At 51.3% G+C, this 230,686-nt stretch carries 184 protein-coding genes, 2 tRNA genes, 3 pseudogenes, 1 riboswitch and 1 other annotated feature (2 of these 191 running past the window's edge); of the genes and pseudogenes, 95 read left to right on the top strand and 94 right to left on the bottom strand.

Annotation, left to right across the window (positions count from 1 at the left end):
* The 7 genes and pseudogenes from dnaK to EL645_RS07770 all read left to right on the top strand — a co-directional run.
* On the top strand, positions 1-233 hold the 3' portion of the coding sequence (gene dnaK / locus EL645_RS07800) for a molecular chaperone DnaK (RefSeq protein ID WP_126549497.1). Its footprint begins 1,678 nt before the window's first position; only the last 233 of its 1,911 coding nucleotides appear in the window; its start codon lies beyond the left edge, outside the window; its stop codon occupies positions 231-233.
* Between the two features lie 394 nt (positions 234-627).
* Positions 628-1,769: pseudogene (gene dnaJ, locus EL645_RS07795) on the top strand (molecular chaperone DnaJ).
* A gap of 525 nt (positions 1,770-2,294) precedes the next feature.
* A complete protein-coding gene (locus EL645_RS07790) occupies positions 2,295-2,816 on the top strand; it encodes a serine/threonine protein kinase (protein ID WP_126549496.1) in 522 nt (173 codons plus the stop codon).
* Entirely contained in the window at positions 2,816-4,153 is a 1,338-nt protein-coding gene (locus EL645_RS44035) for a serine/threonine protein kinase (RefSeq protein WP_126549495.1), read from the top strand. Before EL645_RS07790 ends, EL645_RS44035 begins: the two co-directional genes overlap by 1 nt.
* Complete coding sequence (locus EL645_RS07780) at positions 4,099-4,779, top strand: hypothetical protein (RefSeq protein ID WP_126549494.1); 681 nt, start codon at positions 4,099-4,101, stop codon at positions 4,777-4,779. The genes EL645_RS44035 and EL645_RS07780 overlap by 55 nt, the downstream gene beginning before the upstream one ends.
* A gap of 29 nt (positions 4,780-4,808) precedes the next feature.
* Complete coding sequence (locus EL645_RS07775) at positions 4,809-7,226, top strand: protein kinase domain-containing protein (protein ID WP_126549493.1); 2,418 nt, start codon at positions 4,809-4,811, stop codon at positions 7,224-7,226.
* A 19-nt stretch (positions 7,227-7,245) separates the two neighbouring features.
* Positions 7,246-8,940: a serine/threonine protein kinase gene (locus EL645_RS07770; protein ID WP_126549492.1), complete on the top strand. Its 1,695-nt coding sequence runs from the start codon at positions 7,246-7,248 to the stop codon at positions 8,938-8,940.
* A gap of 13 nt (positions 8,941-8,953) precedes the next feature.
* Here the strand turns inward: EL645_RS07770 and EL645_RS07765 are convergent, their stop codons facing one another.
* Positions 8,954-10,366 carry a DEAD/DEAH box helicase gene (locus tag EL645_RS07765; protein ID WP_246035312.1) on the bottom strand — a complete coding sequence of 471 codons (1,413 nt, stop codon included), beginning with the start codon at positions 10,364-10,366 and terminating at the stop codon, positions 8,954-8,956.
* 225 nt (positions 10,367-10,591) lie between these two features.
* A complete protein-coding gene (locus EL645_RS40805; protein WP_218031778.1) occupies positions 10,592-11,818 on the bottom strand; it encodes a transposase in 1,227 nt (408 codons plus the stop codon).
* Between the two features lie 614 nt (positions 11,819-12,432).
* Here EL645_RS40805 and EL645_RS07755 point away from each other — a divergent pair.
* Positions 12,433-13,191, top strand: coding sequence for a hypothetical protein (locus tag EL645_RS07755; protein WP_126549491.1), 759 nt, complete (start codon positions 12,433-12,435; stop codon positions 13,189-13,191).
* Between the two features lie 19 nt (positions 13,192-13,210).
* On the opposite strand, the gene meaB is transcribed toward EL645_RS07755, so the two are convergent.
* The 4 genes from meaB to rnc are packed head-to-tail and all read right to left on the bottom strand — an operon-like array spanning position 13,211 to position 17,021.
* A complete protein-coding gene (gene meaB / locus EL645_RS07750) occupies positions 13,211-14,170 on the bottom strand; it encodes a methylmalonyl Co-A mutase-associated GTPase MeaB (protein ID WP_126549490.1) in 960 nt (319 codons plus the stop codon).
* 8 nt (positions 14,171-14,178) lie between these two features.
* Positions 14,179-14,610 carry a cobalamin B12-binding domain-containing protein gene (locus tag EL645_RS07745; protein WP_126549489.1) on the bottom strand — a complete coding sequence of 144 codons (432 nt, stop codon included), beginning with the start codon at positions 14,608-14,610 and terminating at the stop codon, positions 14,179-14,181.
* A complete protein-coding gene (locus EL645_RS07740) occupies positions 14,603-16,297 on the bottom strand; it encodes an N-6 DNA methylase family protein (RefSeq protein ID WP_126549488.1) in 1,695 nt (564 codons plus the stop codon). Before EL645_RS07740 ends, EL645_RS07745 begins: the two co-directional genes overlap by 8 nt.
* Positions 16,281-17,021, bottom strand: a complete 741-nt coding sequence (gene rnc, locus EL645_RS07735) for a ribonuclease III (RefSeq protein ID WP_126549487.1) — start codon at positions 17,019-17,021, stop codon at positions 16,281-16,283. The genes EL645_RS07740 and rnc overlap by 17 nt, the downstream gene beginning before the upstream one ends.
* A gap of 339 nt (positions 17,022-17,360) precedes the next feature.
* Here rnc and EL645_RS07730 point away from each other — a divergent pair, with 339 nt between their 5' ends.
* The 5 genes from EL645_RS07730 (at position 17,361) to EL645_RS07710 (ending at position 23,935) form a co-directional block, all read left to right on the top strand.
* Positions 17,361-19,301, top strand: coding sequence for a copper resistance protein CopC (locus EL645_RS07730; protein ID WP_126549486.1), 1,941 nt, complete (start codon positions 17,361-17,363; stop codon positions 19,299-19,301).
* Positions 19,302-19,338: 37 nt separating this feature from the next.
* The gene (locus tag EL645_RS07725; protein WP_126549485.1) at positions 19,339-20,466 is read left to right on the top strand and encodes a WD40/YVTN/BNR-like repeat-containing protein; all 1,128 of its coding nucleotides are present in this window, start codon (positions 19,339-19,341) and stop codon (positions 20,464-20,466) included.
* 215 nt (positions 20,467-20,681) lie between these two features.
* Positions 20,682-21,905 carry a YncE family protein gene (locus EL645_RS07720; protein WP_126549484.1) on the top strand — a complete coding sequence of 408 codons (1,224 nt, stop codon included), beginning with the start codon at positions 20,682-20,684 and terminating at the stop codon, positions 21,903-21,905.
* 324 nt (positions 21,906-22,229) lie between these two features.
* Positions 22,230-22,979, top strand: coding sequence for a phytanoyl-CoA dioxygenase family protein (locus EL645_RS07715; RefSeq protein ID WP_126549483.1), 750 nt, complete (start codon positions 22,230-22,232; stop codon positions 22,977-22,979).
* Between the two features lie 29 nt (positions 22,980-23,008).
* Positions 23,009-23,935, top strand: coding sequence for an AraC family transcriptional regulator (locus EL645_RS07710; protein WP_126549482.1), 927 nt, complete (start codon positions 23,009-23,011; stop codon positions 23,933-23,935).
* A gap of 304 nt (positions 23,936-24,239) precedes the next feature.
* On the opposite strand, the gene EL645_RS07705 is transcribed toward EL645_RS07710, so the two are convergent.
* From EL645_RS07705 to EL645_RS07665, 9 genes are all read right to left on the bottom strand, one after another.
* Positions 24,240-25,931: an ABC transporter permease gene (locus EL645_RS07705; protein WP_126549481.1), complete on the bottom strand. Its 1,692-nt coding sequence runs from the start codon at positions 25,929-25,931 to the stop codon at positions 24,240-24,242.
* 10 nt (positions 25,932-25,941) lie between these two features.
* Complete coding sequence (locus EL645_RS07700) at positions 25,942-26,802, bottom strand: ABC transporter ATP-binding protein (protein WP_246035311.1); 861 nt, start codon at positions 26,800-26,802, stop codon at positions 25,942-25,944.
* Between the two features lie 492 nt (positions 26,803-27,294).
* Positions 27,295-27,759 carry a hypothetical protein gene (locus tag EL645_RS07695; RefSeq protein ID WP_136625183.1) on the bottom strand — a complete coding sequence of 155 codons (465 nt, stop codon included), beginning with the start codon at positions 27,757-27,759 and terminating at the stop codon, positions 27,295-27,297.
* Between the two features lie 54 nt (positions 27,760-27,813).
* Positions 27,814-29,403: a hypothetical protein gene (locus EL645_RS07690; protein ID WP_126549478.1), complete on the bottom strand. Its 1,590-nt coding sequence runs from the start codon at positions 29,401-29,403 to the stop codon at positions 27,814-27,816.
* Positions 29,404-29,793: 390 nt separating this feature from the next.
* Positions 29,794-31,812, bottom strand: a complete 2,019-nt coding sequence (locus EL645_RS07685) for a serine/threonine-protein kinase (RefSeq protein ID WP_126549477.1) — start codon at positions 31,810-31,812, stop codon at positions 29,794-29,796.
* A gap of 111 nt (positions 31,813-31,923) precedes the next feature.
* Positions 31,924-33,204 carry a 3-keto-alpha-glucoside-1,2-lyase-like domain-containing protein gene (locus EL645_RS07680; RefSeq protein ID WP_126549476.1) on the bottom strand — a complete coding sequence of 427 codons (1,281 nt, stop codon included), beginning with the start codon at positions 33,202-33,204 and terminating at the stop codon, positions 31,924-31,926.
* An 11-nt stretch (positions 33,205-33,215) separates the two neighbouring features.
* A complete protein-coding gene (locus EL645_RS07675) occupies positions 33,216-34,316 on the bottom strand; it encodes a serine/threonine-protein kinase (RefSeq protein ID WP_126549475.1) in 1,101 nt (366 codons plus the stop codon).
* 390 nt (positions 34,317-34,706) lie between these two features.
* On the bottom strand, positions 34,707-37,397 hold the full coding sequence (locus tag EL645_RS07670; protein ID WP_126549474.1) for a DEAD/DEAH box helicase: 2,691 nt from the start codon (positions 37,395-37,397) through the stop codon (positions 34,707-34,709).
* Between the two features lie 415 nt (positions 37,398-37,812).
* Positions 37,813-39,027: an ISAs1 family transposase gene (locus tag EL645_RS07665; protein WP_246035309.1), complete on the bottom strand. Its 1,215-nt coding sequence runs from the start codon at positions 39,025-39,027 to the stop codon at positions 37,813-37,815.
* Positions 39,028-39,453: 426 nt separating this feature from the next.
* Between EL645_RS07665 and EL645_RS07660 the strand changes: the two genes are divergently transcribed.
* The 3 genes from EL645_RS07660 (at position 39,454) to EL645_RS07650 (ending at position 42,640) form a co-directional block, all read left to right on the top strand.
* Positions 39,454-40,824 (top strand): glycine--tRNA ligase, encoded by a 1,371-nt coding sequence (locus EL645_RS07660; protein WP_126549473.1) that lies wholly within the window; start codon positions 39,454-39,456, stop codon positions 40,822-40,824.
* A gap of 788 nt (positions 40,825-41,612) precedes the next feature.
* Positions 41,613-41,930: an endonuclease/exonuclease/phosphatase family protein gene (locus EL645_RS07655; protein WP_126549472.1), complete on the top strand. Its 318-nt coding sequence runs from the start codon at positions 41,613-41,615 to the stop codon at positions 41,928-41,930.
* A 32-nt stretch (positions 41,931-41,962) separates the two neighbouring features.
* A complete protein-coding gene (locus EL645_RS07650) occupies positions 41,963-42,640 on the top strand; it encodes an endonuclease/exonuclease/phosphatase family protein (RefSeq protein WP_161977726.1) in 678 nt (225 codons plus the stop codon).
* Positions 42,641-42,720: 80 nt separating this feature from the next.
* On the opposite strand, the gene EL645_RS07645 is transcribed toward EL645_RS07650, so the two are convergent.
* Together EL645_RS07645 and EL645_RS07640 are read right to left on the bottom strand one after the other, a co-directional pair.
* On the bottom strand, positions 42,721-43,611 hold the full coding sequence (locus EL645_RS07645; RefSeq protein ID WP_126549470.1) for a hypothetical protein: 891 nt from the start codon (positions 43,609-43,611) through the stop codon (positions 42,721-42,723).
* Entirely contained in the window at positions 43,530-45,284 is a 1,755-nt protein-coding gene (locus tag EL645_RS07640) for a serine/threonine protein kinase (RefSeq protein ID WP_281276384.1), read from the bottom strand. The genes EL645_RS07645 and EL645_RS07640 overlap by 82 nt, the downstream gene beginning before the upstream one ends.
* A gap of 361 nt (positions 45,285-45,645) precedes the next feature.
* Between EL645_RS07640 and EL645_RS07635 the strand changes: the two genes are divergently transcribed.
* The 4 genes from EL645_RS07635 to EL645_RS39170 all read left to right on the top strand — a co-directional run bounded on the left by EL645_RS07635 (position 45,646) and on the right by EL645_RS39170 (position 48,577).
* Entirely contained in the window at positions 45,646-46,545 is a 900-nt protein-coding gene (locus EL645_RS07635; RefSeq protein WP_161977209.1) for a DUF790 family protein, read from the top strand.
* Complete coding sequence (locus tag EL645_RS07630; protein ID WP_161977208.1) at positions 46,473-47,636, top strand: DUF790 family protein; 1,164 nt, start codon at positions 46,473-46,475, stop codon at positions 47,634-47,636. The genes EL645_RS07635 and EL645_RS07630 overlap by 73 nt, the downstream gene beginning before the upstream one ends.
* A 138-nt stretch (positions 47,637-47,774) precedes the next feature.
* Positions 47,775-48,413 (top strand): hypothetical protein, encoded by a 639-nt coding sequence (locus EL645_RS07625; RefSeq protein WP_126549466.1) that lies wholly within the window; start codon positions 47,775-47,777, stop codon positions 48,411-48,413.
* A gap of 26 nt (positions 48,414-48,439) precedes the next feature.
* Positions 48,440-48,577: a hypothetical protein gene (locus EL645_RS39170; RefSeq protein WP_161977207.1), complete on the top strand. Its 138-nt coding sequence runs from the start codon at positions 48,440-48,442 to the stop codon at positions 48,575-48,577.
* A 145-nt stretch (positions 48,578-48,722) separates the two neighbouring features.
* Here the strand turns inward: EL645_RS39170 and EL645_RS07615 are convergent, their stop codons facing one another.
* Positions 48,723-49,004: a hypothetical protein gene (locus EL645_RS07615; RefSeq protein ID WP_126549464.1), complete on the bottom strand. Its 282-nt coding sequence runs from the start codon at positions 49,002-49,004 to the stop codon at positions 48,723-48,725.
* 510 nt (positions 49,005-49,514) lie between these two features.
* Here EL645_RS07615 and EL645_RS07610 point away from each other — a divergent pair.
* Entirely contained in the window at positions 49,515-50,783 is a 1,269-nt protein-coding gene (locus EL645_RS07610) for an AI-2E family transporter (protein ID WP_126549463.1), read from the top strand.
* Positions 50,784-51,053: 270 nt separating this feature from the next.
* Here the strand turns inward: EL645_RS07610 and EL645_RS07605 are convergent, their stop codons facing one another.
* Together EL645_RS07605 and EL645_RS07600 are read right to left on the bottom strand one after the other, a co-directional pair.
* Complete coding sequence (locus EL645_RS07605) at positions 51,054-51,713, bottom strand: potassium channel family protein (RefSeq protein ID WP_126549462.1); 660 nt, start codon at positions 51,711-51,713, stop codon at positions 51,054-51,056.
* Positions 51,714-51,826: 113 nt separating this feature from the next.
* A complete protein-coding gene (locus EL645_RS07600) occupies positions 51,827-52,255 on the bottom strand; it encodes a potassium channel family protein (RefSeq protein WP_126549461.1) in 429 nt (142 codons plus the stop codon).
* A gap of 162 nt (positions 52,256-52,417) precedes the next feature.
* Between EL645_RS07600 and EL645_RS07595 the strand changes: the two genes are divergently transcribed.
* The 9 genes from EL645_RS07595 to EL645_RS07555 all read left to right on the top strand — a co-directional run bounded on the left by EL645_RS07595 (position 52,418) and on the right by EL645_RS07555 (position 62,748).
* On the top strand, positions 52,418-53,482 hold the full coding sequence (locus tag EL645_RS07595; RefSeq protein ID WP_126549460.1) for a lipid II:glycine glycyltransferase FemX: 1,065 nt from the start codon (positions 52,418-52,420) through the stop codon (positions 53,480-53,482).
* Positions 53,483-53,759: 277 nt separating this feature from the next.
* Positions 53,760-54,662, top strand: coding sequence for a TolB family protein (locus EL645_RS07590; RefSeq protein ID WP_161977206.1), 903 nt, complete (start codon positions 53,760-53,762; stop codon positions 54,660-54,662).
* Positions 54,608-54,982 carry a TolB-like translocation protein gene (locus tag EL645_RS07585; RefSeq protein ID WP_161977205.1) on the top strand — a complete coding sequence of 125 codons (375 nt, stop codon included), beginning with the start codon at positions 54,608-54,610 and terminating at the stop codon, positions 54,980-54,982. The genes EL645_RS07590 and EL645_RS07585 overlap by 55 nt, the downstream gene beginning before the upstream one ends.
* Positions 54,983-55,046: 64 nt before the next feature.
* On the top strand, positions 55,047-56,327 hold the full coding sequence (locus EL645_RS07580; RefSeq protein WP_126549457.1) for a peptidoglycan DD-metalloendopeptidase family protein: 1,281 nt from the start codon (positions 55,047-55,049) through the stop codon (positions 56,325-56,327).
* A 231-nt stretch (positions 56,328-56,558) separates the two neighbouring features.
* Positions 56,559-57,974, top strand: a complete 1,416-nt coding sequence (locus tag EL645_RS07575) for a sensor histidine kinase (protein WP_126549456.1) — start codon at positions 56,559-56,561, stop codon at positions 57,972-57,974.
* Between the two features lie 203 nt (positions 57,975-58,177).
* On the top strand, positions 58,178-58,447 hold the full coding sequence (locus EL645_RS07570) for a PLD nuclease N-terminal domain-containing protein (protein ID WP_126549455.1): 270 nt from the start codon (positions 58,178-58,180) through the stop codon (positions 58,445-58,447).
* A gap of 423 nt (positions 58,448-58,870) precedes the next feature.
* Positions 58,871-60,214: an acyltransferase family protein gene (locus EL645_RS07565; RefSeq protein ID WP_161977204.1), complete on the top strand. Its 1,344-nt coding sequence runs from the start codon at positions 58,871-58,873 to the stop codon at positions 60,212-60,214.
* Between the two features lie 171 nt (positions 60,215-60,385).
* Positions 60,386-61,555, top strand: coding sequence for a thiolase family protein (locus EL645_RS07560; protein WP_126549453.1), 1,170 nt, complete (start codon positions 60,386-60,388; stop codon positions 61,553-61,555).
* A gap of 233 nt (positions 61,556-61,788) precedes the next feature.
* Entirely contained in the window at positions 61,789-62,748 is a 960-nt protein-coding gene (locus EL645_RS07555; RefSeq protein WP_126549452.1) for an aldo/keto reductase, read from the top strand.
* Positions 62,749-63,271: 523 nt separating this feature from the next.
* Here EL645_RS07555 and EL645_RS07550 read toward each other — a convergent pair.
* Positions 63,272-63,766 (bottom strand): hypothetical protein, encoded by a 495-nt coding sequence (locus tag EL645_RS07550; protein WP_126549451.1) that lies wholly within the window; start codon positions 63,764-63,766, stop codon positions 63,272-63,274.
* Positions 63,767-64,336: 570 nt separating this feature from the next.
* Positions 64,337-64,638: a binding site (T-box leader), on the top strand.
* A gap of 44 nt (positions 64,639-64,682) precedes the next feature.
* On the opposite strand from EL645_RS07550, the gene metX reads away from it, so the two are divergent.
* The 4 genes from metX to asd all read left to right on the top strand — a co-directional run bounded on the left by metX (position 64,683) and on the right by asd (position 69,933).
* Positions 64,683-65,822, top strand: a complete 1,140-nt coding sequence (metX, locus tag EL645_RS07545; RefSeq protein WP_126549450.1) for a homoserine O-acetyltransferase MetX — start codon at positions 64,683-64,685, stop codon at positions 65,820-65,822.
* A gap of 23 nt (positions 65,823-65,845) precedes the next feature.
* On the top strand, positions 65,846-67,174 hold the full coding sequence (locus EL645_RS07540) for a homocysteine synthase (RefSeq protein ID WP_126549449.1): 1,329 nt from the start codon (positions 65,846-65,848) through the stop codon (positions 67,172-67,174).
* 91 nt (positions 67,175-67,265) lie between these two features.
* The gene (locus EL645_RS07535; protein ID WP_126549448.1) at positions 67,266-68,747 is read left to right on the top strand and encodes an aspartate kinase; all 1,482 of its coding nucleotides are present in this window, start codon (positions 67,266-67,268) and stop codon (positions 68,745-68,747) included.
* 115 nt (positions 68,748-68,862) lie between these two features.
* Entirely contained in the window at positions 68,863-69,933 is a 1,071-nt protein-coding gene (gene asd, locus EL645_RS07530) for an aspartate-semialdehyde dehydrogenase (protein WP_126549447.1), read from the top strand.
* Positions 69,934-70,008: 75 nt separating this feature from the next.
* On the opposite strand, the gene EL645_RS07525 is transcribed toward asd, so the two are convergent.
* Together EL645_RS07525 and EL645_RS07520 are read right to left on the bottom strand one after the other, a co-directional pair.
* Positions 70,009-71,835 (bottom strand): DUF2207 domain-containing protein, encoded by a 1,827-nt coding sequence (locus EL645_RS07525; RefSeq protein WP_126549446.1) that lies wholly within the window; start codon positions 71,833-71,835, stop codon positions 70,009-70,011.
* 301 nt (positions 71,836-72,136) lie between these two features.
* Complete coding sequence (locus EL645_RS07520; protein ID WP_161977203.1) at positions 72,137-73,435, bottom strand: S53 family peptidase; 1,299 nt, start codon at positions 73,433-73,435, stop codon at positions 72,137-72,139.
* A 455-nt stretch (positions 73,436-73,890) separates the two neighbouring features.
* Here EL645_RS07520 and EL645_RS07515 point away from each other — a divergent pair, with 455 nt between their 5' ends.
* From EL645_RS07515 to EL645_RS07505, 3 genes are all read left to right on the top strand, one after another.
* Positions 73,891-74,970, top strand: a complete 1,080-nt coding sequence (locus EL645_RS07515) for a CHAP domain-containing protein (protein WP_126549444.1) — start codon at positions 73,891-73,893, stop codon at positions 74,968-74,970.
* Between the two features lie 686 nt (positions 74,971-75,656).
* A complete protein-coding gene (locus tag EL645_RS07510; protein WP_126549443.1) occupies positions 75,657-76,517 on the top strand; it encodes a CHAP domain-containing protein in 861 nt (286 codons plus the stop codon).
* A 225-nt stretch (positions 76,518-76,742) separates the two neighbouring features.
* Positions 76,743-77,738, top strand: a complete 996-nt coding sequence (locus tag EL645_RS07505) for a CHAP domain-containing protein (RefSeq protein ID WP_126549442.1) — start codon at positions 76,743-76,745, stop codon at positions 77,736-77,738.
* 63 nt (positions 77,739-77,801) lie between these two features.
* On the opposite strand, the gene EL645_RS07500 is transcribed toward EL645_RS07505, so the two are convergent.
* Together EL645_RS07500 and EL645_RS07495 are read right to left on the bottom strand one after the other, a co-directional pair.
* On the bottom strand, positions 77,802-78,134 hold the full coding sequence (locus tag EL645_RS07500; RefSeq protein ID WP_126549441.1) for a DUF5522 domain-containing protein: 333 nt from the start codon (positions 78,132-78,134) through the stop codon (positions 77,802-77,804).
* Between the two features lie 219 nt (positions 78,135-78,353).
* Positions 78,354-79,169: an eIF2B alpha/beta/delta subunit family protein gene (locus tag EL645_RS07495; protein ID WP_126549440.1), complete on the bottom strand. Its 816-nt coding sequence runs from the start codon at positions 79,167-79,169 to the stop codon at positions 78,354-78,356.
* Positions 79,170-79,566: 397 nt separating this feature from the next.
* On the opposite strand from EL645_RS07495, the gene EL645_RS07490 reads away from it, so the two are divergent.
* The 6 genes from EL645_RS07490 to EL645_RS07465 all read left to right on the top strand — a co-directional run bounded on the left by EL645_RS07490 (position 79,567) and on the right by EL645_RS07465 (position 84,681).
* Positions 79,567-80,400, top strand: a complete 834-nt coding sequence (locus EL645_RS07490) for an aminotransferase-like domain-containing protein (RefSeq protein ID WP_161977202.1) — start codon at positions 79,567-79,569, stop codon at positions 80,398-80,400.
* A gap of 40 nt (positions 80,401-80,440) precedes the next feature.
* On the top strand, positions 80,441-81,655 hold the full coding sequence (locus EL645_RS07485; protein WP_246035309.1) for an ISAs1 family transposase: 1,215 nt from the start codon (positions 80,441-80,443) through the stop codon (positions 81,653-81,655).
* 42 nt (positions 81,656-81,697) lie between these two features.
* A complete protein-coding gene (locus EL645_RS07480) occupies positions 81,698-82,483 on the top strand; it encodes an aminotransferase-like domain-containing protein (RefSeq protein WP_161977201.1) in 786 nt (261 codons plus the stop codon).
* 182 nt (positions 82,484-82,665) lie between these two features.
* Complete coding sequence (locus tag EL645_RS07475) at positions 82,666-82,959, top strand: hypothetical protein (protein ID WP_126549437.1); 294 nt, start codon at positions 82,666-82,668, stop codon at positions 82,957-82,959.
* Complete coding sequence (locus EL645_RS07470; RefSeq protein WP_126549436.1) at positions 82,956-84,263, top strand: gamma-glutamylcyclotransferase family protein; 1,308 nt, start codon at positions 82,956-82,958, stop codon at positions 84,261-84,263. Before EL645_RS07475 ends, EL645_RS07470 begins: the two co-directional genes overlap by 4 nt.
* Before the next feature lie 121 nt (positions 84,264-84,384).
* Positions 84,385-84,681 carry a GYD domain-containing protein gene (locus EL645_RS07465; protein WP_126549435.1) on the top strand — a complete coding sequence of 99 codons (297 nt, stop codon included), beginning with the start codon at positions 84,385-84,387 and terminating at the stop codon, positions 84,679-84,681.
* A 109-nt stretch (positions 84,682-84,790) separates the two neighbouring features.
* On the opposite strand, the gene EL645_RS07460 is transcribed toward EL645_RS07465, so the two are convergent.
* Entirely contained in the window at positions 84,791-85,822 is a 1,032-nt protein-coding gene (locus EL645_RS07460; protein ID WP_246035308.1) for a gluconeogenesis factor YvcK family protein, read from the bottom strand.
* Between the two features lie 862 nt (positions 85,823-86,684).
* On the opposite strand from EL645_RS07460, the gene EL645_RS07455 reads away from it, so the two are divergent.
* Positions 86,685-87,821 carry a tetratricopeptide repeat protein gene (locus EL645_RS07455; RefSeq protein WP_126549434.1) on the top strand — a complete coding sequence of 379 codons (1,137 nt, stop codon included), beginning with the start codon at positions 86,685-86,687 and terminating at the stop codon, positions 87,819-87,821.
* Positions 87,822-87,916: 95 nt separating this feature from the next.
* On the opposite strand, the gene EL645_RS07450 is transcribed toward EL645_RS07455, so the two are convergent.
* Together EL645_RS07450 and EL645_RS07445 are read right to left on the bottom strand one after the other, a co-directional pair.
* Positions 87,917-88,882 (bottom strand): aromatic ring-hydroxylating dioxygenase subunit alpha, encoded by a 966-nt coding sequence (locus tag EL645_RS07450; protein ID WP_126549433.1) that lies wholly within the window; start codon positions 88,880-88,882, stop codon positions 87,917-87,919.
* A gap of 182 nt (positions 88,883-89,064) precedes the next feature.
* Positions 89,065-89,916 (bottom strand): hypothetical protein, encoded by an 852-nt coding sequence (locus EL645_RS07445; protein WP_126549432.1) that lies wholly within the window; start codon positions 89,914-89,916, stop codon positions 89,065-89,067.
* Between the two features lie 441 nt (positions 89,917-90,357).
* Between EL645_RS07445 and EL645_RS07440 the strand changes: the two genes are divergently transcribed.
* Entirely contained in the window at positions 90,358-91,728 is a 1,371-nt protein-coding gene (locus EL645_RS07440) for a calcium:cation antiporter (protein WP_126549431.1), read from the top strand.
* A 258-nt stretch (positions 91,729-91,986) separates the two neighbouring features.
* On the opposite strand, the gene EL645_RS07435 is transcribed toward EL645_RS07440, so the two are convergent.
* Entirely contained in the window at positions 91,987-92,730 is a 744-nt protein-coding gene (locus tag EL645_RS07435; protein WP_126549430.1) for a hypothetical protein, read from the bottom strand.
* Entirely contained in the window at positions 92,715-94,265 is a 1,551-nt protein-coding gene (locus tag EL645_RS07430) for a protein kinase family protein (protein WP_126554075.1), read from the bottom strand. Before EL645_RS07430 ends, EL645_RS07435 begins: the two co-directional genes overlap by 16 nt.
* Before the next feature lie 454 nt (positions 94,266-94,719).
* Between EL645_RS07430 and EL645_RS07425 the strand changes: the two genes are divergently transcribed.
* The 9 genes from EL645_RS07425 (at position 94,720) to EL645_RS07390 (ending at position 103,984) form a co-directional block, all read left to right on the top strand.
* Positions 94,720-95,244 carry an NADH-quinone oxidoreductase subunit J family protein gene (locus tag EL645_RS07425; protein ID WP_126549429.1) on the top strand — a complete coding sequence of 175 codons (525 nt, stop codon included), beginning with the start codon at positions 94,720-94,722 and terminating at the stop codon, positions 95,242-95,244.
* A 5-nt stretch (positions 95,245-95,249) separates the two neighbouring features.
* Positions 95,250-95,573: an NADH-quinone oxidoreductase subunit NuoK gene (gene nuoK, locus EL645_RS07420; protein ID WP_126549428.1), complete on the top strand. Its 324-nt coding sequence runs from the start codon at positions 95,250-95,252 to the stop codon at positions 95,571-95,573.
* 7 nt (positions 95,574-95,580) lie between these two features.
* On the top strand, positions 95,581-97,731 hold the full coding sequence (gene nuoL, locus EL645_RS07415; protein WP_126549427.1) for an NADH-quinone oxidoreductase subunit L: 2,151 nt from the start codon (positions 95,581-95,583) through the stop codon (positions 97,729-97,731).
* Between the two features lie 13 nt (positions 97,732-97,744).
* Complete coding sequence (locus tag EL645_RS07410) at positions 97,745-99,352, top strand: complex I subunit 4 family protein (protein WP_126549426.1); 1,608 nt, start codon at positions 97,745-97,747, stop codon at positions 99,350-99,352.
* 72 nt (positions 99,353-99,424) lie between these two features.
* Positions 99,425-100,921: an NADH-quinone oxidoreductase subunit N gene (locus tag EL645_RS07405; RefSeq protein WP_126549425.1), complete on the top strand. Its 1,497-nt coding sequence runs from the start codon at positions 99,425-99,427 to the stop codon at positions 100,919-100,921.
* Between the two features lie 264 nt (positions 100,922-101,185).
* A complete protein-coding gene (locus EL645_RS39165; protein WP_161977200.1) occupies positions 101,186-101,347 on the top strand; it encodes a hypothetical protein in 162 nt (53 codons plus the stop codon).
* A gap of 40 nt (positions 101,348-101,387) precedes the next feature.
* Positions 101,388-101,633: a hypothetical protein gene (locus tag EL645_RS07400; protein ID WP_126549424.1), complete on the top strand. Its 246-nt coding sequence runs from the start codon at positions 101,388-101,390 to the stop codon at positions 101,631-101,633.
* 243 nt (positions 101,634-101,876) lie between these two features.
* A complete protein-coding gene (locus EL645_RS07395; RefSeq protein WP_126549423.1) occupies positions 101,877-103,232 on the top strand; it encodes an FAD-binding oxidoreductase in 1,356 nt (451 codons plus the stop codon).
* A 17-nt stretch (positions 103,233-103,249) separates the two neighbouring features.
* The gene (locus EL645_RS07390) at positions 103,250-103,984 is read left to right on the top strand and encodes an SDR family oxidoreductase (protein WP_126549422.1); all 735 of its coding nucleotides are present in this window, start codon (positions 103,250-103,252) and stop codon (positions 103,982-103,984) included.
* 130 nt (positions 103,985-104,114) lie between these two features.
* Here the strand turns inward: EL645_RS07390 and EL645_RS39160 are convergent, their stop codons facing one another.
* From EL645_RS39160 to EL645_RS07350, 6 genes are all read right to left on the bottom strand, one after another.
* Positions 104,115-105,086, bottom strand: coding sequence for a hypothetical protein (locus EL645_RS39160; RefSeq protein ID WP_161977199.1), 972 nt, complete (start codon positions 105,084-105,086; stop codon positions 104,115-104,117).
* 129 nt (positions 105,087-105,215) lie between these two features.
* Positions 105,216-105,968, bottom strand: coding sequence for a 23S rRNA (guanosine(2251)-2'-O)-methyltransferase RlmB (gene rlmB / locus EL645_RS07370; protein WP_126549419.1), 753 nt, complete (start codon positions 105,966-105,968; stop codon positions 105,216-105,218).
* Between the two features lie 53 nt (positions 105,969-106,021).
* Positions 106,022-107,278: an RNA-guided endonuclease IscB gene (gene iscB, locus EL645_RS07365; protein ID WP_161977198.1), complete on the bottom strand. Its 1,257-nt coding sequence runs from the start codon at positions 107,276-107,278 to the stop codon at positions 106,022-106,024.
* Positions 107,279-107,655: 377 nt separating this feature from the next.
* Positions 107,656-108,303 (bottom strand): hypothetical protein, encoded by a 648-nt coding sequence (locus EL645_RS07360; RefSeq protein ID WP_126549417.1) that lies wholly within the window; start codon positions 108,301-108,303, stop codon positions 107,656-107,658.
* A 432-nt stretch (positions 108,304-108,735) separates the two neighbouring features.
* Positions 108,736-110,496 (bottom strand): ATP-binding cassette domain-containing protein, encoded by a 1,761-nt coding sequence (locus EL645_RS07355; protein WP_126549416.1) that lies wholly within the window; start codon positions 110,494-110,496, stop codon positions 108,736-108,738.
* Positions 110,493-112,247, bottom strand: coding sequence for an ABC transporter ATP-binding protein (locus EL645_RS07350; RefSeq protein ID WP_246035307.1), 1,755 nt, complete (start codon positions 112,245-112,247; stop codon positions 110,493-110,495). The genes EL645_RS07355 and EL645_RS07350 overlap by 4 nt, the downstream gene beginning before the upstream one ends.
* Before the next feature lie 844 nt (positions 112,248-113,091).
* On the opposite strand from EL645_RS07350, the gene mscL reads away from it, so the two are divergent.
* Both mscL and EL645_RS07340 read left to right on the top strand, forming a co-directional pair.
* The gene (gene mscL / locus EL645_RS07345) at positions 113,092-113,613 is read left to right on the top strand and encodes a large conductance mechanosensitive channel protein MscL (RefSeq protein WP_126549415.1); all 522 of its coding nucleotides are present in this window, start codon (positions 113,092-113,094) and stop codon (positions 113,611-113,613) included.
* Positions 113,614-113,964: 351 nt separating this feature from the next.
* The gene (locus EL645_RS07340) at positions 113,965-114,498 is read left to right on the top strand and encodes an adenine phosphoribosyltransferase (RefSeq protein WP_126549414.1); all 534 of its coding nucleotides are present in this window, start codon (positions 113,965-113,967) and stop codon (positions 114,496-114,498) included.
* Between the two features lie 98 nt (positions 114,499-114,596).
* Here EL645_RS07340 and EL645_RS07335 read toward each other — a convergent pair whose 3' ends face one another.
* Positions 114,597-115,169, bottom strand: a complete 573-nt coding sequence (locus EL645_RS07335; RefSeq protein WP_126549413.1) for a nitroreductase family protein — start codon at positions 115,167-115,169, stop codon at positions 114,597-114,599.
* A 673-nt stretch (positions 115,170-115,842) separates the two neighbouring features.
* On the opposite strand from EL645_RS07335, the gene EL645_RS07330 reads away from it, so the two are divergent.
* Positions 115,843-116,964: a lipid II:glycine glycyltransferase FemX gene (locus tag EL645_RS07330; RefSeq protein WP_126549412.1), complete on the top strand. Its 1,122-nt coding sequence runs from the start codon at positions 115,843-115,845 to the stop codon at positions 116,962-116,964.
* 73 nt (positions 116,965-117,037) lie between these two features.
* Here EL645_RS07330 and EL645_RS07325 read toward each other — a convergent pair whose 3' ends face one another.
* From EL645_RS07325 to EL645_RS39155, 3 genes are read right to left on the bottom strand one after another with little or no spacing between them, the layout of a single operon-like run.
* Entirely contained in the window at positions 117,038-118,309 is a 1,272-nt protein-coding gene (locus EL645_RS07325; protein WP_126549411.1) for an argininosuccinate synthase, read from the bottom strand.
* A gap of 2 nt (positions 118,310-118,311) precedes the next feature.
* Positions 118,312-119,721, bottom strand: coding sequence for an argininosuccinate lyase (gene argH / locus EL645_RS07320; RefSeq protein ID WP_126549410.1), 1,410 nt, complete (start codon positions 119,719-119,721; stop codon positions 118,312-118,314).
* Positions 119,718-119,855 (bottom strand): hypothetical protein, encoded by a 138-nt coding sequence (locus tag EL645_RS39155; protein ID WP_161977197.1) that lies wholly within the window; start codon positions 119,853-119,855, stop codon positions 119,718-119,720. Before EL645_RS39155 ends, argH begins: the two co-directional genes overlap by 4 nt.
* Before the next feature lie 657 nt (positions 119,856-120,512).
* Here EL645_RS39155 and EL645_RS07315 point away from each other — a divergent pair.
* The 6 genes from EL645_RS07315 to hisG all read left to right on the top strand — a co-directional run bounded on the left by EL645_RS07315 (position 120,513) and on the right by hisG (position 124,275).
* Positions 120,513-121,271: a mechanosensitive ion channel family protein gene (locus tag EL645_RS07315; protein ID WP_161977196.1), complete on the top strand. Its 759-nt coding sequence runs from the start codon at positions 120,513-120,515 to the stop codon at positions 121,269-121,271.
* A complete protein-coding gene (locus EL645_RS44030) occupies positions 121,268-121,396 on the top strand; it encodes a hypothetical protein (protein WP_281276276.1) in 129 nt (42 codons plus the stop codon). The genes EL645_RS07315 and EL645_RS44030 overlap by 4 nt, the downstream gene beginning before the upstream one ends.
* 163 nt (positions 121,397-121,559) lie before the next feature.
* The gene (locus tag EL645_RS07310) at positions 121,560-122,213 is read left to right on the top strand and encodes a nitroreductase family protein (protein WP_126549408.1); all 654 of its coding nucleotides are present in this window, start codon (positions 121,560-121,562) and stop codon (positions 122,211-122,213) included.
* Positions 122,214-122,311: 98 nt separating this feature from the next.
* Positions 122,312-122,812 carry a GtrA family protein gene (locus tag EL645_RS07305; protein WP_126549407.1) on the top strand — a complete coding sequence of 167 codons (501 nt, stop codon included), beginning with the start codon at positions 122,312-122,314 and terminating at the stop codon, positions 122,810-122,812.
* 582 nt (positions 122,813-123,394) lie between these two features.
* Entirely contained in the window at positions 123,395-123,634 is a 240-nt protein-coding gene (locus EL645_RS07300; protein WP_126549406.1) for a type 2 periplasmic-binding domain-containing protein, read from the top strand.
* 29 nt (positions 123,635-123,663) lie between these two features.
* Positions 123,664-124,275: an ATP phosphoribosyltransferase gene (gene hisG / locus EL645_RS07295; protein WP_246035305.1), complete on the top strand. Its 612-nt coding sequence runs from the start codon at positions 123,664-123,666 to the stop codon at positions 124,273-124,275.
* Positions 124,276-124,375: 100 nt separating this feature from the next.
* On the opposite strand, the gene EL645_RS46220 is transcribed toward hisG, so the two are convergent.
* The 5 genes from EL645_RS46220 to EL645_RS07275 form a co-directional block, all read right to left on the bottom strand.
* Positions 124,376-124,864 carry a hypothetical protein gene (locus tag EL645_RS46220; RefSeq protein WP_218031777.1) on the bottom strand — a complete coding sequence of 163 codons (489 nt, stop codon included), beginning with the start codon at positions 124,862-124,864 and terminating at the stop codon, positions 124,376-124,378.
* Between the two features lie 83 nt (positions 124,865-124,947).
* Positions 124,948-127,611 (bottom strand): carbamoyl-phosphate synthase (glutamine-hydrolyzing) large subunit, encoded by a 2,664-nt coding sequence (gene carB / locus EL645_RS07290; protein ID WP_443090034.1) that lies wholly within the window; start codon positions 127,609-127,611, stop codon positions 124,948-124,950.
* Positions 127,608-128,693 (bottom strand): glutamine-hydrolyzing carbamoyl-phosphate synthase small subunit, encoded by a 1,086-nt coding sequence (carA, locus tag EL645_RS07285; protein ID WP_126549404.1) that lies wholly within the window; start codon positions 128,691-128,693, stop codon positions 127,608-127,610. The genes carB and carA overlap by 4 nt, the downstream gene beginning before the upstream one ends.
* Before the next feature lie 110 nt (positions 128,694-128,803).
* Positions 128,804-129,856, bottom strand: coding sequence for an N-acetylornithine carbamoyltransferase (locus EL645_RS07280; RefSeq protein ID WP_126549403.1), 1,053 nt, complete (start codon positions 129,854-129,856; stop codon positions 128,804-128,806).
* 92 nt (positions 129,857-129,948) lie between these two features.
* Positions 129,949-130,947 carry a P-loop NTPase family protein gene (locus EL645_RS07275; protein ID WP_126549402.1) on the bottom strand — a complete coding sequence of 333 codons (999 nt, stop codon included), beginning with the start codon at positions 130,945-130,947 and terminating at the stop codon, positions 129,949-129,951.
* A 790-nt stretch (positions 130,948-131,737) separates the two neighbouring features.
* Between EL645_RS07275 and EL645_RS07270 the strand changes: the two genes are divergently transcribed.
* Positions 131,738-133,618 carry an MARVEL domain-containing protein gene (locus EL645_RS07270; protein WP_126549401.1) on the top strand — a complete coding sequence of 627 codons (1,881 nt, stop codon included), beginning with the start codon at positions 131,738-131,740 and terminating at the stop codon, positions 133,616-133,618.
* 388 nt (positions 133,619-134,006) lie between these two features.
* On the opposite strand, the gene EL645_RS44025 is transcribed toward EL645_RS07270, so the two are convergent.
* Positions 134,007-135,692 (bottom strand): phosphoenolpyruvate carboxylase, encoded by a 1,686-nt coding sequence (locus EL645_RS44025; RefSeq protein WP_281276382.1) that lies wholly within the window; start codon positions 135,690-135,692, stop codon positions 134,007-134,009.
* The gene (locus EL645_RS44020; protein ID WP_126549399.1) at positions 135,629-136,921 is read right to left on the bottom strand and encodes a phosphoenolpyruvate carboxylase; all 1,293 of its coding nucleotides are present in this window, start codon (positions 136,919-136,921) and stop codon (positions 135,629-135,631) included. The genes EL645_RS44025 and EL645_RS44020 overlap by 64 nt, the downstream gene beginning before the upstream one ends.
* Before the next feature lie 629 nt (positions 136,922-137,550).
* Here EL645_RS44020 and EL645_RS07255 point away from each other — a divergent pair.
* Positions 137,551-139,098: an APC family permease gene (locus EL645_RS07255; RefSeq protein WP_126549398.1), complete on the top strand. Its 1,548-nt coding sequence runs from the start codon at positions 137,551-137,553 to the stop codon at positions 139,096-139,098.
* 330 nt (positions 139,099-139,428) lie between these two features.
* Positions 139,429-140,343 carry a serine/threonine protein kinase gene (locus tag EL645_RS07250; protein ID WP_126549397.1) on the top strand — a complete coding sequence of 305 codons (915 nt, stop codon included), beginning with the start codon at positions 139,429-139,431 and terminating at the stop codon, positions 140,341-140,343.
* A 369-nt stretch (positions 140,344-140,712) separates the two neighbouring features.
* On the opposite strand, the gene EL645_RS39150 is transcribed toward EL645_RS07250, so the two are convergent.
* Complete coding sequence (locus EL645_RS39150; protein ID WP_161977195.1) at positions 140,713-140,880, bottom strand: hypothetical protein; 168 nt, start codon at positions 140,878-140,880, stop codon at positions 140,713-140,715.
* A 34-nt stretch (positions 140,881-140,914) separates the two neighbouring features.
* Here EL645_RS39150 and gltB point away from each other — a divergent pair, with 34 nt between their 5' ends.
* Positions 140,915-145,459, top strand: coding sequence for a glutamate synthase large subunit (gltB, locus tag EL645_RS07245; RefSeq protein WP_126549396.1), 4,545 nt, complete (start codon positions 140,915-140,917; stop codon positions 145,457-145,459).
* 199 nt (positions 145,460-145,658) lie between these two features.
* Here gltB and EL645_RS45310 read toward each other — a convergent pair whose 3' ends face one another.
* Positions 145,659-146,087 carry a DUF6062 family protein gene (locus EL645_RS45310; RefSeq protein ID WP_371865726.1) on the bottom strand — a complete coding sequence of 143 codons (429 nt, stop codon included), beginning with the start codon at positions 146,085-146,087 and terminating at the stop codon, positions 145,659-145,661.
* Positions 146,088-146,152: 65 nt separating this feature from the next.
* A pseudogene (locus tag EL645_RS45305) lies at positions 146,153-146,347 on the bottom strand (DUF6062 family protein); the annotation flags it as partial.
* A gap of 97 nt (positions 146,348-146,444) precedes the next feature.
* Between EL645_RS45305 and EL645_RS07235 the strand changes: the two are divergent.
* Both EL645_RS07235 and EL645_RS07230 read left to right on the top strand, forming a co-directional pair.
* Positions 146,445-147,347: a DnaJ domain-containing protein gene (locus EL645_RS07235; protein WP_126549394.1), complete on the top strand. Its 903-nt coding sequence runs from the start codon at positions 146,445-146,447 to the stop codon at positions 147,345-147,347.
* 88 nt (positions 147,348-147,435) lie between these two features.
* Entirely contained in the window at positions 147,436-148,374 is a 939-nt protein-coding gene (locus tag EL645_RS07230) for a dihydrodipicolinate synthase family protein (RefSeq protein WP_161977194.1), read from the top strand.
* A gap of 23 nt (positions 148,375-148,397) precedes the next feature.
* On the opposite strand, the gene EL645_RS07225 is transcribed toward EL645_RS07230, so the two are convergent.
* Both EL645_RS07225 and EL645_RS07220 read right to left on the bottom strand, forming a co-directional pair.
* Entirely contained in the window at positions 148,398-149,450 is a 1,053-nt protein-coding gene (locus EL645_RS07225; RefSeq protein ID WP_126549392.1) for a hypothetical protein, read from the bottom strand.
* Between the two features lie 346 nt (positions 149,451-149,796).
* Positions 149,797-150,885 (bottom strand): zinc ribbon domain-containing protein, encoded by a 1,089-nt coding sequence (locus tag EL645_RS07220; protein ID WP_126549391.1) that lies wholly within the window; start codon positions 150,883-150,885, stop codon positions 149,797-149,799.
* 272 nt (positions 150,886-151,157) lie between these two features.
* On the opposite strand from EL645_RS07220, the gene EL645_RS07215 reads away from it, so the two are divergent.
* Positions 151,158-153,308 (top strand): GAF domain-containing protein, encoded by a 2,151-nt coding sequence (locus EL645_RS07215; RefSeq protein WP_126549390.1) that lies wholly within the window; start codon positions 151,158-151,160, stop codon positions 153,306-153,308.
* A 141-nt stretch (positions 153,309-153,449) separates the two neighbouring features.
* A complete protein-coding gene (locus tag EL645_RS07210) occupies positions 153,450-153,932 on the top strand; it encodes a response regulator transcription factor (protein WP_126549389.1) in 483 nt (160 codons plus the stop codon).
* 17 nt (positions 153,933-153,949) lie between these two features.
* Here the strand turns inward: EL645_RS07210 and EL645_RS07205 are convergent, their stop codons facing one another.
* The 14 genes from EL645_RS07205 to EL645_RS07135 all read right to left on the bottom strand — a co-directional run bounded on the left by EL645_RS07205 (position 153,950) and on the right by EL645_RS07135 (position 171,378).
* On the bottom strand, positions 153,950-155,176 hold the full coding sequence (locus EL645_RS07205; RefSeq protein WP_126549388.1) for a serine/threonine-protein kinase: 1,227 nt from the start codon (positions 155,174-155,176) through the stop codon (positions 153,950-153,952).
* 83 nt (positions 155,177-155,259) lie between these two features.
* On the bottom strand, positions 155,260-155,487 hold the full coding sequence (locus tag EL645_RS07200; RefSeq protein ID WP_246035304.1) for an FHA domain-containing protein: 228 nt from the start codon (positions 155,485-155,487) through the stop codon (positions 155,260-155,262).
* A gap of 2 nt (positions 155,488-155,489) precedes the next feature.
* On the bottom strand, positions 155,490-156,509 hold the full coding sequence (locus EL645_RS39145; RefSeq protein WP_161977192.1) for a hypothetical protein: 1,020 nt from the start codon (positions 156,507-156,509) through the stop codon (positions 155,490-155,492).
* 221 nt (positions 156,510-156,730) lie between these two features.
* Positions 156,731-157,939: a protein kinase domain-containing protein gene (locus EL645_RS07185; RefSeq protein ID WP_126549384.1), complete on the bottom strand. Its 1,209-nt coding sequence runs from the start codon at positions 157,937-157,939 to the stop codon at positions 156,731-156,733.
* Positions 157,940-158,286: 347 nt separating this feature from the next.
* Positions 158,287-159,237 (bottom strand): ribose-phosphate diphosphokinase, encoded by a 951-nt coding sequence (locus tag EL645_RS07180; protein WP_126549383.1) that lies wholly within the window; start codon positions 159,235-159,237, stop codon positions 158,287-158,289.
* Positions 159,238-159,361: 124 nt separating this feature from the next.
* The gene (locus tag EL645_RS07175; RefSeq protein ID WP_126549382.1) at positions 159,362-161,209 is read right to left on the bottom strand and encodes a S9 family peptidase; all 1,848 of its coding nucleotides are present in this window, start codon (positions 161,207-161,209) and stop codon (positions 159,362-159,364) included.
* Between the two features lie 579 nt (positions 161,210-161,788).
* Positions 161,789-162,634, bottom strand: coding sequence for a DUF4352 domain-containing protein (locus tag EL645_RS07170; RefSeq protein ID WP_126549381.1), 846 nt, complete (start codon positions 162,632-162,634; stop codon positions 161,789-161,791).
* A 309-nt stretch (positions 162,635-162,943) separates the two neighbouring features.
* On the bottom strand, positions 162,944-164,065 hold the full coding sequence (locus EL645_RS07165; protein ID WP_126549380.1) for a glycosyltransferase family 4 protein: 1,122 nt from the start codon (positions 164,063-164,065) through the stop codon (positions 162,944-162,946).
* A 12-nt stretch (positions 164,066-164,077) separates the two neighbouring features.
* The gene (locus tag EL645_RS07160) at positions 164,078-164,647 is read right to left on the bottom strand and encodes a glycosyltransferase family 4 protein (protein WP_161977191.1); all 570 of its coding nucleotides are present in this window, start codon (positions 164,645-164,647) and stop codon (positions 164,078-164,080) included.
* Positions 164,640-165,233 (bottom strand): glycosyltransferase, encoded by a 594-nt coding sequence (locus EL645_RS07155; protein WP_126549378.1) that lies wholly within the window; start codon positions 165,231-165,233, stop codon positions 164,640-164,642. Before EL645_RS07155 ends, EL645_RS07160 begins: the two co-directional genes overlap by 8 nt.
* Positions 165,230-166,396: a glycosyltransferase family 4 protein gene (locus EL645_RS07150; protein ID WP_126549377.1), complete on the bottom strand. Its 1,167-nt coding sequence runs from the start codon at positions 166,394-166,396 to the stop codon at positions 165,230-165,232. Before EL645_RS07150 ends, EL645_RS07155 begins: the two co-directional genes overlap by 4 nt.
* A gap of 31 nt (positions 166,397-166,427) precedes the next feature.
* Positions 166,428-166,769 carry a histidine triad nucleotide-binding protein gene (locus EL645_RS07145; protein WP_126549376.1) on the bottom strand — a complete coding sequence of 114 codons (342 nt, stop codon included), beginning with the start codon at positions 166,767-166,769 and terminating at the stop codon, positions 166,428-166,430.
* Positions 166,770-166,865: 96 nt separating this feature from the next.
* On the bottom strand, positions 166,866-168,062 hold the full coding sequence (locus EL645_RS07140) for a hypothetical protein (protein WP_136625180.1): 1,197 nt from the start codon (positions 168,060-168,062) through the stop codon (positions 166,866-166,868).
* Positions 168,063-168,225: 163 nt separating this feature from the next.
* A complete protein-coding gene (locus EL645_RS07135) occupies positions 168,226-171,378 on the bottom strand; it encodes a helicase C-terminal domain-containing protein (RefSeq protein ID WP_161977190.1) in 3,153 nt (1,050 codons plus the stop codon).
* Between the two features lie 536 nt (positions 171,379-171,914).
* On the opposite strand from EL645_RS07135, the gene EL645_RS07130 reads away from it, so the two are divergent.
* Together EL645_RS07130 and EL645_RS07125 are read left to right on the top strand one after the other, a co-directional pair.
* Complete coding sequence (locus EL645_RS07130) at positions 171,915-172,730, top strand: NUDIX hydrolase (protein ID WP_218031775.1); 816 nt, start codon at positions 171,915-171,917, stop codon at positions 172,728-172,730.
* A gap of 33 nt (positions 172,731-172,763) precedes the next feature.
* Entirely contained in the window at positions 172,764-173,498 is a 735-nt protein-coding gene (locus EL645_RS07125; RefSeq protein WP_126549373.1) for a cysteine hydrolase family protein, read from the top strand.
* A gap of 73 nt (positions 173,499-173,571) precedes the next feature.
* Here EL645_RS07125 and EL645_RS39140 read toward each other — a convergent pair whose 3' ends face one another.
* Genes EL645_RS39140 through EL645_RS07115 form a run of 3 tightly spaced genes read right to left on the bottom strand, consistent with a single transcriptional unit; the run spans position 173,572 to position 174,915 of the window.
* Positions 173,572-173,742: a hypothetical protein gene (locus EL645_RS39140; RefSeq protein ID WP_161977189.1), complete on the bottom strand. Its 171-nt coding sequence runs from the start codon at positions 173,740-173,742 to the stop codon at positions 173,572-173,574.
* Positions 173,739-174,170, bottom strand: a complete 432-nt coding sequence (locus tag EL645_RS07120; RefSeq protein WP_126549372.1) for a hypothetical protein — start codon at positions 174,168-174,170, stop codon at positions 173,739-173,741. Before EL645_RS07120 ends, EL645_RS39140 begins: the two co-directional genes overlap by 4 nt.
* The gene (locus EL645_RS07115) at positions 174,157-174,915 is read right to left on the bottom strand and encodes an HAD family hydrolase (RefSeq protein WP_126549371.1); all 759 of its coding nucleotides are present in this window, start codon (positions 174,913-174,915) and stop codon (positions 174,157-174,159) included. The genes EL645_RS07120 and EL645_RS07115 overlap by 14 nt, the downstream gene beginning before the upstream one ends.
* Before the next feature lie 1,017 nt (positions 174,916-175,932).
* Between EL645_RS07115 and EL645_RS07110 the strand changes: the two genes are divergently transcribed.
* From EL645_RS07110 to EL645_RS07100, 3 genes are read left to right on the top strand one after another with little or no spacing between them, the layout of a single operon-like run.
* Positions 175,933-177,069 carry an ABC transporter substrate-binding protein gene (locus EL645_RS07110; RefSeq protein WP_218031774.1) on the top strand — a complete coding sequence of 379 codons (1,137 nt, stop codon included), beginning with the start codon at positions 175,933-175,935 and terminating at the stop codon, positions 177,067-177,069.
* Between the two features lie 23 nt (positions 177,070-177,092).
* On the top strand, positions 177,093-178,028 hold the full coding sequence (locus EL645_RS07105; RefSeq protein WP_126549370.1) for a carbohydrate ABC transporter permease: 936 nt from the start codon (positions 177,093-177,095) through the stop codon (positions 178,026-178,028).
* Positions 178,029-178,076: 48 nt separating this feature from the next.
* Complete coding sequence (locus EL645_RS07100; RefSeq protein WP_126549369.1) at positions 178,077-178,973, top strand: carbohydrate ABC transporter permease; 897 nt, start codon at positions 178,077-178,079, stop codon at positions 178,971-178,973.
* Between the two features lie 191 nt (positions 178,974-179,164).
* On the opposite strand, the gene prfA is transcribed toward EL645_RS07100, so the two are convergent.
* On the bottom strand, positions 179,165-180,244 hold the full coding sequence (gene prfA, locus EL645_RS07095) for a peptide chain release factor 1 (protein ID WP_126554069.1): 1,080 nt from the start codon (positions 180,242-180,244) through the stop codon (positions 179,165-179,167).
* A gap of 745 nt (positions 180,245-180,989) precedes the next feature.
* On the opposite strand from prfA, the gene EL645_RS42470 reads away from it, so the two are divergent.
* The 9 genes from EL645_RS42470 (at position 180,990) to EL645_RS07065 (ending at position 191,950) form a co-directional block, all read left to right on the top strand.
* On the top strand, positions 180,990-181,505 hold the full coding sequence (locus EL645_RS42470; protein WP_246035303.1) for a hypothetical protein: 516 nt from the start codon (positions 180,990-180,992) through the stop codon (positions 181,503-181,505).
* The gene (locus tag EL645_RS42465) at positions 181,439-182,488 is read left to right on the top strand and encodes an AAA family ATPase (RefSeq protein ID WP_281276273.1); all 1,050 of its coding nucleotides are present in this window, start codon (positions 181,439-181,441) and stop codon (positions 182,486-182,488) included. Before EL645_RS42470 ends, EL645_RS42465 begins: the two co-directional genes overlap by 67 nt.
* Before the next feature lie 23 nt (positions 182,489-182,511).
* Positions 182,512-183,237 (top strand): AAA family ATPase, encoded by a 726-nt coding sequence (locus EL645_RS44015; protein ID WP_281276272.1) that lies wholly within the window; start codon positions 182,512-182,514, stop codon positions 183,235-183,237.
* A gap of 944 nt (positions 183,238-184,181) precedes the next feature.
* Positions 184,182-185,639, top strand: a complete 1,458-nt coding sequence (locus tag EL645_RS07085; RefSeq protein WP_161977188.1) for a sensor histidine kinase — start codon at positions 184,182-184,184, stop codon at positions 185,637-185,639.
* Positions 185,640-185,660: 21 nt separating this feature from the next.
* The gene (locus EL645_RS07080) at positions 185,661-186,644 is read left to right on the top strand and encodes an MBL fold metallo-hydrolase (RefSeq protein WP_126549367.1); all 984 of its coding nucleotides are present in this window, start codon (positions 185,661-185,663) and stop codon (positions 186,642-186,644) included.
* A gap of 184 nt (positions 186,645-186,828) precedes the next feature.
* On the top strand, positions 186,829-187,980 hold the full coding sequence (locus EL645_RS07075; protein ID WP_126549366.1) for a sensor histidine kinase: 1,152 nt from the start codon (positions 186,829-186,831) through the stop codon (positions 187,978-187,980).
* Between the two features lie 308 nt (positions 187,981-188,288).
* Positions 188,289-189,362, top strand: a complete 1,074-nt coding sequence (locus tag EL645_RS07070) for an SGNH/GDSL hydrolase family protein (protein WP_126549365.1) — start codon at positions 188,289-188,291, stop codon at positions 189,360-189,362.
* A gap of 132 nt (positions 189,363-189,494) precedes the next feature.
* On the top strand, positions 189,495-190,115 hold the full coding sequence (locus EL645_RS42455; RefSeq protein WP_246035302.1) for a hypothetical protein: 621 nt from the start codon (positions 189,495-189,497) through the stop codon (positions 190,113-190,115).
* Complete coding sequence (locus tag EL645_RS07065; RefSeq protein ID WP_246035301.1) at positions 190,049-191,950, top strand: DNA polymerase domain-containing protein; 1,902 nt, start codon at positions 190,049-190,051, stop codon at positions 191,948-191,950. The genes EL645_RS42455 and EL645_RS07065 overlap by 67 nt, the downstream gene beginning before the upstream one ends.
* A gap of 120 nt (positions 191,951-192,070) precedes the next feature.
* Here EL645_RS07065 and EL645_RS44010 read toward each other — a convergent pair whose 3' ends face one another.
* Entirely contained in the window at positions 192,071-192,445 is a 375-nt protein-coding gene (locus EL645_RS44010; RefSeq protein ID WP_161977187.1) for a PfkB family carbohydrate kinase, read from the bottom strand.
* Positions 192,439-192,999 (bottom strand): PfkB family carbohydrate kinase, encoded by a 561-nt coding sequence (locus EL645_RS44005; protein WP_161977186.1) that lies wholly within the window; start codon positions 192,997-192,999, stop codon positions 192,439-192,441. Before EL645_RS44005 ends, EL645_RS44010 begins: the two co-directional genes overlap by 7 nt.
* 463 nt (positions 193,000-193,462) lie before the next feature.
* Here EL645_RS44005 and EL645_RS07050 point away from each other — a divergent pair, with 463 nt between their 5' ends.
* Entirely contained in the window at positions 193,463-195,568 is a 2,106-nt protein-coding gene (locus tag EL645_RS07050; RefSeq protein WP_126549362.1) for an ADP-ribosylglycohydrolase family protein, read from the top strand.
* A gap of 347 nt (positions 195,569-195,915) precedes the next feature.
* On the opposite strand, the gene EL645_RS07045 is transcribed toward EL645_RS07050, so the two are convergent.
* Genes EL645_RS07045 through EL645_RS07035 form a run of 3 tightly spaced genes read right to left on the bottom strand, consistent with a single transcriptional unit; the run spans position 195,916 to position 197,745 of the window.
* Complete coding sequence (locus tag EL645_RS07045; protein ID WP_126549361.1) at positions 195,916-196,452, bottom strand: hypothetical protein; 537 nt, start codon at positions 196,450-196,452, stop codon at positions 195,916-195,918.
* Positions 196,430-196,750, bottom strand: a complete 321-nt coding sequence (locus EL645_RS07040; RefSeq protein WP_126549360.1) for a hypothetical protein — start codon at positions 196,748-196,750, stop codon at positions 196,430-196,432. The genes EL645_RS07045 and EL645_RS07040 overlap by 23 nt, the downstream gene beginning before the upstream one ends.
* Positions 196,751-196,758: 8 nt before the next feature.
* Positions 196,759-197,745, bottom strand: coding sequence for a hypothetical protein (locus tag EL645_RS07035; protein ID WP_126549359.1), 987 nt, complete (start codon positions 197,743-197,745; stop codon positions 196,759-196,761).
* Positions 197,746-197,827: 82 nt separating this feature from the next.
* Between EL645_RS07035 and EL645_RS07030 the strand changes: the two genes are divergently transcribed.
* Both EL645_RS07030 and EL645_RS07025 read left to right on the top strand, forming a co-directional pair.
* Complete coding sequence (locus tag EL645_RS07030) at positions 197,828-199,414, top strand: helix-turn-helix domain-containing protein (protein WP_126549358.1); 1,587 nt, start codon at positions 197,828-197,830, stop codon at positions 199,412-199,414.
* Complete coding sequence (locus EL645_RS07025) at positions 199,408-200,490, top strand: tetratricopeptide repeat protein (RefSeq protein WP_126549357.1); 1,083 nt, start codon at positions 199,408-199,410, stop codon at positions 200,488-200,490. Before EL645_RS07030 ends, EL645_RS07025 begins: the two co-directional genes overlap by 7 nt.
* Positions 200,491-200,545: 55 nt before the next feature.
* Here the strand turns inward: EL645_RS07025 and EL645_RS07020 are convergent, their stop codons facing one another.
* Both EL645_RS07020 and EL645_RS07015 read right to left on the bottom strand, forming a co-directional pair.
* Entirely contained in the window at positions 200,546-200,728 is a 183-nt protein-coding gene (locus tag EL645_RS07020; RefSeq protein ID WP_126549356.1) for a hypothetical protein, read from the bottom strand.
* Positions 200,729-200,854: 126 nt separating this feature from the next.
* Positions 200,855-201,040, bottom strand: a complete 186-nt coding sequence (locus EL645_RS07015) for a hypothetical protein (protein WP_126549355.1) — start codon at positions 201,038-201,040, stop codon at positions 200,855-200,857.
* Positions 201,041-201,625: 585 nt separating this feature from the next.
* Here EL645_RS07015 and EL645_RS07010 point away from each other — a divergent pair.
* The 3 genes from EL645_RS07010 to EL645_RS07000 all read left to right on the top strand — a co-directional run bounded on the left by EL645_RS07010 (position 201,626) and on the right by EL645_RS07000 (position 204,611).
* Positions 201,626-202,432: an alpha/beta hydrolase gene (locus EL645_RS07010; protein WP_126549354.1), complete on the top strand. Its 807-nt coding sequence runs from the start codon at positions 201,626-201,628 to the stop codon at positions 202,430-202,432.
* Positions 202,433-203,044: 612 nt separating this feature from the next.
* On the top strand, positions 203,045-203,884 hold the full coding sequence (locus EL645_RS07005) for a DUF4397 domain-containing protein (RefSeq protein ID WP_126549353.1): 840 nt from the start codon (positions 203,045-203,047) through the stop codon (positions 203,882-203,884).
* Between the two features lie 91 nt (positions 203,885-203,975).
* Complete coding sequence (locus tag EL645_RS07000; protein WP_126549352.1) at positions 203,976-204,611, top strand: class F sortase; 636 nt, start codon at positions 203,976-203,978, stop codon at positions 204,609-204,611.
* A gap of 92 nt (positions 204,612-204,703) precedes the next feature.
* Here EL645_RS07000 and EL645_RS06995 read toward each other — a convergent pair.
* From EL645_RS06995 to menC, 6 genes and pseudogenes are all read right to left on the bottom strand, one after another.
* Positions 204,704-204,778: transfer RNA gene (locus tag EL645_RS06995), tRNA-Trp, on the bottom strand.
* An 8-nt stretch (positions 204,779-204,786) separates the two neighbouring features.
* Positions 204,787-204,873, bottom strand: a tRNA-Ser gene (locus tag EL645_RS06990).
* A 201-nt stretch (positions 204,874-205,074) separates the two neighbouring features.
* Positions 205,075-206,327, bottom strand: a pseudogene (locus tag EL645_RS06985) (ABC transporter substrate-binding protein).
* 125 nt (positions 206,328-206,452) lie between these two features.
* Entirely contained in the window at positions 206,453-207,340 is an 888-nt protein-coding gene (locus EL645_RS06975; RefSeq protein WP_246035300.1) for a carbohydrate ABC transporter permease, read from the bottom strand.
* Between the two features lie 570 nt (positions 207,341-207,910).
* Complete coding sequence (locus tag EL645_RS06970; protein ID WP_126549348.1) at positions 207,911-209,434, bottom strand: o-succinylbenzoate--CoA ligase; 1,524 nt, start codon at positions 209,432-209,434, stop codon at positions 207,911-207,913.
* Between the two features lie 128 nt (positions 209,435-209,562).
* A complete protein-coding gene (menC, locus tag EL645_RS06965; protein WP_126549347.1) occupies positions 209,563-210,768 on the bottom strand; it encodes an o-succinylbenzoate synthase in 1,206 nt (401 codons plus the stop codon).
* 504 nt (positions 210,769-211,272) lie between these two features.
* On the opposite strand from menC, the gene EL645_RS39135 reads away from it, so the two are divergent.
* Positions 211,273-211,437 carry a hypothetical protein gene (locus EL645_RS39135; RefSeq protein WP_161977184.1) on the top strand — a complete coding sequence of 55 codons (165 nt, stop codon included), beginning with the start codon at positions 211,273-211,275 and terminating at the stop codon, positions 211,435-211,437.
* 59 nt (positions 211,438-211,496) lie between these two features.
* Here the strand turns inward: EL645_RS39135 and menB are convergent, their stop codons facing one another.
* The 7 genes from menB to EL645_RS06930 form a co-directional block, all read right to left on the bottom strand.
* Positions 211,497-212,315, bottom strand: a complete 819-nt coding sequence (gene menB / locus EL645_RS06960; RefSeq protein WP_126549346.1) for a 1,4-dihydroxy-2-naphthoyl-CoA synthase — start codon at positions 212,313-212,315, stop codon at positions 211,497-211,499.
* Positions 212,316-212,450: 135 nt separating this feature from the next.
* The gene (gene menH, locus EL645_RS06955) at positions 212,451-213,326 is read right to left on the bottom strand and encodes a 2-succinyl-6-hydroxy-2,4-cyclohexadiene-1-carboxylate synthase (protein WP_218031773.1); all 876 of its coding nucleotides are present in this window, start codon (positions 213,324-213,326) and stop codon (positions 212,451-212,453) included.
* Between the two features lie 7 nt (positions 213,327-213,333).
* Positions 213,334-215,160, bottom strand: coding sequence for a 2-succinyl-5-enolpyruvyl-6-hydroxy-3-cyclohexene-1-carboxylic-acid synthase (menD, locus tag EL645_RS06950; protein ID WP_126549345.1), 1,827 nt, complete (start codon positions 215,158-215,160; stop codon positions 213,334-213,336).
* 8 nt (positions 215,161-215,168) lie between these two features.
* Complete coding sequence (locus EL645_RS06945) at positions 215,169-216,656, bottom strand: isochorismate synthase (protein ID WP_126549344.1); 1,488 nt, start codon at positions 216,654-216,656, stop codon at positions 215,169-215,171.
* 1,168 nt (positions 216,657-217,824) lie between these two features.
* The gene (locus EL645_RS06940) at positions 217,825-218,880 is read right to left on the bottom strand and encodes a DUF1648 domain-containing protein (RefSeq protein WP_126549343.1); all 1,056 of its coding nucleotides are present in this window, start codon (positions 218,878-218,880) and stop codon (positions 217,825-217,827) included.
* Positions 218,881-218,932: 52 nt separating this feature from the next.
* Entirely contained in the window at positions 218,933-219,337 is a 405-nt protein-coding gene (locus EL645_RS06935) for a GntR family transcriptional regulator (RefSeq protein ID WP_126549342.1), read from the bottom strand.
* Positions 219,338-219,788: 451 nt separating this feature from the next.
* Positions 219,789-223,133, bottom strand: coding sequence for a glucodextranase DOMON-like domain-containing protein (locus tag EL645_RS06930; RefSeq protein ID WP_246035299.1), 3,345 nt, complete (start codon positions 223,131-223,133; stop codon positions 219,789-219,791).
* Positions 223,134-223,588: 455 nt separating this feature from the next.
* Positions 223,589-223,704, top strand: a riboswitch (TPP riboswitch).
* 247 nt (positions 223,705-223,951) lie between these two features.
* Here EL645_RS06930 and EL645_RS06925 point away from each other — a divergent pair.
* Genes EL645_RS06925 through thiS form a run of 3 tightly spaced genes read left to right on the top strand, consistent with a single transcriptional unit; the run spans position 223,952 to position 225,623 of the window.
* Positions 223,952-224,731, top strand: a complete 780-nt coding sequence (locus EL645_RS06925; RefSeq protein ID WP_126549341.1) for a thiazole synthase — start codon at positions 223,952-223,954, stop codon at positions 224,729-224,731.
* 4 nt (positions 224,732-224,735) lie between these two features.
* A complete protein-coding gene (thiE, locus tag EL645_RS06920) occupies positions 224,736-225,368 on the top strand; it encodes a thiamine phosphate synthase (RefSeq protein ID WP_126549340.1) in 633 nt (210 codons plus the stop codon).
* A 24-nt stretch (positions 225,369-225,392) separates the two neighbouring features.
* Positions 225,393-225,623 carry a sulfur carrier protein ThiS gene (gene thiS, locus EL645_RS06915; RefSeq protein ID WP_126549339.1) on the top strand — a complete coding sequence of 77 codons (231 nt, stop codon included), beginning with the start codon at positions 225,393-225,395 and terminating at the stop codon, positions 225,621-225,623.
* 71 nt (positions 225,624-225,694) lie between these two features.
* Here thiS and EL645_RS06910 read toward each other — a convergent pair whose 3' ends face one another.
* The 4 genes from EL645_RS06910 to EL645_RS06895 form a co-directional block, all read right to left on the bottom strand.
* Positions 225,695-226,309 carry a hypothetical protein gene (locus tag EL645_RS06910; RefSeq protein ID WP_126549338.1) on the bottom strand — a complete coding sequence of 205 codons (615 nt, stop codon included), beginning with the start codon at positions 226,307-226,309 and terminating at the stop codon, positions 225,695-225,697.
* Between the two features lie 609 nt (positions 226,310-226,918).
* Positions 226,919-228,274 (bottom strand): ArnT family glycosyltransferase, encoded by a 1,356-nt coding sequence (locus tag EL645_RS06905; RefSeq protein ID WP_126549337.1) that lies wholly within the window; start codon positions 228,272-228,274, stop codon positions 226,919-226,921.
* A complete protein-coding gene (locus tag EL645_RS06900; protein ID WP_126549336.1) occupies positions 228,190-228,492 on the bottom strand; it encodes a hypothetical protein in 303 nt (100 codons plus the stop codon). The genes EL645_RS06905 and EL645_RS06900 overlap by 85 nt, the downstream gene beginning before the upstream one ends.
* A gap of 42 nt (positions 228,493-228,534) precedes the next feature.
* Positions 228,535-230,686: the 3' portion of a glycosyltransferase gene (locus EL645_RS06895; protein ID WP_126549335.1), read on the bottom strand. 1,991 nt of this gene lie beyond the right edge of the window; 2,152 of the gene's 4,143 nt are visible here — the last part of the coding sequence; the start codon falls outside the window, past its right edge — the gene reads right to left on this strand; the stop codon is at positions 228,535-228,537.

Here is a 230,686-nt window from a genome sequence, read left to right as displayed (position 1 = left end):
TCGAAGGCAAAATTGCCGACGTGCGCACCGCCCTGTCGACCGACGATGTCGAGCGCATCAAAGCTTCCCGCGAGGCTCTGGAGCAGGCCTTCTTCAAAATCAGCCAGTCAATGTATGGCCAGGGTCAGCCTGGTGGCGCCGGTGCTGAATATGCCGATGCCCAGCCAGGAGCCGATCAGGACCAGCCGCGCCCTAACGATGACACCATCGAAGGCGAATACAAAGAAATGTAGTTGACTGAAGGAGGAGATTGTTGTCTGGGGAACTTCTGATTAATTACTCAATAGCATCTCCTCTATATGAGAGGGTAACAGCTCAGTTACCCTCTCATATCCCTGTTTTGGCGCAGGGACGTGACACTGATATATCTTGATATAGTCTGAGTACTAAGAGGGTTCTTCCATTGCTTACTACTTGGGCTATGCTTATTGCTTATCTTTCGTGTCATGATGTATTCTTAAACAATGCCAGAATGTGTGCAAAGGCAATGCAAAAAGCGCTTCGCATGCCGGGTGCAATGCACCCAATAACTTATCAATAAAGTCTAATTTTATACAGTAGAAACGTGTTTTCATCCAGTAGCGCGGATACGTTCGCGCCCTGTTTCTAAGGGTAAAGGACCAGCAGATGGCCGCAAACAAAAGAGATTATTATGAGGTGCTGGGGGTATCGCGCAGCGCAACTGACGACGAGATCAAAAAGGCGTTTCGCCGTCTTGCCAAGCAGTATCACCCTGATGCAAATAAAGAGCAGGGAGCGGAAGCCCGCTTTATCGAGATCAATGAGGCCTATGAGGTTTTAAGTGACCAGCAGAAGCGTACCGCTTATGATCGTTATGGGCATGCTGGCGTTGGTAGTGGCGCTGGCGGCGCTGCGGGCTTCGATAACTTTGGTGGTTTTAGCAATCTCAATGATATCTTTGAAACATTCTTTTCGGGTTCCACGGGTGGGCAGCGACGTTCTGGTCCGCAGCGTGGGGCAGATTTACGCTATGAATTGACCATTTCTTTTGAAGAAGCTGTTTTTGGATGTCAAAAAGAGATTGAGCTGCCGCGCTGGGAAACCTGTTCGACCTGCCGTGGTAATGGTGCCCAACCTGGTACCTCGACACAACGTTGTCCAGCCTGTCAGGGATCTGGTGAGATTCGCCGGGTACAGCAGTCGATCTTTGGGCAGTTTGTGAATGTGACAATGTGTGAGCGTTGTCGTGGTGAGGGTCGCATTATTACAACCCCTTGTGAGAAGTGCCGTGGCCAGGGCCGGGTGCGCAATAATCGCCGGGTGGTGGTCAATATTCCCGCCGGTGTAGATGATGGTATCAATGTGCGCGTTACCGGTGAGGGTGAAGTGAGCGCTCGGGCGGTACACCCGGTAACCTGTATGTCGTGTTAACCGTCAAGTCGCATGAGTTCTTCAAACGCCAGGGTAACGACATCATTTATGAGTTGCCGATCAGCTTTACACAGGCAGCCCTGGGTGATGAAGTAGAAGTGCCGACGGTTGATGGCAAATCTACTATGCTGAAGATTCCGGCCGGCACACAGAGCAATCGCTCATTCCGCCTCAAAGGCATGGGCGTACCAGTCGTACATAGCAGCGCTCGTGGCGATCAGCATGTTATTGTGAAGGTTGTTACTCCGACCAACCTGACAGCAGAACAGCGTCACTTGCTTGAAGAGTTCGCTCGTATCGAAAACGAGCAAAATGAGCAGAACGGTAAAAATATCTTCCGTGATCTTTTTGAGAAAACGAAGGACGTTTTTCAATAAAATTGAAGTCACAGGAATTCTCCTGTCCAATTTTTCAAGAGCCGGGTCGTCAATATAAGTGATATGGCGACTCGGCTCTTTTCTTTTTTCTCTTACCTTGATATTTTTGGTTGCTTGCCACTGGAAACTTTAGCAAGCTAGCTGTATATTGGATAATATAGATGCAGAATATGGGAGAGGAAAACATGAACTGTGAAATGGTTCATTGACATAGCGCACCATGTGTTAAATAATTACTACTGATTTGACTGTGATCTGGCGTGGCACTTGTAATGTGGTTGGGAATAGTAGGGTACATCTATCCTGCTGCAAAGTCATAGCATGCTTTTGAAAAGCAATCGTAAACGCCGCTTGGACGCGGCTAGCTCCGCTGCCGCTGGCTCAGCCATTTAACTTGATCAGTGGCGAGTAAACGGGGGCGCCTGCCAGGCAGCTGCGCTCATACGGTTGAGCGGCATGCTTTTAATTGTGCATTCGAGGCATCGCCTTGAGATAGCGACTTTTTAGCACTGAGTGGGGGGCGTCATGAGTATGAGCCAACGCTATCTGGGTCCTTATGAGCTGCGGCAAAGGTTAAGCAGCACGCATCAGTATGAATCATGGAAGGCCTGGGATCGGCAACAACAACGCGAGGTAGAGATTACCATCCTGCATTTGCAAGAGGTCAATGCAAGCGGGTTCATGTCACGTTTTTTCTACGAAACCAAGAATCTGACCATCCTTAATCATCCCAGTATTGCGAAGATTTATGAAGTGCAAGTTTTTCCCTCGACCGATTTAGCCGAGCAGACGGATGGCTTTGGCGCAGGTAATGCCTGCATCGTCCGCGAATATATCGATGGAATGTCATTGGCCGACTATATTGATGCTACTTCGCGAGGAGGTGACTTCCCTGCCCTGGCCGATATTTACCATATTCTGGCACCCATCTGTTCTGCTCTGGACTACGCCCATCAGCATGGCATTATTCATAGTCGTTTGAAGCCTACACATATCTTGTTTACGCGGCCCGAGGGCAAGATGCAACTCAGGGAGAGACAAAATTAGTGGGCTTTGGCATGCACAATCTGCAACTGCCGCTCACTCTTTCGCTAGAGGATGCGGGCTATGTTTCGCCTGAAGTTGCGCAGGGGCAAACGGTTAACACCCGTAGCGATATCTATTCGCTTGGCGTGATGCTCTATGAGCTTTGCACCGGAACGTTGCCTTTTCAGGGTGATACTACCTCTGATATGTTATTGCAACATATCCACGCGGCACCAATGTCACCGGCCTTGATAAATCCTCATATCGTGCCTGGCATGACGGCGATCATTCTGCGTTGCCTGGCCAAAGATCCTTCAGCTCGTTTTCCTAATGGTGCCGCCCTGACGGCTGCTCTTGCAAAGGTCATGAGCGCTCCAGGTATGACGCGGATGGGACAATCAGGCGCGGGTGTCAGCGGCAATCGTTTAACGCCCTGGTTTTCATCTGCTCAGCTAATAAACGATAACACCTACTTGAGTCCACAACGCGCTCAAGGATTGCCTGAGGAGACCATTTCTGGGAAAAATCCAGTTGGGAATGTGTCTGGTAGCTATCAGGCGACCAATGTTCCCACCTCTTTATCTTCCGCGCCTACCTCTTCCGCGCGCGCCTTGACCCCTGATGGTGTCCATACGCCTTCGCAGCCAGATATGACGGCCCATTCACAGCAGCCTGATTTGCTTTCTTCAATGGAGACACAGCGACTTCAGCATTCTCCGCTGCCGGTTACGCCGACACGCGATTCATTGCCCGTTGGAGCGGCACCTCCACCCAGGCGTAATAGATTGTTTAGGACGCGGCGTGCCAGGACATTGACAATTGTGGGTTCGGTCTTGCTATGCCTGCTGGTGATTGCAGCCGGTTTAACCGCCTTCTTTACTACCCAGCACAATAATAGCATTGCTGCCCCCTCGCTTTCAGGACATGCCTTCTTTGTGAGCAGCGGTTTGCTAGATCCCAATAATCCAAAGGGGATTGTTGATGGCTTGCAGATAGATTTAACGAATATACCGCCCCCGCAACCAGGTAAAGGCTATTATGCCTGGTTGTTGGGCGATACCGATTCTAACCCTGCCTCGCCTCCCATTGCCATGGGGACGCTCTCAGTGCTCAATGGGCATGCTTCCAAGGCATATAACAGCGATCAGAACGATAATCTCTTGTCTCACTACAGTCGCTTTCTGGTGACTGAAGAGGATGCGACTGCACCACCTTCTAATCCTTCACTGGACCCTGCGACCTGGCGTTATGGGCCGCCTTTTCACAGGTGCCCAATCCGGGGGATAAGCAGAATCATTATAGTTTGCTTGACCATTTGCGACACTTGCTGGCCCAGGACCCTAAACTGGCGAAGGTAGGACTTACAGGAGGCCTGGATATCTGGCTTTTCCGTAATAGCCTGAAAATATTGGAATGGGCTGGTAGTGCTCGTGATTCCTACAATAGCGGAAATACGGGGCTGATACAGCGTCAGGCGGTTCGCATACTGGATTACCTGGACGGAACCCAGTATGTACAGACCGAGAACATCCCATCTGATATCCAGCCTATCCTGGTTGATCCCAAGATTGCCCGTGTGGCCTTGTTGGAGGTGAGTCAGAGTGAGGAGCCGCCCGGTTACTTAAAACATATTGGTAACCATTTGCGGGAAATCATTAGCTCTCCAAATGTGAATGATTCACAAAAAAAATTGGCTAATGAGATTAATCTTGCTATCAACAACGTCCAGAGCTGGTATCTGGGTGTTCACGACGATGCAGCGCAACTTATTCATATGTCTCCCCAGCAGTTGCATCAGCCAGGAACTATGATGACGCTTAATCATATGTTTAAGCTGGCCAATAACGCTTTTGTCGGTGAGACTGATCCCGCCACCAACCAGGTGAAAGAAGGGGTCTCACAGATCCATTATGAGGCTCAGCGCCTGGCGACCTTTGATATTATGGCATGTAGCAACAATGAAACTAGTCGGCCCTGCGTTTAGTTACAGTACAGAGAGATGAGGGTGTATTCATGAATGGTGCTCTACCTCAGCGTCTGGATAAATACGAGCTTATTGAGCGTCTGGGCCATGGCGGTGTGGCAGAGGTCTGGAAGGCGTTAGATACTCAGTTGCAGCGTTATGTAGCAATTAAAATGCTGCATCCAAACTTACGTGACGATCCGCATTTTGTCGCCCGTTTTCAGCGTGAGGCGCAGCTTATTGCCGCACTTCATCATCCTAATATCGTGCAAATTCACGATTTTCAGATCTACCAGCCTCCCGAAGCTAGCGGCACGGCCTATTTCCCCCTGGCATACATGGTGATGGATTATGTCGAGGGGCAGACGCTGGCTGAGTATATCTACGCAACTTCCAGTGTAGGGAAGGTTCCTCCCCCGACCAGAATCGTGAATCTTTTTACCTCGATTAGCCTGGCTATAGATTATGCTCATAGCAAAGGGATGATTCACCGCGATATTAAGCCGGCTAATATTTTGTTGGATAAACGCAACACGGCCCGTAATCCTATGGGGGAGCCAATTCTGACAGATTTTGGGGTGGCTAAACTGCTTAGTTCCCTGACCAATACCCAGAGTGGCGTACAATTAGGCACCCCACTCTATATATCACCCGAGCAGGCCAAAGGGCAGCTCGGTACTGCGCGTAGCGACCTTTACTCTCTGGGCATTATTCTGTATGAGATAGTTACGGGTGTATTGCCGTTTCGTGGTGACACGCCGATGGAAGTGATCATGCAGCATGTCCATGCCACTCCTATCTCACCCACTTTGATCAATCCCAATATTCCGCCGGCGTTGGTACAGGTAATCAAGCGCAGCATTGCTAAGAATCCAGATGAGCGCTATGCCAGCGCCTCAGCAATGACGGCAGCGATCGCGCAGGCCCTTGATGTTCCGGTACCTGAAATCCTGGGAGAGCCGACACGCCTGGAAGTGCTGGAACATACGAAAATTGCCTCCTCACCCTCTGGGGCTATGAACTATGCTAAATTGGCCGCTGGTGCTGGTGAACCACCTACCGCTTCGGTTGCAGATGAATTACAAAAAACTCCTCAAAGAACTCCCAATGCGGCTCCGCTGAGTTCACCTTCTGTATCCTTACCGACCAATACACTCAAAGGTTCTACGCCTGCTGCGAGTGTAATGACCCCTGATGCTTTGCCACTTCATCATAGTCCGCCCCCCTCGGCCCGGCGGCGCGTGCCCACCAGGTATATCATCGGGGCCATTGCGTTGATTGTGCTGTTGATTGCCGGTGGCCTGGCGGCCTTCTTTGTCTTGCCATCATATACTGCCCTTTCCGCCCAGCCAGATGGGCATGCCTTTTATGTCAGTAGCGGTATGGTATCTCTGGATAGTGCCCAGGGGATCGCTGATCAGGTACAAATCGATCTGCAGAATGTAGCCTCTCTACAGCCGGGTAAGAGCTATCACGCCTGGCTGCTGGGTGATATAAATCCTTTACGGCGCGATGATTTAACCGGACCCTTGCCGATCAAACCCCCATTGTTATTGACTAAAAGCTTGCCAGTGCAGAATGGGCGCATCCATTACTTCTATCCAGGCGATGCCCACCATGATAATCTCTTATCAGCTACCAGCCGTTTGTTAATTACCGAGGAAGATGCCAATAGCGCCAATGCCGCTCCGTCGAATGACCGCTCCACCTGGCGCTACTATGCCGCCTTGCCCCAGCAGCCTATCGCGCAGGACGCGGCAGCCTTTAGTGCGTTGATCCACATCAGGCACCTCTTTTATAACGAGGTGGATATCAGCATACTTGGTTTGCCGGGAGGACTGGATACCTGGCTCTTCAAAAATACCGAAAAACTGCTGGAATGGTCGGTGAGTGCGCGCGATAACTGGCATGGGGCGCAAACCGATGATGCTGAGATTGCGTTGATGCGTAACCAGTTTATCAGCCAGCTAGATTACCTGGATGGCTTGAAAAATGTGCATGTCGATATGCCAGCGAATACGCCGGTGCGAGCTGACCCGTTAGGGGCTACGGTTGGACTGCTGACCGTTGATCCAGCCCATCAAGGGGGCGATTATAGTAAGATCAATCCATTGGGTTATACCGATCATACCCAGTTCCATGTGGCCCAGGTTGCTAAAGCCAGCGATATCACCCCTGAGACGCGGCAGCGAGCCGCCCACATTGTTGAGGCGTTGCAGAATGTCAATTCCTGGCTCAGTTCGGTACGGCAGGATGCGGTCAAACTTTTTAATAGCACCCCTGACCAATTAAGGCAGGAGGCAGCTGGTCACATGCTGGATGATATGGTGACGCTGACTACTTATGCCTACATTGGTAAGTTAGACCCGGTAACCAATCAGATCCATCCAGGGGTGACGCAAGCTCATTACGATATTCAACAGTTGGCGACCTTTACCATCACTAAAAATCTACCGGCGCACCTGTGAGTTATGTGGAGTTGTATGTATGGGAGTAGAACCACGTTATCTTGGACATTATAAGATGCTCGAGTGTATCGCACATGGTGGGATGGGTGAGGTATGGAAGGCTGTCGATACACACTTGCAACGCATGGTGGCGATTAAATTATTGCTGTCCAACTGGCGTAGTTCAGCCGGCTTTGTGGCACGTTTCCAGAGCGAGGCTCAGTTGATTGCGTCTCTCCGCCATCCGAATATTATTAATATTCACAATTTTTACATTGAAGAGCGCCCTGGCGAGCCTCCTCTACTCTATATGGTCATGGACTACGTTGAGGGCCAGACGATGGCGCGCTATCTGGCCGAGACCTCCAGGCTCGGCCTCTTTCCCCCTGCCGAGGACATTATCTATCTGTTCTCGGCGGTTGCCCTGGCGCTTGATTATGCCCATCGTCGTGGTATGATTCATCGTGATATCAAACCGGCTAATATTTTGTTGGACCAGCGAGATACCACACATAGAGCTATGGGGGTGCCAATTATTACCGATTTTGGTATTGCTCGCCGCCAGGGTGTCTCTGGAGGTACGATCATTGGCACTATTGTTGGGACGCCGCTCTATGTGGCACCTGAGCAGGCTCTGGGCATGTATGAAGAGAAGCGTAGCGACCTGTATTCACTGGGCATAATCTTATACGAGACTCTGACGGGTATTCCGCCTTTTAGAGGGGAGGGGATGATGAATGTGATTATGCAGCACATCAATCATGCCCCTACGCCGCCGGAGCTATTAAATCCTGATGTCAGCCCCGAGGTTTCAGCGGTGATCTTGAAGAGTATCTCCAAGAAGCCGGAGGACCGTTTTTCGAGCGCCTCTGAAATGGTGATGGCGCTGGCCGAAGCCTTTAATGTTCCCGTTCCCGAAACGCTGCTTCAAAGCCTGCGCAGTACGCCATCATTGTCTGCCTTGTCTCTCTCTTATATCCCCCTGATCTCATCCGACCAGCCGGCCCCTGAGGTGAGCAATACCGAACACTTATCTTCAGCCCCGACAGTCTTACCTACGGAAGTGTCAGGGCCAGGGATAAGATCGATGGTGGAGACTGATGCATCAAGCCGCTTGATTGATCTGGCGGCGGCCACTTCGAGGCAATCGGCTGCGGCGACACCAGGTCCTACCCTGATTCCTGCGCAGGAATCAGGACCTTTGCCTCCCTCACGCCAACCTCGTATTCGCCTTAAACGGCCACTATGGATGTTTTTGAGCGGCCTTGCTGTGGTGGTGGTTATGCTGGGGATCGTAGCGCGGTTCTTGTTCTTCACGCCGCCGAGCAATCCAACTGTGCCTCAAGGCACCGTCCAATTTACCCGTTCAGCGACTTCTAAACAGTATAATCAGTTGCAGGTAAATATGAAGAATGTGCCTGATCCACCAGCGGGAAAAGCCTATTATGCCTGGATTGATGCGCCTGCCAATGAAAGTCATATACCACACTGGAGGCTCCAGGCGCAGCAGAAACAGATTCATAGCAGCATCCTATCTGATAACCAGGTCGCTAATTTGTTGACTCCGGATACACTCTTTCTCATTACCCTGGAGGATGCTTCGAACCCACACCTCCTGGTACCGGCTATTGATCCTCGTCTACGCCTCTATTATGCGGAGGTCGCGCCGCCAGGAGGTACCAGTTATAACATTAAAGTGTGTCCATCAAATATTAATGCCTCGCCCTGTGTCTGAACGGTTGTGCCTGTTAGCGGCGCCGTTTGGCAATCTGCTCTTCTGTGGTGCCTGTCGTTATCAACTCATAGAGTAGAGCCTGGCCAGCTTTAGGGCGTAGGATGCGACCCAGGCGTTGGATATACTCGCGTTTGGTGCTGTTGCCGCTAACAATAATGGCTACCCGGCAATCGGGAACATCCACTCCCTCGTTTAAAACGCGGCCGGTGGCCAACTTGGTGTAGGTGCCGCTGCGGAAATGTTCCAGGATCAAGCGCCGCTCCTCGGTCGGAGTTTTATAGGTAATGCTGGGGATACAGAAGCGCCGACTGATCTCATCGACCACATAATTATATTCTGAAAAGAGAATAACTTGATCAGCGCTATGTTCTTGTAGTAAGCGCTCAATCTCTGTGTACTTGGCTGGAGCATTCATGGCGATATTGCGTGCTTCCCGCCAGGCCAGCATAGCTGCGCGAGCCTCGGGATCGCGGGCACTCATATAGATAATTTTTTGCTGGAAATCTTCTGGATTGCGGATCACGATGCGGCGCCGCTGCAGAAACGAGCGATAGATGCGCCGTTGTTCGGTATAGCGTTCTTGATCCTTATCCCCCAGCGCGATATCAATGGCTTTCTCTTGATATTGTGCCAGGAAACGGCCCTCGGTTAATTCCGCAGGCGAACGACGATAGACCTCAGGACCAATCAACTCCTCTAACTCAATATGGGCCATATCGCTGCGTTCTGGCGTGGCGCTGAGTCCCATGCGTAGTGGTGTAAAAGCACTTTCAGCGATCAAGCGATAGGTTGGAGCTGGTAGATGATGGCACTCGTCAAAGATCAGCAGGCCAAATTGGCGCAGCTCACGCGGATACAGGGCGGCCGAATCGTAGGTGATGATCGTGATCGGCTTTAACTCCTTTTCGCCACCGCCAAAGACCCCAATCTCTTCAGCTGACAAAGATAGCGCCGCCGCCAGTGCCACCCGCCACTGTTGGAGCAGATCGATCGTTGGAACCACGGCCAGAGTCCACACGCTCGTAGCATGGATAGCCATCGCGGCCGTAAAGGTCTTGCCTGCCCCGGTTGGTAGTACCACTACCCCACGACTATATTCGGCCAGCCATTTGTCCAGCGCCTCTTGTTGATAGGGACGTGCCTGCATTGCCAGTTTTGTCTGGAATGGCAGGGCTGGTCGCTCATCAAAGGCCACCCGAAATGGCACCTTTTGTTGTTGCAACGCCAGTTTAATATCCTGAAAGTGCATCGGCAGAGTACGTAAAAAGTGCCCCCGTTTATCCAACTCCATCCCCTGCGTAATCTCAAGGGACAAATGCGCTCCAAACAGAGCCGTAATTAACTCCTGCCGTCCCGCCGCCGCCAGATCTGCCGGTGGTATTATCGCCAGATCGCGGCCACGCTGATCAATAATCGTCTGTGTCAAACATCTCTCCTACCAACAATGATAATGTGTCCCTGCCTGTACATAGATAGTACACGCCCTCGTCAATGTCCCCGATACCTCTTTTCTACCTATTCTATTTACTTCCCCCCCATCTGGCAATGCCCCGTAGCCCCGCCATGGCTTTTTACTTTTCCTCTTTGGCGCCTGCGGCGCCGGGTTGAGAGTGTGGGTGGTGGGCGGCCGCAGCTCTTAGGTGTAGGTTTTTCAACAGGAGTTGAAAAAGCCCTCTGCGAGCGGCAAGTCAGGCCCCTGAGGCCAGGGCTCAGCGGGCAAGAAGAAGCGTAACGGTTCCTGTAAGCGCCAAATGATACGCGCTGCCAAGCGACACCCCCGATTGAAGCAACTCAACTTGCGCCTTTGATGCTGCTTTCGGTCGGGCTTGGCCGTGCGCCGAGCAATATGCGTGGGAGGCAGGCGTTCCAGGCAAGGCGCCTGCTCCTGCACCTCACGCTGGGCTCCCATCCCTACGGTGAGCAGAGTCGCTACCGCCATGGCCAACCAGAGCCGTTCCACCCGTGAAGGGATCTCACACCGACAGCGTTGCCAGTTCCACCCCCCTCGTTTCCCATCTTTGAACCCACATTCGATCCAAGGGCGCAGCCCGTACCAGCAGGCTTGGGCCTCTTCGACGGGCAGATCCGTCACCACGAACCAGGGCTCCTCATAGCCTTCATCCCAGCGCGCCAGCAAGCGACAGCGCAGCCGAGCATGCCGATCCGAAAAGCACATCACGTCCCCACTCCATTGGGTTCCCGCGCTGGGAACGAGCGTTTTGATCTCTCGGAAGTCCCCCACCCGATGACTGCTGGCTGGACGGGCCTTGCTGCCGCTGCGAATACGCAAAAAGGGATGCCACCCACACGCCACGATTTTTTGATACAGCCAGCGAGCGTAGAGCCCTCGATCTGCCATCACCAGGACTTCCCATTGCGCAGGAACGGACCCGCGCAAGCTCTCCAGTAGGTGCAGCCAGTGCGATTTGTGTTCTCCTTTCACTCCAGCTGGCACGATGTGCCAGGCGACCGGGATGGCACAACTACGCAGCACCACGGAGATGGAAAGGATCACGAAACGGTCACTCACGTTGGTAGCGTCGACAACGAGCACCAGACGGTGGCTGCTGGGATCCCAGCAGGATAGGATCCAGGTCAAGAGGGGCGCGAAGCAGGCCGAAACGTCCACCTGCTGCCGATGAGAACCCCGTTTGGCACCCGCTTCATTGCGCCATTCCCGCAGGCGTTGAAAGACGGTTGGTTGCGTTTGCCCCAACACTTCTGCCAGGCTGTCGGACACCTGGGTCAAGCCGCAGGTTCCTGCTATGACAATCCCCAGGCTGTAGCAGGCCAGCACCTTGGCTTGGGGCCAACTCAGATGAGGAAAGCGTCTTGCTACTTCTTTGATCCAATGCCATACTGTTTCTGGATACGACATGGTTTTCTCCCTTTCGATCGCCTTTGTTTTTGACGGTGGTCTTATCGTAACAGAAAACCGTGTCCTTTTTCTTGTTCCCTTTCAAAAAACCTACACCTAAGAGGCGGCCGCAGCCGCCCACCACCCACACTCCACCCCTGAAAGAATGTCCATTATCTCGCTTGCTCGTGATCTCTCTGCGATCTCGGGACGAACATGAAAAAGCCCTGGCTCCCAGCTATAAGCGGGAGGTGCAGGAGGGCGGCGAGCCCTTCTGCCGGGGAGCGGTGTCCCCGCCTACCCCTTTTATCCCCCTCGCACAGCAGGCGGAGTGAAGCGGGAGGTGCAGGAGGGCGGCGAGCCCTTCTGCCGGGGAGGGGGGTGTCCCCGCCCACTCTTTTCATCCCCCTCGCGCCGCCGCAGGCGGCAAATAAAAGCACAAAAGGTCCTATATAGATAGAATCTATTGAATTAAACAGCATAATATAGTATTATCTGGTAAGAGAATATATCTTTATGCTTTTGTGGTAAGAAACGTGGCGGAGGTCGTTTTATATGCAAACTCTAAGCAAATTTCTATCCTATAAGATCAAAACCATTGCCATCGTCGATAGCACATCTTCTGGCCCGAGGTAATGTTACCCTATTGGGACGCAGAGATTGCCGGCTTCTCTACCATTCATGTACCCCAGGAATTACATACCATTCCTGAAATTGTCGACTTCATTCAGGAGTATGCGCAGGCAGCTATCTGCTCGCACCGCCTGGGTTCCTACAATGAGTCCCTCTTTTATGGGGCTGAACTGGCGGCCGCCCTCTATGATGCTGGCATTCCTACGTTGCTGGTAACTCAATATTTAGAAATTGATCAGCATTCATCCATCCGTCGCTGGCGTGATAAATTGCCGGTTGTCCTACGCTTACGCGAATTCGATTTCTCGACTCTGGGGCATTATCTGGACTTATGTGTCAGTGAGCTACAGGGCCATATACCCGAGTCGCGCATCCCTTACCGCGTAATGGTCGGGGTGGAGCATATAGAAGGCATGGCCGGCGATCAGTATGTAGATGTATCGCTTGACTACTGGGATCGCTATCAGCGTATTCGGATGCCTCTTGAAGTTTTTCCACCTGAATTACGAGATAAAATTGAGCCGGGGAGCTGGTTGTTTGCCATGGTAAATATTGAGGCCGAATTCGCCCATGAACTCTATTTCCGTGACTTCACTCTCGCGCCCGAGCCGCAATTTGATGAGAGTCTGACCTATTGTGTGAATGTACTGGACGATATCAATGAGAGTGAACATCCTTTTTTATGGTTTGAGAAGCAGCAGGTCTATGAGCACCAGTTGGAGGTAGAAGTGTTTGGTGCTAGTAAAGATATCTATAACTAGCACCAATCTGATCAGGTCTCTATGGTATAGGATGTTGGAGGCCGATACGCTCTTGCAGGTTTGTTGCTACACTATAGGGGTCGCGCTCACGCCTGGTGACATCCTCGACCAGCGCATTCCATTCCTCTGTTCCAACCGTAGCCTGTAGAGTTTTGGCCACGGCCTGCAAGATCAGAGTCTGGATCTCGCTCTGGATCTGGCGTTGGGCCCTCTGTGCCAGCATACCACTCTCTTTGAGATAGGACTGGTGTTTCTGGAGAGCGTCGATCAGTTCGGGAATCCCTTGTTCTTTAAGGGACGAAGTCTTGATCACGGGAATGCGCCAGGCGGATTGGCGGCGATTGGGGTCCAGGCTCAAGAGCATCGTAAGCTCGGCCGCGGTCTGGTCAGCGCCCGGCTTGTCGGCTTTGCTGACCACAAATATATCGGCGATCTCAAGAATACCGGCCTTAATGGCCTGGATGTCATCGCCCATACCTGGCGCCATTGTCACCAGGACCGTCTGGGCGGTACGCATGATCTCAACTTCAGCCTGGCCGGTGCCGACCGTCTCAATAATGATGGGGTCATAGCCAGCGGCATCCATAGCCCGTACTACGTCGCGGGTCGCGGTCGAGAGTCCACCTAAGTGTCCACGGCTCGCCATGCTACGAATAAAGACATTTGGATCGCCAGCCAGTTCCATCATGCGGATGCGATCACCCAGGATTGCTCCACCGCTAAATGGGCTACTGGGATCAACCGCGATGACGCCAACTTTGCGATCCTGGCGGCGCAGCTCACGGACCATGCGTGTAACTAACGTGCTTTTGCCCGCTCCGGGCGAGCCGGTGACACCAACGATATGGGCCTTCCCACTGTGCTGATGAAGTTCGGCCAGATAGGCATGGGCCTGGGGTAGCTCGTTCTCAATCAATGTGACCATGCGTGCCAGAGCCCGGCGATCTCCCTGGAGTAGGCGTTCAACAATGTTTTTCACGCCCACTCCTATACTTCGGTCGTCAGGCGTTCGGTCTGGACGTTATCTCGTACAAAAGCGATGATCTCTTCTGTCGAGGTCCCGGGTCCAAAACAGCCTTTGATGCCCATATTTTTGATTGTCGGAATATCTTCATCGGGCAGAATGCCACCTGCCGCGATCAGTACATCGTCAACTTCATTCTGCTTGAGCAGCTCAATGATCCTGGGAAAAAGGGCCATATGAGCACCAGAGAGAATACTTAACAGGATCGCATCCACATCCTCCTGGATGGCAGCTTCCACGATCATCTCTGGTGTCTGGCGGATGCCAGTATAAATAACTTCCATGCCAGCATCGCGCAGGGCCCGTGCGATAATCTTAGCTCCTCGATCGTGTCCATCAAGTCCTGGTTTGGCCACCAGAACACGGATTGGGCGATTGGCCTGATTCTCAACCATACAAACTGACTCCTTCGTCAACAACGTCACGAGGCGGCTCTGTCACACGCCTCTGCTGGAGAGCTGCTTGGTAGAGCGCGCAAATCGCTCGCTCCTGTTCTTCATACAGCTCATAGCTCTGTGCTTTCAATTCTACAACGGAGGATGATTTGCTGCAAGCATGCATCAGTAGTTTAGCCCTGTCGATAATTTGCACTTTTTCAGGATAAGCTACATTGATGGGTATGGGTAATTGTGCCAGCACATATTGTTCAATCTGCGGTTGGACCCATTTGTAGGCGGTGTGCAGCGTATAGAGGTAGTCTTGCAAGATGCGCGAGTTGAGAAGTGCCAGGAAGAAATAAAGCTCGTCTTCAGAATTAGTGGCTGCCTGTTCTTCCTCTCCACTGGCTATACAGACATTCAGTTGCAGAATATACAGCGTTTGTAGTACGACGTGTCCCTGTACATCCAGGGTCGCCTGCAAGCGACCGGCACTTTTAACCAGCAAAATTTTGGGGGCCAGATAGCGATCTACTGGCTTCACAATCTGTTCGCGGGCGATCCAGCAGCTGGCTATGGGTATCTCATACGGTCGAATGTCTATCCCTCCACGCAGGACAGGATACCATCTGAGTTCATCTGTCATGGGTGGGGTAGCTTTAAGCAGGGGACTATCTTTGCCCAGTTCCTCTCCACGCCTGATCAGCATACATTCACCCAGGCAAGCAAGGGTACGTGGAACGTGGGCAGCAACCTGTGTATGTAATTGACGTTGTAGTCGCTCAATGATTGTATCTTTTATCGTGCTGAGCAGATAGCGTAGCTCGGCTCCTGGTTGCTGGCTCAATAGGGCCTGCGAGACGGTGTTGCTCAGTGGTAATTGCAGGCTAACCTCTGCCACTTCTAGCTCTGGTATCCGGTCGATCCAGCGTTTGCGCTGCCAGTTGATCTGATGGTGGGAGGGCGGGGGCGTCTTCTGCGCTACAATTACCACCGCCCCAACATAGGCGGCAAACACATCGGCCAGGTGCCAGATATGGGAGATTGTCGTTTCTGCCAGGAGACGTTGTCGCTCCAGGGTTGCATTGGTGCGGGCCAGCACCGGATCTGGCAAGACCAGCCCGATCCAGCCGCCCGGGCGTACAACCTGTAAGGCCAGATTGAGAAAGAGGAGATAGCTATCGACCTGACCGCGTTGATGAGTTGAGCGGTAACCACTTAAATCATTGTTTTTGGCCGCCAGGTAAGGCGGATTGGCAAGGAAGAGATCAATGTGCTTGCTCTGTTCCCAGGGAAAAGCCAGTCCATCGGCTTGATGAACATGCAACTGGTGTAACGCATGACTACCAGGATGATGGAGATCAAAGGTAGAGCGTAGCTGGAGTTCAGCTAGCGTACAGGCAATCGGATCGGGATCAAATCCCCAGATGTTGTCTCGGGTATAGCGGGCGAGGTTACGCACAGATAGCCCACTCCGTTTCCCATAACTGAGTAAACGGTGGGCGGCGCCAGCCAGAAAATTACCACTTCCGCAGGCAGGATCTAGCACACGAATGCCTGAAAGATCTTTATCAGGCGTATAGCCACATGCATCTAGAATCTGCTCAACGAGTAGGGGCGGAGTCGAAAAGTGCCCACGCAACTTGCGTTCTCGTTGGGGCAGGCTGGCTTCATACCAATGTAGAAGATCATGCTGTTGTGTCATTGGCGGACGAGTGTTTATCTTTCTTTTGCAGCAATTGCAGTGCTTCACGCGCGGCTAAACGTCCGGCTTCTTTGATACTGGATGCCTTGCCTGTTCCTAGCAGTTGTTCTTGCTCAAACACCCCAACCAGAAATGCGCGGTCATTATGGCGGCCACTCTGTTCAAGAACCCGGTAGCGAGGTAGATTGCCCGTGCGCTGCAGAATTACTTTTTGTAGGCGTCCTTTGGGATTAGTATCAATGGCATGGTTGCTCACTAACTCTATCATGGGGAAGATAGTGCGGGTGACAAAGTCACGTGCGTGCTCCGTGCCTTGATCGATATGAATGGCTCCCACAATTGCCTCCAGTACATCGGCACAGAGGGAATCGCGGGAACGCTCATTGAATGTGCGTAGATTAGCGATATCGACGCAGATAAACGGGAAGAGTCCCAGTTGTTGACCGACTCGTGCCAGTACCCGGCGACTTACCACTTCTGATTTTACCGCTGTCATCTCACCTTCGGAGGCATCGGGGTGGGTGCGATAAATATACTCAACCACATGGGCGCTGATGATGGCATCTCCTAGAAATTCCAGCGTATCATATGAATCGTGCACAGCCGTATCCGGACAACACGAATGGTGTGTAATTGCCCGGCGTAAGAGGGTACGATCATGAAATGTGACCTGGAGTAAAGATTCCAGTGCGGTAAGATTGTCTACGATTTCTGCGTCGTTCATAATTCTTATTATATCTCAGTTATGGGAAGAGCGTCGAGTCTGATCTTTTCTGTTTTATACTCAGGTTCGCATTATAAGAGAGTGAACCTCGAATGGGTGAGCTTTCTCCTGTCGATTACGCTATAATAAGGAAAGAATGTGCAGCGTTAAAAATCGTTGCGATGAAATGACATCTTCCTGTAATTGTTACTATGTACGCTATTCTTTGTTCCTGCATATACTTAAAGCAGGGGAAAATTAAGCATACAGTTTATTCTGAGGGGTATATTCCCAGCGACATTTGTAGGCAATAGACAGGATTTCTAGAGCTTATCACCCTTATACTATAAAGGTTTTTCTATGTTGTACTTGCGCCGTTACTATAATGCGGGACGCATGCTAGGGCTGGCTTTCCCCCTTGCTATGCTCCTTTTATTCTTCTCCGCTTTGCCGGCTGAAGCCCATGCTATTTTGTTGAGATCCGACCCCGGCAAAGATGCGGTCCTCTCGACGCCACCTTCACAGGTTAGTATGTGGTTTAGTGAAGATCTCAATCCATCTTTTAGCACTGCAGAAGTAGTCAATGCCTCCAATACACAGGTAGATGCCAAAGATTCCCATGTGGCTGCGAATGATCCTCGTGAGATGATTGTTTCGCTGCCCAACAATCTGCCTGCTGGTGTGTATGTAGTGGTCTGGCGCACTCAGTCGGCTGATGATGGGCATGTACTGAGGGGATCTTTGCGTTTTAGTGTGGCCCAGGCTGATGGGACGGTGCCTCAGGTAACCGGGAAGGTCGCGCCTGGAACGGGTATCCTGGGTGGCAATTCAGCTTCAGATGCTTCCAGTGGACAGTTGGATGGCTCGTCTTTCTTTAGCTTTTTGATGGTTACTCTGGTAGATCTGGGTGTGGTGTTCTGGGTCGGCGCTCAACTCTGGCATTCCTTTGTCTTGCAACTCCATGATAGCGAGGCTGTTGAACAACAGGATGCTGATCAACGGGCGGTAGCGCGCTTTGAGCGTTACTTTGCCCTACCCATTCTGCTCTTACTGTTGCTCGCTAACTTTGGTGTGCTGATAGGACAAGGGCTGGCCCTCTCGAGTGGAGACTGGGGACAGGCATTAGCGCCAGCGACATTTCAGGGTCTATTATTCCATAGTCGCTTTGGTTCCTTCTGGATTTTGCGCCTGGGTGTAATTGTGATCGCCCTGGTTCTGGCGGCCTTTGCCAGTGTGGTGCGTGAGCGTCCACGAGCCATGGATAGCATTTTGTCCTGGCTAAATCTAATCTTGAGCCTGGCTTTGCTGACGGCGGTTACCCTTTCGGGGCATGCGGCCGCCGTAAGCGGGGATCTGCAGACGTTCGCCATTGTGGGAGATTGGTTGCATCTGTTGGCTGCCTCTCTGTGGGTTGGAGGCATGCTCTATCTCTCATTAATCTATCTGCCTGTGATTCGACATAGCGCGTTGCCTGAACGAACGCGTATTTTGCTATCGACGCTGGCACACTTCTCGCCGCTTGCTCTGGCTGGTGTGGTGATTATGGCTGTCAGTGGTCCATTTAATGCTGTCGTGCATATGGACTCGTTTTCCCAGTTGATTACCACTGCCTATGGACGCGCGTTGTCGGTCAAAGTCTTACTGGTAGTAGCTCTGCTGGTCACCAGCGCGATCCATGTGCTGCTCTATCGCCCCCGTTTGAAAAAGGCCTCAACCCAATATGATAGCGCATTGTCTCAGAATGAAGCGGGCACTGCAGATGAAGAGAAGCAAGTGCTGGCTGTGGCTCCAGAGGCCAAGCAGCTGGAACAGAGTGTTGGGCAACAGACGCGGCGCCTCACCACTGTTCTGCACTGGGAACCTTTGCTCGGCGTCGCCGTACTGGTGTGTACAGGACTGATGAATGTCTTCGCGGGTAGCTTGTTGCCAGCTGCAGCCAGTCAAACGCCAACGCAGCAGACGGCCACGGTAAAGCCATATCATGGCACCTTTCCTACCAAAGATCATCAGTATACTATCAACCTGACTGTTTCGCCCAATCGCTTTGGAACCAATGTCTTTACGGTCAGTGTCCTGGATAGTAAGGGAAAGCCCGATACGAATATCGGTGTCTCTGTGTATACCCAGATGCTGGATATGGATATGGGAACCGATGCCGTCAATTTACAGCCCGATGGCAAAGGGCATTTTAGTGCTCAGGGTGACTTAAATATGGGGGGCCATTGGCAGCTGCGTGTTGAGATACGTACGCCTGAGGCTACCTTACATAGTGGAACTGTTGATATCACTACTCCATTTTAAAATGGAGTAGTGATAAGTTAATATTGAGGATGTAGGGATGAGCATAAAGAATTTTTCGAGGCCAGCGCAGGATGGGGCTGGCTTGCAGGGAGATTACGCGTCTGCTGCAGCCAGGCGTTTATTATATTTTCCTGTCCAGGTGGTATGTGTACTGGCATTGTTAGTGTTAAGTGCATGCTCAGGTTTAGGTAATAGTGCCCAACAAACCGCAACCCCGGCGGCCCAGAAGGTCAACGTATTTGGTACGGCTGCCAACCATGCGCATGCTATGCTAGCCTTGCCCAATAATATATTGCTGGTCGCGACACATTATGGGCTCTATCGTTCTACCGATGCGGGCAAGAGTTGGTCAGGCCCCAATCAAGGCCTCAGTGATATGATGACCTCCTCTCTTACCAGCAGTCCACTTGATCATCAGCGTGTCTATTTGTTGGCGGAGCACTCTCTTAGCAGCCAGACAGGCGCTATTGGTCTCTATACCAGTTCTGATGGCGGCACTAGCTGGCAACTGGCTTCTAAAGCGGATGATACGGGAAAAATGTATACCATCGTAGCAGGTAACCGTTCTGCTGATGAGGTCTATGCCTATGTGCCCACCAAGGGCGCCAATGGCTTTGTGGTGAGCCAGGATGGCGGTAAGCACTTTACTTCTCCTGGAGCCCTCCCCTTTGGCCGCATTTTAGGTATTCTGCCTCTGCCCAAACAGCCCGGACAACTGCTGGTTTATAGCAACGATGGCGCGGCGCGTAGTAGCGATGGAGGAGCCCATTGGACGACGATCAAGGGCTTCGATTCCGCCGTTTATAATATGACCACGAGTGGGCCTCAGGACCCGATTTATGCTTCGGGTGATCAGGGTATCCTGGTTTCCAAGGATGACGGCAAGAGCTTCTCCCTGGTTTATGCGGATGCGCGCTATAGTGCCCTGACAGCCACACCTGGACAGCCTGATATGGTCTATGGGAAGACTGGACGCATGATTTATAAGAGTACGGATGGTGGGCATACATGGAAGTCTTTGCCGCAGCTCAAAGGCAATCTGGAAAATCTCGTGCCTGATCCACAACTCTCGTCACGCCTCTTTTTATCGCTGTCTTATCCATGTGCAGTATACCAGTTTGACCAGCAGAATGCTGCATGGACTTCATTGACCCCTAATGCATAGGATTGCGGACGCTGGCGCGCCAGGCATTTTTTATTCAGGTATTGCAGTAAGATAGTGTTTGATTCGCATGCGTTTTCGCACCATCGGTGCTCAAATGATTTTTATGGTGAGCTGCAGCAAGTGTGCTCCGCGCGTTTGCTGCAAATCACCATAAAATCAGCTCGGGCGCGGTAGCGCACGTACGCTTAGAAAAGGGATAGAGGCCGGGTAAGTACATGTATAAATATACACATCATCTTCTTATAGTTTTTGCGCTGCTGGCACTTGGCAGTATGATCTTCATGGTGCCAGCGGCCCATGCTGATGGCGGGGCTCCCAATTTAGCCTATGTCGCTGGCGCCAGTGGTGGTGTTGGGGTTGTTGATGTCCAGCAGCAAAAGGTCACCAGTACGATCAAGGTAGCGGGAGATCCCCATATGGTGGCTTTGAGCCAGGATGGGCGTTTCCTTTATGTGACGCAACCCCAGCTCAATCAGGTATCGATTATCGCTGCGAAGACCGGCGACACGGTCTGCTCTGCTAAGGTGCCTGGCGCACCCACGCTCTTAATCTTTGATCCTAACGTCCAATCATTGTACGTGGGCGGCTCTCAGAGCTCAACCGTTACTGTCATAGATGCCACGAAATGTACTATTAAGCGGCGTATCGAAACTGCTGGAACTGTCTATGGTCTGGCTTATGCGGCAGTTGGATCAGCCGTATCGGGGAAGAGTGGGGAGCAGTTGTGGGTCTCGAATGAAAAGGCTCTCTCTGTATATGATGATGTCAGCGGCCAATCGTTGGCTACTGTCGCGCTACCCCAGGGGCCGCGCTATCTTTCAATCCCTCCTGGCACCACGGTCTATGCAACCACCAATGAAAACTCGGTGCTGGCCATTGATATCAGCACCCATAAGATTTCTCCATTGATTAAGGGTGGCACCTATGGGCCGATGGACTTTGATGAGACTACCGGTGAAGTCTATGTGCCGGATAGCACTAACAATCAGTTGGTCGTGTTGAATCCTGCCAATGCTGGTTTCGTGATCCCTAAAGAGCCCAACCATGTCTTGAAATTAGATGTGGCCCCGCGTTCGGTCGCGATTACCAATGATGGACAACTCGGTTTTGCTGCTTTGAGCAATGGTAAGGTGGCTATGTATGATATCCCGGGCCGACAACTGGCAGCCACTATTTCAACTGGTGGAATGCCACAATTTATTATTACTGGCCTCTATCCACCGACCTTTGGCACTACGCCTGCTCAGGCGAGCCTGGTTGATAAATTTGGAAATATCCTTGGCTATGTCATTGTCATCGTGCTTTTGATTGTCCCCTTTATCCTGTTCCGCCGCTACGCAAAGGTGCGTAACGCTGTCCACGCTAACCAGCAGGCAGAAGGACAATCCGAACAGAGCCACGAAGATAGCCCTCTTGTGCCACCATCTGATGAGCGATGACCCTGCAGGACACCTTGTTTTATGCACATGCTCACCTTATTGCGACCCTGCTATAAGGTGAGCCTGTCTGTTTTACAAACAAGTCTGTCTCTCTGCTTTATTCACAAGCATGCTTCTTCTGTTTAGAATACTGGTATGCCATTCAATCGTATGAGCGCAGCTGCCTGACAGGCGAACCCGTTTCCTTGCAACTGATCACTGCGAGGGGCTGAGCCAGTGGCAGCGGAGCTAGCCGCGTCCAAGCGGCGTTTACGATTGCTTTTCAATAGCATGGAGTTTTGCATTTGATCATAAAATACAAGTAATCGGACAGGGAGGACTGATATGCTTACTGCGGAACAGCTCGCATTTTATCATGAGAATGGCTATATCCTCGTCAAAGGGGTATTAACGAAGGAAGAAGCTCAAACCTATCGACAAGAGTGCCACAACCTGGTTGAGCGTCTGACACGCGATCAGGACATTGATGCCACCTGGGGAAGTGCACGAGCCAACGCAACTGTAGCGACCAGGATCTTACATTGCCATGATGTACAATTTCAATCCGCCGCTTTTAGTCGTTTACTGGTAGATGAGCGCGTCACCGGTATCGCAGCTGATATTATTGGCAGCCCGAATGTTCAGTTGCATCATAACAAGATGTTTGTTAAGCCACCAGAGAAAGGCTCACCTTTCCCAATGCACCAGGACTATCCTTTTTTTCCACACAAAAACCATAGCATGATTGCCGCTATTCTCCATTTTGATAATGCTCCATTGGAAAAGGGCTGTGTTCGTGTGGTGCCTGGATCGCATAAACTGGGTCCAGTGCCGCATCAAGAAGAAGGTAGCTGGCATCTGCCACTTGAGCAATACCCATTGGAATCCGCGCAGCCATGTCCCGCTGAGGCTGGTGATGTATTGTTCTTTAGCTATCTGACCATTCACGGTTCGGGAGTAAATGTCAGTGATGAGGCGCGTACCACGCTGCTCATTCAAATGCGTGACCCACAGGATCCGCCCACCGTTGATACCCATAAATCCCGTGGACAGGGTATGATATTGCGCGGGATTGATCCTTTAGAGCCTCGCTAGTGCGTAGTAAAGGTTGTTCTTTGGTTGAGATGTCGACTCTGGTACCACGTCAGCGCTTTATGGAACTGAATAACCTGGCCTTATCTTTACATCTGGGTAGCTTTGATAGCGAGATGTTGGGTTGGGGATTTTTTGAGCCGCGCTATTGGCGTAACTATCTTCATACCCATTCATGTTTTGAGATCTGCTACGCCTTTCAAGGTGAAGGACAGTTTCAAGCGGGGAATACAATATACACCGTTCGCAGTGATGATGTATTTATCGCGCGTCCGGGCGTGAGCCACGAGATCATCTCATCTGAAGAGCAACCTTTGGGTATCTACTTCTGGACGTATACCCTCACTCCTGGCTCACAGGAGCCGGCTCAGCTTGATAAGCCTGAGCACAACCGGGGATTGGATAGCCTGCTCATGGCCTTCAAAAATTCAACCTGTGTAGTGAGCAACCGTACAGCCGCGATGTTGCCTACCCTTGAGCTCTTAACTGAAGAAATCGCACAACGTCATCCAGGCTATTCTCATATTATTGAGGGCCTGGTCGCCAAACTTTTAGTTGATACTGCCAGAGCTACTGTAGATGAAGCGACCCTGGCCCTGGCTGAAAGGCCGCTGTCACGGCAACCAGATCAGGCAGTAGCCCAGATGATCGAGCGCTATCTACGCGATAACTATTGGCGCCCCATCTCTATACGTGATCTCGCGGCCCAGGTTCATCTCAGTGAACGCCACACCAGTCGCCTCTTCCAAAAAGTCATGGGTGAAACTATCATGTCATACCTGACCACATTACGCCTGGATATCGCCGCCCAACTGCTGCTCGACCAGCAAATCCCCATCAAAGAAGTTGCCCTGACCGTTGGCTATCCCGACGTACGCTACTTCATCACCCTCTTCCATCAAAAAAAAGGCCTGACCCCAGCCATCTTCCGCCAGCGTGGCGGCACAACTTTCCTCTAGCTCCCAATCGTTAAGATGCAAAAATTGCGCATGCGCGCCCGCACCTTATTAATATCATGCTGCAAAAATTGCGCCCGACGCCATTTGCTCAGCACATAAGATGAATTCTCGAGCGCCTTTGGGTTTGAGGCGCAACTTCAGATGTGAAGATCGCGTCAACCATGAGGATCAGGCACATCTTTAATATTAATGCAGTAAAAAGTGCGCAAACGCACTTTTTACTGCATTAATATTAAAGCTCGGGCGCGTCAGCGCACGTACTCAACAGAGCGTCAATGTCGAGAAACATCTCGACATTGACCACCTACTCTTTGGTTATAATACCGGCAATTTCGGGAGCCTGCCGGAGAATGCGTGGAGCAACCATATTGGTGACGATGACATAGAAGATTGCCCCATAGAGTATCGAGGCAGGCAGGCTCACAATCCAGATCCACTCAGCATGGAAGAAGACCGGCAACGCTACCGCTGCCGCTACAGGGATCAACAACGCCATCATAATCAAGGAGGCCACCATTGACATCAAGGCACGTAGACAGCCACCTTCCGCACTCATATTCGAAGCGGTCTGGAAACCGCGCCGGGCCTGGCGCATCTTTTGCGGCAAGTAGACGCTGGTAAAATTACCAATGCCCAGGATGATGCCGAGCCCTGCCAATCCGATTACCAGTGCCGGCCCCACATAGATCCAGGCTCTGGTAACCACCGCCGCAATCACGATCAGCAAGCTAATCTCGACCAGCCCCACCAGAAAGACCGCGATATTTTTGCCCCACAGGATATATCTTGGATCGATAGGGAACAGGAAGAGGGTCGTGATGCCCTGTCGTTCAAAGCCCAGTGAGTTATATGCCAGCGCATAGAGCGTGAACAGGATAAACAGCGGCACTATCAGCACTGTCCATGGTCCGATGGCAGAGAAGACGCGAGCCCCACTTGCCCCACTGTTATTGAAGATGGTGAAGCTAAAGTACAGGATCAAAAACATCAGCGAGACCATCGATTGTAGAAAGATGGCTTTGATCTGAGGATCGCGCCAGAAGTATTTCAGGTCCTTCTCAATCATGGCTTTGACTGGTATCGGAAGACGGCGTGCAATCGCGTTGCCGGAGGTTGCCCCACTGGCTGCGGTAGCAGTGTTCTGGCGGCGTACGGACCTGGCGCTTCCCGCGCTCTCAGCCGCGGTCAGGCCGCGCTCCACAATCATCTGCCAGAAGAAGAGGAATAAAAGACTGATGGCCGCGAGTGCCACGAGCCAGACAACGCTCATCAACCAGTTACCAGCTGCCGCTTGCTGAATCGAGCGAGCTGCCATACCTGGCGGCAACCACTGCAGATATGGCGAGATGTGTGCCTGCAATAGCGTGTTGTAAAAGCCCTTATTGATAAAGCCACGAATCGCAAACTGGCATAGATAGCCACTGGATGAGAGCAAGACCACCAGGATCACGCTGAGGTCGCGGAAACGGCGGCTCTGTAGTACCTTTTGCAATAGGGCCAGCACCAGCTGGCTGGCGGCTACCAGCTGGACGTAGAATACCAGCATACATAATAAGGCCATCAGGGCCAGCGGAATCGAGATCGCCCAGCCGGCCACGACCGCGGCCAGCGCGAGCACCAGGCCCACAGTAGGGATGTCCAGCAGGGTTGAGAAGACCAGGCTCAGCATCAACTCTCCCCTGCTCAGTGGGAAGAGGGCCAGCTTGGAGATGTCGAGCCCCTCATTGGTTGAAAATTCGAGCAGCGGCAAGACCAGCCAGAGCACAAAGATGCCTGTTAAGACCATGAAGAGTACTTCGGCATTGGCGGGCTCGGGTAGAAAACGATAGGCAGCAAAAGTAAGGCCAGCAATCGTCACGCCAGCTCCCAGCACAAACAGTCCAAGAAAGATGGTGCCAATAATGCGTGCCACGCGATTACCACGTGTAAAGCCGCGCGCGAACATCTTCCAGCGCAGCCAGAATAACCATCGAATTTTATCGCCATGGATAAGCATGCTTATACTCCTAATCCAGCCAGCTTAGATTGTGGTTTTCATTGCGTACACCGATGACGTTGAGGAAGATATCTTCCAGGGTGGCATCTTTATCTGCGCCATTGCCACTGGCACGCTCGCGCAGTTCTTGTAATGAACCCTCGGCGACTAATACACCCTGGTTAATGATTCCTACCCGTGTACATAGGCGTTCGACCACTTCCATAATGTGTGATGAGAAGAAGATGGTAGTGCCACGGCGCGTCAGGTCGTGGAGGATATCGCGGATGACGCGCGAACTGACGGGATCGATGCCCTCAAAGGGCTCGTCCAGGAAGAGTACCTGTGGACGATGGATGATGGCTGCTGCCAGGGCGGCCTTCTTACGCATACCTACTGAATAGTCAACAATCAATTTGTCGGCATCGTTGACCAGGTCCAGTACCTGCAAAAGTTCTTCGGTGCGTTTGTGAATATCGGCCTCAGCCACTCCATACATATGGCCTGAGAAGGTAATAAATTCTCGACCCGAGAGGCGCTCGTAGAGATTCAAGTATTCGGGTAGCACACCCATCAATGCGCGTGCCTGCAAAGGATTCTGCCAGACATCAACGCCGCCGACCCAGACGTTGCCAGAACTGGGTCGCAGTAAGCCCACCATCATTTTGATGGTTGTTGATTTGCCCGCGCCATTAGGTCCTAAAAAGCCAAAAAACTCTCCCGGACGTACCGCAAGATTGAGATTATTGACCGCTAATTTCTGGTCAAACTGGCGTACAAGGTTGCGCGTGACCACAGCATATGAAGTATTTGATTGTGTTGGGACTGGACCATTATACTGTACAGCCGGCGACCAATCTGTGGATGAGTTCGGTTCAGGAGATGTCATCATATTCATTATCCTTTTTTATTGTTATTAATGGATAACTCTGGCGAATTCTTATTTGCTGCATGCGCAGCCCACTTTTCTATGTCCTTGCGCTAATAACTGACCGCTATGTTTTTTATAGCAATGCGCTATTTCCTCCAGACATACTTATACTGACGTAGTATGTCTGCCAAAATCAAATATATATGCCTCTGTGCTGCTTTTTGGTACTTCCTTGATATCTGCCCCGAAGAAATATAGCATCCTGGCTATTGGCGCACAAAAGAGCAGGCTTACCTCTACTAAAACGAATGGATGGACTTGTGCTGGCCTAAAATATTTATCTGGTCTATAAGCGACCATAAGATGCTTTTCCAGCAGATATGTAGTAGAGTCAATCCTACCTATTGATTATACTATATTGTTGTAGAAATAGTTTTACTGCAGGCAAAGCAGTGTTTTTGGCACAAAAAGAAGGACTGGTCAAAACCAGCCCCTCTAATGCATTATGCTTGCTTAGTTCATCCATTCGCCAGGAATGCTGCGGTCACGCACTCGTACATTGGCCTGATTGTTCTTCATGTTCTTGCCATCTTCTGTGATGCGCTTGGGCAACTCAGAGATGTTGATGCGATGCCAGTAGGCTGCCGGGAAGAGACCCAGCCCGATGGCCAGGGCAATACCAATTTCACCCTGGTTGATAGGTAAGCCCGCAGGGAGGCGGAAGAACGATTGTGAGATGACATGTAGCAGCACCAGCAGGGCAGCTACAAACAGGACCAGCTCGAATGCGAAGGCCGCATAATACGAGACCACTTCTGCCCGCTTATTGCGCCGGTAGAAGATGGCCAGGGCCACATTGAGCACACAGAGAAAGCCAGTCACCCACAATACGACGGGGATCGCCGCCGTTGATTTGAAACTCAGTCCGGTTGACTGTGCTGCCATGACTGAGATGAGCGCGCTATTGAATACTATCAACGAGTACCTCCACCCATGTTACTATGATTGGAATAGATAAGATCAATAAAAACTTTAAATCTTGGTCAACAAGAGATTGGTAAATGCTACTTCTGAGCCACCATCTAACCCATTGACTCCCAGGCCGATTGACCCGGGACCAAAGGCGTTATTCTGGGCTGTGCCCATCTGCTTTCCATTCACTGAGAATGTGAAATGAGATCCATCCACATGTACCTTCAGATTATTTTTGCCTTTTGTGCCATGAAACTCTTTGCCCGCTGAAGCTTTCCAGATCGGATCAGACCATTGCCCCGTCGCTTTTCTACCGTCGAGGAGACAGAATTCATACCTTACACCATCCTTATTGTTAACAATGCGGAAGGCATATAGTAATGCTTTGCCATTAATTTCGTGGTAACTAAAGACCAATCCGAAGAAGTTAAAATCAGTGTTATTATCGGCGCCTTTGACTTGCTGCATATCCACGCTATAGGTATATTTTGCCGGTGGTATTTCACTGATCAGAACGGAAGAAGCAAAATATGTGTTATCCCCAACTTTAGTAGAGCTGATATGATAGGCGTTATTTTTAAATTGGCGATCCATACCTAGCTTTAATTGATCAGGCCTTCTTAGCAACCAGTTATAGCTGTTCGAACTGAGTGGATCACTGATGAGCACTGAGTCATTAAAGGTAGCGGTGGCCTGCACATTTGCGGTGGCGGTGGCATTTAAATTGGCCTGTACTTGTGCGTGTTTGTTATTGCCTGTATTGGTTTGACTGGCCGTAGTGCCGCCTGAGCGGGTGAGCAGGTAGATGCCAGAGCTAAAGAGGACGAGCACAATTAAGGCTGCCAGCACCACAAGTTTACTGTTTTTCTTGATTTTATCCTGGAAAGAAAGATTTTGTGGTGGTGTGGGTGGCGGCAGTGCGCCAGTATTGCCCTGGCCCTGGGCTAAGACAGGCAGAATACCTGTTTTGTATTCTCCTGGTTTGCCCGCGACCGGGATACGTACGACTTTGACGGCCTGGTTCAGTTTAAGCATACCAGTATCGCCGCTATATTCGCCCGCTGGATGCATCAGCGCTCCAGTATTGCCTAATGCGCCGGTTGGGCTGGGTAGCATGCCGGTATTGCCCAGGTTTCTGGTGGCGTTGGGATGTATGCCGCTGCTGCCGAGTGCACCGGTGGGATTATTAAACATGCTGCTGTTGCCTGCATTACCGGCCGGGCTGGGATATATACCGCTGTTGCCCAGGTTCCTGGTGGCATTAGGATGCATGCCACTGGGCGAACCATTGACGGGTGCGTTTGGCCCTGTCTGGATGTCGTAGTTTTGTGTCCCTGCATTACCCAACTGCTGGGAATTCTTCTTAGGGAACATCGGGTTATTGAACATCGAAGCGCCTGGGCCCAACTGGCCAGTAGGTGTGCGCCGTGTTGACTGTGTCGCAGGATTAGCTGGCTGTTGAACCGGTGATGATTGGAACCCTTGTGTGGCTGCCTCATTCCATGGCTGCTGGGCAGACTGAAATGCCTGCGTCGCCAACTCATTCCAGGAAGGTGGATTTGGCTGTGGTGGTACCCCGGCCCCTGCATTGCCCGGGATTGTTGCGACGGCTGTGGTGGCAGGAAAGATTGCGGCCCGGTCGATGCCCATGGCTGTTGAGCCGGAGCAAAGGATTGCGGCCCATTATTTCCTGCGTTTTCCTCAGGTCGTGGCGTATTTGAAGGTCCCATTTGCTGCTGGGGCACACCACGCAGATTCGTCTTGTGTCCCAGACGGGCAGCCGTCTTTGAATTTTCTGTCTCTCGTTCTCCCGCCTTTGGAAAGAACGGCGAATTAAAAGGTCCTTGTTGATTATTCATAATCTCTCACCGGTAGTAATGGCATATGCGTAACAGTAAATAAAGAATGTTGCCTTTACATCAACCACTTAATGGGTGGTGATTGGGACATTGTTTATGGTTGTCCTGTCTGGTTCATCCATTCACCTGGCATATCGTTTCACCTTAATATTTCTAGTGCCTGCGCTCAGACAAAATAATTTTACTGGTTGGCCGGTAGCAGATTAGTAAATGCTACCCCCGCTGCTTCAACGCTCGCAACCTGCTGACTCTCGCCGTTGGGCAATGCGCTATATGCTATCACAGCTGTAGATTTCGGACTATGCCGGGTTTTGACTATCGCGGTGGTTGAGAAGCGTACACTGTTTGGTGTTCCATAACTGCCTGTTGCAGGTGTGCTAGGAACTACGCGGATCAGGTTGTAAATAATTGAGCAAAGCACTATCAAAATGACGATAATGACCAGTGCCGCCGTCTTCTTATATGTTTTAATCAGTTCCAACAACGAAAACGGTTGAGCGAGCGCTGGTAATTCGCCAGTAGATTTTTGTTTGGTTGCCGCTGGTGAACTGGATCTGAGCAAGCTAGCCTCACCCATTTCCTTGTCTATTGCTTGTGCCAGCGTTTCAGTTGTTGTCGTACCTGTCTGCATGCCCGTCACTGGATTGATTTGCCGTGTGATGGGCCCCAGATTTTTGCTGACCGTCTCGCTCTGTTTCTGTGTATGGAGTGGCCGCCCCGACAATAGATGTCTTGGCATAGTTGGTGCCGTATCTGAAATCTCTCCAGTTGCAGAGCTCCCTTTGTGCAAACCACGCAGATTAGTCTTATGTCCCAGTCGTAGACGGGGTGGCATGAACATCTTTTTGTTACCGGCCTCGGCATCTGGTACTGCAACTTTATCCAACTGAAGTGGTTCCGCGACTGGTGGCAATGGTGTCTGCTGGTTCGCGGGCTGTGGCACTGCCTGCCTGACTCCCTCTCCAATTGTCGGAGGCAATGGAGTTAGACCAATGGTGGACAGGCTACTATTGGGTGTTTCTGGCACCCCTCCAGTTTTGAGATGTGAGCTATGGCCAGGCAATGCCGAGGGTTGAGCACTGGATGGTTTCATTGCTGCAATATTAGCCTCGGTAAGGATGCCCGAAAATGATGGCAGGGTCATACTGGTCTGAGCCACAATATCATTGCGGGCGGCTAGCACCTGAGCTGCCCTGGCTGCGGTTTCACGCGCCACTGCTTGTGGGGCGGCCTCTGGCTGCTCCTGATTATGAGCGGATGCAGGCATTGGACTTTGCCAGACTGGATCAAAGAGTCCACGGCGGCGATTGCCCGCGTCAGCTGAACCATCAACCTGCACACCAGCAGCTTCCAGGGCCAGCCTGAAGGCGCTGGCAAGATCACGGGCCCGGAGATAGCGATCTGTGGGGCGTTTAGCCAGGGAGCGCAAAATAACCTGTTCGGCGGCAGGAGGCAAATCTGGGCGATATGTCCTGGGCAGGGGTGGTGGCGTATGTAAATGCTGTAGCGCCACCTTCATTGGCGTCTCTCCTTGAAAGGGAGGGGTACCTGCGACCATATGATACAGTAATACACCCAGCGAATAGATGTCCGCGCGCGCATCCACCTTGCCGCCAACAACCTGTTCCGGGGCCATATAGTCTGGCGTCCCCATTGGCATGCCTACTTCGGAGAGCGGATTCTGATTTTTCTGCCCATCTGTAATGATTTTGACCAGGCCGAAATCGGTAAGTAGGAGACGTTTTTCTGGGGTCATCAGTATATTGGCTGGTTTAATATCGCGATGCACAACTTTGCGCTCATGGGCAAAATCGAGGGCCGCCGCCATCTGTTCCAGGTAGCTCACCACACGTGTCAGCGGCAATTTACCTTCTGTGTCCAGTTCATCGCGTAAAGTGCCACCGCTAACATAAGGCATGACGAGATACGCCAACCCATCTAATTCTCCATATTCGTGGACCGGCGTAATATTCGGATGTTCCAGCGAAGCGGCCGCGTCGGTTTCGCGCCGAAAGCGCTCCAGGAAAGCTTTATGTTGCTGCGGTTGGAAAGTCGTAATGGGTAGAAGAACTTTGACCGCAACCTGACGGCGCGGACGAGACTGCTGAGCCAGATAAACTGCACCCATACCACCCCGTCCAATCACCTTTTGTAGCGTACAGGTGCCGAGCACCTTGCCACATAACTCTTCTGCGTTCATGAAACTTTACCCCTTTGCCGACAAATGCTGGCTATTTGGTATGAAATCAAACCATCGTCCCAGATGTCGTCCCCCTTTTGTGGTCATAAAGACAGTTGTAACAGATGGTGTTTAATTACGTGTAAGCAAGAGATTTTTAAAGGCCACTTCAGTGCCATCTTTATTAACGATCATCCCCACAGTCCCGGCCTGATAGGTCCCATCCTGGAAGACTTTTGCTAATTTTTTGCCATTAACGGTCACGGTAAATTTATTGCCGTCCATTGCAATGCTGATGGTATTGGCCTGCTTGCCCTGGTGGAATTCATTTCCAGTTGGTAAGGTACCGTTTTTTACTTGCGTCCAGGGATTTGGCTGGCTATCATCATAGCGCCAGAACTGGTATTCCTTCCCTTTTACATTTACCACTTCAAAGCTATAAAAGGTTGTATTGATCTTACCGTTCTTCTGTTGCCGGTTGAAGCGCATAATCATACCAAAGGTATTGTTTGGATCATTATCATCGCCTTTGATTTCCTGCATGGTTAAGCTATACGTTAGCGGACCAGTGAAGGATTTGCCGGGCAAGATTACCCCACTGCCTGTAGTCCCCTGGGCTGCAACATGATATGCGCCATTTTTAAAGGCATACAGGTTGGTGGGTGTGGTGCGCCAGCCATTGATATTTTTGTCCAGTGCATCGGAGACCAGTATATTGGCGCTGGCTGTGGCCGTGGCCTGGAGAGCCGGATTATTGGCTGCCGCATTGCCTGCTGCGGTTGTCGTTGACTGCTGGCTCTGCTGTTTATTCAGATTCTGAGAGATCCATTGTGTTCCCAGTAGCGCCAGAATTACAACGACAATAGCCACTGCAATACTATTTCTCATCCATGGCTTCAGACCCTTTTTAGCAACCGGTGGCACGCCTGCATCATCTGACTGCCTTTCAAAGGGCAGGATGCCAGTGATATAGCGACCGGGTTGACCGGCGACCGGGACCTTAACAACTTTAACCGGGTCATTTAGCTTGAGTGTGCCGGTAGAGCTGCTTTGCTCTGGTGAGGTCAGCGCACCTGTTGGTGTTTTAGGAAAGGCCACATTCTGAGATAAGTTGTTAGGTGTCTGTGGTGGCTCTTTACTCCAGGCTGGATGTAGCCCGCTGCCAGGTGCGGCGGCCTGATTTTTGTTGACCACAGGCATGATACCTGTTCCGACCAGTGGGAATTGTCCTGTTTTTGAGAGTAGACCACTGCTACCGTTTTTTGGCAGCGGGCTCGGGGCTGCTGTCCCGGGCATCATCCCTGAACCGGTCAATGGAAAATTGCCAGTCTTTGAGAGTAGTCCACCGGTGGGTTGGTTTGTATTGGCCGCGCCGGCAGGCGTAGTTGTATTCATCTTTACCGAAGACATCATCCCCGTTCGGCTCAGGAGTCCACTGCTCTGCCGGGAATAGTATTTTCTGCGACTGGCTGATTTGGTGCCGGGTTGATCCCAGTGCGATTGAGTAAGTTGCCAGTTGGATTCCTTTGTACATCCGCTTTTGTCACTTTAGGCATCGAAGCCGTCTGGCGCATCGGATCAAATTGCCCTTTAGGGATCGCCATACGAGAAGCGGTAGAGCCACTTAACAATCCTGCCCAGGTCTGCTCTGGATCGAGCTGGAAGCCTGCGTTGAGCACTGCTGAACGAAATGCTCTGGCCATATCCTGGGCGCGCATATAGCGATCACCGGGGCGCTTAGCCATGGCGCGGAGCACTACCTGTTCGGCTGCGATCGGAAGATCTGGTCGTAACATTTGTGGTGATGGTGGAGGTATTTGCAAATGTTGGGCGGCGATCTGCATCGGCGTCTCACCCTGGAATGGGGTTGTTCCAGTTAGCATCTGGAAGAGAATAACCCCCAGGGAATAGAGATCTGCGCGCGTATCTACCTCTTCACCAATGACCTGCTCCGGGGCCATATAATCTGGCGTGCCAACGGGTGCTCCCGCGCCGGTCAAACGTACCTGGGGAGTCTGCCCCTCGGCAATAATTTTAACCAGGCCAAAATCGGAGAGCAAGAGACGCCCTTCATTGGTAACCATGATGTTGGCAGGTTTAATATCGCGGTGAATTACCCCATGTTCGTGAGCAAAATCGAGGGCGGCCGCAAGTTGTTCTAAATAATTTACAGCGTGCTGAAGAGATAAAGGTCCTTCGCGCTCCAATTCATCGCGCAGAGTACCTCCAGATACATAGGGCATCACAAGATACGCGAGACCATCTTGTTCTCCGTATTCGTGCACGGGCATAATATTTGGGTGTTCCAGGGAAGCCGCGGCATCGGTCTCGCGCCGAAAGCGCTCCAGGAATGCGGCCAGCTGGTTGGCATTCAATTGTGTTATCGGTAGAAGCACTTTTACCGCAACCTGACGCCGGGGACGGGACTGTTGGGCGAGAAACACGGCTCCCATGCCCCCCTGCCCCACCAGTTTCTGGAGCGTGCATGTGCCCAATGCCCTTCCAATCAATGCTTCTGCGTTCATCAAAACTCTACCCCTCTATTACAACTGGCGCTCACTTTGCCTGCCAGTACTAAGCGTATTCTCTTCACCCCGTCTTCCCGACATACTTGTACCTTTGTACATATTAGTCAACTTCCATGCGTCTGACAATAAAATGGCAGGGCAAGCATGACCAAAGTAATGTTTATTACTGCGTCAATTTGTGCTTTCGTGCTACTTATTAGTATTGGATTAAACGCAGAATTGTTGGTTTAGCTGGGGATGTATGACCTGTATATTGTTTCAGTGGATTTCAATCCGTTGCAGAATTTGCGAGAAGTCGGGTGCCGAGTGCCTGAGTGAGTATGTAATCTATCCCTTCATTCTTCATAACAACAATGAAGGGATAGGCTTGAATTTCAAGGGCAACAATTAGATATCGCCGACAAATGTTTCTGTGTCCGAGAGCCCCTGGGGATCCCGATCCTCTTCGGCATCCAACGGGACCTCCTCCGTACCAATCTGTGTTGCCATAGAGGGGACGGTCCGGCTTTGGGCGATAATGCCGTGGAGCAGTGACGCGGAGGCCTGGGCCAGCATAGGGCGCAGACGTTCAAGATGTTCGCGCTGCCGCTGGAGCTGCTCATTGCGTTTCTTCTCGTAATCAGGTGTATTGCGTGTGCCATAAATGCCTTCGACCATGACTGGCGAGATTTGTTCCCAGATGTCGCGGCTGTCCAATACCTGTCCCACGGCCGACTGCAATTGCTGAATAAGATCGATTGTCTGGTTGAGTAACATCATAATATCACCCTCGGCCAGCTCAATACGCCTCATCAAGCCACTGAGCGTTGTTTTGCGGGCCCAGGCGAGGGCCAGGCCATGAAATTCAGGGATCACCCCTGGTGTAAAGCTAACCCCGGCGCGCTCCTCAACTCCCCGGACGTGCTGGATGATATGCCAGAGCTCACGGCGAATCTGGGCCAGGCGATTATGCATGACGTCGCGATTATTCAGGCGTCGATCATTATCATAAGTGAACCAGCTACACACTTCCGCCAGCTCTGCGGGAGAAAGTTCATCCAGGTAACCATTGGTTATCAGCTCGACCAGGATGATGCCGGCAGGATGGAAAATGTTACGTAGCAGCCGACCTTTCAGGGTTAGCTGCTCGTCCTGGCCAATGTGGCCCATCGCTCGGAGCGCGAAGATGGTCCCATCCAGTTCGGCGGCTCCGGCGCGACTGAGTGGAAAGGCACCAATTTTCTCGCGTCGTTTCTCCAGTGCGCGCTCTGCTTCTACTGAAGCGGCTCCCTTTTTCTTTTTGCCTGACTTGCTGGCTTTCTGATAACGTTTCTCCAGGCGCTGCAGCTCATTAATTTCCCACAGCAGATAGCGCTGGAACTCGCGCAGGCTAGAAGCGCAAATGCGGCGCAGGTGCTGTAGATCGTTGGGCCGCCAGAGATTAAGTACCGAATTGTAGCGGATCACAAAAGAACTGGTCACAGGCAATAGGTCGCCGGTAATCTTCTGGAATGATGGCTCGAAAGGTTCCCAGGGTGAATAAGGGATAATTGCTGCGCCGCGTACATCCATACCACGGCGACCGGCGCGCCCCGTCAACTGGCGATACTCATTAGGGGTGAGCAGGCGCATCTCCTGACCATCAAATTTGCTCAGGCTACCCACAATGACTGAGCGCGCAGGCATATTGATGCCCAGGGCCAGCGTATCGGTGGCAAAGACAGCCCGCAGGTGTCCCCGGTAAAACAGCGTCTCCACCAGCACTTTGAGTCCTGGCAACAGGCCCGCATGGTGAAAGGCTAAACCACGGGGTAGTAGATTCAGCAAAGAGTGAACCTGCTGTAGATTACGATCCTCTTTGGGGAGGTGCTCCAGCCAGATGCCGACCTCTTCGCGGATCAGCGCTTCCTCTTCAGGTGTGGTAAAGCTATGCATAGCTGAGCTCATTGCAGCTTCTTCAACGACACGTCGGCCTGGTAGGAAGTAGAGGCAAGGCAGCATATCTGCATCCCTCAGGACTGTGAGAATCTCTCCCGGCTCGGGAGCTTTACGTTGTTGAAGCCGGCGCCCCTTTGGCTTTTCCTGGTGGGCGACATCCCCATTTGACTGGGCTTCGCTGCTGGTGCTGGCTTGCGGCTTGCTCTCTTCGGCTTGCTCAGTTGATGCTGTGGCTGTATCTTTGACCGCCGTCCGTGGCCGTGAGCGCAACCGTTCACGTTCTTTGCGCGAGATACGATGGTCCTGGGGGCGCATGGCACGATTGCGGCGACGACGCTCTTCCCATACATCGTCCTCTAAATCGCCATCCTCATTATCCTCGTCATCCTCAAAGGTGAAGACCCGATTACGGCCCAGCATTTGAGCCAGTTTGGCCTCGCCACCAACGCGAGGAAACTGTTCGATACGGTTGCCATCGGCATCCTGTACCAGGTGCAATTTGCCGTCCAGGAAATAGTAGTGTTCCAGTGGCACGGCGCGTTGTTCGTGGGTAACCAGTGAGATAGGACGATGGACACGACTAATCCAGCTGGCCAGATCTTCTGCATTGCTGACAGTGGCTGAGAGGCCAACCAGTTGGACATGGGGGGGCGAACAGATGATAGCCTCTTCCCAGACCGGGCCACGCCCGACATCACTTAGATAATGGAGCTCGTCGAAAACGACGTAACCTACATCTGTCAGGGTTGAAGGGCCACTGTTATAGCCATATTCCCCCCCTTCTTCGAGGAGCATATTGCGGTAAACCTCGGTTGTCATAATGACTATCGAGGCGCGACTACGCTCCACAATATCTCCGGTCACCAGGCCAACCGCGTCCGCACCATACAATTCACGCAGATCGCGATATTTCTGATTGGAAAGGGCCTTTAAAGGGGTAGTATAAATGACGCGCTGCTTTTTTTGTTGTGCACGCCAGATGGCGTACTCTGCTACAAGGGTTTTACCTGTACCAGTGGGTGCCGCAACGAGCACGGATTGTCCGTGCGCGAGTTGGTCAATCGCTTCCAATTGAAACGAGTCAATTGGAAATGTATAACGCGCGGCAAAGGCCTCTATATCGGCCTGAGGGTCGTGCTCGGTCACCACGTATTCTTCCATCTCTTCTTCAATTCATTGCCGATTATTATTCGCACTATTGTAACACCTCTCAGTGGTCTTCACAAGATAGCGGATGTCCATACATGTTAATCGATCTATGCTGGCACGCCTTGCTTCTTATACAACATAGTAGAAGAGCATCGACGATAACAGAGGCATAATGTATCTCTGCATCTATTGATAGTCACCATATACTAGCAATAGTATAGCTCAAAAAGTGTATTGCCGGGGTGACCCTATCTTTTGTCAGGGCTTTTTCATGTTCCTCTTTGGCGCCTGGGGCGCCGGGTGTGGTGGGTGGCCGTGGCCGCCCACCACACACTCCACACCTGAAAGAAGGTCCATCGTATCACTTGCTCGTGATCTCTGGACGAACAGTAAAAAGTCTTGGCCGTTTGGCAGGGCTTCGCAAAAGTCAGAGTAACCAAGCAAGGGCCTCCTCTGGGTGAGATGCAAATCGCCGGATTTGACGAGCCACATTGGAAACCTGATGCATATCCATCAAGGAGAGCACGAGCGAGTTGAGTACGGCAAGCATTTGAGCGACAGGAGGAACGCGAACGCCACATCGGTCTTCTCCCAACGTCACATCACGGCGCCCATGGAGACGATTTTCCACCGCCCAGTGGTCGCGGATGAGGCGGAAAAGCCGCTGGATCGAACACTGTTCTCGGCTCAAGGTCGTCAATCCGTACACGACCTCTACGCTCCTTTTCTCTGCCGTCTTGCGTTCCCGTTGTAATCGAAAGACCTGCCCAACTTCTCCCCATTCTCGATCCAGAAACTCGTTGAGGTCCGGTGAGGTGAGCAGGTGGCGCCGCTCCAGTCGGCCATGACCTTTTTCGACCTGTTCATAGGAGTGCCAGGTGCTTCGATCAGCGTGTGGATCTTCGAAAAAGAGTTCCAGATCCTCTCGAGTCACGGGCGTATTGTCTTTGATGATCAGAATCACCTCTCCTCCTGCCCGTTTTACCATGCGTCCAAACGCATGATAACTTTGAGCAGCATCGACGGTGAAAATGCGCCCTTTGCAGAGCACTTCGGTCAACAGCGGCTTGAGGGCACTGACTTCATTCTGCTTGTCGGCAATTGGACACTGATGCAAGACAATTCCTGTTTGCACTTCATACACATGCAACACATGCCTCTGCGGCTTTTCTCCTCCATAGCTCTGCTGACCGGTTCCCCGCAACACTTTGCCATCAATGGCCACATGAACAGCGCGCTGCTCTGCCAGCATCGCGAGACGACTGGGTTCGTCACCACATCGGCTTTCTGCCTCCTGCCGTAGCAACCAATCTCGAAATCGTTCATTGATCTGCTGGCTCTCCAACCGAGCGAGCGCATATTTGTACGTATTGGCACACGGCATACGCTTCCACTTCACGTTCAACTGCTCGCGCAGCCTCTCTCCTTGGTCTCGCGCCCAATCGCTGGCTCCCAACAGGCTTTTCATCCCAGCCAGTTTGGCCAGGATCAGCACGATGAGCACGTCCGCTAACGCATATTGCTTCCCTCGGGCTGCCCGCTGATCAGGGATCTGCGCACAGATGTCGTACAACGAACGCAGATGCGATGGGCTTACTTCTTGAATGGTCTTGCTTTCCGTTTTCAGTGTGCTATATTCCATGCAGAGTCTTTCCTCGAATGACCTTGATTTTTTTTTCATTCTACTGGATTGACTCTTCTTTTTCACCTCCCCCGGACTTTTGCGAAGCCCTGGGCCGTTTGGCAGTACCACTTGCAACTTCCAGGGTTCTTCGCTATACTACCCTTAATAAACAATACGATATCGATGCCTTCCAACGATGAGGAAGAGGAGTAATCTGTTCTAGATAGCAGCGAGCCGGCGATTGGTGTGAGGTCGGCAATCTCAGACAGGTGAAGGGCGCTTCTGAGCTGGATACATTGAGAATGAGTGGCTTCACTGTTTTGGTGAAGAAGCAGGGTGGGACCGCGCATGTCGCTGTAAAACGTAGTAGCCCCAGGCCTACGTTAGCGCATTCGTCCCTGGGCTATAGACGCCTGGGGCATTTTTTTGCGGAGGAAACCACTCATGACACAAGTTGAAAATCAGCAACCGGAGGTAAAAGATACTCCTCTGGTCCCCATTGAAAAAGTTGTCTCCCTATCCAAGCGCCGTGGCTTCGTCTATCCTAACTCAGAGATTTATGGTGGCGTGGCCGGTATCTATGATTTTGGTCCCCTTGGCGTCGAGTTGCGCAACAATATTAAGCGCTACTGGTGGTGGTCCATGGTACAGAATCACGATAATGTGGTAGGTATTGAGGGTGCTACCATTACTCATCCTCGCGTCTGGGAAGCCAGCGGTCACGTTGAGAACTTTGTTGATCGCCTGGTCGACTGTAAGAAATGTAAGCGTCGTTTCCGCACTGACCATCTGGAGCCAGAGAACCTGGAGCAGCATAAATGTCCTGTCTGCGGTGGTGAGTTGACCTCAGAGCCTCGCGTCTTTAACCTGCTGATGGAGACCTACCTGGGTGTGGTTGAAGGCGATCGTATGAAGACCTACCTGCGTGGTGAGGCCTGCCAGAACATTTATCTGGACTATGATAATGTGGTGAAGTCATCACGTGTCCAGGTGCCATTTGGTATCTGCCAGATTGGTAAGGCTTATCGTAACGAGGTCACTCCTGGTAACTTCTTGTTCCGCCAGCGTGAATTCGAGCAGTGGGACCTCCAGTTCTTTGTACACCCCAGTGAGATGGATAAGTGGTATGAATACTGGAAGAATTTCCGCTTTGAGTGGTACAAGGGCATTGTGAACCACAAGGATCGCCTGCGCTTCCGTGAGCATGGTAGCGATGAGCTGGCCCACTATGCCAAAAAAGCCTTTGATGTGGAATATCAGACCGTGCTTGGTTGGCAGGAATGGGAAGGGGTACACTGGCGTCAAGATTGGGATCTCTCGCGCCACTCTGAGTATAGCGGTCAGGATCTGCGCTATACCGATCCTCTGACCAAAGAGCGCTATACACCCTGGATCGTCGAGACCTCGGGTGGTGTTGACCGCACCTTCTTGAATCTGTTGCTGGATGCCTACGAGGAAGAGCCTGATCCCAATGGTAAAGAGCCTCGTACCGTGCTGCATCTGCATCCATGGCTGGCTCCTGTTAAAGTTGCTGTGCTACCCTTGCAGAAGAACAAAGAAGAGCTGGTTTCTACCGCTCAGTCTATTCACCAGAACCTGCGCCGCTATATGGTGTCACAATATGATGATGTGGCTAATATCGGTCGCCGTTATCGCCGTCAGGACGAGATTGGTACACCTTTCTGTGTTACGGTTGACTTCCAGACCCTGGATGATCAGACGGTTACTGTGCGTGAGCGTGACGGCATGACCCAGATTCGCCTGCCCATCAGTGAGCTAACCATGTATCTCCTGGAACGCGTAACCTGGAAGTAGCTGCTCATACGACTGTTTCTAAATAGCATAGGCTACTACAAGGCCTGATGGAAATGTTTATTATACTTATAGAGCATCTCCATCGGGCCTTCCCCTTTTTATTGCTTCCCATCCCTTTCATCCTCGCTACTGTTTAAGAATGTGCCTTACTCCCATCATTATGGGAAGCGTGCCTTCTTTGTGCGGACGTACGCTGACGCGCCCGAGGTGTTTTTATAGTCTGGGTGTAGAAAATGCACTATGTGCATTTTCTACACCCAGACTATAAAAACATGTTGAGCACCACAGGTGTGAAAGCATATAGACAGAGCGTGCGAAGGACATGGGAGTAAGACACATATAAGAATTTGTCTGATCCTTATGATCGCTGTGTGCTTCACGTCTGAGTTTGTGTCCCAAAGGCGCTCAAGAATTCATTTTATGTGGTGCAAAAAGGGCGCTCGGCGCCCTTTTTGCACCACATAAAAAAATGGGCGGGCGCGCCTGCGCCCGCCCGCAAGGAAAAGAGGCGCTTCCTGGAGCAATGAGGATAAAACACACTATAAGTTAGTACTTCTGGAAAAGAAATACCTTCATCTTTCCTGATTTTTTTGTATCTCTGCTATAGTGAATCTGAGATATCTGAAAAAAATGGACCAGAAAATAGCTGTGACAATGGTTTTGTTTGTTCGATGTTGTATGCTGATCAGTATGAGAAATTACGACTACTATTCATTGAAATAGGCAGAGCTTGCTTCCGCGGATGTTATTGCTGAAGCTGGCTATTTTCAATAAAAGGATCGAAATCCATGACGCGCATCGTTTCTTATAATATTCTTGCCGGGGGCTATAGTTTACGGGAAAATGGAGCCAAAAGAACCGAGCAGTTGCTGAAGATTATCCGTGCAGGCCGACCGGATATAGTGGGATTGCCAGAGGCGATTAATCCGCATAAGTTTGCAGGCCCGACGGTGGTTGAAGAGATGGCCGAGGCATTGGGGATGCAGCTTATCAAAGGTGGCGAGACAGGCAGTAGCAGGGATTATCAAACGGCTTTAATGACGAGTTTGCCGGTTATCTCTGTGAAAAATCATGCCCGTCCCGGTGTGCTGGCGCGCCCTTATTAGAGGTATGCGTTGAGGAGAGCACGGGTCAGCAACTGACTGTTTTTGTCATTCATCTCTCGGCGGCCTTTAATCGGGGTTGGGCTGGCAACCATATCCGCATACGCGAAGTACGCGAGATTTTAAATATCCTGGCTCCTTTTCGGGCCGAAGGTAAACCACACATACTAATGGGTGATTTTAATTCGCTGTCTCCCAAAGATGCTTTTACGGCCAGTGCCTTGCTCAAATATGTCATGCGCCTGGATACGCGGCGTAAAAATTTGACCCTCAATGATGGCCATCCACATTTAAATTCTGTCGTGCCTCCTAAACTGCGCTTCCTCAATCCAGTCCTGCGTACGGTCGCGCGTAGCGAGCTGTTGTGTAATCTGTTTGACCTGGCAGCTTATTTTTATGCCCCCCGTGGCTGTATTCGGTTGCTATCAGAGTATTATACAGATTGCTTCCGCCACTTACATCCGCACGAACAGGGATTTACCTGTCCCGCGGCAGCACCCGCGGGCCGAATCGACTATATCTTTGCTGATCCAACCCTGGTGGAGCGCCTGGAGATGTGTCATGTGCTGGTTACAGGTGAGGACGATTTCCTGGGTGAGCATGCCAGTGATCACCTGGCTGTCACCGCAGAGTTTGGGCTGGGTGTGGTGCCAGAAGTACCAGCTACCCCGACAGATAATGCTATCTCAGATAGTGCTGTCTCACGTCCATAAGTGTATTGCAAGTCAAGAGGGGCAGCGATCACCAGCGGTCGCTGCCCCTCTTGACTTTTTGTGCTCGGCCCTGAGGGCTATTACTTCACTGCCTGTAGATCTAACGCGGCCATATATTGAACCTCAACATAGGTCTGAAGGGCTCCAGCTGAACCAGGCGTTGGCTTGGGAGCTGTGTCCGGTGGTATCGTACGCCCTGTGTAGGCATAGGCTGCCAACTGTTTTAACTGCAGTGCCGCGCTGAGATTATTATTACTTGCCAGATTGTTGGTTTTTAAAAGCTGCACATCATTTTGACGCATTTGTTGCAACCAGCCACGCAGATCTTGCAGGCCGTTTTTGGCATTCTGGATGCGTTGCAGCAGGTTGGCATTATTGCCCGCAGCCGTCTTCAGATTATCCAGATGTTTATCCAGAATATCCAGATAACCTTGTTGATTGGGTGATGAAAGCAGGCCGATCGGCGAATTGAGTTGTGGGGGTAGTGCGGCGGGCAGATCTCCACTTTCACGGGCATACTGAGTACCATCAATTATCTCTATGAGACGAGTGCTTTGCCGTCTGGCCAGATTATAATCCTTGGTTTGCTGAATAGAATCAACTACACTGGTCGCTTTATCGTTCATGGATTTGATCGCGTCAAACATATTGACGACAACTGACGACTTCTGTGGCAGATCGGGTGTAGCATAAAGAATATTCTTGATCTCGGCCAGCGTTGTCACAGCAAAATTAGCCTGATAAGCAATGTTATTGCTCGGAGCCTTTGGGGTTGAGCCAGCCGTTTCAAGCGTGATCTGAATGCCCTGCGTATAAGCGATCAGGTTAGAATGGTTGTTATCTCCCGGATAGGTGAAATCTATGTTCTTATTATGGATTGGTAGCTCACCTAACGGAATGAAGGCCTGCTTATCGGTTTGCAACCAGGCATAATAGCTTTTACCTTGTGCGGGATTAGCAATATTTTGCATCGTAATGCGCAATTGATCATTATGCCCCAGGGCATCATCCTGAAAAATATCGTGCCAGGACCCTGGCTGACTACAGGAGGCAGGGGTGGCTGAGTGGTCCTGCTTACGGCTGGTTGCCCGGCATTACTATGGTTGATAAGGGTAGTAATACCGATAGTTGCAACGATAATTGCAATCAGTAACACCAGCGCGATGGCTGCATATTTATTTTTATATATTGGCGTTGTTGGCCGGAAAGTCAATGGCTGCGCGCTCGTATTGAGTTGCTGAACTGCTGGCTGTGGTTGCTGAGGTGTTTGCATCTCAGGCATGGGTGATTGCTGGTATGGTCTGGTAGGCTCGGGCGAGGGCTGTGATGGATTGAATCTTGGCGCAGATGGAGTTGACGGCAGTGGCGCGAAACCTGCTCCGGCATTACTCCCCTCCATGGATGGCGTATTGGGTGCTGCCTGTCGGTTTAAAAATTGTTTATTACCTGGATTGGACAATGGACCTGATAAGGCAGATGGCCTGGGAGGTGGAAGAGGCGGAAGAATTTCCATTTCCTTTGGCTCGCCAGGGACAAGATGGGTTGGAGAAACAGCGGGCCTCGACGCAGAGATGGGTCCTGTATTCTTACTGATTGAAACCGAGGATAGCGGTCCTGAGTTTGGGAAAACTGCAGAGGCCGAGACATTAGGGTTAGCATTGAGCGAGACCGGTTGGGTTGGGCCAGGCACAGCTTGCTGACGTGTAGAGAGATCCGGCAATGGGCGCATGAATATCGGCGACTCAGGGGTCAGGGGTTGTGATACGCCCAGAATTGATTGGGAATTGTTGGTAGCCGGGTTGTTTGTTTGTTGTGTTTGCATTCTGCGCGTGGCTATCTGCTTGACCTGCGGATGGGTCGGTTGTACAGCGCAGGCCTCGGCAATTGCATATGCCAGCAGCGTTGCCTCTGGAAAACGCGTAGCGGGATCTTTAGCCAGGGCACGCAGTATTACCTGGGCCAGAGCCTGAGGGATATTCGCATTGAGCAAGGTAGGGGGAGCTGGCAACGTATTGATGTGTTGTGAGATAACCGCGTATGTGTTATCACCCCTGAAGGGGACTGTCCCTGTACACAGCTCATACAAAATAACACCCAGAGTATAAATATCGCTGGCTTTATTGGCCGGTTTACTCTGGGCCTGTTCGGGTGACAAATAGTGGGGGGCACTAAGATAACTATCGTTGCCAGCGATCTGGGTGAGTCCAACATCTGTGAGCATTGGCTCACCGGCTGCAAAATTGGCTCGCTGCTGCTTATGCAGCAAGATATTGCTGGGCTTAATATTGCCATGGGTAATACCCTGCTGGTGGATATAATCAACGGCCGTCCCCAGACAAGAAAAAAGATAGACTATGTCTGCGGTCGAAGGGAAGATGCCCCGCTGCGACGTCGCTTTGATATAATCCCTGAGTGTATATCCTTCAATGTAGTCCATCACAATGAAGGTGGTTGTTTCGCGTGCCTCACCTGTACGTGAAACGGCAGTATCATAAACACTGACCAGATTCTCATGGCGCAAAGTCGTCAGGACTTTGCCACCATTGGTTAACCGATTTAAAAAATTTGGATCGGCTTGTAAATCGTTGTGCAATAATTTGATGGCGATATCGCGACGTTGGGCAAAATCATGGGCCTTCCAGATCTCCCTAAATGGCCATTCCCAATTTGTTGCAATAACTCATATTGTCCAATGCGGCGTGGAGATGTGCTCACGGCCTCCTCCTGTTCACCGACAAATCTATCGGCAAAGTCTGTACTATCCCACCAGTACCATAGCAGAGTTAGAGCGGATACTCAATCGTTTAGGATATCTATCCTACATACCGCTTGATACCTTCTGCTAAAGAATAGGACGAGAGAAAGACCTTTGTGGCAAATTGTTATAGTCGGGGGATAGGGGCATGTGAGTACATGTGTGGCCCGGCGCGACGAATTATGTGGTCTATAAATATTCCCGCTATAATAGAGTGTGGCGGATGTCATTTCTATGGAGGAGTTGTTTTGTGCGCTTTAGTTTACAGGATATCAGAAAATCGGTGCAGCGGCGTGGAGGCCAGCTGGCGGTCTCGCTCCATTTTTTGCGGGCGGGGGAGTTGCAGGAAGAGATTGCGCGCCTGATCGCCTATCATGAGCGCTTGCTGGGTCAACCACAACGGTCATTTGTGGCGGATGAGGCCAGGGCGTTGATTGGAGAATATCGGCTGGCCCATTGTTTGATTGCTACTTTGAGCCACTGGTATAACTGGAGACAGCGCGAGTGGGGAGGCATCGTAGCACAAATGGGAGGCAATGAGGCGTTGCAGGCCGTGGGTTCTTCGGTCCAGTTACGCCTGGCCCTCTATACCTATGTTAACGAGCACTATCATGGTTTTTTAAGTGCACAGCAGCGCGCCGAAGCCTTGCAGGTAGTTGCCAGTTCTTATGCACTATCGAGCAGTGATCTGGAATATCTGCTGGTTTTAGATAGCGAGGATGAAGCTATTTTGACGCGTGAGCTCGCGGGTCCGCCTACGGTTGAAGACGTGATGGCCCTCTATAATCAGTGGACCTTTGAAGCTGCTCTCTTCAATGCCTCAAGTGTGCATTTTGTAATTGATGTGATGGCCTTCAATCGCGCTGAGAGCCCCCAGAGTGCCTTGCAGAATCCTACTGCGGGCATCGGTGCCGTTATTAAACGCCTTTGCTTTCTCGCACGTCGTCTGGGCGTCTATTATGATCTGGAGTATGAGCAAGCCACGCAGGCTTCACTGACTGGATCGGCTCCATCTCCAATACTACATTTGACGTTATATGGACCTCAGGAAGTAACGGGGGCGCCCAGCAGTATGGATTGCGCCTGGCCCGTCTCTGCCGCTTTTTGCTGGGCTATAGTCAGAAAGCGGGCGCGAAAAAACCACAGCTGACGCCCGGTATTGTTGAGGCTGAGGCCCGCGTACACTTCTTACAGCGCGCTTATACCTTTGCGATGGATGCCAGGTTGTTACAATTGCTGCCTCAAGTGGGCGAAAAAGGTCAGGATCAGCTCGTGAGCGATCCATCGCAGCTTTTTGATAGCAGCATCGAGCAGAACTTTTCTGAGGCATTCTTCTCACTGGCCAGAAACCATGGGGTTGATGGCTGGCAACTAGAACGTGAGCAGGAACCGTTACTGCTGGATAAAGGGATCTTTCTGCCTGACTTTGTGATGACACGAGGTACGCGGCGCATCCATTTTGAGATTCTAGGCTTCTGGACTCCTGCTTACCGCGAGCGCAAGATTCAGAAATTGCAATTTTTGCGTGGCCGTAAAGATCTGGTGTTAGCGATACCTCTGGATGCCAAAGAGGCTTTTCGCGTCATTGCTGATGACTTCCCTGTCGTTTATTACGAGGGCCAGCTTTCTGTGATGGATGTATTACAGGTGCTGCAAGAAACATATGATGATTTCTCCGCGCGCCTGAAGCTTCTGGACAGGACACAGATTCAGCAGCTGGCTCGGCGGCAAGGTTTTATTCCTGAGCAACAATGTTATACCCTGCTCCACTGTTATCGTCGCTCCGAATTAGCGCAGGCCGCGGCCCTGGTCTGTGCGCAGAATGCTGAGGATCTCGCCTTTGTACCTGGACTGGGCCTCTATGCTCAGAACTGGTTAGAACAGCTCAAGCAGTCATTTCTCTCCTGGTTAGAACAAATACCAGCCCATTCAGCCAGCTGGCATGAAGCCTTGCAAAAATTGCGCAGCCTCTATCCAGAACTTCAGCAAGCCGCGGATGCGACACTTGAGACATTGGTCAGTTTGTGGGACGAAATACATATTCAGCGCGCCTCCATCTTTGATGTCACCATTGAACTACTGGCAGCTCCGTCTGGGGCAGTTGATTCCGAGCCGCTTGCGTCCGCAGAACCGGAGCCATTAGAGCAGGAAGCTGTCCGGCCCGCACGTGAGCGGCGCGCGGCAACCAGAAAGCGTTCTAAAAAGCCTTCAGAGATAGTACAAGGAGACCTATGGGGATGACGATACATACAGATTTTCTGAGGCATAGTATTTTTGTTCCAATTTTTGTTGACAGGTTTGGTCGTTTCGTGTACTATGGAAGAAGATTAGAACAGAAGTTCGGAGTCTCGTAAAACTTAATGAGAGGACGGTAGCAATGTGGAGCAGAGTTCGTATGTGCGTGCAACCAGGCGTGGGTCAACCCAGCAAGGGCCAGCCATGCCGGATATTTTCGATGAAGAATATGATGATATCTGGCCTTCATCTCGTTCGTCGAGTAGCGTAAGACGCTATCGCAGTGATGTACAGACAGAGACCGGGCGACCTCGTGGAGATGAACAATGGTCTGCTTATACTGACCCCCGCGTCTCGCGTCCAACAGGAAAGAATGCTGTGCCCGCGCGCCGTACTGCCAGCCATCCCCCCGTATCTTCTTCAGCCAGTCGGCGCCAGGTAGATACTGAAGACGTGGGAGTGCCTGCCCGTCGCCCACGTCCCACCTCTGTTCATGATGAAGCTCGACGTATGCATTGGACAGTCTATGCTGGCCTCGCTATGATTAGTATGATGGTTGGTTGGATGATTTTAAGTGGCGTGGCCCATTGGTGGCAGGGGGTGGAAGATGATTGGCATTATGGTCGTCCACGGACATCCCAAACAGATCAGGTAGTCGGGCACCATGACTCAGCCTCTAATCCCAGTCATTTTATTGCCATGAATCTTAATCGCCATATTCAGGTAATCGAGTTCCAGGGGGCGACGCGGCGAACGCCAAAGTATATGTGGGGCCTGTCTTAGTAGGGGCCGACCAGGATCTGGCACCTGTGACACTGACGTTTAAAGATGTGAATGGTGATGGCAAATTAGATATGATTGTGAATGTCCAGGATAGCCATTTCGTGTTTCTGAATGATGCCGGTCAATTTCGTTCTCCCCGCCCTGGAGAACATATACAATTCTAAACCCGGCCTTTTGTCAGGCCATATCTTCTCTGATCTGACCCTTCTGCTCTCTCCGGTGATATATACAAGTTATATATAATTGGCACCATCCCACACAGCAGTGTCGCGGATTGGTGCCATCTTTTGTATGTAGCGTGCATATTGTTTATCTCAGCGATTTTTCTAGAACCGCTTCGTTCACCGTCCGTTCTGAATACACTGCTGATGTTTGGAGAGCTACAGAATTTCTTTTTGGTAGCTGTGATGGCACGGCCTGGGTAATCGTCGTAGAAACTGGTCGCGCAGTTACGGGTATGCTGGTTTCTACCAATGACTCAGGTGATCGTTTCAATGCCAGGTAGGCAAAGACGATTGTCCAGGACACTAGAAACAGCAATAAAATAGATAACAAAAGTTCAGCAGGTGTGATTGCTACGTGTATACCCACGGGCACATCCTCTTTCACGTTGCTCCCGATTGAAGCAAGATAAGATTACCAATTTGTAATAAACACAAAAGTAATTCGACGACTTTTTTTGGTATAAGCCCATTGTTCAGGATTTTAACCGAGCAATTGGCTTTGCGTTCTACCTAAAGAAATGACGACACATAAATAAATAAAGTTTCAACATATGTATATGCCGGCAGTGGTATGCCTCTGCTGTATATTGTTTCTCGAACGCTATTCATTTGGCAACTGAACCTTACTTTATGGCTGTTTTGACCACATCTTTTTATGCTGTTTGGTATGTATCGTTTTCTATTCGTTCTAATACTGTGCCTCCTTCTTACAATGAATAATTAGCAATAATTACCTGACTTTTTTTATGACATGAATTTCATATATGTATTATTCACTTTCAATAACTGTACAGGCTTGTTCTTTTATTGGAAACCTGTCACAATGACGGCGGAGGATACTTAGCTGAGATTTATCAATTACGAGGGCTAAAAGTATATGGATCACATTAACTGGCAGAGGACCCGCGATATACTTCTGAGTATAGTATGTCTGGGTATTATCTTATGGGCGGTCTGGGTGTTGCTAGGGCAGTTTGTTGAGGCGATTGTTGTTCTCTTGCTCTCCATGGCGGTTGCTTTTCTACTAACCCCTATTGTCAACTTTATGGGAAAATATGGTGTGCCGCGCATTGCTGCGGCAGTTATTACATATATTGTCGTTTTAGGAGCCATTGTCGGTCTGGCCTATGAATTGGTATTCTCTTTTGTATTACAGGTCAACACTTTCTCAACCACCATCTCTGATTTCGCGTTTTCTTTACCTGACACATTTAAAGTTACCATTAATTCTCTGGTTCATGTCGGTATCCCCCATTCACAAATTGACGGAGCGATCGCACAGGTGCAATCGCAGGTCTATGGATTTGCCACCGCTCTAGCCGGAAATGTAATTTTAATTGTGACCAATGGCGTCAGTGTTTTTCTTAATGTATTGTTAGTGGCAGTACTAAGTTTCTATCTGACCCTGGACGGAAAGCGTATCCGTGATAGCCTGGTGAGCATCTCCCCCAAAGCATGGCTTCCCAATGTACTCCTCTTTGAAGATGCCTTAAACCGCGTCGTAGGAAACTATATCCGTGGGCAATTAACGCTGGCACTTATTATTGGTGTGGGAACCAGTGTGATCTGCCTGGTCTCAGGTCTGGGCAATTACGCCTTAATCTGTGGTGTGCTGGCCTTCCTGTTTGAGACCATCCCTATGGTTGGGCCTGCCCTGGCTTCAATTGCACCTATCCTGCTCTCGCTATTGTTGGGAGAGCCACAACTGGCTTCTCGCACTATTCTGATCATTGTACTATTCGTTATTATGCAGGCTCTCGAGAGCAATGTACTGGGTCCCAGAATTGTGGGACATGCAGTTGGTCTGCATCCCGTCGCGGCAATCCTTTCTCTCCTGGTTGGAGCCAAACTCTTTGGGGTCTTTGGTGCCCTGTTGGCTACACCTATTGTCGCCGCGGCCTGGGTGGTGGTGGCCAGTATTTATCGTTCAGCCAGAGGTGAGACTGCGGATCAGATTCTGGCACGCAAACGTGCTCCCTGGACGATCAGGCGCCCAAATCTTCCAACCAGGGGTAGTAGGGAACAAACCAAAGATCAGCTACGTTCGCGCGTGCGGGTGGATGAGCGCTTAGAGGATGAGAGCAATACCGAATATATACGTTCGAATTATACTACACTAGACAGAAAAGATGATTCCACGCTCTGAAGATCTTTGATGCGCAAAATTTACTTTATGTTGCAGAAAAAGCGTGCAGTGTGTTTTATTCCTATGACCATCACGATGGCATAGCTGACCAGCCTGGGGCGCTGACGCCAAATCTTGTTGTATATGTTGCAGAACATGAGCATTTGCTCATGTTCTGCAACATATACAACATTTTGTGAGCGCCACGGGCGCGAACCGTCAAGGGCTGCAGGCACGAACAGCATGTGCGCCCGTGGCCGCCTGCAGATAGTAGAAGAAATCAAATCCTATCTATGCGTTCCCAAAGGTTTTGCGTAGTTCTTCTTCGCCTTCGCGGTTGACCAGGGCATAGATTTCATCATTTGCTTCAATGGTCACATCCGCTGTTGGGATAATTGGTTCATCGCCACGGATAATCAGTGCCAGGTTACTACGACGAGGTAGATTGATCTGACTCAATGGTTTGCCAACTACCGGTGATAGCGAGGGGACCACGATCTGGATGATTTCGAGGCCAGCCCGCTTGAGGTTCATCAGGAGTACAAAACGCTGACCCGGCAGCTCAGACTCGATCAACGACAGAATAGCCTTGGTTGGACTGACGGTAACGTCAATGCCCAGGCGCTGAAAGAGCTCTTCGTGTTTGGGGTTATTCAGACGAGCAATTGTGCGGCCAACATTGAAGCGTTCCTTCGCCATCTGGCAGATGACCAGATTATCTTCATCTTCACCTGTGACCGCGATTACTGCGTCCGCCCGGCGTGCACCGGCATCTTCCATGGTGCGTGCCTCGCAGGCATCGCCTTTGAGCACTGATTGGCCTAGCTCTTCTGAGAGCGTTTGGAAGCGTCGATTCTCTTTTTCGAGAAGCAAGATTTCGTGACCTTGTTGGAGCAAATACCGTGTGAGGTAGTAGCCGACATCGCCACCTCCCCCGACAATAATATACATGTGTGTGCCTCTCTCCTACTCTCTTCCTGTGTGTATTGTGATTGGTGGGTTACTCACCCCTGCATCCTTCCAGGTGATGCACTGGTTCGTAATCATAGATTGCCCACCCTGTTTTAGTTTTTATTAGCGGGTGTGGATGCTTTATTTCCAGTCAGCGCATCAGAGACAAGGCCCGAGATGATCTGGGTGGGGCAAATTGTCTCTAGTCCGAGTTCCCTGAATGTTTGCTCACGCAGGGGATCATAGATGCGGCAAACAACTTTTTTGATGTTAAAGATCTCCTTGGCGATCTGGGAAGCCATGATATTGCGATTATCGCCATTGGTGACGGCTGCGAACGCGTCCGCGGTCTCCAGGCCAGCGCGGCGCAGTGTTTCTTCATCTACACCATTACCGACAATCTTTTCTCCTTTAAACTTAGGACTCAGGCGTTGAAAGGAGTCACTACTATTGTCGATGACTGATACTGTATGTCCTGCTTCATCCAGTTGTGTGGCAAGTGTTGCACCAACACGACCACAACCCAGGATCACTATGTTCACGGATTGCCTCCTATCGGTCGAATGACCGCTTCTTAGGATAGTTAGGTTGTAACCCAAATATTATAGCATGTAGGGACGTTTCTGTTATGGCTAGTTGCTACTATAGTTGAGGACAATGTGGAGTATTATATATACCAATGACTAAGTGAAAGAGTGGATAATATGGTAACAGAGTCAAAATCTCAATTTACTTCGGATCCTTCGCGCTACTCGTTACGCGTTATGCCCGAGCAGCGGCGTGCTGAGTGGGATACCTTTGTGGGCGAGCATGCTTATGGTCATTTTCTGCAGAGCTGGGGCTGGGGAGAGCTGAAAGCGACCGCTGGTTGGTCCCCATTGCGCGTGGCCTTATGGGATGGTGAGCAGATGGTGGCGGCGGCCCAGATCTTGCGTAAGACGGCGTCGCATGTGCCTTTAGCCCTGGGTCACCTGGCATATATCCCACGTGGACCAGTAGTGGATTGGCGGCAGCCCGAGCTAGGTCGTATCTTCTTTACGCAGCTGGATAACTATTTGCGTAAACAGGGAGCAATTGTGCTACGCTGGGAACCAGATGTAGAGGTTGGTACTGCTGACGGCGAAGCGGTGGCACTTTTTACTAAACTGCAAGGCGCGAAACCTGTGCCAGCCGTCCAGCCTGGCCGCAGTATTGTACTGGATCTGGCGCCCGATGAAGAGCGCTTGCTGGCACAGATGAAGGAGAAATGGCGCTACAATATTCGCCTTGGTGTGCGTAAAGGGGTCCAGGTCCGGATCGCTAGCTCTATTGAAGACGTACAGGCCTGGTATACACTCCTACAAACCACTGGTGACCGTGATCAGTTTGGCATCCACAGTCTGGCTTATTATCAGCGCGTCTGGGAGCTCTACGCTCCAATGGATAATCTGCGTCTCTTGTTAGCCGAGCACGAAGGACAATTGCTGGCCGGTATTGTGGTAGTAGTAATGGCTGGCCAGGCTATTTACCTCTATGGTGCTTCCAGTAATCAGCAGCGACAACTGATGCCGAATTATGTCCTGCAATGGGAAGCTATTCGCTGGGCCAGGCAGCGTGGGGCCCGCCTCTATGACTTCTGGGGCATCCCTGCCACGGATGCGGAAGAAGAAGCCATGGCCGGTGTCTATCGCTTCAAACGTGGCTGGGGCGGACGCATCATCCAATATCCAGGTGGCTATGAACATGTCTACCGACCACTTTTAATGCAAATAGCCCGTAGATTTCTCTAGTACTATTATCTCATCATTACAAATGTATATTTTTCAATAGGCTATGCCGTTACAACTGCCACTGAGCACTCTTTTCACAAAACTGGCCCCGAGCGGCCTTTACTCCTCGGGAAGGTCCCTTTGACCTTCCCATAAGTCCCGCTTTGCCTGTAAAGTGGGACGTGCCCTGTTCTGCTTTTCTGTTCAGTCGATTGGGATTGTATGAGTCATTCCAGGCTTATTCATGCTATGTCTATGTCACATTAGCTTCTGAACTGATGCGGAATTGGGAATGCTTATGAACAGAAAAATCTTGTTACCTTTTCTGATATTGTGCATCGTAACAGTGATTGCTGGAGGTATCACAGCGTGGAAGCTCTTTCCGCTGTGGCAGACTTCTCCGAGCATCTCTTCTAATGCCTATATCTATTACACTTTGAAAGATCCGCGTGGTTTTATTCTGGCTCGCTCACCTAAAGGACCGGATGGACAACCTTTGAAGAGTCCGCAGCCGCTGCTACCTCTGGGAGATAGTTTTGGGCTGGTTGAATCCGACTCAGTACTTTCTCTACAGTTGTCGCCAGATGGCAATTATCTGGCAATTGATGGTAATCGGGATCATGGCGAACAGGTCTGGATGTATGCGGTTCAGTCAAATACCATCTCTTTTAAACCTGATGCAGTGATGGGAAATTTTTTGCGCTGGCTGCCCAATGGGAATGGACACACTTTCCTCTATCGTCCAATGCTTCCCCTGGGACCCAGCGCGCCATTGGATGGAGGCAGCTGGAATCCGGGCTTGTGGACGGTGGATGCTTCCAGTGGGGCGCATACCAATATGGATATCGGCACCGTGGCTGCCAATCTCATTGATGCCGTGCCTTCGCCAGATGGCTCACGCATCGTTTACTCAACGACGGTTGGGCTGGGCATGGGGAGTGATGCCTATCTCATGAATAGCGATGGCAGTAATCGTACGCACCTCTTTACTACTACTGGTCTGGAGTCTGTGGCTGGCCTGTTTGCCTGGTCTCCTGATGGTAAACGCATTGCCTATGAGCGCCTGGCCGATAGTCCGGCCCCTTCCTTACAGCGGGCCTCTGGACCATGGATAGTAGTGGTGGTCAGCAGGAGCGCCTGGCCGATGTGGATGGTGGACATGGTTATCTTCCCAACTGGTCGCCCGATGGGCATAAATTAGCTTTTGTGGTGCGAACTAATACCAGCGATCATCGGGCCGATAAATCTTACCAGGCTTTGCAATGTGCCATTGGTGTTTTTAATCTGCAGACTCACCAGGCGCGCCTGGTGGCGACGCCTGCGCAGACTGGCCAGCAGTGGAATATTAATCCCACCTGGTCTGCACAGAGTGATCGCGTCACTTTTACGGCTTTAAATCCGGTGAATAACGTTTTGGGTGGCATGCCGCGCTACTGGTCCGCTCAGATCAATGGGTCAACCGGCGAAACGCAAGTGATACCCATTTCGCCCATTTTCTCGCATGTAGTGGCGTGGGGATAGCTGGTCGTAGTGCTGCGGGAATATGCTCCAATGCGCTTCCCTAGTGTAAAGAAGTTCAAGTACTATGAAGTTTCTACACTTTCGACAACATTTATATCCATTGTTGCTGGTTATGCTATTGATGAGTTTGCCTGTTTTTGCTCTCTGGAGCGATGGAGGCGCCTGGCTGAGTGGCCTGTCGGGCAGCAGCGCTCTGGCGGATTCAATGCAATATCAACAAGTCTTACCTTTTATGCATCGCCCTTATTATGGATATCGAACTATCATGCAGCGTACCATCTCGTTTGTGGACCATGATAAGCCCTGGTATGCCAATGATGGCGTCTTTGTACGTTTTGATGGCGTCTCCTGGCGCACCTCTGTCTATGATTGCGTGGCCCGTCTAAGTTGCTATGATGGACATAATGGCTACGATATGGACTTAAAATTTGAGCCAGTCTTGAGTGTCGCATCCGGCAGGGTAATTCGGGCTGGTTGGTATAATGCCGTCAATCATAATTCATCCTTTGGCTTATGGGTAGCCATTGACCATGGCAATGGTATCGTCACCTCATATGGTCACCTGAGTTCTATCCTGGTTGGTGATGGAGATCAAATTGGCGCTCAATGGCAGATTGGCACCAGTGGTACAACCGGGGCATCTACGGGTCCACATTTACACATGTCTGCTTACTACCTGCCGGACTGGCGGGCGACCGACCCCTTTGGCTGGCGTGGTCGCATGCGCGATCCCAATATCGTACGCGATAACTACCTCTGGGTTGATGCGCCGGCAACTCGTACCGCCGTGCCTTACCTGGGTGGACCCCGTGTCTATCCTGGCGCGATCCTGGTGGATGATAGCAGTCGGGGATGGAGTTCGACGGGCTACTGGCGCAAGAGCGTGTTCGGAACCGATATCGGTGGCAGTTTACATTGGACAACCACGGGTGAGGCGTATGCTATGGCTACCTGGCGTCCAATGATTCCAGCCGATGGCTATTATGAGGTCGGTGTCTATGTCGATGATACCCACGCCACCAGCAGCTGGGTGCCCTATACCGTCCATAGCGCCAGCCCGGGCAATCCAGCTGTACAGGCAACCCATACCATCCGCGTTGATGAATCGCATATCGGCATCTTTAATGGACCATTTGGCATCGTCAACACAGGGACACAGTGGGTCAGCCTGGGAACTTACTACTTCCGCCGTGGCACGACTGGCAACGTTGTGTTGAGCAATGTTACCGGCGAGCTTGGCACACAGGTAGCCGCCGATGGTGTTGAGTTTGTCCCTGCTGCTGGTGGTTACAATACGCCCAGTAGTGGTGCCTATATTGGTGGGGATCTCAATGTACAGCCTTAAAAGATGCACAACACATCTGTTGTCGACTTGCATTGTGAGTGTAATGAATTCCTGTGAAATGCATGTAGCTAATAAGCGGCCTCTGGCTATCGGAGGCTGCTTATCATTTCGATGGGGGGAACGAACATTTAGCATATTAACTACCAGAAGAGGTACGCAAATACTAGATATATTTAATGCAATTATGTGATCTCTGTAGACTATAAATAGGTAACAATAAGGAGCAAAGCTATGAGCGGAGATGGCAAAGACCGCCAGCATACAGCGCATCTGAATGGCTCTATGCTCTCGGTTGAGAAAGCAGAGCAGGAGGTGGGTGGAGGAGAGAGAGAGCAGCAGATAACTCAGGATGTACGGCTCTATGCCCAGGAAACGCAGCGAGCACAGAATGTACTGGATTCATTGGAGGCTTTGTCAATGGCGCTAGCACAACAACAGGTGGCCTCTGGTGAGTATCGGCCGGCTAATCTGGATGAGCATGATAGCGCGCAAACCTCTCTAGTGGACCATTGTATCGAATGCATCAAACATAGCCTGGGTTGCCATTTTGTAATGCTGGCTGCGTTTCATCAAGAGGAGAAACTGTTTACGCCCTTTGGAAGTGCTGGCGATGCTCCCTCGTATACCCAATATTGGGGTGGAAAAGTCGCTATTGATCTGTTGCTACAGGATGCCGCTCAGTTTCAACGCCTCTGCCAGGGTGAGGTGCTGGTTCTGGATAGACCACACGCTTCAGATAATAATCATCTCATGTATAGGGTGATCGCTCCTATGCTGCAGCAAGATAGTTTGCTTGGGATTCTTTTTTTGGATTATGGTAGTGTTCCCCCCTTACTATTAAGTTCTGAATTAGCTTTGATCCGCTCTTTGAGTTGTATGCTGGCCTTCGTGATACAAAGGGATCGTGAGCTGCGGGAACATGAGCGCATTGTGTGTAGTCTTCAAGCTTCCAATGAGGAACTGATGTATACCAACACAATGAAGACAAATTTTATCGCCACTGTTAACCACGAATTTCGTACTATTTTGACGGGTATTCAGAAGTGTAGTGAGATTATTCGTGACCATGAGCTTGGTCTGGAAACTCTTAAGGAGTTCGCCATCGATATTCATACCGATGTTCGGCGCCTGTTGCGCATGATCAATGACATGCTCGATTTAGAACGCATTGAGTCACGCCAGGTAGATGTTTGTCTGGAGTGGGTAAATTTGAACATGATTATCGCTGGTGTCGTCAAAAGAATGCATTTTATTGCTCCTCATCACCACATAACGCTCAATTTGACGATTGCTATTCCGATTCTACTTGGAGATAGGGAAAAATTGACCCTGGTAGTTTCTCACCTGTTGAGCCACGTTATCGAAAGCACCCCCAAAGGCAGTATTATTACCGTTAGCAGCCATGTGGAAGAGAATATGGTACATGTGAGTATGCACAATCAAGTTCGGGGCCCGCTGGCTGATAGTCTTACTTATCTCTTTGCCAGTTGTACCCGGCCTGAACATGCCCAGAAGAGCGCGGAAACAGAAACAGGCAGGGACCTCTCGGCCGCCCAGCATATTGTGCAGATGCATGGTGGCCAGATCTGGTCCGAGAATAGTGCGCAACATGGCCTGGCCCTCCACTTTACCATCTGTTTTGCTTGAACGTGCTACACATGATTTGTCCATTGTTTCCCATTGAAGCTAGCTTTACCCTTCCAGATTGCAACAACTTGCCTTTATGGACCGTACTATTACTAGTAACAGCTTGCAGATATGCATATAAAACATATGTAAGGATTCACATATTGATGTCAGCGTATGCTGAAATAATAAAGCATACTATGTCTGTAATAAGGAGATGAAATATGTCTGAGAATCGAGGTTGTGCTACCAATTCTCTCTTGTTCCTACTTATTGTCTTTGTGCCATTAGTGGGACATATCATTGAAAGTGTTTTTATCCTGGAAGATGATCACTCTTCTTTAGGAAAAGTGTTCTGGTTACTTATCATCTGGTGTATTCCTTTTCTTGGACCATTCCTCTACCTGATCTTTGGTCAGCGCCCTGTCAATCGTGCGCGTGTCACGTTTGGGCAGCCAGCCTATAATCCTAATCCCTATCAACAGCGCTACTAGCTATCAATAAAGTAATCGCAAACAATAAAAAGGCACTATCACTCATGTGAATAGTGCCTTTTTATTGTTTGCAGGTTCAAATAAGATAGATCATTATTGGCACTAACCTCTTTCCCTCTTTTGGGTTTACTCGGAGAAACCGTTTCATGGTACGAGTAAGACATCCTCTGACTTTTGGGCTAAGCTATTCAGGTTCTCTTTTTCATTTACTCCTCTCTGACAGTAATATATGACCATAGAAGCTTTTGTAGTAATATTTACCAATTTTACTAATTCATAAATGTAATATGATTTTTTTAGCTTTATTGAAGATAAGGCATGATCAATCATTCGGCGTTTGTGGGTAGGCCAGGAGCCTGTAAAATATGGCGGAGTGATGTGCTCTTTGCTGAAGAAGTACATCAGGCAAAGAAAGGTTGTATTTTGTACGATAGAGAACACACAGCTGTAGTATCCCACGATGAGCAGATGAATTTAGTGGCTCATACCCCAAAGATAGCCCAACAAGAAAAGGGTGAAGGCATATTAAAAGGTGAACATAAAAAGAACATCGCGGTATTAGACGGGGTACGTGCCTGTGCGATTATCGCTGTCATGGCGTTTCATATCAATTTGATGGCCCTCAATGATTTATGGGACCTGCCACATCATCCTTTCGCCAGCGCGCTGGCTACTTTTGGAGGTTCCGGAGTAACCCTCTTCTTTGTCCTCTCCGGCTTTTTGCTATTTCTGCCTTATGCGCGGGCCTTATTGTTTCAGGCTAGCTGGCCCTCTGCGCGCCAGTTTTATCTGAAACGTGCCGTACGTATTATTCCTGCCTACTACGTGGCATTATTTCTAATTGTGCTGATTTTTCAGCAGAAATACTTGCAGCCAGACAGGTGGAAGCAGCTGTCACTCTTCCTTGTTTTTTTTATGGATTCATCACGAGCCACCTTTCGGCAGTTGAATGGACCTTTCTGGACGTTAGCTATTGAATGGCAGTTCTATATGCTGCTACCCCTGTTAGCGCTGGGTTTTTTACTGATCGCCAGGCGCTTGCCATCCCTGCCCGGACAACGCTTGTTTGTGATGCTGGGCTGCTGCGGACTTGTGATTGTCTGGGGCTTAGTTTTACGCCTGTTGGGAAACTCATCTCTGGCCCAACACCAGACATCGTTGATTGGCAGGGCACTTCTCATTTTTCTCTATGGTGTGCAAGGGAAATACCTGGAAAATTTTGCCATTGGTATGATTATCTGCCTCTGTTATACTTATGCCTGGCATGCGGAAAATGGCGTAATTATTCGTCAACGATTTAGACGTGCTACTCTGCTTCTCGGCGCCGGTGGTGTGGCCTTATTGCTTTTTACGGCCATCTGGCATTTCAATGTGCTGCATATGCAATTGCCCATCTTCGCTTTTATGGATATATTGACCCCACAATTTAACTGGCTCAATGAAATGATTATTGCGGTTGGGTATGGATCTTGTATGATGGCGATCCTCTTTGGACCTGTCTGGGTGCAGAGCCTATTTGCCTGGCGACCATTATGTTGGATTGGCTTTATCTCATATGGGCTCTATATGTGGCATCTACCCCTGCTGGATTTTTTCAATCATAAGATTTTGCCACAAATTCCGGCGTTTAGCCATGTGGGTCTCTATCTATCGTACTGGTTATGGCTTATCTTGATCGTAATGCCGATTGCTGTTGCTTCGTATCAACTGATTGAGAAGCCCTGTATACAATTTGGGAGTCGTCTGGCCAGAAGATATGCCAGCTAGTTGCAACAACCATGCCTCTGGATGCGCTCAGGGCTATACTGTTTTTCTGTTCTATAAGTTCATCGAGATCGCTTGTTTGTGAAGGCTCTATGTGGCTTACTATATTTAGCAAGTAATACAAGTGCAAAGACAGCAAGATGGTTATGAGCAGTATAGAGAAGGAGAAACGCGATGGCGCGAGAAGCAGTCATTGTTGAAGCTGTACGGACGCCAATTGGCCGCCGAGGTGGCCAGTTAAAAGATTGGCATCCAGTTGACCTGTTGGCCCATGTTCTCTCTAGCCTGGTTGAGCGTACCCATGTGGACCCCAGCTTAATTGATGATGTGATTGTTGGTTGTGTGAGCCAGGTTGGTGAGCAGAGCCAGAACATCGCCCGCAATGCCGTGCTGGCGGCGGGTTTTCCTGAGTCAGTGCCTGGTACAACTATCGATCGACAATGCGGCTCCAGTCAGCAGGCCATTCATTTTGCCGCTCAGGGAATTATCAGTGGCGCTTATGATATTGCCATCGCGGGCGGTGTCGAATCGATGACACGCGTCCCCATGGGTTCAAGCGTACAGGGAGTTGCCTTGCCGTTTGGCTCACGAATGGAGCAACGCTATCAGGGCAAGCTGGTACCTCAGGGCATCAGTGCTGAACTGATCGCGCAGAAATGGGAGCTGAGTCGCACTGACCTGGATACGTTTAGCCTGGAGAGCCATCGACGGGCGGCCCAGGCCGCCGCCGATGGCCGTTTCTCCGAGCAACTGATACCGGTCCCGGTCGTATCCCCTGAGGGCGCCAGGCAATTATTTGAGCGTGATGAGGGGATTCGTGTGGATAGCAGTCTGGAGAAGCTGGCGAGCCTGAAAACAGCCTTTAAGCCGGATGGTGTGGTAACGGCGGGCAACTCCTCACAGATCAGCGATGGGGCCGCCGCCACTTTGATTATGGAGCGCGCTACCGCCGAAAGACTGGGATTGCGACCTCGCGCCCGCTTCGTCTCTTTTGCCCTGGCCGCCGATGATCCCATCTTTATGTTAACCGCTCCTATTCCTGCGACCCACAAGGTGCTGGCAAAGGCCGGATTGACGTTGGCTGATATGGATTTGATTGAGATTAATGAGGCTTTTGCCAGTGTTGTGCTGGCCTGGCAGCGTGAAACCGGAGCGGACATGCAGAAGGTCAATGTCAATGGTGGCGCCATTGCGATTGGCCATCCCCTGGGGGCATCCGGGGCGCGTTTGATGACAGTGCTCTTACACGAGTTGGAGCGACAAGGTGGACGCTATGGCCTGCAAACCATGTGTGAAGGTGGTGGTATGGCCAACGCAACGATTATCGAACGCATCACCGACTAGTAGCTGACACGATGTGACTGTGATAGCCACAGTCACATCTTTTTTTATGCCAGGTTTTGGGATAGTGTATGAATGTACCAGAAATGGCTAATATTGATGAGGCATACCGGTTGTAGCGGGAAACCAATGCAGGGGTAGCTACGTGAAACATAGATTGATAACAAATTGGATTGGTCCAGGCTGCATTGAATCAGATGCATGTGGCCTGGTTGCTGGAAAGAGGGTATATAGCGATGCGCTATCGAAAATTGGGCCGTACCGGACTGAAAGTTTCAGCTCTATGCCTGGGGACCATGCAATGGGGGTGGACGGCGAATGAAAGCGCTGCCTTTGAGGTTATGGATGCCTTTGCCGAAAAGGGTGGTAATTTTCTAGATACGGCCGATTTTTATTCACGTTGGATACCAGGCAATGAGGGTGGCGAATCTGAAAGTATCATTGGCCGCTGGCTACAAGCGCGCCATAAGCGCAGTGAGATTATTTTATCCACCAAGATATACCAGCCAATGAGCGATGATCCCAATAGCCGTGGGCTCTCGCGCAAACATATTCTAGAGGGGGTAGACGCCTCCTTACGCCGCTTACAGACTGATTATATTGATCTCTACCTGGCCCATGCCTTCGATGCCGATACCCCCATCGATGAGACCTTGAAGGCTTTTGATGATCTACAGCGTATGGGCAAAGTGCGTTATGTGGGCGCCTCAAATTATCCAGCCTGGAGACTGATGGAGAGTCTGTGGAGCGCCGATGTCCACGATACGGTACGCTACGATGTTTTAGAGCCACATTATAACCTGGTGCATCGTGCCGAGTTTGAAAGTGAGCTGAAATTGATCTGTGAACAGTATCAGATCGGCGTCATCCCTTATAGCTCACTGGCGGGTGGCTTTTTGACCGGTAAATACAAACCCGGTGAAGAGAGTCAGGGCGCGCGTGCAAACTCGATTGCCAGAAATTATAACTTCGAAGCCGCCTGGCGCACTGTTGATGTCGTCCAGCGTATTGCTCAGGAACTTGAGACCACGCCAACCGCTGTCTCGCTGGCCTGGCTGCTGGCCCAGCCAGTAATCAGCGCCCCCATCACCGGGGCTAATAACACTGATCAGCTGTTTCACAGCCTGGAGGCTGTTGACTTAACATTGTCCCCCGAACAGATCGCAGCCCTCAATCAGGTCTCTTCCTGGGATTAAACAAGAGAGTCTCAGAGATCTTTATGCTTCTCATTATCGTAATCTATCCAGGTGCTCTGTTATCGTCTATTTTCATACAGCGCGAGTTTTATTGCTTTAAATAGTGTTTGCGGACCTTATCTGGCTCATCTGTGTATAGTGCGGTGTATCCACAGTCCACACAACTTACGGGTACAACTACTGTGCCAGATAGTATGCCGGTTGAAATAATATTATACTGAGACGTTTGATATTTTGTGATCACGCGTTGTCCTCCACATTCGGGACATGGCCTGTTCGCCGCCTGCTCTATTTTATCGTTCATGGTAGTCCCTCCATTTGCCTGTTTACATCCTTATGTTGGATATACTTTTCTACACTTTATTGTACACGAAAATAGTGTAGAGATTCTCTCGTTTATATAGCTATTTTTGGTGATGAATATGAGATATAAGTATAAAATACAACAGGTTGCCTGTGTAGTGCAGTTTGACCAACCAAGTTGTAGACATGTCGCTATCCAGGCATTCATCAAAGATTGCTATCACTGATTGTTTGTGCCCTCTTGTTTTTTGTGACGCAATTTGCTTATTTTTATGCTTCGCCTGATCACCAAAAACACTATTATAGTCACTGTTGTAATAATTGTTCGCCCGGCCGCATCTTCTAATGCTTTTAGTAAGGTCCAACCAAAGAGTAGATCTACCAATGTTAAAAGAATGAATAGGACTACACAAAGTATGATGAGCAAAATTGTGGTTCTTTTTCGGCCAAATGGCATATTTTTACTCCATCTGAATTTACTATTGCTTATTTCTAATACGCATTTATCTTTCCTATCGATGAAGTGCTGCGTGGGGGGCTGAACTTTGTGCAAATTTGCCGATATGTGTACTTTGTACACACCTTTGTTATGGTGGGTGTCATTCATATTTTTGCGGAGAGAAACGCGCCAAGAAAAAGGGGCATGTTCACGTAGGTGCTGGGCTTGCCCCAGCTTTGCCGCGAAGCGGCTCCGTGCCCGGGCGCGTGTGTTCATTTCCAAACATCACCTTCACAACGAGCGTTGCATCACCAGACAGGCTCACCAATGTCTTAGCATCCGTTTTTTGGGAAAAGGAAAACGCCTTTGGGCAACGTGGGCGCCCGGGAGCGGGCCGCTTCGCGGCAAAGCTGGGGCAAGCCCAGCACCTACGCGAGCCTTTTCGTTTTTCTTCCTCGTTGCACAAATGTGAATGACACCCTGTTATGGTTGTGCCCTTGACAGCGCCGGACTTGCTTGGGTATACTACTCACTAACGTTACGATATGAATTTCAAACCAAAGCAATAACAACAATAATGCAGTAGAACTGCACTCATAACGTAGAGTGAGGAACTGCTTCAAACCAAAGCAATAACAAAAGAACATACTATAAGCAGTGTGATTGGAGATACGGCCTGTGAAGCCGCAACCCGCTTTGCAATGTAGCAAGCAGGGTGCCAATTCCGGTGGGACATGGATAACATGTTCCGCAAGATGAGGGGAACAGCAATGTAGCGGCCCCCCTAGAGTGGGGCTTTTTTGTTACCTGTTTCCTGGAATCTGGTGTACCTTACAATTGAAAAATAGAATTGCGTTGAAGAGGAAGAGTAAATGTGAATGGGCGGCTACAGAGAGTTGGTGGTGATGCGATACCAGCGCCGTACCGGCATTGAATATGGCCTCTGAGTTGCAGATTGAACCCTTTTGCGAGGTAGTAGATTGTGCCGTGAGCTACGTTATAGCTGTAGTGTTATTCATTCTCGTTAGCTGGTTGATGGTATGGCTTGGGGAAGAGCCACGGGCAGGATAACACTCGTAAAGGTTGATGCCGTGAGGTGTCAATAGATCAGGGTGGTACCGCGAAGACGTTTACCCCTCGCCCCTGCAGGGTGAGGGTTTTTTTGTTCCTTTTTCCAGGAAGGGAGTATGGCATGGTAGCGCAATTAGAATATGTGAATCGAGTGAAAACGCAGACAGAGAATGAAGTGTTGACATTCACTTTTGATCAGCTTTTGTTGCAGCGAGGCGGACGTCTGGGTCCGGTGACGCTGTCTTATGAGACCTGGGGCGAGCTAAATGAGACGGGCGATAATGCGATTTTGATTACGCACGCTCTGACCGGTAGCTCGCATGCCCATGATGTCGAAGATCCTGAGAATCCGAAGGCTGGCTGGTGGAATCCTCTGATCGGTCCTGGAAAATATTTTGATACGGCGCGCTACTTTGTGATTTGTTCCAATATCATTGGTGGCTGTTCCGGCAGTACCGGACCTTCTTCAAAAAATCCTTTGACCGGTCGCCCTTATGGTATGCGTTTCCCTGTTATCACTATTCGCGATATGGTGCGTGCCCAGTATAAGCTGGTTAAGCATCTGGGTGTGCGGCGGCTGGCGATGGTGGCCGGTGGTTCTATTGGGGGACAGCAGGCCCTTGAATGGGCGGTTACCTATCCCAACCTGGTGGAAAAAGTAGCTGTGATTGCAGCTTCGGCGGCTGTATCGGCCCAGGCGATTGCTTTTAATGAGGTGGCACGCCAGTCGATTATGGCTGATGCGGCCTGGCAATGTGGTGATTATCTACCTGGCCAGGGACCCGCCACTGGATTGTCGATCGCACGTATGCTGGCGATGATTACCTACCAGAGTGAGGAGTCGATGGAACTGCGCTTCTCGCGCAATCCGGCCCAGCGTGAGCATGTGACCGCTCCAACCTTTTCACCTGAAATGGGTGGCCGCTTCGATGTTGAAAACTATCTCTACTATCAGGGTGATCAATTAGCCCATCGTTTTGACGCTAATAGTTATCTCTATATCAGTCGGGCGATGGATCTTTATGATGTCAGTGAAGGTTATGCCTCGCTTGAGGAGGCTCTTGGGCGCATTCAGAGTCAAATATTACTTGTAGGTATTCGTTCAGATTTTCTCTTCCCAGCGTCACATGTGCGCTGGCTGGCTGATAAAGTGCAAGCTGTTGGAGGCGATGCGCGTTATGTGGAGGTGGATTCTCCGCATGGCCATGATGCGTTCCTGAAAGAATGGGACAAGCTGGCCGACGCTCTTCGTCAATTCTAACTATAGAAGGAGAAAGAAATCTCATGGCATTAAACAGTAATCGTAGCTATGGTTTTGAAACATTGTCCTTGCATGCTGGACAGGAAACTGCTGATAGTGCGACTGGTGCACGTGCTGTTCCTATTTATCAAACCTCTTCTTATGTCTTTGATAGCCCTGAACATGCGGCGAATTTATTTGCCTTAAAACAATTTGGTAATATTTATACTCGTATTATGAATCCTACCCAGGATGCCTTTGAGCGTCGCATTGCTGCGCTGGAAGGTGGCGTTGGGGCATTGGCGGTGGCTTCAGGCCAGGCGGCTGAGACGCTAGCTCTGCTCAATATCGCTGGCGCTGGCGATGAGATTATCTCGTCGGCCAGTCTCTATGGTGGTACCTATAATCTGTTCCACTATAGTTTCGCCAAGCTGGGCATTAAGGTCCATTTTGTGGATAGCCGCGATCCTGAGAATTTCCGTGGTCTCATCAATGAGCGCACCAAGGCGATTTATGCGGAGACGCTTGGCAATCCACGTCTGGATACCCTCGATATTCGCGCGGTAGCTGATATTGCCCATGAGCATGGCTTACCCCTGATCATTGATAATACCCTGCCTACCCCTTACCTGGTGCAGCCTTTGAAGCATGGTGCTGATATCGTTGTTCACTCGGCGACCAAGTTTATCGGTGGTCATGGCACTTCAATTGGTGGTGTGATTGTGGATGGTGGCAAGTTTGATTGGGCGGCCAGTGGTCGCTTCGCAAGCCTGACCGAGCCTGATCCTTCGTATCATGGTGTGCGCTATGTAGAGGCTGTGGGCCCGCTGGCTTACATCATCAAGGCGCGCGTCCAGTTATTGCGTGACCTGGGTCCAGCTACCACGCCTTTCAACTCCTGGCTCTTCTTGCAAGGTCTGGAGACGTTGCCGTTGCGCATGGAGCGCCACAGCCAGAATGCCCTGCGGGTAGCAGAATTCCTGGAGCAGCATCCCGCTGTGAGCTGGGTTACCTATCCTGGCCTGAAGAGCCATCCACAGCACGAACTGGCACAGAAATACTTCACCCATAGCGGCTTCGGTGCGATCCTGGGCTTTGGTATTAAGGGTGGCCTGGAGGCTGGCAAACAGTTGATTCGCCATATTGAGCTGTTCTCGCACCTGGCTAACGTTGGTGATGCGAAGTCCTTGATTATCCATCCGGCCAGCACCACCCATGCTCAGTTGACGCCTGAGGAACAGGTGGAGACGGGTGTTACCCCTGACTTTATCCGCCTCTCAATTGGATTGGAGACGGTTGATGATCTGCTTGAGGATCTGGATCAAGCTCTGAAGGCTGCGGTAGCCGATGTTGGTGTTGCTCTTAATGCGTAGATAATCCAACTTCAGGGCCTGGTGGTTAACTCGCACATACGAGCTTTGGCGCCTTGCCCTGAAGTCGTGTTATGAATGTTGGTGGTGTGTAATGGAACAATCTGTCTGTGTCTTAAAATTTGGTGGTACATCGGTTGGAAGTGGAGAACGCATTCGTCGTGTTGCGTCCATTGTTGCTGATACTCTGAATGATCCAACAACCCCTTTTCCTGTGATTGTGGTCTCGGCTATGTCTGGTGTCACAGACCAGTTATTGCGTATTGCTCGTTTTGCCTGCTCGGGTGAGAGCGAGTCCTGCGACCAGGAGCTGGTGGCGCTACGCCAGAAGCATCTGGATGCGGCCGCCCAGGTTACCCAGGCTGGTGAAGAGCGCGCGCGCTTACTGGATGAGTTAGAGCATGCGCTGGAACGCCTGGCTGAAGATGTGCAAACCTTGCGCAAAGCAGCGGCTAGCGGTGATATGGTCCATCTGCGCACGGCAACGGTAGCCTCGTGGGGTGAGCGGCTCTCTATTTTGTTGGTGGCTGCGGCTACCCGTACCTATGGTGCTCCGGCGGAAGCAGTGCGTAAAGAAGTGATTATTACCAGCCATCCTCCGCATGATCCCTCCCAGCCCTTTGGCGTCGTAGAAGGTGCTGATCCTCTGCTTGAGGAGACGCGGGTGAATGCCCATGTATTAATTCATCCATTGGTTGAGGCTGGTATTGTGCCGATTGCCGCTGGCTTTATGGGACGAACCATTACAGGATTTGTTACCACTCTAGGAAGAAATGGATCTGATTATTCAGCGACCGTGATTGGCGCGGCCCTTGATTGCGTGGATGTTTCAATTTACACAGACGTTGATGGTGTGCTGACGGCCGATCCGCGCCTGGTTGCCAACACCCGCTTGTTGCCACAGCTATCGTATGCGGAAGCAGCGCGCCTCTCCTGGTTTGGAGCGAAGGTGCTGCACCCTCGTACCCTGATTCCTATTGCACATCGCAACATACCTGTCCGTGTTCGTAATTCCTTCCGCCCGCATATTCGCGGTACGATCATTGGCCCGGTAGGATATGCGCAGAGCGGGGCGGGTGCGATCACTATTCGACGCAACCTGGCCTTGATTACGGTGGAGAGTACCGATCTCTTTGGAGCTCCTGAGAATGCCGGACAGGTTTTTGCCCTGGCAGCCAAGGCAGGGGCTGCTCCCGTGGCTATCTGTTCTTCTTCCGGTCATCATTTATCCTTCGTGGTAGATGAAAAAGCTGCTGACACGGTGGTAGCATTATTGCAGCATAATATGGATACCTCGCTCTGGTCTGTCTCGCTGCGCCGTGGTCTGGCGGCCTGCGCCTGTATTGGTTCAGGTTTTACCAATGATCCGATGAGTGCTGGTCGTGCCATTACTGCCCTGGCCAGCGAGCGCATCCCGGTTGTGTCTCAAGGTGCTTCCGAGCAGGGCATTACCTTAATTGTTGAGGACCGTTCTAGCGAGCGGGCCCTGCGTTGCCTGCATCGAGATCTGATCGCGCCGGTGATTCCGCTGGTGCGCCATCCTGCGACCGGTAAAGAGGCGCGGCGCAAAGCCTGATATATTCTCTATATAATGGCGATATAATAGCAGCGAAATATAGCAAGCAGAGGGACGGGATTGCGCGCGCATGCGGCCCGTCCCCTTTAGTATGAGACGGTGGAAGAACGAACCTATGGTGACACGAGATAAAAAGATACCTGTTGGTGTGCTGGGGGCGACCGGCATGGTAGGCCAGCGCTTTATTGAATTACTACAGGGACATCCCTGGTTTGAATTAGTGGCCCTGGGGGCTTCGGATAAGCACAATGGGCGTCCTTATGCCGAGGTTACCGGCTGGCGTTTATCGGGAAGTGATATGCCTGCTTCAGCCGCGAAATTGCCGGTGGTCGCGTGTCGACCTGACGCGATGCCCCAGGTGAAAGTCGTCTTTTCAGCCTTGCCCGGCGAGATAGCTGGTGAGATCGAGGTCGCGTTTGCTCAGGCTGGCGTGGCTGTTTTCAGCAATGCCAAAAACCACCGCATGGGCGCTGATGTGCCCTTGTTGATCCCCGAGGTCAATGCGGACCATATCGCCGCCATTCCGCGGCAGCAGAAGCAGCGTGGCTGGTCCGGTTTTATTGTAACCAATGCCAATTGTTCCTCGACGCCGCTGGTGATGGCCCTCAAACCACTGCAGCAGGCTTTTGGCATCAGTAAAGTTCTGGTTACTACCATGCAATCGATCTCGGGTGCCGGCTATCCTGGCCTACCTTCCTATGATATTTTGGATAACGCTATCCCATATATCGGTGGGGAGGAAGAGAAGGTGGAGAGTGAGACGCTGAAGATGCTGGGCGAGTGGCAGGAAGGACAAGGATTCGTCGATGCGCCACTAGTCGTGAGCGCCCACTGCAATCGTGTTGCGACCCGTGAGGGACATCTCGAATGCGCTAGCATCCAGCTGGAGCGGCAGGCGAGTCCCGAAGAGATTATCGCGGCCTGGGAGAATTATGTGCCGGAGTCGCAGGCTGCCCGCTTGCCCAGCGCGCCTGAACGGGCCCTACTCTACCGGCGTGAGATTGATCGCCCGCAGACTTTGCGGGATCGCGATGCTGGCAATGGCATGACTGTCACCCTGGGCCGCCTGCGTCCCTGCCCGCTTTTCAGCTATAAATTTGTAATGTTGGGCCACAATACTGTGCGTGGCGCGGCTGGCGGTTCGATCTTAAATGCTGAGTGGTGCGTGAACAAAGGCCTGCTCTAGCATTGCAAGCAGCAAAAAGAAAGATGACCCGTGCGTGACAGGTCATCTTTCTTATAATCATATGCTGATCGAGTTTTAGCCAGCACCACTGCCACCACCACCGCCCGCGCCAGCACCACCACCAAAACTACCACCACCAAAACTAGCCCCGCTGAAGTTGCCCGAACTTCCACCTCCATAGTTGATAGGTTGATACGAGTGCGAGTTCGTGATGATCATCATGGTTGCCAGATTGTGGTTATAGTTATAGTTTGCTGCATTGCTATAATCTGGTTCATTGGGTGAGTGTTGTCCAAAAGCCAGGAACCACGGGGGGAGTGCAGTACCCCCGAGCTGCTCAAAGTTTTGTATCCATTGATTTCCCCAGCCAAAACTGGTGGCATAGGGAAGATAGCGCATAAAGATGTCTTGCTTCTGCTCCATATCGCTACTGCGCATTCGATTATCATGCAACAGGGCATGCAGATATTTGTCAAAGGCCTGGCACTGCTTGATGAGCTGTATGCCCTGAGGGGAGAAGTAGCGCAGCGAGCCACGCATTATCAGCAGAATGAATGATGCTGGGAGAAAACCTAATGGTATCAAGCCCAGGGGCCACGCATATAAGTTGGCGGCTACAATTAAGGTCGCCAATGTACCAACCAGGCTGATAATAAAGAAGAGAAGACTTAGCCGACCGAGGTTTTTATGCGCGGGGGCATAAGTACTTTCCACCAGACCTCGTTGTTGGAATTCTTCCCGTATGGGAACGTCCAACGCTTTTAGCCGTGCCTGGACGCTAGTATAAACCTCTGAAAAAGGTACGGGTTGTGTACCCTCCGCTGGCCCTCCAAACAGGTTGGTGATCAAAAGGTTCTCGTAAGGGGTGAGTTGCTCGGGAACCGATTGTAGCTGTACACTGAAATCAGCCGGTGTCCGGGCTGCTTGTGTCGTTGTACTCTCATTTCCTACGATAGTTACTACACCACGATTGGCCAGATCAAGCAAGGTTCCCAGCGCCTGGTTAAAGCTGCCATTGCCACGAATAGGCGAGGTAACCAGCGCCCCTGCCACGGCTGGTGAGAGATCAGCTGGTGGTGTGGTAATGCTACCGGGTTGAATAGCGGAAGTGACTACTGGTGGCTGCCGTTTGCGCTGATAGAATATAGCCCCCAATATACTCAGGATAGCTATCCCAAATGCACCGAGCAAGCCAGGCCCTAAAAATGTACTAACCTCTTGCTGATTGCGCTGCCACTGCGGTTCCGCCTGGATCAAACTGCCTGCTTGAAACTGCATGCCTACTTCAATCGGGGTGTTATCAGTCAGGTCGCTGGCATTATACGTGACGCTACCCGCTGTCAGTGGTTGTGTGATGGTGGCTGGACCCTGGACGACGCTTGGTGCATTGATCAAGTGGGTGCGAGCAGGATAGTTAACCGTCACGCTGGCTTTTTTGATGTTATAGGCATAGTTGGTTGGAAGCGCATTCCAATCGAGCAAATCAGCTTGCCGGGTTTGCTGGATGGCACCCTGAACCTGATATGTCAGCTGGAAGGTATGGACTGTATCGCTTTGTGGCTGCAAGTGCCAGGTAACTTTGAGTGGATTACCACTTCCCACTTCATAGTTGCCCGCAGTCGTGCCCTGACCCATCGCATGGCCATCTATACTGGCACTGACAATTGAAATGTTATCTGTATGATCGGTTGGGATTTCTCGATATACAAAACTAAATGGTCCCCCGACAAAGCGGAAAGTAACCGCCTCAGTGATCAAAAGGTCGCCATTATTTTGAACATTGATCGTGGCATTAAAGAGATCTGCAGAATACTCTTTACCCGCCGCAGCCAGTGATGTTTGAGTGCTGGCGATGAAGAGTAGTAAGACCAGCGCAATTGTGCTGCAAAGCCTGCGGATCATAGGAACGCTCCTTATCCGTTATAACATATATGCATAAAAGATCAACATTGATTTGATTCTACATAAAAAATAGCACCGTAATATATTACGACGTCATAATAATGAGTGATTCAAATGTGAAATATCCCAATACGCTGTTTGTGGCACGGCCCCTGACGGTTCACGCTTACAGCGCTCAAAATTTTTATGCATTGATGTAAAAAATGCATTTACTTGCATTTGTTACATCAATGCATAAAAGAGAAAAAAGATAGGGGCGTCAGCGCCCCCAGGATGGCCAGACAGTTGGATGGCTGTGGTTTTACTTTATTTCTTTGATCAGGGCTGGTATGAGGTACGCGGCATTAGGTGTTCCAAGGCCAGTCACAGCATCCCAACCTGTTGTTGCGGAATAACCTTTGACTTTGGCGGTCAGGTTATCATTATTGCCTTGCGTGATATCACGGAAAGCTTGTTGATAGTCACTTGAAGTCGCGATTTTATAGAGGGCCGGATTGATAAATCCTAGCGGTCGGCCAGCCATTTGATTGGCGATGGCCATAATGGCGCTCCATACGGGCGCGCTGGCGCTGGTTCCACCGGCTTGCGTCCAGTTACCACTGATATAGACAGCCATGCCGGTGAAAGGATCGGCTACCGCTGAGACGTCGGGCACGCCACGGCGATTTTTAAATTGTTCCTGGGTGGCTGGTGGAAGCAGTTGCTGATAAGAAGGTATGCTATAGAATTGGCTGAAGCCGCCACCACTGCCGCTCCAGGCCTGCTCTTTGAAAACGCCATTATTATTAACCAGATTGGTGCCACCCACACTGGTAACCCAGGGAGAAGAAGCTGCGAAACTGGTGGTAGCTACATTGGCGATTTTTTTGCCTTGCATATCCGCATAATCCGTCGCGCCATTATCGCCAGAGGAAGAGAAATAGGTCATACCTTGCTGTGTGGTCCCTTTCTCCAGCAGTTGATCCCAGGCTTTTAGCTCGGCCTGCCCCTGCGCATCCTTAAACGTTAATTCTGAAGCACCCCAGCTATGGGAGACAATATTGCCGAGTTTGTTGTCGATCGCATACTGTTCTAGCTGGCGAAATTCAGGTAGTCCGGTGACCCCTTCAATTTCAGCCACAGGACTCACCAGTAGCACTATTTTGGCATCCGGGGCCAGGGCATGGATGATCTGTACATCTAGCGTGGTTTCTCCGGCCCAACCGGCTTTGTCATGGTTGGGATCATACTCTGGGACATTGAGTGGAGCAATGACCTGTAGATTGACGGGAGGAAGGTTGAATGTCTGATCAAATACCTGCATATCTTGTTGGATCGTTGGACTACCAAAGGACACGATATCGATTACAGTCTGGCCTTTGCCAGTATAGCCTTTCTGGTATAGCGATTGAATGCCATAAGCCTGGCGCATCGCTTTAGGGGTGAGGCAGGTTGGTAATTGTCTGATGCTGGCAGGGCAGGTCTCTATAGAAGTAGTGCCTGTCGCCGGGGTTGGAGTGGGCTGTACTCCATCCCCTAATGCTGATTGTGGGCTGCAGGCAGCCAGCAGCAGGACCATAGAGAACAAAGAGAAAAAAAGACGCAGGGTCGTGCGTTTCATCTTAGCTCCTAATTGCATTATTTTGTGGAGGTCAATAGATGCTGGCAGGTGCAATGTAAATAAGCAAACTTGTGCCTTTATTGCTGAGCGGCCAGATCAATCACATGTACTATGAATGTTACCATATACTACCATGGATGATGGTTGGTTGACAGCAAACAGGTAACTCATTAAACATGAAATTAGAGTATTAAAGGCAATATGTGCTCGTTCCGCGAAATATGTAATGGATATAATCAAATAAATCGTGCGTAAAATAGAAAAGTTATTATATAGCTTAAAGCCATCCAATATCCATTTTTAATAATTTATGCTGTAGGAGTATTTTCCTATGGAAAAAGAGTATATTTGATCTTCTAACATTGCGTGGTACAGTTATGCTTATGAGTTGAGTACATCTGGTGTCGGGTCGTATTGTCGTAGTGCAGCTCAGCTGAATTGTGAAGGTATTACGTATGTTGTCTTCCGAGCGTTATCGTAAGCGTCAAAATCTCTATCGGCAGCGTAGCCGTATAGCTCCCCTTGTAAATGAAGCTACTCCACATAATATTCCGATTGAGCAGTTGCCTTTTCCTGAGAACATGCAATTTTTATCTTATGATGTAGTCCACACTCCACCTCTTTTCCCACCGATAACCGCGGGTGAATATATTTCTCCTGCCAATGGTACTTTTCATCTTGTGCCGCCGGGAGAGCGACAGATCTCTCCAATGTCTGCGGCGCCGCTGGTACCTCCCGGCGAGCGTATGGGTAGCTATCCACAACAGTTACTGGTTGAGCAGAAAACAGAAAAGACTGTCACGCCTGCAAGGCCCAATGCGATTGTTCCCTCGCCTCTAATTATTCCTGGAAAGAGGACCAAAAAATCGCTAGCTGTTGGGTCTCCGTTGCGCGGTAGGCGCTTAGTTGTGCATGGCGCCCTTAGTTTTTTACTATTATTTATTGCTCTGGGAGTAACTATGGCTCTGGTCCCCGTGGATAACAGCGGTCATATGAATAGTAGCCTCCCTTTTAATTTTCATATCACCTCGGTACGCACAAACGATACTGCCTTGATCACGGCCCAGGTAGCTACAGCGACTGCGGTTACCATCGATGGTTATGATCCAGGAGGTGGTCGTGTTTATGCCGGTGTTAAAGCGGCCCCTCTGGATGCCCACATTCCCGCTGCTGATTATGGCCGACTGAGCCAGTTCTTTTATGGCCAGTGTACCTATTGGGCCAATATGCGCTACCATCAGGCTACCGGCCACTGGATACCCTGGCTGGGTAATGCCTATCAATGGGCCTACCAGGCACCCGCTTATGGCTGGACCATTTCTGATACTCCCAACCCGCAAGGCAAATCGATCATAGTTTTTGGTCCCTATGCTCAGGGAGCTGGTGCTTATGGACACGTAGCGGTTGTCGAGAGAGTGAATGGGGATGGAAGTGTCTTGACCAGTAATTGGAACTGGAATGGTGCCTGGGCCACCCTATCCTGGCGCACATTCTATCCCGGCCGAGGCATCAGCTTTATCTGGTATCCTGACTAGTTCTTAAGATAGTTTCAGCCTCTCATTACCATGGAATGTATGTCGCTCCCATACAGACGTGCGCTGGCGCGCCCGAGACTTTTAATTTATTCTGTAGCGCAAACAGTGCGCCCGGCGCACTGTTTGCGCTACAGAATAAATTGTATATGAGCTTTTGTGCTTGTAAAGCTTATAATTGTTTTATGATGTAGTGTGGAAAATGTGCAGCGCACATTTTCCACACTACATCATAAAACAGGTTCGGGCGCGCCAGCGCACGTCCGCACAGGAGCGACACACATCCCATGGCAATGGGAAATGCCGCATTTAACAACCCTTCGCTAATTGCCGAGGAAACAAGAGGGACTCTGAATGCCCCAAAGGGAGCAAAAATTATTTTAACCTCTAAGCAAATACCCCTCTTGATACCCGGCAAGAGAGGCATTCTGCCATATTAAAAATCTTTATATTCAAATACATGATAGTTATATAGTCCTACAAAAAGTCTGATTAATTGACTGAATCACCACCACTTAGGTAAAGTCAGGTTGAGTATTTGAAAAAATCGATCTGGAGCGTCATCTTTGATGCACCTTTGTAAGACTGAAGGTAATGTATATGTTATTTCGTGATCGTTCTCGTAATGCCGATAATGAACAACCCAATGGCGTTACCTCTTTTGCGCAGATGGGGGAGGCGCTCCGAGCATGTTGATGGAGCAGGAGAGCTTTCCTGACCCAAATACTCCGATGCCTGCCCCAGGCGATGCGCAGTCTCCGCTGGTTCCGATGCCTTTAAATACAGCTATGATTCCTGGTACAGCAAAAGATACTACCAGGTCCCTGCGTGAACCAGTACTCATTCCTGGCACCGGTAAGAAAAGTTCGGGTATGTTGCGTCCTCCTAAGGGAAGGCGCGCAGTAGTACATATCGGTGTTGCCGTTGTCCTCATTGCAATCTTATTTGGCGCGTTGGCCGCCGTTTTACCCGCGGGTAATGGTCAGGCAAGTGGGAGCCTGGCAAAGATATTTAATCCCAGTTCAGATATGAAGACTTCCCACCCCAATGATACTGCATTGATTGCAGCCCAGGCCGCCACAGCTACTGCTGTGACCCAGGACGGTTTTGATGCCGGTAACCAGGTATATGCTGGTGTACAAACTGCCCCTACCACCATTACTTCCAATATTCCTGCTTCAGATCAAGGTAGCTTAAGTCGCTTCTTTTATGGCCAATGTACTTACTGGGCCAATATGCGCTATCATCAATTGACCGGTCACTGGGTCCCCTGGCTCGGCAATGCTGGTGACTGGGCCTACCAGGCTCCTGCTTATGGCTGGAAGACCTCTTCAGTTCCTAATCCCAATGGACCATCGATCATTGTGCTGGCCCCATATACACAGGGTGCTGGCGCCTATGGTCACGTAGCGGTTGTTGAGACGGGTGTGTCAAATCCCTATAACGGTGTTTCAACCAGTAACTGGAACTGGAACGGCAATTGGGGAATTACAACCTGGGTAACGTTCTATCCAGGTGCTGGCGTCACCTTTGTCTGGTATCCCAGTTAATCGATATTTGCAGATGAATGGAGATAGAAATACTCTATCTCCATTTTACTTTTTGTACAGCCTCTATTGAGAAAAAAGTAAAAACTGGATAGGCCCATAGTCCTAATAAGTGTCAATAAATTGACGCAGATAGGCATAATTAGATAAATTGTGGGCGGAAGTCTAGAGACGCGCAACTGATTGCGGCTCTTAACAGATGTTTCTATCCAATTGAAGGAAGTATACATGTTTTCGAATGAACACACTGCTACGTCATCTGACGTAGAACAACTGGATTTTGACGCTCCTGTCCAGCCTATGGGCGGTGTCGCAACATCCCAGGCCCCTGGTGAGCAATTGCCAATGGTGGTGAAGGAGAAGCAGACGGGGGAATTGAAGCCAGTGACAGTTTCCAATGCGAAAAAGGAACTTACTTCCCCTCAACGCGGGCCTGTCTTGATTCCTGCGACTGCTAAAAAGAGTTCCGGCACATTGCGTCCTCCCAAGGGAAGAAGGGCTGTCATCAATGTAGGAGCCACAATCGTGCTCATGGCGGTTGTGATTGGTGCTCTGGCTGCGGTGATCCCGGTGGGTTCCGGTTCGGCGAATGGCTGGGGAAAATTATTTCAGCCAGGTTCTAATATGGTTACATCCAGACAGAACAATACGGCTTTGATCGCGGCCCAGGCGGCCACGGCCACGGCGGTGACGCAGGATGGATTTGAATATAATGGAGCTGGTGGTAAATATAGCTGGGCTGGTGTACAGAATAATTTTACGCTGCCCGATGGATCGCAGACCACGGCCCAAACAAATAACTCGCAGCAGTCAACAGGCTCAACTTCGACTGGTACGACCGGGGGCATCTCATCCAGCACTGGCACGATTGCTGATAGCAGTTTTAACAATCCGTTTACTGCCGGACAGTGTACTTATTGGGCTGATTATGAATATCATCATTTGACCGGTTACGCGGTTCCCTGGACCGGAAATGCTTCTGCCTGGGCGGCGAATGCCAGTGCCTATGGATGGAATGTTTCTTCTCAGCCGCATGTGCCCTCGATAATCGTGTTGCAGCCGGGCACACAGTACGCTGGCTGGGCTGGTCACGTAGCTGTGGTTGAGAAAATAAATTCCGACGGTTCGGTTGCCACCACCAATTGGAATGTGGTTGGTTGGGGAGTATTTTCCTGGAATAACTACACCCCTGGTCCAGGCGTCTCGTTCGTCTGGCATTCATAAATTGAACTAGTTTACATTAATCTATAAGAGAAGACGAATCATAATTTGTCTTCTCTCATTTTTTTATTTTATGCCCCATTGTTCCAGGAGCCGGGTATAGTGGGCGACCATTTCCTGGTGCCTGGCTTTTTCTGCAGGTTGGCAATGTTGGAGTTCTTGTTCGTGGTGGGCCAGTAAGGTCTGGGCGGCACAGGTTGATTTGGGTGAGACGCGTGCGCGTTTGATGCATTCGGCTGGAAGCGGCTGCCAGTGGGGATTGTTGCGCCAGTTGATATAGGGACAATTCCGACATTTATTGGAACAACAGAAACCTCGACGGATAAGATAGCCACGTGTTGCCACGTATAATCCATTAGCTGTTACCTCCCAATCCCCTTCTTCCTTCCTCGAATACATGGTTAGACCTTTCCCTGTACCCTCTACAAGGTTTGCTGGCACAGTTATGCTGAGAATGCTTCACATTGTGAGTATTGTAACTGAAAAAAACTAATCAAGGCAAGCTTGCTTGTCCTTATTTTTGCCATTTTGCTAGCAGGCGTTCGTTGGCCCGTGTTGTGACGGCAATCTCCCGAATACCTCTGCGCTCTAGAATCCCATTCTCTGTAATCACATGCGTTAACAGGCGATAAGGGTATGATCAAAATAGAAATTACGCACCTTGATACCAGCAGGGGCGTCCTTAAAGACCTCCTCAGCCTCTTTTTCTTCCAATAAGGCCAGATTACTGTTGATACGAGCTGGATCGTGCTCGTACCAGCGTTTAGGTGAAATTTTGAGGGTCTCGCTTAACACATAAAATGGCACACCATGCCCATGGGCGGCCCAGGCTAACAGGGCAGTGCCTGCCTTATTCAGGATATCGCCGTTCACCAGGATGCTATCGGCCCCTACAACCACGGCCTGGCACTGTGGCAAAAAGATGTCAGCCTGGGCATCGGTAATGATCGTTACAGGCAAGCCTTTTTCGTGCAATGCCTGGGCCATGGCACGTCCCTCGTAACGTGGACGACCCTCCAGAACCGTAACATGTTCGATCTGCTCGCGTAGCGCTACCAGGACCTCCAGAACCGTCCCAGAGATGCTACAGGTCATCAAGTGTCCTCGTAGATATGGGCGGGCATGTTCAGCCAGGCGCTCGGTAGCTGACTCATAGTCGGTCAATAGTTGTTGGGCTGCCTGACCCATGGCTGCTAGCCCTTCTTCATGTACCTGGATCACGCGCCCGACTGCGCTGGAGAGGGCCTCCATGGCCGGCCTCGCTTGCGCCAGTTCTCTGGCACTGGAGGCTAATAAGCGCAAGCGATCAGCTTCTGAACGTTGTTGATCCTGGGCGAGATCGCGGAGAATGGTAATGGCTTCCTTGACCAGCCAGCGTGAGCCATGTTCTCGATCTGCACATACTTGCTGAATACGTTGTTCTACAGTTTCCATATGCAATTATTTTACTCTCAGGAGACGACAAATGGAAAAATTCTCTAATGATAGAGCGTTCAATAGTTGCTAGTTGTGCCCATCAGATTGAGTGCAGCCAGCCACAATTGTTTTTAATAATCTGTTCCCTTAATTCGTCTTTCCATTGGCTAGACGATGTGGTTTAGTGTAGCATAACCTCCAGCCCCCTGGATACTCCCGACTAAACCGCATCGCTTTTCTCCAGTTGCCACTGCCTTTACTATACGTGAAAATGGGGTCACAAGGCACTCTATAGCTTGCCCTTCTACTCATGTTCTACAATTGGTCGGGTGGACGTTACCCTCAATTGGCTCTTGTGGGTTGTCGATTGGATTGGTTACACTGTGTGATATCAGGAGCCAATTGGGAGGAATATATGGGACAAGCCCGACCACATTATCAGCCATTACCTTTATTTATGGCATCCATCCGTTCGTTTATCCACCTTGAGCGTTCAAATGGTACCCCCTTGTATCGGCAAATCAGCCAGGGGCTGCGCGAGGCCATTCTTTCGGGAGAATTGCCAGAAGGGACTCGACTTCCGCCTGAGCGCTCTCTGGCACAGGAGCTAGGTGTAAATCGCACGACCATTATGAATGCCTATAATGAGCTGTCCTCTGAAGGCTTGATCGAGGGACATGTTGGGCGAGGGACGTTAGTGAAGCGCAGCTCTTTTCGGCCTGAAGAGGATTATTTTGATCAGACGACCCCCTCCTGGTTGTTGGGCCTGGCAGCCAATGAAGGCGCTTTGCTGGGACCCGATGCCCGGGTATTGAATGAATTGACTTCGCTTAAGGAGCAAGAGGAGACTATCTCGCTGGCCCAGGGAACTCCTCCATCCGATATGTTGCCAGCTGAGCTGATTCAGTCAATTATAATGGATAGCTTGCCCGAAGCCCGGCTGAACGCACTGGGTTATTGTCCTGTGGATGGTCTGCTGAGTCTGCGGCGTAGCATTGCTGCCAGGATGCGTAAACGGGGTGTGCAGGTGGATGTACAGAATATTCTGATCCTTTCTGGCTCTACTCAGGGTCTGGGCTTGCTGGGGCGTTTCCTGCTCTCTCCAGGCGATGAAGTGGTGGTAGAGGTGCCAACGTACCTGGGGGCCATTCAGATGTTCCGGGCATTGGGCGCGCGCATTATTGGTATTCCTACTGACAGGGCTTCGCAAAAGTCCGGGGGAGGTGAAAAAGAAGAGTCAATCCAGTAGAATGAAAAAAAAATCAAGGTCATTCGAGGAAAGACTCTGCATGGAATATAGCACACTGAAAACGGAAAGCAAGACCATTCAAGAAGTAAGCCCATCGCATCTGCGTTCGTTGTACGACATCTGTGCGCAGATCCCTGATCAGCGGGCAGCCCGAGGGAAGCAATATGCGTTAGCGGACGTGCTCATCGTGCTGATCCTGGCCAAACTGGCTGGGATGAAAAGCCTGTTGGGAGCCAGCGATTGGGCGCGAGACCAAGGAGAGAGGCTGCGCGAGCAGTTGAACGTGAAGTGGAAGCGTATGCCGTGTGCCAATACGTACAAATATGCGCTCGCTCGGTTGGAGAGCCAGCAGATCAATGAACGATTTCGAGATTGGTTGCTACGGCAGGAGGCAGAAAGCCGATGTGGTGACGAACCCAGTCGTCTCGCGATGCTGGCAGAGCAGCGCGCTGTTCATGTGGCCATTGATGGCAAAGTGTTGCGGGGAACCGGTCAGCAGAGCTATGGAGGAGAAAAGCCGCAGAGGCATGTGTTGCATGTGTATGAAGTGCAAACAGGAATTGTCTTGCATCAGTGTCCAATTGCCGACAAGCAGAATGAAGTCAGTGCCCTCAAGCCGCTGTTGACCGAAGTGCTCTGCAAAGGGCGCATTTTCACCGTCGATGCTGCTCAAAGTTATCATGCGTTTGGACGCATGGTAAAACGGGCAGGAGGAGAGGTGATTCTGATCATCAAAGACAATACGCCCGTGACTCGAGAGGATCTGGAACTCTTTTTCGAAGATCCACACGCTGATCGAAGCACCTGGCACTCCTATGAACAGGTCGAAAAAGGTCATGGCCGACTGGAGCGGCGCCACCTGCTCACCTCACCGGACCTCAACGAGTTTCTGGATCGAGAATGGGGAGAAGTTGGGCAGGTCTTTCGATTACAACGGGAACGCAAGACGGCAGAGAAAAGGAGCGTAGAGGTCGTGTACGGATTGACGACCTTGAGCCGAGAACAGTGTTCGATCCAGCGGCTTTTCCGCCTCATCCGCGACCACTGGGCGGTGGAAAATCGTCTCCATGGGCGCCGTGATGTGACGTTGGGAGAAGACCGATGTGGCGTTCGCGTTCCTCCTGTCGCTCAAATGCTTGCCGTACTCAACTCGCTCGTGCTCTCCTTGATGGATATGCATCAGGTTTCCAATGTGGCTCGTCAAATCCGGCGATTTGCATCTCACCCAGAGGAGGCCCTTGCTTGGTTACTCTGACTTTTGCGAAGCCCTGTTCCTACTGATAGTGAAGGGATGCGTGTGGATCTGCTGGAGGCAATTCTGGCCCGCCGCCAGCCGCGCTTTATCTATACGTTGCCGACTTTCCAAAATCCTACCGGCGTCGTGATGTCATTGGAGCGCCGCCGCCGCTTGTTACAACTGGCGAAGCGCTACCAGGTGCCTATCGTTGAAGATGACGCTTATGGCGAAATCTACTTCGGGGAAGAGGCTCCTCAGCCGCTCAAGGCATTGGATACCTATGGAAATGTGCTGTATTTAAGTACCTATTCGAAGATGCTGGCTCCAGGGCTGCGTGTGGCCTGGCTGGTCGCGCCCGAACCGGTTATTGAGCGCATGGGTCTATATAAACAAACCTTTGATCTCAATACCAATGCTATCGGGCAGTGGATTATAGCCGAATTGATGCAGCGCGATCTCCTAAATGAGCATCTATTGCGGGCTCGCCAGTGTTATCAACATAAATTGACTTTGATGTTAGACGCAATTGAGCGTTACTGGCCCGCCGGTGGACGTGTCTATCCACCCGCAGGTGGGATGCATCTCTGGTATCGCCTGCCTGGAGATATGCGGGCACGGCATTTGTTGCGCGAAGCCGCCCATGAGCGGGTAGCATTTGTCAGTGGCGAATTGTTTCATGTGGATGGCGGAGGACATCATTATATCCGTTTGAGTTTTGCATCTCCTGAAGAGAAACATATCACGGAGGGTGTGCGCCGTATCGGTATTGCGATGAGACGTTTGATGGCCCGTAGAACGCATTCAGACGAGCGAGATCTCCCCATTGAACGACTACCAGTAGTTTGACTCTTCGATCCTGATAAGCGCATATATTTCTACCTCTTGACCATTTGAGTCGCTTGCCGATTCTCTGCCCCATTAGTCCTATTGATTTGGTAGACACGGGCATTATGAGTATCTTAGCATGATAGAAGCTGTATTTTTGATTGAACTGGTGGGCATGTGAATGGAAGGAGTTTGCAATCAAGATGGAGCATAAGCAGCAAAAGAAATCAGATGGACCACAAGAACCCAATGAGGGGACCCCATCAACATCCGCGGAACAAAAAGAGCAGTCGCGCGTTGAGGTCGTGCCGGGTGTACCCATTGTGCGTAGCAATACCCCTCGCCCGCTCTCCTATGAGATGATGGTCTCTTCGGGGGGCAGTATCCGGCTGGCAATCAATCGGACTCAGCACCTATTCCGCCTTTCCCGGCCAAAGCACCATCTGCTCCTCCTTTACCTGAAGAGATTGGTGAGCGCGAGTCAGAGAAGGCTGTGACGCCATCCAACACAGAACATCCTAAACCTTCAGATGAGGCCCAGGAGTTTATCTGGTTGTTTGAATATGGGCTGGAGATGGATGCCGCGATCTTAAATAGTCCCGAACGCCTGGATGGCCTGGCCCTCCTATATGGGCCAGCCGTCCTTAAAGGTTATTCATTGGTCGTTGGTGCCCAGCGCATCCATGGCAGTACCGGACCCACAATTGTAGCGATCAGCCCCAGCCTGGATTCCGATGCTGAAGTGTGGGGGGTATTATATCGCATTCCGCGGCGTGTCTCTGAACCGAACGAAAATGATCCATCCCTGCTGGATACTATTCATGCCGCGATTACACCACAAAATTTTTTTAAGGGAGTCCAGGTTGTGGTATATGAGACCTATCGGGAACGTGAGATCACAAGTACTGCCTATGTTGCAACCGATATCGCATATCAGCAGTTGCATTTTTCATTGGCTGAGCAAGGAGCTGGTGACCCTGCTTTTATGCAGCGCCTGGCTACGATTGCCAGGAAACATAAATTTCCCGAGCGCTACATCGAGAGCCTGGAACAGCGTTTGAGTCCGGAAGGTGAACAAGCATTGAGAGAACACTTTGTGGGTCAGCGCTCAAGAAGTATCAGCGCTATTAACAGTTCTTCAGAAGAGAGTACCCTGCACAATAGTGCACTTGGTCAGTATATGTCTCATTCATCACAGGTAGCTGGTCTGCATTCTGCCCAGGTTTCAGAGATACGTTCAGCGCAAATGCCATCTGGTATCAGGCCGGTGCCTTCCAATGAAGCTGTGACCTCCAATGAACATAATACAGAGCCTCTGCCAGCTTTTAGAGAGCACCTCTTGCCATCGGCGGATTTGATTCCGCGTTCGTTTATGTCGCAGTCAGCACACCAGACGCAGCGCTGGCTGATCACTTTTGCCCTCTATCTGGTCTCTTTGCTTTTAATTGTGTTGATTGTGGCGATTATTCAAGGCCTGGGCCTGGCTAATGGGATCTTTAATCATAATTTTTCTCCTCTGGGTGTACCCTGGCTGGTGATGATGTATGGGCTCCTGGGAGGCTGCATTAGCTGCATTGTCACCCTGGGCCGATTACAATTAGATCGTCCACCTACTTTTATCATTATAACCTGGTTTACACGTCCATTTATTGGGGCCGTACTGGCGATTTTAAGCTATATTTTGTTGACCAGTGGCATGTTTTCCTGGAGCGAAAGCATGAGTCGCAATATTGCCTTTTTCTCTCTGGTTGGTGCCCTGGCTGGTTTGTGCGAAGGACGCGTCTTTTTTCGACGCTCATAAATACTACAGCAGCGGTATATTTTATGTTTAAGGGGACGTTTAATATAGCCCCTTTTTGGTAGTCACTCTAAATGTGGTACATCTAAGGTGGAAAACTACTCATTTATGTTGGGGAGGGTCTATGCCAACCTACATCAGTTTAATGAATCTATCAGAACAGGGAGTAAATGAGGCCAAGAATGCTCCCGAGCGCTTGCAGGCTTTTGAGGCGGCATTAAGCGAGGTGGGAGGGAAACTCCTCGGATTTTACCTGGTGATGGGACAATATGACTACATTGTGGTGACCGAAGCGCCTGATGACCAGACTGCGGCCCATGTGATTCTGAAGACGTTGTCCCATGGTAGTTTACGTATTCAGACGATGAGGGCTTTTCCGCGCGAAGAGTTTGAAGCAATCGCTCATGGGCTGGACTTTTAAGAAGATGTAGCTTGCGAGCGGGCACATGCGCGTCTGTGTCCTTTTCTTGCTGTGGTGTAAACGATGCACATCGGTCGCGCCACAGCAGGAAAAGCTTACTTTTTGAGCACTAGTCGATTGACATATCGAAAATGGCGTGTACAACGCGCTCAGGATCATGGCGGGCCAGCGAATCACCCTCTAAATTGAGCCGATCGATGACCACCCCTGGCACCATACGCTCCAACTGAGGCCGATCAATTTGCACTGGCTCACTGCCCTCATCTTGATAGGTCTTTAATACATCTGGTGGGAACGTACCATCATTGAGTAAGACACGATCTACCCGCGCTCCCAGATAATGATGAATCACATTCACAAAGTCCGATGCTTTGTAGTTGTCCGTCTCACCATGCTTTGTCATGATGTTGCAAATATAGACCTTCTCCGCATCGGATTCACGGACCGCACGCGCCACTTCTGGCACCAGCAAATTAGGTAGAAGGCTGGTGTAGAGGTCTCCCGGTCCTATGATGATGGTGTCTGCCCGGCGAATGGCACGGATCGCTTGCTGACAGGCGGCCGCATCTTCTGGCACCAGGCGCAAACGCTGAATAGGTGAAAGCGGGCCAGGATTTTTTTTGCCCCGTGTATCTATCTCGGTTTCACTGCATACCGTACTGCCATCTTCCAGGTCAGCACAGATAGTTGTTTGGGCTAACGTGACCGGTACTACGTTGCCTGCGGTATCCAGTAGTTCCTGTGCATCTTCAATGGCCAGCAATAGATCTTCATTATTGATATCCTGCAGGCCTTTGAGAATCAGGTTACCCAGACTATGACCACCAACACCATTGATAGTATTTGGCTCAACCGTATTTTCGGCATGCTCAAAACGGTGCATAAATACTTCTCTCCACAATGCCCCATTGCGTGCCAGCGCGACCAGCGACATACGCAGATCACCTAATGGCAGTTGGCGACGAAACTCGTCCATGAGTCTGCGTGAACTACCGCCACTATCTGACATATTGACCACCGCAGTGATATTAAACGGGTATTTTTTAAGATGGGAAAGCAGTGAAAATGTTCCTGATCCTCCGCCGATAGTTACAATACGGCGTCCTGCAAATTGGTCTCCTGTGCGTAAATTCCTCTGCACTAGGCTTCTCCTTCGGCTGATTTCAGGTTCGTTATCCACAATATGTTCCTCTACATAAATACGTATCATTCTAGTGCGTATCACAAATTTTTCCAATTATATTTGGGGCACGCATTATATATATACGTATGGTACTATTATTTTTTCGACATATGTTTGATGAACAAACAAGCTTTGTATTGTTTGCAATCGGCGAAAATGATAATCACAGTATCTATCATTTTCCAGACAACTGCTGTTCTTTCCGACAGTTTATCACGACAGTATGCACCATGCAAGAATTATTCTATTCTAACCTCTGCCATTACCTTTTGTTCTACAGCTTCTGCTTGCCAGTGCAGAATAAATAATACCTGCCTATAAACTATGATGTACACTTACGCAGCAAATATATCTGATTATCAACTATTCTCCTTCTCTCATCTGAAGGATTTATCCTACCATAAGTCCTATCTTCTTGTGTAAGGAATAGAATTACGCTATACTGTTGACAACGGGAATCTCTTCGACACTTTGTGGGCGCGGTGTCGGGGGCGCAAGACTCCCGTTGTATTTTAAATCCATTTTTCCTTACCTCTTGCTAGAAAAATTTCCTCTTCTAATTTACTAGATTTTATATATTGTATTCTCATAATCCTGACAGAATTAAGCTAAAGATGAAATTTAATAATCCTGACAAATTTCTGTCTATTTATAAGATAAATATATAGACAGGAGGTTGTTTATTATACATAGCGGCGCTTTGCTGCGCGGCTGTCGGCCAGTTTATTAAACAAATATATTGCATCATAAGTGGTACGTATACCTATGAGGTTGAATGTGCTATAATTGCTCATATTTTTCGTGAGGGAGGAAAGCGCTTGTGACACAGAATGTGGATATCAAGATGTTACTTTACCGGGCCAGGCTATGGGTAGAAGAAGGCAGGTATGAAGCGGCCCAAGAAACGCTGACTACGATGCAACTCGAAAACGAGAAACAGCGGCAAGAAGTAGCGTATCTGCTTGGCTGGTGTTATGTACAGCGCCAACAGTGGGAAGATGCGCTGAATACACTTTCACCACTCCTGGCTGGGATGGATGAACGCCTGGATGTGGAGACGCCACAGGAGCGAGAGCGCCATGCGATGGCTTTGTTGCGCCTGGGAATGGCAGCGGTAAATCTTTCAACTTATGAGGATGCCTCTCTTCATTTTACACGCTGTTTGAAGGTTTTACATGACCGGAGAGTGCATTTACCGGTTGTTCGCATTCATGCGCGTTATTACCTGGCGATGACATGCTTAATGCGTGGCTTATATGCGCCAGCGCTTGAGCATTATGAGGAGGCTATACGTCTCTGTAGTCATTACTCCGATGAGACCGCGCTACCTGATATTTATTATGGCCTCTGTGATGTCTACAGCAGTACCAATGAACTATTGAAATCATATGCGGCTGGCCAGGAAGCATTACGCCTGTATATGGCCCGCGATGATCAACAGATGGCGGCTCGGATGCATAATATGCTTGGGCGTGTCTGCATGCAGCTCGGCAATTATCGCGAGTCTTCCGATCATTATACCGAGTCTCTGGCTATTGCCACCAGCTATCAAGGCCCTACTCTGGCTATGCTAAACTGTGCTGCCCTGGCTGAAGTTCGCCTGGCAGAGAAACGGTTGACTGAGGCCAGGCGTTACTGCCAGCTGGCCTTAAATACTATGGAGCAGACTGATGATGTGCATATGCAAGGGCGTGTGTATCATGTCATTGCTAAAGTGACCTATGAGGCGGCACAATTGGAGGGTGGGCTCCAGCATCGAAAGTTATTAGAAGAGACCCTTTCCTGGTATGAGAAGGCGAAGACATGTCTGGCGGCGACTCAGGCCTATGCAGATGAGGCGGAGATTTATGGCGGCTGGGCGCAAGTGCTTGAAGAGTTGGGGCGGGATGCGGAAGCTATCGAATGCTGGCGTGCAGGGTATGCTGTATTGCATCAATCCCGGGAAGATGGAAAATAAAGAAAAATGTATTTACGTGGATATGAGCCAGCATGTTTGCCAGATGTCTGCTCAAACTGTGCTCATATCCTGTGTGAAATCCTTTCAAATGGCGATCAAGCGGTACCGAAACTTAAACCCAATTGCTTTAACCATTTGCGATAGGCGATAGCAGTGCGATCAGAGCGTAGATGCAGTTCTGCTTGTAGATCCAGGGGCAGTAATTCGGGTCGCTGTGATTCAACGATTGGCACATCTTGTAGCGTAATCAGGTTCTGATATTCGCGAATCTCTGTATCTGTCAGGTTGTTGTAATCAACCGCGACATAAGCCCAGACACGTGAGAGATCCAGTGCTACTGGTGTGATAGTAAAGAACATGGCGAAGTGAGGGCCAGCCGAGGATTTAACAAAGCCTGCTGTTAAGGGCCGATAGACCCGATAGGTGTAAGAGACATTTGCTCCCTGTCCGCTCCCATCTGGATCAGGTTGCCAGACTGTAATATTGCTGGCGGTGATCCCATTCTCATGAGTTTCCACAGCGTAATCATTGACCTCGGCATGCTCAGGATCGCCCAGATATGCCTGGTGTACAAAAGGGAAATGTGTAATATCCAGAAAGTTCTCAATGGCTCGTGGTGCGCTGGCCCGGTAAGTATAAGGCCCGCAGTGGACCTTACGATAGCTGCTATCATCCCACTGAGGGAAAAGTGGAATATCATTGGCGGGTTCACCCAGACAAACCCAGATCCAGCCATACTTTTCCCGGGCCCGATAGACTTTGGCTCGCGCACGTTCTGAGGGTTGCTGACTGGGATGGGCTGGATAGCGCACACATTGTCCATCCCGATTATAGACCCAGCCGTGATAGGGGCAAGCCAGTGTCTCATTCTCTACTTTGCCCAGTGAGAGCCGCGTCCCACGATGTATACATAGGTCCTGCCAGGCGCAGATCTTCTCTCCTACGCGCCAGAGTACCAGATCTTCTTCCAGCAGGCGGACCGCCATGGTCTTTCCTTCCTGGAGTTCCGAGGCCAGAGCGACGACATGCCAGTCGTGCGTCAGTACAGGGTCATTGAGCATGAAATTCCCTTTCTTTTGTGCTGCTATTTTCTCAATCTTTAGCCTTTGGGCTTATTATAAAGCTCTTCTATTGCTGTGAGAAGAGGGCAGTGTTATTTTTTTTCGTTCAGGCAGGTGAGTGTCGCTTAAACCATGAGGGGGATTAATCTTATCGTCATTACCCCGCCCTCATGGTTGAGCTGCTAAGGCTCTGGTTTCAGGCGTACCAGCATGATGCCCAGCCAGATAATCCAGATGGCGAAGAGGAGGGTCGCGAGCGTGGTCAGGGTGCTCTGGCCGTTTCCAGCGGCGCTCATTACAGCCACTGCACTGATGCAGAGCATCGCCCCGATAAAGAGTCCGGCATAACCGAATGCTACCCATGCGCCCGGCCAGAGATTTTTCCCTGTGCGTGCGATCATGCCCCCAAAGAAGAGGCAGGCTAACCCAATCAAACCAGTACCCACGACATTGGTGATGAAGGAAAGTATGGGGGAGATAGTGATAACACTACCCTGGATTGCTGCTCCCGTGCTATTGGAGACCAGCATAAAATAGATCGTACTGGCAGCCGCCCCAAGCAGATAAATTGATAAGCCTATCAGGCCCAACCAGGCAGCCAATACTACAAATCCTTTGCCGCGCCAGGGATGTTCAGGTAGCCCATCATCTTCCTCCTCCTCTGCGTCTTCGTCTGTATCTGTTGTGGTCGTTTCAGTGTCGGTTGCCGCCTGACGTTCCTCTTCTTCTCGTTCCTGCTGTGCCATCAATTCCTGTGCCACAATGATGCGATGCAAATTAAAAGGAAACGAGATCAAGAGGAAGAAGGCACATAATAAGAGCACCCGATAGATCACAAAGGGCAAGCTATGGGTACTGATCCAGGCTAAATAGGCCGTGTAGCGTCCAACGCCTGTCGCATCGAGTGCGGCGCTAAAGCCAGTCGGGCCCAGAATGAGTACCTGGTAGAGTGGTATTCCTAACAGTAAAAGTAGACCCCCGATGATATAGTAGAGGCCATTCGAGCGCAGCCTGGCTAATAAACTACGTTTCATATAAAAACCTTTATCAACGTCACATGCAACTTTATCTTTAAAACCTCGCGTTCACCTCGTGACCCCTCCATCTCTCAGCTCCCAGGCGACCATCCCATCTTACGATCTCTCAGGCGACCGTCCATCTCCAAATCTCATCTCTCTGTGGAGCGGGTAGATATAGGCGGCCGTGCCGCCTATATCTACCCGCTCCACAGAGAGATTCTATAAACTCAAGGCGAGCGCCGCAGGCGCGAAGCTCAGGATCAAGAGCACATGACATTTATCAAAAAATAAGTAAAGCTCCCATTGAGAGTATTGCAAAAGGTTACCACTTTTGGCAAGGGCTACCACAAATATGACGAACAAAGTCTGGATTCCAAAATAACTGTAACTCTTCCAGTCAGGCATGCGTATACAACGTATGGATTTTTATATCCAGGATAACTTGGAGGGAATTGAATGCCGCGCTGGTTGTATTTTTTCTTGATCTTTTCCGTTTTAGCTGTCGTGCTTGAGTATTTACCACTGAATATCCCCCCACTAATCCTCTTTGTGGTGGCTGCGTTAGGTATAGTGCCATTGGCCGCCTTGATCGGTCAATCTGTGGAAGAAGTGGCCGAACACACAGGTGAACGCATTGGTGGATTATTGTTTGCTACCTTTGGCAATGCGACAGAATTGATTATCGGTATTATCTCGCTCAGTAAGGGCCTGGTGGATGTGGTTAGCGCATCCATTATCGGTACTGTGCTGGGGAACGTGTTGTTAGTTCTGGGGGTCGCGGTTTGCATTGGTGGTTTCAAACATGGCCGCTTGCGCTTTGAGACTCGTTCTGCCAGTCAGTATGCCTCGTTGCTAGCCCTGTCCATTGGAGGGCTCCTTTTACCAACGATCGCAGAGCTCTTTGCGACCCGTGCTAACCAACCATTGGTCGCAGAGCGAGGTGTGTTGCTCTCGGATTTCATTGCCGTGATGCTGTTGCTTGGCTATATTGCGTCAATCCTTTTCAGTGTATTCAGAATCGGCGATAAACCCAATGAGGAGAGTGAGCCGATGCTGGAGCCGCTGGTTGGTGCTCGCTCGGCTGCCGCGATCCTACGCTTGCTTGCATATCGCCAGCATGTGGCTCAGAGTGCGGTAGAAGGTAAAAGTGGCGTATTACGACGTATTGATGGGACCGTGGATGCGATTGTGGCCCATGAGACAAAACAGGCAGGCGGGGCGGTCGCTGTGGAATCAGCGGCTGGCGGGATTGCGGATGGCCAGATTCCTACCCTGGAAGCAGTTTTATCTCATCCAGCTGACCCGGAGGGTGCCGCTGAGAAAGGTAAGCAGGAGGAAAAGGCTAAGCCGCCGCTCTGGCGGGGCCTGTTATTGTTGGCCCTGGCTACCGTTGGTGTGGCCATTATCTCAGAGATCCTGGTGGGAACTATTGAGCCAATGACCGCTGTGTTGCATTGGAATGCTGCCTTTGTTGGCCTGGTCTTCATTCCTTTGATTGGTGGTTTGCCAGAGTACTTCAACACTATTTCGATGGCGTTAGATAAACGTATGGGTATGGTGTTATCCGCCTCGGCTGGCTCTTCGATTCAGATTGCTCTGTTGATGGCTCCTATCCTGGTGCTGATCAGTATTTTTATGCCGCAGCGCCTGGATCTGATTTTTAGCCTGGTTGAGCTGGCGGTGCTGGCCCTGGCTACCTTTCTTTTCAGTGAGATTACAAAAGATGGTGAGCTGGTCTGGTTGGAGGGTCTTTTGTTAATCTTGCTCTATGCCATGATGGGAGGGACCATTTTCCTGTTCGGTAACTCTCCCATTATTCCTGCATAGTGGTTATGAAGCAAAAAAATTCTTGCGTCAATTGATGCAAGAATTTTTTTTGCTGCTTGTGGAGCGAACTTTTTGTGCCTGCGGCCCCTGACTGTTCGCGCCTTTGGCGCTCAGAATTTTTATGTAGTGATGCGGCAATCGCACGTTCGTGCGATTGCCGCATCACTACATAAAAGATAAAAAAAGAGATAGGGGGCGTCAGCGCCCCCAGGTCGGGTTAGCCATTCCATTCTGATGGAGGTAGCGATGAAACATATTTTATAGTGGGATTGAGAGCACGTTATGGCCTTCGCGTCCGCTTTGTACGAGGTGCGAGACAAACAGTTCGATGACAAAAGGTTTTTCATATAATGGGCGGCTGCGATTGCTGTCCATGAAGAAGATGTGCAGGCGTTCACGTCTGCCACTGGGGCCGCTACTGAGTGCCTGCATGGGCATGGTCACCTCGGCGACATAGCCGGGAGCTGGAATGCTGACATCAGCTTGTTGCACGATGTAGGCATAGTTCTGGTAGAGAGCGGAACGTACCTCGATATGGACCGTTTCACCTTCACCTAAAGCGCTGAGTCCGCCACTATTCTGATCACTATTTGTCTTGGGGCGTCCCACCACATTGACACGAATAGAATACCCCTGATTGGGCTGGATACGCATTGGTGTCTCAATCAGGGCAGCTGCAGATGTGCTCTGCTGGGGCTCGCCCAGGATAAACCGCTGTACACGCTTCAGGAGCGATTCGTCTCCCTCGCCCGTCTCGGCATGGTCTCCGCCGAAATATGGGGTCTTAGGGATACGTAATTTGGATAATGCAGGTAGGGAACCACTAATCAAACCCTTGATATGTGTAAGAGAGGACTCTTTGTGTCCAGGGGTGTCGTTTTCTTCCGTGCCTGGTTGCTGTGCTGTCGTGGTCAGCTCGCTGTCGGATGGTTGATCGGCCTGGGCGGCGCGAGCAGCCAGAGCAGCTGTAACTGAGTCGCTCTTGATCAGCACTGTCGACATCTGCGTGACATCCTGGACCGGGGGTTCTCTTCTTGTGCCTGGATGGCTGGATCAACACTTGATGTGTTAACTGCGGGTTCATCGGCTGGCGTTGCATCCAAGCTATCCTCGTTGCTGGTTGCCGGCTTGACGCTTTCCGCTTCCACGGACTCCTGGACCGGTTTTTCCACATTATCGTGTGTCGTTGCTGGTTGATCAGGCTGTCGCTCATCGTCGGTTGGATTGTGCGTCTGCTCTTCCGCCATTTCCGCCTGCGATTGTCTCTGGTATGCTGACCCTTTTTCCACTATTGCCTCCCCCGTTGGTGCTTCTGTTAGCCCCAACTTGCTTGTTTTGATTCTGGATAAGTAGCGCCGGGCCATACGAGCCTGCAGAGGGATCATCGAAATGGTCATATCATCGGCTTCTGCGTTTTCCACTGCCTCACTATCTTCGTCAATTCTATTATCGACCATGTTCGAAGAGATAGATATAGCTTCTTTCCCATTGTTGAATACAGCCTCGTTTTGTCCCATCTGGCGACCAGAGGAGGTTTTTGGCAAGAATTGCTGGAGAGCCTCAGAAAACTCGCTGGCACTCTGATAGCGGAGCTCGCGCTCCATGGCCAGTGATTGCATTACAACCATATCTAAAGTACTATCGCTGTGTGAATCCAGGTCGCGCAATGATGGCAATGGGCGATGACGACGTTTATGGGCGTCGTCGGGTGTAATACCGGTTAACAAGAGATAGAGAATGGCGCCCAGGCTATAGATATCCGAACGGGGTTCAAGATCACCCAGGAGTACTTCTGGCGCGCAAAACGGAGACGGATTGGCATGGTTCAATGGCTGGGGAATCAGCTCACGCAGTAGATCGGGCATCCAGGAAATAATGAGTAGAGGTTCTCCACTATAATCATGCTGGCTGACCAGAATGGTCTGAGGATCGATCTGACCGAGCAGAATTTCCGCGCGATGCAATTGCTCAAGCGCCCGGCTCAGGCGATAGATCCAGGCGATCGCTGTTTGCTCCTCTGGTAGGCCGATGCCGCTCTGTAGCACATCTTGCAGGGTTGAGACCAGAGGATGTCTGGTATTGGTATTGCCGTTTTCATCTCTGGTCAGTGCGAAAGGCCAGCCCGAGATGACGTACAGGTGACCATTGAAGTAGCGGAGATCGACCAGCGGCATTACCCCTGGAATACGCTGACGACGCAGCACGTCATATTCATCTTGTAGCGCTGCAATCGACTGGGCTCGGTTTTCATCGTCTAAAGTACTAATGTCTATATCATGGATGATGACCGGGCGTTGTTGTTGGGTATCGAGGGCCAGTAAGACCTGTGCAGGTGGTTGTCGTCGCAGCAATGAAGTGATGCGATAACGATCAGTGATGTCGGCGTGCTTAGGAGAGGACTTATCGCCGCTATTTTTCTCGACACGCTCACCGCATTGACTGCAGAACGTTGCCGATGGCGGAAGTTCTGCATTACAACGTTTGCATCGTATTATTTCTGGTTGAGTTTGATCGAGAGATGTATGTGTTAAGCTCATGCCACAATTACGCCCTTTTAAATGAAACTATGTATGCTTACGACAAATTATAGCACACCCGGCGTATTCTCGGGTTGTGTCCTGACGTTTGTTTAGGTATGATATTATTATACTTGCACATAGTTATATCACTGCTCTTTTAGAGAGAGGGATGGATAGCGTAAGAAACGGGTATTTTGAGACGATGCTGATCTGCTACCAAAAGACGGATCGATGAAACATTTTTCCTCTTGTCACCAGCCCCATGTTTTGTTAGAATCCCAGAGGGACTATGCACGCATTCTATCCCCCCATAGGACAACAGACCTAGTTCGTCGTGTCCAGGCGTCATAGAATGAGATACAATACTGTTAGTAGAATAAACCAATGTAAGGATGTGTAATCTTCTCCCTCTGGTTTGAGTCTGAAATTACGATCCAATAATATCCGATATAATCCGGAGGTATGTTTTTTTATGGATTTAGCCACCCTCTTATTCTGGATCTTCGCCGTGATCCTGGTGGGTGCCGCATTACTGGTGGTGGGGCTTCGCAATATTGTGCATAGCGCCCTGGCTCTGGTCATGGTTTTCGCCATGGCAGCCGGTATTTATGTCTTGCTCAGTGCTACATTTATTGCTATTGTGCAAATCCTCATCTATGTAGGTGCGGTAACGATCTTGATCCTGTTTGCGCTGATGTTAACGCGCATCACCGGACAGACACAAACCAATCCGGCCAACAAATTATGGCCAGTGGCTGCTGTGATCTGTGCTGGCGTTGGTGCGACGATCATCTACGCAGTCTCTTCGAGCCAACATGCTGTAAAAAATGCTGTTAATGCGTCTGAGGTAGCGAAGCAGATACCTAACAACGTTGTGCGCATCGGCCAGTTGTTGTACAGTCCTAGTGGTTACAGCTATGTGCTCCCGTTTGAAATTGCATCACTGGTGTTGTTGGTCGCAATTGTTGGCGCAATTGTTATCGGCAGAGAGGATTAATGGGGATGCAACTTACACTCAATCATTTTCTTGTTTTGGGGGCCGTGCTTTTTTGTATTGGCCTGTATGGCGCGATTACGAAGCGCAATGCTATTGCCGTATTGATGGGTATTGAAATTATGTTGAATGCCGTCAATATCACGATGGTTGGTTTTTCGTACTTTAATACTGTCAATGCTTATAAAGAGCTTTTGACTGGACAGATCTTCGCTATTTTCATTATCACTGTTGCTGCGGCCGAGGCTGCGGTTGCGCTGGCAATGATTATTGCCATCTATCGCAAACGTGCTACGGTGGATGTTGGCGAGATCGATATGATGAAGTGGTGATCAAAAGATGTTGTATCAATTATCTTGGACAATCTTATTTGCACCGCTCCTCGCTTTCGCTGTAATCATCTTCGGTACACGTGTATGGGATATGTTGAGCCGGCCTAAAGCTGCTCCAGTTGCCCATGCCGCTGGCCATGGCGACCATCATGAAATTGAGGACCATGGCGCTGTTGATGATCATCATGACGAACATGGTGGACATGGCGAGGATGACGATGATGATCCAAAGGTTCCGAGCCTTTCCGCCGGTGCAAAAGCTAGCGCCTATGTCGCGCTGCTGATTATGTTTTTGGCCTGTGTCTATTCCTGGGTTCTTCTTTTTAGCTCGGCTAGTTCTGCGGAACTGGCGAAGTCTGGCATGACGGTCTTTTCCTACAACTGGTTAAATGTAGGCAATCTGCATTATGATATTACTTTCCACATTGACCGTCTGGGAATCGCTATGCTGGTGGTGGTGACCACCATTTCGTTGCTGGTCCAATTTTATTCCCAGGGCTATATGGAGAACTCGGCAGGCTATGCGCGCTTTTATGCCTACCTGTCTTTGTTCGCCTTCTCAATGTTGTTGATCATCTTTGCTCAGAACTTCCTGGTGATCTTCTGTGGCTGGGAACTGGTCGGTTTGAGCTCTTATCTGCTGATTGGCTTCTGGATTAATAAACGAGCTAAACCTGAGGAGCAGCGGCCCGCACCTGCCAGTGCAAACCTGCAGTCCTTTGTGATGAACCGTATTGGTGATGTCGGTTTCATCCTCGGTATCATGATCCTTTTTGTTAATACAGGATCTTTCGATTTCGCGACAATTCAAGCACGCATTCCTGGCAGCCCGCTGGCACATTCCACCTTGCTGGGTGTGGCGATGCTGCTGGTGTTCTGTGGCGCTATCGGTAAGTCGGCGCAGTTTCCATTGCACACATGGTTGCCCTCCGCTATGGAAGGTCCTACCCCTGTCAGTGCGCTGATCCACGCGGCTACCATGGTTGCCGCTGGTGTCTACATGGTTGCTCGTACCTTCCCACTCTTTAGCGCGGCCCCTGCTTTTGCCTTCGAGGTTGTGGCTTCGATTGGTGCGTTTACCGCCTTCTTTGCCGCCACTATCGCGCTGGTCCAATCAGACTTCAAGCGTGTGCTGGCCTTCTCGACCATCAGTCAGCTGGGCTATATGTTTGTGGGCCTGGGTGTGGCTGGTACTGAGTTCGGCCCTGGCCCTGGTATGTTCCACCTCTTCACACACGCCTTCTTCAAAGCCCTGCTCTTCCTGGGCGCTGGTAGTGTACTGCATGGACTGCATCATGCCATGCACAAAGAAGTTCAGGACGTACGCCTGATGGGTGGTCTGGCTACAAGGATGCCAATTACTGCCGCCACCTGGTTAGTCGCTGTACTGGCCATTTCGGGTTTCCCCTTCATGTCCGGCTTCTATAGTAAAGAAGAAATCATTGGTCTGGCGCTGGAGAATGGTCATCCAATCATTTATGCATTGACCCTGATCACAGCTGGCCTGACCGCTTTCTATATGTTGCGCGCCTTCATCCTGGCCTTCGGTGGTAAGGGTGGAAAATTCATGGGTCTGTGGGGTGGTCCATACCGTGGTTACGGTGAGGTTCATGAGTCTCCTTTAACCATGACCATTCCGTTGATGCTGCTGGTTATCCCTTCAGTCATCGCTGGTTACTGGACTGGCTTTTACCAGTATGTCAACGTTGGTGCCGAGGCTGTAAAGAACTTAAGCATTCCAACTTTGCTGGCAACTCCAGATACCTGGATTGGTGTCCTGGTTTCCCTCGTTGGTCTGGGCTTCGCCTGGGGACTCTATGGTCGTGTCGAACTGGTCAAGATCAACCAGGTTGTGCAGTCGAATGCTTTGCTGCGCACGATCCATCACATACTGTATAACCGCTACTATATGGACGACCTGTACAACTGGATCACCAACTATGTGATCCTGGGTGGTGTCTCCAAGGTTGCGCAACTGTTCGATACCTACATTGTGGATGGTATCGTCAACGGTGTGGCGCGTGGCGTGACTGGCCTGGGTGCTGGTGCTCGCCGTATTGAGACCGGCCGTGTACAGACATATATGCTGGGTTTCTTTGGTGGTGTGGCTGTATTAGCGATCCTCGTAGTTGTCCTGATCACCACGGGCTTGAAGTAAAGGATAAGAAAACATGTCGATTTTCTCAAGCGATCTTACATGGATTCTCCTGCTGCCCGTTCTTGGTGGTGTGGGAGTCTACGCGTTTCCGACAAAAATAGCGCGTTGGTGGGCATTGGTCTTTTCCGCGCTGACGTTCGCTCTCTCATTGTTCATTTTCTTCCGTGTCCTGAATGCTAAAGGGATTAACGGATTTGGCGATCTAAACAACCTGGCCGACCAGGTGAAGGTGAACTGGATCAACCTTAAGGCTGGTTCGTCCCACTTCACGGTCCAATACTTTTTAGGTGTGGACGGCCTGAGCCTGCCAATGGTGATCTTGAATGCCTTGTTGACCATGCTGGCCGTGATCGGTGGCTGGAAAAAGAAGCGCGTCAAAGATTACCTGGCCTTGATTCTGTTCCTGGAAGCTGGTGTGATGGGCGTCTTTATGGCGCTGGATATCTTCTTCTTCTTCCTGATGTGGGAAGTTGAGCTGGCTCCAATGTTCATCTTGATCGGTGTCTGGGGAAGTGATGCTATAAAGCATGGCGTGCCTGGTCGTATCTATTCGGCCTGGAAGTTCCTGCTCTACACGTTCTTTGGTAGCGTGTTTATGCTGGCTGGTTTCATCCTGCTCTACTTCCATGTCGGTAGCTCCGATATGCAGTATCTGTCCAGTCACTTGATCGGTGGCAGTACGACGATCCTGGGTATCCCGGTTGCTTTCCAGTTGTTGACCTTCCTGCTGGTCTTTATGGCCTTCGCTGTGAAGATCCCGATGTTCCCGTTCCATACCTGGTTGCCAGATGCCCACACTGACGCGCCAACCGAGGTCAGTGTTCTGCTGGCCGGTGTGCTGCTGAAAATGGGCGCTTATGGCCTGATCCGTTTCTGCTTCACCCTGTTCCCGGGAGGCATGGCACAATTCGCGGGCTGGTTGGCCGTGATTGCGGTCATTAATATCCTGTATGGCGCGGCGATCTGTCTCGTACAGAAGGATATGAAGAAGCTGATTGCTTACTCTAGCGTGAGCCACATGGGTATCATTTTGCTGGGTGTCGCCGCTGCGGCTGGCGCTGGCAATCTGATCTTTACTGGTGCGCTGGCTGGTGGCGATCAGGCTTTCCGTCAGGTGGCTTTGACAGGCGCGACCCTGCAGATGTTTAGCCACGGTATTATTACCGGTATGCTCTTCTTCTGCGTTGGCGTTGTATATGATCTGGCCCATACTCGTGAGATCGCGATCTTTGGCGGTATTGCCAAGCGCATGCCGATGCTAGGTACGCTCTTCACCTTCGCGGCCATGGCTTCACTGGGCTTGCCCGGTCTGGCTGGCTTCGTAGCTGAATATATGGTCTTCACCAGTAGCTTCCGCATCTGGACCATCCCGACACTCATCGCTGTCTTTACCATGATCCTGACGGCTGCTTATCTCCTGTGGATGATCAAGCGTGTCTTCTTTGGTCCATTCAATCAGAAGTGGAACTGGCTCACGGATGCTTCGGCACGTGAACTCGTTCCCTTGTTTGCTCTGGCTGGACTGATTGTGTTCGTTGGTGTTTATCCAGCACCCCTGATTAATATGATTTCGAGTAGCATCACGCCGATTATTCATTCGGCCGTGACCATGATCAAGTAGGGGGGATCCCCGAAGCAGCCTGGGCGGTCCGTCAAAAAGTTGGATCGCCCTGCTGCGGGGTAAGGAGTAATTATGTCTTTTCAGCCTTCTGATCTCTACCTACTGGCACCGCAAATCAGCCTGGTGCTGTTAGCGTTGGTGGTGATGGCCGTTGATCTTTTTACGAAGAAACGTATCGTCATCGCGGCTACCGCTATGGTAGGTTTGATCGTGCCTGCGGCTTTTACAATCGCGCAGGCTATCACATTTAGTGGTCCCAAGACTGCATTTTTTAGAATGCTGGTGGTAGACCAATATTCTCTCTTTTTTGAGATCATCTTTTTGATTATTGCCGCCGTCATAATCCTGTCTTCTTACGACTACATTGGGAAGTATGTTCAGGCGGACGGCGAGTTCTATTCGCTCTTGCTCTTGTCTGTTGTGGGTATGATGTTCATGGCCAGTACCACTGAGTTGATCTCGATCTACATCGCTCTGGAACTGACCAGTTTCCCATTGTATGTCATGGCGGGCCTGATTCGCTCGGATACCAAGTCGTCTGAGGCGGCTGTAAAGTATGTCTTGCTGGGTGCTATGTCCTCGGCTATTCTGCTCTACGGTTTTGCGCTGCTGTACGGCCTGACCGGGACCACCGATCTGGTGGGTCTGGCGCATAGCTTCAAGAGCTTCACCAATGGCAACCTGATGGTGATTGTGGCGGATGTGCTGGTGATTGCGGGCTTCGGCTTCAAAATCTCGGCGGTTCCGTTCCATATGTGGGCACCTGATATCTATGAAGGTGCGCCAACACCCGCGACTGCCTTCTTCTCGGTTGGCTCAAAGGCTGCTGGCTTTGCGGCTTTGATCCGCATCTTGATCTATGGTGGTCTGTGGCAGGTAGACCTGGTACCTCTGGTCGTTACCCTCTCAATTGTTGCGGTCTTGACCATGACGCTGGGTAACTTTGTGGCAGCAGTTCAGACCAACATCAAGCGCATGATGGCTTACTCCAGTATTGCGCAGGCCGGTTATATCCTGGTCGGTGTGGTTGGCACAGTCGGTATGGCCCAGAAGAATCCCGCGGCAGCCGCTACTGGTACCGCTGCGGTACTGTTCTTTATCCTGGTCTATGTCGTCACCAACCTGGGAGCCTTCTCGGGTATTATCGCCCTGGCGAATATGACTGGTGGAGAGAAGATCGATGACTTCCGTGGACTGTGGAAACGTGCCCCATTGCTGAGCGTCGGCACTGCCCTGTGTCTGCTCTCATTGGCGGGTATTCCACCGGTGGCAGGCTTCTTTAGTAAAGTGTTTATCTTTACCGCCGCCTGGCAGCTTGGTCAGCCCTGGCTGGTAATTGTAGCCTTGCTCAATAGCATTGTCTCAGTGGTTTACTATGGCCGTATCATCAAAGTCATGTTCTTTGACGAGCCACAGAAAGAGGGTCGCCTGGTCACTTCAATGAGCCTGGGTACCTCGATCACCCTGGCATCGGCTGCCCTGCTGGTCCTGACTGTCATCGTACAACTCGTCATCAACGCAGCCAATCCTGCGGCCTTCAACCTCTTCGCTTCCCTGATTGGTCGCTAAGCGTATAAGCTAACAAGTATAAAACCGAGGTCCGACGCACCTGTTACAGATGCAGCGGACCTCGGTTTTTATGCTATTCTGCTAAATTGGCTGCATTGTTCATGCAGCCTGTTTGTGTGTTTTCTATAGAAATTAGCACCTGGAACACTTAATATTAACCATAAATACACTTTAATGCTACCACAATTATCTGCTATGAGCTTTAAAATGAGGAACTAGATATACATTTAAATGACTCCAGATATCTTGAAAGGAAGCAAATAGATGGCACAGTCTATTGCGTTCACTGAGAAAGCAACCGCGATCTCTGGTTTTGTGCGTTTGGGCGAGCAAGCTCAGCATGTGGTAGTGACAACGGGTGAAGGGGAAAGCTTTATTATTTTTCAGCGGGGCATACACTTCTTGTGGGCCACTTTGAGGATGTAATGGTCGTGGCGGTAGCGAAAGATAATATACACACATACTGGTGGCCACCAGTGATGATGCCATCTATCATCTGGCCTTCCAGGAAGAGCAGGAGACCGCGCAGGAACTGGTGACGCGCTTTGATGTCAATGTGACCAGTATAGCCGGCTATTTTGCTTCTGAGGACTCTACACACCATCTTGTGATGGCTACCAGCGATTGCTTACTCATTTGCCAACCAGCAACAGATCCAGGCGCGCCCATTAGGTTTCTTTGGCATGTCAGCCTATCAGGGATATTGTCGTAGGCTGTAGCTATCTTTGCTCTATACGAGCGGGGTTCAAAGGGACCGGCGAGGCCCCTTTGCGGGGGCTATGGGGGTGTTCCCCATTTCACTTCATCCCCCGATCTTCGCCGCCGAAGATCGGGTTTCCCTACCTATACCTTTGGGTGGATTCGTGGCGTGAGTTAGGGCCTATGCGTTATTATGGACGTAGAACAATTTGAAACACATTCATTCGCGCTATACTAAACAAGGAATAGATAAGCTATGGCATCTGCAAATAAACAGCCTCAATCCTGGGGGCGCTATCCATTAGTAAAAAATAACCAGGTCGTACCAGTATACTGGCGCGATGAACTGCCAGATCTGGCCTCTCTCGATCAATCAATACTCCCTTATGGCTATGGTCGCAGCTATGGGGATAGCTGTCTGAATGAGGACGGCATCTCCATTGATACAAGTCATCTTAAAAACTTTATTTCTTTTGATACTGAGCGCGGCGTTATTCGTTGTGAAGCTGGCGTGTCGCTGGCCGATGTCTTGCAGGTCGCGGTACCGCGTGGCTGGTTCCTGCCGGTTAGCCCTGGCACCAAGTTTGTCTCGGTTGGCGGCGCTATCGCCAATGATGTGCATGGCAAAAATCATCATGTCGCCGGCACCTTTGGCTGTCATGTGATCAAGTTTGAGCTAGTACGCTCAAGTGGTGAGCATCTTATCTGTTCAGAAGAACAGAACAACGAGCTTTTCCGCGCCACTATTGGTGGTCTGGGCCTGACGGGTGTAATTCTCTGGGCTGAGTTCCGACTGAAAAAGATTGTAAACCCGTTTATCGACATGGAGTCGATCCGCTTTGAATCTCTGGATGAGTTCTTCGAGCTCTCGGCTGCCTCTGATAAAGATTATGACTATACCGTGTCCTGGGTGGATCTCTTGATCGGTGGTGACAAGCTTTGCCGTGGTAAATTCTCTCGTGGTAACCATAACCAGGACCCGGACCTGGCGAAGAAGTACAAGCCGAAGAAGTTGCCTCTGACCGTGCCGATCGATTTCCCTTCTTTTGCTCTCAATACTTTCACAGTCAAAGCGTTCAATGAGGCCTATTACCGCGTCCAGTTAGAGAAGTATGTCAATAAAACTGTGCCTTATGATCCCTTCTTCTATCCATTGGATGCGATCCACAACTGGAACCGTATCTACGGTAAGCGTGGCTTCTTCCAGTATCAGTTTGTGGTGCCGTTTGAGCATGGCCGCGATGCGATGCATAAGTGTATCCACCATATCCAGCAGGCAGGTGAAGGATCGTTCCTGACCGTTTTGAAGCAGTTTGGCTATGTTAAATCGCCCGGTATGTTGTCCTTCCCAAGGCCCGGCATTACGCTGGCCCTGGACTTCTCGAATCATGGTCAGCGCACCCGCAACTTCATGAATGAGATGGACCGCATTGTTGAAGATAACGGTGGCGTCCTCTATCCAGCCAAAGATGCTCGCATGAGCCCCGAGTCCTTTAAGAAATACTATCCGCAGTGGCAGGAGTTTGAGCAGTATATTGATCCCAAGTTCTCCTCCAGCTTCTGGCGTCGTGTGACTCAGGGGACCAATAGCAATATCCCTCTGTACATATAATGAAAGTATGATAAAAGATGAGAGTAGCAATTATTGGGGCCAGTTCTGCGCTGGCCCACGAGACAGCCAAGTTCTTTGCCCGCGATGGGGCTGATTTTTTCCTGGTTGGTCGCTCTGCCGATAAGCTGGCCGTGGTGGCTGCCGATCTAAAGGTGCGTGGGGCGAAGGCTATCGAAACCTACGAGCTGGATCTCAATCAGTTAGAGCATCACGATGAGATGTTGCAGCAGGCCATCGCTACCCTGGGTGGTCTGGATGTGTTGTTGATCGCGCATGGTACTCTGGGCGACCAGCGCGCCAGTGAGCTGAGCGTGGCGGAGACGCTGCAGGAGTTGAATACGAATGCCCTGAGCGTGATCTCGCTGTTGACCTTGAGTGCCAACTATTTCGAGCAACAGAAGCGCGGCACCATCGCGGTTATCTCCTCGGTCGCGGGTGATCGTGGACGCAAGACCAATTATGTCTATGGTACCGCCAAAGCTGCGGTCAGCACCTTCTTACAGGGCCTGCGCAACCGTTTATCGAAGTCTGGTGTAACTGTGATTACCATCAAGCCAGGCACAGTTTCCACGCCCATGACCGCTCACATGAAGCAGGGCCTGCTCTTTGCTCAGCCGGAGGCTGTTGGCGAAGGGATTTACGAGGCGATCAAGAAGCGTAAAGATGTCGTCTATGTCCCTGGTTACTGGCGCGTAATTATGCTGGTCATCAAATCGATTCCCGAGACCATCTTCAAGCGCCTCTCTCTTTAAGAGAGCCTATGCTGTTTTTTCTATGTGGTGGCGGCCGCGGCCGCCACCACACTGCACACCACATACTTTTAAACAAGAAAGAGAGCACGATCGATCGCGCTCTCTTTCTTTATGTCTTGAGGAAGCTAACCTAGCTACTATGGGAATTTGAGAGATACATTGTCAGGCCGATGATGACTAGCACAATGCCGATTCCACCCAGTAAAAAGATGAGCCAGGTAAAGTTGGGACCTCCACCAGAGCCGCCCCCGTTGTTGTTATTGGTCGGTGTCGGTGTTGGTGTGGGGTTGGGGGTTGCGGTAGCTGTAGGGGTGGCCGTAGCCTGCGCGGTAGGTGTTGCCTGTGCGTTGACAGTGATGGCGTTATCTACATATGTCTTCAAATTGGGATTGGTCTGGCCTACAACGCTAATGCCATAGTTGCCTGCCGTGGTCCCTGCTGGAATAGTCAGGTCAAGCGTAAAAGTACCATTCACGTCCGGTGTGACCTGGCCACTCACGATAGTGGTACCGCCCTGGCCAGCCGTAATGGACACATTCAATCCTTGCTGGGGTAGCCAGTTCTGGCCGGTAATGGTTACCTTATCACCTGCATTGACGGTCTGGTTGGATGAGGCTGCTGTTGGCTGTCCCGTCACTGTGAATGGTGTGTTGGCAGCTGCGACATTGACACTGGTCGCGTTGGCGCAGACATAGTATTTGGTATTGGGCTGGTTCGCACCGGCAGGCCAGCTGGCCTGGACCATAAAGCCGCCATTCGCATCGGATTTAGCAGGCTGTTGTGGCTGCAGGGCCGCGACACCTCCATTGCCAGTATTACACTGGTTGGGGTCTGTCGCGATAGAGAATGTTACATCGCTATTAGGAGGAAAGCCAGCGCCAGTTAACTGGATTACCGTCCCTGGCTGCCCGGCCAGGTTTCCTCCGGTGGGCAAGGCAATATTTAAGGTAGGATTATATGATGGCGTTGCGGTTGGTGTCGGATCCTGCGCAATGCGGGGGCTGGCAAATGCCGTTGGTTGCGTGTAGATAAGGGTAAGGAACGCAAGCCCGACGATGCCACAGCATAAGACACCCAGATATCTAATAAAAGTTTTGAACACTAGAATTACTCCTGATAACACAACATTGTATTAAAATAGACGTTGTTGGATGAAGTGGCGTAACGAGATAAGTCCTTTTTAATCTATACGTCTATATTTCCCTTGTTGGTATGGGTTCTGTGTTGTGCCTTACTTTTTTCCGTTCTGGGCCGCGCGTTGACGTAATGCTTCATAAAGGGTAATGCTTCCAGCAACGGCTGCATTGAGCGAATTGACCTGTCCGAACATTGGCAGCTTGACGAGAACATCGCAATGTTCACGCACCAGACGGCTCAATCCCTTGCCCTCATTGCCAACCACGATGGCCAGCGATCCAGTTAAATTGGCCTGCGTATAGAGTGTCTTCCCTTCGCCAGCCAGGCCTACGACCCAGACATTCTCCTTTTTGAGCAGATCGATGACACGCGTCAGGTTGGTCTCTTGCGCGATCAAGATATGTTCGGTGGCGCCAGCCGAGGTTTTGACCACTGTGGCACTGACTTCAGCTGCCCTGTGTTCTGGAATGATCACGCCATGCACGCCGGCTGCCTCCGCTGTACGCAACAGGGAGCCCAGATTGTTCACATCCTGAATCGCATCCAGGATCAAAATAAAGGGGGCTTCTTGTTTCTGCGCGGCGTGGGCCAGGATATCGTCGGCACTGGCGTAGGTGCGCTCCTCTACCTGAGCGATGCAGCCTTGATGGACCGCTCCATGGCTGATCTGGTCCAGACGATGCCGTGGTACGATCTCGACCGGGACCTGGCGGCGATTGGCCTCTTTTAAGATGGCGGCGATGGCTGGGGCTTCGCGTACTCCTTCTGCGAGTAGCAGACGTTGGACACGGCGGCCGGCCTGTAATGTCTCTGAAATGGGGTTACGACCCCATATATATTCGGGCATAGCACCTCTTTATGTATTATAAACGTTCTTTAAGAACTATAGCGAACTCTTGATTATGTTTGACGATCTTGACGAGGATTCCGCTCCCAAATGATAGTCCTTCCTCGTTCAAGGAGGCAACAATCTTTGGGGCGAGCTGTCGCGGGTTCCCCTTTCACGCGAGGAAAGGCCAGGTAGCCATTGGCGTAGATCGAGTTAATCTGCTTCACAAAGCGGCCTTTCACGCGCACGATATCCCCTTTGTGAAAGCCACCGAGTTGCTCATTCACCTGATATTTGACTCGCCCTTTCCCCTTTTGCGGCACATCGAGATACTGCCGACGTGTCTGGCGAGGACGAAAACGGATGGAAAAGAAACGCTCCCGCTGATAGGGGACCAGTTCTCCGGTCGCATACGTGGCCAAGCACAGAGCATCCACATCATGCTCTTTGGGAAGATCTTGTGCCTTGCGCCATGTGGCCGTCTGGTAGCCGTACAGCATCGAGAGCGGCGTCCTTGCGCCAAGAGTGGCGTAGAGATGGTTCTTCCCCTGCATGGTGCGCTGCGCAATCTGGTCGAGATGACCGCCGACTCCGATCACGTGAATCTGTATTTTTCCCTGATGCACCTGGTGGTGGCAGTCGTCGCACAGCGTCAGCACATTGGCCAGCGTATCTTTCCCGCCATGCTCCCGAAATTGGATGTGATGCGCTTCGAGACGCACCTGCTTTTTCTTGCAGTGCTGGCACTGATAGCCATCGCGCATCAGGCAGGCCATCCGCACATTCTCATCGAGCCTGGTTGGGTCTTGATAGCGGCTACCAGCAAGCGTCGGGTCGTTGATGCGGGCAATATCCACCTGCACATCTTCTATGACGATGTCTGAGATCGGTAGTGGAAGCCGCCGGATCACGCGGATGATTTCCTCAACATTCGTCTTGATGCTTGGAGGGAGACGGCCACTTCGTTTGCTGGCCCCCCGGTTGCTGAAGCGGGCCGGGCGATACCAGAGGCGGTTGCGCCGACTGCGCCGATGGAGACGTCTGCCATCCATCTTCTCTTTGACATCCAGACGGTGATGGATCTCACCGGACAAGAGCACTTGCCCATTGCCGACACAGGAAAAGCCTGTTACATGGCTCCCCTTATCGATGCCAACCGTGATGTCTTGGACGTGTTCCTCACAGTCCCAAAGCAATTTGATCGTGAACGGCGTGCGTTTGAGCACCGTTGCTCGCTGGTCACGTAACAGCTTCCGCGCTTTGGCAGGCGTACAGGGCATCAATGGCTTGCCATTCTGGTTGACGACATACACGAAAACATCAGACATAACGTTAGGTTCTCCTTTCAGAGTAAGATGCTCCTCGCGGGGGTTCAATGAGGTTGTCATGAGATACACACATTCAGTTTTCACGTACCCTTAATGTATCTCCACAGGGCTTGAGGCTGGAACCAGACCCCAAGGTGTGATACACTCATCGAACTGCTGTCTGCCGAAGTAGTGACCCGCTGGTAGCCCCATGACCTGACGAATCAAGGATTCGCTAGATTTTAGGAACTATCGTGGTGATAGCGATTTGCTCTTCCCGAGTATAGCATACCTCCGCGCTGGCCTCTACTGCTTGTAGGAGGCCGGGGAAAAAAAGCCTCTTGCATGGGTTTATCCCAGGCAAGAGGCCAGTTCGTGGGGGAGGACGAAGATGAGTGTTAGTATTCTTCGCGGTGATGGTGGTGATGGTGTTCTGGATTCTGGTACCCATCACCTTCCATGCGTTCGATCTCTCGTTCTTCCTGCCGCAACTCGCGGCGCAATTCCTGTTCGCGGCTGCGCTCCTGCCGTAGTTCCTGTTGCATATACTGTTGGTCCTGGTAGCCCTGTTGATTGCTGTAAGGCTGCTGATAACCATATGGCTGTTGCTGCTGGAAGCCATTGTTATAATATTGTTGATTGCCGCCACCCTGGTACTGTTGATGATGTGCCAGCATATGTTTCGCGACCAGGCCCGTTAAAACCACAGCGCTCCCCAGTAGGAGTGGATGGCTAAAGATGCGTTGAAGCAGATGGGGCTGCTCCTGGCCCATGCGCATGAGTCCCTGAGACATCGACCAGGTATCATTCGGATTGGCGCCATATTGTGGCGGTATCTGCTGCGCCAGCAGGGCCCGCTGTTCATAAGGCATCTGCTCAAAGTGTTGCTGATAGATATTCTGCTGCATCTCAGGTGGTGCGCCCAGAATGAACTGGCGTAAATGGTTGATTGCCTGCATGGGATCAAGGGCATCGAAGTTGCCTGTATCATAGGCCTGTGCGTATTGTTGATATACATGTTGTTGGTTATTATCAAATGGCCACATATATATTTCTCCTTTATGAAGATGTTAGCACGGAAGCATCTGTTATTTTTCATGCATCAAACGTTGTTTGCCAGCCATCCAGGTAATTTACCTTTCAGTTAACCCTTAAAAAGTAACACTTCTCCTGTGTAAATGTCAAAAAACTTCAATTGCATTTGCGTGCGTGCGGGTGCGCAGCGCCCGCGCTGGTTTTTATAGTGAGTTGCAGCAAATGTGATCCGCATATTTGCTGCAACTCACTATAAAAACCAATGGAAGCCATATCTATAGAGTGCAACTCACTACAAAAATTAATAGAGTCATATTTATTATATGGTGCAAATGTGCGCTCAGTGCACATTTGCACCATATAATAAAACCAGCGCGGGCGCGTAGCGCACGTCCACACAAGAGCGGCACGCTTCCCATGATGATGGGAGTCAGATCACAATGCTATTCATTGTTGCTGCCATACCAGAGGTAGCGCATCTCTTCGCTGTTTTGTAGTAGCTCGCCAAGTGTGCCAATGGCCTCTATCTGCCCCTCCTTGAGCACGATGATCTGGTCGGCGCGCTGTAAGACGGTTTTGCGATGGGAAACGACCAGGTAGGTTTGTGATTGGGTATTGAACAGTCGTTCCCACAGCTGGTGTTCAGTCTCTACATCCAGGGCGCTGGAGAGATCGTCAAAGACCAGCAGCGAGGCCGGGCGGGCAAACATACGGGCGGCAGCTGTCCGCTGGATCTGTCCCCCTGAGAGCTTTACACCACGCGTGCCAATCATTGTTTCCATCCCTTTCTCCAGTGTCGCGATATCTTGCTCCATCACTGCCGTATGTAGGGCTCTGTTCAGCCGTTCTGGATTGGCCGGTTGGTCGAGCAAGATATTTTCTTGTAGGGTCGCGCTGAAGAGCCGTGGTATCTGTGCCGTATAGGCACTGTGTGGCGGCACAAAGAAGTTGGCCGCATCCTCTACCTGTTCGCCATTCCAGTACACGCTGCCGCTATCTTTTGGTAGCAAGCCCAGTAGCACCTGCAGGAGCGTGGTCTTACCGGAGGCAATGCGTCCCGTAATCACGGTCAGCGAGCCTTGCTGCAGTTGAAAGCTAATGTTAGTCAGGCCACGCTCGCTATCGGGATAGTGATAGTTGAGCCCGACTACCTGCAGATTGGTGAGCTGACTATGCTCCGTTGGCATGATCTCTGTGGCTATTGCCAGTTGACCACTCAAGTAGAGTGGATGGTGGGCGACCAGTTGCTCGGGTGGCGCACCTTGAAGCAGCGCATCCATGCGTTGAAAGGCTACGCCGGTCTGTGCATAATGGGCCAGGAAATTGCCAAAGAACTGGGTAAACTCGGTCACGAAGGTAAGGTAGTAGATGAAGAGGGCCAGATCGCCAATCCCTAACTGCTGGCTATGCAGCGCCTGGGCGGCTAGAATCAAGATCAAACCGGTCCCTAAGCCGACTGTATTGCCGAAGATGGAATCCAGCGACTGTTCAAGCACGCGGTCTTTAAGCATGGTGAGACGGCGCTTTTCATTCAGGCCCTGAAAGTGTTGTACGACCTGTGGCTCGGCGGCCGCGACCTTGATGCCCTGCACACTACTGAATATTTCTCCGATGGCGCTGGTCACATCTCCGGTAGCCTGTCGACTGGCTTTGCGGTATTTTTCCAGTCGTGTGTGCATCGCCTGGGCGATCGCGACCACGCAGACCAGCGGCACAAAGACAAACAGCGTGATAGTGATGCTGATTCTGAACAGGATAATGATAGCGATCAGCGAAAAAATGAGCTCCCCGATGCTATCCAGTGTCCAGCTAACCGCGTCTTCGGCCTGGCGGGCATCATCGCGAAAGCTGCTGATCGCTTCCCCTGGTGAACCCGGGACCGCATGGGCACCGGGCCGCTCCAGGATACGTGCCAGCATATTGTGGCGCAACAGGCCATTCATACTGAAGCGGTGCAATGTATCCACGGCACCACCGAAAAGGATCAGGACTACCCGGCCAAGCTCGGTGACTACCAGCAGCATAATGATCAGCCAGAAGCCGTTGGAAAGGTGTGTCGTGTGCTCAAGCATGTTAAAGAATTGTTGCGCCAGCAGGCCTGGCACCAATGGAAAAATGTGAATGGCGGCCCAGATTAAGGCGTTGAGCGCGTAGAGCAAGGGCCGATAGCGGAATAAGCGCCAGAGATAGCGATAGGTTTTCATGCCAGCACCTCTTCTAAGCCAGTTTGCAGGAGTCGATAAAAACGTGAATGTGGATTATTCGCCAGTTGGGCGCGCGGCCCATATTCCAGCAGGTGCCCATCTTCGATGATCAAAATATCATCGGCGCGCTGAATGGTGCTCAGGCGATGAGCAATGATGATGCCTGTGCGCTCGTGCAGCAGCGTATCGACAGCCTTCTCTATGAGCTGTTCGGTCGCGGGGTCCAGGCGCGATGAGGCCTCATCCATGATGATGAGCCCGGGATTGCTCAGGAAGACGCGACTAAAGGCCAGCAATTGGGCTTCACCTGCGGATAGGCCCTCGCCGTCCGAGCCCAGGATGGTATCTAAACCCGCGGGCAAACTTTGATACCAGCTGGCCAAACCTAACTCGGTGAGTACTTTAAGGATGTGGGTATCATCAATAGCGCGATCAAAGTAGGTCAGGTTATCGCGTACGCTGGCGTGAAAGAGTTGTACATCCTGGGTTACCATCCCAATGTGCTGGCGCAGCCCTCTTAGCCGTGTCTGGCGCAGGGGCACTCCCCCAAGCAAGATCTCGCCTTGCTGGACATCATATAAGCGTAGTAGCAAGCGCGCCAGCGTGGTCTTGCCACTGCCAGTGCGCCCCAATATGCCCAGCACGCGACCGGCTGCCAGTTGTAGCGAGAGGTTTTGCAAGACGGGTTCGTCCGCATTGTAGCCAAATGTGATATCGTTGATCTCCAGCGCCAGCGCTCCCGCTGGCAGCTCTGCTCCATCTCCATCCAGAATCGTTGGTTGAGCCTGCAAGAGCTGGCGGATACGCTCAATGCCAGCGCTAGCCTCCTGCAATTGTTGAAGCTGGGTACGTATCTGCTCCATCGGCGCGCTGAGCAGGTTTGTATAGTAGAAGATCAGGTAGACGGTCCCGGGCGAAATTTCGTGCCTGCTCCAGAGGTAGGTAGAGATACCCAGTGCCAGCGCATTGCCAAATCCGAAGAGCAGCAAGGTGCTGCTCCAGGTCGCATAGGAGGCCAGGTTGGCGCGCATATGAATGGGCAACCAGCTGCGTAAGAGCAGGTAGAAGCGACGCATCACATAGCCAGTGGCCCCGTTGGCGCGCACGTCGGCGGTACCCGCCAATTGTTCGCCCAGAAAGCCAAAGAACTCAGCATCCTTCTCGCGTGTTTTCATCCAGTATGGAACGGCAATGTTGCGCAGGCGAATCAAGATAAACAGCCCACCGAGCGCAAAGATGCTGATTGCGATGCCGACCTGCCACTGCTCGGTGAACAGCAGGAGTAAGACACCCACAATCAACAAACCATTGCCGAGCAGTTTGATGATGGCCTGAGAGAAGAAGTTCGCCAGCGTATTAACATCGCCATCAATGCGCTCAATCAACTCGCCCGCAGTACGAGCTTTATGGAATGCCATATCCAGTTGTAAACAATGGCTGACCAGATCGGTTCGCAGTTGATTGGTGGCGGTCCAGGCCACATTTTCGCTAACATAGGTATTGATCACCGCCAACAATTGGTTGAGCAGCGAGAGGCCGATAAAGAGTGCCCCGGCCAGCATCAATGAGTTAGTATTGCTTCCTTGCAACGCATTATCTATAAACTGTCTTAAAATCTGCGGGTTGACCAGTTGTAGCGTAATGCTAGCTAACAGCAGCAGCCCCATCCAGCAGACACGTTGCCATTGTGGTCGCAGGTAGCGGGCCAATAACTCCCGATAGGTAAATGAATGCTTGAGCATAGCGCCCATGAGAGAATCCTTTCATCAAAGCGATGCTATCAGAAACCTCGTGAACTTTCCGCTGATAGTAGTCAATCAAACGGTAGGCAGCCATAATTACTGCGTACAGAACCACGAGGTGAACAAACATGAGGTGGTCAGGAGACCGGCAGACCTATGGCTTTGATGAGTCATAATAATGAGCATAAAAATGCCACAGGTCAGCGTGCACCCGTGGTTATGCAGTCTAAGTAAGTGGAAGGCTTGCTCTAATCAAATAGCGAAGAGCGAGAGCAGACACTACAAGCAGGCGGCGATTTCAGGGCGCACTTATAGATAGGTTCCCAGTGGGAGATCGAAAACCTTAACTGGATGAAATATCTTTGATATTCGCATATGGCTTCTGGCGCTCCTTTAGATCGGATATGTTATCAGCGTATCATAAATACCCTGATAAATCAAGCTAGATATATGTATAATCAGGGCTTTTACTTTTCCTCTTTGGCGCCTGCAGCGCCGAGTTGGGCATGTGTGGAGTGTGTTTGGTGGGTGGCCGCGGCCGCCCACCAAACACACTCCACACATGCAAGAATAGACATCGTAGCGCTTGCTCGTGATCTCCCTGTCATCTCTGGACGAACATGAAAAAGCCCTGTATATATAATACTCACTGGAATACTGTCCTGGTTTATGCTACTCTAAGAACTGGCTACATCTGCATGTACATTTGCTGGCAGCGCAGGACAGCGCGGCTGACTACCACAAATGTCTCTATCATGTAGCGGATTATTTATGACATGCGTATTACATGCGTATGTCGCAAAATATTAATGACATCGTGGAATTATAGCTTTCTGACAGAGAAGGAGTATTCATGGCTCGGGATTTATTTGATCGGGGTAATATTATGGATTATGGACGCCGTGGGTTACAAGGTGGATTGAATACACTGGGTGGTTTCCAAAAATTTCTGTTGCGTGGCAACGTTGTTGACCTGGCTGTCGGTGTTATCATTGGCGCAGCTTTCAATGGTGTTGTACAAAGCCTGGTTAAAGATCTGATTACACCATTGATCGGTCTCTTTGTTCACCAGAATAACCTGACCAGTCTAGCAACAGTATATAATAAGCAGGTCTTTGCGTATGGTGATTTTATTAATGTAGTCATTACCTTTCTCTTGACAGCGGCTGTGGTTTACTTTTTTGTGGTGAAGCCGATCAATGCTTTGCATGACCGTTATGACCGTCTGCGCCCCAAGAAGGAAGAGGCTCCAACCACGCGCGATTGCCCATTCTGCTTGAGCTCTGTACCTTTAAAGGCTACACGCTGTGCATACTGCACCGCCCAATTGCCACCAGCCGACCAGACACCTGAGCAGGCCGCAGTAACACGTTAAAACCTGTAATGGTGGATGTTTTCACAAGCCGATGCAGGAGCAGGGGGTGCAGGGGGACGGCAGTCCTACTGCCGGGGTTCGGGGTGTCCCCGGCCCCTCCCTTCGCCCTCCATCTCGCCGCCGCAGGCGGCAGATGAGAGAAAGGGAACTCCTCGATGAGATCTCTGGGATTCTTGCATGTGAGAAATGGCTAGCGTATACTGCTAACGGAGAAAATATTGATTGCTATTCATGACTTAAAGAATACAATCGATGAGTTCCGTGAAGACAAGGGGCAGTCAAGGGAGTACCATAAATAGCTTGACCAGCCCCTGTGTTATTGCCAATTTCATACAGAGGAGAACATAACTCATGACGTCAACATCCGAGCCTGTACGATTGGAAGATTGGGTTCGCGATATTCCTGATTTTCCCCAGAAAGGTGTCCTCTTTAAGGACATTACCCCTTTGCTGCAAGATCCTAAAGCATTTCACATTGCCCTGGATCGTTTAGCCGCGCATTATGCGGGGGCTGGTATTGAAGCCGTAGTTGGCGTTGAGTCTCGGGGTTTTATTTTCGGGGCGCCACTGGCATATCTACTCAATTGTGGTTTTGTGCCAGTGCGTAAATTCGGTAAATTGCCATCTAATACAGTAAGCGTTGAATATGCACTTGAGTATGGCACCAATGTCGTTGAGTTGCATACCGATGCGATCAAGCCGGGACAGCGTGTCCTGATTGTTGATGACCTGCTGGCCACTGGTGGCACCGTCTCTGCATCCATTGAGCTGGTAGAGAAAATGGGCGGCCACATCGCGGGTATCGCCTTCCTGGTAGAACTGGGTTTCCTCAAAGGTCGTGATCGCCTCGAGGGGCACGATGTCTTTGCCTTGATCCAATACTAAATCGTCTGATACCACTAAAAACAAACAAGAGCACTCCTGACATTGAGAAGGGAGTGCTCTTGTTTGTCTGTCTCGTAATACTGTCTGCGGGGAGGCTACTAAAACAGCCAGGTAGTTTTGCTCTCTACTGGTAAAGGCTGGCGTTCGGTGGGTTGGATGGCAGGATAGCCGAGATAGAGAAAGGCGATCAGCTGCTCATCAGGTGTTAAGCCGAACCAGCGCTTGACCTGTGGATCATAAGAGGCCTCGCCAGTACGCCAGACCGCTGCCAGTCCCAGCTCTTCAGCGGTCAGAAGCATATTTTGTACCGCTGCCGCCGTTGCCTCAATATTTTCGGTTGCCAGTACCCTGTCTTGCTCAGGGGCTTCAGCGGCGACCGCGATCAAGATAGGGGAACGCAATGGTTTGTGGCGTTCTTTATCAAGACTGGCCTGACTACAGAGATGTGGATTATCTTTGTGGCGCTCGGCCAGGGCCTGAGCCATCACCTCGCCCAGTTCTACCCGTGCCTTATCGCCCAGCACAAAAAACTTCCACGGCTCGGTTTTATGATGATTGGGAGCGTGGGTGGCCGCTTCCAGTATCTGCTCAATCTGTTCTCGTGTCGGTACCTGGTCAGTCATTTTACCAATACTACGCCGCCGCTTGATCGTTTCAAAAACTGTTGTCATCTACTCAAAACTTTCTCTCTCGTCGGCAAGTTTTCTGCCGCCTGAGAATGCTCTTTACTGCCTATGCGTTTGCTATTAAGCTGTTGAGACCTATTATATCTTTTCCAAGCTCGCTTTTCCAATCTTTTTCCGAAAGGGGGCGGCCGTGGCAGAAAAGCATGCGACATAAGTTTTATTTTGTAGCGATTGTAGCCATCTGCATGGTAAACTGGATGCGATAACACACCTTTCAATCAGATGAGCGAAGGCGGTGCAATTTCATCTGGAGTGCTGCAACGCTACTTGTCAGGTGCTTACATTACCGCTATCGATTGGTCGAAGATGAGGTGTAGGTGTCACGCTGGCCCACTTTCCTCTCAGGCTTGTGTCTTGACCTGCTATGGTCATGTCAATGAGATTATGGCTCTCGTGTAGCCTTCTGATGCGTTACTGGTGGCGTCAGCCAGTGAAAATCAATCACACTGTCCAGATATGGAATACCCGGATGGCTTGTGCCATCTTGATCGATATATCCCTGACAAAAGAGCGCGCTCTGTCAGGTTTTTCTATTCTAGCTAATGCTCTAGCATGGCTGTTGCGTGTCTCCTCTACTTGTTCGTTTGAGAGGTGCCTGGCCTGTGCTAGTTGTGATAAGACTCTCAGCCTGATCAGGTTGCTATAGAGGAGAAAACAAATGGAAGCACGTTTCATTACTGATCGACAGCAGTGGAACGACTTCGTAGAGAAGTCTCCATATGGAAATATCACTCAGTCATATGAGTGGGGTGAACTCTCGAAGGATGTGGGTTCGCTGGCTTTTCGCATCGGCGTGCTCGATGAGCAGGGTAACCTTTGTGCCGCCTTGCTGCTTCTGGTGATCAAGATGCCGCTCTTGCGTAGCTGTTTCTTTTATGCGCCACGCGGTCCAGTTATCGATGATCCCAATTCTCCAGCCATGAATGTGTTGCTTAACTTTGTGAAGAGCGAGGCCCGCAAGCATGGTGCTTTTATGCTCAAGCTTGAGCCTGGTGCCGATGTGGGGGATGCTCAATGGACCTCGGCATTAATGCGCCGTGGCTTTAAGCCGTCGACGCAGTTCCTGCACATTCGCAATGAATGGATCCTGGATATTCGCCCGGCGGAAAAAGATATTCTGGCCAACATGAAAGAAAAATGGCGCTATAACATTCGCCTGGCGGGACGTAAAGGCGTCACGGTACGCGAGGGCCATGGTCGCGAGGATATGGAGGCCTTTTATCGTATCCTGCAAGAGACCAGTGAGCGCGATAAATTCTACATTCATAGCCTGGAACACTTTGAGTTGCTGGCGAAATTATACTCTGAGGGTGATCGCTATGCACTGCTGATCGCCGAGCATGAAGGTAAGCCGATCGCCGCGATTGTATTGATGCGTATGGGTAAATGGTGCTGGTATCGTTACGGTGCCTCCTCATCGCAGGGTCGCAACTTGATGCCCAACCATCTACTGCAATGGACGGGTATGCAGTGGGCCAAGGCTCGTGGCTGTGAATATTATAACTTCCTGGGCATTCCGAATACACTGGAAGAGCCGGCCGCCCAGAAAGATCCGCTGTGGGGTGTCTATACCTTCAAGCGTGGTTTCAATGGCTTCTCGCGCATCTCATTGCCCGGCTATGATCTCCCTTATAATCCATTCTTCTACCAGGCCTATAAGGGCATGCTAGATTTCAAGAACTGGCGCGCCGCTCGCCAGAGCGCCAAAGAAGAAGCTCTGCCAGAGAAGACCGTGGAGCCCAAAGCTGCTGACAAGCCGCAGCCTGCGGACGTGCGCTGACGCGCCCGAACTGTTTTACTTCTGTGCTACAACAAGTGCGCCTGGCGCACTTGTTGTAGCACAGAAGTAAAAATTAAACATTTTTTTGCTTGCTGGAGATCTGCACTTTCCCTTCACCGCTGTTGAGCAGGTTGCCTTCGAAGCCGATGGAGGGGAGCAGTTGGGCCTGGGCCTGGGTACTCAGGGGCAGCGCCCAAAGTTTGATAAAGCCCAGAGCGGCATTGTGATCGAACTGATCGCCACTATCGTAGGTGGCCAGGCCGTGATCGTAGAGCGAGTGCTCTGATTTGCGGCCAACGATCTGGCAGCGACCGCGCGAAAGCTTGACGCGGACGGTGCCGCTGACAAAGCGCTGGGTGCTCTGGACATACGCAGCCAGGTCCTGGTGCAGGGCGCTATACCACTGTCCATTATAGATCAGGCGCGCGTACTCAGAAGCGATCGTCTCTTTAAAGCGAATCTGCTCACGACTCAAGGTCAGGCTCTCGATGGCGCTATGGGCCGCGTGTAGCACGACTGCCGCAGGCGCTTCGTAGATCTCACGTGACTTAATGCCGACCAGGCGATTCTCGATATGATCGATGCGCCCGATACCATACTTGCCCGCTTCGCTATTCAAGGTCTCGATCAAGGCATAGCCAGGAATCTCCTCACCGTTTAAGGCGACGGGGATACCGTTCTGGAAGCTAATCTCATAGTATGTGGGCTCCAGGTGGTCCAGTGTATCGGGATCGTCGGTCCAGGCAAAAACATCGGCTGGCGGCTCGGCCCAGGGATCTTCCAGGATACCGCATTCGATGCTGCGACCCCAGAGATTCTGGTCCACCGAGTAGGGGCTGGCATTGGTGACTTTAATCGGGATATTGTGCTCGGCGGCATAGGCGATCTCATTGTCGCGGGTCATGCTCCATTCGCGCACCGGGGCGATGATCTTGAGATCGGGGGCCAGCGTATTGATCGAGACATCGAAGCGCACCTGGTCATTGCCTTTGCCGGTACAGCCATGGGCCACAGCCACCGCACCCTCCTGACGAGCCACTTCAACCAGCAAGCGCGCGATCAAAGGACGAGCCAGGGCAGTGGCCAGGGGATATTGACCTTCGTAGATCGCACCGGCCTGTAAGGCGGGCCAGACAAAGTAGCGCACAAAGTCTTCTCGCCCATCAACGATCATCGACTTGACGGCGCCAATCTGGGTGGCCCGGTCAGCGATCTCCTGCATATTGCGCTCATTGCCAACATCAATGGTAACGGCGATCACATCCAGATCATATTTCTCTTTGATCCAGCGAATGGCCACTGAGGTATCAAGTCCACCAGAATATGCGAGTACAACTGTTGCCATGACTACTCCTCCTCCAGAATAGCTATCTGAGACGTTCCAACAAGCTGTTGAATAGCGGTCGTAAATGTTGTGGCGTGCTGCTGCCAGTTTTCTTGTGCTTGCGCCAGGCGTTGTCTGGCCTGCTCTAAGCCCGGATTGCCAGGAGCACCCAGATGTTTGCGGGCCTTGAGGCGCTCGATTAATTGCTCCTGACTCTCGGTAGGTAGTGGCAGGAGTTGGTCTAGCTGGGCCGTCACCTCTTTACCAACAATGCGATAGGCATCGCGGAAAGGCATATGATCATGGGTCACCATTTCATAGGCACGATCGGTCGCGAAGAGCTCAAAAGTACAGGCCGCCAGCAGGCGCCCGGTATTGACCGTCACCTTGCTGATGACCAGGGAGCAGATATCGATGCTCTCCTGTGCCAGGTCTAGCGCCTCTAGCAGTGGGCGCTTGGTTTCCTGGTAATCCATGTTAAAGCCGGAAGGCAGGCCACAGACAATGCCCAGGATATGTTGCTGGTGGGCCAGCATCGTCTGGGCGCGGGCACGCACCAGTTCCATAATATCCAGATTGCGCTTCTGGGGCATAATGCTGCTGCCCGTGCATACTTCCTGGGCCACCTGGAAGAAACCATATTCAGCGGTCGTAAAGAGCAGCAGATCCTGGGCCATCTTGCTCAGATCAAGCATGATCTGTGTCAGTGCCTGTACGATAGCCGCCTCGATCTTGCCGCGTGCATTCTGGGCATAGATGACATTATTCTGGACGCGGGCAAAGCCTAGCAGATCAGAGACCAGCTGGCGGTCAATGGGCAAGGGCACGCCGTAGCCGGCTGCCGAGCCAAGGGGGGATTGATCATTGATCTCATAAGTGGCTGAGAGCAGGCGCTCATCATCGAGCAGGGCCTCGGCGAAGCTGGCGGCCCACAGTCCAACCGAGGAGAGCATACCGCGCTGCATATGGGTATAGCCGGGCATGGGCGTTTGCATATGCTCCTCGGCAAAGTTCAGCAGTGTGGTACATAAACTGAAGAGCTTCTTGCTGGTCTGTGTGAGTTGTTCTTTACTGTAGAGGCGCATATCCACCAGTACCTGGTCATTGCGCGAACGAGCAGTATGAATATTCTTGCCTGCCGTGCCAATCGTCTGTGTCAGATAGTTTTCAATACTGGTGTGTACATCCTCATCCGAGGGCTGGATGACGAATTTGCCAGCCTTCTCTAGCTCTAAAACCTCGCGCAGACCTTTTTTAAGTGACTGGAGCTCTTCATCTTCGAGAATACCAATCTGGTTTAACATGATGGCATGGGCCAATGAGCCCCAGACATCATGCCGGATCAGGCGATTATCGAGCAGGCTGTTTTGTGCGGCGGCATAGCGCTCAACCTGTTCATTGATGCTATAGCCTTTTTGCCAGATTTTTGTCATAGCGCGCCCACCAGATCTCCGTGTGCAACGGTGGTGTGCGCCTGCCATACGTAGCAGGCTGGCTGTTTGAGGGCACGAATGGTGTATGTGGTGCTGCTGCTTAGTGGCGGGCAGCCCTGTTGAATTATTACCATTGTGTGATCTCCTTCGATTGTGCTAAGGAAAGAGCTGCGAGGCAATAAAAAACCCCCGCCCCTTCCGTCAATCTTGAAGGGACGAGAGTGCAGGGATATTTTATTCGCCCTATCACACCCGTGGTGCCACCCTAATTGTCTTTCATCCAATCTCCTCAAGCGGAGTAGAAAGACCACTTTTCCTGGTTGCTATCTGGACGTGGGAACCAGCCACCTGCCCTACTTGTCTCTTGCGCCCTGAAGTATCAGATGAACAGAAAACTTTCTTCGGCCAGCCGCTCACGAATGCGTTCTGAGAGGACACTACCATTCCGAACTTTCACTCTTCTCCGGATCGCTGTTGGCTGTAACTCTCGTACTATTTCCGTTCAACGCGGGTCTTAATTGGTATGTGTGTTAGGATAACAGTCCTCTCCTGAAATGTCAAACCCCTAACTGCACATAAAAAAAGGTATTTGTGAGGTTAAGTTTCACATATCTGCTTACCTGTAGAGGTGCATGCCTGCTTTTTATGGCTTTTTCAATTATGGTTGTGATTTATAGATGTAGAGGATATATATTTAATATAAAAATTAGCAACAGTTTTCATCTATCATTCGTGTTATATAGGGCTGATCCAAGCAGTCAGTAATCCTTATCTGCGAAAGGAGCATGTTCATGAACGTTATCACAAATTGGGGCGCTGCTATCTATTCATCTATGGCGAGTGCCCTGGCCATGGTTTTTGCTTTCATTCCAAAGCTGGTTGGATTTTTAGTAATTCTACTGGTAGGCTGGATTGTAGCGTCGTTGCTCGCAAAAGGATTGACATTGTTGTTGCGTCGGGCTGGCTTTGATCGTTTGAGCGATCGAATCGGTTTTACCCGTTTTGAGCGGCAGATGAATCTGCGTATGGATCCAGCATCATTATTAGGGAAAATCCTCTTCTGGTTTGTCTTCTTAATCTTCCTGGTGCCTGCCTGTAACGCTTTAGAGTTAAATTCGGTCAGCACCTTGATCGGACAAATTGTTGCATATATTCCAAATGTCTTTGTGGCGATTGTTGTTCTGTTTCTGGGTATGCTGCTGGCTAGCTTTGCCTCTGAACTGGTGCGTGGAGCCTCAGCCAGTACACGTATGGCCAATCCCAACTTGCTAGCGAACATTGCACGCTATGCGATCCTGGGCTTCGCTATCCTGGTGGCCCTGGAGCAACTCCAGATCGCACCGGCTTTGATCACCACGCTGTTTACCGCTGTCGTGGGAAGTATTGCTCTGGCCTGTGGTCTGGCTTTTGGCCTGGGTGGTCGCGACAGTGCCAAACGGCTCCTTGAGCGTAGTGAGGATCGCTTGAGTACAGCAATGGCACCTGGTGGACAGTCACAGATTGACATGTCCCAGCCATTTAATCAAGCACCCCGATGGCTGGCAAAATGACCAATGAACCTATGCGCCCGGGCCAGGAATATCCCGCACAGATGGCTCCTGGCCAGACACGACCCACGCAAACTACTCCCGGCCAGGGACAATCTGAGCAGTGGCGTGCCAATCAAACATTGTAGCGTTGTTCTTTCAGGCTTGCTGTACCCATATAGCTATAGCGTGAGTCAGCACTTAGTAGCCTGATGGTCCAGATTGGAATAAGTCAATCAGGAACTCTGCTTATCTCTCTTGTGCCAGCAGCAAATCTGGTGCAAGAGAGATTGTATTTTAAGGAGAGAACATATGACGAACTTACATCTCAGTGCTGATGAAGTATTAACAACAACACGTGCGGTACGCAAGCGCCTGGACTTCTCACGTCCGATTGAGCCTGAAGTGATCCGGGAGTGCCTGGAGATCGCGCTTCAGGCACCTTCTGGTAGTAATCGTCAGCGCTGGCAATTTGTTATTGTTACCGATCCAGAGAAGCGTAAAGCGATCGCCGATTACTATCGCCGTGGCTACTATGAATATCGCGATGGCCCTACCGCCGCTGGTAAGCTTTTTGCTGATCAGCCCGATCGCAGCCAGGTGCAGAAAAGGGTGATGACCTCAGTTGATTACCTGGCCGAGCATATGCATGAGGCCCCGGTTCTCTTTATCCCTTGTTTTTATGGACGCCCTGATGGTGCCCCGGCAGGTGATCAGGCCAGCCCCTGGGGATCAATCATTCCCGCGGCCTGGAGTTTTATGCTGGCCGCCCGTGAGCGTGGCCTGGGTACTGCCTGGACTACCCTGCACCTTGACTACGAAAAAGAAGTGGCCCAGATTATCGGCATTCCATACGAGCAGGTTACCCAGGCCGCCCTCATCCCCGTTGCCTATACACTGGGCACCAACTTTAAGCCAGCCCCTCGTGAGCCCCTGGATACCGTCCTCCACTGGGGCCAGTGGTAACCAACCCGATCCCCAGAACGTTAATAAAACCAGGATTGCAAAGGGCAGACTCGCCCTTTGCAGCAGAGGCATCATATGTTAGTGAAAGGAGATAACCTATTTTTTCCTCCCTCTCAAAGCTATTAAGGAAAAAATTTGTTCGCTTCGCCATTATTGGCGCTATCGGTATTCTGATCAATGATCTGGCCCTGGCCGGATTCTTGCTGTTTGTTAACTTCTATCCAGTTGCCTACGTTTTTGCCTTCGCCATCAGCAATGGTATCAATTTTCTGATGAACCAGTTGATTACCTATCCTGAGCACCGCCCCAATCGAACATTTATCTGGCTACAGCGACTGTTAAAAGCAGAGGTTACCAGCGTATCGGCCTTAGTGATCTCGCTTTCGGTGGCGTTGATCTTCCACTATCTATTCCATGTCAATGAATATATCTCCAATCCAATTGGACTCTGCTTCTCCTTTATCTATAAATACCTGGTCTCCGATCGCTATGTTTATCGTCCAAGAGGGGAAAAGATGGTGGCTCCCGTTGCTGAGCCGGTGGCCGATCCTATGACCCCGCCGCGAGCGGACGAGAATACCACCACGGCGGCGGATTAGTATTGCGCGCGCTAATATTCCTGGTGGCTGGCGTATATTTATTCGGAGCATGGTTCGTCTACTGGCTATTTTATACATCTGTTAAATGTTTTTTAAGGCCTGCGTTTCCCTTGACAAGGGTTTAAGCGATTTATATACTAAAGACAAAGTCGGATAAACCATTGAGTTCGTAGTTGCGACAGGATATAGAGCAAGCTTTTTATTGCGTGTTGCAGTAACGAAGAATATAGATAGATAGTACAATGTAATCGGGTAGAGGCGAGTGATCGAGGAAGAGTAGGCGGGCGTGGTATATACAGCGACCTGGAAATTGGTGCAAGTCCAGGTATACTTACTGGCCGAACACACCGAGAGAGCCTTGTGCGAGAATGCGCAGCGCAGAAGCACACCGGATAGACTCATCCGTTATCATGAGCAACTTTTAATCTTATGCTTTCCCGAAGAAAGAGTTAAGATTATGAGACTGAGTGTCTGTCAGTTTGGCAGAAATGAGGATGGGACCGCGGATTGACCTTCGTTCCTCGAATGGCGAGGAATGAGGGTTTTTTTATGGGTAAAAATACCCAGAGGAGAAGACTGGCAATGGTAACAAAATTGAGTGATGATCACATTAAATTGGCAATACAGAAGGATGGTCGGTTGACTGAAGATACGCGCAACCTGTTGCGTACTGTCGGGCTGCACTTTGAGTCTTACAAGCAGCGCCTCTTTAGTATCTGCCGTAACTTTCCGATGGATATTCTCTATGTGCGCGATGATGATATTGCGGAGTATGTAGCTGAGGGTGTGGTAGACCTGGGTATCGTGGGCGCAACCTGGTAGTAGAATCCGAGAAGCCGGTTGAAGAGATCATGCCGCTCAACTATGGTCATTGTAGCTTGAAGGTTGCCGTTCCTGCCGAGAGTGGTATTTCACGCATTGAGCAATTGGCAGGCTGTAAAGTCGCAACCTCCTATCCAGCTACTACCAGTCGCTTCTTTAAGGAGCGCAATGTAGATGTCAATGTGATCACGATCAGTGGTAGTGTTGAGATCACGCCTGCCCTGGGTGTTGCTTCCGCTATCGTAGACCTGGTGAGCACTGGTAGTAGCTTACGTTTGAATGACCTGGTCGCTATCGATAACGTGTTGGATTCCCAGTCGGTAGTGATCGCCAATCGAGATTCCATGGCCCACGAGCAAAAGGCCGCCATCGTTGAGCGCCTGCTGACGCGCTTCCGTGGCGTGATTGCCGCCTCTGAATATAAATACGTCATGATGAACGTCCCGACGAGCGCCCTGGAATATATCTCTACCATCATGCCTGGACTCAAATCTCCCACCGTGTTGCCGACCGCCGATCCCGCCTGGATGGCCGTCCATACCGCTATTCGTGAAGACATGTTCTGGGATGTCATTGAAGAGCTCAAAACCCTGGGTGCCCAGGGTATCCTGGTCTCCTCAATCGAGAAAATGTTCGTCTAAGACAATTTTTATGGTTTTTGCAGCAGGTGTGTATGTACACACCTGCTGCAAAAACCATAAAAAGTAATGGGAGTGAGCGCCTCTATATGCTCAAGGTGACTTATACCTGGGTGCTTAGCAGCGTTTCCGGGGAGATGATTAGCTCCTCGGTGGGCTGGTTGTGCTGGTATTCGTCCCAGGCTTTGATGGGCAGGCCGGCCAGTTCTTTGCTGGCCAGTGCATGCAGGAAGATGCGCATCTGTTTGATCTTGGTGATCAGGTGGATGTTGCAATCGATGGCCAGGCGGCGCAGCACATAGTTCTGGTCGAAATCGCGCTGCAGGCGGCCAGCGACGATGACAACTGCCAGGTCGATCCGCTGCTGGCGAAAGGCATCTTCCACTTCGCCATCCTCTTCATGCAGCAAGGTGGCGGCGATCTGCTGCTCATGCAAAAACTGCCAGGTCTCCGCCGTGGCGTAGAGCGGTACATCCAACACCTGCAGGTCAGGCAGGCTCGCCAGCAGGGCGGCATGTTTCTCTTCGCCGCGTAAGCTGAGGAAGATACCTTTGCGTGGCAGCGTACCGCCTGAGGCCAGCATGGCTTTCATATATGCCTCCTCTAGATCCTCACCAAAGCAGGCAACCTCGCCAGTGGAGGACATCTCCACGCTCAAGACGGGATCGGCCCCGGTCAAGCGCGAGAAGGAGAATTGGGGGCTTTTAAGGCCACAAAGGCTGGTTCAGGGACCTCAAGGGCGAGTATCTCTTCTTGTGAGAAGATGGCGTCCACAAAGATGTCCATGAAGTTGATGCCGGTAACCTTGCTGATAAATGGGAAGGTCCGCGAGGCGCGCAGATTGGTCTCGATGACATAGAGTTGGCCATCTTTGAGCAAGAATTGAATGTTGACGGGACCCGTGACATCCAGGGCCTGAACGATCTTGCGGCCAATGGCCTGGATCTCTTGCTGTAAATCCGCTGACAGCGTTTGCGGCGGCAATACGATGGTTGCATCACCCGAGTGTACGCCGGCATTCTCGATATGTTCGGAAATGACAAAGGCCTTGACCTGCCCCTGCTGGGCTACGGCGTCAAACTCTAGCTCGCGGGCATATTCAAAGAACTTCGAAACGGTCACCGGATGGTCGGGTGAGAGGGCCGCGGCCTGGCATGTATAGAGCTCCAGTTCTTCGGGTGTATCGCAGACCTTCATGGCGCTACCCGAAAGGACATAGGAGGGACGGATCAGGACCGGATAGCTGACGCGCTCGGCAAAGGCGGTCAGTTCACTCAGGGTCGTAAACGTATTCCATTCAGGCTGCTGCACACCCAGGGTATCCAACAATTGTGAGAAGATACTGCGGTTCTCGGCGCGATCGATATTTTTTGCCAGCGTACCCAACAAACGGCAGCCATGCGCCGCCAGGGCCCGGGCCCGATTATTAGGCGTCTGTCCTCCCACCGAGACGATCATACCCTCTGGTTGTTCAAAATCATAGATGTCAGCGATACGCTCAAAGGTCAGCTCTTCAAAGTAGAGCCGATCAGAGACATCATAATCGGTTGAGACGGTTTCTGGATTGCTATTGATGATGATGGCCTGTTTCCCATATTTTTTAAGCGCCTCAACCGTGCTGACACTGGTCCAGTCGAACTCAACCGAGGAACCAATGCGATATGGTCCAGATCCCAGGACGACTACCCCGTTAGCGGGGCAGCGGTTGACATCGTGATGCTGCGCATTATACGTCAGGTAGAGATAATTGGTCTCAGAAGGGAACTCAGCACCCAGGGTGTCAATCTGGAGTACCGAGGGCAGCACACCCAGTTGCTGGCGCAATGCCCTGATGCTCAGCTCATCACTCCCATGTAGTTCAGCGATACGCTTATCAGAAATGCCCAGCTGTTTTAATTTCCATACTTCGGCCGTGCCCAGTTCGCTTGCTGGTGTCACCGCCTGTTCATGTTCAATAATATTCTGGATACGTGAAAGGAACCAGGGATTAATGCCGGTCAGCGTATGGATCTCTTCAGGTGTTATCCCCTCTTGCAGCGCCTGCGCGATGGCGAATGGACGTTTAGGGGTCGGTATAGAGAGATAGTGTCGCATTTCTGTCTGGGAGGAGAAGAAGTCCGCAGGCGGCACAGCACCCTCGAAGTTCTGTTCCAGCATACGTAGTGCTTTTTGATAGGCTTCTTCAAATGTACGACCAATACCCATCACTTCACCCACCGATTTCATACCCGTCCCAATAGTTTCCTCCACCCCTTTAAATTTGGCGATATCCCAGCGCGGTATTTTGACTACCAGGTAGTCGAGGCTGGGTTCAAAACAGGCTTTGGTGACGCCTGTAACTTTATTGGCAATCTGTGTCAGACCATAACCAAGCGCCAGTTTGCTGGCAATATATGCCAGTGGATAGCCGGTGACTTTACTGGCCAGGGCCGAGCTACGCGAGAGGCGTGCATTGACCTCGATGACATAATATTGGGTGCTGTATGGATCAAGGGCAAACTGGACATTGCATTCGCCGACAATGCCCAGGCTGCGCACGATCTGAATCGAAGCCGAACGCAGCAGATGATATTCTTCATTGCTCAGGGTCTGACTGGGCGCGACCACAATCGACTCACCGGTATGGATGCCCAGCGGGTCCATATTCTCCATATTACAGATCGTGATACAGTTATCGTGTTGATCCCTGACCACTTCATACTCTATTTCCTTATAATGGTGGAGATATTGTTCGACCAGCACCTGCGGGGCAAACGAAAGTGCATGTTCAACGATATGCTCAAGCTCTGTTCGGGTATGGGCGATGCCAGAACCCTGTCCACCGAGGGCGAAACCGGCCCGCACCATCACCGGAAAGCCAATCTCTTCGCCCAGCTCCAGGGCCTCGGCCAGCGTAGTGGCGCTCTGGCTCTGAGGCGTCGGAATCTGGATGCTATGTAGATGTTCAGCGAACTTCTGGCGATCCTCGGTCAGGATAATAGCCGAGATCGGGGTGCCAAGGATGCGCACGTTATGCCTGGCCAGTATCCCCTGTTCGTAGAGCTGGATACCACAGTTGAGGGCGGTCTGACCCCCAAAGGACAACAGGATGCCGTCAGGTTGTTCGCGTTGAATTACCTTCTCCACGAAGTAGGGGGTCACGGGCAAAAAGTAGACCCGGTCGGCCAGCAATTTCGAAGTTTGAATCGTTGCGATATTCGGATTGATCAGGACGGTCTGAACTCCCTCCTCTTTCAAGGCTTTCAGGGCCTGCGAGCCGGAGTAATCGAATTCGCCCGCCTGACCAATTTTTAATGCCCCGGACCCCAAAAGCAGTACTTTGCGTATTTGTTCCATCAAATCTTCTCCAGGAAGTAATCAAAGACCCACTCTGTATCCACCGGTCCGGGGGCAGCTTCGGGATGAAATTGAACTGACATAAAGGGCTGCGAGGTATGCATAATGCCTTCATTGCTACCATCATTGGCATTGGTAAACCAGGGCTTGAATCCCTCGGGGACCTCACTGACCACGAAACCATGATTCTGGGTCGTGATGTAGCAGCGTGGGCTATCCTGCATAATGCAGGGCTGATTCTGGCTGCGATGGCCAAACTTCATCTTGCTGGTATCGCCGCCGGCGGCCAACGTCAGCAGATGGTTGCCCATACAGATGCCCAGGGTCGGAATCTTGTTTTCCAGCGCCGTACGAATAGTCTGGATTGTCCGGGCCGCGGTCTTTGGATTGCCGGGTCCATTAGAGATCAGAAGGCCATCAAAATGAAATTGCTGCTCGCTCGCAAACAGATCATAATCCCAGGGTACCATCACGACCTCTACATCGCGCTTAAGCAGGCAGCGCACGATATTTTTCTTGGCCCCACAATCCAGTAACGCGATCGTCTTTGAACCTTTGCCAAAGGTGGTGACCTGTTTGGTTGAGACCTGTGAGATCAGGTTGCTCTGATTGGGATCATAAAAAGGGATATCCTCATCAAAGACAATTTTTCCTAGCATGGCACCATGATTGCGAATATGCTGTGTCAGCAGGCGCGTATCTTTAATTTCGAGGGCTGGTATCTGTTCTTGCACCAGCCAATCGCTCAGGCTCATCGTACTCTGAACATGAGAAGGTGTATTAATATAGTTCGAGACAATCAGGCCAGTGACATGAATATGATCATCTTCCCAATAGCTTTTCTCTGGTACGCCATAGTTTCCAACCAGGGGATAGGTCAACACCAGGAGTTGGCCCGCGAACGAGGCATCGGTAAGGGCTTCGGGATAGCCAACCATACCAGTGCTAAAAACGATCTCGCCGGATTTTCCCTCTTCATAGCCAAAGGAAAGGCCCTCAAACTGTGTCCCATCCTCAAGGATTAGTTTGCCGTAGCGAACAGGGCGCTTTGCCAGTTCTGGCCTGGATAGTACTTGTGTGTGCATGGATCATCCTTTCTTCTGCCAATTCTGCCTCCTGCAGTTGGGTTTAAGCAGAACATAATGACTGGTCAACCGAAATGGATCAGGCGCCTGTTAAGCGCCACATACTGGCTTTAGTCCCCTAAGTAAGTTGCCAGCAGGGCCATCTGGGCCCACATTCTATTTTCGGCCTCGTCAATGACGATCGAACTGGTACCATCCAGTACGCCTTGGGTGACCTCGACATTTCTACGCACTGGCAGGCAATGCATAAATTTGCCGTGTCTGGTTCGGGCCATTTTTTCTTCGTCGATAATCCAATCTTTTAATTGTGCTCGTGCCTGTTTCTCTGCTTCCCAGTTCCCATAATATGGCAGGGCACCCCAGCTTTTCGTGCACACAATATCCGCATCCTCAACCGCTTCATGCTGATCATATGAGATCGAAAATGAGCCTCCACTCTCTATAGCACGTTTCTGGGCCAGCGCAAGGATCTCAGGATCTAATTCCCATCCCTGTGGGTGAGCGAGAACAACGTCCATACCAAGATCGCAGGCGCCCAGCAGCTGTGAATTGGTGGTGGCCATAGGCAGGGCTTTGGGATGGTAGGCCCAGGAATGGACATACTTCTTGCCCTTTGTCTCACCCAGCTGCTCTTTGATCGTGACGGCATCGCCCAGACCCTGGCAGGGATGGTAGACATTGGACTCCATATTGATGACGGGCACCCCGGCATATTTAGCGAAGCTATTGAGAACGATATCGCGTTTGGATTCTGCCCAGCTACCAGTGCTGGCGCTTTCCGCTGATCTGGTTACCAGCTCACTACAACGAATGGCCAGGCCATCGCAGTAGCGCGAGAGGACGGGGGCGACCTCTTTCACATGCTCGATGGTTGAGCCATCCATCACCACATCATCCTCATATTCAAACGACCACACATTGTTGCTGCTGATCTCCAGCGCCTGGCCACCTAATTTAAACATCGCCGTGGCGAACGACACGCGTGTTCTGACCGAAGGATTGAAGAAGAGGGTGGCCAGTGTTTTACCGGCCAGACTCTTCTGAACTTTTCCTTGTTTTAAATCTAAGGCGAGCGCAATCAATGCCTGAATCTCTTCCTGAGTCAGATCGGCCGTATTCAGGAAATGGGGATGTGAAAGGCCATTGGCTTTCTGTAAAAGCATACGATTTCCTCCTGTACGTACGAACCGTGCTTAGGATCGGACCGCGATGAACCGGGCCTCTTTCTCTTTTACCAGCGCCAGATTCTTTTCAATCAGATGCAGTGCCTTTGGCATGGCATGCTGATTGCTTTCGGCGGGTACCCGAAGTGGGTCTCTACAAATTGGACGCCAGTATCATTATTTACAGCAGGGCCGGTGATCAAGGTGACGGGGACACCATATTGATGCATGATTTCTTGCGCGCCCCAGGCGCCAACCAGATCGCCCGCGCCGACAATGAAGGAGCTGATATGCTGCTGAATCTCGGCTGACTTGAGAATATGGCCCACATTGTATTCACCCAGGATACCATCGCCAAATTCCGCAATGATCAGGTCGGGATTGGACTTATTGGCCTCGTTCAGCACACTGATGGCGGCCTCGATCACTTGCTGGGGATTGCCACAGGTCGAAGGGAGTCCAGCATCCATAAAGCCGATCACCGGGGATGCTCCGGCATCTTCGATCTTATCTAAATCCTGCGTGGAGGCTACACCTGATAGTTTTACACCGGCTACTTGTAAGCCCCGAGCCTTAAAGTGTTTGATGATCTTACAGATGGCGGTGGTCTTGCCTATATTCATGCAGGTGCCAACAACACCAATAATGGGGGCACTCTGTTCCAGCGTGGTATGGTGGGGAAGGGCGACATCTTTAATATTGACCTGGCGACCATTTTCCACCAGGCTGCCCAGAATCTTGACCTGCATAGGAGCTCCCCACTGCTCATTGAGGCCGCGAATCTCGCCAACGACTCCACTTTCGCAGAGGTAATAAAGCAGGTCACCAACGGCGACATGTTTGGGGATATCGCCACTATATTCGCGCAGTGCACGACGTTTACCGAGGACGACCGGGAGCACATCTCCCTCGACCAGAAAACCAATGCGTCCGCTCGTGAATTCCAGAAGATTGTTCTTGCCCGCATCCGACAGTGCCTCAGCGATCAAAACGGCCCCTTCCTCGGGGATAATCTGCTCACTGATCTCAACGGTAGCAGGGATATTGAGCTTGCGAACGGCTGATGGAATCTTTGTTAGTTGCAACTGCATGTTACTGCACCTCTTCTTCCTGACTATTTTGCCCTCATGGGATCTGTGACTGGCCTTAGTGTTGGGCCAGCAACATAATAAAGAGAGGACAAAGAAAAAGTTGGAATGTTATGGATGGAAGGTGCAAAGAGGTAAAAAAAATCCTCGCCCCCTCCATTCTCTTTGAAGGGACGAGAATAGTCACGTTGGAAGTTATCAAACTTCGCGGTGGAGCTATGCCCGTGGTGCCACCCCAATTGTCACTATCTGCAACATAGCTTGTTCACGTCCTCGTGTCAAACTGACAGTGACCACTTTTCCTGGTTAAGCGCGACGTGGGAACCACCCACCCGTCCTACTTGCCTTCGGCCCTGGAGCCAGCCAGCTTTCTTCGGTCAGCCGCTCACGAATGCGTTCTGAAAGAGCTTTCCTATTCCGAACTTCCACTCTACTTCGGATCGCTGTCAGGTGCTTCTCTCATACTAGTTTCGATCAGCGCGGGTCCTGTTATTTATTTGTCTTTCAAAAAGCTTACCATCCGAGTTGTGAAATGTCAACGAATAAATGCTCTGAATGGATGTGAGTCATGCATACTATTTACACGTACTTTATGTGGAACTCTTACAGCGCAATTCTTTGCATGTTTCTCTACCCATCTGAGCGCTATACTTTCGTCTCTTGTCGTGACACACCTTTACTACATAAAATCTTGACAAGTTAAATAACATTATGCTATAAATTTAATAGCAAAATGTTATTATCGATCGAGAAAAGGGGACCTCTATTCGTTAAGAAAGAGGGTTATGTTTAGATGATTATTCTCTTGCTGGCCTTGATTGGAACCCTGATCGTGATGGCCTGTTTAACCAGCGGGCGCTTGTTTTTTGGGCGCAAAGAACCCTTTGAGGCGCGTCCATTCACGCGCTGGTTTGTGGGCTTCTCCATTTTCAATTATGTGTTTAGTTTATTAATACTCTACTTTTCGGAACCAGCTTTTACCGGACCCTTCTGGGGCTGGCAGTGGGTGCTCTGGCCACTGTTGATTAGTAGTATTATCAATCTGTTCGCCATCGCTGGAGGGGCGCGCGGAGCGTTGGAGATGGGGCTGAACGCCAGCCAGGGTCAGGTCTATACGCGGCCTGACGACGCCGCCAAAGGCTCGCGGCGCGCGATTGCCGCCGGTATCTTTGGCCTGGTGATCGTTGCCGTCTTTGGTATTGCCGCCACTTTGCTGATCAACATCTTTACCACCTGGTTTGATGGTAACGCTAAAGCCCTGGCAGCGATACCCCATGTTATCAATCAGCCTTCCCCGGATCTGCCTCCCACTGATGCTAAAAATATCGTGCTGGTCAGTCAGAGTATCGCCTCATACAAGGGTCAGCAGGTTTTAGGATCGACGGGTCAGAATCTAGGTTCAGCCTATCAACTGGACCCTACTAGTTATACCCTGCAATCGATCAATCACCATCTCTACTACGTTGCAGAGCTGAGTTATAATAATCTGTTTGTCAATCTCTCCAACCCCACTACGCCCGGGTTTGTCATGGTTGACGCTGAGGATCCCCAGCAGGCACCACAACTGCATACCGAACCACAGTCGTCTATTCGCTACCTGCCAGGAGCGCTATTAAATCAGGATCTATTGCGCCATGTCTATCTCAGCGGTTATACCTATGGGCGGCTGGTTGATCCAACGCTCGAACTGGATGATAGCCTGCATCCCTATTGGACCATCTCATTGATGCAGCCATCGCGCGGCTATACAGGTGACGTACTGAGCAAAGTTTTGCTGGTGGATGCCCATACCGGCGACATCAAAGAATATAGTCCACAGAATGTACCAACCTGGGTCGATCGCGTTATGCCTGCGGAGACCGTGTCACAGTATCTCAGTTGGTGGGGACTCTACCACGCCGCCCCCTGGTTTAACCCATCGGGTCTGGGCCAGCAATCGCCCGCCAGTGCACCCGAGTTGCTCTATAACAATGCTGATCAACCGGTCTGGTTGATCCCAATGTCTTCGGCCTCCTCGAACGACAATTCGAGTACCGGTGTGTTTTTGTTCGATACCCATAAAAACGAAGCCAATTTCTACAGTAAATCGGCGGGCCTGGGCATTGGCGATAACGTCACCAAGACATTTCAGTCTACCCGTGCCAATATTCGTGGCTATAATGTGGCCTCGGTGCAACTCTATCAGATCTATAGCACGCCTACCTGGGTCGCCATTTATACACAAAGTACAGCCAGCGGCGACATCTTTCAGGCGGTTGGCCTGGTGGACGCGCGTGAACTGAACGGCAACAACGTCCAGTTTGATCCGGATCTTGCCTCGGGTCTGCGTGATTATCAACAGTGGTTGACCTCACAGGCCAGTAATGGTAACGCGGGCGGCAGCACGAACGGCCAGCCCCTGACGGTCACTGGAAAAGTATTGCGCATCTCCTCGGTACAGCAGGGGACCAGCACCGTTTACTACCTGCAAATCGCAGGTCAACCGTTCATCTTTACGGCCAACCTATCGCTCTCACCCAAGCTGCCTTTGGTCCAGAGTGGCGATACCGTTACCATTACCTATAACGGTGGTAGTGGAACTGTCGTCAACCTCAAAACCTTTGACGATACCAGTATCAACCTGGGGGCGAGCGCGCCACCTGCCGCTACCCCAACCCCCAGTGCCAAGAAATAGTCTGTGCAGCTCTAGCATAGAAGCATTGTCCCGCTTGCCTGATGACGGCCGGGACAATGCTTCTGCTTGATTACTTAACCTGTTATTGGGTATGATTCAAATATAATTAGTGTATTGTTAACACTTAATAGTGGCTCAGATAAGTTAAGAGGATGTGTAATGGTCACAGATGCAAGCGATACGAATGTAAAAAATAGTTCTTTCACGAAAAAATATGGCAATGTTATTACTGTGGCACTGTGGGTAGCGGCACTGTCGTCTCATGCTATTCTTATTCCAAAATTAGTACGAGAATTTAAGCATTAATTTGATAGGTACGCTAAATAAAAACGAGAGTGCCGATCAGTTGATCAGCACCCTCGTTTTTTGTTGTTGACAGAGGGAGCGACTAGCCGGTATTGCGTACGCCGGCGGCAATGCCGTTGATCGTCAGGAGTACTCCATAGGTGAGGCGTGCGCGCTCCAATTCTTCTGCTGAGGCATTCTTTTGTGCCTCGGCATCTAATGTCAGCGGTCCACCCAGGGCACGTAGACGCTTTAGCAGGATGATCTGGAAATAGCTCAATGGATCGACATACGGATTGCGGCGCCGGATCGATTCCTGCAGGGTAGGCGAATTATCAAGCAGACTCTTGCCGCCAACAATGGCGAGCACAGCCTGGCGTGTACGCTCGTATTCGGCCTGGATCTCATGGGCGATGCGTTCACCCAGTGCTCGATCTTCCACCAGGAACGCGGCGTATTCATGGGCGATGCTCATATCAGCTTTAGAGAGCGTCATCTGCAGATTATCCAGGAAGGCCTGCAAAAATGGCCACTGTTTGTACATCTGCTGCAATAGTGCCAGCCGACCTGGATCTTCCTGCAGATATTCTTCAATGGCCCCACCTACTCCATACCAGCTTGGGAGTACATAGCGGCTCTGCATCCACGAGAAAACCCAGGGGATGGCGCGTAGCTCTTCAATCGCTCGCCCCACGGTACGTCGCGCGGGCCGGGAACCAATATTCAGCCAGCCAATCTCTTTGATCGGGGTCGCCTGCTCAAAGAAGATCAGGAAGGCTGGATCTTCATAAATCATTTTGCGATAGCGGGCATGGGCACTGGCCGAGAGCCGTTTCATGGCCTCAATCCAATCAGCTTTGGGCTTAGGATGAACCTGGGACTCAATGATGTGCTCGTTGGGGATACTGGACTGTACAGTGCCTGCGACCACCAGCTCCATGTTACGAATGGCAATGTCATGGATGCCATACTTAAACGAGAGCATCTCGCCCTGTTCGGTAATGCGCAGGTGACCATTGACAGAGCCGGGTGGTTGGGACAGGATCGCCTCATAGATGGGGCCACCCCCGCGCCCAATAGCGCCGCCACGGCCATGGAAGATCGTAATACCAACCCCATGGCGCTGGCTCAACTCGGCCAGCCGGCTCTGGGTCTGATAGAGCTCCCAGCTTGAGGTCAGGATACCGCCATCTTTACTGCTATCTGAGTAGCCAAGCATCACCTGCTGTTCGCGCTGACAATTTTCCAGGTAACTCTGATAGAGGGGATGGTTAAAGGCCGTCTCCAGAATATCTGTACAGTGGCGCAGATCATCGATAGTCTCGAATAGTGGCACGATGGGTAGATCATAGATCCCCATCTCTTTACAGAAGAATTGAACCTCCAGCAGATCGCTGAGTGAATGCGACATACTGGTGATATAGCAGGTCACGGCGCGTTTACCAAAAGTTTCGCGCACCTGGCGAATAGTCTGGAAGTTCGTCAGAATCTGACTGGTCTCCGGGCTCAATTCCAGTCCGGGCCTGGTCAGGATGCGTGGATCTTGCAGCAGGTTCTCAAGAATCTGGATTCGTTCTGCCTCTGGCAAGGTCTTGTAGTCATCCTTGCGTAGACCGGTTACCTGCAGCAACTCAGAGAGCGCGGCTGAATGGCGCTCACTATGCTGGCGTACATCCAGGGCGGCAAAATAGAAGCCGAAGATCTCAACCTGACGGATCAGCGTATTTAAGGGGCCGCGTGCAATGGCCATCTCGCCATCCGCGAGCAAGCTATCCTGCACCAGCCGCAGGTCAGCGAGTAGCTCTTCCGCGTCTTTATAGGCGATACCGCGAGCTGTCTCTTCTGGTTGATCAACGCTGTGGGATGACCAGGATAACTGATGGGGAAGGGGGGCGTGGCCCGGTTCTCACCCAGTCGTCTCCACATAAAAGAAAGCTTGGCACGGTAAGGTTCGAGCGCTGTCTGGGGTCCCAGCTCCTCAGCGTACTCGGGCATCGTCTCCATATCGTGATCCAGCGAGGCCTGTAGCTCTGGCGTAATACTTGAATGGTCGATGGATTGCGAACATTCGCGCGCCAGCTCAAACAGATTGCGTCGATAATGGATCAAGATATAGTTGCGCTGTTGATTCAAAGCTGTCAGCAAAGTGTCGGCATGGATAAACGGATTCCCATCCTGGTCGCCACCGATCCAGGAACCAACGCGCAAGAAAGGTGGAATCACCAGGTCGGGATACTCTTTGTGGAGCAGATCCTCGAATTCGGCATAGAGATCTGGCAGGGCATCATAGATAATTTCATCCAGATAATAGATGCCCATCTTGATCTCATCCAATGGCTGTGGGCGCACCTGGCGTACCGCATCCGTGCGCCAGAGTAGATCAATAACGGCATCCAGATCGCGCTGCCATTGTGCACGTTCACGCTGTGTCATCAGATCGGCGTTATCTGACTTGTTTAAGAGCTCGGTAATGCGGCGCGATTTGGTAATCAAGCTACGCCGCGTCGCTTCAGTGGGGTGGGCTGTAAACACCAGGTCAATCGATAACTGATTGAGTAGTTGTTGTAAGGTCGCGCTATCCAGCTGGTTGCGTTTAAAGAACTCGACCAGGGCCTCCAGCGAACCACGCTGCGGTGTTGATTGAGGATCGATCTCATGTGCGCGCCGCCGCCGAATGCGGTGATATTGTTCAGCCGTATTGACGAGGTGAAAATAGATGGTGAAGGCGCGGATCACATCGATGGCTGTATCCAGATCACTCTCACTTACAATCTGCACAATCTCTTGTTCCATATTACGAATTTCGTGCTGGATATGGATCTTCTCGGTGACATCTACCTGACTCAGGCGCTCACTGTAGTCGCGCAGGCGGATGCAAAGGCCGCGCAGTTTTTCTACTGTATCAAAGACTTTGTGCCCTTCGTGTCGCTGAATAGACTGCCCCAATGTATTAGCCAGGACACGAATATCCTGTCGGAGCGAGTTGCCTTTTTCTCGGCGAGACATTTGTTCTGACATATTTCGTCCTTACTGTAAGCAGCACATCTCATTGGTACAGGATCAACGTCGTTGCCAGTTAATCTCGGTGTAGAGACGGGTGTAATGGATCGGTGTATGGTCGTGCGCGACTCCACTTGCTGGCTTGATCTTGTGCACCTTGACTCCATTCTAGCACATTCATCCAGATTGGAAGATATGGTTACTTTGAACAAATTGATATGGATAAAAGTTGCTGACATAGCTGCTTTAATCGCTGTGATCAGAGCATTATTTTTGCTTTTTGCGACAAAAATTCCTGGTACTATATTTTTCATTGTGCATGTTGCACAAAAAATAAGTTGTGCACTTCTGCTACTTTGCCTGTTATCAATCAACCCGGCACTCCGTATACTTCTCTTATTAGTAGTTTTAACCATATCGCTCAAGCAAATGAAGACAACCTCTCTGTCTTCAAAACGCTTATCTGTACTCAGGGTGAGAGAATCGTGAGCGGGGCAACGGCTGCCCTCCTCTCTCTGACCGTAGCCATGCAGGCTCTGTCATGTGGTAATGATGCCATGCTGCCAACCAGTTGTGTGTACTACTTGTACTGACACATTGGTAGGCCTGATCTTGAGTGAGAGATAACACCGAACAAGGAGAACTACATGGCAGCTCAAGCCGCAACCGACACCGGAATGAAACCTACTTTAGGACTCACCGGTGTAACTATCAATGCGATGGCGCTTATCGCTCCTGGCGCCTTTCTCTGGACTACTTTCCAATCTCAAGCTGGTACTGGTGCGACCAGTATGTGGTCTGCCGTATTTGTGGCAACTGTTATTGCGTTGTTAACCGCGATGGCCTATGCCGCCCTGGCCAGGCGCTATCCTGAAGCAGGAACGGGTAGTTCTTATTACTTCGCTGAAGTAGCTGTATTGCATAAAGAAGAACATCGCTATTTTAGGTTTGCTCGTCTTAGTAAATTCCTGGTAGGCTGGGCCTCACACCTTTATTATTGGGTTTACCCGGGCGTCATGGTTGCCTTCATGGGTAGCGTAATTGCCTATATCATTGGATTTTTTGTGCCAGGCTTCGGTACACCCGTCCAGTTGATCACAATCTGTGTCCTGTTCTCGATTGTGGTCGGCGCCATCGCATATATTGGCGTAACTGGATCGACCGTTGCCAATATCGTTATCAACGTTATTCAGATCCTGGCGCTATTAGTCTTCTCGATTGTCGCCATCGTTTTCCGCCTGCAGCATCCAGCCCTGCACTATACCCATGCCAACGTTGGCAGTGTCCTTATCCCTCATGATGCCAATGGCTTTATCTATCAATCGACCATTGCTATCCTGCTCGTAGTTGGCTTTGAGTCTGCGACGGCACTGGCGGCCGAGGCAAAAAATCCACAGCGTGACGTACCACGAGGTGTCTTGCTATCCCTGATCATTCAAGCAGTAGTCTTCTACTTCTTCGAATACTTCGCCGCCAACTTTGTAATGGGCGACTTCTACAAATCTGGTAAGCTAGTTGGGTTTGATGCCGCAGCTGGCTCGATTGCTCCAATTGGTGATCTGGCTCAGATCTTTGGTGGGTCGGCCTACGGAACCGCCTTCGCGGCTATTCTGGCCGTGTCCGTTGTGATTGCCCTGGTAGGAACGGCGCTCTCCTGTCTTAACACTGGTGTGCGTGTCACTTATGCGATGGGTAAAGACACCGAGCTGCCAGCCGTCTTCGGCTTCTTGCATGGCCGCTTCCGTACCCCGCATGTGGGTGTTATCGTACTGACCGTGATTTCAGCCCTAATTGGCTCCTATGGCGTGCTCAGCAGTAATAACCTTGTACAGGTGGCCCTCATCTCAAACATCGGCACATTTATCCTCTACGGTCTGACCTGTATCGTTTGTTTGATCGCCTTCGCCGGTATTGCCAAACGTGGCATCTTTGGTACCTTGATCGCTCCTATCGGTGGCGCTGTGTTGAACATCGCTATGCTGATTGGTGTCATCTACTTTGCCATCGTGGGCAATTCAGATGCCCAGCGCAACGTGATCATCGCTGGTGTTGTCTCAATTGCCTGGCTGGTAGTTGGATTTGGTTTCCTCTATATTCGGAAGTTGACGAAAGGTATACCGATCCTACATCCCGAAGATTATAAGGAAGCCATCAATACCAGTACTGATCTACCGGTGGGCGCTGTGGGCGAATAAAAAATCCCTTTTCCGTTCTCTCTATCGCCCAACGTTTTCTCCTTCAACCAGGAGGCCCCTGCTGTTACTCGCGTACCTGACAGGGGCCTCTTGTTGTCTCCAGCATAATAACCTCTTGAAGCCAAAAAACGTGGAGAGAATGTCCTTGGTGTTCCTTTGCCTCTTGTGCTATACTTGAGGCAGCAAGGGGCAACTGGTCTGACTGTGACATGCCGTTCAAACAAATGAGCTGAAAAGCCAAGAAGATTGTGTAGAACTTATGCCATTAGCGTATACACCAGGGGCGCGAGTCGATCATTATGAGATAATCCGCATGCTGGGTCATGGGGGATGAGTCGCGTGTATCTGGCCTGCGATCTCAATAATCAGCAGACAGTTGTGTTGAAGTTCCCCAATGATGATTTGATTGGCAATGTAGGGGTCTTTGAGCGCTATAAGCGTGAAGCTGAAATTGGTAACCGTATCAATCATCCCCATGTGCAGCGTATGCTCAATACTGGCGAGAAGCGCAGCGAAGAATACCTGGTAATGGAGTATATTGAGGGGCGCACGCTGCGTGAAGTTTTAGAGGAACGCGATGGCAAGCCCTTGCCAGCGGCCGAAGCGATGCGTTTGACGCTCCAGATCTGTGATGCTCTGGTATATTGCCATGAGCATGGTGTGTTTCATCGGGATATCAAACCTGAAAATATTATGGTTCAGAATGATGGCTCGATTAAATTGATTGATTTTGGTGTAGCCTTGCTGGAAGGGGCGCGTCGCGTCACCTGGCGTGGCCTGACCGGAACCGTGGGTACGCCAGATTATATGTCCCCTGAACAGATTCGTGGTGAGCGTGGTACTGCCAGTGCCGATGTCTACGCGGTCGGCGTCATCCTGTATGAGATGCTCTGTGGACATCCTCCATTTGAGGGTGAAAATGTGTTTGCTGTCATGAATCAGCATGCGACGCAAGATCCTCCCTCTATCCTCAATTCCCAGCCTGACCTGTCTCCTGAACTGGCTACAGTCGTTATGAAGGCTATTCGACGCGATGCCGATAAGCGTTATAAATCGATGCAGGATATGTGGCATGCCCTGCAGAATTTAAATGAAGTGGTGCCGATCCCTTATGAACCTGAGTCACCAAAACAAAGTACCTGGCGGCAACAGGTGATTATGGCGGCCCTGGTCATTATCGCCCTGGCGCTGGTCGTAATAGCGATTGGCGTGGCCGCGCAATTAGTCCATAACACGCCTCATTAAGTTAAACATGCAACAAAACTAACTATGCTTCTATGTAGAAACTATACAGACCTGATTGGTAGTCTCGGCTACGTTCAAACCAGGGACTGGCGCTTAGGAATTGCCAAAAACAGGAAGCGTCAGTCCCGAAAATGGGGCGGTATTTCTTTTTTAAGCTCTTTCGACCGAGGAGACTGCTCAGCCTACTATTACCGCACGGCACAGCTAAAATATAATTTTATGTGTTGCTTTCCCCCGTATCTAAAAAAAAGGAGTCGAAAATATACTATCCTGCAAGGAACAGTATAGGCACTTTCTACATATACAAAGCTTGTTTGGATGCTTATCTGTATGCTATACTCTCTCCACAAGTGATAATTTACCTTTTCCCTAAGAGCTATGACGCTCTTCCATCTCAATGTCGCGACTGGCGTGCTCCATATGCCTGAATTCATGACCGATGTCCCTCTTGCGAATACCCGAAACAGTGAAAATGATTTCGGCGGCCAATGACAGTTCGTCGAACTCTTCGGCTCCGGCGCAGGTGCCTCTAAGCATTGAGCAAGATAGTCTTTAATTGGGAGAGCAATGCATGACGCACAAGCATGAAGCCATCGAATCTGCGTGTCAAATGTATCCGCTTTATGATAGCCGCTGGGAACACGACGCCTGCGGCACGGGTTTTTTAGCGCACGTTTCCGGTGAGGCTAACCATACTCTTGTCCAACAAGCCCTCGAAGCGTTAGCGCGCCTGACTCATCGCGGTGCACAGGACGCAGAAGCAGAAGTATATGATGGCGCTGGCATTCTAACACAAATTCCTAGAGCATTGCTTATTGAGGAACTTGAGAAGCAGCAGCTCACGGTCGCCAACCCTGCTGATCTGGGAGTCGGCATGGTTTTTCTACCTCCAAAGGGCAGTGTCCATGCGCAGCAGTGCCGCCAGATCATTGAACAGGTTCTCCAGGAGGCTGGTCTGATCATTCTAGGTTGGCGCAACCCTCCAGTAAATTATGATATCCTTGGTGCACGTGCCAGGGAGATTGCGCCTGAAATAGCGCAAGTGCTGATCTCGTGCCCGGCCCATGTTAATTCTGAGACATATGGGAAGACCCTTTACCACGCCCGGCGTTTGATCGAGAGCAAACTTACTGAGGCTGAGATTACAGATTGCTACATTGCCTCACTTTCACATACCATTCTCGTTCACAAAGGGCTATTGGCACCCGATGATCTGGCAAACTTCTATCAAGACCTGGCTGATCCTCGCTTTACCAGCGCTCTGGCCGTCTTCCATCAGCGCTATAGCACCAATACATTTCCGGCCTGGCCGCTGGCTCAACCAATGCGTTTACTGGCCCACAATGGTGAGATCAATACTATTCAGGGTAATCGCAATTGGATGAAGGCGCGCGAAGGATCGATGACCTCTCCTTATTGGAATGAGCAGATGCAAGATCTGCTGCCAGTTGTCCAGCCTGGGAGCAGCGATTCTGCTCAGTTGGATAATGCGCTGGAGTTTCTGGCCGCCTCTGGCCGCGATTTATTACAGAGCATGCAGATGCTGGTCCCACCTGCCTGGGAGCATGACGAAGAATTAGATGCTGCCCGGCGTGCCTGGTGTGAGTATCATGCTGGCCTGATTGAGCCATGGGATGGTCCTGCTGCTCTGGTCTTCACCGATGGCCGCACGGTTGGTGCTGCACTGGATCGGAATGGTTTGCGTCCTGCCCGCTATGTGTTGACGGCCCAGGGCTTGCTGATCGTTGCTTCTGAGGTTGGTGTGGTCTCAGTTGAGCCACAGGACATTATAGAAAAGGGTCGCCTGGGACCCGGCGAAATGATCGCTGTTGATTTAGAGCACCAGGTCTTCTTACGCGACCATGATATTAAAGAGGCTCTGGCCCAGCGTCAGCCTTATCAGCAGTGGCTGGAGAGCCATCGTGTGGCCCTGGCCCAGTTACCTCCGGTTAGCGTGGAAGAGTCGGTCGAAGTACCTGAAATTAGTGATGTGTTCGTACGTCAACAGATCTTCGGGTATACACATGAGGATGTCGAGATGGTCCTGCGCCCGATCCTGTCGGAAAATAAAGAGCCGACATGGAGTATGGGTGATGATGCACCTCTGGCGGTGCTCTCCCACCAGCAGCGCTCCTTCTCAGACTACTTCCGTCAGCGTTTTGCCCAGGTAACCAATCCTCCGATTGATCCGTTGCGCGAGCGCGTAGTGATGTCTCTGGATACCTATATTGGTCGACGCGGTAGTCTTCTGACAGAGACACCTGAGCATGCGCACCTGATCCATTTGTCTTCGCCAGTTTTGACCGAGGCACAATTGGAGACACTGCGTGGCCTGGAAGATAAGCAGTTCCGCTCCCGTACCCTGTTGACGACCTTTGATATCACGGATGGCCACGATGGCGTAGAAAAAGCCCTGGATCGTCTGGAAGAAGAGGCGATCGCCGCTATCCATGATGGTGTTACATTGATCATCTTAAGTGATAGTGATGCATCCCTGACCCGTCTGCCTATACCAATGGTAATTGCCATTGGTGCTGTGCATCGGGCTTTGATTGACAAAGGCTTGCGTTCCAGCGCCTCCTTGATCTGTGAGACTGGTAAGGTCTGTGATGTACACCAGATCGCATTGGTGCTGGGTTATGGCGCTGAAGCTATCGTACCGACTCTGGCTCTGGAGAGTGTGCGTGCCCTGGCTGGTGATCGCCGCCTGGAGCATGTGAGCCGCGAACTGGCGGTTGAGCGCTATATCCATGTTATCGAAGAGGGCCTGTGTAAGATTATGGCGCGTATGGGCATCTCAACCCTGCGCAATATCATCGGTGCAGGACAATTCGAGGTGCTGGGTCTGACCCGAGAATTCGTTGAGCGCTGCTTTGCTGGTTCGACCTTCCACACCGGTAAGATTACCTATCAACTGGTCGCTGAGCAGTTGATCAAGCAGGCTGAAGAACTGCAGCAGGCACAGGCAGCTCCTGATGCAAGCAGTCCAGCCAACCTTAAAAAGCGTAAACTGGCCGATCTGGGCCGCTATCGCTTCCGCCGTGATGCTGAATATCATGCCTTCAATCCTCTGATTGTGCGTGCCTTACAGAAGGCGGCCCAGTCTGGCGCGAAGGAAGATTATAAGCAGTTCACCTCCATGGTGTATCATCGCCCGGCGACCGTGTTGCGTGACCTGTTGAGCTTCGTACCCCGCAATCCAATTCCACTGGATCAGGTGGAGTCGATGGAATCTATTCGTGCCCGCTTTGTCATCTCCGCGATGTCTGTGGGTGCGCTCAGTCCTGAGACCCACCAGACGATTGCGGCGGCGATGAATAGCATTGGTGCCCGCAACAATACTGGTGAAGGTGGTGAGGACCCTGAGTGGTACCATAAGACCATTGAGGGCTATGCGGTTAGCAGTAAGATTAAGCAGGTAGCTTCGGCGCGTTTCGGCGTGACACCTGAGTACCTGGTGCGAGCTGAAGAGCTGGAGATTAAGATGGCTCAGGGCTCGAAGCCGGGCGAGGGTGGTCAGTTACCCCCATTCAAGGTAACGCCATTTATTGCCAAGCTGCGTCATACGGCTCCCGGTGTACAACTGATCTCGCCACCACCACATCACGACATTTATAGTATCGAAGATATTGCCCAGTTAATCTATGACCTGCACCAGGTCAACCCAACGGCGCGTGTGGGCGTCAAGCTGGTTTCAGCGGCTGGCGTTGGCACGATTGCAGCCGGCGTTGCCAAGGGCCATGCTAATTATGTGTTGATCAGTGGACACGACGGCGGCACCGGTGCCTCCCCGATTCAATCGATCAAGCATGTTGGTATGCCATGGGAGCGTGGACTGGCCGAGGCCCAGCAGGTCCTGGTGAAAAATGGCCTGCGCAAACGGGTAAAACTCCGTGTGGATGGTGGTTTTAAGACTGGCCGTGACGTAATCATTGGCGCCTTACTGGGTGCTGAAGAATTTGGCTTTGGTACCGCAGCCCTGGTCTCGCTGGGCTGTGATATGGCGCGCCAGTGTCACTTAAATACTTGTCCGGCTGGTATTGCTACGCAGCGCGAAGATCTGCGAGCCAAATTTACTGGTCGTCCACAATTCTTGATCAACTACCTGACCCAGGTAGCTGAAGAGGTCCGTGAGTTCCTGGCTGAACTGGGCTTCACACGGTTAGAGGATATTATCGGGCGGGCGGATCTGCTCGAAGGTAAGGTTGATTGTGACCTGGATGTGGCCCCATTGTTGACTTCATTACCGGTCATCTCTGATCCTGCCGCACAAACGACGGTACCTCAGTCCCATGTGGCCGAGCAGTTGTTGATCGATGCCGAGCCAGCGTTAAGTGGTGAGCGGAGTATTATTACCCAGTATGAGATCAATAACTATGATCGCTCGATTGGGGCTAGCCTGGCGGGTGAAGTGGCGCGACGGTATGGCAATGCAGGCCTGCCCGGCGTCAGTATTACTTGTAACTTTACTGGCTCCGCCGGCCAGAGCTTTGGCGCCTTCAATCTTAACGGCATGCGTTTGATCCTGAGCGGTGATGCCAACGACTATGTCGGCAAGAGTATGGGTGGGGGGCAGATTATTATTGTGCCGCCGACCGAGTCCACTTTTGCCTCACAGGAGAACATCATTCTCGGTAACACAGCCCTGTATGGTGCTACCGCTGGCTACCTCTTTGCGGCTGGCCGCGCGGGCGAGCGCTTCGCGGTACGCAATAGTGGCGCTGTCGCCGTTGTCGAGGGTGTAGGTGATCATGCCTGTGAATATATGACCGGCGGTATGGTAGTTGTCCTGGGTGAAACCGGGCAGAACTTTGGCGCTGGTATGTCGGCTGGTGTGGCTTATGTACTGGACCGTGAAGATCACTTTGTGCGCCGCTGCAATACCGAGATGGTTGGACTTGACCGTATCGATGATAGTGGTGAACTTGAGGCGTTGCGTAGTATGGTTGAGTTGCATGCTCGTAAGACACGCAGTAAATATGCTGAAGAGATCCTGGAGAACTGGGATCAGGTTAGCAGTAAGTTCTGGCGTATCTTACCCGCGGGTGCGACTACTACGGCCCGTGATTTTGTCGGTGCTGGTGATTATGATGGGTTGGTGAGTGCTTCTCACTAATATTCAATACATTCTGCTTGTGATCTTGGAAGGGGAAAGCGATGTTGCTTTTCCCTTTTTTGGTGGTGTGCGTGTGCTGACGCACCCGCACCAAGTTTATTATTCTGAGCTGGCGTAAAAAGATGGTGCCCGGCACCATCTTTTTACGCCAGCTCAGAATAATAAACTTGGGAGATGATGTCATCTCAGAATAATAAACTTAGGAGATGATGTCTTCTCCGGCGACGAGGCCGGCGGCGCGTTTCCATGCGTGCATCTCGCTGCCACGTTCTTCTTCTTTGAAACGGTAGTCGTGTTTGCGGATTAGTTCGGCCAGTTCTTCGTCCAGGCGTTTTAAACAGGTGAGTTCGGCCTGGCGCAGGCGTTGAGGCCAGTTGCCTGCTACTTCAGTTGTGCGCAGTTCGCTGGCTAGCTTGAAGTGGTCCAGGCAGAGTCCTGTGGATTGCGAGAGGGCTGCCAGAAATTCATCATCAAGGAGGGCCTGGCGCAGGCTGTGGATGTAGCGCTCTTCGGCCTGGCTTTTTTGTTTGCAGGCAGGACAGTTAGGTTTATTATTGGAGTCGTTCTTGTTTTCGAAGAGGCGGCGGAAGAGGCCGCCCGAGCCTGCTTGCGCGGTGTTCTGTTGCAGTTGATCAATGGTATCAGAGAGAATATCGCGGTAAGCCTGGGCAATGGGTAGTGTGGCCCCATGCGCGCCAGTTGCCAGGTATGCGTATGACAGAAGCCTTGCGTATTGCGTAGTTCTTGTCGAATATCCACATCAGTGAAAAGTTCATATTTCCAGGCATCCAGGTAGCGGCGGATGCTCTCATGGACCAGATTACAAATGAGACAGCCTTCCTGGCTACAGGTGCTTAGCAACGCTTGATACTCTCGTGTTTTTACCATGTGTACAACCTTTTGATATGTTATTCGTCTATGTACTAGAAGATACCTTGTTTTACAAAAAATTACTAGCTTGAGTACCCCATAGCACGATTGGTCAATGAATACTTTTACTGATTATTATGCGTTGCTCGGTGTGGCATCAGATGCATCTCCGAGTACGATCAAAGCTGCTTTCAAGAAAAAGGCGCTCCAATATCATCCTGATGTATATGATGGTGTGGACGCCAATGAGCGCATGGGTCAGATTCTGGAAGCATACCAGACGTTGAATGATCCTGTGACGCGTAAGCAGTATGATGCCCGGCGTTCAGAGCATCTGCTGGATGGCCAGGGAGGTCGCAGCCATGTGTCCTCTTCGCGATTCTCTGATGTTCCCCGACCAGAGACGACTGTACGCACCGCTGGCAGAAAAGCGGCTAATGTTGATGTGACTCCAGATGCCAGACGTGATCGTCAGCGGCACTATGCCTTTCCAACTTTGACGGTTGACAAAGCGGCCAAAATAAATCTGGTCGATATTGATTATACACTCGCGCCCGCCGACGCTCGCAGCCTGGCATTGGAGGGCCTGTTGCGCGGCATCGCCCCTAAAGCGCAAGAGGGAAAGTATTTTTGCCATCGTTGCCATCATCGCTGGCAAAGTCAGTCACAGCCCCGCTATTGTCCTAATTGTCAGGCACTGGATTGGTCGGAATTCCTGCTACTGCGCTGTGTGCACTGTCGCGCAGTCTTTGAGAGCGAACAGATCCGCTATGAAATTGGCTCTTATTCTTATGGTCCAGGCAAACATCCCGAACTCGGTGGCCTCTGTCCACCATATGAACTCTTTCCTCTTTGTCCCTACTGTGGCACGGCCCGCTGGTCGCCGGCAGAAGATCAGCGTGTCTCTGAATTGAGACACAAGGCCTCTCAGAAGGCGCTGCTTATGCGTGCGCTCTGGATAAGTGTCTTCCTGGGCATCATCATTCTGATCGCTCTGGTGGCCCTGGGTGGTCATTAGCGGGCAGAGACAGCCATGCTATAATGCGCTCAGAGCCCAAACTATTTCTTTTTACCATTGCCTTTAAGAAATGACCAGGAGGATGTCTATGCCAGGCCAAGCGACGATTTTACCCGGTGGTATTTATCCCCCGGTTCCTACTTTTTTTGATCCTGACCAGCAATTGGACCTGTTGACTTTGCAGCGTCACTTGCGCCGTTTGGAGACCAGTGGTGTGGCGGGCTATGTGTTGATGGGATCGAATGGTGAGGCGGTTCACCTGGATAATGAGGAGCGTGCGCGCTTGCTGGCGGCAAGCTATGAGACTGCGGTCAGAAGCGCTGACAATCCCTTGCCTCTCATTGCTGGCTGTGGGGCACAGTCTACCCGCCAGACCATCGCTTATTGCGAGCAGGCTGCCCATTATGGAGCTAGCTTTGCCTTGATCCTGCCACCCTCTTATTATCCACGCCGCATGGATGATGTCGCCCTGCGTGCCCACTATTGGGCCGTGGCTGATGCCAGCCCGCTGCCAATCCTGATCTATAATATGCCCTCCAGTGCCGCTGGTATCAATCTGAGCGTTGATCTTATCTGCGCACTGGCGGAGCATCCCAATATCGTTGGCGTCAAAGACAGTTCCAGCGATATCGTCAAGCTGATGCAACTGGTCGCGCGTGCCGAGCCCACTTTCCGTATCTTCGCGGGCAGTGCCGATATCCTCCTGCCAGCCCTGGTTGGAGGCGCCATCGGCGCCGTGGCCGCCCTGGCCAATGTCTTCCCGCGTACCGTCTGCAGGCTGCAGGCCCTCTTTGAGCAAGAGAAGATCGAGGAGGCCCGCATCCTACAAGCACAGTTGATTCCCGCCAATAGTGCGGTGACCTCTAAATATGGTGTGGCGGGACTCAAAGCTGCGTTAGAGCATTGTGTTGGCTATGGTGGTGTCCCACGCTTACCACTTCAGCCCCTGACGCAACATGAGCAGCAAGCGCTTCTTTCTACGCTGACTCCCCTTAAAGCCAGAGAAGTTTCTGAAGACGAAGGTTAGATTCTTCGCAGGTGATCTCTGTTCTAGGGCGTCACGGTAAAGGTAACCACCTGGGCCAATTGGGCATCGCCACAACTGGCCTGGGTACACCAGTAGAGTTCGGCGGTTCCCTGTGTGGGCTTATCATATATTGTGCTGAAGTAGCCACTGGTATTGCCAGGATCGTGTGAAAAGGTATCTGTATCCTTCAATTGTTTGCCACTATACCATTTGACCTCAATATAGCCCTTCTGTGTCCTGGTTTGTATATTGAAGCTGATGTATATTTTTTGCCTGGCACCGAAGGACTTGCCAGGATAAACAGGATTATAGTTAACATCGATATGGCTTGCGGTTTGAGGGTTCAAGATGGTCGCCGCGGCTCTCTGCACGCTGGTGGCGCCTGATGGGCCCTGGACCGGCACAAAAGAAGATGCCTGTTGTGATGGCTGATTGTTGGCATATTTTTGATAGGCTACCACACCAACGGTAGCAACTACGACCACGCAGAGGAGAAAAATTGTTAGCCATACGCTGAGCAAGGCACGGCCTTTGCGTCGTCCCTGTGGTTGCGCTATCGGCTCAGGCTGCTGCGCTGGCGTGGCCGTTTGTAACCCTGCGAAGGAGTTCTGTGGCTGTGGTGTCATCGGTAGCGGCGTAAAAGGTGCGCCAGGCATAGCATAGGGTGGGTTCAGCACATTTGGAGTAGATGCTGGCGGTTGCATAGGAAACGCAGGCGCGCCTCCCCCATTAGCGCCCCACGACTGTGGAGGCTGAGGTTGCGCCGGAAAGCCACTATTTTGAATGCCCGACCAAGATGGCTGTGGTGGTTGAGGTTGTTGAATGCCCGACCAAGATGGCTGCGGCGGTTGCTGGACGGGAAAACCGCTGTTTTGAATACCCGACCATGATTGTGGCTGTTGTGGTTGTCCAGGCACATTGCTATTTTGTACTCCCGGCCATGATTGTGGCGGCTGCGGTGGTGGTTGTTGTTGTGGAGGAACAGTGTTGCCCTGAAAGCCAGAGAGAGATTGTGGCTGTTGTGGAGGAACAGTGTTGCCCTGAAAGCCAGAGAGAGATTGCTGCGTAGAGGGCATATAGTTTCGCAGGCCTGATTGTGAAGGTTGCTGAGAAGGAAGCCTACCGCCGGGGGGGATGGAGGTTGTTGAGAGAGCGAGATGCCCGGCTTTTTAAACAGTGCCGAAGGGGGCCTGCTCTGGGATGCCTGTGGTGGAATAGGAGCTTGATTACCCTGAGGCATATCGGGTCCTGGCATGACGGTAGGAGGGTGCTGTGGCGCGTTATTAAAGCCTTGCCCACTCTGTCTATTGTTCGTTCCTGATGGAGCCCCACAGGATTGACAATATGGAAGTGAAGGCTGCAATGGAGCCCCACAGGACTGACAGTGCGTCATGAATGGTTCCTTCCTGTTTTATGTATTACTCAGGCTGTTACAGTGAATGGGAGGTGCGTGACCAATACTTCGTCGGCACAGGCGGTTGAACTGGCCCAATAGATATCGACGAAGCCGGGCCCGATAGCCCCTGGTTTGTAATAGAAATAAGCGCTGGTCTGTGCCACATAAGTGGCTGCCCCGGGCGATGCTGAACTGGCATAGGGATAGGTGTGATTGTTCACGGACCAGTTGAGACAGATCGCGCCATTATAAGCGACCTGGTGAATGGTCATTGTCACATACACAGGCTGGCCCAGGCGGAATTTCTGAGTGGACTGCAACGGTTGTCCTGTGACCGTATTAATGCCGCTGGTCAGGTTTGTATTATCCACATACTGACTGGCCGAGACCGGTGCTGTGGCTGTGGCGGGTAATGCGGTTGGTGTTATTGTAGGATGAGACCGGGTTGGCTGCTGTGTTGCGATAGGCGTGTTTGCTGGCTGGATAGCCGGTAGCTGTACCTTATTGGGAGCCATCGGGTCTAATTGTAGACTTTGCGCCATGATGAAAACAAAGACCATAATGAGGGCACCGGCCATCAAGCACATGCCAGCGACCGTAAAGCCCAACCGTGTTTTTGGCTGCCGGCGTGGAGTTAGCTGTGGTTGGGGTTGTATAAATGATGGTGTCGCCATACGAGGTGCATGTGGTGTCATCGCTGGAGGTGGCGCGGCAGGCATCGGCGTTGATGGCATATACATATTATTCTGAGCACCAGTAGTCATCGGCATTGGCGCGTTAGCATGAGGCGGATATGCATAAGGTCCGGATGCAGGTGAAAATTGACCAGCCTGGGATGCAGGTGAAAATTGACCAGCCTGAGCCGGAAAGGTTCCCTGGCTGGGCTGTGTTTCCAATGGAGGATGCGCGGGCGCAACCGCTCCCCAGGATGATTGAACGCCATTGCTGGCGTTAATATTCCCTGCTGGAAGTGGATTGGACGGAGTCGACGATGGATCTCGGGTGAGCCTGATCTTTCCAGATGGGCGTACACCCCCGTTCCCAACCATTGCTCCACAGCGTGGACAATTGGTGCGTGATGGAGATAGCGGCATGCCGCATTGTGAGCATCTCATATTCTAGTAAACCTCTTTATCAAACAACTACCCTGCCTGATGACTTCATCTATATGACGAAGGAAGAGGCCAGGCAGTAAATAAAATATTGTCAGTAGGAAATTTGTCATAGGATGAGCCTGATTGTGATACAATCATCAGTTTGTGACCATATACTCGTATCTTGACACTGTCCCATAGCACAACTAAAATACTGATACATGGACGAAGTGTGATGGATGGTAGAGGAAGGGTTATTTTAGTGTGGAAAGAAGCAGATTAGGAAAAGAAACGTGATATTAGGCGACGGCGTAGAGCAAGTATTACATACCCATATAACTCGTTTGCAAGCATGCCTGCAGCGTGTTTCAGGCGATAGTCATGGGCCTGAGGAAGGAAGTGATGCATGGCTTCTCCTCAATGCTCTGGTAGGGAATGAAGGGGTCACCAATGAAAGTCTGGCTGCCCAGTTTGAGCAGTCGGGCCACTGGTTGGCGGAACAGGGCGGAAAGCTAGATGGACGTTTAAATGGTTTGCAGCAGTATATCGACGCGCTCTTAAATGAACTAAGGGAAGTGTTACAAGAGCAGCCAATTATGCTGGCTGAGGCAACCACCCGGTTGTCCCAATTGCAGTCCATTAGCGTGATGTCCCTGGCACGTGGATATCAGAGCGTAACCGATCAATACAAAGTTGAAAGCATCCACACTACACAGCAGCTAGAGCAGCGTCTGACCGCCTTACAGCGGATCAATGGTGTTAGCAACTCTGTTATGGATCTGGACCAGACGTTAGAGATTACTGCTCAAGAAGTAGCGGCCGAATTGCACGTCGAACTTTGTTCCATCTTTTTCTACGATGAATTACAGCGTGTACTGACCCTGCGTGCCACCAATGGTCCGCGTCCGTTGGGAGGGATGCATTTTACCCAACGTTTAGGGGAGGGGTATAGTGGTTGGGTTGCTGATAAGGGTCGTCCATTATTCATGCCCGATGCTTTGTCCGATAACAATTTCGCTTCGGAAGCGCGATCCTACCATACTGATTTGCGTGGCTTGATGGCCCTCCCCATCATCTTCTTTGGCAGTGCCGAGCGTTTGATCGGGGTCATCAGTGTACAATCGATTGAGCCACGTGAGTTTACCCGTGACGAGATCAGCTTTGTTGAGGTCGTGGCGGGTATTGTCGCAATCAATATCGAGAACGGGCGCCTCTACGAACAGACAGATGAGCAGCTACGGCGCAAAGTTCATGAACTGGCGACAATCCACCGCGTCTCGTCGATTATCGCTTCCACATTAAATCTCGACGAAGTACTGCAGATTATCACCACCCAGGCCGTCCATCTTTCCGGTGCCGAGCGCTCATGTATCTTTGAGCTCGACGACGATCGTCAGAAACTTCATGTCCTGGCCCACTATGGACTTAACACCAACCTTGCTTCCAGTATACAGATCGGGGTCGGCCAATGTTGCGCGGGCCGTTCAGTCCAGACTGGTCGGCCAAGCATGGCGGTAGATTGTTTTCAAGCTGACGAGACCTGTTTTCTGCATAATGATCCCTTTGTTTCTTCAGAGATTCATTCGGTGCTCTGCGTGCCCTTAAAAGTCAAGCAGAAAGTATTGGGTTGTATCTGCATTTATAGCAACCATCGGCACCTGTTGAGTCCTGAGCAGATGCAGCTGGTGATTACCTTTGCCAATGAGGCGGCCATCGCGATCGAGAATGCCCGGCTGTACGAAGAGGCGCGGCGCGGACTGGAATTAAAATCGGTACTGCTACGCGAACTGCACCACCGTGTGAAGAACAACCTGGCCACCGTAGGTGGTATCCTTTCCCTACAGCGGCGGCGTACCAAGTCGCCTGAGATTCGCGCAACCCTGGCTGAAAGCGTCAACCGCGTACAGGGTCTGGCTTCGACCCACGACTTGCTGGCCCATGAAGATGTCAGTGAGGCCCGTGTCGATGAAATTGCCCGTAAGATTGTTGGCGTGGCGCACTCAAACCTGTGTCCACCGGAGAAGCGCATTACCTTCCAGGTCGAGCCGAGCCCGATCGTAATTCCTTCACGGGCAGTAACAGTATTGGCCCTGGTCGTCAACGAGATGATCTCCAACTCAATCAAGCACGGTATGGCTAACAAGACAGAAGGCTCCATCGTCATTCGTGGTCTGGAAGAGGATGGCATGGTAACTGTGCAAGTGCTGGACGACGGAGTGGGACCAGCATTTGAGCTCTCATTCGATGAAACGGCTGAGGGCAGCTCCGAGGGACTGGGTCTCTCCCTGATTAAGCATCTCATCGGCGATCTCGAAGGAAAATTCTCCCTGCGCCGTGGCATGGTAACACTCTCAAGCCGCAACTCGCAAGAGGATAATGAGCCCGTTGAGCGTACCATCTCAGAAGTACGTTTTCCCCTGGTAAGACGCAGCCGTACCTCCTAGCTTTAGGGCGCGCCCACGCGGGGCGCACGCACGTCCAGCGGGGAGAGACGGAAACAACATGCCCACGAGGGGTGTATACAGCGATGTTTATCGATGATAGCCTGTGTAAGCAGGCTGGTGGGATAGTAGAGGTGAAATAATATGCATGATGCACCACAGAAAAGAAGGATCCTTGTTGTTGAAGATGAACTGGCTATCCAACAGGTTCTCTGCTTCTTTTTACGGCACCATGATTTTGAAGTAGAGGCAGCTTCAAATGGTCAGGAAGCAATGAGAATTATTCCCGAATTTCAGCCACACCTGATTATTCTTGACCTGGTTATGCAGCCTGGTTCGGGCTGGGATGTGCTGCAGTGGTTGCGCGCCAATCACTTAATTCCTGGTATCCCTGTCCTGGTGGTGAGCGCGCTGGTCCATCTCACTGAGCAACTGCAAGGCATTGAGGAAGGCGCGATAGAATATCTCACCAAACCAACCCAACCCAGTGTGATCGTCGAGAGGGTGCGAGCCTTGCTATCCCTGGATGCGGAACAAAGGAATATGTTGCACCACAAACGCATCGACGAACAGCGTAAAACCCTGGATCGTCTGACCTCTACGCAGCCCGATGAGTTTGTGTATTAAATCCTGTTTGATAGCGCTTAAATGGCCAGTGGTTGCCCACACCTGGTGCAGAAGCGATTGCCAACAGGGTTCCGTTCGCCACAGACGGTGCATTGATTGAGCAGGTATCCACAGCGCGTACAATAGCGCATCTGAGGCTTATTTAGATGCTGACAATTAAAGCATGTGAAAAGCACGTTTTGCTGGCGATTATCGACCATCGTTGGTGTACGAGGGGCGGGTGGTTGTGCTATTGGTGGTTGTGGAGGCTGAGATGGCAGTAGATGTTGAGGCATAAAAGCTCCCCCACCCATCTGCGGTTGCCCGAAGAAGCCACCGATTGCTGATTGAGACGGATTATTGATCAGTAAGAGCGCCTGATTCAAAGCCTCGCCCATTTCCCTGGCTGTTTGATAGCGTTGCGCTGGATTTTTGGATAGCGCAGTTAAAATAATATGCTCGATAGCTGGTGGAATGAGTGGATTCAGGGCCCGTGGACGCGGCGGTTGCTCGTAAATATGACTATGGGCCAGGGCTGGATAATTATCTTCTACAAAGGGCGTGCGCCCCGTTTCAGCCTCGAAGAGCATAACTCCCAGAGCATAAATATCGGCCCGGCCATCTACAGGACCTCCCTGGCATTGTTCGGGTGACATATATTCTGGGGTCCCCACACCTGCGCCCGGACGAGTGAGATTCGTCTGCGTGCTGGCCAGCACCTTGGCGATGCCGAAATCCGAAAGGATTGGGCGGCCCGAGCGATCCATCAAGACATTGACAGGTTTAATATCGCGGTGAATCACCCCTTGTCCGTGGGCATAGGTCAAAGCATCGGCTAATTGCACAAAGATAGAGATCAATTCTGCGGTATCGATTGCGCGCTTCTCCAGTAGAAACCTATCGAAGCGTTGTTTAAGGGTCCCCCCATCGACAAGTTGCATTACAATATACAGATGACCATGTTGTTCGTTCGCATCATGAACGGTCACAATATTTGGGTGTGTGAGCGATGCGACCAACCTGGCTTCCAGATTGAAGCGCTCAACGAAATTGCGGTCAGCAGCGTACCAGGGTGGTAGGACTTTGACCGCCACATCGCGGCCCAGGTTTTCCTGGTGGGCTTTATATACCCGAGCCATTCCTCCCTGTCCTAATGTCTCCAGGATACGATAATTGCCGAGCATTGTTCCAATCAGATCGTCTTGCTGCATCATGTCATAGGGCCACGCCGAAGGTAGCTGCTTGGCTCCATCCGGGCAGTACAACTGCGTGGCCCCTTTCCCTCTCTAAATGGCGTTATTGTATGAGCATAGTATGGACATTCGAATATGTGCAGAAGTGCGCCCGCTTACTTCTTAGCAAACACCAGTACGGTCTGGCCAAGCTGGATGCGATCGCCTTCTTGCAATGGATAAGTCTGGAATTTATTCACCAGCTGTCCATTCACCTTTGTGCCGTTAGCACTGCCCTCATCCTTTAATGCATAGCTACCATTGCCCATATTGACAAGTGAAGCATGCAGGCGTGAAACGGCCAGATCTTCCAGGAAGATATCGCTTTCGCGGCTACGGCCCATGCTCAATGACTCTTTACGAATTTCATAGACACGACCAGGCTCTTTGCCTTCTTCCACGCGTACAAAGCCGACGCCTCCACCCATTTGTGGATTAACACCCATCTGTGGTCCCTGTGAGCGCAACATGGTTTTATCATTATCGACGCCCCCGCCATACATAGCATTGGCATCCTGACCGAAGCCGCCTTGATTGGCTTGCCAGGGAGGAACCGAAGCCGGGTTAGCAAATGGTGCGGAAGATGGCTGGTTGGGAGTGACAGAACCCCAGGGATCGGCTGGCTGAGCTGGCTGCTGCGGCTGATTCCAGCCGGCGTTTGAGCCAGCGCCATAAGCGGTTGGTGCCTGCTGCTGTGGTGCGGCATTGGCGGGAGCCCCCCACTGTTGGCCAGAACCAGGTTGTGACTGATTCCAGGCATCCTGGGCGGGAGGGGCAGCGGCCGGAGCGGCGTCCCATGGTGTCTGATTTCCCTGATTTCCCCATGATGGTTGGGAAGGGTTTGAAGCACCCCAGGGTTGATTGGCCGCTGGTTGAGCAGTATTAGGAGCGCCCCATGGATTTTGTTCTGGCTGAGCAGGACTATTTCCCCATGGATTAGCGCCTGGCTGCTGTTGCGGCTGTTGATTGCCCCCCAGGAGGCCTGGGAGGGATTAGGCGCACCCCATGGATTGGCGCCCGGCTGCTGTTGCTGCTGCGCGGGAGCAGCTGGTGCGCCCCAGCTATTTTGCTGGCCCGCGGCACCAGGAGCATTCCAGGCCCCCTGTCCAGGCTGTTGCTGATTCCAATTCGATGCGGACCCTTGTTGATTCCAGGCCCCTGCCGCTCCAGGCTGTGCCTGGCGCTGCCAATCACTGCTCCCATTGGCTGCGGTCGGTGGTTTCACCGCTTTTTTCTTTCCGCTGCGCCATAAGAACAGGCCGCCAATAAGCAGAATGATGGCAAGAGCGAGGATCGCTCCAACAAGAACTGGCGTTGAGATAAGGCTGCCCAACGCAGCGAAAGTTGTCAAATATGGCTCTCTCATAACAGTTCACCCCTCTAAGCGTAGGGGCGGCGAGAAATTTCGTCACATGTAGTCCGGCTGAGATATTCAGCCTGGCCTGGCTACACGTGAGGCGCGCCACCCGATCTGGATCGGGCACCCTGTGGGTACCCCTACAACTGCGACTCAGTGCTATTCACACCACGCGAGCGCAATGTTGCGTATTAGCGTATGAGTATAATATTCTAATCACTGGCCTAGAATTAACGCAATTCGAAACGTACCTCGACGCTCCCAAAGCGTAGAATGTCACCATCTTTAAGGGTACGTTCCTCGTGTGGTGTCAAGGTCACTCCGTTTAAGCGAGTCTTATTCAGGGCATTCAGGTCCTCGACTGTATAGGTCCCTTGCTGATTGCGCAGGTATGCATGCCGTCGTCCGACCGTTTTATCCGCCAGATTAATCTCAGGGTAGATACCCAGGGTTGGATCTTGTCGACCAACGACCAGTTTATCACCATTTAGAGGAATGATATGCCCACTAGAGATTACGATGATGCGTGCCTCCTTCGCTGGCGGCGGGACTGGTGTCCTACTGGCTCCTCGCTTCCCCTCATCCGCCTGGGGTGTGGGTGGTGGCAGAACCTGCGTCAGCTGCTCAAGGGCGGCATTAAAATCCTGGGGGGTCGCAAAGCGATCGGCCGGTGATTTCGCCAGCGCCTTTTGCATAAATGCATCCATCTCCAATGGCAAATCGGGTCGCAAACGACAGATCGACGGCACCTTATCATTCATATGTTTGATCACAATGTCAACGGCCGTATCACCCTCATAGGGTGGACGACCCGTCAGCATCTCAAACAACACCGTAGCCACCGAATAAAGATCAGAACGGGTATCCGCTGAACGCCCACTTTCAGCCTGCTCTGGCGAAATATAGTAGGCAGTGCCCATAAATACATTCGACTGCGTCAGTGTAACAGTGTCCCGACCACGGGCCAGGCCAAAGTCAGTAATTTTAACTATATCCTTACTATTAATGAGTATATTTTGTGGCTTGATATCTCTATGCACTACACCTTGTTTATACGCGGCATCCAGTCCTTCTGTAATCTGGCGTGCATAGTTAATGGCACGCAGAGGTTCCATTGGACCCTGATTAATCATGTAGTACTTAAGGCTTTGCCCATCAATATAATCCATCACTATATAGTGCATGTTATTATCGTTCCCGTAATCAAAGATCCTCACAACATGTGAGTCGCTAAGATTCAAGAGAATATGGGCCTCTCTCTGGAAACGAGCTAGCAGTTCGCCGTCGCCGGACAGTTCTAGATGCATGACCTTGAGCGCGTAGATCCGATTGTCTCCAAGGTCGCGTACAACATAGACGGTAGCAAAACTGCCCCGCCCACGTTCATCGATCAGCTTATAGCGACCTTTGATGACACGACCTATCATGTCACCATTCATGGCGTGAACTCCTCTAATAATAGGCTACTGTTAGCGGCTACATTATACACCATCCATTCGCTTGTGTCATGATACTCGCTGTGCTGCTTAGCAGTTGCTTGCTTATAATTTGCAGCGTTCAGGCAAAACAAAGCGCATGATGTGCTCTTCTCTCTATAATGAAGAACGGCAGGCACCCGCAACTCCTCACTGTAGTGGCTATGGTGTACTAGTAAAATGATCACAGGCTGGCCGCGCCCAGAGCTGATTGGACATGCGCTGTCCGGTTTGCCAGCGCGAGAGTTCTTATGACTCTTTACAGTAAACGTTGCAGCTAGTGTTCGTTGGTTAATGAACTTTATCCAATCTTACACGCCTTTAAACATTTCGCTAATGCTCTCCCTATTATGGATACGTTTAATGGCCTCACCAAAGAGCGGTGCCACCGAGACAACCTCTATTTTGGCCGTAAACTCCACCGGATGATTTTCGACCGTATCGGTAATAAAGAGACGCTTGATGGGGCTATGTTCAATCTGCTCAATAGCGTGTCCGGTCAGGACACCGTGGGTGACGGCGGCATAGACCTCACGAGCACCCTGTTCAATTAAGAGCTTGGAGACACTGACCAGGGTACCACCGGACGTGGTGAAATCGTCGACCACGATCGCGGTTTTATCGCGCACATCGCCGATAATTTCCATCACGATCGCCTTTTCATCGTGGGCCAGGCGCTCTTTATAAGCGATCGCAATCGGCGTTCCCAGGTGGAGCGCATAGCGGCGTGCCTGTTTGGCGAAACCCACATCGGGCGAAACAATGATCGGATTGGTGAGATTCATAGCCTTAATGCGATTGCACAACACCGGTAAGGCATAGAGATTATCCACAGGTCTATGGAAGAAGCCTTGAATCTGTGGCGCATGTAGATCCATTGTAACCACGCGATCGGCCCCGGCGACCTCAATCGCATCAGCACAGACGCGGCCACGGATCGAGACGCGCGGCTCATCTTTTTTGTCGCCCTTGCCATAACTAAAATAGGGGATAATGACCGTAACCGATTCGGCCCCGGCCCTTTTGAAGGCATCAATCCAAAACAGCAATTCCATGAACGTATCATTGGTCGGAAAAATAGTAGATTGTACGACATAGACACGGCGTCCACGGACATTCTCCTGAATGCGTACAAAGGTATTGCCATCAGAAAAGTGCAGTGTTTCGTTTTTGCCTTGTGGAAGGTGTAAATATTCACAAATGCGGGCCGTCAGTTGAGGGCTGCCACTGCCCGCAAAGATCAACATTGGGTCATCGTTCATAACTAATTCCCTTGTTTGGACCTGTAAGAGTACATCCGTCGAGATGCGGATGTTCCACATTCTCTAACGGATGGGCTCTCAGGTAGGTGACACAGAGGTACCTCTGTGTCATGTTATGTCATGACTACTCTTCGTAGCGGCCACCTAGATTATGGGCCAGGAATTTTTCCGCGGCCGCATAGAATTTTATGCGATTCTCGGGTTTGGCGAAACCATGTCCCTCATCGGGGAAGAGCATATACTCATGGTCAATACCCTTGTTCTTCATCGCTTCCACGATCTGCTCAGACTCGGCCTGCTTGACACGAGGATCATTGGCACCCTGGGCGATCAACATTGGAATTTTGATATTGTCGACTGCGAACAGTGGTGAGCGTGACTTCAAGAATTCTTCCTCGGTGTCGGCATTGCCAACGCGCTTCTGGAATGAGGCCAGGGCGGTTGACCAGTAAGGAGGAATGGTCTTGATCAAGGTGATCAAGTTGCTCGGGCCAACGATATCGACGGCACAGGCAAACAGATCAGGTGTGAAGGTCGCTCCAACCAGGGCCGCGTAACCGCCATAAGAGCCACCGTAGATCGCCACTTTTTTAGGATCAGCGAAGCCTTGCTTGATAGCCCACTCGACACCATCCACCAGATCATAATGCATCTTGCGGCCCCACTCTTTATCCCCGGCATTCAGATGCTCTTTACCGTAGCCTGTCGAACCACGATAATTGATCTGCAGACAGGCATAGCCGCGATTGGCCAGCCACTGGGCCTCAGGATTCAAGCCCCAGCTATCGCGTGCCCAGGGTCCACCATGAACATTGACAACCATGGGGAGATTGCTCTGCTGCTCCCCGACTGGCAGTGTCAGGTAACCATGGATCGTCAGGCCATCGCGGGCCGTATAGGTGATCGGCTGCATATGCGCCAGTGTATACTCGTTGAGGTCTGGTCGATTTACAAACAGAAAATCCGCGCTCTGGCTCTTGCGATGGTACGCATAATAAGGGATCGGACCATTATCGGGCACAAAAGCGACGATCCAGGTTTCATCGGCGTTATCGCGGTTAATAATTGAGAAGTCGCCGGCATGGATATCGCGAATGCGATCGAAGTCCAGTTGAATGGAATCATCCAGAATTTGCCACTCAACGCGATCCTTATTGAAGGCCACGGCTTGAATCTCATAGGTATCGGGATGCACCATTACATCGCCGACATCATACTGCGCATCTTCGGCAATAACGCTTTGCTCATTGGTGTTCAGATTCAGTTTGACCAGGCGGCCCGCATTGGCGGCGCGCGAATCTTGTAGATAGATCGACTCGCCATCCTTGCTGAAGAACAGGCCACCGCTGGTCAGCGCATCATCGGAGTCCCAGCCCAGAATGTGTCGCCACTCGGCCTGCTCTGAATCCCGTACTAGAAGATCCATACCACCATCGGGGCGAGCCGCCATCGCGCCACGTACTTTAAATTGCGTATCTACGATCCAGCCTGCGACATTGCCAGGATTTTTGGCGACCAATGTCAGCTCGCCACTGGCAAGATGCAGGTGATACACATCATGGACCTGCGGATTCTCCTTATTCATCGCGATCAACATTTCATCCGGAAAATGTTTATCTTGATCAACGGGCTGCACCTGGACATCTTCAAAGGGTGTCAGATCGCGCGTCTCCCGAGTCTCCAGGTTGGTCGCATAGAGCCGCCAGTTCTCATTGCCACCGACATCCTGTACATACAGGATATGTTTATTGTCGAAGGCCCAGAAATAAAAACGAATGCCGCGCTCCGTATCGTTAGTAACAGGATGCGACTCATCACTTCCAATATCGCCAACCCACACATTGAGCACATTGTTCACCGGGGCCAGGTACGCTATCCGTGTCCCATCCGGTGAGATACGAGGACTGGCCTTCTCTGGATTGCCAAACAATATACGGCGTGGAATCAGTTCTGTATTGTTTGAAACAGTCATTCAATTCCTCTCTTTTTCTTATCATAGCGAGGCAATAAATACCCGTAAGTTTCACACTTTTGGTGGCTTGTAAGGGTATATATGGGAGGGCCGTTTTTTGTGGGCCCTATAGTAAGAATATCATGCTACGTTCTGTTACTTCTACGTATGGTTGGAGGGGAAAGTTGAGATTATGTTGGCAGGGAGTGTTGTACTCCCTGCCAACATGGGAAGTGTGTTGTTCCTGTGCGGACGTGCGCTGGCGCGCCCGAAGCTTTTTTCTTTCTGTGGTTCAAACAGTGCGCCCGGCGCACTGTTTGAACCACAGAAAGAAAAAAGCTTCGGGCACTACAGGAGTGAAAGCTTATACGCGAAGGGTGTGGTGAAGATGGGGATGAGACACGTTCATAGAGAGAGATTGTTTTGTATGGAGATTGGCGGCAAATGTGTCAGGGCTTTTTACTGTTCGTCCAGAGAGCGCAGGGAGATTACGAGCAAGCGATACGATGTTCATTCTTTCGGGTTGAAAGTGTGTAGTGGGCGGCCGCAAGCCGCCCACTACACACTTTCAACCCGGCGCCGCAGGCGCCAAATATGCTATCAGGCTGAGAGATCCCAGCGAGCCTGGTCAGTGCCGATGAAATCGGGCGTGAACTGTAGCGTAAAGTTGTGCTGAGCTGTTGGTACTTCATAGACGATAAAGCCTGCCAGGGGAGAGTTAGCCGGGACCTTCCCGTCTGGGGTTGCGCCCGCATCGGGATAGATGGTCTCGTTATAGTTCTGCCCATTTTTATCCTGGAGCTTAAAGCAGAGCAGACTGCTGATGGGGAGTGTGTCTGTTGATGTATTCTTCAGGCTTACATGCACGATCAGATAGACATTGCCAGCTTTAGGTTTAAGCATGTCGTTACCATTGGAGGTCTTTACATCCAGTACCTGGGCGGTCCATTTGTCATTGACCTTTACCACATCACCCACCTTATTATTTCCCCCTGATGTGGGCTGTGAACTGGTTTGAGCGGTGGTAGCTTGTGGTGTGGCAGAGACATCAGTTTGTGTGCTTGTGCTGGGCGTAGTGGTGGTAGTAGTGCTTTTTGTGTTGTTCCCTATCATTACGGCAAGGCCGCCGATAACTCCACATAAGACAACGACGGCAATGATGATGCCAACAAAGATACCAACTTTAGATCTCTTTTTTGGTGGAACGGGTGGCTGTCCATAAGGCGGCTGGAAGCCAGGAGTATAGGGAGGCTGCTGATTATATGGATATTGTTGATTAAATTGGCCTGGCTGGCCAGGCTGATTATATTGGTTGGGCGGAAAGGGTTGACCGGGCTGATTATATTGATTGGGCGGAAAGGGCTGGCCGGGCTGATTATATTGATTGGGTGGAAATGGTTGATTAAATTGATCAGGGCGATTTTGCGGATTTGAATCATTTGGCATGTTTGGAAGTTCCCCTTTGAATATTTGAATATATAGAGGATATTAGTGTTTGGGTAGCATACTACAAACTCAACCATAATGCAAGTGTTTTGTTATGAATTGTTATATATTTGTTATGAGATAATCAGAAACAAAACAAACCATCGAAAGCAGCTTCTGTGCGTGTGGGGTTTGTTCTCTCTTGTAAACTCTATGCTTGAAAAAGCAAAATTAATCATGTTGTGCCGAGATTATGAAGATATAAAACGATTCATTGAGGAATTTTCGGGCGGGAAGGTTAAAAGCGGGGACAAGCCCCGCACGTACAGGTTATGGTTGCTTTTGCAGCATGGTGAGGTAGGCTTCATAGGTCTGGCGAGCGATCTGACCCTGGGTGTAGTTTTCGAGGACGCGTTGGCGACCGCGCTGCGCCAGGGTAGTATAAAGCTCGGGGCTCTCAAGTAGTTTCTGGACATTGGCACTTAAGTCCAGGGCATCGCCCTCCTTGAAGATCAGGCCAGCGTCCCCGATGACATAAGGAATTTCACCACTGCTGGAGCCAATGACAGGGGTCTCGCAGGACATAGATTCGGCGAGCACGCGGCCAAATTGTTCGATCCAGTTGGGTCGTGAGAGCGAGGGGAGCACGAACACATCCAGTTTTTCCATTTCTGCGGGCACCTGATCGCTAGGGACACCGGGTTTGAAGATGACGCGCTGACTGATACCCAGCCGTGCTGCCTGTGCTTCGAGTTGACTCTTCATTGGACCATGGCCGATAAAGACGACCTGGCAATATCCTGGCAGATGGGTCAGGGCCTCAAGCATCAACGGGAGACCTTTCTCCTCTTTGAGGCGACCAATGAAGCCCAGGGTAAAGGGAGCATTGGCCGCGCGCGGCTGACGTGGGGCGCTGCGTTTATAGATATCTGTATCAAAGCCAAACTGTGGAATAATGCGCACGGGTCCCTGGTAGCCCTTGCGGCGCAAGACTTCAGAGGCATCCCGGTTACCCGCGATGGCCAGGGAGGCGTGCTTATAATTGTACAGCTCAATCTGGCGGAAAGGAGGCGGATACTGGCGATAGAGGTTCTGCCAGGTGAAAAAGAGCGCACGCGCCTGCTGTTTCCGGGCCAGGTACATTGCCTGCAAGGTAGCCAGGTTATACGGTTCCTCATCGATATGCACGATATCGGGTTGGACCTCACGCATAATCTGACCCAGTTTGGGATAGTAGTGCCAGTGAAACTTACCATTAAACGCCATCGGAGTCACTATCATACGATAGCCCTCTGTATAGAGGCGTTCAAGCACCTGCTTACCACCATCATCGCGATGCCAGTAAGGAGGAGTCACCAATGTCAACTCAACATCGGGGCATTTAGCAATCTCTTCTAATTTGCGTTGCGAGGTCCCGGCGACCAGGGCCTTGGAAATCATCAATACACGCATCGTTAATCCTCTTTACTTTTTTTTACGTGCCAGTACCTCTTCATAGACGGCGAGGGTTTGTTGCGCGGCTTTATGCCAGTGGAAGCGTTTCGCCTGTTGCAACGAACGCGCACGTAGATCGGAGCGCAGCTCCTCATCAGTAAGGACGTGATACATGGCATCCACCAGGGCTTTTGTATCCTCAGGGTCAACGCTAATGGCCGCATCACCAACCACTTCAGGCAGCGAGGTACGATTTGAGCAGACCACCGGTGCTCCACAACTCATCGCTTCTAGCGGGTCGAGGCCGAATCCCTCATAGAGAGAAGGAAATACAAAGACACCGGCCCCACTATAGAGGGCAGGTTTATCCTCTTCCTCGATAAAGCGATAGATGATCTGGCCGCTCATACCCAGGTCAGCGGCCACAGGACGAGGATCGGGGAAGAGCGAGCCCTTATTTTTGTCTGGATTGCCCGCGATCAGTAATTGTAGATCAGGATCGCCAATCTGTGCATGCAGGCGAGCGAAGGCACGTACCAACTGAGGAACATTTTTGCGCTGATCCAGGCCACCCAGATAAAAGATATAGCGCTCACCCAATCCATAACGGGCGCGTGCGGCGGGCCAGAGTAGCGGGATCGGTCACTGGCTGATATTCGTCGCCAGCAGCCTCGTAGATGACCCGAATACGTTCAGCCGGCAACTTCAGCACATCGATGATATCCTGTCGAGCATGCTGGCTCGGCGCAATCACCATGCTGGCCCGGTGTGCCGAACGGGCAATTAATTTGGTATAGGCCTTAACCTTATTATTGGGCTGATAGGCAGGTAAGCGCATGGCAATCACATCATGGATGGTTACCACCGTGGGTGCGGGCGGAAATAGTGGTGGCGCGAAATGAGGTACATGAAAAAGGTCAACATGTTCCTGCCGTGCGGCCAATGGGCCCGTAAACTGCTCCCAGACCACCTTCTCAATATTCTCGCTCCTGGCAGCCAATGCTGGGACCGCATGGGCATGGTAAGGGTAGGCCTGTACTGGTAACTCTGCCAATGGGCGTGGTCCGAAGAGAACATATTCATTATGATCATCCACTTCAGCCAGAGCATTAAGCAGATGAGATAAATACTGGCCGCTACCGGTTGCCGGAAACTGAAAGAATTGCGCATTGACGCCGATTTTCATGATGATTTTGCCTCGTTTGCAAAGTTATTCTGCCCTGAATGCAATTGCTGATAGACATGTAGCATTTTCTGGGCGGATCGCTGCCAGGTATAGAGCTGTGCACGTTGATAGCCTTTCTGGCGTAGATCTGTGCGCAGCTGTTCGTCTTGCAGCAGACGCAGCATGGCGTGCGACAGTTCATCTATATTATGTGGATCAACCTGTAAAGCGGCATCGCCCACCACCTCGGGTAGTGATGATATATTCGAAGTGATTACCGGTGTCCCACAGGCCATGGCCTCCAGTGGAGGGATACCAAAGCCTTCAAAGAAGGAAGGAAAGGCGAATAGTTCGGCCATGCTATACAGGGTAATCAACTCATGCTCTGTGACGCGACCCAGGAAACGAACTTTACTCTCGATATGCAGATCGCGCACCAACTGCTGAGTCTCCTCATACAGCCAGCCAGCGCCTCCGGCAATGACGAGCAGCGCGGGTCCATCCTTCTCTTGTTGGGCCTGATAAAAGGCTTTAATGATGCCCTGATGGTTTTTGCGTGGCTCCTGCGTGCCAACGGCCAGCACAAAGGGCTGTTCCAGATGAAATTTATGGCGTGTCGCACCCAGTATGACTGGATCAGTAATACGACGGAAATATGGTTGAACGCCATTGGGGACTACCACCAGCTTTTCGCGCGGCGTCTGGAAATGTTCGATCAGGGTACGACTGACCTCATGAGAGACCGTCGCCACTGCATCGGCGCTAGCGATAGCCTGTGGTACCTTACGTAGATATTCCGCGAGCGCTGGCACAGCGTATTCAGGATGTTCCAGAAAAGCCAGATCGTGAATCGTAACCACTTTGCGCACCCGTTTCCCCAATGGCGGCAACACAAAATCGGGTCCATGATAAATATCGGCTGGACCAGAAAAGAGGGTGGCTGGTAGTGGGGCCCGTAGACGATACCAGAGAATGTTCAGATAGCGATCGGGGAGCCAAAGATTGCGCCCACGCACATTCTCGGCAATAGGAAATGGACGCCCCGAACTGGCGCGTCCACTGGTCAGCAAAGTATAGAAGTTCTCTTCATCCTGTGCAAGCATCGCAGCCACCAGGTTTCGCACATACACCCCAATGCCTGCGCCCTGTCGAACCGCCGCAGTATAGTCAATCGCAATACGCATCAGATTACCTTTGCCTTGGTAGAGCCTCTTTTTATCCTGGAGGCCAGGTCATATCGCGGCCACCCAGAAGGTGAAAGTGCAGATGGAAAACGCTTTGACCTGCGTGAGGGCCGACATTGGTAACAAAGCGGTAGCCCTGTTCCAGGCCCAGTTGATGTGCCACATTTTTGGCAGCCGTAAAAATACTGGCCAGGAGAGGACCATCCGCCGGAGTCAGCTCTGCCATAGAAGCGAGATGACGCCTTGGAATGAACAGAATATGCTCAGGGGCCTGAGGATTCAAATCCCGGAAAGCAAACACATCCTCATCTTGATAGACAACCGTGCTAGGGATCTGGCCGGCTGCAATTTTACAGAAAATACAATCGTCCATCGAAAACCTCAATAACCAGATGAATTATCGCCTAATTCATCTGGTTTGACTAGACAGAGTATCAAGAGGGTGACTTAAGTCCCGTAGTTGCCCGGCTTATTCTTGCGCGGGCGAACTGGCCTCGGGCTCTACGTGCACAACGGCTGTCTGCGTCTCAGCAGGTTCCGCAGCCGCAATAGCTGTAGGTGCCTCAGCGGCTTTTTCAGCGGCCGCTGCTTTCTTAGCCTGGGCACGTTTAATATGCTCAGCTAATTCTTCCTCATGATATTTAGGATCGTTATACTGAGGCAGATTAAGTTCGACGCGAATCGCCTTAATTGCCTGATAGACCGTACCTGGTTTTAAGTTCAGTTCGTCTGAGATCTTTTTATGTACTCCTACCGGAGGTACAGGCAGATATGGCTCATAGACCGACTTGATGCGCTCCAATTCCTCCTGGCTCCCTTTATAGGTCTGAATCTCCCACCAGCTAGGAATATGCTGACGATCGCGTAGATCCTTGATAATCTTTTTGACCGCCTTTTTAGGGATATCAAATTCTTTGGCGATCTGTGTACGGATGCCATCGAATTCCGAGGGTTGGGCCAGGACTGTATAGCGCTCCTCAACCTGTTGAATCTGCTCAGGTGTTGGCGTAAATGGCTCAGGTGGTGGTGTCTTTTCGCGTTTTGGCTTTGGAGCAGGAGCTGGTCTTGGTACCTTAGGCTTCTTGGCTCCTCTGGGACCGCCGGGGCCAGCATTTTTCGCCCAGGGTTTACCCGATCCACCACCGCGATTGGGGCCCCCTTCAGAGGGCCGGTGCGGCTGGGAGGGACGCTGCCCGGGTGAAGGAGCCAACGTAGCGCCATTGCTCACATGGTATGCAGCGGGACCACGGCCTGGACCATTGCTCCGTTGAGTATTGGTGTCGCGGGGTGCGGCGGTTGTTGGTCCAGATGAATACGAAGGGCGATTACCTCCTGGTCCGCTGGAGCGGTCTCGTTGTACAGGAGTGGATGGCAGCTTGGGGCGTTGTGGTGGTTGGTCGGGTTGACCCACCTTCACATCTGAAAGGCTATCGAGCCACTGGTTCGTTCCGCTTTGTGCCGGTTTCGGCTTGGGCGGAGGAGCCACCTGCCGTGGCGCTGCTGTAACGCCAGAGCCTGCAGCTTTATTAGACACGGGCGGCGCATTTTTGGCCGCCAACTTTTCTTTTCTAGCTTTTTGCGTGCAATCAGGGCAAGTTACTTCTCTAGCATTAGCCGACTGAAACCACTTGCCGCAGGTGCTACAACGCATCTTAGTTTTGCTCATGCGCGAACTCCCCTGTACCAATTAAATTTTTGATGTTTTATTATGAGTCGGAATGCACTTCTTATTCTATTCTCATTCGCTAGATCTGTCTACCCTAGATCTGTCGAGTTTCTTAACCTATGGAAGAAAGCGCGTTATAAACTCATCTATTGGCCAGGGGAGCTCATTGTGCAAAGAAGCGCTCAACGTCGCGGATACTAGAGGTACGGCGAGCGGGTGGCATCGCATTAAGCACCTGTTTGCCGTAGCCTTTGGTATGCAGGCGGGTATCCAGAATGGCCATTACGCCGCGATCCTCACGTGAGCGTAGCAGACGTCCAATGCCTTGTTTAAGGCGCAATACAGCCTGTGGAAGCACATAGGTCCCAAACCAGTTTTCACCGGCCGCCTTCATCTGGGCAACCCGTGCCTCATGGACCGGATCATCGGGAGGATCAAATGGGAGTTTATCAATCACGACCAGTGAGAGGGCCTCGCCGGCGATGTCGACCCCTTCCCAGAAGCTTTTGAGACCAAACAGGACCGAGCCCTCCTCTTCGCGGAAGCGACGGGTCAGTTCCAGTCGGGTCATGTCACCCTGTCTGAGCAATGGATAGGGTAGGTGGGGGGCCATCAATTCGTAAGCTCGATCCAGCATACGTTTGCTAGAAAAAAGTAAAAAGGCGCGTCCACGCGAGAGCTTAACCAGCCGGTACATCTCACGGGCGATATCCACCATATAGTCATCGGCCCCGGCGCCAAAGGTTGGTGGAGGCAGATGGCGTGGTAGATAGAGCAGCGCATTACTCTCATAATCAAAAGTCAGAGGCAGCACATTTTCTATGACATCGGTACGCTCCACAGGGTCCAGGCCAATGCGGCGTCGGAAATAAGAGAAATTAGGTCCCTTTTGCTCTGGTTTAGCGGGATTGGGTCCAATCGTAGCCAGGGTAGCCGAAGTGCTGATCACGTTGCATTTATTAAAGAGCCGCTCCTGTAGCCAGGCCGTCACATCTAATGGGGCGGCGGAGGCCTGAAGCACAAAGCCCCGCGAGACCGAGCCCTCCATGCGCTCAACATAATAAACAAACTTACTTTGATCGGCAACCGAGAAAACGGTGCGGACATTCTCAGCCAGGTTCTGGGTACGTTTTAGCAGCTTATCATAGAGCTGACCCTCTTTCTCTGGCAGATCTTTGGGACGTTGCTTACGCAGAGAATCGGCCAGATCAGAGATAGTCGTAGCCAGGCGCAGGCCTTCTTCCAGTGGCGTTTCCAGATTGGTGCGACCCTTAAAACCAGGATTGGCTACCTGTTCCAGGCGTAACCACATTAACTGGGCGGCTCGCATCACATCATCCTGCAGCGTGAGCTGGCTATGGTCTTTCAGCATGCGCTGGGCCAGTAAGGTCTGGATCTGGGCTGGATTGATTGTAATTGTAAAGGAGCGCGTGGCCTCTTCTTCTAAATGATGGGCCTCATCCAGCACAATCACATCGCGCTCAGGCAGCAAGAAGCCGCCGATGGCCGCGTCCAGCAAGAGCAGGGTATGATTAACTACAATCACCTGGGCGCGCTCCGCGCGTTCACGCATCTGGCGCACATAGCACTCATCAAAGAAATTACACTTGGACCAGGCGCACTGATCGCTATCCGTAGCGATACGCGAACGCACATCGCCAGCCAGCTGAAAGCCCAGGGTCTCAAAATCCCCCGTCATCTGGTAGCCAGTCTCAGGATCGTTGATCATATCGTAGAGGCGCTGGAAATCACGATTCTTGGTAAAGAACTGCATGCCGACGCGCTCATTCTCCACGCGGTCCAGACAGATATAGTTGCTTACACCTTTAACCAGGGCGGCCTCAAAATGTTTGATATGTTTCTGTACAAAAGGGATATCCTTGTAGAAGAGCTGTTCTTGCAAGGCTTTATTGGCGGTACTGATGATCGCTACCTGGCCAGAACGCACTACCGGGACCAGGTAAGCCAGAGACTTACCAGTTCCCGTAGCAGCCTCAATAATAGCCGGAACATTTTGATTGATGGCCCGTGAAACCAGGGTTGCCATCTCAATCTGAGCGGGCCGCTCCTCATAGCCGGGCAGACGTTGTGAGAGCACTCCACCCTGGCGTAGATCTTCTGAAACCATCGTAACCAGGCGCGAATCACGTATAGGGGTAGCCTCTTCGGCCTCGTCCAACGTCTCCAAACTCTGCAAATCCTCTGGCGAAAAAGCGGCGGGCCGTGATCCATTCGTCTGCTCGGGCATTGTTGCCGCTGTTTGCTGCTTACGCTGTGCCAGCCAGCTTGAAAGCTCCTCCTGCCGCTCATCAGTAACAATATTCGCCGTTTGCGCCTCAGTGATAGCAGGTTCTACAGGAAGCGCTGGCGTGCGCTGGATACTGGTATGCAGGGAAGGGGTGGCAACTGTGGATGTGGCCTCTAGCGTAGCTTTCTGCGTGTTCTGAAGTGTTGGTGTAGTGGGAACCACTGGTGATGTGACAATCTGCCGCACCACTGGCGTTTTGACTGGCAACCCCATCAAGGCACTTAAATAGGCATCTGCAAAGGCCTGTGCATGGGGAAAACGTTGCGAGGGATCAACCGATAGGGCCTGCAGCAAGACCTGTTCAAGCGCATTTGAAATCTTCTTGTTCAGACTTGATGGTTTGGGGAAAGTCTCGTGCTGCTGCTGCTGTAAAAGTTGGGCACGTTCGCTAGCCTGGTAAGGGCGCCGACCACACAGCCACTCATAGGTCATGGCGGCCAGAGCATACTGATCACTGCTGGCGCTCGTCTGCCCCTGCAACTGTTCAGGGGCCATATATGGCAGGGCCGCCTCATCATTATCTAGCGAGGGCGTGAAGCCGGGAGGGGTCAGCGCAAAACTGGTCAGGAGCATCTCATGGCGCTCGCTCATCAAGATAGCACCGGGATGCAGATTGCCATGAACAACATGGTTGACATGGGCATAATGTAAAGCACTGGCGATAGGAGAGACATACTGGCGGACCTCATCTGGTGCCAGGCAAGCCCCCATCGTCAGCAACTGGTTCAGTGGTTTCCCGGCTGGCTGTTCCAACACCAGGTAGGCACTATCGCCATCAAAATTCGCATCCAGGATCGCTACAATAGCGCGATCTTTAAGTTTCTTTAATTGTTTCGTGCGAGCTAAAAAGGCTTTTTTATCGTCAGCATCAGAGAAAGGAATATTGAGCCTTTGAATAATTACATTTTTCTTGCGGTATTTGCCAAGATAAAAATTGCTCGTAGAACTCTCGCGCAGCAGTCCAGTAATGGGGTACGTACCGATCTGCTGAAGCTCTACCTCTGCCATGTTCTGCCTCTCCAAAATTCTTGAACACATGTTTCGTTTATACGGTGCAGTATAGCACAGGGATAGTTCTGGGACAATCTACTCCTACTCCACCGACTTTTGCGGCATGCTTTTATGGCGTATTTTTAATAGCTCAGGGCTTTTTTATGTTCGTCTAGAGAGCGCAGGGAGATCACGAGCAAGCGATACGATGTCCATTCTTTCAGGTGTGGAGTGTGTGGCCGCGACTGCCCACCACACACTCCACACTCCCAACCCGGCGCCGCAGGTGCCAAAGTGGAAAATTAAACAGCCCTGTTAATAGCTTGACAGGGGTAGCGATGTAGGGTATAAATGGTGTATAATGTACACTAAGTAAAGGAGGGGGAAAAGAAGGCAATTTTACAAATCACAAATCACAAATCACAAATTGCGTTCTATATTAAGAATAATATACCCTCTAGCACCTGAACTTGTCGAGTGGTGGTATGTGTGAAACGTAACGGACAAGAAATACTTCAGCAGTTGTGTGGTGACACAAAGAAGGCAAAAAAAACATGGAAGAGCAAAGCGAAGCAATGGGGAGTGGTACCAATGGTCTGCAAGGTTTACGAGAGATGACACAAGAGCGGCAGCAGCATAATGCGGGGTCATCATCTGAGCCAGAAACACATCAGTATGATGTGAACAAATATGAGCGTCCATCGGTGACTGTTGATGTGTTGATGATGAGTTTACGGCAACGCGATCTTCAAATTTTGCTTATCAAGCGGCGCTCATGGCCATATGAGGACATGTGGGCAATTCCTGGTGGTTTCATCAATATGAATGAGTCCCTGGAGGCGGCCGCCAAACGTGAGTTGCAGGAAGAAACCGGCGTACAGGATGTCTATCTGGAGCAACTCTATACGTTTGGTGATCCCGGTCGCGACCCACGCACGCGTGTAATTACCGTTGTGTATTTCGCTCTTCTGGACTCTGAGCGTCTCCAGGTGCGTGCCGCCAGCGATGCTGCCGATGTGGGCTGGTTCTCAGTTTATGAGTTGCCCCAACTGGCCTTTGACCATCAGGAAATTGTGGATTATGCGCTCAACCGCCTGCGCAACAAGCTTGAGTATACCACTATTGCTTTTAATCTGTTGCCAGAACAATTTACGCTGCGCGAGTTACAGCGTGTCTATGAAATCATCCTTCACAAGCGCCTGGACAAACGCAACTTTCGTAAAAAGATTCTATCCACCAACATCCTGGAGGACACAGGAGCCAAGAAAATGGAGGGACCCACCGTCCCGCGCGCCTGTATCGCTTCAATCCTGCCGCTGAACATAAACTATAAGGCAATCCTTTTAAGATCTGAATTCAATGGATACTGACTCGCTATTATTGTGTACAGGAGCAGAAATAATATGGCAACTCCGATCCAGGCAGAACAATTTTTGGCGCAGGCCAACCTCTTTTTGCAGGCCCTGCTTGACTGGGAGCAGCAGTTAAAAAGTGCTAGCTGGCAAGAACTGACCGAGGTGATCCAGCATGGGCGTGCGGCGCTATTCAGTGTAGATATGATCAATGGCTTCTGCCATGAAGGAGCCCTCTCAAGTCCACGGGTCGAAGGCATTATCCCGGCGGTGGTAGAGGTCTTTCAGGGAGCATATGCGGCGGGGATACGACAATTTATCCTGGCCCAGGACTGCCACACACCCGAGTCGGTTGAATTCGCCAATTTTCCGCCCCATTGCCAGAAAGGAACGGCCGAGGCCGATAATATCCCCGAACTGGCCCGGCTCCCATTTGCGGATCTCTACACCATTGTCCAAAAGAATTCTTTAAATGGTTTCCTTGGTACCGAACTGGGTAGCTGGCTGGAGCAGCATAAAGACTTGCAGGCAGCGATCATCGTTGGAGATTGTACCGACCTTTGTATCTACCAGATGGCTATGCACCTGAAGCTCTATGCTAACGCGCATAACCTGCCTTTGCGCGTCATTGTACCTGCGAACGCCGTCCAGACCTATGATACGCCGGTTGCCACGGCCCAACAACTGAGAATTTTACCCCATGATGGAGACGTGCTCAATCTTATGTCTCTGTATCATATGAGTCTAAACGGCATCGAAGTAGTTCGAAGTATACAAGCAGACTAGCGGCGAGCTGTGCAATAGGAAATTTGCGCCGGGGTCCAGCCAATATAATCGATACGCGTCCCAACCGGGGTCTCTAGCAAAGGACCCTCGTTGGGAGGGGGAGATTGCTGGTGGGATCCCAGAGCGCTGGCAGGCCTTCTTCACGTGTTAATCTTTCAGAGGAGACATTCACGGGATAGAGACGGCGCAGGCAGGCATCGAAGAGATAGCGTGGAAAATGTAATACTTCGCGGCGCCAGATCACATATGAATCTTCCTGGAATGTTGGTTCAGGTAGATCTTCATTGGTGTTACTGGCATGCAGAATCGATGCAAATTGATATGATTGCTGAGGGTAAGCGTGACCCGTTCGATATAGCGGCCAAGTGGATTTAATACTGCCAGGGTCTGTGTACTATGGTGCAAAAGATAGCGTATCCACGTTGGTGGATGTACTAAATATGTACCCCATTCCTGCGCAATAATCGTCTCACCGCGCTGCTCATGACGGCTATGCCAGACCTGGAAAATAGTCTTTTGCGTCTTAAAATCGCAGTGACACTCCTGCCAGGAAGGATAGCCACGACGCTGGATCTCCTGGCGAACGTAGCGAACCAGCAATGAAGTCGTGCCAGCCACGGCACCGACAACGGTGCCAGATATAATGAGTAAGCTCCCTTTATTTGTGCTCACCTTCAAATCGTTCAACCTCCAATATATCAAGTAGCTCTGTGAGTGAATGAACTAGTAGACAATCGAGTGTTTGTTCTGTTACCCGGTGTGCACGATCCAGCAATACCGGCGTAATGCCAACCGTCCGTGCGCCCAGCACATCATTTATATAAGAGTCACCGATGTGGATAGTGTAATCAGGAATCGCGTTAGCTCGTTGTAGCGCCAGATCGTACAGTGTTGGAGAAGGTTTGGCATGGCGTGTCGCGGCCGAAATTAAGACACAATCAAAGTAGCGCGTCAATTGCAACTGGCGCAAAATAGGGCCCAGTGAAATGCCCCAATCTGATATAACTCCCAGACTATAGCCGCGAGCATGGAGCGTCTCCAGTGTCTCATAGACATCAGGGTAGAGCTTCCAACTGGTATGCTTTTCAAATTCAGTATTGATGGTAGATGCAAGTTGATGGATACGTTCCTCATCATGCTCTTCTATAAATGGTCGTAGCAGATGTGTATAGTATTCAATCCAAAAGTTATCAATATCCTGATTATCGGCCCATGTATGGGGATGGGAGCGCACATGGCGAAAATAAAAGTCTTCAGCGGTTTCAATTTGTTCTTGAATCTGATCCAGCTGAATGTGGAGTGAGAGTTGTTGGCAGACCTGGTGACAGATCTCAGAGACTGAAGGATGGGGTTGGAGCAAGGTGAAACCTGCGTCAAAAAATACGGTGCGGATCGATTGTGGCTGTTCTAACTTCATGAAGCTTACCTATCTGAAGATCAAGCTGGATTCAGGGATGTTTTTTTACATCGTATATACCTGCACAATATGGGCAGTACAAGAAAGTCTAGCATGTACACTGTCTAATTGTCAAACCAGGTTTGTTTTAATCAGGGCTATTTAATGTTCCTCTTTGGCGCCTGCGGCGCCGGGTTAGGGGTGTGGAGTGTGTGATGGGCGGCTGCGGCCGCCCATCACACACTCCACACCTGAAAGATGTACATTCTCTGGACGAACATTAAATAGCCCTGTGTTTTAATCTCCGGTGGTGACGCCTACAGGCGTCACCACCAGAAAAAAGAGAGCTCGAGGGCACAGCCCCCGAACCCCCAGCCCCTTGCAGGTGGAATGTCCCATTTCCTAAGTGTGCAGACCGCTGCCCTTGCGCTACCCCCCTGTTAAGGGTATTTGCCGGGGAGGTGCAGGAGAGGAGTTTAGCCCCTCCCGCCTGAGGCGGGACTGGAAGAGGTGCCTGACCGCTTTCTCAAAGAAGAAAGCATCACCAAAGGGTTAAAAGACTGTGAATTGATTCTTTGCCTTTGAAGTATTTTAATTTGGCGCATTAAAGCTGAACTATATATCAAGATATATCTCGATATATCTTATTCTTATTCATCTAAAAAGTTCTTTCATAATTGTGACTCATAAGGATAATGCACATTAACATGAACATAAATCCTTGACAATGCGCATAAGTTGCAGTTATCTTTTTGTAATAGGCAATTTGTATACGACGAGTCCATGTATGAGTCTGGCTAATTCAATGTTGATTAGGCCGTCAGACTCGAACTCATCATATTGCTCTTAAGGAGGAGAGATGCCTAGAATTGAGTCGCCTGGTCGACGTTCCTTCCTCAAGGCCGCTGCAGGATTAGCTGTTGGAAGCTCTCTATTTCTCGGCGGTTGTGCGCCCGCATTTAATACGGGGCCAAGAAAACCCTTAACTTCTGGGCTTTTTCAGACACGCGTATCGCGTGGCAAAAGAAGGCCTGGGATATGTACAAAAAGCAGAAAAACCCCGATTTTGAGATCAACTGGTTGGTTTTCCCCTACACACAGATGCACGACCAGGTATTGATCACCTCACAAGCTGGTTCTGGTGGCCCTGATATCGCTGATATTGAGATCAGCCAATTCTCTCGCTATATCAAGGGAGATATTATTTTTGCCGAAATGACTTCCAAACTGCAACAGATGGGCGTGATGGATAAGCTATATCTACCCTCGGCCACTGATCCCTGGAGCTGGAAGGGGAAGATCTATGGTATCGGTAATGAGTTGAATACATGCCTGATGAGTTATCGTCACGATGTCTGGAGTAAGGCCGGCATCCAGGCACCTATTACGACCTGGGATGCTTTTGCCGAGGCCGGGCGAAAATTCCACACCGACACCAAGAATTACTTGCTCGATTTTCCTTTTAATGACTGGGGCTACTGGTGGATCATGACTTTGCAGGACAAGGGTGGCTTTTTCAATGATCAGGGTGTGCCCACACTGAATAGTGCCCCCAATGTAAAGGCACTGCAATATCAGAAAGATGCCATTAAGGAGGGTTGGGGTACGGTGCGCCCAATCGGGCAGGCATATAATACCGCTCTATCGCAGGGGAGTATTGCAACTTTGCTGGGACCTTCGTGGAACTTCAGTGGTTTTACAACTGAGAGCTTGCCTGAGACGAAAGGCAAATGGCACCTCCAGCCACTGCCTGCGTGGGATGCGGGCGGATCGCGTACCGCAACCTGGGGTGGTACAGGCGTGACTGTCCTGAAAACTTCGAGTAGTGTAGAGGAAGCGATGGATTTTGTGCTCTTTGAGCATACCACCACCGAAGCACTGCTCAATGATTTCCAGATCCGCCAGGTCTGGCCTACTTATCGACCGGCGTTGGATAATCCGGCCCTGTCTCAGCCCTTGCCTTTCTTTGATAATCAGAAGGTGGGGGATATCATCAAAGAGGTATCGCCAGAGATCAATAAGTGGTATAACTCGCCGTTCTGGCCAGAGACGACTGGTGCATGTGTAAACTACGGTATTACGCCGGCCATTCAGAAAACTGATGTTTCGGCGCAAGCGGCCCTGGATGAGGCACAGCGACAATCGCAGAGTGTCATTAGTTTTGAAACTGCCTGAGTTACACAGGGAGGTGTTTTACTATGGCTGTCACACAGACACAGGTAACGGCTCGTCCGCAGGCCCCACACGCGGGAAGTTGGTGGCGACGCAATCAACGTAGGCTGGCCCCATTTTTGTTTATTGCGCCCTTTTATATCATCTTCCTTGTCTTTGGCCTGTATCCCATTTTCTATTCTTTCTGGTTAAGCTTCTTCAAGGGTTTTGGCTTTGAGCAAAAGACCTTCTTTGGCCTGGGCAACTATATTCATATGTTTCATGACCCTCGCTATATCAATGCGGTCTGGGTCACTACACGCTTCGCCCTGTTTAGTATATTCATCCTGTCACCGCTAGCTTTGCTGGTCGCGCTGGCCATTAATTCCACCTTTGTACGTTGGAAAGGTCTCTACAAAACGGGTTTCTTTCTGCCCACAGTGACTTCGGCGGTGATCATTTCAGTCATTTTCTCACGCGTGCTGGATACCAATTATGGGCTGCTCAATGCTATGTTGGGCTGGTTTGGTATTCCCGCGATAGGCTGGTTGACGGATACCAATGTGGTATTGATCGCCTTTATGATCCTGGCTTTATGGAACTATATAGGCATTAATACCCTGTTCTGGCTGGCTGGCTTGAATAGCATCAATCGTGAACTTAACGAAGCGGCCTCTATTGATGGGGCCGGACGCCTGCAGAACTTTTTCTATGTGACGATGCCGCTATTGAGGCCGATCATGTTGCTGGTCACCATCCAGGCTTTGATTGGCTCCTACAACGTGTTTGCCGAGCCTTTTTTGTTGACCGGTGGTGGTCCATCCGATGCCTCACTCTTCATTTCGGTATATGTATACAACCAGGGCTTTGAGGCTTTTAACGTAGGCTATGCCAGCGCGATTGCCTACTCAATGACAGCTATCTTGCTCGTATTATCGCTTTTGAATATCAAACTCTTTGGTTTCAGAGGTGTGGGCGATTAAGTCAGGGACGTATTATTGGTCTAGTAAAGAAGAGAGGATAAAAGCATCATGGCTGATGTAAATCTCGCCACTTCAGAAGTAAGGCAACGCAGCGAAGCGAGGACACGCAGAAATAACTCTTACAAGACACGGTTTTATATTGGATCAACCATCGTCAATGCTATCTTGTTGATCCTGCTGGTTCTGACCGTGATTCCTTTCATTTATATGATTAGTAGTGCGTTCAAACCAAATTCCGAGATCTTTGGTACGCCCCTCACATTGATACCGGTGCATTTTACGCTGGTAAATATGCAGGCGCTACTGACAAACTTTCCGTTTGCACGCTGGGCCTTTAACACGGCAACGGTAGCGGTTTTAGGTACCATTACTTCACTGGTGCTGGGTTCGCTGGCCGGTTTTGCTTTTGCCAAATATGACTTTCCCTTTAAAAATGCCCTTTTCGCTATTCTGCTTGCTACCATGCTGATCCCTGGACAGGTAACGCTGGTGCCGCAATTTGAGGTGATCCGTTTCCTGCACTGGTTTAATACCTACCAGGCGCTGATTCTCCCAAGGGCGGTCAGTGCGTTTACCATCTTCCTGATGCGCCAATATACTTTGAGCGTGCCTGATGAATTGCTGGATGCGGCCAGGGTGGATGGAGCAACTGAATTCAGCATCTGGTGGCGTGTGGTTGTGCCGCTGGTACGTCCGGGTCTGGCGGTAGTAGCGATTCTCTCATTCACCGGGCTGTGGAACGACTATCTCTGGCCGCTGGTTGTAACTACCGATCCCAATATGTTTGTCATGAATCTGGGTATCTCATCGCTGGTCGGACCTTATGATTATCAGTATGGTATTCTGCTATCCGGTGCTGTGCTGGCTGCTCTGCCGCTGATTATCATCTTCTTCATCTTCCAGAAGCAATTCTTGCAAGGATTGACTGAAGGGGCTCTCAAGTAGAATATATATGAGGTCTGTTTCTCTTGCGTACGTGCGCTGACGCGCCAGAGATGCTTTTTATGTAGTTGTGGCCACTGTGCAGAGCACAGTGGCCACAACTACATAAAAAGCATCTCTGGACTTCAAAATAGATGTTTTGAAGTCCAGAGATGTCCTGACTGCGAGCACCTAAAGTTTTTTGAATTTTTGTTTTAGGACTGGAACATATTTTGGAGTTTGTCGGCCTGGTCGACGGCGATCAGGTTGTTGAGGAACTCTTCGATATCTCCGTTCATGACGCCGGGCAGGTTGTGGCGTGTCAGGCCGATACGATGGTCGGTCACGCGATCCTGTGGGAAGTTGTAAGTACGGATCTTCTCACTGCGATCACCGGTCTGAACCTGTGAGCGACGGTTCTTGCTCAGCTCTTCCTGCCGTTTGGCTTCCTCAAGGTCCCAGAGGCGCGCTTTCAGTACACCCAGGGCCTTGGTCTTATTCTTCAACTGCGATTTCTCATCCTGACAGGTAACCACCAGGTTGGTTGGCAGGTGAGTGATGCGTACCGCCGAGTCGGTCGTGTTTACGCTCTGTCCACCGTGTCCGGTTGAGCGATAGACATCGACGCGAATATCGGAATCTTTGATCTCAATATTGATATCATCGTCGGCCTCAGGCAACACAATAACTTTGGCGGTCGAGGTATGGATACGGCCGTTGGCCTCGGTGACCGGTACGCGCTGGACACGATGGGTGCCACCTTCGTACTTCATGCGGCTGTAGGCGCCTTTTCCTTTAACCACAAAAGTAATATCTTTAATGCCACCTTGCTCGGTATCATTGACGTCGAGCACCTCAATTTTCCAACGATGGTTATCGGCGTAGCGGGTATACATGCGATAGAGCTCACCGGCAAAGAGCGCTGCCTCATCACCACCAGCGCCGCCCTGGATAGTCACAATCGCATTCTTATCGTCCATAATATCTTTCGGCAATAAGGCGACCTTAACTTCTTCTAGCAACTGCTCTTTGTGGGATTTCAGGCGTTCGAGTTCCTCGTACGCCATATCGCGCATCTCGCCATCCTCGCTCTCATAGAGCTCCTGTGCCTCAGTGATCTGCTGGTCAGTATCTTTCAGTTCATTATATTTATGAACGACATCTTCCAGTTCAGCATGCTCGCGACCGTAGCGTTGTAGCAGTTCCAGATCATTAAGCACATCCTGTTGCGCCATCAACGAGTTTAGTTCTTCATAACGCTCAGATAAACTGGCAAGTTTACCCATAAAATCCATGCTATTTCCTCCCAATATCTCACGATCCGCCCGAAAACATACTTGCGTGTCCAGGATGATGAGCCAGGTCATCGTCATATAGCTGTAAACACAGAGGGGCGGACATACGAATGCGGTCTATATAAAGAATGTCTACGAATAGGTCTTCTGAATCAATGTAGTTTGCTGGTTGGTCCTCTCAAATAAAACACGAGCGCTCTGGCTCAGTGGAAGAGATGATTTGAGGTGTGCGGAGGCGTCGCTACCCGGCGGTTAGCAGGTAGCGTTCATTCGTCGCATGGCGTGTAGAACGCAAGGTGCATGCGTGAGACGTTATGAACGTCTGTATACTGATTGTAATGAATAGATATTGTAGCCTCACGCTTTCATTATACCATGTTTTCTATGAAGATGGGCAGGTCTCCTCTCATATTTACGCCGCTAGCCTGAAGGCCTTTCGGGATGCATGGTCACCCTTTGACGCCTATGGTTGGTCTATGCTAAAACATGGTGAGGGTTTCATTCGTACTATAAGTAGTCGTGATGTAGGATTATTGTGTCGTATTTGTGAGCGGAACGGAATAAACTAGCCCCGATCTATGTTATACTGAGTGTATTAGCAATCAAGGGCTATGAGTGCTAGACAACCAAAAAGCTCATATGTTATAATCAATATTAGCAGTCCATAAATAACTTTGCTAGAACATTCTGTGGAGAAATGTGAAAAGCATGCCACATTAAAAATAGCGTGAGGAGCATACAAGACATGAAATGCGAACGTTGTCAGAAGAATCCTGCCCGCGTACGTGTGGAACAGATGTTTGACGGTCGTCGTGAGTCCCACTTCCTATGTCAGTCCTGTGTTGATGAGATGATGAATACAATCGGTCAACTCGGTGACGTGGACGGACAGGGTACAACTGGTGCTCCCTTTGGTTTTTCTGCCAATTCTAATACTAATACCAATAATAATAAATCTGGTTCTGGAAATGTAAATACCGCGACTGCTGAACGTCAAAAAAAGCATAGTAAAACTCCCACGCTGGATCAATATGGTCGGGATCTTACTGAAGAGGCGGCGGAAGGCAAATTGGACCCTGCTGCCGGACGTTTCCGTGAATTGAAGCGCTTGATTACAGTTCTGGGCCGTCGCCAGAAGAATAATCCGGTCCTGATTGGTGAGCCTGGGGTAGGTAAGACCGCTATTGTTGAGGGTTGGCGCGTAAGATTTATGCCAATGATGTGCCCGCTACTTTGCGTGGCAAACGTATCGTCTCCTTAAATATTGGTGGCATGGTTGCTGGCGCTATGTTCCGTGGCCAGTTTGAGCAACGTATCAAATCGATTCTAGAAGAATTACGCCAGGCTCCTGAAGTAATCGTCTTTATTGATGAGTTGCATACAGTTGTAGGCGCGGGTGCCGCTGAAGGTGCGGTTGGCGCGGCGGATATGATTAAGCCGGCCCTGGCCCGTGGTGAGCTACGCTGTATCGGTGCCACCACCCTGGATGAATATCGCAAACACGTCGAGAAGGATTCCGCCCTGGAACGTCGTTTCCAGCCTATTCTGGTCGATGAGCCTTCCGTTGAAGAAGCGATCGCCATGTTGAACATTGTACGCCCCAATTATGAGGCCCACCATGGTGTGACCATCACGGACGAAGCCATTGACGCAGCCGTAAAACTGTCAGATCGCTATATCAATGATCGTTTCCTGCCCGACAAGGCTATCGATGTGATGGATGAGGCCGGTTCTGCCTTGCGCCTGGAGGCTACTGAAAAAGGTATTATCAGTCCAACCACCATTTCGGATCTTGAAAAAGAGTTGTCCGATATCCAGGCGCAGAAAGAAGCGGCCGCCAACGCAGAAGATTACGAGCGGGCAGCCATGATGCGCCAGCAGGAATTATTGGTGATCGGCAATCTGGAACGAGCCCGTTCCGAGAAAAATAATACCATCTCCCTGATTGTGACGCCGGAACATATTGCCCAGGTCGTCGAGATATGGACGAGTGTGCCGGTCAGCCAGATGTTGGAGAGCGAGCGGCAGAATCTACGCACGCTGGAGAACGATCTGCGCAGACGTGTGATTGGACAGGACGAAGCGATCAGTGCTGTGGCCAGAGCCATTCGCCGTTCGCGTGCCGGCCTGAAAGATCCCAAACGCCCTATCGGCTCATTCCTTTTCCTGGGACCAACCGGTGTCGGTAAAACCGAGCTGGCTAAATCCCTGGCCGCCGAGCTGTTTGGGGTGAGGAAAACTTGATCCGGCTGGATATGTCGGAATACATGGAGCCTCATACCGTTTCCAGGCTGTTTGGTAGCCCTCCCGGATATGTTGGCCATGACGATGGTGGTCAGCTCACCGAGCAGGTGCGCCGCCGACCCTATAGTGTAATCCTGCTCGACGAGGTTGAGAAGGCACATCCTGAGGTCTTCAACTCCTTGCTGCAGATTATGGACGATGGTCGCCTGACCGATGGCCAGGGTCGCACGGTGGACTTTAAGAATACCGTGGTAATCATGACCAGTAACGCGGGTAGCGCGGATCTACGTCGGGCCGTCAATATGGGCTTTGTGCATAAAAAAGGCGATGAGGCCCGGGATGAGCAGCATGAGGTAATGCGCTCGAAGGCGATGGATGGACTTAAGAAGATCTTCCGGCCGGAGTTCATTAACCGTATTGACCAGGTGGTGGTCTTCCATTCACTGGGCAAAGACGAACTGTATCAGATTGTTGACATGCTCCTCAGCCAGGTACGTGGCCGTCTGGCTGAACAACATATCGAGCTGGGAATCAGCGACGAGGTACGCGACTTCCTGTTGCAGGAAGGCTTTGATGAGGAATATGGTGCGCGTCCATTGCGCCGTGCTATTCAGACCTATGTTGATGATGCTCTGGCCGATGCCTTGCTGGCCAATGAGATCGTTAGCGGTCAGGCCGCTTTGCTAACCATGAAAGATGGAAAAGTGGCTGTCGAGGCTCAAGAGCGCGTCCAGATCCAGAACCTCTAAGTAAAAAAGCAAAACACAACATAAAACCATGAAACTTGTCGTTTCATGGTTTTATGTTGTGTTTTGGGTCTCGGCCTGCGGCTCTCGACCGTGGGGTTATTTATTGTTTGTGTGGAGGGTGGTGGCTGCGGCCACCACCCTCCACACAAACAATGGAAGAGAATGGGGATATGTTGGAGGTGATGGTGGGCAATACACCTCACTTAAGGCGAAGGCGATAGGAAAAAGCCCAAAGAAACACGAATTATACGTGCGGGGCTTGTCCCCGCTTAATCCGTTCAGGACCGAAAAATAAACAAAATAATGCTATGCGCTCAATCATATAGCTTCTTTTCGAGCGGGAAGATTAAAAGCGGGGGCAAGCCCCGCACGTACAATTCGTGTTTCTTGTTGCGCTCAGTTGTTTGTCTGGTTTGCTAAGTGAGGTGTATGGGAATGGTGGGGATGTGGCGCTGTAGAAACGATGGAAGAGGGTGGGTATGTGTTGGGAGGCGAGGGTGGCCATCTCCCTTCTCTCAAACAATGGAAAAATAATAAATGTAGGGTTAGATAATAGGTTCTTATTAGGGTCTTGTTGTGCATCTATTTTGTACTATCAATCGTGTAAATACTAGAGCTTTGACGATTTGAGAAGCTCTTTTGCATATGTGGTGGTCCAGTGATGGGGTGCACCGGGGCAGTTCTGTCGGTCTAGCAAAGTAGATCGAGCTGTTTTCTTTGGCGCAATTGAATGGCAATATCTCAGTTGGTCTCCTGTACTACCTCCAGATGAAGTGGATATCTCCAGGATTGAAAGATATAGAAAAAGAATTGGTGGCAAGACAGGGAGTAGTTGGTGTGAAATGATGAAAAATAAACATAATACTCTTTCTAAAAATGTGTGGGACTCTCTGGATAAGAGGGGTGAGAAGAAGCACATTGTAACCTGGAAACAAGGGAATGATATGCCTTATCAAATGTTGTTTGACCAGGCTGCCCTGGGCATTATTTCATTTAATGCCAGTGGTCGTTGGTTAAAGGCGAATCAAAAATTTTGCCAGCTGCTTGGTTATGCCGAAGAAGAATTGCTTAAGCTGACCTTTCAAGATGTTATTCATCCCGAAGATCGAGCTGCTAGCCTTGCTCTATTTCAGTGTATTGTGTTGGGTGAGATCGCCAGTTCCAGTCGTGAGGTGCATTATGTGAGACAGGACGAGACGCTCTTGCGCTTGAAGCTCACACTTTCTGCATGTGGTCACAAGGCGAGCCATAATTATGCCATATTGGGCTTTGTCGAGGTTTTAGAGGAGCTCGCGCCAGCAGAACTCTCCAATACCTTAGCTATTTATGAACTGCCCTCAACACGCCAGAAACAGGATGAAGCAGAGCTCTCCGAGCGGGAAGCGCTGCGTTTTACGCACTCCATTCAGCAACTGCCAGAGTCAGAGAAGGGTCGCTCAATGGAGCCTCTGCTGGCGGAGCTGGAAAAATTGGAGCTACAGCTCTCAACATCTGCCGATCATGAAGAAATTAGGACTCTCGGGCAGGAATTGGCGGCGTTAACGCGTAATGTGTTAGACTATGCGCTAGCTGAGCGTAACGAAGCAGTGGAACAGGTGACAGCTTTACGTAAAGCCAAGACTCAGATGGAAGATTTCCTGAGCGTGGCCAGCCATGAGTTGCGCACGCCCCTGACAACTATCAAGGCCAATACTCAGCTCGCCATGCGTCGCTTAAAGGGTGTTTTGCAGCGCCCTGAGTTGCTCTTAGAGGGAACAGGTGGTAAGGTTCAGGCCTCATTTGAGATGTTGGAGCGCGTTGAGCGCCAGGTGGGTGTACTCAATCGCCTGGTGGGAGATATGCTAGATGTCTCACGCATTCAAGGGAATCGTTTACAAATACACATTAATCAGGAACCATATGATTTGGTGCCGATTATTGCAGCCGCCGTTCGTGAGCAACATAAAGCAATGCCCGAACGTACTATTAATGTAAGTCTTCCTGAAGGCGAGCAAATTCTGGTCAAGGCTGATCCAGATCGCCTCGGGCAGGTGCTCAATAATTATTTGTTGAACGCGTTGAAATACTCCGAAGCGCATGAGCCAGTCGCAGTCGGTGTCCAGCTTGAGAAAGCGCAAGATACAGGCGTCTCTCAGGTTAGAGTTACCGTCCAGGATAAAGGGCCCGGCATCGCTCCAGAGGAGCAAGCGCGTATCTGGGAATGTTTTTATCAGTCGCCGACCATCAAGGTGTGCAGTGGCTCGGGAGTTGGGATGGGCCTGGGATTGCATATTTGCCAGACGCTTATTGAGAGACAGGGAGGTCATGTTGGTGTTATGAGTGTGCCAGATGAAGGATCAGTGTTCTGGTTTACGCTGCCTCTTGCACAGATGGAGGTGGAACGAGAGGCGACTGAAAACTAGTAACATGTATGAGGAAATTTTATGAAGCTACGTAACTGGCTAACTCTGGGAGGCATCACGCTTGGCTCTGTCGCGGTGGCAAGTGCCATCAATAGTTTTTTGCCGCGACCCTTTGTGACGGACCAGCTCTATGAGCGGCCGTCAGCGCCAGCGCTGCTGCCAACGACGTTACCAGATGTCGAGATCACCTTTCTGCGCTGTGGCAGTGTCGTTGTTCCTGAGTGCATCGCCGTTCGTGGCTCATTATCCCTGGCACCCCGCACCATCGCCTATAGCGCGGTTCTCATCAAACATCCTCAGGGAACATTCCTCTATGATACTGGCCTATGTAATGATATTTCATTATTTTTAATGGATCAATCCTTCCTTTTCTCGAACACGCTGGGGCGCTTCAACATGGAGCGGTCCCTGTGTACCCATCTGGAACATTTGCATATGCAGCCAGCGGACCTTGATTTCGTGCTCCTGTCGCACCTGCACTGGGATCATGTCTCTGGTGTTCCCGATCTGCCTGGTGTGCCCCTACATATTAACCGGGTGGAATATGATTTTGCCGCCCAGGGCATGCTGGAAAAGAATCAAGGATTAGTACGGCGTCTATTATCGAATAATCCAGTCAAATTTTTAGATTTTGCGGGACCCGCTTATGAGGGTTTTCGCTCAAGCTGTGATGTCTTTAGCGATGGATCGATTGTACTGGTACCTTTACCAGGTCACACTCCGGGTCAGGTTGGCATGTTTATTAATCGTGCGCATGGCCCCCGTGTTTTTTTGGTGGGAGATGCCGCCTGGCTCTCTGATAACTATGTACGTCCAGCGACCATGCATCCTGTGCTCTGGTCTATGGTCACTAGTGATGACGCTACCGCGCGCCAAACACTGATCGATCTGCATCATTTTGCGCAGCAGCACCCTGAAATAGCCATGATTGGTATGCATGATGCGCAAATGCAAGAAGCATTTATGACCGCCGAGCAAAAACGGCTCCATGCCTATACAGCATAAGTCAATGCACCTGCTAGAGAGAGAAACGAGCTTGCTTTCTTTCTGTTGCCAGCTGCAAATTGATTGTACTGACGTATGGACGCGTAAAAATTGCTATTGGGCGGTTGTAAGAGGGAGTGGGATTAAGCATGAGATTAGCTCATGGTGACATATATACAGATAAGCGGGACGGCGCTATCGGCGCATGAGCCTGGAGCAGCGGTCCCGTTTGCGTAAAGATTATATGAGCAATGTGCCGAAGTGGCGACATCCGTTCATTGGATATCTTGTAACTATACCGGCAACTATCATTGTGCTTATGTGTACCATGTATGTCGCAAAAATGTTTGGGCAATTTTTCTTTCCTAGCACTTTTTGTATCATTGCCATCGTCTTCGTTGCTTTGTTCTGGGGAGCCGGACCAGCGGTCTGGTCTATTATGCTCAATGCGGCGGCGCTCTACTATTTCTTTGTGCTGCCCTTTAATGCTTATGATTATACAAACTGGCGTGATGCCCTGCAATTATTGCCTTTTATTGGCTCTGGCCTGGTCATTGCTTTGATTACTGCGCAACGTGAGCGGGCCCGCTTTCAGGCCCTGGCCACCGAGCTGGAACTGCAATTATATGCCCAGGAGTTAGAAGCGACCAACCGGCAATTGGAAGATGCCAACCAGATGAAGGACCGTTTTCTTTCGATTGCCTCGCATGAACTAAAAACCCCGGTCACTACTATTCGTGGCCAGGCGCAATTGATGCTGCGCCGTATCTCTAAACATAAAGATGAGAAGCACATGGATGGGGTAGCCACGACCCTGGAGCGCATCAATGACCAGACCAGCCGCCTGACAACTTTGATCGATGAACTATTAGATGTCAGTAGCATGCGAGCAGGCAAGGTGATTTTAAATAAGCGCCTCACTGATGTCACCTCCCTGTGCCGCGAAGTAGTCGAGGACCAGCAACTCTTAACTGAGCGGCATATCACCTTTGAGGCCCCGACCGAGCCGGTTAACATGGAGGTTGATGTGGATCGTTTTGCCCAGGTAATGAGTAACTTGATCAGCAACGCCCTCAAATATTCCCCTGACCGCAGCCTGGTCGAAGTGAGCATTCAGCCGGAGACCTACTATGTTCTTTTTAGCGTAAAGGACCATGGTCGTGGCATCGCTAAAGACCAGCAAGAACATATTTTTGAGACGTTTTATCGCACGCCCGATGCTCAGGCGTCTACTAAACGTGGACTGGGCCTGGGTCTATCCATCACCAAAGACATTGTTGAACGCCACAATGGACACATCTGGTGCGAATCGGTACCGGGCAAGGGCAGCACCTTCTTTGTCGAAATACCCCTCTAAATCATTCAATATAAACATGATATGTACGTGCGGGGCTTGTCCCCGCTTAATTCGATCCTGCCCGAAAAACAACAATAATAATGCTATGCGCTCAAAAAATTAGATGCAAAATCCTCTTCTGATTGATTTTTCGAGAGGGAAGGTTAAAAGCGGGGGCAAGCCCGCACGCACAGAACTTTATTCTTTTTGCATTTTCGAGAGGGGGAAGATGCAATAAAAGAAGAAAATCTCGATAGGTATTGGGGATAATATAATTAGAGGAGGTGGCTTCAAGGCTGAGGTATGCTTAGATAGAGAATGGAAGGTTGATGGCGATGGGAGCAATCAGGCGTTATGCGATGGTGGGAATTGTGCTGGTGGTGCTTGTGCTGGCGATTTTGTATACGCTTTATGCTATGCTATGGCTGCATCCTATGAGGTCGACGATGAGGCTGTTGCCGGTGCAGGTGTCCCCGGTTAGCGCGTCGATCAGATATTTTGGGCGTTGGGATACTACGGACCGTAGCGATTATGTGAGCTATTGGAGTGGCGCCTATTTGAAGACTGCTTTTAGCGGGCGGCATGTGAAGTTGCGCCTGCGGGAAGTGGCTGATCTGTTTGTCAGTATCGACGGTGGCCCCAATGTTCCCTATCGGCAAGTAAAAGGTGTGGTCAATCTGACGCCCGTGCCGCTATCCGGAGGCGACCACTCGCTGCGTGTAGCTACCGGTTCGGAGTGGACAAGTATCCACTTTCAAGGCCTGATCCTGGATGTCGCGGCCAGAACACTTACTCCCCTGGTCTCGCCGGATACCATAGAGTTTATTGGGGACTCGATTACGGCTGGCTATTCGGATAGTATGAATGGTCTCTCCAGCTATGCCTGGTTAACTGCGGAACGGTTGGGTGTTGAGCATGAACAGATCGCGGCCTCTGGCATCTGCCTGAGCTCGACCGCGCCGTCATGTTCGGGGATGGATACCCAGTTTTTTAAGCTGCAGACATTACAGTATCCTGATTCTCCCCTCTGGGATACCAGGCGCGACATTCCTGATACGGTGGTCATAAATCTAGGGACCAATGATTATAATCATGGGCAGACGGCCGAGGCTTTTGAGTTATCCTACCTGGCTTTTATCCAGAATCTACGGCAGCGCTATCCCAATACGCCGATCTATGTGTTAAGGACTTTCTCGGGTTATATGGAGTTGCCGACGCGGGCGGCGGTGTACATGCTCAACGCATCAGGGGATCGCAACGTCTTTTATGTGGATACCACTGGCTGGCTCACCCCAAATTCGTCAGATTTCAACGACGGCATTCATCCCAGCGATAGTGGACAGAACAAAGTGGCGTTCTACCTGTCCGCTATTTTGCAGCACCGACATGCGGGAGAAGTATAACAATACATTATTATCGTTGATAAGTGTATCCTGAAAAGACTCTATTGACAGACTTGTCATTCGTGGCTATCTCATGTTATGATTAGAACAAACGTTTTCTCCTCAGAATAGACCGGGAGCGCACATCCAGCTATGCAAGCAAAAACTGATCCTAAGCCTATCGCGGCCGAAGATGAATACCTCTTTGGTTGGAACCCGACCCCTGGTATTGTTTCTGTCTGGGCCCATCGTGATGGACGGGCGCTGGTCTGGCGGCGTGTGGGGGGCTCGATTGTACGTTCGGCTGAGAATTATCGTCCCTGGCTACTGGCCACCTCGTTGCAGGATGTCTCCTACCTGGGCAACGCGTTGCAACCCTATAATGAACATGTCGGCCATAAGATCACCTTGCGCTATCGCGAGCTAGGGGGACCTGAAACCTCTTATCGCTATCTGTTGTTCGCGCGGGATGGGCGCCTGTTGGAGCGGGCCATCCTGGAAGGGGCCGGCCATCGCTTGCGCCGGCCTTTTAATTCGATCAATGAACTTGGAGATGCCTATTATCGTGTGGGCGCGGTTGAGCAATATTTAATGAGTACGGGCCAGGTCTATTTTCGTGGCATGCTCTATCAAGATCTACACAGACTGCAATTTGACCTGGAGACGACCGCCCTGGACCCCATCGTGGCCGTATCTTCCTGGTGGCTATGCGGGATAATCGTGGCTTTGAGCGCATACTGGAGGCCAGCACACCGGAAGAGGAGGCGCAACTGATCTACGAGCTGTGCGCGCTGATCCGCGAACGTGATCCCGATGTCATCGAGAACCATAATCTATTTGGTTTTGACCTGCCTTTCCTGGAACACCGTGCCCTGGTACATCGCATACCGCTGGAGGTGGGACGCGCAGGCGGGCATATGGTGCTGGAAAGTTACTCAGAGACGCTGGCGGTTGGACCTGAGGCCCGTAAGCGTAATCGTTTCAGCGTAGCAGGCCGTGAATTGATCGATACCCTGGATGCTGTGCGGCGGCATGACTTTGTGGTACGGGATATTCCCAGCTACGGCCTGAAAGAGGTCGCCAAATACTTTGGCCTGGCCTCGCCCAAACGCGTCTATATCGAGGGCGCCGATATCTTTGAAACCTACCAGAAGAATCCCGAACTGGTGCGCCGCTATGCGCTGGATGATGTTACAGAGGTCGATGGCCTCTCGCGACGTCTGCTGGGAGCACCCTTTGCGCTGGCTGGCATGGCGCCCCGCCGCTATGAGCGCCTGGCCTCGGCCGGACCCGCCATGGGGATTCTGGAGCCGATCCTGGTGCGCAGCTATCTACGCCGGGGAGAGGCCCTACCCTATCAGGCGGCGCAGCAGAGCGCCGAAGCTGGCTTGCACGAAGGGGGAGCCGTCCACCTCTTTGCCTCTGGCATTGCCGAGCAGGTTGTTAAAGCCGACGTGGCCTCTCTATATCCCTCCCTGATGCGCACCTTTCGGATTGGTCCCTCTTGTGATCGGCTGGGGATCTTCCTCAACATCCTGGGACGCCTGACCGATCTGCGCCTGGAGCATAAAGAGCAGGCCCGGCGGGCGCGCCGCAACTCGGTTGAGAGCAATCACCATGGAGCTACGCAGGCCGCGATGAAGATCTTGATCAATGCCGCCTATGGCTATATGGGCGCGGGCTCAATGGCCCTGTTCGCGGATGGACGGGCGGCGGGCGAGGTCACCAGGCGCGGCCGAGCCGTTCTGAACTCGATCCTGGATGCCCTGCGCCAGCGTGGTATGGCCCTGATCGAGGCCGATACCGATGGCGTCTATTTTGCGGTCCCCAAAGGATGGAATGCCGCCCAGGAATTGGAGCTGGTCAATGCCATTGGCTCGGAGCTGCCAGATGGTATCCGCCTGGAGTACGAGGGGCGCTACCGGGCCATGTTGAGCCATGAGGTGAAGAATTATGCTCTGCTCACCTATGACAATCGTTTGCTGGTGCATGGGGTCGCCCTGCGTTCCAGCCGGGCCGAACCCTTTGGCGAACGTTTCCTGCATAAAGCCTTGAACTGTGTCATGGTGGGAGATGTGGTGGGTGTACGCAATGCCTACCTGGAGACCGTCTCGGACCTGCGCAATCGCCGGCTGCCCGCCTCAGACCTGGTTACCAGGGTCAAACTCTCGAAATCCCCCGAAACCTATCTGGCGGCGCGTAATAACCACCAGGAACCTGCCTATGAGGCCCTACTCAAGGCAGGCCGCAACCACTGGCATGTAGGAGAGCGTGTACGCTTCTATCGCACACGCAAAGGCTATGTCTGGTTGCCAGATGAGACCGAAGAGGCCACCATCGTCACTGATTGGCGCGAGCAGGCCGATGGCAAGGTGGCGCCGCAGAAAACGACCGTGCTGGTAACCCATCATGATATCGCCAATCGCCGCGATTATGACGTTGAGCATTACGTCCAGGTCCTGCGCAACTCTTATGCGGCCCGGCTCAGCAAAGCCTTCAGCAAAGAAGCCTTCGAGCTGCTCTTCCGCGTCGAGCAGCAGCCCAGCCTCTTCGACGTTGATCCACCTATAGAAAATATCGAGCCGCTCTGGATACGCCATAAGGCGTAAGAGCTTTTTCGAGTGGGAAGGGGAAAGCGCCCGCAAGGGGCGCACCTACAAGTATGAGAAAAGCTTTTTCGAGGGGAAGGGGAATGCGCCCGGGGGGGCGCACCTACGAGTTGCGTTCGATTATAGGTCGGATCGATAAGGGAGGCCGGATTGGGCTCCGAAGCGGGTGACTTTGATGGCGCTGGCATGGGTGGCGAAGCGCAGGGCATCAGTGGGACTCTGCCCTTCGGTGAGGGCAACGGTGAACGCGCCAACAAAGCAGTCGCCTGCGGCGGTCGTGTCTACGACGGTGACTTTCTCGGCTGCTTGATAGATGATACTGGTCTGTCCGCGTGGATCTGAGTTGACCAGGATAGAGCCTTGTGCTCCCAGGGTGATGACGACGGTTGGGATGCCGTGTTCGTGGAGGATGGCGCCGACGTGACGGGCATCTTCAATGTTTGCGACAGGTTGGCCGCTGAGCAGGCTGGCCTCGGTCTCGTTAACGATCAGCACTGAGAGCTGGCTGAGCGTCTCTTTTCCCAGTGGGATGGCCGGGCGAGATTGAGGATAACCGGGACGTGCAGGCTATGGGCTTTTTCGACCAATTTCTCAACCGTATCCTTTGGGATCTCCATCTGCAGCACCAGGGCCTGAGCCTGGGCGAGCGCGGCAAAGATATGTTCCATCTGCTGCTGGTCCCGGCCAACATGCGCGTTGGCCCCGGATGAGACGACGATGGCATTATCGGCCTGCTCGGTCAAAAAAATAAAGGCGGAGCCACTGGCCGCTTCTGTATCGGTGACCAGCAGGTTGGTATCGATCTGATCGCCTTGCAGGGCCGATTGCAGTTGCTGCCCAAACGGATCTTGTCCGATGCGGCCGGCCATCTGGACCGTTGCGCCCAGGCGAGCCATGGCGACGGCCTGATTGCCACCTTTGCCACCGGGCACAAATTTAATCGAGCTCGCGCCCAGCAATGTCTCCCCCAGTACTGGAAGTCGTGGTACACGCACCACCTGATCCATGTTCAAGCTGCCAACCACAAGAATAGGTTTTGATAAAGGCATAAAGATGGTTACCTTTCTCTGAATGTGTCTTACTCCCATCATCATGGGAAGCATGTCGCTCCAGGGCGGACGTGCGCTGGCGCGTCCGAGCTTTTTTTCTTATGTGGTACAAGCATTGCGCAAAGCGCACTTTTTGTACCACATAAGAAAACTTCTGAGTGCCTTTGGCGCTCAAACTCAGGCGTGAAGAGCGCGGCGATCATGAAGATCAGACATATTCTCAATATATCGCTGACATAAAAATAGATTGTGTTATCAGTAATAAATAATAACGCATCAAACTCTTGACCCGCAAATAGGTTTATTTGTATGCTTTATTTGCGCAAATCAATTTACAATTCGCCAGAAATATTTTTTACTGGGATCTGATTCTTTAATTCGTAGAATATATTTATAAGGCATAAACATAGGAAAGCGGCGCAGCAGATATTATGATCTGAAAGGTTATAGGGGGATTATTGTTATGTCAGAGCAACATACTTTGCCAACGGATTACGGTGAACGTGCTTATGCGGGTGTGCTGGGGAAGATCATTGGTGTCTACCTGGGGCGTCCATTTGAGGGCTGGCCCTATGAGCGGATTATGCGGGAGCTGGGCGAGATCAATTATTATGTGCATGAGAAGCTGGGTGTGCCGCTGGTAGTGACGGACGATGACATCTCGGGGACCTTCACGTTCCTGCGGGCGCTGGCCGATTATCATTATGATCCTGCGCTGTCGGCAGCCCAGATCGGGCAGAGCTGGCTGAATTATATTATCGAGGGGCGCACCATCCTGTGGTGGGGCGGCATGGGCAACTCGACCGAGCACACGGCCTATCTGCGCCTCAAAGAGGGCATCCCGGCCCCACGTAGCGGTTCCATCGAGTTAAATGGGAAGGTGGTGGCGGAACAGATCGGGGCTCAGATCTTTATCGATGGCTGGGCGCTGGTCTCACCCGGCAATCCAGCGCAGGCGGTCAGGCTGGCTGGCGAGGCGGGCTGTGTCAGCCACGATGGCGAGGCGGTCTATGCGGCCCAGGTGATCGCCGCCATGGAGGCGCAGGCCTTTGTTGAGAGCGACATCCAGAAGTTGCTGGATACTGGCCTCTCGTTTATCCCCGAGGACTCGCTCGTCTATCGCATGATCCAGGATATTCGTAGCTGGCACCGTGAGGAGTCAGATTGGCGCAAGCCGCGCGAGAAGATCGCCGAGAAATATGGCTATGATACCTATGGCGGTGGCTGCCATGTGATCCCCAATCATGCCCTGATTATCATGGCTCTACTTTATGGTGAAGATGACTTCCAGCGCTCGCTGATGATCGTCAATACCGCTGGCTGGGATACCGACTGCAACTCGGCCAACGTTGGTTGTTTGCTGGGGATCAAGAATGGCTTGCGGGGGATCGATGCTGGCCCGGATTGGCGTGGGCCGGTGGCTGATCGGCTCTACCTGCCTACCGCGGACGGTGGGCGGGCTATTACCGATGCCGTGATCGAGACATATCATGTCGTCAAAGCGGCCTCGGCCCTGGCCGGCGTGGAATATCGAGCACCTAAAAATGGGGCGCGCTTCCATTTCTCCCTGCCAGGCTCTGTACAGGGCTTCCAGTTGAGCGGAGCCGGCGGACAGGCGCAATTGAAGAACGTAACTCATCCCTTGCAGGTCGGTGAGCGCTGCCTGGAGCTCGCTATCCAGGAGCCCGGATCTGATGGACAAGCGTTGCAATTGACTACAGCGACCTTTGTGCCTGTCGATGCCCTGGAGATGAGAGGATATGCGCTACTGGCCTCGCCTACCCTCTATTCTGGACAGCGGGTGCAGGCCGCTGTGCTGGCTGATAGTGGCAATAGCCAGCCACTGCAGGCGCGCCTGATTATCCAGGTCTATAATGCCCAGGATCAGCTCAGCGTGATTGAGGGGCCGCAGGTCGCGCTAGCGGCTGGCGAGCAGAAAACGCTGGAATGGCTTGTGCCAGATACCCATGGGCAGCCGATTGCTGCGATTGGATTGGCGCTAGCTGCCGGCCAGACCGGGAAGCTTTATCTGGATTATCTGACCTGGCAGGGAACACCCGACATCCAGCTGACTCGTCCCGAGGAGGGTGGTCATGCCTGGCAGCGAGCCTGGGTGAATGGAGCCGATCAGCTAGAGTTCAGGGGAGCAGAAGCATATCGCATCATGCAGAACCATGGTCGCGGTCTGGTCAGCCAGGGGACAGGCGAGTGGAGCGACTATCAGGTCACAGCTGTACTGGCGGCCCATATGGCCGATGCGATTGGCCTCGCCGCCCGTGTCCAGGGCCTGCAGCGCTACTATGCCCTGCTGCTCACCAAAGATGGTCACGCCCGCCTGGTAAAAGTCCTCGATGGCGAAATCACGCTGGCCGAAACCAATTTCGCCTGGGAGCTGGACCGCCGCTACACGCTCGGTCTCCAGGTCCACGGAACCTATATCGAGGCCCTCATCGATGGCCAGCAGCTATTTGAGGTACACGACCAGCGCGCCCCCCTGCTCGGAGGAGGTATTGGCCTGATCTGCGAAGTCGGGCGCCTCGAATGCGATAGCGTCAGCGTTCAACCTTAAATAGATAATAACGTGCAAATAATCGATTGCGCTCCTTGATGGACGGAACAAGAAAAACGATCAGTACGTGCGGGGCTTGCCCCCGCTTAATTCTCCCTGCTCGAAAATGCAACAATAATAATGCTATGCACCAATCGAATAGCTACGAAATCGCTGTTCTTGTTGCATTTTCGAGCAGGAAGGTTAAAAGCGGGGCAAGCCCCGCACGTACTGATATTAATTATTATTGCTTTAATTATCATGCTTGGGGACGTAAAAACGGGGCCGGGCCATTGTGGGTTATGGCTCGGTCCCGTCTTTACACCAGAAAAAGCACAGGGAGGACATAGAGGGTGTCTGTTGACGCTTTAGCGCCGTCCTGCAACCTTGCGGACTTCTTCGTATTCTTCTTCTTCGTCGGGCTCGCCGGCGATGAGTAGGATGTAGCCGGTAGCCAGGATCGACGAGATATCGACGTTGAAGGAGCGCATTTTCAGGCGTGTGCGCGAAAGGGCACAGCGCACAGGGCGCATCTCTTGATCCCAGATACCTTCCTCCATCGCTTCCTCAAGGTGTTCACGTGCCCGGGCAATGTCGGACTCGCTGGCCTTGCCGCCGCTATAGAAGTTGGCATAGAGCACTTCGTAAGGACAATAATAGGGGAACAGTTCCAGCAGAGGCAGCAAGACGCTCATCTCGGTATTGGTGAACTGTTCCTGCCTCAGGAGCCTTGGTATGCGCAACTCATCACAGGCCAGGTAGGACAAGGTCCCAAAGGTCATGTTTAGGACCATGATGTGGCCTGCAGGCAATGAGTCCTGAAGCGAGAAGTGCAGTATTTTATTGGCCTGCTGGTTTGTATAGTCTGCTGGTGCTTTAGGTTTACGCAGGTAGACTTTCTGCATGGTGATACTCCTTCATAGTAGACTCATTTTCCGGGCCTACCACTCTCAACCGCATCGCCACTGTCCCGCGTACACCAACCGTGGCCGCCTCTCGGCTAGCGGAATGCGGACCCTGCTCTCGTGACGCTACCAGCTGTGGGAAGGCGCTGGTACTCATTCTATTGTGTTGAGTACACGATGACGCATCCGTGCTGGATGAGACGCCGGAGACCGCAGCCGTGACGACAAAGCGCACAGCGATGATTAACCGGGTGTTGATAGGACGATTTAGATGAATACGCTGTACATAGGTTGCCATATGCTCGACTATATCCCCCAGATTATATGCATGAGTGAGACCGGCGATTGGGTGGCCGAGTTGGTGCGGGCGACTTCGAGTAGATAGCCGAAGGCGACACCTCCCAGGATACCCAGAACGACCAGTGCCACTAGAATGAGCAGTAATTTGTCCTGTTTGAGACGCTGAAAGTGTGCGCGGATAGAAGATGGCTGTTTGACCGCCTTGGGATGGACCGCGGCGATTGGTTGGGTCATCTCCTCGGGCGCCAGTATATCTAAAGAGAACTCTAGATCGGACAGAAATGGGGCCTCGTCCTCTTTTTCAACCAGCGCCACTGTATTTCTGGCGCGCACTGTGCGTACTCTTTCCCCACCTTGAACTGACCCATACGAGGGTATGTCTGATAACGGCTCGGTCACACGAAGTGCTCGTCTGCGCTCAATCACTGGCAACGGGGTTGCCATGATCATCTCAGGAGAACCTGATGGATTGAATTGACCAGAAGGTCTGCGTAAGTTAGCAACGGCGGTGTTGCCTGACAGGGAGGCACGATACGTTTCCCCCAACGTACCTGCAGCACTGGTGTCATAGCTATTCCATGGACCAGTAAAACTGGTAACTGGCGACTGCTCAATCGCCGGGCTGAACTCTGATCGCGCCTGTAATCCATCGAACATGGAGGGCCAGGAAGGAGGGAACCCCTGTTGGAGTAGCGCCTTCTGGCAGGTCTCTAGCGCCGAATAGACGGTAAAGCCATGTCGACGCGCCCATAAGCGCAGTCGTTCGTTGCCCTCTATGACCAGAACCAGCTGGGCATCCTGTCGGATCGCCACCTGTTGTAACTCACGCAAATCTCCCGGGCGCCGAAAAACGGCATCTTGCGGCAATACCACGACGATTGGCTGCCGATAGTACTGGCCCAGATGATGGAAAAGCCAGTTGACCACCGTTGTACGCTCGTCGCTCGATTCAACCACCAGGGTGCTGATGTCGTTTAGCTGCTCGTGTTTCATATGCCGTCCGTCTCTTTGATTGCATTTGCTTACTACAAACTTTTTCTATGCTAATTATGTATTAAAATGAGGTATACTTTTAATGACAGATTTATCAGAACCATTTATCATTTTTATCACTTTTTACGCAGATAGGAAGCATGGTGAACGGATGCCGACTTCAGAGACGCCCCATCAACCACGGATACATTTAACTGAAGCGCGTGTCAGCTATAATCTCTCGCAGCAAGAGGTGGCGGATGATATAGGTACAACCTATGTGAATGTTAGTCGTTGGGAGCGCGGGATCACCAGGCCCAATCCCTATTTTCGGCGCAAGCTGTGTGCCTTATTTAACAAGACAGAAGAAGAGCTGGACCTGCTGCAAACCAGGTCTGAGCGGGCCAGTAAACGGGCGGCGGTAGCGGCCCCGAATGCTCCTGTCGTCCAGGTGCCGGTCGTCCCACAGACGATCCATGATCCCGCCATCCCGTTATTGCCAGCTATCCAACTGATCGGGCGCGAGGGCGACCTGGCGTTGATCAAGCAGCGCCTCAAAGGCAGTGGCAATATGGCCCTGACCGCCCTGAATGGTTTGCCCGGCGTAGGGAAGACCGCGCTCTCGGTGGCTCTGGCCCATGATAGCGAGATGCGCGAGTTCTTTAAGGATGGTATCCTCTGGGCTGGCCTGGGACCGCAGCCAAACCTGCCGGGTATCTTTAGCCGCTGGGGCAACCTGCTGGGGATCTCGTTCGCTGAGATGACCAAGCTGGGGAGCGATGAGGCCAGGGCCAAAGCGATCCGTACCGCCATCGGCAACCGTACGATGCTGATCGTGATCGATGATGCCTGGAAGCTGGAGGAGGCGCTGGCCTTCCGCGTGGGCGGCAACAATTGCGCCCACCTGGTAACTACGCGCTTTCCCAATATCGCTTCCCATATGGCCCTCGGCAACGCCATCAATATCAGAGAGCTGGGCGAGAGCGAGAGCATCAGCCTGCTTAACCTGCTGGCACCACAGGTGATCTATCGCGAGCAACAGAAGGTCCACGATCTCGTGCAGGCCGTTGGTGGGCTCCCGCTGGCCCTGACCCTGATCGGCAACTACCTGCGCAAACAGGCCTACAGTGGTCCCGCGCGCCGCATCACCTCGGCCCTGGAACGCCTGAGCAGCGCCGAGGTGCGCCTCAAGCTCAAAGAGCCACACATCCCGGCCGAGAGCCATCCCAGCCTGCCCAACGAACAATCTTTATCTATCCAATCCATCATCGCCGTCACCGACCAGCTCCTGGACGAAGAGGCGCGGCGCACCCTCTACGCGCTCTCAGTCTTCCCGCCCAAACCCAACACCTTCTCAGAAGAGGCCGCTATGGCGGTCGCCGCCTGCTCCACCGACGAACTCGACGCCCTCTCCGACGCTGGTATGCTCGAAAGCAACGGTGAACGCTACCAGCTGCACCAGGTCATCTCCGACTACGCCCTGCTCCAGATCTCCGACGACCAGCTCACCTCCGCCCAGGAACGCCTGATTGCTTACTATGCTGACTATGTTGAGGAACACAAAAAAGACTACGAACAATTGGAAGAAGAGAGTAGCACCATTGAAGCCGCCCTTGAGATTGCCTATGAGGTGGGTGAAGTTTATGAATTTATCAAGGGGTATGCGCTTTTGCACCATTTTTATTGTTAAGAGGGTTATATACCCAGGCTGAACATTATTTAGAGCAAGCACATGAAGCCGCAGTCAAGCAAAATGATCAAAGCCGTCAGGCGCAACTCTTGCTTTATTTGGGAGAAACATCGCAAAAAAGGGGAGAAAATCAAAAAGCAGAATTGTACTTTTTAAGAGGGCTTTATGTAGCAAGAAGTATTTTTGATAAAGAGAGAATATGTGCTTTTCTAAGTCAATTAGGCGATATTAAGCGGCGATCGGGAGAATTTAGACAAGCTGAAGCTTATCTTGAAGAGGGTTTAGCATTGGCTCAACAGATTGGTGATGTTGAGATAACAAGTAATGTGCTAAAAAGTCTAGGATTAGTAGTGACTGCTCAGGGCGATTATCAAAAAGCGACAGATTATTTGCAAGAAGGTTTAGCTTTGGCTAGGAAAATTGATGATCGAGAACAGGCTTCGAATCTTCTAAGCAACCTTGGTGCATTATCTGGCATGATGGGTGACTATGGTCAAGCAGCATTATATTTGCAGGAAGGTTTGCTACTGGCTCGACAGGTAGGGCATCGATCTCAGATTTGCATGTTGTTGCTTAATTTAGGTGCAGTGCTTGCAGGAGAAAAAAATTATAAGCAGGCCAAGACTTATTTTCAGGAAGCATTGGGCATTAGTCGACAGATGGGTTATCCAGAAGGAATCAGTATGGCGCTACTTAATTTAGGTGAAATTGCCGTAATAGAAAAGGATAGTCTGCTTGCAGAAGAATATTTGGATGAAACATTGGCATTAGCGCAGCAGCTTGTTAGACCGCTGATTATGGCTAGAGCAATGCAAGAATATGGCAAGCTGCATTTACAGCAATCTAAACTAGAGGCAGCTGAAACATATTTTCGTGAGGCGATAGATGTCGCTCCTAAAGGCAACTTAGATTTAATTGCTATGGCAAATTATGGTTTGGCTCAAGTGGCGGCTCATAATAAAGATTTTGTTAAGGCTGTTAAACTTGGACAAGAAAGCTTATCTATGCTAGAGTCAATGGGTGATAATAATTCTAAAGAAGTCAGCGATTGGCTAAAATCACTTGATAATCAATAATTATAAATGGGGTGCACATAAACAAAATTATGTGCACCCCATTTATAATTATTGATTAGTCATACCAAAAGTAATTTGGAGCAGCTTTTTTTGAAGGGGCCGCTGTTGGTGTTGCGGTGGGTGTTGTTGATTTCACGCCAGCGGCGTGGCTCATGAGGGCCGGGCCGATGACGAGGACGGTGACCATAATTAAGAGTACGAGAACGGGTACGATCCAGCGAAGATACTGTTTACGCATGATAAATCCTTTCCGGTGCCCCGAGAGAGCAGAGCCGCTTCCGAACGGTCGCTCTTACCGTCGTGCCTGCGTCTCTGAGGCCTGCTACTGTTTTTGATACACACATTTCGATTTTTTGAAGCTGCGTCATCGTTGTCGCGCTGCGGCAGTTGCTCCAACCTCTACAAGGCCCGCAATCGCAGAGGCTGGGTCACTGTCCGTCTGAGCAGCTTTGCCGATCTGGTCGAGGGGAGGTGACAATCTCGATCTCCAATCGAGCGCCCCTTGTTTTCCTCGATATTGTTGCTGTGCTGTCTTTTCGGTAGAAGACACTGAGACTTTTCTTCTACGTCTGACGCGCGCCCGGTTGTTTTGTCTTATACCGAACAGCAACACCAACAAGATCTAAGGTATAAGATTTTTTGCGTATCCTCATTTTTGCCCTCAACTGGTACCAAAAAAGTACTAGCAGGGATTCTAAAGTTGACGGTGATGATCTGCGTGGGCATCTAGAGCGGGTTGGTGAATTTGTCCAAAGCGTCAATTTAGCAAAACAGGACCTTTTTGGGCCGTAAATGCGCTGTTAAGATTGCATAAAGATTATTTGAGCTCGCAGATAGCGGAAAAATGAGGAAATTTGAATTGGTACCCGAAGGGGGTTTAAAACCTGCACTACAAGTGATATACTATGATCTTGGTAGCCCGGGAAGCGGCTTGAGATGTGTTGCTGGACCGCGGCTGCCCTGGTCTTTATTTTTGCCCTGTCCTTATCTTCACCGCGACATTAGCCTGCTAACCCTGACTGCCGATAGTACCCTTTTGGGGGGTAAAGTTGAAGCTTTTTCAAGCATGATCATTAGATATAGTAGCCAGTATTGGTATTTATAGTAGTAGGACAATTGTCTAGTAGCGATAAAGATGGCTTACGCGCCAGTCGGCGGAGGGATCGCGATGTTATTTACCCACACGAGCGGAGAGGTTGCCTCGCCTGTCATTGTATTTCTCCACGGCGCCGGCCTGAGTGGACGCATGTGGAAACCCCAGATGGAGAGCCTGAGCGACTCCTACTATTGCCTGGCCCCCGACCTACCAGAACAGGGTCAGAGCCTGCAGGCCGGACCCTTTAAGCTAGAGGATGCCGCCAGACAGGTTATCTCCCTGATCCAGGAACGTGTGCCAGCCCGGCGCGTACACCTGGTCGGACTCTCACTGGGAGCCGCCGTAGCCCTGGCCGTGATGCGCCTGGCCCCCGACCATGTGGACCATGCCATCATCACTGGTACCGCCCCCCTCAACGCATATGGGAAATTTGTCATCGCCCTGATCCCCTTGATGAAATTATTCAATATAGAAAAACAGGTTGACGCCTCCTATAAACAATTTGGTATTCCCGACGAATATCGCGCAGACTTTCGCGAAGACCTGCTGCTCTCCACCACCTCCGAATTCACACGCCACTCGATCGAGGCCCTGATCGACCTCAACCAGTTACTCCCCACCGATGTAGAAATCCCAACCCTGGTAGCTGTAGGCGGCAAAGAGAACGGCGTTGCCCGCCGGGGGCCAGAACATTTGCCAGCCGCCTCAAAAACTCCAAAGGTATACTTGTTCCCAACGTCGGCCACGTCTGGAATTTGCAGGCCCCGACCTCTTCACCACCACCGTTCGCAACTGGATCGAAGACCGCCCCCTGCCCGACACCCTGCAATCCCTCACATAATGTAATATGGGTGCAGGGCTTGTCCCGCGTTTTTGATCTTCCATATCGAAAAGGCAACAATAACAACGATCTGTACGTGCGGGGCTTGCTCCCGCTTTTAACCTTACTATCCACAAAAGCAACAATAAGAGGATTTTGCAGTTGCTTGGTTGAGCGCATAGCATTATTTTGTTGATTTTACGGGCGGTGGCGGATGAAGCGGGGGCAAGCCACAGACGTACAATAGGTTGTTATTGTTAATTTTTCGGGATGGGAGGTTAAAAGCGGGGCAAGCCCCGCACGTACAGATCGTTGTTGGTTTATTGTGAGGCCAATATTTATGAATTTGGATGAATTTTTGAAAAAGGTTACATAATTATCCAGAATTGCGAGAATGGTGTCGTCAATAGTATGTTCACACGAAATGCAGCCGTTACTTTGTAAATGATGATGAACCTGAGTGAGCAATTTTAAGACCATATGGCGTTTCGTGTGGCGGTAAAATGTCCTATCTTGTTTTACGGTTCAATTCAAAACAGTTTTCTTGTGCCCGATCTGGCAGGAATGTTAAGGATATATCAACATCCTGGCCTGTCATCAGTATGTCTTACTTTATGTTTTAAGAAAGAGAGAAAACAATGAAGACTTTGCAAAGATGTGTGTCCATCCTTGGTAGCCGAGTTGCCATGCTCGTAGGTATCCTGGCCCTGGTTCTCTTCTCTTCGGCCAGCGCATTCGCTGCTCCGGCTGATAATGCTTATGTACGTGTCGTACACGCTTCACCGGCCGCTGGCACCGTCGACGTATTTGTTGATGGCACCAAACTGTTGCCCAATTTCACCTTCGGTACCGTCACTGATTATGTTGCGGTCCCTGCTGGCTCGCATAAGATCCAGGTTGCACCTGCTGGCAAAGGCGCTGATGCCGCAGTAATCAACGAGACCGTCTCGGTCGAGGCTGGCGTTCCATATACTGTCGCCGCCATTGGTACCAAAGACACGGGTTTTGGCCTGCAGGCTTTCGCAGATAACAACCTGTTGTCAGGTGGTATGGCCAAGGTTCGCGTATACCATCTCTCACCTAATGCTGGCCCAGTCAACGTAGCTACTGGCGGCAACACCGTCATCACCGGCCTGACCTACAAAAATGCCAGTGACTACCTGACCGTTCCACCTGCATCCTATACCTTCAATGTGACCGCGACCCAGGCTAACGCTACTGTTCCAGTAAGCGCCACCTTGAAAGACAATACCGTCAACAGTGTCTTCGCCATCGGCCTCTACAAAGGTGATCCTGCACTAAAGTTTGTCCTTGGTGTCGCCACCGGCGTCCCTGGCATGCCACAGACTGGTAGCAATCCAAATGTAGCTGCACCTGCCTCCAACAATCCTGCACTGCCCTGGTTCATCGGCGCAGTTGCCCTGATCATTGCTGGTGCTGCTGGCTACACAGTCCGCTTTGCCCGCGCAAAACACTAATCTGGTAGAAAAGAGAGTGATACGCATCCAATCAAAAGATAGATGCGTATCACTTTGTAGAGGACCTGATATCAGAAAGGTGCTATAGACAGTGCGTACCAGTCGTTTGTATCTCGGAATCATGAGCATCTGCTTGCTCTGTATCTTGAGCGCCTGTGGAGGGAGCGTAACCCAGGCCAGTATTATTCATCCAACGCCTCGACCGACATTAGCTCCGACCCCGACTCCACTGCCGCCGACGCCGACGCCGGTGCCCACACCCAAACCAGTGGTCCATGTCGCCCCACCGGCCCATATTCGCATTCCAGCCATTGGCGTCGATGCCGACATAGAGCCTGTTGGCGTCCTAACCACAGGTAACCTGGACACCCCACACAACAATCCCTGGGATGGAGCGGGCTGGTATGATAGTGGCACCCGACCTGGCGACCAGGGTAGCGCCGTCATTGACGGCCACGTAGACCGACCCGGGGGTGGTCCGGCCGTCTTCTGGAACCTGCGCTACATGAAGCCCGGAGACGAAGTAATCATCACCACGAGCACTGGCCAGCAACTCCACTTCCACACCATCAAGCGCGAAGCCATACCGCCAGATCCGAGCTACCTGCAAGGCATCTTCGGGGATAGCAGCGGTAAATTCCTCAACCTCATCACCTGTGCTGGCGTCTGGGTTCCCAGTCAGGGCCAGACCTCGCTGCGCATGCTCGTGTATACAGAGCTCGATTAAAGATCGTAATAAATGTTATAGAGATGGAAAATAATATAAAAAAGCCACAAAAGAAGCCTCCGGTGTTTATTCACCGGAGGCTTCTTTTTAAATGGCAGGGGAGACAGGACTCGAACCTGCAACAACACGTTTTGGAGACGTGGACTCTACCATTGAGCTACTCCCCTAGATCGGGCGGAGAGGGAGAGATTCGAACTCTCGGAAGGGTTGCCCCTTCAGCGGTTTAGCAAACCGCCGCACTAGGCCACTATGCGACCTCTCCGTGCGGTATCCCTGGAAAGTCATGTATACACATACCTTACAGGTTTACTGTACGACAGTTCAGATTAGAACTGCCTTAACGAGGAGAATAATAACATAACCGCAACAGACTGTCAACACTTTTTGGCGTATTTTTTGAAGAAGCTGCGAATTAATAAGAAATGTCCCCCTTTCCAGGGGGGACGCTATGGCTGGTTGGTGGTTAAGTTAATTTGAAGGGACAAAATTGTTGCATCTGGGGTTGGATGCGAGCCTGGGCTTCGCTCAAGGCCTGCTGGGGCGACTTGTTGCCGAGCAGGACATCTTGTTGGGCCGTAGTCATGGCATCCCAGAGTTGCGCGCCCACAGGTAGTGGCACACGGCTATGCGAGTACTGCATCAGGTTGCCAAAGAACTTCTGCTGTCCCGCGAAGAAGCTCTGGTCGTTATAGAGCGATTTCCAGGTTGGCAGGTGCTGGGTGACCTGGGCATAGATGTGCTGCCCCTCTTCTCCCGTCATGAAGTGCATAAAGCGATAGCCACCCTCAGAATTGGGGGCACCCTTCGGCATGACAAGGGCGAAACCACCGGACCAGGTGAATGGTTTATCGCCCTGTTGCTGGACCGGCAGGTAGGTGATGCCATAATTCAGCTTCGGGGCATACTGCGTAAGGTTAGAAATGTTCCAGTTGCCATCAATCGACAGCGCCAGGTGGCCGGTCAGAAACGGTGTCTGGCTGGGTGGCGCATTGGGTGGCTGGTAGGTGGCCAGGAAGGTATCCACCTTCGAATAGTTCAGCTGCTGGGCCCATTTAGTATAATCCTGATAGGCCTGCATGATGGCGGGCTCAGTGAGCGTTACCTGGCAGGTCTGCTGATTATAATATTTGGCGCCGAAGTCCAGGGCCCAGGTAGCATGCTCGCCCTCACCAGCCCAGGGGATAAAGCCCAGCTGCGTATAGTTCCCCTTCGAATCGGTCTTATTAAGCTTCTGAGCAATCGACCAGAGCTTATCGATGGTCACCGGACCATTTGAAGGGTCCAATTGATTGGGATCGATGCCAGCCTGTTTCAGAAGATCCTTGTTATAGTAGATGGCGCGCGCATCCGTCTCCAGGGGCAGGCCATAGGTATGGCCCTGATACTGGGTCTCGCCCAGGCGAAGGGGAGATAGTTCTGCGCCAGTCCAGGCTCCTTGTTGGTAAAGGACGAGAGATCCTGTAGCAGCCCGATCGAGGCCTGCTGGCTGACCGTAAAACGATCGATCATATAAGCATCGGGTGGTGAGCCACCGCGTACCGCAGTAATCAACGAAGTCGAATCGCCCGTCCCCTGAGAGGGCATCCCGACCATCTTCACATGCAGGTCTGGATTCTCTTTCTCAAAAGCATCGATGACCGCCTGTTGGGCCTTTGTCGTAGTGGGATCGGTCGCCGTGGTCCAGTACACCACCTCATTGGATGGTCTGCCGCCCATCAACGAGCAGGCAGACAGGGCCGTCGCCAGCAGAAAGAGTGCCAGCAGCCCGACACAGAGGCGGGCAAAAGTATAATGCCGGTTATATCGCATGAGTGCATCCTCCATAAAAATCTTGATCTTGACTACTTAATACTGCCCATAGTCACGCCTTCAATGAAGAAGCGCTGGAAAATGAAGAAGAGCAGCACAATCGGCAAGACAACCAGGATGGAGGCTGCCATCAATAGGTTAAACTGGACATCGTGGGTGGAGCGGAACGCCTGCAGGCCAATCGAGAGCGTATGCATCGTATCATCCTGCAGATAGATCAACGGACCCATAAAGTCGTTCCAGGCTCCGACCGCTGACAGGATGGCGACCGCGCCCAGGGCTGGTTTAGCGATTGGCGTCACGACCTGCCAGAGGATACGCCACTCGCTGGCACCATCAATGCGGGCCGCATCCAGCATCTCTTTGGGGATCTGCAACAAGAACTGGCGCAACAAGAAGATATAGAAGGCGCTGCCCAGAAAGGCAGGTACCACCAGTGGAAGCAGGGTGTTGATCCAGTGCAACCAGGCAAAGAGATCAAAGAGCGGAATAATGGCGATGGGGAACGGGATAAAGATCGTCACCAGCACCAGGTAGAAGACCAGTTTGCGGCCACGCCACTCAATGCACGAGAAGCCATAGGCCACAATCAGATTTGATAATACAGCCCCGATCACGACCAGCGCCGTATAGACGACCGTATTCAAAAAGTATTGGAAAAAAGGGATCGTATTGACCGCCTGGACAAAGTTATCCCATTCCCAACTCTGTGGAAAGAGTGTAGGCGGCGTAATCGCCAGCTCAGGATTCGATTTCAGGGCGGTATTAAACATCCAATAGAATGGGACCAGAAACAGCAGCGACATCGCCACCAGAAAGATGCGCACCCCAATCTGCCTGGTCGTTTTTTTGGTCGCAAGCGCGCGACGCTTGCGCAACAGGGTGGGATCATCCTCTATCGTTACGCCTTGGATTTTCACACACCACATCCTCACCATTGAGTTTGCTTTGCAGCCAGTATTAATTCGCGCCCGATTTCGCATTTGAAATCACAGTAAACGATTACTTATTGCTTGGAACAGAGTATACCACACCAGGAGAAGATTTAGAAGCTTTTAGATCCGCTGTTCATCCAATTCCAGTTGAATTGAACACCATTATATGTATTCTTTTAGAAGAATTATATATAACCATTATATATAAGCTCTACGATTCCATGCATAAGGAAGAGAAAGCGGCCATGAAGGCCAATATTTTTCATTTAGCAAACCAGGCCGCAAGAAAAGAGATGCGCATAGGTTCGGCCCTCAGCGGCCGATTTGCCGCCCTCCGCAGAGCCGGCGGCCCCGTATCCCAGCGCCTGGGTGTCTCGTGGCATGACCCTTTCCTTCATGCGGTGCCTAAAAGCAGCGCCCGTGTTTGGGCACCGCGTGGGCCGAGGTCTCAGCGACAAACGACCGAGCGGCGAGGATACCGGGTCGCCCTACCGGGGCGACAATCGGGGACAAGCCCCGAACCTATACAATTCGTATTTCTTGCGGCCTGGTTTGCTATAGGAGTTTGGGGAGTTCGCGGCGCAGGAGTTTGCCGGAGGAGTTGCGGGGCAGTTGTTGGACGAGATGGATGGCGCGCGGTAATTTGTAGCGAGCCAGGCGTTGGGCCGCGTAGGCGAGTAGTTCGGTGGACGTGATCTGGCTGCCGGGGCGCAGGCATACAAAGGCGATGGGTACCTGTCCCCATTTGGCGTCGGGTTGGCCGCAGACGCCCGCTTCTTCAACCTCGATGTGGGCTAACAGGGTGGCTTCGATTTCAGCTGGATAGATATTTTCTCCGCCCGAGATAATCAGGTCATTGCGCCGGTCCAATACATAGAGGTAGCCTTCATTGTCCAGGTAGCCAACATCACCGGTGGCTAACCAGCCATCCTGGATCGTGGCGGCGGTGGCGTCTGGGCGATGATCATAGCCGGTTGTAATGCTGGGACCTTTCAGGCAGATGACGCCGGGTTGGGTGGGTCCGACAACCACGCCTTCATCCATGATACGTAATTGGACGGGCAACAGTGGGCGACCGGCCGAGCCCAGTTTGCGCAAGGCGTCGGCAGGCGAGAGCGTGACTGCCTGCGAACAGGATTCGGTCAGGCCATACGTCTGGACGACAGGTACATTGCGACTGGCGCAATCCTCCAGGAGCGGCCGGGGGGCAGGTCCACCACCCAGGAGCACACAGCGTAGCGTCGCAGGATAGCGCTGCTGGCTGGCATCCAGCTCGGCCAGCATACGCTGGAGCATAATGGCCACCACCGAGATAATTGAGACCCCTTGCTCTCGGATAGCTTGATTGATGAGCCGGGCATCAAATTTTTCATAGACAATAATGCGAATACCGTAGATCACATTCTTCATTAAAATGGAGAGCCCGCCAATGTGGAATAGCGGCATACACAGTAGCCAGCAATCAGTATCCGCTTGATGACCGAGATTGAGGGCCGAGCCAACCGCATTCCACCATTGCATCTTATAGGTGATGATCACTCCCTTGGGGGTGCCGGTCGTGCCAGAGGTATACATAATGGCCTGCGTCGCTTCAAGCTCAATCTCATCCAGCAGGGGGGCATCGGGATCGTGGGGCACATTTAGCAGAGAGACCTGTTGCGTAGCCCGCTCAAGTTGTAGCCTGCCCTCGGCCAGCGTGGGTAGGGATTGCTGGATTTCTGTGGCCCGTTCTGCATAATGTTCATCAGAGAGCAAGGCCATTGCCTCAACATCTTGCAACAGCCAGAGCTGCTCATCCAGTGTCAGGCGGACATTAAGGGGTACCAGGATGGCTCCCAGGCGTATCAGGGCGTGTACACAGACGACAAAGGGGAGTCCGTTGCTGGCCAGCAGGGCGACGCGGCTTCCTTGTTGGATGCCTAATGTTGCCAGTTGTTGCGCCAGCTGGATGGCCTGTTGATTGAATTCTGCGAAGGTCCATTCTATTTCTGGTGTGCTGATTGCTATCTTTTGTGGTGTGTTGTCAGCGCTGCGCTGCAACCAGTTGGGAAGGTTTGTTGTTTCTTCTGTTTTGTTCACTTTTTTTGCCTCAATTATCTGTTGCCGCCTGATGGCGTCAACGGGAAAAGGAGGAGCGGGGGCACAGCCCCCGTTCCCCCAGTCAAGGGGCTGGTAGCCCCTTGCATCCCCACTGTTTGCGTCAACTATCAGTTGTCACCTGATGGCGGTTCTTTGAATCTCCATTTTGTCAGGGCCGCAGGGTCGGTGTGTACTCCGAGGCCGGGGGTGGATGGGACCTGGATGTGGCCGTGCTGGATGGATAAGGTTTCTTGTATGAGATCATCGGCTAGCATGGGTAGGGTGGCCAGGCCGCATTCCAGGGTTAGTTGGGGCGTGGCGGCGGCTACGTGCAGGGCGCTGGCAACGCCGATGCCGGCCTCGATAGTGCTGGTGATCACACATTGTACGCCTCTGGCGTTCGCTTCCCGTATCATTTGCTGGCTCTGGCGCAGGCCCCCGGCGAGCTGGGGTTTGATGATAAATATTGTTGCGGCCTCGGCCTCTAATACGCGTCGAGCACTGGCTAGATCCGAGAGCACCTCATCGGCGGCAATTGGAATGGTTACAGCCTGGCGCAAGGCGGCCATTCCCGCCAGGTCAGACCTGGGCAAGGGCTGTTCTACATACTGGATGGCCCACTGTTCACAGGCCGATAAAATAGAGCGCGCCAGCTCAAAGTCCCAGGCTTCGTTGGCATCCAGGCGCAGATGGACGGTAGGGCCAATCGTCGTGCGTACGGCTGCAATGAGCTCAATGGTCTGCCGTAGCTGCGGGCCGACCTTGAGTTTGATACAGGAATAACCTTGAGCAACCGCCTGCCTGGCCCGCTCAACCGCCGCATCCAGGGTCTGAGAACCAATGACGGTATTGACTGCAATGGTGTGACGTATCTGAGATGAGGCAAGCTCTAACGCGTGGGTGGTTGGTGCTTCGTCGAGTGTCGGGAGGGCGAGCAGGGTGGCCAGGGAACAGCGATAGTGCCGGCCCAGCGCATCCAGAATAGCTGTTTCCACTCCACAGATTGCCGTGGTAGGGAGCGTTCCATGCAGTTGCGCTAAATGTTTAAGGGCGGCGGGTAGTGTCTGGTCCCGCAATTGTAGTGCCAGGGTGGGCAAACAGGTCAGGACATCCTGTAATGTGCCGCCACTGAACTCAGGCAATGGGGCACATTCGCCACTGCCAATTGATCCCGTATTGGTCTGGATCTCAATAATTACACCGCTGCGCGTAGCCAGCTCCTCATGGGCGCTGGTAAAGCTAGACGGGAGCGGAACGCGATACGGTATCCATGTAACCTCTCGAATGCTCGGAAGATCCCTTATTGTTAGTCTGAAATGACCGGCGCTGCCCAATTTTAATCCTCCAAATTACCTCTTCGTCTCCCACCTGAAAAAGCGATAATAAACGCTATTCTAATAGGCTGGGTATTATGCCAGATAAAATTCGTTTAAGGCTCCATTAGCATGAAATCCCAATAAACAAGTCATGTACGTGTGGGGCTTGCCCCCACTTCTAACCCTCCCCACCTGAAAAAGCGACAATAAACGCGATTCCAATAGGCTGGGGATTGTGCCCGATTCTCCTTCCCAATCGAATATGCAATAAGAAGAGCGATAAGCAGATATTTAACTAGACGCATAGCATTATTCTTGTTGGTTTTTCGAGCGGGAAGGTCAAAAGCGGGGGCAAGCCCCGCACGTACATGGTTTGTTTCTTGTTGCGTTCGATTTATCCTCCCAGTGCGAAACGATTCCGGGCCGATTCTATATATCTTTATATTTTTGCATTGTGATGATAATGTAGAGAGATCAATTCGTTTATAAAAAGAAAGATATAAAAAGTAGAAGGTAGACCGTATGCAAAATTATCAATCGCCCAAACGACCAGCTTTCGTCCCCCGGAAACCAACCAGCCAGCCAGTCAACGTCGGAAATTTAATTGGTGTGCTCGTGGGCATACTACTAATGCTGCTTGGTGTACTGGGGCTCTGCTATTGTGTCTTCCTCTACTTCCACCAATAATAATGCTGGTAAAAGAGGCAGGTGATCACCTGCCTCTTTTTTTATGTCAGCGACCAATTTTAGGGCAGGCGAGGGAATTTCGAGAAATCAGGTTTGCGCTTCTCAAGGAACGCATTCTTGCCTTCTTTGCCTTCTTCGGTCATGTAGTAGAGCATGGTGGCATTACCAGCCAGCTCCTGGATACCAGCCAGGCCATCGGTATCGGCATTGAAGGCTGATTTCAAGAAGCGCAGCGCGATCGGACTCTTCTCCAGGATCTCCTGGGCCCATTTAACAGTCTCTTCTTCCAACTGTGCCAGGGGCACAACTGTATTGACCAGGCCCATATCCAGGGCTTCCTGGGCGTCATACTGGCGGCAGAGATACCAGATCTCACGAGCTTTCTTATGACCCACCACGCGAGCCATATAGGTTGCTCCCCAACCAGCGTCGAAACTACCCACGCGTGGGCCAGTCTGACCAAAGCGAGCATTATCGGCAGCAACCGTCAGGTCGCAGAGCAGATGCAAGACATGTCCACCACCGATGGCATAGCCAGCCACCATGGCGATAACTGGTTTGGGCAGATATTTGATCACCTTTTGCAGCTCAAGTGCATTCAGGCGGGGAACACCGTCTTCGCCGACATAGCCACCCTCGCCACGGACGCGCTGGTCGCCGCCAGAACAGAATGCTTTATCGCCCTGGCCGGTGAAAATAACCACACCGATCTCGGGATCTTCGCGGCAGAGGATGAATGCTTCGATGAGCTCATTGAGGGTTTGTGGGCGGAAGGCATTGCGTACTTCCGGGCGGTTAATGGTGATTTTGCCCATGCCATCGGCCTTCTCAAAAATGATGTCTTGATAGTCACGAACTTTTTGCCATTCGACTGACATATATTGTCTCCTTGTAATATATACTATGCCGACTAATGCGGCGAGATAAAGAAAACGAGGATGGAGGCACAACCGCTGGTCTCCCAGTCAGTGGGCCAGGATTCTCTGTATTTCTGCCTGCTTTGTTCACTATTATTATTGCACAGTGTGACAGAATTTGCGGACGATATTTTCGAATACTTCCGGTTGCTCAAAGTGGATAGTGTGTCCGGCGCCGGGTATAATGCGGTGCTGGGACTGTGGAAAGTGTTCGGCCATGTCGCGAGCTACTGCACAGAATTTTTGATCGTCTTCTCCTGTAAGCAGGAGGACCGGAACCGTGATTTCGGCCAGGCGATCGTGGATGGCTGGTTGGGCGCCAGTGCCAACGCCACGCAGGCTGTTGGCCAGTCCACGCGTATTGTTGCGCAGGCGTTGTTGGCGCAGGGTGGCCCGCGCCTTGAGCGGCAGCCGCTCCTGGCTGGCAAAGATCGGGCGGCGTTCCCAATAATCCACAAACGCATCGATGCCATAATCTTCGATACAGGCGGCGAGCGCTTCATCGCTACGGCGGCGCTGTTCCCTCTCCTCGGCCGAGGCTAAGCCAGGAGAAGCACTTTCCAGGATCACGGCCCTGAAATAGCCCGAGAGCGCCGTATAGAGGGCGATACGTCCACCCATTGAATAGCCAACCAGGATCGCCTTACCAGCGGGAACCGCCAGGGTATGCAGGGCGGCCAGAATATCCGCCTGACAATGTTCCATAGTATAGCGCTGGGGATCATCGGGTACACTCGAATGACCATGTCCCAGCATTTCCAGAGCGATGATATGCATACCTTGTGTGGCTAAATGCTTCAACAATGGTTCCCAACTGGTCGCGCAACCCGTAAAGCCATGGACAAAGACAACTGTTGGCTGGTCTACAGCCATGTCCTCAGCCTGATTGTATTGAAGCAGGCCCATTTGTACTCCATTGACCTCGATTTGTCGGATCACGTTCTCTCGATGCTGGGGAATGTGCATACCCATTGTCTGTTTAGTCCTCCTGGTTACGAAGCGCACTCCCTACTGCCTGCCACAATTGACGATGCATAGCAACATTACTGGTACGCTCGGTGCGCAGCTCAATAACATGGAGTCCTCGCGTTTGAATACTCTGCTGGAATGTTTGACGAAAAGCGCTCCAGTCGGCTGGCCGTTGATATGTGCCACCATACATCTGTACTACCGGCTGAAATTCAAGCCCCGTTGGAGTGCCAAATAACTGTTCAAAATGTTCTGGATAGGCGGCCTGTGGTAGAAACGAGAAGATACCGCCCCCATCATTATTAATTAAGATGATTACCAGGTCCAATTGGTGTAATCGTGCCGCCAGCAATCCATTGAGGTCATGGAAAAAGGAGAGGTCTCCAATGACCAGGACCGTAGGGGTGCGCGCCTGTTTGCCCGCGCTGACACCGAGGGCGCTTGAAATGACGCCATCGATGCCATTGGCACCGCGATTGCCAATGGTGGAGATGGTCTGTGGGCCACCCCAGAAAAATGTATCCATATCGCGGATCGGCATACTGTTACCGGCAAAGAGCGTTGAACCCTCGGGCAATAATGCTGCCAGCTCGGTGAAGACACGCCCCTCAAAAGGGGCCTGGAAATCCTCAATCGCGGCCTGCAAGGTCTGGCGCGTCGTCCGATCCGTCTGTAGCCAGCCTTGTAGCCACTCATCACCGCGCACAGGTGGTGGTGTTAAGCGCGCCGTCAGCTCCTCACAAAAGGCGGCTGGCCGGGCATGGATCATATGGGTGGCCAGTCTGGTTGGCTCATTCCAGTCTCCCTGAGCATCGACCACGATCTGCGGGCAATCGGCATAGCGGTTAAGATAAAGCAGGAATGGTTTAGCCACCGGCATGGCCCCAAAGCGAATGACTAGCTCAGGCACAAAGCGCTCGGTAAAGTCTTCCAGGCGCAAAAAGGCATCATAGCTGCTCACAATCAAGCTCTGATCATGCGAGCCGCCGCGCAGCTGTGACAGTGGATCAGCCAGAATGGGATAGCGCAGGGTGCGGGCCAGTTGCAGGAGAGGCGTTGTCAGGGTGGGATCGAAGGAGGGTCCAACCACAATCAGTCCGTGGGCGGTCGCGCGGGCCTGTGCTGCGATCTGCTCTAGATCTTCGTCGGCGATACTACCCAGCGGGGCATCGTTCACGCGCACATAGGGAGCATTTTCAGCTCTACCTTGCCAGAGAATGGGATCGCGCCGCTCAACTGGTGGTAAGGGATGATCGGGCAAGGGGGCGGGCGTCAGTGGTTCACGGAAAGGCAGATTGAGATGGACGGGACCAGCTGGAACAGCACGCGTCAGGGCCGCCGCCCGATCTGCCAGGGTGCGAATATAGCGCAGGGCCTCATTGGTCGCTTCGGGCAAGGCCACCTCAACAAACCATTTGACATGCGTTCCATAGAGTCGATTCTGATCAATGGCCTGGGGTGCCCCGGTCTCACGCAACTCGTGAGGCCGATCAGCAGTCAAAACCAATAATGGCACATGGGTCAGCTTAGCTTCAGCTATGGCAGGTAAGAAATTGGCTGCCGCAGTCCCAGAAGTACAGACCAGGGCCACCGGTTGTCCCGACTGTTTTGCCAGTCCCAGGGCGAAAAAAGCGGCCGAGCGCTCATCTACATGCATCCAGGTCTTGAGGCCGGGATGGGCCGCGATCGCCATCGCCAGCGGTGTTGAGCGCGAACCGGGACAGATCACAATATTATGGACAGCCGAGCGTTGCAACTCATCGATAAAAGCATTCACATACGCATAGGTAGGATTCTCCGCCTGGAGTGGATCATTGATTGTATTTACTTGTGCCATAGAATTTCTCACATTTCTCCGCCGAGACCACGTAGCATCACTTGCAGCTTCAAGCAGGACTCCTGATATTCGCTTTCAGGATCGGAATCGGCCACAATACCACAGCCAGCAAAGAGCGTGGCCTGGTGGCCCTCCACCAGCCCTGAGCGCAGGGCGACCGCGAATTCCCCATTGCCCCCGGTCCCGATCCAGCCGATGGGGCCTGCATACCAGCCTCGATCCAAATGCTCATCTTCACGAATTGAAGCCAGAGCAGGGATACGTGGATAGCCGCCAACCGCCGGCGTGGGATGCAGATCCTCAATTGCCTCCAGGATGCTATGTCCGGGTTTGAGATTGCCCATGATCGGTGTTTCAAGATGCTGAATATTCTTCAACTTGAGCAGCCGTGGCGCATCTGCTACCCAGACGCGTGAGCAGAGGGTAGAGAGGGCATCATGGATCGTCGTCACCACAAAGTTATGCTCACCCTGATTCTTCTCGCTCTTCAACAGCTCCTCGCCAAAGCGTTGATCTTCCTCAGCAGTCGCGCCGCGCGGAGCTGATCCGGCCAGGGCCATGGTCTGAATCTGACCATCCTCACTACAGACCAGGCGTTCGGGGGTCGCGCCCACAAAATAGCGTTTGCCGCGCTGGATGGCGAAGACATAAGCACCTGGATAGGACTGGCTCAAGCGTTGCAGGGTGCCATCCACATCAAAGTCTTCTTCCTGTGCCACCTGCACGCCGCGAGCCAGCACCACCTTCTCAAATGCACCGGCGCGGATCTTCTCCACAGCCCGGGCCACCTGTTTTTTCCATTGCTCGCCGGGCAGCAGATCGTGTACAGCCAGCTCACTGGCCTGCCGGGCCTCATCCTCGCTGACCGCCGTGGCTGGCTGGCTGGCCTGTAGCGCCAGCGCCAGTTGTCGTAGGGTCCCCACAACATTATCCGCGCGCTGCTCAAAGGCGTCATCAGCGCCGATCAGCGCATTGATCGTCAGGGCCGCCTTATCTTCATCGGAATGAAAAAGCAGATAAGGGAGGATCAAGAGACCGTCGGGAAAACCTTCCCATAGAGAGGTATGAGTTGTGAGCGTGTCAAAGGTAAAACCACCCAGGAGTACGGGACCAGAAGTGTACGCAGGGAGGTCAGCGGATACCTTTTCTATAATCGCATGCTGGCGGAGCTCGCGCCAGGCCGCAGCGGCCGTAGCCACTCGTTCAGGGCCAGTCGTCACAATCGTCGTTGCCTGTCCAACCCCAACCAGCGCCCGCTCATCCGCGGAACGTGACCAGAAGAAACGATCGCCCAGGTTGAGATGATGGAAGATAGTAAACAACAATTGTGGATCATAGACAGCCATGGGGAACGTAATGCTGACCAGAATCTGGCGCCCTAGCTGGGCCGCGCATTCCGTAGCTTGCTGGAACGTTGTCACAAAATGGTCTCGGTCATAGAGAGGGGACCCCGAATGATTTGTATTACACGCATTATCAGTAAAAGCTATATCCATTTATCTCACCAGAAGTATGACTGATTATTGTATCAAAAGCAAGCAGGCGATCATAGCAAATATACTCATCTATGAGCCAGATAGGGTGGGTCAGGAGATGTAGAGAATCACAGCTTGTTGCCAGTCCTCTGCACATCCATGCTACTGTTGACAATCCTCTATCTAACCACCAGACCGTATGCCAGTCACGCCTATAGAGACAGTAACATATTAATCAGAGATAACAGAAGTATGACTGGGCGGGGCGACATGCCGCGGTGGTGGAAAAGCCAGAAGCCAAAAGCAGTGCCTGTAGTATTATAGCACGTCATTGAAAAACAAACCAAAGTCCCATTGTTTCGGCCCGGCTTTTTCATGTTCCTCTTTGGCGCCTGCTGCGCCGGGTTGGGGGGGCGGAGTGCGTGTGGTGGGCGGCTGCGGCCGCCCACCACACGCACTCCATCCCTGAAATAATGTCCATTTTATCGCTTGCTCGTGATCTCTGGATGAAGTTGAGAGGATTCTCAGCGGGAGGTGTATGCGCAATGGGTTGATTGCTGTTTCTCATTGCAGCATGTTGCTAGTGTAGCAGGAGGTGAGAAAAATGTCAATAGTTGTGAAATAGACGAAAAAATATTACACAATACTTTTTGGTTGAGAAAATGTCAGGGGCGACTGCTATATCGATTAACGTTATCGCTAGAGAAGTAATATATAATTTATTATATATTACATTAATCGATAATCGATAGGGAGGAGACTCAAGTCTCCTTTTTTGCGTAAAAGTCTCCATTTTTGAGAGTGGCGAGCTCGTAAAAGTCCTCGTTTTGTCATTCAGGTCTCCTTTTTGCTGTAAAAGTCCTCATTTTGGTTGGCAAAGAACAATGCGACGGGTCTCCTTTTTTGCGTTTGGGTCTCCTTTTTGCCGAGAGGTCCTCATGTTGGCAAAGGTTAATAAATGGTTACGGGTCTCCTTTTCAGGTTACGGGTCTCCACTTTTTTGTTACAGGTCCTCGCATTACAACACTGAAAATTCATGTGATAATGCTGTCTATATTTATTGAATTGGATTTATTGGGTCGCCAAATGGGCTAGCCTTTAAGGCTAAAAAGAGCAGGAGACCCATAGCTGCCAACCAGCGGCTATGGGTCTCCTGCTATGTATATGCGTAGTTCTATTTATAGGATTATTAGTGTCTGAGTAAGATTGGCAATAAGGATGAGATGACGATGATCAATATAAAGGCGACCGTAACGATCTTACCGGTGGTGTTGCCGAAGTTGATGGTCCAGCCAAGGCCCATGCGCTTTTCGACCCAGAGGGCGGGATCGTCAGGATTATAATAGAAGAGGCCGCCAATCCAGTAGCGGTCGTCGTCGCGTGCCACAAACTTTTTGTCTGTATCTGGTCGTGGGCTCTGGCTCTGGTTCTTGCTAGCGACCAGGCGTGTCAGGTAGACGATGACCCCGGCTATCACCAGGAGGGTGATGGCGATAACCACAGGCAGGACAACGACTGAGCTGCTCTGTGGTAGGAGACCAAACTCAAGCAGCGCTGTAAACAGGAAGATGAAATTGGTTGTGATAGCAATAACCAGCAGTAGTCTGCTGGTGCCTTGCCGCAACGCGTGCTGACGCTCAAGGTCTGCCTCAGGATTGGCTGGATCGAGCTGCTGGCGTGTATGGGGCAGGTAATAGGCCAGGCCATATAGCAGGGCTGTAACCAGCAGCGCTGGCAGTGGAAGCGTCCAGAGCGCCACTGCTTTGTCGGTCCACTGGTTGGGCTGCCCATCGGCGCCAAAGTGGGTCGGGATCATCGCTGGCAAGGCTGGATAGCGCAGAATACCGATCACGATGATTGCGATCAGGATCAGCAGTGAAGGCAGGAACCAGACCAGCGAAGGACGGCGAACCGCGGATTGTGAGCGGCCGATATCCGCCATTACCGCCTGGTGCAGTCCATGATACCAGTCCTCGCGCTCCTTCACCTGCGCGATACGTTTATGTGCACTATAGTAATTGAAGTAGACCAGCACCGTTGTCACCAGGATGCCACCCAGGCTTGTATAGATCAGTGAATTATACATTGCAAAGAACCAGCTGGCGGCTCCCACTAGCAATGCGATCACAATCAAGCCAGTTGTATAGTCGCGTTTAACGTGCGCGATTATTGGTGCGCCGACGCGATCGGGGGGATACGCACCCCAAATGGCAGTGTTGGAGGCATGATCAGTGTCCAGGACCATGCGGAAATGACCAGGATGAGGGAAATGATGCTCATAAGTATATATGTAGCAGTCATTGTTGGCTCCAATTCTGTGAGCTGTTGTGTAGTCTATGCTGCGCAGCAAACTCGTCTAAAATGAATTGACACTGTTGTAAGATTTCTTCAGCAGGAACGTTTTTTGCATAGGCCTCGGCTAGAAGTGTGCGTTGCCGCTCCTTCCAGGTATCGGATAAGCGTGGCGTGACCTGTACTACGGCTCCCGTCTTACGCCTGAGCTGGATAAATCCTTCACGTTCCAATAGGTCGTAAGCCTTATTGACTGTATGCAGGTTGACGCCAAAGTCAGAGGCTAGTTGCCTGATGGATGGTAGACTTGTGCCTGTTGGCAGCTGTCCACTAGCAATGCCTTCGATAATCTGGTCGCGTATTTGCATATAGATGGGTTTGTCACTATCGATTTCGATCATCAAAAACATGGCTCAACCCTTTCAATGCTTTGTAATACTTATACTATAACAAATAGAACAAAGAATTGCAATATGTTATATGGGTTTTTCAAAAACTCATATAACATATTGGCATTTGGTGGTAGCTCTTCTATTCCCGCCTGCGGCGGGAGGAGGGGGAAGGGGATTAGCGGGGACTGGCATGCTGGGGAAGAGAGAGGAAGGCAGGTTTGATGGGGAAGAGAGAGGAAGGCAGGTTTGATGGGAAGGAAGAGAGGAAGGCAGGTTTGATGGGGGAGAGGAGGGAATGGCCGTCATGTGTGTGATGAGGAGTGTGTTTGGTGGGCGGCCGCAGCTGCCCACCAAACACACTCCTCATCACAACCCGGCGCCGCAGGCGCCAAAGAGGAACATTAAAAAGTCCTGTATGAAGGGGGCCGGAGATTGCTCTCCGGCCCCCTTTGGTATGGGTGGGATGACTTTAGGGTATGGTTATATCTTGTAGGACGACGGCGTGTTTGGTGTAGTCCAGTTCGTCGGACTGGTTGACGCCGGCGGGTGTGATGGTGTCCATGACTTTGGGCACCGTGTTTGGATCAACGGTACAATGTGGGTCGCTACTGGCGGTGGCACAGACTCCAAAGGAGTAGGCACCGGGAGTGGCTGTAAAGGCTCGTGCCAGGTCCGGGCTGTAGCCATCCTGTCCTGTCAATGTGACGGTAAAGCCCCAGCCGGATGCTGGTGTGCCAAAGGTGGCTTTCGGTACACTGAAGGTGATGTAGCGCGAAATGGCGTTGGCGCTGATCTGTACGGTCCCCAGCGATTTACCACTGGCATCGACGTAGCGTTGCCCGAAACCTTGCACCTCGATCAACTGGCTCCAGGCTGCTCCAGGTGCGATGGTATAGTTGCGTTGCGGATAAGCCGCGGCCGTGGAGGTCGCGCCTGCCGCCGGGCTGTGGACGTAGACATCTATTAACTGCGCACCCAGCGGGCTCCCGAAGGTTGGGGAGAGGTCGCGGGTTTGTAGTTTGAAGATGATGTTGGTTCCATCGTCATAGATGCGGAAGTCCTGGATATCATAGGCTCCGGGATGGAAGTCAGATGCCGTCGGGTAAGCATAGTTGCCCGGGCCGTTATCGTCATTGCTTGGATCACTGGCATCATAGACGAGCTTGCCCGGTGTAAAGTCATAGACCACCGTCCGCTGGTCATGGGCGGTTGCTCCAGCAGGGCTGACCGCTACAGTATTGAGCACGGTTGTGCCCCCCGTGATCGGCAGCGAAGCTGTAAATGAGCCGTTCGCCGCCACCTGTGCCTGTACCGTGCTGGTCTGGTTCTGCTGATCGGTATTGGTGGCGGAAACATAGACCGTATTGCCTGGAGCGGTCTGTCCCGTCACCACGACGGGCGAGGCGCTTACCGACGAGAGGTTCGCAGGAGTAGCCACGCTCAGCTGGGTCTGCGCAACTGTATGCGCGACATAGCGATTGTAGGTGTTCTGCGGCTGCTCGATCACTTTATTGGACAGCGTATCGTTGAACAGGCGCACATATGATGCGACGGCCCAGGTTAAGGGAGAGGCCGAACCATCAGGTTTGCCGGTCTGAAATCCAATGGATGCCGTGGTTGGATCAGTGCCATAAGGTGAAGCCGCAAGATCTGGCAATTCCCAATCTTGCTCGGGCATTAAGCCCACGCCCGAACTGGATTTCTGCATGGTATCCAGTAGCGAGACAGCCGTTGAGGCATCGCCAGCTGCCAGTTGATACTCGCCACGCTCTGCCGCCAGGACCGGCCAGGGATGTCCTGTGCCTTTGCCGCTTGGCGCCCAGGGATGTCCATCCTGTGCTCCATCGCCATAGCCATCCCCATTGTAGCGATACCAGCCAGGACCATTCGGGGTCTGGACCTTAATGGTCTTATCGACCACGGAGAGTGAGTTCACTACATCCTTGTCGCTGGCAGACAACTCGCCCAGTCGCACCAGGTCCAGGAAACCAGCATCAATGACCGAGCGCTGATCCAGGGTTGGTCCACCATTTCCCAGGTTGTAGGTAATGGCCGCATTAGGATCACCCGTTTTAGAGAGGCGGATAAAGTAGGGTTGCGAGGAGAGCGGGCCATTGGTGGTCACCGTCCATTTTTTGATGGACCGCTGCCAGTCATCGGCCACTCCCAGCCAGAGATTAGCGCTCTGCAGATCATGGTTCTTACGCGCGATATCAGCGGCAGCAACGAGGCCCGCAATCTCGGCCGAGATGGTCGAAGGCGAGTAGCCACCCTGTTCCTCCCAGCGCTCCACACCAAAGGAAGGGCCATGGCTGACCACAAAATTTGCTGCCCGCTTGATATGATTTTGATAGAGATCGCTGCCCGTCATACCCATCTGATCGGCCATCAGAATAGGATAGCTGTTCTCATCCAGCTGTGTATTGAACGAATCGGGTGCGGTCTTACCATTCAGCAAGCTATTGCGTGGGAACGAACCATCCGCCTGTTGCTGATGATAGAACAGGAAATTGACCGCGTCACGCGCTGTCTCCTGATCGCCATCCGTATACAGAGCCGTCCAGGTCTCATACAGATCACGGGCGAAAACCTCGCGATACGAACCAAAGTAGGTATTATTGGGATCACCAGCCGAGGTGGCCTGTCCCCACGGAGAGGCCAGACCCGCCACAAGTGCGCCAGGGAATGTCTTGTCCTCTGAGGCCTTCACGACATTGACGCTGAGATAATATTCATTGAGCAAGCGTGCAAAATCGACACTGGAACTGGATTTCGCTGCAGGGAAGAAGCGGCGCAACGTCAATTTTGCATCATATTGCAGCCAGCCAGCCGTATATTTTGCCAGCACAGAATTGAAGTTCTGCCCCACTGCGCCGTGTGCCGTCTTCACAGCGTCTGCCTGAGTCTGTCCAAAGCCCAGCCCCAGGGTTAGCTCACCACCATGAGAGATATCGGCCTGCGCGGTCTGCACGACATTTCCATTGGAGGCTGTGCTATACAGTGAGCTTAACGTGTGTGAGGTATCGAGCTGCTTTAAACCGTCGCTATCGGTACCCACAAATCCATTCGAGACCTGGGTAAACGGGGAAGAAGCATCCAATGCGCTATAGACTGGAACCCCATAATCGCGATTGACCGCGTTGGTCGTGGTCTGGGTATCAAATGCCACCGGTAACGCGTGTCCGGTCGTTGTGTCTACCGTCGCATTATCGGCCCCGCCATTGCCAGTGCCACCACCACCATTTCCATTGATGGTTGGATCATAGCGTAAATAAAATTTATAGTCTGAGAGCTTGCCGCTGAGAGGCTCGAAGTGCATCCTCATCACCACGGCATTGCGAGCCGGATCGGTCACATAGTCCGTCACCACGCGGTATTTGCCACTCTTCGCGGTCGCCGTCACACGGCAGGCCAGGGTTGGACCATTCAACTCCTGCACCGTATAGGTCGTGTCACGGGTCTGGAGATCGGTAAAAGTGCTGCCATCGGTCACAATAAATTGCAGCGTCTTTACATTGGTATTATCGATAGTTGGATAATAGACGTCGCTCAGAACCCCATCGGCCAGCGTAAACCAGACCTTAGAGGTCGTGTTTCTGGCTGTACCGACACAATCCTTACGTGCCAGGTCAAAATAAGAGAGATCGCCAGGTCCACCGGGAGCCGCGCTGGAAGTGGCTGCGTTCACGGATGAAGAAGAGCGTAGAACCTGAACAAAGAGGAGCAACATCATACAGAACAATAGTGAAAGGCGCCAGGAAATTGAGCGGGGGCGCGTCATTGCATCCAGGGCATCCCTACCGTAATTCCTCATACATTTTCAGTCCTTTTAATTATTTGGACAACAAAAATCTTACAGGGTACAACACTGTATTGCGCTTAGCAGGGTCAAAACAAGGCAGAAATCGGCTAGAAAATATGCACTAGCAGAAGGCTAGACGAAGAGAATGGCACCAACGGGTAAGAACTACCGTCACATAGTATATAACGATTTGTTGCACAAAGATAACAAGTTATTGCGGCAGAAAAATAAAGCTCGCTTGAATGTTGGTAAGCCCGGCAAGTGAACAGGGCTATTTAATGTTCGTCCAGAGAATGTCCATCTTTCAGGTGTGGAGTGTATGTGGTGGGCGGCCGCGGCCGCCCACCACATACACTCCACACCCCAACCCGGCGCCGCAGGCGCCAAAGAGGAACATTAAATAGTCCTGGCAAGTGAAAAGTTCACCTTGAATGATAAAGGATCTTTGGCTACAATAGAAGTAGTAATCGGTTTGCTAGGGGAGCTCGGTGCAGCCGGGCTGAGAGCACCACCGTAGTGTGTGGAGGACCCTTATCACCTGAACTGGATAATGCCAGCGAAGGAAACGCAGCGCCAGAGGCTCGATCAGATGGAGTATATCTGCCTGATTGGTTGGGCCGTATTCCTCCTCTCCATACAATACTCTTCCCCTCGCACGCATAGTCTGCTATTGAAAAGCAATCGTAAACGCCGCTTGGACGCGGCTAGCTCCGCTGCCACTGGTTCAACTTTTCGAAGCGATCAGTGGCAAGGAAACGGGGCGCCTGTCAGGCAGCTGCGCTCATACGATTGAATGGCATGTTAAAAGCATTTGGAAAGGTAAGCATGCGATGGACAAATTGAAGATTGGTTCCCGTGAATTTTCTTCGCGGCTATTGCTGGGAACCGGCAAGTACCGCAGCTTTGAAGAGATGCGAGATAGCCTGGAAGCCAGCGGAGCTGAAATTATCACCGTAGCTCTACGACGTTTAGACCTCTCAAATACCGGCCAGCCGGGTCTGCTTGATTTTATTGATCCGCAGCGCTATACAATTCTGCCCAATACCGCTGGCTGCAAAACGGTGCAGGAGGCGGTGCAGACCGCCCAACTGGCGGCGGCGATGGGTCTGCCACGCTGGGTCAAACTAGAGGTCATACCCGATCCACAATATCTTTTGCCAGACCCTATCGCGACCTTAGAAGCGACAAAGATTCTGGTCGAGGATGGTTTTGAGGTCCTGCCATATATCAATGCTGATCCGATCCTGGCTCGCTACCTGCAGGATGTCGGGGCGGTAACGGTGATGCCCCTGGGTTCGCCCATCGGCTCAGGCCAGGGTTTGCTGAACCTGCCACAGATTCAAATTATTATCGAGCAGGCGCAGGTACCTGTAGTAGTCGATGCCGGCATTGGTGCTCCATCAGATGCCGCGCTGGCCATGGAACTGGGTGCCTCCGCCTGCTTGATTAATACCGCGGTCGCCAAAGCACAGAATGCTGTACAGATGGCGCACGCGATGAAATTAGGGGTAGAGGCGGGGCGTGCCGCATTCCAGGCCGGGCGTATTCCGCGCCAGGTCTATGCCACCGCCAGCAGTCCATTGACCGGTCTGCCGGCATTGGGAAGCTAGGCACATGCTTATGCGCGCGCCGCTTGTTCAACCCCAGCTTTGCCTGGTGACAGATCCAGACATGCCCGACTTGCTAGCCCGTATCCAGTACGCGCTGGATGCCGGGATAAACATGCTGCAACTGCGTGGCCCGCAACTCTCAGCGTCACAATTGTATGAATTGGCCCGCGTAGTAGCTCCACTCTGTGAATGTTATGAAGTACCTTTGATTGTCAACGATCGCCTGGATGTGGGATTAGCTGTACACGCATCGGGTTTTCAACTGGGCCAGAAAAGCTTGCCGCTACCCGTGGCCCGCCAACTGGTGGGCCCACAGGCATATCTGGGCGCCTCGATTCATAGTGTGGAAGAGGCAGACTCAGCCTGGCAGCAAGGCGCCGACTTCCTGCTGGCCGGTACCATCTTTGCTTCGGCCTCGCATCCGGATGGAGCGGTCAGTGGGCTGGAACTGTTACGGCATATCAAGGCCAGCCAGTCAACCTGTCGGCTCTATGCGATTGGCGGGATTACAGCCGCGCATGCTGAACAGGTGATGCAGGCTGGTGCTGATGGCATCGCGGTTATTTCAGCTATCCTGCGCGCAAAGGATGTGGCGGCCAGTGTAAAAGAATTGCGTCAAGCCATTGGCCTATCTTAAAAGAAAGGAGGCAGCAGTCAACTTATGGAAGAAGTACCCACCGATGCAGCGGTCATCTCGATCCTCACCAATGGACAGCCACGCAGCATAGCGCGTGGTAGTAGTGTTGAAGAGCTCTTACAGCTCTGCAATGTCAAAGCAGTCTATGTAGTAGTGCAACTGGATGGAGAGATTATCGCACGTAGCGCCTTCGCGCATACCGTATTAGAGGAAGGCAACAAAGTAGAGATTATCACCCTGGCCGGTGGTGGATAGAGAATGTGCTATCGGATCATCACTTGATGCGGGCAAAGAATATCCTGAGCAGGGTGCCTGGTTGGAGCAAGCTATGAGCGCTTAATGCTCAGGATACCCATATCTTCAAGGTCACGTAGAACTTGCAACACCTCGCGAATGCGATCCTCATGAGGAGAGAGAATCGATGCAATCTTCCCAACTGTCCGTGTACCGTCCACCAGCACCAGTACACGTTTCATGTGCCGTGGAAAGCGCATCAGGATCGCAGTATCGATATACACCAATCTTTGTGGCACAAAATTAGTCGCTGGATGGGGAGCGGAGCCACGCCCAATGTACTGGGTAGTAATAGCGGGTAGATAGCCCGAGGTATTCTGGCTGATCGCAGGTAGACGTGGGCTGGTCTGTGAAGTATTCTGGCTGATCGCCGGCAGACGTGGACTGGTCTGTACATATTCCTGCATAACCGTCCAATCCAGAGCCCCCACATAAGCGATCGCATTGAGAGCCTCATTACCAGAAGAAAGCAACTGACCCTGTGCATTAATAATAAAACACGAAACAGCACTGCCCTGAACCATATCAACAAAGACATAACCACCATAGAGCCCAAATACTCCATCAGGTAGTTGCGCACGCAGGCGTCCGTTCTGCCTGTATTCCTGTATTAATTGGAGGAGAGTGGATTGGCCGATATTATACACCGTAAACCCTCTTTGTAAGTCAACCTGTTATCTATCTCTTTATTGCATATAGTCATAAAATGCACAAAAGAGTTAATAGATGTTAAGTTTGCCGCTGCAATTAAATATACAGGGCTATGACAAAATGATCGAAGAAATGAATCGTCTAGCATGCCGTCTAGTATATCGATATAGAAAAAGACAAAATACGTATAATTGACGAAGAAAGATAAGGAATCGGGCTCCAAAAAACAAGGTTGGGAGAATGGCCAACATTTGTGATTGCAAATGATTCCATACACTAGTATTGTAACACAATCTATTCTCAAAAAAAGATCTTATCCGCCTTTAGTAATAGGGGAATGGAACATAAGCTGGTTTTTGTGTGAGTGCAATAATATCTTTTGATTTATGAAAGTATTTGGTGATACAAAAGATTAATATTTTTTGTCTGTTGGTGAAATATATAGCCATGTACCTTTGATGCCGGTACTTAGTGGTGGAGAGTTTTGTTCCTTTGCGTGCTTGCTCTGGCACGCCCGAACAGATTTTATTATATGTTGTAGAAAACGTACGGCGTATGTTTTCTACAACATATAATAAAACGTTCAAAGCAGTATGAAAAATTTACTATTGCTTCACTTGAGAGAGGCTGGTGAAGTTTCCCTGACCCGGTGTCGCTTTACGCCAGAGGTAATAATAGCCAATGCCAAAGGAGTTCTGGAATTTTACTCTGGCTACCAGGTTATAATTTTTGCTGGCCGCCATTTGTTGGGCGATAAAATGTGATTGATAGGGTTGATAATTGAAGCTGAGCTCAACCACATCAAAGTAGCTATCATCGATCGCCCGGGTAAAGGCGTCATTGCCACTGAATTGTTTTTTCTGTGGATCGGTATAGTAGAAGAAGTTGACGCCGTTCCATTGCCAGGAGTCACTGACATCTTCAGCATAGTAGCGCGCCACCTCAATATCTTCTGACAGATAGCGACCACTGCCAGCACGCAACTGTGTATGGAGCTCGTAGCTCAAATCAGTGGTATTGGCCCAACCTGCATAAATGGTTTCTGCCTGTTGCGTACCGATCGTGAACACCAGCAGCACAATTGCCAGGCCTGCCAACCAATGGCGACCAATCGAGAGTCGCTGCCGCGTATAGCCTGAAAGCCTGGACAGTGCAAAACCCATTAAAGGCATAGCGTAGAAAAGGCTAAAGGCCATATGCTTATCCAGTGATACATATTCCTGTTTATAGATGTGGTAGGCAGGGACCAGCAGTGAAGATCCGAAGAGCAGTAATGCCAGCCAGCGATAGCGTTTTTCTCTGAAAAGCAGGTAGATCCCCGCGATGCCCAACGCGTAAGCTATACCACCCAATTGTAAGACGCGCACCAACAATTGCCAGGGAGAACGCTGAATAATCGCGACCCGATTGGTGGTTGTCAGGCTCAGACCCTGCAGGACAGCTTTATCCATAAAGTAGTAAGCCAGAACACCAACGAGTGCTGACGTTACGATAACGATCACTACCCGCAGCACCATGGGCCACCAGCCCTGCTTCTGCAGGCTGAACAGAATCAGGATACCCAGTACCGGCAAGGAGAAGAGCAAGGCGGCATACTTGGCTGCTACCGCCAGGATCAACAACGGGCCAATCCAGATTGCCAGCCAGGGATTGCGTTTGAGGCTTACCTGGTAGGCAAGTACCGTTGCAATGCCGAGCAGCAGCATACATAATGCATCATATGTTGCCAGGCGACCCACAAACAACACCGATCCCAGGCTTACATAGAGGGCCGCCGCAAAGATTGCCGCATTGCGACTGAACAACTTTTGCGTCACCGTATAAACGCAGGAGGTTACCCCCATCATGCACAACAAACTAAAGGCGCGCGCCAACTCTACCCCACCGAGCCGATCAAGGAGACCGCCAATGACTGGATAGAAGTAGGGATAGCCTGAGAAGTAAGTGGCATAGGGGTCCAAAACAGGAGGACCCCCATCCAATGATTGAAGATCTGCTGGCCCGCATAAAGGTACAAAGCTTCATCCTGGAAAGCGGTATTATGCAGTGTAACCAGCGAGATGATAGCCTGGAAGGCCAGGATCACCAGCAAAGGCCAGCGCGCGATAATGGTGCCGAACGCAAATTGTTTTTTTGTAATATGGCGTGTTTCAAACTCTGGCACAGATGTCGCTATCACAGTCTCATACTCCTATCTTTCTATGCTTCAAACTACGGATACTCATCGCTGTCCCAACTGTGCCGCAATCTGCTGCATCACCTGCGTAGATGCAGGATCAGAGAGCATTGACCACCGATTATTCTCTTGCACAGTGCTCTTGAGCGCAGGCGATGCATCGTGATAGATCAATGCATAGATGTCATGAGTATGCTCAACAGCCATTCCTACCTTTTGTAGCCAGGCAGCCTTTTGTTGCACCGTGCCGGCTGCACTTACCTCAAACATAATGGGCTTATCGGGGTAGCGCTGTACTACAGCATCGATCGCATGTTGAGGATCAGTCCACTTCGTTTTGGGATAGCTAATCATGCTTAACAGAACGGCATCAGTGCTTGAAGCGGGTGGAGCATAGGGCTGATCATGCGCCGGATCAGCAGGCGACCAGACCCAGGAGACATTCGCCGCTCCTTGTTGTTGGAAGATTGTTTGCACATGTGTCCAGGCACGAGGAGCATCCTGAGGAATGCCACCATTGGCCACCGCCGATGAGAGCGACCAGTTACGATCAACATGCAACAGGATGGTGATATAGACCGGTTTATCATAAGCGCGAATCTGCTGAGCCCAGCGTTTAAGCGCATCGTCATGCAAACCATTAGCGATAGATAGCAGACTGGCATTATTTGCTGGCAGACCATTAGCCTGGAAAGAACCAAACTGTAATGTGATCCACGGAGTGCTATGGTGGGCAGCCAATTGATCGGCCCAGGGTCGATCAAATTGATCATTGATCTCCTGGGTGCGTCCCACAACCCCCAGTTGGGTCCCCAATTTCTGCTCTAATTGGGCTGGCCGCTGCTTGAGCAGCGAGACAGGTAAGGAAACTCCCAGGTAGGGTGGATGTCCCTGATTGAGACTGATAGGGAAGGCGGTTGCTGCCGCACCATCAGAATGGATAACTGAGCTTATAAAAATCAAGGCAGCCAGGGCAAAGGCCAGGGCGGTATTCCAGGCTGAGCGGATGCCATGCATACGCTGGGGTACACGCGTAGGATATTCATAGCTCTCATTTGTTACATTGGCACTGGCTTTCTGCTCAGACTTCTGAGAGTGCCAATCGCTATAGCAGAGCCATAAGAAACTGCTTAACATCGCGAGTGCATAGATGACCCATAGCACACTAATCAAGAGCGAGACCCGCTGTTGAACATTGGAATGTAAGGCATACCCGATCGCCGCAATACCTGCCACCACGAATGCCACATAGATCCAGAGATGTGATCCCGAACTTTTCGTGCCACGCTTCTTCGAAGTAACTGTAAAACCAACTTTGCGTTTAAAAATGACCGCGGCGAGGCTCTCTAACAGTACCGGGAAGCAGCCGAAGCCGATAATAATGCCTCGCAAGCCTGTAATGCCTCTTCCCGCATACCAGAGAACGGCTGCGCTAGACAAAAAGTAAGGCAAGAAATGCCAGAGGAAGGCATCCAGTGTAGAGCCTCGGACAGCGGGAATACTGGTAAAGATGAAGAGTAGTGGACAGACCAGGTAGATCAGATCGCGCACGCCACATAAATAATGTGTACAGGCCAGGAAGTACTGAATACGTTGTCCCAGACTCAAGCCACCCTTTTTCGGCAAAAGGATATCACGCCAATGCTCACGCATCACACCCAACGTACCAATAGCCCAGCGGCGCTGCTGCTTCAAATAAGCGGGCATATCCATTGGACCCAGGCCAGTGGCCAGCACATCGGTCAGATAGATGCTTTTCCAGCGTGTATGCAAGGCAATCGAAGCCGCGAAATCCTCGGTCACCGAGTCCTGTGGTAGACCGCCAATTTCATCTAAGGCGCGGGCCCGAATCACCACATTCGTGCCACAAATGAAGGCCGCATTCCAGGTCGCTTTACCAGGACAGAGCAAATTATAGAACATAGCTTGCTGATCATCGGCCCAGCGCGTGACTGGATTTTCCAGGTTGCGATAATACTGGCCCGTCTGGACCCAACCAACTCGTGGATCAGCAAAAGAAGGTATCGTTTTCAGCAAGAAATCCTCTTTTGCCACCTGGTCAGCATCAAAGATGATCATCAAGGCATTGCCAGTGGCTTTTAATTGTTGGCGCGCATGCTCAATATTGCCAGCCTTGGCGCCCCCTGGCTGTGTGCGCGTGATACAGATCACACCCATTTCCCTGGCCAACTCTTCT

The organism is Dictyobacter kobayashii (assembly GCF_003967555.1).
In the GTDB taxonomy this organism is placed as follows: Bacteria; Chloroflexota; Ktedonobacteria; order Ktedonobacterales; family Ktedonobacteraceae; genus Dictyobacter; species Dictyobacter kobayashii.
This window is presented reverse-complemented; position numbering and strand designations above follow the sequence as displayed.

What these genes read in the sequence shown, in the direction of transcription:
- EL645_RS07730 (WP_126549486.1), top strand. Translation starts at nt 17,361, where the DNA reads ATGTTGTACTTGCGCCGTTACTATAATGCGGGACGCATGCTAGGGCTG.
- EL645_RS44015 (WP_281276272.1), top strand. Translation starts at nt 182,512, where the DNA reads ATGGAGCCTCATACCGTTTCCAGGCTGTTTGGTAGCCCTCCCGGATAT.
- EL645_RS06925 (WP_126549341.1), top strand. Translation starts at nt 223,952, where the DNA reads ATGGACAAATTGAAGATTGGTTCCCGTGAATTTTCTTCGCGGCTATTG.
- EL645_RS06935 (WP_126549342.1), bottom strand. Translation starts at nt 219,337, where the DNA reads ATGTTTTTGATGATCGAAATCGATAGTGACAAACCCATCTATATGCAA.
- EL645_RS07170 (WP_126549381.1), bottom strand. Translation starts at nt 162,634, where the DNA reads ATGCCAAATGATTCAAATCCGCAAAATCGCCCTGATCAATTTAATCAA.
- EL645_RS07210 (WP_126549389.1), top strand. Translation starts at nt 153,450, where the DNA reads ATGCATGATGCACCACAGAAAAGAAGGATCCTTGTTGTTGAAGATGAA.
- EL645_RS07020 (WP_126549356.1), bottom strand. Translation starts at nt 200,728, where the DNA reads ATGCGTAAACAGTATCTTCGCTGGATCGTACCCGTTCTCGTACTCTTA.
- EL645_RS07050 (WP_126549362.1), top strand. Translation starts at nt 193,463, where the DNA reads ATGTCAGAGCAACATACTTTGCCAACGGATTACGGTGAACGTGCTTAT.
- EL645_RS07410 (WP_126549426.1), top strand. Translation starts at nt 97,745, where the DNA reads ATGTCGATTTTCTCAAGCGATCTTACATGGATTCTCCTGCTGCCCGTT.
- EL645_RS39155 (WP_161977197.1), bottom strand. Translation starts at nt 119,855, where the DNA reads ATGGTAATAATTCAACAGGGCTGCCCGCCACTAAGCAGCAGCACCACA.
- EL645_RS07755 (WP_126549491.1), top strand. Translation starts at nt 12,433, where the DNA reads ATGTTACCCTATTGGGACGCAGAGATTGCCGGCTTCTCTACCATTCAT.
- EL645_RS07075 (WP_126549366.1), top strand. Translation starts at nt 186,829, where the DNA reads ATGAGCCTGGAGCAGCGGTCCCGTTTGCGTAAAGATTATATGAGCAAT.
- EL645_RS07605 (WP_126549462.1), bottom strand. Translation starts at nt 51,713, where the DNA reads ATGTATATTATTGTCGGGGGAGGTGGCGATGTCGGCTACTACCTCACA.
- iscB (WP_161977198.1), bottom strand. Translation starts at nt 107,278, where the DNA reads ATGTCTGATGTTTTCGTGTATGTCGTCAACCAGAATGGCAAGCCATTG.
- EL645_RS07590 (WP_161977206.1), top strand. Translation starts at nt 53,760, where the DNA reads ATGAACAGAAAAATCTTGTTACCTTTTCTGATATTGTGCATCGTAACA.
- EL645_RS42455 (WP_246035302.1), top strand. Translation starts at nt 189,495, where the DNA reads ATGCAAGCAAAAACTGATCCTAAGCCTATCGCGGCCGAAGATGAATAC.
- menD (WP_126549345.1), bottom strand. Translation starts at nt 215,160, where the DNA reads ATGGCACAAGTAAATACAATCAATGATCCACTCCAGGCGGAGAATCCT.
- EL645_RS07310 (WP_126549408.1), top strand. Translation starts at nt 121,560, where the DNA reads ATGACGAACTTACATCTCAGTGCTGATGAAGTATTAACAACAACACGT.
- EL645_RS07450 (WP_126549433.1), bottom strand. Translation starts at nt 88,882, where the DNA reads ATGCTCAATGACCCTGTACTGACGCACGACTGGCATGTCGTCGCTCTG.
- rnc (WP_126549487.1), bottom strand. Translation starts at nt 17,021, where the DNA reads ATGAACGACGCAGAAATCGTAGACAATCTTACCGCACTGGAATCTTTA.
- EL645_RS07700 (WP_246035311.1), bottom strand. Translation starts at nt 26,802, where the DNA reads ATGATGACATCTCCTGAACCGAACTCATCCACAGATTGGTCGCCGGCT.
- EL645_RS07335 (WP_126549413.1), bottom strand. Translation starts at nt 115,169, where the DNA reads ATGACAACAGTTTTTGAAACGATCAAGCGGCGGCGTAGTATTGGTAAA.
- metX (WP_126549450.1), top strand. Translation starts at nt 64,683, where the DNA reads ATGGTAGCGCAATTAGAATATGTGAATCGAGTGAAAACGCAGACAGAG.
- EL645_RS07560 (WP_126549453.1), top strand. Translation starts at nt 60,386, where the DNA reads ATGGCGCGAGAAGCAGTCATTGTTGAAGCTGTACGGACGCCAATTGGC.
- EL645_RS07395 (WP_126549423.1), top strand. Translation starts at nt 101,877, where the DNA reads ATGGCATCTGCAAATAAACAGCCTCAATCCTGGGGGCGCTATCCATTA.
- EL645_RS07520 (WP_161977203.1), bottom strand. Translation starts at nt 73,435, where the DNA reads ATGAAACGCACGACCCTGCGTCTTTTTTTCTCTTTGTTCTCTATGGTC.
- EL645_RS07595 (WP_126549460.1), top strand. Translation starts at nt 52,418, where the DNA reads ATGGTAACAGAGTCAAAATCTCAATTTACTTCGGATCCTTCGCGCTAC.
- nuoK (WP_126549428.1), top strand. Translation starts at nt 95,250, where the DNA reads ATGCAACTTACACTCAATCATTTTCTTGTTTTGGGGGCCGTGCTTTTT.
- EL645_RS07495 (WP_126549440.1), bottom strand. Translation starts at nt 79,169, where the DNA reads ATGGAAACTGTAGAACAACGTATTCAGCAAGTATGTGCAGATCGAGAA.
- EL645_RS07270 (WP_126549401.1), top strand. Translation starts at nt 131,738, where the DNA reads ATGATTATTCTCTTGCTGGCCTTGATTGGAACCCTGATCGTGATGGCC.
- EL645_RS07030 (WP_126549358.1), top strand. Translation starts at nt 197,828, where the DNA reads ATGACAGATTTATCAGAACCATTTATCATTTTTATCACTTTTTACGCA.
- EL645_RS07105 (WP_126549370.1), top strand. Translation starts at nt 177,093, where the DNA reads ATGGCTGTCACACAGACACAGGTAACGGCTCGTCCGCAGGCCCCACAC.
- EL645_RS07135 (WP_161977190.1), bottom strand. Translation starts at nt 171,378, where the DNA reads ATGGCAGAGGTAGAGCTTCAGCAGATCGGTACGTACCCCATTACTGGA.
- EL645_RS07790 (WP_126549496.1), top strand. Translation starts at nt 2,295, where the DNA reads ATGAGTATGAGCCAACGCTATCTGGGTCCTTATGAGCTGCGGCAAAGG.
- EL645_RS07535 (WP_126549448.1), top strand. Translation starts at nt 67,266, where the DNA reads ATGGAACAATCTGTCTGTGTCTTAAAATTTGGTGGTACATCGGTTGGA.
- EL645_RS40805 (WP_218031778.1), bottom strand. Translation starts at nt 11,818, where the DNA reads ATGTCGTATCCAGAAACAGTATGGCATTGGATCAAAGAAGTAGCAAGA.
- EL645_RS07140 (WP_136625180.1), bottom strand. Translation starts at nt 168,062, where the DNA reads ATGAGCAAAACTAAGATGCGTTGTAGCACCTGCGGCAAGTGGTTTCAG.
- EL645_RS07775 (WP_126549493.1), top strand. Translation starts at nt 4,809, where the DNA reads ATGAATGGTGCTCTACCTCAGCGTCTGGATAAATACGAGCTTATTGAG.
- EL645_RS07690 (WP_126549478.1), bottom strand. Translation starts at nt 29,403, where the DNA reads ATGGGCATCGACCGGGCCGCAATCTTTCCTGCCACCACAGCCGTCGCA.
- EL645_RS07330 (WP_126549412.1), top strand. Translation starts at nt 115,843, where the DNA reads ATGGAAGCACGTTTCATTACTGATCGACAGCAGTGGAACGACTTCGTA.
- EL645_RS07125 (WP_126549373.1), top strand. Translation starts at nt 172,764, where the DNA reads ATGGCAACTCCGATCCAGGCAGAACAATTTTTGGCGCAGGCCAACCTC.
- EL645_RS07115 (WP_126549371.1), bottom strand. Translation starts at nt 174,915, where the DNA reads ATGAAGTTAGAACAGCCACAATCGATCCGCACCGTATTTTTTGACGCA.
- EL645_RS07150 (WP_126549377.1), bottom strand. Translation starts at nt 166,396, where the DNA reads ATGCGTATTGCGATTGACTATACTGCGGCGGTTCGACAGGGCGCAGGC.
- EL645_RS07355 (WP_126549416.1), bottom strand. Translation starts at nt 110,496, where the DNA reads ATGAAAACCTATCGCTATCTCTGGCGCTTATTCCGCTATCGGCCCTTG.
- EL645_RS07235 (WP_126549394.1), top strand. Translation starts at nt 146,445, where the DNA reads ATGAATACTTTTACTGATTATTATGCGTTGCTCGGTGTGGCATCAGAT.
- EL645_RS07575 (WP_126549456.1), top strand. Translation starts at nt 56,559, where the DNA reads ATGAGCGGAGATGGCAAAGACCGCCAGCATACAGCGCATCTGAATGGC.
- EL645_RS07465 (WP_126549435.1), top strand. Translation starts at nt 84,385, where the DNA reads ATGCCAACCTACATCAGTTTAATGAATCTATCAGAACAGGGAGTAAAT.
- prfA (WP_126554069.1), bottom strand. Translation starts at nt 180,244, where the DNA reads ATGGATTTTATGGGTAAACTTGCCAGTTTATCTGAGCGTTATGAAGAA.
- EL645_RS07070 (WP_126549365.1), top strand. Translation starts at nt 188,289, where the DNA reads ATGGCGATGGGAGCAATCAGGCGTTATGCGATGGTGGGAATTGTGCTG.
- EL645_RS07430 (WP_126554075.1), bottom strand. Translation starts at nt 94,265, where the DNA reads ATGAGCTTAACACATACATCTCTCGATCAAACTCAACCAGAAATAATA.
- gltB (WP_126549396.1), top strand. Translation starts at nt 140,915, where the DNA reads ATGACGCACAAGCATGAAGCCATCGAATCTGCGTGTCAAATGTATCCG.
- EL645_RS07155 (WP_126549378.1), bottom strand. Translation starts at nt 165,233, where the DNA reads ATGAAAATCGGCGTCAATGCGCAATTCTTTCAGTTTCCGGCAACCGGT.
- EL645_RS07340 (WP_126549414.1), top strand. Translation starts at nt 113,965, where the DNA reads ATGACGTCAACATCCGAGCCTGTACGATTGGAAGATTGGGTTCGCGAT.
- EL645_RS07010 (WP_126549354.1), top strand. Translation starts at nt 201,626, where the DNA reads ATGGCTTACGCGCCAGTCGGCGGAGGGATCGCGATGTTATTTACCCAC.
- EL645_RS46220 (WP_218031777.1), bottom strand. Translation starts at nt 124,864, where the DNA reads ATGAAAGCCATGCTGGCCTCAGGCGGTACGCTGCCACGCAAAGGTATC.
- EL645_RS07185 (WP_126549384.1), bottom strand. Translation starts at nt 157,939, where the DNA reads ATGAATGGTGACATGATAGGTCGTGTCATCAAAGGTCGCTATAAGCTG.
- EL645_RS07740 (WP_126549488.1), bottom strand. Translation starts at nt 16,297, where the DNA reads ATGACACAACAGCATGATCTTCTACATTGGTATGAAGCCAGCCTGCCC.
- EL645_RS06945 (WP_126549344.1), bottom strand. Translation starts at nt 216,656, where the DNA reads ATGGATATAGCTTTTACTGATAATGCGTGTAATACAAATCATTCGGGG.
- EL645_RS07525 (WP_126549446.1), bottom strand. Translation starts at nt 71,835, where the DNA reads ATGATCCGCAGGCTTTGCAGCACAATTGCGCTGGTCTTACTACTCTTC.
- EL645_RS07445 (WP_126549432.1), bottom strand. Translation starts at nt 89,916, where the DNA reads ATGAAACGTAGTTTATTAGCCAGGCTGCGCTCGAATGGCCTCTACTAT.
- EL645_RS07665 (WP_246035309.1), bottom strand. Translation starts at nt 39,027, where the DNA reads ATGGAATATAGCACACTGAAAACGGAAAGCAAGACCATTCAAGAAGTA.
- EL645_RS07360 (WP_126549417.1), bottom strand. Translation starts at nt 108,303, where the DNA reads ATGTGGCCATTTGATAATAACCAACAACATGTATATCAACAATACGCA.
- EL645_RS07555 (WP_126549452.1), top strand. Translation starts at nt 61,789, where the DNA reads ATGCGCTATCGAAAATTGGGCCGTACCGGACTGAAAGTTTCAGCTCTA.
- EL645_RS07300 (WP_126549406.1), top strand. Translation starts at nt 123,395, where the DNA reads ATGGTAACAAAATTGAGTGATGATCACATTAAATTGGCAATACAGAAG.
- EL645_RS44030 (WP_281276276.1), top strand. Translation starts at nt 121,268, where the DNA reads ATGACCAATGAACCTATGCGCCCGGGCCAGGAATATCCCGCACAGATG.
- EL645_RS07655 (WP_126549472.1), top strand. Translation starts at nt 41,613, where the DNA reads ATGACGCGCATCGTTTCTTATAATATTCTTGCCGGGGGCTATAGTTTA.
- EL645_RS39135 (WP_161977184.1), top strand. Translation starts at nt 211,273, where the DNA reads ATGCAAAATTATCAATCGCCCAAACGACCAGCTTTCGTCCCCCGGAAA.
- EL645_RS07130 (WP_218031775.1), top strand. Translation starts at nt 171,915, where the DNA reads ATGGAAGAGCAAAGCGAAGCAATGGGGAGTGGTACCAATGGTCTGCAA.
- EL645_RS06940 (WP_126549343.1), bottom strand. Translation starts at nt 218,880, where the DNA reads ATGGTCCTGGACACTGATCATGCCTCCAACACTGCCATTTGGGGTGCG.
- EL645_RS07550 (WP_126549451.1), bottom strand. Translation starts at nt 63,766, where the DNA reads ATGAACACACGCGCCCGGGCACGGAGCCGCTTCGCGGCAAAGCTGGGG.
- EL645_RS07710 (WP_126549482.1), top strand. Translation starts at nt 23,009, where the DNA reads ATGTCGACTCTGGTACCACGTCAGCGCTTTATGGAACTGAATAACCTG.
- asd (WP_126549447.1), top strand. Translation starts at nt 68,863, where the DNA reads ATGGTGACACGAGATAAAAAGATACCTGTTGGTGTGCTGGGGGCGACC.
- EL645_RS07515 (WP_126549444.1), top strand. Translation starts at nt 73,891, where the DNA reads ATGTTGTCTTCCGAGCGTTATCGTAAGCGTCAAAATCTCTATCGGCAG.
- menH (WP_218031773.1), bottom strand. Translation starts at nt 213,326, where the DNA reads ATGGGTATGCACATTCCCCAGCATCGAGAGAACGTGATCCGACAAATC.
- EL645_RS07280 (WP_126549403.1), bottom strand. Translation starts at nt 129,856, where the DNA reads ATGCTTTTACAGAAAGCCAATGGCCTTTCACATCCCCATTTCCTGAAT.
- EL645_RS07705 (WP_126549481.1), bottom strand. Translation starts at nt 25,931, where the DNA reads ATGCTTATCCATGGCGATAAAATTCGATGGTTATTCTGGCTGCGCTGG.
- EL645_RS07440 (WP_126549431.1), top strand. Translation starts at nt 90,358, where the DNA reads ATGCCGCGCTGGTTGTATTTTTTCTTGATCTTTTCCGTTTTAGCTGTC.
- EL645_RS07770 (WP_126549492.1), top strand. Translation starts at nt 7,246, where the DNA reads ATGGGAGTAGAACCACGTTATCTTGGACATTATAAGATGCTCGAGTGT.
- EL645_RS07675 (WP_126549475.1), bottom strand. Translation starts at nt 34,316, where the DNA reads ATGAACGCAGAAGCATTGATTGGAAGGGCATTGGGCACATGCACGCTC.
- EL645_RS07110 (WP_218031774.1), top strand. Translation starts at nt 175,933, where the DNA reads ATGTACAAAAAGCAGAAAAACCCCGATTTTGAGATCAACTGGTTGGTT.
- EL645_RS07220 (WP_126549391.1), bottom strand. Translation starts at nt 150,885, where the DNA reads ATGAGATGCTCACAATGCGGCATGCCGCTATCTCCATCACGCACCAAT.
- EL645_RS07725 (WP_126549485.1), top strand. Translation starts at nt 19,339, where the DNA reads ATGAGCATAAAGAATTTTTCGAGGCCAGCGCAGGATGGGGCTGGCTTG.
- EL645_RS07225 (WP_126549392.1), bottom strand. Translation starts at nt 149,450, where the DNA reads ATGCCCTCTACGCAGCAATCTCTCTCTGGCTTTCAGGGCAACACTGTT.
- EL645_RS07100 (WP_126549369.1), top strand. Translation starts at nt 178,077, where the DNA reads ATGGCTGATGTAAATCTCGCCACTTCAGAAGTAAGGCAACGCAGCGAA.
- carA (WP_126549404.1), bottom strand. Translation starts at nt 128,693, where the DNA reads ATGCACACACAAGTACTATCCAGGCCAGAACTGGCAAAGCGCCCTGTT.
- thiE (WP_126549340.1), top strand. Translation starts at nt 224,736, where the DNA reads ATGCTTATGCGCGCGCCGCTTGTTCAACCCCAGCTTTGCCTGGTGACA.
- EL645_RS07540 (WP_126549449.1), top strand. Translation starts at nt 65,846, where the DNA reads ATGGCATTAAACAGTAATCGTAGCTATGGTTTTGAAACATTGTCCTTG.
- EL645_RS07325 (WP_126549411.1), bottom strand. Translation starts at nt 118,309, where the DNA reads ATGGCAACAGTTGTACTCGCATATTCTGGTGGACTTGATACCTCAGTG.
- EL645_RS07035 (WP_126549359.1), bottom strand. Translation starts at nt 197,745, where the DNA reads ATGAAACACGAGCAGCTAAACGACATCAGCACCCTGGTGGTTGAATCG.
- EL645_RS07505 (WP_126549442.1), top strand. Translation starts at nt 76,743, where the DNA reads ATGTTTTCGAATGAACACACTGCTACGTCATCTGACGTAGAACAACTG.
- menB (WP_126549346.1), bottom strand. Translation starts at nt 212,315, where the DNA reads ATGTCAGTCGAATGGCAAAAAGTTCGTGACTATCAAGACATCATTTTT.
- EL645_RS07045 (WP_126549361.1), bottom strand. Translation starts at nt 196,452, where the DNA reads ATGCAGAAAGTCTACCTGCGTAAACCTAAAGCACCAGCAGACTATACA.
- EL645_RS07490 (WP_161977202.1), top strand. Translation starts at nt 79,567, where the DNA reads ATGGGACAAGCCCGACCACATTATCAGCCATTACCTTTATTTATGGCA.
- EL645_RS07255 (WP_126549398.1), top strand. Translation starts at nt 137,551, where the DNA reads ATGGCAGCTCAAGCCGCAACCGACACCGGAATGAAACCTACTTTAGGA.
- EL645_RS39165 (WP_161977200.1), top strand. Translation starts at nt 101,186, where the DNA reads ATGGCACAGTCTATTGCGTTCACTGAGAAAGCAACCGCGATCTCTGGT.
- EL645_RS07660 (WP_126549473.1), top strand. Translation starts at nt 39,454, where the DNA reads ATGACACAAGTTGAAAATCAGCAACCGGAGGTAAAAGATACTCCTCTG.
- EL645_RS39145 (WP_161977192.1), bottom strand. Translation starts at nt 156,509, where the DNA reads ATGAGAGAGCCATATTTGACAACTTTCGCTGCGTTGGGCAGCCTTATC.
- EL645_RS07580 (WP_126549457.1), top strand. Translation starts at nt 55,047, where the DNA reads ATGAAGTTTCTACACTTTCGACAACATTTATATCCATTGTTGCTGGTT.
- EL645_RS07405 (WP_126549425.1), top strand. Translation starts at nt 99,425, where the DNA reads ATGTCTTTTCAGCCTTCTGATCTCTACCTACTGGCACCGCAAATCAGC.
- EL645_RS07250 (WP_126549397.1), top strand. Translation starts at nt 139,429, where the DNA reads ATGAGTCGCGTGTATCTGGCCTGCGATCTCAATAATCAGCAGACAGTT.
- EL645_RS07145 (WP_126549376.1), bottom strand. Translation starts at nt 166,769, where the DNA reads ATGGACGATTGTATTTTCTGTAAAATTGCAGCCGGCCAGATCCCTAGC.
- nuoL (WP_126549427.1), top strand. Translation starts at nt 95,581, where the DNA reads ATGTTGTATCAATTATCTTGGACAATCTTATTTGCACCGCTCCTCGCT.
- EL645_RS07720 (WP_126549484.1), top strand. Translation starts at nt 20,682, where the DNA reads ATGTATAAATATACACATCATCTTCTTATAGTTTTTGCGCTGCTGGCA.
- EL645_RS06930 (WP_246035299.1), bottom strand. Translation starts at nt 223,133, where the DNA reads ATGAGGAATTACGGTAGGGATGCCCTGGATGCAATGACGCGCCCCCGC.
- EL645_RS07475 (WP_126549437.1), top strand. Translation starts at nt 82,666, where the DNA reads ATGGAGCATAAGCAGCAAAAGAAATCAGATGGACCACAAGAACCCAAT.
- EL645_RS07435 (WP_126549430.1), bottom strand. Translation starts at nt 92,730, where the DNA reads ATGTCGACAGTGCTGATCAAGAGCGACTCAGTTACAGCTGCTCTGGCT.
- EL645_RS07275 (WP_126549402.1), bottom strand. Translation starts at nt 130,947, where the DNA reads ATGCAGTTGCAACTAACAAAGATTCCATCAGCCGTTCGCAAGCTCAAT.
- EL645_RS07715 (WP_126549483.1), top strand. Translation starts at nt 22,230, where the DNA reads ATGCTTACTGCGGAACAGCTCGCATTTTATCATGAGAATGGCTATATC.
- EL645_RS07425 (WP_126549429.1), top strand. Translation starts at nt 94,720, where the DNA reads ATGGATTTAGCCACCCTCTTATTCTGGATCTTCGCCGTGATCCTGGTG.
- EL645_RS39150 (WP_161977195.1), bottom strand. Translation starts at nt 140,880, where the DNA reads ATGCTTAGAGGCACCTGCGCCGGAGCCGAAGAGTTCGACGAACTGTCA.
- EL645_RS07745 (WP_126549489.1), bottom strand. Translation starts at nt 14,610, where the DNA reads ATGGTTGAGAATCAGGCCAATCGCCCAATCCGTGTTCTGGTGGCCAAA.
- EL645_RS07510 (WP_126549443.1), top strand. Translation starts at nt 75,657, where the DNA reads ATGTTGATGGAGCAGGAGAGCTTTCCTGACCCAAATACTCCGATGCCT.
- EL645_RS07065 (WP_246035301.1), top strand. Translation starts at nt 190,049, where the DNA reads ATGCGGGATAATCGTGGCTTTGAGCGCATACTGGAGGCCAGCACACCG.
- EL645_RS07230 (WP_161977194.1), top strand. Translation starts at nt 147,436, where the DNA reads ATGCCAGGCCAAGCGACGATTTTACCCGGTGGTATTTATCCCCCGGTT.
- EL645_RS07390 (WP_126549422.1), top strand. Translation starts at nt 103,250, where the DNA reads ATGAGAGTAGCAATTATTGGGGCCAGTTCTGCGCTGGCCCACGAGACA.
- argH (WP_126549410.1), bottom strand. Translation starts at nt 119,721, where the DNA reads ATGACAAAAATCTGGCAAAAAGGCTATAGCATCAATGAACAGGTTGAG.
- EL645_RS07680 (WP_126549476.1), bottom strand. Translation starts at nt 33,204, where the DNA reads ATGATGTCTTCGGTAAAGATGAATACAACTACGCCTGCCGGCGCGGCC.
- EL645_RS07005 (WP_126549353.1), top strand. Translation starts at nt 203,045, where the DNA reads ATGAAGACTTTGCAAAGATGTGTGTCCATCCTTGGTAGCCGAGTTGCC.
- thiS (WP_126549339.1), top strand. Translation starts at nt 225,393, where the DNA reads ATGGAAGAAGTACCCACCGATGCAGCGGTCATCTCGATCCTCACCAAT.
- hisG (WP_246035305.1), top strand. Translation starts at nt 123,664, where the DNA reads ATGCCGCTCAACTATGGTCATTGTAGCTTGAAGGTTGCCGTTCCTGCC.
- EL645_RS07485 (WP_246035309.1), top strand. Translation starts at nt 80,441, where the DNA reads ATGGAATATAGCACACTGAAAACGGAAAGCAAGACCATTCAAGAAGTA.
- EL645_RS07685 (WP_126549477.1), bottom strand. Translation starts at nt 31,812, where the DNA reads ATGAACGCAGAAGAGTTATGTGGCAAGGTGCTCGGCACCTGTACGCTA.
- EL645_RS07350 (WP_246035307.1), bottom strand. Translation starts at nt 112,247, where the DNA reads ATGGGCGCTATGCTCAAGCATTCATTTACCTATCGGGAGTTATTGGCC.
- EL645_RS07080 (WP_126549367.1), top strand. Translation starts at nt 185,661, where the DNA reads ATGAAGCTACGTAACTGGCTAACTCTGGGAGGCATCACGCTTGGCTCT.
- EL645_RS42470 (WP_246035303.1), top strand. Translation starts at nt 180,990, where the DNA reads ATGAAATGCGAACGTTGTCAGAAGAATCCTGCCCGCGTACGTGTGGAA.
- EL645_RS07500 (WP_126549441.1), bottom strand. Translation starts at nt 78,134, where the DNA reads ATGTATTCGAGGAAGGAAGAAGGGGATTGGGAGGTAACAGCTAATGGA.
- EL645_RS07670 (WP_126549474.1), bottom strand. Translation starts at nt 37,397, where the DNA reads ATGGAAGAATACGTGGTGACCGAGCACGACCCTCAGGCCGATATAGAG.
- EL645_RS07085 (WP_161977188.1), top strand. Translation starts at nt 184,182, where the DNA reads ATGCCTTATCAAATGTTGTTTGACCAGGCTGCCCTGGGCATTATTTCA.
- EL645_RS07180 (WP_126549383.1), bottom strand. Translation starts at nt 159,237, where the DNA reads ATGAACGATGACCCAATGTTGATCTTTGCGGGCAGTGGCAGCCCTCAA.
- EL645_RS44020 (WP_126549399.1), bottom strand. Translation starts at nt 136,921, where the DNA reads ATGTCAGAACAAATGTCTCGCCGAGAAAAAGGCAACTCGCTCCGACAG.
- EL645_RS07165 (WP_126549380.1), bottom strand. Translation starts at nt 164,065, where the DNA reads ATGCGTGTATTGATGATTTCCAAGGCCCTGGTCGCCGGGACCTCGCAA.
- rlmB (WP_126549419.1), bottom strand. Translation starts at nt 105,968, where the DNA reads ATGCCCGAATATATATGGGGTCGTAACCCCATTTCAGAGACATTACAG.
- EL645_RS07315 (WP_161977196.1), top strand. Translation starts at nt 120,513, where the DNA reads ATGAACGTTATCACAAATTGGGGCGCTGCTATCTATTCATCTATGGCG.
- EL645_RS07570 (WP_126549455.1), top strand. Translation starts at nt 58,178, where the DNA reads ATGTCTGAGAATCGAGGTTGTGCTACCAATTCTCTCTTGTTCCTACTT.
- EL645_RS07040 (WP_126549360.1), bottom strand. Translation starts at nt 196,750, where the DNA reads ATGGCAACCTATGTACAGCGTATTCATCTAAATCGTCCTATCAACACC.
- EL645_RS07610 (WP_126549463.1), top strand. Translation starts at nt 49,515, where the DNA reads ATGGATCACATTAACTGGCAGAGGACCCGCGATATACTTCTGAGTATA.
- EL645_RS07200 (WP_246035304.1), bottom strand. Translation starts at nt 155,487, where the DNA reads ATGGGCCGTAGCCGCGAAAGCGATATCTTCCTGGAAGATCTGGCCGTT.
- mscL (WP_126549415.1), top strand. Translation starts at nt 113,092, where the DNA reads ATGGCTCGGGATTTATTTGATCGGGGTAATATTATGGATTATGGACGC.
- EL645_RS07645 (WP_126549470.1), bottom strand. Translation starts at nt 43,611, where the DNA reads ATGCAAAATATTGCTAATCCCGCACAAGGTAAAAGCTATTATGCCTGG.
- EL645_RS07175 (WP_126549382.1), bottom strand. Translation starts at nt 161,209, where the DNA reads ATGACTGTTTCAAACAATACAGAACTGATTCCACGCCGTATATTGTTT.
- EL645_RS44005 (WP_161977186.1), bottom strand. Translation starts at nt 192,999, where the DNA reads ATGCCTTTATCAAAACCTATTCTTGTGGTTGGCAGCTTGAACATGGAT.